Source organism: Alcanivorax limicola, from assembly GCF_019931215.1.
Lineage (GTDB): Bacteria > Pseudomonadota > Gammaproteobacteria > Pseudomonadales > Alcanivoracaceae > Isoalcanivorax > Isoalcanivorax limicola.
This window is the reverse complement of the sequence record NZ_JAIOUB010000001.1, coordinates 403701-634386: the sequence shown is the minus strand read 5'-3', so window position 1 is coordinate 634386 and position 230686 is coordinate 403701. Positions and strand designations below refer to the sequence as shown.

The window sequence follows — 230686 nt, the reverse complement described above, 5'->3', positions numbered from 1 at the left end:
ATGTCCAGCGGCATGACGCCGGTGGCGGCGGCAAAGGCCACCAGGCCGGAGCCGGCGGGGAAGGAGATGCCCAGCGGGAAGCGGGTGTGGGAATCACCACCGGTGCCGACGGTGTCAGGCAGCAGCATGCGGTTCAGCCAGCTGTGGATGATGCCGTCGCCCGGGCGCAGGGACACGCCGCCACGGTTCATGATGAAGTCGGGCAGGGTGTGGTGGGTTTCCACGTCGACCGGCTTCGGGTAAGCGGCGGTATGGCAGAAGGACTGCATGGTCAGGTCGGCCTGGAAGCCCAGGCAGGCCAGATCTTTCAGCTCGTCGCGGGTCATCGGGCCGGTGGTGTCCTGGGAGCCGACGGTGGACATCTTCGGTTCGCAGTACATGCCCGGGCGCACGCCCGGCAGGCCGCAGGCCTTTCCGACCATTTTCTGGGCCAGGGTGAAGCCTTTGCCGGTGTCGACGGGCTGTTGCGGTTTCTTGAACAGGTCGGTTTCCGGCAGGCCGAGGGATTCCCGTGCCTTGCTGGTCAGGCCGCGACCGATGATCAGGTTGATCCGGCCGCCGGCGCGGACTTCATCCAGAATTACCGGGGATTTCAGTTCAAAGGTGCTGAGTACGTCGTCGGTGCCGCTTTTGGTGATCTTGCCCTCGTAGGGGAAGATGTCGACCACGTCGCCCATGTTCAGGTTGTTGACGTCAGCCTCAAAGGGCAGGGCGCCGGAATCTTCCATGGTGTTGAAGAAGATCGGGGCAATCTTGGTGCCGATGCAGACGCCGCCAGCGCGCTTGTTGGGCACGAACGGCATGTCGTCGCCGAAGTGCCACAGCACGGAGTTGGTGGCGGATTTACGCGAGGAGCCGGTGCCGACAACATCGCCGACGTAGGCCACGGCGTGGCCCTGGGCCTTGAGCGCTTCCATCTGCTTGAGCGGGCCGATATCACCGGGCTTGTCCGGGGTGATGCCGTCACGTTCGTTCTTGAGCATGGCGTTGGCGTGAACCGGGATGTCCGGGCGGCTCCAGGCGTCCTGGGCGGGGGACAGGTCATCGGTATTGGTTTCGCCGGTCACCTTGAAGACGGCGACGGTGATTTTCTCGGCCACAGCCGGTTTGCTGGTGAACCATTCGCCGTCAGCCCAGGACTGCAGCACGCTTTTGGCGTGCGCATTGCCGTCTTTGGCTTTTTCTTCCACGTCGTGGAAGGCGTCGAATACGAGCAGGGTGTGCTTGAGTGCTTCGGCGGCGATTTCTGCGGTTTCCGCGTCATCCAGCTGGTCGATCAGCGGCTGGACGTTGTAGCCGCCCTGCATGGTGCCGAGCAGGCGGGTGGCGTGTTTGCGGTCGATCAGCGGGGAGCTGGCTTCGCCTTTGGCGACGGCAGCCAGAAAGGCGGCCTTCACATAAGCGGCCTGGTCAACACCGGGCGGAACACGGTTGGTGAGCAGGTCCAGAATGAATTCTTCCTCGCCCTTGGGCGGGTTTTTCAGCAGTTCCACCAGAGCAGCAACCTGCTGTTCGTTCAATGGTTTAGCTGGCACGCCTTCGGCAGCGCGCTCTTCCACATGTTTGCGATAGGCTTCAAGCACAGCGCATCCCTCGTCTCGTCTTGGTTTGGATTTCTTTTGGAAATCAAACGCTTGGGGTGTATTTGGGGTATATGTGAGGTGTGTTACGGCGCGCGGATTATAGCCTTTCTCTGCTCTGATCGAAAGGGGCGCTTTTATTTATAGGGATTGCGGTGCACGCCATCGCTGCGCCGGAAGCGCTTGTAGCTCCACAGGTACTGAGCGGGGGCTTCGCGGACCAGTGACTCCACCGAGCGGTTGAGCCCCTGTAGCGCCTGATCGATATCCTCGTCGTAGATGGCCGGGTCAGGGTCGCGGAAGCGGATCTCGAAGCCGCGCGTGCCGGGCAGGCGAAATGCGCAGGCCATGAACACGCGGGCGCCGGTCTGCTGGATCAATTTGCTGCTCAGGGTGCCGGTGTAGGCGGTGTGGCCAAAGAACGGGGCAAAACGGCCGCTGCCTTTGTCTGCCACCTGATCGGGCAGGATGGCAGTGAGGACGGGCTCCCGTTTCAGCACGCGGACCAGGCCCACCACGCCGCGGGCCGTGGCCGGGTACATGGTGGTGCCGAAATGCTCGCGCCCGCGTTTTACCAGCGCATCTACCTCGTCCAGCCCCGAGGGCTTGAACATGGCGTGCAGGGAAAAGTGGTTGCTGAGCCAGAAGTTGAGCACTTCCCAGCAGCCCAGATGGGGCACCAGGATAATGGCCGGGCGCTTGTCCTCCAGCGTCTCCCGCAACGCCTGATCGCCTTCGACGGCGCGCACCAGTGGCAGTGCCTTGTCTGGCTGTTGCCACAGGAAGGCAATCTCGGCGCTGGCCTTGCCGGACTCGATCATGGCAGCACGGGCCAGTTTTGCCTGGGCCGCCGGCGCCAGTTCGGGAAAACACAGGCCGATGTTGATGCGTGAGATCGTCAGCGCCTCGCTGGGCAGCCACGCGCCGAGCCAGCCGAGCAGGGTGCCCAGCGCCCGGTTGAGTGACAAGGGCAGGGAGCCCACCAGCCGCAGGGCGAGCAGGGCCAGCCTGCCTTTAAGTCGTTGCCTGCGAGGTGAGCGGGATTTTGCCATGCCGTATCTCTGCTGTGAGCGGTGCTGTCGGACGCGTGACTGCCGGGGAGCAGCTTATGGGGTCGGCATTATAGAAGTGACCGGGCGGTTGCGCATAGGGCGCCGGCCGCCCCGTGCGGTGCCCGGCAGGTTTTCAGACGCTACTCAGACGCTACTGAGACGGTATACTGCCCGGCCCCTGTCACGCTGGACCCTGCCTGTTATGCACGACATCTCTGCCGTTCGCGATTTTCTGCCTTGCCCGACACCGCCGGCCTGGCTGGACTGGGCGGACCAGCACCCCGATATCCTGCTGATCGATCACGCCCATTGCGAGAAGAAAGCGGCGGCGACCGCGGTGAACATGATGTTTCGCTATATGAACCGGCCGGAACTGCTGGATGCGCTGAGTCGGCTGGCCCGGGAAGAACTGCTGCATTTCGAGCAGGTGCTGGCGATGCTGCGGCGGCGCGGAGTGAATTATCGCGCGCTGTCCTCGTCCCGCTATGCCCAGGGACTGCGCCAGCATGCGCGCACCAGCGAGCCCGGGCGGTTGGTGGATCTGCTGATCATCGGCGCCCTGATCGAGGCCCGCTCCTGTGAGCGCTTCGCCGCGCTGGCGCCGCGGGTGGATGAGGAGTTGGGGCGCTACTACTACTTTCTGCTGAAGAGTGAATCCCGGCATTTCGAGGATTACCTGCATCTGGCTACGCTTTATGCAGAGGAGGATATCGCCCCCCGCGTTGCCGTCTTCCGCGATCTGGAGGCTGATCTGGTGACCCTGCCAGACCGGGAATTCCGCTTCCATTCCGGGCCGCCGGGTGAAGAGTTTGCCCGTCAATCCGCAGGCTGAGGCGTTGCCCGGCGTGGCGGGGCCTTCACAGTGGTGGCCTGTGCTGTGCCTGCCTCGGGGTGACTTCGCAGTCGAACATCTTTACTTGTTAGCAATGGAACGCTGGGCTATTCTCGGGTAAGTAGTGCGTCTACAACTTTATTACGACTGCTCGACTCGAAGAAAAACAGGACAACAACACGATACTCCCGGGAGAGTACCAATGAGAAAGATGACCAAGGCCATGCTGCCTGTGTTGCCACTAGCCCTTGTGCTGGCCGGCTGCGGTAGCGATTCCAAGGTGACGTTCGAGCCACCACAAGCCCCAGCGCCGGTGGCGTTGTTCAGTCCGGGGTCCGGTAACGCTGCCCGCGTCCCGTTCCCCATGGATCTGTTCTTCAGCGGCACCGTGGACGGGTCGATCAATATTCCTGGCAAGCCCAATAGCGGCGCGGCAACAACACCACCCGCTGCGGCGCTGGCCGATCCTCAGACCGCACTCAACACCATGGATGGCTTTGGCACGACCGCATCCATGGTGGTGCGTTTTTCCACACCGGTAACCCAGGCATCACTGGCCGCCGGTTTGCATGTTTATGAAGGCGGCACTGTTGATCCTGCCACCAAGACCGTGGTGGCTATCGATCGCAAGCTGCGCTTCGGTGTGGATTACTTTGCGTTCCCGCTGCAGACCAACGTGTTCGTCGTGCCTTTGCGGCCTCTTGCTCCCTCAAGCACCTATCTGATTACGCTGACGGATGATCTGGCCTCTGCTGCCGGGCCGGTCGGTGCGGATCAGGAATACCAACTCGCGAAATTGCCGCTGCCGTTGACCGCCGATGATCCCGATAATGGTCCCTGTGTCTCGTCTGACCCATCGACCTGCATCGTCAACCCGGCGCTTGCAGGGTTTGGCATCACGCTGACCTTGCCTCAGGCGCTGCAGCTCGAGCCGCTGCGTCAGCAGGTCAATGCGCATGAGTCTGCGATAGAAAACTTTGCTGTTGCGCCCGATCAGGTTGCTGTTGATCCGGAGAACATCATCCTGAGCTACGGCGTTTCGACACAGGATGTGGGTTCTGCATTGATGGCCGCAAAAGCACAGGTGACTGACGCTGCCCTGACCGTGCTGAATCCGCTCAGCCAGTGGCAGGCCAACCCGCAACTGGGCATTGTGTCTCCTGGCGTCAACGGGGTACCGGATAACAGCAACGATCATGCGGCTCATATCTATCTGGCAACGCTGGAAGATACCGTGCAGTTTATTGATCCGGCAAACCCGAACACCACGATCTGGGAAGCGGACACGGCAAGCTGGGTACCGATTCCTGCCTGTAATGCCCTGACCCCGTCGACCAACCTGCTGCCCTGTAACCAGTTCACAGCAGCACCGAAAGCGGCATCGCATTCCATTCCGGCGATTATTTCTGCGCCGCGTCCCGATGCGTTCGAGCCTGGCGGTGTGAATGTGCCCGGTTACGGTACGATTGATTGCTCTGCGCAGGCGTCTGCATTGCCGGTCGTGATCTACCAGCACGGTATCACTTCCAACCGTGCCTCACTGATGGCGCTGGCTGATTCACTGGCACGCGCCTGTGTTGTGGCGGTAGGTATTGATCTGCCCAAGCACGGCATTGTGCCGAACGATCCGACCTTCGGCGCGCTGTTTACCGCCAACGTCGGCTTCGGTGGTGCTCCCGAGCGTCTGGTCCCCGGTGAGGCGGCAGGCGGCTGTCAGGCTGGCGAAGCGGTGGCAACGCCGACTGGCGGGACGGTTTGTCCTTCCGGTGATGGCTTCATCAACCTGACGAACCTGGCAAACTCACGCGACGGCCTGCGTCAGGGCGTCGTGGATCTGCATGCACTCTACTCTGCGATCAGTGAGGGCTTTGCGGCGGGTACCATTCTGCCAGCAGGTGCTGACGTTGATCTGGATAACATCAGCTTCGCGGGTGTCTCGCTCGGCGGCATCGTCGGTGTACCCTTCGTGGCCCTGGAAGACGAAATCGAAACCGCAGTCATCAATGTGTCTGGTGGTGGTGTTGCGAAGATTCTGGATGGTTCGGCCACATTCGAGCCGCAGATTCGCGCAGGCCTGCAAGCGGCTGCCGGTATTGCCAAGCCGTCTGGCGATTATGAAGGCTTCATGATCATTGCCCAGACGCTGGTGGATAACACAGATCCGATCAACTACACCGCGCAAATGGATGGCCGCAATATCCTGATGCAGTCGGTGGTCGGTGCCGGTGATTTCCTGGCCTGCGATTTGACTCCGGGTGCGAGCCCGAACGGGTGTCCTGATCTGGTAGTGCCCAACAATGCCTACGGCAGTGCGCTGGGTGGTGCATGGGGTGCTGTTTCCCAGCTCGGACAGATCGGTTGGTTGCCGGGTCAGAACGTTCTGACGCAGCCGGTGGGGCTGGCAGGGACTGATCCTCTGGCACAGGGTACTGCCTTCCTGGCACTGTCTGGCGTGCCGCTGCTTGGCGATCCACTGAGTCAGGCCGGCGGTCAGTTGGGCCCGATGGGCGTCAATGCATTCTACGGTCTGAGCTTGCCGCAGGCGCCCTCCGAGGGCACCACGGGCAATGCGATTGTGCGCTTTGCTTCAGGGGATCATGGCTCCCTGCTACGTCCGACACCTGATGCACGGGTCACCGGTGTCATGCAGCAACAGCTGGCGACCTTCATCGCTTCTGGTGGTGCACTGGTAGCGGGTAGCGGCAACAGCGCGCCGGGCACGCCTGCCGCTGATCATGCGGACGATGTCGTGCGCTAAGGCAACATGCTCCACAAAAAACCGCCGTTCATACGGCGGTTTTTTTTATGTCTTGCTGTCAGAGATTAGCTGAAGGGAATCGATTGGGGGTGATCAACAGTGATCAGGAGCGATCAGGCCAGAGGAAAGGCTTCCAGTGCCATGCCTTGCTCGCTGTCGGCGACGATCCACCAGCCTGTGTCTCCCCAGTCGCCCAGCACCCAGCGCTTGCCTGTGCCGTCGGGCAACGACACGTCGTGTACAGCCGGGCGATGGGTGTGGCCATGAATCAGGTCCATCACGCCTGCGTCTTGCATTTCCCGCACCACTTCTTCCGGCGTGACATCCATGATGTTGCTGGCCTTGTTGGCATTCTCATGGGCGCTTTTCATGCGAATCATCTGCGCAATCATGCGCCGCTCAGCAAGAGGTTTGGACAGCATGTCTGCCTGCCAGGCCGGATCACGGGTCTGCTTGCGAAAGGCCATGTATTTCTCGTCGGCGGTACACAGGCTGTCGCCATGCATCAGCAGCACCGGGCGGCCATACAGATTGATGACGGTGCCGTCGTCGAGCAGGGTGCCGCCGCACTGATCTGCAAAGGTGGTGCCGAGCAGGAAGTCGCGATTGCCATGCATGAACCAGAGTGCGCTGCCGCTGTCGCTGAACTGGCGAAAGGCCGCAATGGCGCGAAGATGAAACGGGTTGTCGTCATCGTCGCCGATCCAGGTTTCGAACAGATCGCCGAGCACATAAAGCGCGTCGCATTTGCCCGCGTGCTCTGCCAGCAGTGCTTCCAGGGCGTCCAGGTGTTGTGGGCGCCCCTCATCCAGATGCAGGTCGGAAATGAATAACGTATAGCTCATGGGGCGTCCGTCAGGCGGCGGGCGCTCTTGATGATGACGCGTTCTTTCGGCACGTTGGGCGCAGGTCTGCCGCCCAGCATGGCGCCACCTGTGGGGACGGCACTGATCTCGTCCACGACCTCTTCCATGCCTTCAATCACTTCACCAAACACGGTGTAACCCCAGCCGGCCGGTGTCTTGTTCCGGTGATCCAGACTGGTGTTATTCACGGTGTTGATGAAGAACTGGCTGGTGGCTGAGTGCGGGTCGCCAGTGCGGGCGTAGGCGACGGTGCCACGACTGTTGCGCAGGCCGTTGTCGGCCTCATTGCGGATCGGTTCAGCGGTTTCCTTGCTGGCGTGCACCGAGGTAAAGCCACCGCCCTGAATCATGAACCCGGGGATGACCCGGTGAAACACCGTATCGTCATACCACTGGTGATCCACGTACTGGAGAAAGTTGGCCACAGACAGGGGCGCCTTGTCCGGGAACAGGGCAATGACGATCGTGCCTTTGCTGGTTTCCAGGACGACCCGGGGACGTTCAGGGTCGGCGGCAGTGTCGCTTTGTGTGGCCGGGCCGGCACCGGCTGCCAGAGGCAGCAGGGCAGCCAGGATGATCAGCAGTCGGTGCATGGCAGGTGTCCTCAGGGCTCGCAGGGTCAGTCTTCAATCTCAGTCTTCAACGATCTCTGCGCTTTCGATCAGCACGGTTTCGCTGGGGACATCCTGATGGCCGCCGCGTGAACCGGTGGCGACATTGCGGATGCGCTCGACCACTTCGTCGCCTTCGACGACTTCGCCGAACACGGCATAGCCCCAGCCATCCTGGCTGCGCGCCTTGTCGAGAAAGTGGTTGTCACCGACATTGATGAAAAACTGAGCGGTGGCAGAGTGCGGATCAGCGGTGCGGGCCATGGCCACGGTGCCGGTGTTGTTGGACAGACCGTTGTCGGCCTCGTTCTTGACCGGCGCCCGGGTCGGCTTCTGTTCCATCTTTTCGGTGAAACCGCCACCCTGGATCATGAAGTTGCTGATGACCCGGTGGAAGATGGTGCCATTGTAAAAGCCATCTTTGACGTACTGCACGAAGTTGGCCACGGTTTCCGGTGCCTTGTCGGCGTCGAGGCGGATGACAATTTTACCGTAAGTGGTGGTGAGCGCCGCTTTCATCTGGAGGTCCTCCAAGCTTTGACTGACAGGGGGCGCACTGTACACTAGCGCCCCCGGTGACCGGAACCTTTTCAGCTCCGGTTTCAGAATGATGCATCCTGCCACAGGAAGCTGCAGACAGCATGACTGAGCATACCGATACTCCGACTCATTTTATCCGTCAGATCATCGACAAGGACCTGGCTGAAGGCAAGCACGGCGGCAAAGGTGAGCATATTGTCACCCGGTTTCCGCCGGAGCCCAATGGCTATCTGCACATTGGCCACGCGAAATCCATTTTTCTGAACTTTGGCCTGGCGGAGCAGTATCGCGGCGCCTGCACGCTGCGATTCGACGATACCAACCCGGCCAAAGAGTCTGAGGAGTACGTCGCTTCCATCAAGGCCGATGTCAGCTGGCTGGGCTGCCAGTGGGCCGGTGAGGTGCGCTATGCCTCGGATTATTTCGATGTCATTCATGCCTGTGCAGTGAGCCTGATCCGTGCCGGGCAGGCCTATGTGGACAGCCAGACGCCAGAGCAGATTGCCGCCAACCGGGGCGATTTTACCCACCCCGGCACGGACAGCCCGTTCCGCGAGCGCAGTGCCGAGGAGAATCTGGCGCTGTTCGAGGCCATGCGCCAGGGCGAGTTGGACGAGGGCACGGCGGTATTGCGGGCGAAGATCGATATGCGCGCGCCGAACATGAACATGCGTGATCCGGTGCTGTACCGTATCCGTAAAGTGCGCCATCACCAGACCGGTGACACCTGGTGCATTTACCCCATGTACGACTTTACACATCCGATCTCTGACGCCATCGAGGGCATCACCCACAGCCTGTGCACGCTGGAATTCGAGGCGCATCGCCCGCTGTATGACTGGGTGCTGGACAAGCTCGAGGGCCTGCAGTCGTTCCCGTCACGCCCCCGGCAGTATGAGTTTGCCCGGCTGAACCTCAACTACACCGTGACCAGCAAGCGCAAGCTCAAGCTGCTGGTGGACGAGGGGCACGTACAGGGCTGGGATGATCCCCGCATGCCCACCATCAGCGGTCTGCGCCGTCGCGGCTATACGCCGGCGGCGATCCGCCGCTTCTGCGACATGGTCGGTGTGGCGCGGGCGGATTCGGTGGTGGATATGGGTATGCTGGAGTCGGCCATCCGTGATGACCTGAACCAGCATGCCCCGCGCGCCATGTGTGTGCTGCGGCCGCTGAAGCTGGTGATCGAGAACTGGCCTGCGGGGGAGGTTGCCGAACTGGAAGCCCCGATGCACCCGCAGAACGAGGCCATGGGGACGCGAGAGATCCCGATGTCCGGGGAGGTCTTTATTGATCGTGAGGATTTCCAGGAAGAGGCGAACAAGAAGTTCAAGCGCCTGGTGCTGGGCGACCGGGTGCGGTTGCGCTACGGCTATGTGGTGCGTGCGACGGACGTGATCAGGGACGACCAGGGTGAGATTGTCGAGGTGCGCTGTACCTATGATCCGGACACCTTGGGCAAGAACCCCGAGAACGACGAAGGGCAGGGCAAGCTGCGCGGTGTGATCCATTGGGTCTCGGCGGCGCAGGGTGTGCCTTGTGAGGTGCGCCTGTATGACCGTCTGTTTACGGCGGCCAACCCGGATCGGGAGGAGGCGGGCTTCCTGAGCTGCATGAACCCCTCATCCCTGCAAGTGCTCGAGGGTGCCGTTGCCGAACCGTCGCTGGCTGTTGCGCCGGCGGAGAGCCGCTTCCAGTTCGAGCGGGAGGGGTATTTCTGTGTTGACCGGGATAGTCAGCCGGAGCGGCCGGTATTCAATCTGACGGTGGGGTTGCGGGAGTCGTTCTAGACCTCGGTGCGCTTCGCTGCGCTCAGCACACCCTACTGGAGCGTCGTAGGGTGTGCTGAGCGCAGCGAAGCGCACCGGATGTTTGCACTGTGTGCCTGAAACACCCTAGGCAAACGCCTTCTCCCCAGCCTCCAACGTCTGAAAAATCAACGTATTGATGGTCATCGGCCCCACGCCGCCCGGCACCGGTGTCCAGGCGCTGACCCGTTCTGTCAGCGGGTCCAGCTCGATATCGCCTACGCCACCGGGGTGATAACCGGCATCCACCACTACCGCACCATCCTTGATCCACGCCGCCTTGATGAACTCCGGCTTGCCGACGGCGCCGATCAGCACATCGGCCTGACGGATATGGCTCGCCAGATCCTGCGTGCGTGAGTGGCAGATGGTCACTGTGGCATTGGCGCCCAGCAGCATCATGGCCATGGGTTTGCCGAGAATGGCGCTGCGCCCGACCACCACCGCGTGCTTGCCTTCCAGCTGGACGTCGTAGTGTTCCAGCAGGCGCATGATGCCCTTCGGTGTGGCGCAGCCGTAGGCCGCTTCGCCCATGCTCATGCGGCCAAAGCCGAGGCAGGTAACGCCGTCCACATCCTTCTCCAGTGCAATGGCATCAAAGCAGGCGCGTTCGTCGATCTGCGGCGGCACCGGGTGTTGCAGCAGGATGCCGTGTACATCGGGATCGGCATTCAATTCAGCGATGCGGGCCAGCAGCGTTTCGGTGCTGGTGTCCTCGGGCAGTTCGATCGCCAGGGATTTCATGCCCACGCGCTCGCAGGCGTTGCCTTTCATGCGCACATAGGTGGCCGAGGCCGGGTCGGCGCCGACCAGCAGGGTGGCCAGAATAGGGGTGCGGCCATCCGCGCTCTCGCGCAGCGCGGTGACGCGCTCGCGCATTTCGGCCTCAAACTTCTGGGCCAGGGCCTTGCCATCAAGAACCAGCGCACTCATCGGCGTCATATCTCCTGGAAGCGGTTGTATAAAGGGTGTCTCTGCTGAGCGGCGCATTCTCGCACGGATCACCGGCGGGTGCAGCCCGTATGCGGCGCGTCGTGTGGCGGTTTGATCGGGAGGTTTCGTCGCGTGTGCTGTACACTAACTGAGCACTCGAGCGCCAATGCATCAGAAACAGAGACTTGTGCGTTGACGCTCCACTGGGGCCCGCGTATTATGCCGCCTCGCTCGAGTTGCATGTTTCGGGGTGTAGCGCAGCCTGGTAGCGCGCCTGCTTTGGGAGCAGGATGTCGGGGGTTCAAATCCCTCCTCCCCGACCAATTCGTTTGGTCAACCCGCAGTGCGAATCAGCATTGCTGGCAAGTCCATCGAGCTGGTCATGACACAGAATCATGCGCCTGTAGCTCAATTGGATAGAGCAACGGCCTTCTAAGCCGTAGGTTGCAGGTTCGAGCCCTGCCAGGCGTACCATTTTCCAATGGGTGCCACGCAGCAGGGAGCGGATCCAGAGAAAGGTTCAACCCGTTTAAATGGTGGCTGTAGCTCAGTTGGTAGAGCCCCGGATTGTGACTCCGGTGGTCGTGGGTTCAAGTCCCATCAGCCACCCCATCTGCCAGAAATGCGGCGCCCCTTAGCGGGCGCCGTTTTTCGTTGTGGTCTGGCGTTGTGGTTTGGGGAGTTGTACCCGGCGGCGGTGCTGGTGGCGTGGGCGGGGCAGCATCAGCTATAATCCCGGCCCTTCTCGGATGCTGCCTGCTGAGACAGACGTTCAGGCAGGAATTCCAAATCAGATTACGTCTTTATAAAAGAGGAAGTTATGCAGGTTTCCGTAGAAACAACTTCAGGTCTTGAGCGGCGCGTAACCGTAGGTGTGCCGGCCGACAAGCTGGACAGCGCGGTACAGACTCGCCTGGCGGATGCTCAGAAGAACCTGCGTGTGGACGGCTTCCGACCCGGCAAGGTGCCCATGGGTGAAGTGAAGCGTCGCTTCGGCAAGGCCGTACGCGACGAGGTGCTCAGCGAAGTGATGCGTGAGTCCTTCATCGACGCCGTGAGCAAGGAAAAGATCGAGCCTGCCGGCATGCCGCAGTTCGAAGCCACCGTGAACGAGCCGGGCAAGGATCTGGAGTTCGTGGCGACCTTCGAAGTGTACCCGGAGGTGGCGCTGGCCGCGTTCGACACTATTGAAGTGGAGAAACCGGCTGCAGAAATCAGCGACGCTGATGTGGACAAGATGATCGAGCAACTGCGCAGCCAGCGTGCCACCCATGAAGTGGTAGAGCGCGCGGCAGAGCAGGGCGATCGGGTCAACATCAACTATGTCGGCACCCGCGATGGTGAAGCGTTCGAGGGCGGCACCGCCGACGGCCAGGCGCTGGTCCTGGGCTCCGGCCAGATGATCCCGGGCTTCGAAGACGGCATCGTCGGCATGAAAGCCGGTGACGAGAAATCCATTGATGTGACTTTCCCGGAAGATTATCAGGCCGAAGACCTGAAAGGTCAGGCGGTCAAGTTCGCCATCACCGTCAACAAGGTCGAAGCACAGAAGCTGCCCGAGGTGGATGACGAGTTCATGGCATTGTTCGGCGTCAAGGACGGCGGCATGGACGCCTTCCGCAAGGAAGTGCGCGGCAACATGGAGCGCGAACTGCGCAACGCCGTGAAGGGCAAGGTCAAGGAACAGATCATGGGCGGTCTGGTGGAAGCGCACAGCTTCGACGTACCCGCAGCCCTGGTCACCGGTGAAATCCAGCGGATGCGTCAGCAGATGATGCAGCAGTTCGGTGGCGGCCAGCAGTTTGATGCCAGCATGTTGCCGGAAGAGCTGTTCAAGGAGCAGGCGGAGCGCAGCGTACGCCTGGGCCTGATCGTGCGTCAGATCCTGGAGCAGCATGAAGTGAAGGCGGATGCCGACAAGGTACGCGCCCAGGTTGAGGAAATTGCATCCCAGTACGAGTCGCCGGAAGAGGTGGTGAACTGGGTCTACAGCAATCCGCAGCAGCTGCAGCAGATCGAGGGCGCCGTGCTGGAAGAGCAGGTCGTCGAACTGGTGCTCGGGCAGGCCAAAGTGACCGAAAAAGTACTGCCTTATGAGGAAGCGGTGGCGCGTCAGCAGGGCTGATCTGCGCTATACCCGCACAGAAAACGGGGCCTTCGGGCCCCGTTTTGCGTTTTTTATCGCCGCTTTGTGCAAGATTTGCGCAACCGCAGGGAGATTCACGCCCGCTTTATAGACGTTGTTCCGGGTGCGTCATAAGATGCTGTGAATACCCGGTAACAATACCCGCACTAAACAGGACCAGTGAATGATAGATATCAGCGGCAGCATGTCACAGCTTACCTCTCAAGCAGCATCCCATGGTGGTCAGGATCCCTCTGCGCTGGGTCTGGTGCCGATGGTGATCGAGCAGACCGCTCGGGGTGAACGCTCCTTCGACATCTATTCCCGGCTTCTCAAGGAGCGGGTGATCTTTCTGGTGGGCCAGGTCGAAGATCAGATGGCCAATCTGATCGTGGCGCAGATGCTCTTCCTGGAATCCGAGAACCCGGACAAGGATATACATCTGTATATCAATAGCCCGGGCGGTTCCGTGACGGCCGGCATGGCCATTTACGACACCATGCAGTTCATCAAGCCGGCAGTGTCCACCATGTGTATCGGCCAGGCTGCCAGCATGGGCTCTTTCCTGCTCACGGCCGGTGAGAAGGGCAAGCGTTTTGCGTTGCCGAACTCACGCATCATGATTCACCAGCCGTTGGGCGGCTTCCAGGGGCAGGCGTCGGACATCGAGATCCACGCCCGGGAGATCCTGAAGATCAAGGCCCGCCTGAATGATCTGCTGGCGCACCACACCGGCCAGTCGATAGAAATACTCGAGCGCGATACGGACCGGGATAACTTCATGGATCCGGCAGATGCCCTCAAGTATGGTCTTATAGATCAGGTACTTAGTAGCCGGTCAGTATAACGCCCCTGAAAGAGTGGCCCGCGCTGCAGGCCGCTCTCTGTGCGGCACAGGCAGCGGCAGGCTTGAAAAAGCCCTGCGTTGCCTGCATCTTGAGGACAAAGAGAGGTTGAAAGCGGCGGTTGCCGTGAGTCAACACAGCGAGAGGCGACCCTGATGACCGATCACACCGGCGGAAAGAGCGAAGACGGCAAGTTGCTGTACTGCTCGTTTTGCGGCAAAAGCCAGCACGAGGTGCGCAAACTGATTGCCGGCCCTTCGGTATTTATCTGTGACGAATGCGTGGACCTCTGCAACGATATCATTCGTGAAGAAGTCAGCGAGGATGCCGCGGAGGACGAGTCGCGGCGCCTGCCCAAGCCTCATGAAATAAAAGGGACACTGGACGATTTCGTTATCGGCCAGGAGCGTGCGAAGAAGGTGCTTTCGGTGGCGGTGTACAACCACTACAAGCGTCTGCGCGGTGGCCCCGACAACGCCGTGCCGAGCAAGACCGGCGGCAAGAAAGGCGAAGAGATCGAACTGGGCAAGAGCAATATCCTGCTCATCGGCCCGACCGGCAGCGGCAAGACGCTGCTGGCAGAAACACTTGCGCGACTGCTCAACGTGCCGTTCACCATCGCCGATGCGACCACCCTCACCGAGGCGGGGTACGTGGGCGAGGACGTGGAAAACATCATTCAGAAACTGCTGCAGAAGTGTGACTACGATGTGGAGCGCGCCCAGATGGGTATCGTCTACATCGACGAGATCGACAAGATCTCGCGCAAGTCTGACAACCCGTCCATTACCCGTGATGTGTCAGGGGAGGGCGTGCAGCAAGCGCTGTTGAAACTGATCGAAGGCACGGTGGCGTCTGTGCCACCTCAGGGTGGGCGAAAGCATCCCCAGCAGGAATTCCTGCAGGTGGATACGTCCAACATCCTGTTTGTCTGTGGCGGTGCCTTTGCAGGCCTCGAGAAGATCATTCGCGAGCGCTCCGAGAAGGGCGGCATCGGTTTCTCCGCTGAGGTGAAAAGCAAGGACAAGACCGTCAATGTCGGCCAGACCCTGCTGGACGTGGAGCCGGAAGACCTGATCAAGTTTGGTCTGATCCCGGAGTTCATCGGGCGTCTGCCGGTCATCGCGACACTGGAAGAGCTGTCCGAAGAAGCCCTGATCCAGATCCTCACCGAGCCGCGCAACGCGCTGACCAAGCAATACGGCCGCCTGTTCGATATGGAAGGGGTGGAGCTGGACTTCCGCGAGGACGCACTGCGCGCTGTGGCCCACAAGGCCATGGAACGCAAGACCGGCGCCCGGGGCCTTCGCTCGATTCTTGAGAACGTGCTGCTGGATACCATGTATCAGGTGCCGTCCCAGGAAGGTGTTGCGAAGGTGGTCATCGACGCGGCCACCATCAAGGGTGAATCTGAGCCGCTGCTGATCTACGAGCGCAGCGAGCAATCCTCCAAAGTGGCTCCGGAGTAATCCGGGGCCTGGCAAACGAGGCCTGACGTGCTGAAAGATATCCCCCTGCTGCCACTGCGTGATGTAGTGGTCTACCCGCATATGGTAATCCCGCTGTTTGTCGGGCGAGCCAAATCCATTCGCGCGCTGGAAGTGGCCATGGCCGGCGACAAGCAGGTGCTGCTCGTCGCCCAGCGCAACGCCACCGACGACGATCCGGGTGCTGATGCACTGTATCGCGTGGGTACGGTGTCCACGATTCTGCAAATGCTGCGTCTGCCCGATGGGACGGTCAAAGTGCTGGTGGAAGGCAGTGGGCGCGCTCATGTGGTCAAGGTCGATTTCAACGACGAGTGCGCTGTAGCGGATGCCCGTGAACTCGGTGAGCGCCTGCCGCCAGACAACGAAGCAGATGCCCTGAACAAGACATTGCTCGAACAGTTTGAACAGTACGTCAAGCTGTCGAAGAAAGTGGCGCCGGAAATCGTCAGTTCGGTGTCATCAATCGATGAGCTGGACCGGCTGACCGATACCATCGCAGCCCACTTGCAGCTCAAGCTTGAGGAAAAGCAGGAAGTGCTGGAGATGGCCGATACGCGTGAGCGGGTCGAGCATCTTATTGCGCTGATGGAATCGGAGATCGACATCTTCAATGTCGAAAAACGCATCCGTGGCCGCGTCAAGAAACAGATGGAAAAGAGCCAGCGCGAGTACTATCTGAATGAGCAGATGAAGGCCATTCAGAAAGAACTCGGCGATATGGACGACGTCGGCAACGAGATCGAGGAGCTGGAGAAGAAAATCGGCGCCTCGGGTATGCCGAAAGATGCCCGCGACAAGGCACAGGGTGAGCTGACGAAGCTGAAGATGATGTCGCCGATGTCAGCGGAAGCCACCGTGGTGCGCAGCTATCTTGAATGGATGGTGAGCATCCCCTGGAAGAAACGCAGTAAGGTGCGGCATGACCTGAAGGCCGCCCAGGAAATTCTGGATCAGGATCACTACGGTCTCGAGGAGGTCAAGGATCGCATTCTTGAGTTCCTGGCCGTGCAGACCCGGGTTGGCAAGGTGAAAGGCCCGGTGCTGTGCCTGGTAGGTCCGCCAGGGGTGGGCAAGACCTCTCTGGGGCAGTCCATCGCCAAGGCCACCAACCGCAAGTTCGTGCGCATGGCGCTGGGCGGCGTGCGTGATGAAGCCGAGATTCGCGGCCACCGGCGCACCTATATCGGTTCGCTGCCGGGCAAGGTCATACAAAAGCTGGCCAAAGTCGGCGTGCGTAACCCCTTGTTCCTGCTGGATGAAGTGGACAAGATGGGCATGGATATGCGCGGTGACCCGTCTTCCGCGCTGCTGGAAGTGCTGGATCCCGAACAGAACAACTCGTTCAATGATCACTATCTCGAGCTGGACTACGATCTCTCCGAGACGCTCTTTATTTGTACCTCGAATTCCATGAACATTCCGGCGCCGCTGCTGGATCGTATGGAAGTGATCCGTATTCCCGGCTATACCGAAGATGAAAAAGTCAATATCGCGCGTCAGTATCTCGTGCCGAAGCAGGCAGAAGCCAACGGCCTGAAAAAAGACGAATTGTCCTTTGATGACGACTCGTTGCAGCATATCATCCGGCACTACACCCGCGAAGCCGGCGTACGTGGTCTGGAACGCGAGATCAGCAAGGTCTGCCGCAAGGTGGTGAAAGAGCACCTGCTCAGCGACAGTAGTGAATCGGTCAAGATTGTCGGCGAAGATATCGAGAATTATCTCGGTGTGCGCAAGTACAGTTTCGGTCGTGCAGAAGAGCAGGATCAGATCGGTCAGGTGACGGGTTTGGCATGGACATCGGTCGGTGGTGAACTCTTGACGATTGAAGGCGTCTCAACACCCGGCAAGGGGCTGGTGACCATGACCGGTTCCCTGGGTGACGTCATGCAGGAATCGATCCGCGCTGCGTACACGGTGGTCAAGAGCCGGGCACGTACGCTGGGTATTCGCCGCAGGCAGCTGGAGCGGAATGATTTCCACATCCATGTGCCGGAGGGTGCCACGCCGAAGGACGGTCCCAGCGCGGGTGTTGCCATGTGCACCTCGGTGGTATCCGTGCTCACCGGTATTCCGGTACGCGCCGATGTGGCGATGACTGGCGAGATCACATTGCGTGGTCAGGTATTGCCAATTGGTGGCCTCAAGGAGAAACTGCTTGCGGCGCACCGGGGTGGCATCAAGACTGTGTTGATTCCGCAGGAAAATGAGCGGGATTTGAAGGAAATACCGGAAAATATCAAGACAGCACTTGATATCCGCCCGGTAAAATGGATTGATCAGGTTCTGGAAGTGGCGTTGCAGCACATGCCGACGCCACTGAGCGAAGCAGAGGTCGAGGAAGAAATCGCCACTGCCGAGGACGGGAAAAAAGGTGACGCTGATCGCGTCAGCACCCATTGACAGTTGCATCTGTGTATTTGTCGGTGGTTAATGTTTTGCTGGTTTGATCAGCAAATGTAAATGCTCGGGCTCTCTGGAGGTCGCTTCCTTGACGGGTTTCCGGCCCGTTGGTATAAAGTCGGCTTCCTCACCAGGGACGTGGCGAGCGCTCCAGTGAACAACGGGAAATCAAAAAAGGGGATTTTCGTGAACAAATCAGAACTGATTGATGCTATCGCAGCTGCAGCAGATATTTCCAAGGCCGATGCCGGTCGTGCACTGGACGCAACTGTTGAGGCGGTTACCAACGCACTCAAGGGCGGCGACAGCGTATCACTGGTAGGCTTCGGTACCTTCACCGTGAAGCAGCGTGCAGAGCGCGAAGGCCGTAACCCGCAGACCGGGCAGACCATCAAGATCGCAGCAGCAAACGTACCGGGCTTCAAAGCCGGTAAAGCACTGAAGGACGCGGTCAACTGAGTCGTGTACAGGAGCGGTAGTTCAGTTGGTTAGAATACCGGCCTGTCACGCCGGGGGTCGCGGGTTCGAGTCCCGTCCGCTCCGCCAACAGAGAAGCGTGTCCTGACAGGGATGCGCTTTTTTGTTTGAGGCATATTGAATAATACGGAGAAAACAATGCAGGGCTTCAGGCGATTCTTGCGCGGACCGGCAGGTAAAGTCCTGTTGGCGGTCATCATCTTGCCCTTCGTGGTATCCGCGTTTTATGGCTATTTCACGGGTGGGGGCGGCGACAGCGTTGTTGCCAAAGTGGAAGGCGTTTCAGTGACCCGGAATGCGGTCGATAGCCGTGTTCAACAGGTGCGTCGTAACGTCAGTCAGCAGTCGCCGGATATCGATCCGGATGTGCTGAACAATTTCATCAATGCGGGCATGATCCTCGAGGGCATGATCAGTGAGTTGCTGATGCTGCACACCGCTCGGGATTCGGGCATGCGCGTATCGGAAGAGCAGGCGGCGCGCGCGATTACGCGCACCCCGGACTTCCAGGACCCGGAGACCGGGCGTTTCTCCCAGCAGGTGTTCGAGCGCGTTGTGCGCAGTATGGGTCAGAGCCCCCGTGGCTACATTCAGGGCCTGGGCGACCAGATGCTGCTGAATCAGCTGCGCGCCGGGTATGAGGAAACCGAGTTCGCCCTGCCTTATGAACTTGCGGACCTGCGCCGCCTGGGTGAGCAGCGTCGTGATATCAGCTATATCCGGGTTGATACGAACACGCTGCGTAGCGAATTTGAAGTGAGTGCCGAGGAGGCTGAGGCCTTCTATGAGCGCAATACCGACGAGTTCATACGGCCGCAACAGTTCCAGCTCGAGTATGTGCTGCTTGACCGTGATGCTTATCTCGATCGGGTGAGTTTGAGCGAAGAAGAGATTCGGACGGAGTATCAGGCCCGGCGCCAGATGATTGAGTCCGCGGCAGCCAGCGCAGAGCGTCGGCGTGTGTCGCATATCCTGTTCACCGGCGATGACGCGGAAGCCCGCGCTGAGGCGGTGCGGGAGACCTTGGCAGGCGGTGGCGATTTCAGTGCTGCTGCGGCAGAACACTCCGACGATGCCGCCACAGCGGGCAACGGTGGTGATCTGGGCACTGTTGCACGGGGTGATTTGCCCGAGGCACTGGAAGAGGCGTTGTTTGCGCTGGAAGAAGGGGCGGTGTCAGCGCCGGTGGCCAATGACGGCGCGGTGCACCTGCTCAAGGCGGTCCGGGTTCAGCGCCGTGAACTGCCGGGCTTCGACGAAATGCGTGACAACATCGCCCGGGATATGAAGCAGGCCCAGGCGGATGTGCTCCTGGGTGAGGATGTGGCGATTCTGGAGCAGTTGGCCTTTGAGCATCCGGATCTTCAGGTCCCGGCAGAAACACTGTCGACGACAGTGCGAACCAGTGGTTATTTCCCCTTGTCCAGCCCGGAGGGCATTGCCACCCATCAGGGCGTCCGTGCGGAGCTGAATAATCCGGCCGTGCGTGAGCGCGGCCAGAACAGTCGTCTGGTCGAGCTCGATGAAGGGCGTTTTGTCGTCATTCGCGTTGCTGACAGCCAGCCTGCTGAACCGATTCCGTTTGCAGAAGTGCGTGATCGTATCGTGCGGCGCTTGCAGATGCGTCAGGCCTTTGATCGTATCGACGAGATGCTGATTCAGGGCGAGCAAGCCGTCTCGGAAGGGGCTGATATCACCGCGCTGGCATCGCTGTGGGACCGCCCTGTGTCGGTGGCGACTGACATCGAGCGTGGTGCTGCTGAACCCGCCGCGGAGCTGGTCGAGAAAGCCTTCCGTATGCCGCGCCCGACGGAAGGTGAGGTGGCGCCCCTGCAGATCGTGAGATTGGGCACCGGTGATCTGGTGGCGCTGTCATTGCGCGCCGTGCGCGATGGTGACCCGGAAGGCCTTGATGACGCGCAGCAAGCCCAGGCGTTGGCACAACTTGGCCAGTTCGAGGGTGAGCGCAGCTTCCGCCAGGCGATTGCCTGGTTGCGGGAGAGCGGCAAAGTGCGGCTTTATCCGGAGCGCCTTGGTAGCGGTGAGGAATAACGGCAAAGAGTAATACCTGCCGCAGCAATAAAAAAACCGGCCATCAGGCCGGTTTTTTTATGCGTTGCTTTGCTGGGCCTGCAGAGTCTGCAGAACATGCACGGGAACGTATTACTCGCCGTCACCGCTGGCCGCCGTATTGGCACCACCATCAACGTACATGATCTCGCCGGTGACACCGGAGGCCATGTCAGAACACAGGAACGCTGCTGCGTTGCCCACTTCCTCAATGGTGACATTGCGACGCAGGGGCGCCTTGGCCGCGTTCTGATCCAGCATGGTCCGGAAGCGCTTGATCCCGGACGCCGCCAGTGTGCGGATCGGGCCGGCGGAGATGGCGTTTACACGAATGCCTTCCTTGCCCAGGCTGGCAGCCAGGTAACGCACGCTGGCTTCAAGGCTGGCCTTGGCCATTCCCATGACATTGTAGTTGGGAACGGTTTGCCGTGACGCGTGATAGCTGAGCGTGAGCAGGCTACCGTTGCGGCCTTTCATCATCGCATGCCCGGCCTTGGCCAGTGCCACGAAGCTGTAGCTGGAAATCTCATGGGAAATACGGAAGCCGTCGCGGGTGGCAACGTCAATGAAGTTGCCATCCAGCTCCTCTGCCGGCGCAAAGCCGACGGCATGGACGATGCCATCCAGGCCATCCCAGTGCTTGCCGAGCCCGGCAAATACGGCATCTATCTGCGCGTCATCCGCGACATCGCAAGGAAAGCACAGGTCCGTCGAGCTGCCGAACATTTCCGCCGCTTTTTCGATCCGCGATTTGAGCCTGTCATTCTGGTAAGTGAAAGCCAGATCGGCGCCTTCGCGGTGCATGGCCTCGGCGATGCCCCAGGCTATTGATTTGGTGCTGGCAATGCCCACAATCAGATAGCGTTTGCCGTTCAGAATGCCCATGTGCAGTCCTCTTTATTTGCGGTGCAGGCAATGTAGCGGAAAGTCCGATTTCTTGCATTGTTCAAATGCAACAAAGCATTGGGGTATCAGTTGTTCGCTGAAATCGCCCGAATGTCAGTGGCAAAGGCCGCGTCAATCAACTGCCGTGTGTAGTCGTGAGCCGGGTCACGGAAAATCTGCTCCGTGGGGCCCTGTTCCAGCGCCTTGCCAGCGCGCATGACCACCATCTGGTGGCTGATGGCGCGCACCAGCTTCAGGTCATGACTGATGAAGACATAAGAGAGGCCGTGGCGCGCCTGAAGATCGCGCAGCAGTTCAAGTACCTGGTGCTGCACGCTGCGGTCCAGAGCCGAGGTCGGCTCGTCCAGAATCAGCACTTCCGGTCGCAGGATCAGCGCCCGGGCGATGGCAATGCGCTGCCGTTGGCCTCCGGAAAACTCATGCGGGTAGCGGTGTCGCACCTCTGGCGGCAAGCCCACCTCAGTGAGCATGGTCACCACCTGGGCTTCCCGGTCACTGCGGCTCAGGCCACGCTGGTGCACCGTCAGGCCTTCTTCGATGATCTGTCCGACGGTCATACGCGGGTTCAGGGTGCCCCAGGGGTCCTGGAAGACCACCTGCATGCGCGCACGCCAGGGCGTCATGGCTTTCGCGTCAAGCTGGTCCAGGCGTGTGTTGTCCAGGGTGATCTCGCCGCGGCTCTCCGTCAGCTTCAGCAGCGCCATCGCCAGTGTGGATTTGCCGCTGCCGCTCTCGCCCACGATGCCCAGGGTTTCGCCCTTGCGCAGTGCGATATCGACACCGTCCACGGCGCGGAACCAGGTCTTGGGGGCAAACAACCCGCCACCGCGCTGGCTGAACCAGACACGCAGATCCCGCGTACTCAGATGTGTCAGGCGGGCAGGATCGGTAACCGGCGGCACGCCGCCGGGCTCGGTCTTCAGCAAATGCCGGGTGTAGTCGGCCTGCGGGTCGGCCAGCACCCGGGCGGCAGGGCCTTTCTCGACGATCCTGCCCTGATGCATGACGGCGACGTCTTCGGCATAGCGCCCGACAATGCCGAGATCATGGGTGATCAGCAGCACCGAGAGGCCGAGCTCTCGCTGCAGGGATTTCAGCAGATCGAGGATGCCCGCCTGTACGGTGACGTCCAGCGCGGTGGTGGGCTCATCGGCAATCAGTACGCTCGGGTCATTGGCCAGTGCCATGGCGATCATGACGCGCTGGCGTTGCCCGCCGGAGAGCTGATGTGGATAACGGCCCAGCAGGGTTTCCGGATCTGGCAGATGGACCTTGGCCAGTAGCGCCAACACGCGCTCCTGTGCCGCCTTGCCGGACAGGCCCTGATGAATGGCCAGGCTTTCACCAATCTGCTTGGCGACCGTGTGCAGGGGATTCAGCGCGCTCAGCGGCTCCTGGAAGATCATGCTGATGCGCCCGCCGCGCAAACCGCGCAGACGGTTTTCAGGCAGGTGCCAGATATCCTGTTGTTCCAGGGTCATGGCGTCGGCGGTCACCGTGGCCTGGGGCGGCAGCAGGCGCAGTATCGAGAGTGCTGTCACGGACTTGCCGGAGCCAGATTCACCCACCAGGGCCAGCATGCGCCCGGGGGCAATGCTCAGGGAGACATTGTCGACCACGGCGGGCCCGTCGTTGCCGAAGCGTACGCTGAGGTTCTCGATGCTGAGGCGGCTCGTGTCAGCCTGGCTCATGACGTGGCCCCCAGATACTTTTTCGGATCGAACGCATCCCGCACCGCCTCACCAATGAAGATCAATAGCGTCAGCAGGAACGCCAGGGATACAAAGGCACTGATGCCCAGCCATGGCGCGTGCAGGTTGGCCTTGCCCTGGCCCAGCAGCTCGCCCAGGGACGGTGACCCTGGCGGCAGGCCAAAGCCGATGAAATCCAGTGTGGTGAGGGTAATGATGGCGCCATTGAGGATGAAGGGGACAAAGGTCAGCGTAGCCACCATGGCGTTGGGCAGCATGTGACGCGCCATGATCACGGGTGTGGAAATACCCAGGGCCTTTGCCGCTCTGACATAGTCCATGTTGCGACAGCGGAGAAACTCCGCACGCACCAGATCCACCAGCGCCATCCACGAGAACAACAGCATGATCAGCAACAGCCACCAGAAATTCGGCGCTACGAAGCTTGAAATGATGATGATCAGATACAGGGTGGGCATGCTCGACCAGATTTCGATAAAGCGTTGCCCGGCGAGATCCGTCCAGCCACCGTAGTAGCCTTGCACCGCACCGACGCCGATGCCGATGATGCTGCTGGCAAACGCCAGCATCAGCCCGAACAGCACAGAAATACGAAAACCGTAGATGATGCGTGCAAGCACATCCCGGCCCTGATCATCGGTGCCCAACCAGTTCTCTCCCGATGGCGGGGCAGGGGAGGGCACATCCAGATCATAGTTGATGGTGGCATAGCTGAAGCGAATCAGCGGCCAGACCATCCAGCCCTCTTCTTCGATCAGCTCGCGCACGAACGGATCGCGATAATTGGTTTCCGTCTCGAACATGCCACCAAAGGTGGTTTCCGGATATGCCTTGAAGACGGGGGCATACAACTCCCCCTGGTAGCTGACGACCAGGGGTTTGTCGTTGGCAATCAGTTCGGCGGCCATGCAGATCACGAAGACGGCGGCAAAAATCCACAGCGACCAGTAGCCGCGACGATTGGCCTTGAAGGTCTGCCACTGGCGCTCGAAAACGGGATTACTGAAGGCCATGCCGGCTCCTGTGGCAGGTCGTCATACGTTTCTCCGTTCGAAATCGATGCGCGGATCAACCAGCACATAGGTCAGATCGCTGATCAGTTTCATCAGCAGGCCGATAAGCGTGAAGATGAACAAGGTGCCGAAAACGACGGGGTAATCCCGGTTTATGACGGATTCGAAGCCAAGCAGGCCAAGCCCGTCGAGGGAGAAGATATACTCGATCAACAGCACACCGGTAAAGAACATGCTGACAAACGCCGCCGGAAAACCGGCGATGATGATCAACATGGCGTTGCGGAATACGTGGCGGTAGAGCACCTGGTTCTCTGACAGCCCCTTGGCGCGAGCCGTTTGCACATAGAGCTTGCTGACTTCATCCAGAAAAGAGTTTTTGGTCAGCATGGTCAGGGTGGCAAAGCTGCCGATGACAATGGCAATCGTCGGCAGCGTAATGTGCCAGAAGTAATCCAGGATCTTGCCGCCCAGGGTGAGGTCATCGAAATTGTCGGATGTCAGGCCGCGTAGCGGGAACAGATCCAGATAGCTGCCGCCGGCAAACAGCACCACCAGCAGAATGGCGAACAGGAAGCTGGGGATGGCATAACCGACAATGACGAAGCTGCTGCTCCAGACATCGAATGGCGTGCCGTGACGTACCGCCTTGCGTATGCCCAGCGGGATGGAAACCAGATAGGTGATCAATGTGCTCCACAGGCCGAGTGAAATTGACACCGGCAGGCGTTCACGAATCAGTTCCAGCACACTGCGGTCACGATAGTAGGATTCGCCGAAGTCGAGCGTGGCGTAATTGCGCAACATCAGCCAGAAGCGCTCATGGGCGGGCTTGTCGAAACCGTACATCTTCTCGATGCGTTCCAGCAGGTCCGGGGGCAGGCCCTGGGAGCCGCGATAACCGCCTTCGCTGCTGCCGACAAAATCTGCCCTGCTGCCGGCAAACTGACTGCCGGTGTCGCTCTCGATGCCCTGCAATTGCGCGACCATGCGTTCCACAGGGCCGCCGGGTGCTGCCTGAACAATAATGAAATTCAGCAACAGAATGCCGAACAGCGTCGGAATGATCAGTAGCAGGCGGCGGGCAATGTAACGACTCATTCGGCGCCCTTGTGCCACCAGGTTTCGAGCGGCAGACCATGCGGCGTCGGTTTGCCCGGGTGAACGATCTGCTTCCAGTGTGCAATGCGGTAGCTATCCGTGTACCAGTTCGGAATCACGTAATGCCCCCATTGCAGCGCCCGGTCCAGCGCCCGGGTGGCGGTGACCAGCGCATCGCGATCCCGGGCGCTGATGACGTGTCCTACCAGGGTGTCGATGGCGTCGTCCTGCAGTCCGAGGAGATTACGTGAGTCGGGCCGGTCTGCCGCGCTGGAATGCCAGAAATCCCGCTGCTCGTTGCCTGGCGAGTTGGACTGCGGGAAGACATTGACGACCATGTCGAAATCAAAGCGGCGCAGACGCTCGGTATATTGCGTCTGGTCTACGCGGCGCACTTCGGCACGGACACCCAGGCCGCGCAGGTTGTTGGAGAAGGGCAGTGCAATGCGCTCCCAGTGAGCACTGTCGAGCAGGATCTCGAAACGCACGGGCGTGCCGTCGGGCGTATAAAGCTGATTGTCGCGGAGCGTGTAACCGGCTTCCCGCAGCAGCGTCTGGGCCCGCAGCAGATTCTCCCGCGGCCGGCCACTGCCATCGCTGACAGGCGGGTTGTACACCGAGGTGAAAACCTCCTCAGGCAGTGCGTCGCGCAGGGGTTCCAGCAGTTTCAGCTCATCGCGCGCCGGCAAGCCGGTAGCGGCCAGTTCGGAGTTCTCGAAGAAGCTGCGGGTGCGTTGGTACTGGCCGTGGAACAGATTCTGGTTGGTCCATTCGAAATCAAAGGCGTAGGCCAGGGCCTTGCGCAAGGCCCGGTCCTGGAACAGTGGCCGGCGAAGATTGTAGGTAAAGGCCTGCATGCCAGCCGGCAGGTCGTGGTCAAAAGTGTCCATGACAATGTCGCCCCGGCTCAGGGCGGGTCCCTGATAGCCGTTGGCCCAGTTGGCGGCGACGTTTTCAACCCGCAGGTCATAGCGGCCGCCTTTGAAGGCTTCCAGTGCGACGGTGTCATCGAGAAAATACTCGAAGCTGATGCGGTCAAAATTGTACCGGCCACGATTGACAGGCAAATCCTTGCCCCAGTAATCATCGCGGCGCTCGTAGACCACGCGCTTGCCGGGGTCACGGCTGGCGATGCGGTAGGGGCCGCTGCCCAGTGGCGCCTCCAGTGTGCCGCGTTCAAAGTTGCGTTCTTCCCAATAATGCTTGGGGAGCACCAGCATCTGCCCCACGATCAACGCCAGCTCACGGTTGTCACCTGGCTTGAAGGAGAATTTGACGCGGTGCTTGTCCAGTGCCTCGACCTTTTCGACGTCAGCATAGTAAAAACTGTAGAACGGCTGGCCTTTCTCGGTGAGCAGACCAAAGGTGTACACCACATCTTCTGCGGTAACCGGCTCGCCGTCAGCGAAGCGCGCTTCTTCACGGAGGTGATAGATCACCCAGCTGCGGTCCTCCGGTGTCTCGATACGCCGGGCCAGCAGGCCATACTGGGTAAAGGGCTCATCGGCGCTGCTGACGGTCAGTGTGTCGTAGATCTGTCCCAGGCCTGCCGCCGCTTTGCCGCGGGGAATGAAGGGATTGAAACTGTCAAAGGTGCCGATGGTATGCCGCCGCAGGTTGCCGCCTTTGGGGGCGTCCGGATTGACATAGTCAAAGTGCTTGAAGTCCGCCGGGTACTTTGGCTCACCATGCATGGCAATAGCATGGCTGGCATGTGCTGTGCCGGTGCTCAGCAGTAGCAGAAGAAGCGGGGCGGTAAGCAGAGAGAACAGTCTCATTGTTGTTTTTTCCACCAGGTTTCTGTGCCAAGAATATAGGGCATGGGTTTGTCAGGTCGACCGAATTTATCCCACCAGGCGAGCCGGTGATTGTCGATATACCAGTGCGGCACGCTGTAGTGCTGCCAGAGTAGCACGCGGTCCAGCGCGCGCATGGCGGCGCGATAGTCGTCATCCGACGTTGCGCCGAGCGCCGCTTCCACCATGGCATCGACTATCGGGTCGTCAATCCCGGAATAATTGCGACTGCCGCCCAGATTGGCGCTGTCTGAGTGCAAGTAGTCGCGCAATTCCGGCCCGGGGTAGGCGCGCTGGGGCAGCACGAATATTGTCGCGTCATAGTCGAACCGATCAAGCCGCTCCTTGTAGCTCGCCGGATCCAGTGGGCGGTAGCTGGCCTGTATGCCGACCCGCTCCAGATTGCGCAGATAAGGCTCGACCACGCGCACCATGCCGGGTGTCTGATAGTTGAGAATTTCCAGCCGCAAAGGTTCCCCGGTTTTTTCATTCACCAGGCGACGCCCCTGGATCACGTAGCCGGCATCCGCCAGCAGGGCCAGTGCCCGTTGCATGCGGTCGCGAATGTTGCCGGAGCCGTCGCTGACCGGATGGGCAAAGGGTTCAGTGAAGAGTGCGGGTGGCAGATGATCCTTCCAGGGCGCCAGCAGCGCAAGTTCCTGGCCTTCAGGCACGCCGGTTGCGCTGTTGAGACTGTTCGGGAACCAGCTGTTGGAGCGCGCATAGGCGCCATTGAAGATGGTGCGATTGGTCCATTCAAAATCAAACAGGATGCTGAGTGCTTCGCGCACCCGGCGGTCATTGAACGGGGCGCGGCGCATGTTCAGAAAAAAGGCCTGGGTCCCTTTGGGAATCATGTGCGGGATCTCCGCACGCTGTACATCGCCTCGACGCACGGCAGGAAAGTTGTAGGCGGTTGCCCAGTGCTTGGCGACGTAGTCCAGGTGCACATCATAACCGCCGCTCTTGAAGGCCTCGAAGCCCACCTGGGCGTCGCGATAGAAGTCGATGACCACCTGATCGAAGTTGTAGCGGCCACGATTGACGGGAAGATCGCGCCCCCAATAGCCCTCCAGGCGCTCGAAGACTACCTGCCGACCAGGGCGGACAGCGGTGATCTGATAGGGGCTGCTGACCAACGGCGGGGACAGGGTGGAACTGAAGGAGCGCTCCGACCAGTAGTGCTCGGGTAGCACCGGCAGGTCGCCCAGCACCAGCGGCAAGTCCCGGCGGCTGTCGCCGGTGAGGTGAAAGCGCACGGTGTGATCATCAAGGGCTTCTGCGCCGGTGACGTCCGAGAGCGTCAGGGCGTAACGCGGATGACCTTCTTCGCGCAGCAATTCCAGGGAAAAAACTACATCCTGTGCGGTAATCGGATGGCCGTCGTTGAAGCGGGCTTCCTTGCGCAGGTGGAAGATCACCCAGTCCAGGCTCGCCGGGTATTCGATGCGCTCGGCGATCAGGCCGTAGGCGCTGCTGGGCTCGTCGCCAACACGGTTGTGGCTGCCACTGCCCATCAGCAGGGTGTCCGTGGTCTCGAGGAAACCGAATACGGCGGCGCCGGGTGTACCGGCGGGGCTGCGGCCGGTCATGATGTAGGGATTGAGGCTGTCAAAGGTGCCGAAGCCGAACAGGCGCAGGGTGCCGCCCTTGGGCGCGTCAGGGTTGACGTAGTCGAAGTGCGTGAAGTCTGGCGGGTAGCGCAGCTCGCCAAAGGGGCTGTAGCCATGGCTGATGGTGACCGGGTCGTCGTCATTGGCGACGGCGCTCAGTGCCATGGCGCCGAGCAGCAGGCCGGTCAGGCCTTGCGCCATCTGTTTTGCCAATAGGGTCTGTTGTGCTAACACTGTCCGCATCACCATTGTCCGCCTTTCCATGCTCGTCGGTGGTTGCTCTCTCTGGTGCTGGTCAGGTGCCAGCCAGGTGCTGGCCCAGCGCAGGCCGGGATCAGGGCGCGTCGCGAATGTCCACGTACAAGGTCAGATGCTGACCGGGTTGAAGATACCGGTTGCGGTCCAGGCTGTTCCAGCTGCTGATCTGATTGACCGACACGTTGAACCGGTTGGCAATGGCATGCAAGGAGTCACCCCGTCGCACTGAATAGTTAATGCGGCGCACCATATTATTGCGGGCGTCGCTCGCAGCAGCTGTTTGCGTGCCAGCCTGGCTTGCTGATGCTGTCGTCCAGATCGAGAGATCCTGTCCGATGCGCAGTGTGTCGCCCGGCGCCATCTGATTCCAGGCAGCCAGTTCACGCACTCCCACGCGATAGCGGCGTGAAAGCTCCCACAGGGTGTCGCCATTACGGACCGTGTGCGTGATCTGCTGCCGGCCACTGACGCTGCGGTTCTGCCTGGCGTCCAGGCGTGCATCGGCACTCAGGCTGTAACTGTCCGCGTCGCGCGCTGGCCGGGGAATCAACAGGGTGTTGCCCGCAACGATGGTGTTGCCGCGCAAGCGATTGATTTCGCGGAGTACGTCCGGCGTGGTCTGGTGGCGGTTGGCGATGCTGATCAGGCTATCACCCCGCGCGATGGTATAGCGCTCCCAGCGCATGCGCTGTTCTGGCGGCAGTGCTTCAACCCGCTCGGCAAACAGCTCGGCAGTGTCTACGGGCACCAACAGCCGGTGCGGGCCGTTGGGGGAGGTCGCCCAGCGATTGAAGGCGGGGTTGAGCATGTACAGTTCTTCCAGTGAGACCTCGGCCAGGTCCGCCGCCTGGGCAAGATCCATTTGTCCTTTGATGTCGACCTGGGCGAAATAGGCCGCATCCGGAATTGGCAGCAGGGTGATGCCGTAGGCCTCCGGGTCACGAATGATCTGGGCCAGCGCCAGCAGCTTGGGCACATAGGCCATGGTTTCCTGGGGCAGACGCAGGCTCCAGTAGTCAGTGGGGCGGCCTGCATTGCGGTTGCGGGTGATGGCCCGATTCACGTTGCCACCGCCGGCGTTATAGGAGGCCAGCGCCAGCAGCCAGTCGCCGTTGAAGCGGTCAGCCAGTTGCTGCAGGTAGGTGAGGGCGGCATCCGTGGAATCGATGATGTCGCGACGGCCATCGGCCCACCAGTCCTGCTCCATGCCGAAGTGGCGGCCGGTGGAGGGAATGAACTGCCACGGCCCGGAGGCGCGGCCATGGGAGTAGGCGAAGGGGTCGAAAGCGCTTTCCACGATGGGCAGCAGCACCATTTCCAGGGGCATATTGCGTTCTTCGGCCTGCTCTACAATGTAGTGCAGGTAGCGACCTGCACGGGTCGCCACGCGGTCCATATAATTCTGATGGCGGGCGTACCAGTTGCGCTGCGCGGTAATGCGGGCGTTATCCTGGTCAAGGTCCAGTGTGAAGCCCGCGCGGACACGGTCCCAGAGGTCAGCATCGCTGTCCGGGGATGCTTCCGGCGGGGGGTCCGGGTGGCCACTGAGATCCACCGGGTCGGGGGTCAGCACCGTGGCCGCCGGCATCGGGTCCAGGTCGTCCACAGCGGGACGCAGGCTGCAACCTGCCATCATGACGCTGAGGCCCACCAGGCCTGCCAGAACGTGGCTTTTCACTACGAGACTTTTCACTACGAGATTCTTTATCGCGAGACTTCTCATTGTACAAACTGACTCCGCAATGCCCTCTGGGGGCTGGCCTGCCGTGGGGTGTCGGGCTGGGCCAATTATGAGTTGTTGTGCTCGGGCGCACTGTGGCATATCACCGAGGCTGCAAGGGGCATGCCATGAAGGGGCATGCCGTGCAGCGGCTTCGCAAACGGCTTTCGTCCGGCGATTGGGCGAAAGCCTAGTGTAGCCATCCATGTCGATGCAAATCACTTTGACGCCCCGGCAGCGGCAGGGTCCGATCCCGGGCAGGTCTGCGCGCCGGACGCGCTGCTCAGAAGGTGTCTTTCCAGGCTCTCAGCGCAGCAAATACGGCGTTTCGGTCACCCCGGGCCTCAGGCACGCTGGCCTGCACGTCCGGGTCGTCGGCGCGCAGAAACGGGTTGCTGCGCCGCTCTTCCGCCAGCGTGCTCGGCAGCGTGACCTTGCCGGCATCGCGGAGATGGACCATCTCGGTGAGCCGTTGGTTCACTGCTTCGTCGTCGGGTGTCACCGCTGCCGCGAAACGCAGGTTGCTGACGGTATATTCATGGGCACAGCACACCAGTGTGTCAGCCGGCAGCGCCTGGAGGCGATCCAGTGATGCCAGCATCTGGGCTGGCGTGCCCTCGAACAGTCGGCCACAGCCGCCGGCGAACAAGGTGTCGCCACAAAACAGCAGTGGCGGTTCATCTACATCCCGTTGGTCCGCGAAGAAGGCGATATGCCCCAGTGTGTGGCCCGGTACGCCGATCACCTCGAAACGCATGGCCGGTGCTGGCAACGTGATGCTGTCGCCGTCATGCAGCGCATGGGTGCGCCCGGGAATCTGTTCATCCGCCGGGCCATACACCGCTATCGGGGTTTCCGGGCTGCGGGCCAGCAGTGCCTGGATGCCGCCGGTGTGATCGGGGTGATGGTGGGTGATCAGCAGGGTCGTCAGCGTCAGGTTGTGGGTGTCGAGGTAGTCGATGACCGGATCGGCGGTGCCAGGATCAACAATCAGCGCATTGCCGCGCTCATCGGAAAGGGCCCAGATGTAGTTGTCATGAAACGCAGGGATAGGATGAAGTGTCAGCATACGGGTATCCTATCGGGGCTTGGGGTCATCGCCAAGCATCTCTGTACGGCCTCGGCTTAATGCTTCACCGGGGACCTGCTAGACTGATTTTGATGGCACAAATCTGAGGGCTCACTGGCATGGGTATTCCCCGGCTGATCCGCAATCCGTTTCGCAAGCAACCTCCGGACACCGGTGAGGCGTTCGATCGCTGGCTGGAGACCCCGCCAGGTGAAGCGTTGCTGGCGGCCGAACGTGCGGTACTGGCGGATGTGCTGCCCCGGCTGCCTGGCCTGCGGGCGGTGCAGTATGCCGTAGGGCGGCCTCTGGGACTGCTGGAAAGCTCGGTCATGCCGTTGCGCTGGACGCTGGGACAGCATGCTGGCGTCGATATGCAAGCCTTGCCAGCGCAACTGCCGTTGCAGCGTCAGTCCCTGGATCTGGTGCTATTGCACCACAGCCTGGATTTCGAGAATGATCCTCACTTGTTGCTGGGCGAAGCCGCGCGCGTACTGCAACCCGGCGGAGCGCTGGTAGTCGTGGGCTTTCAGCCGCTGAGCCTGTGGGGCTTGTCGCGCCTGTTCCGGCTCGGCTCGGGCAGGGTGCCCTGGATCGGGCGCTTTATCCGTCCGCACCGGGTCAGCGACTGGCTGCATGTGCTGGCCTGTGAAGTCGAGGGCTTCGAGAGCAGCTTGTACTCCTGGCCCTGGCGCGGCAGCATGCGCTCCCGGCGCCGCTGGCTCGAACGGTTGGGTGGACGCTTCTGGTCACAACATGGCGCATTTTATGTCCTTGTGGCGCGCAAGCGGGCCGCGATGGTACGTCCGCTGCGCTCGCGTTTCAGCCTGCCGCAGGCGGCGCCCAACGTGATTCCGGTGTCGATGGCGCGGTGGCGGCGCAGCGAGCAGGACTGACGGGTGCTGATTGCCGGGGCTGAAGGGTCGAGGCGCATTACTGATTCTGGAGAGACGTTGAAGCAGGTCGAAATTTATACCGATGGCGCCTGCCGGGGTAATCCCGGCCCGGGTGGCTGGGGCGCCTGGATGGTACATGGCGCCCACGAGCGCGAAATATGCGGTGGCGAAGCGCACACCACCAACAATCGCATGGAGTTGATGGCGGCTATCATGGCCCTGGAAACATTGCGCGAGCCTTGCAAGATAGTGTTGCATACTGATTCGGAGTACCTGCGCAAGGGGATTACCGAGTGGCTGACGGCCTGGAAGGCCCGCAACTGGCTGACGGCGGCACGCAAGCCCGTCAAGAATGCGGATCTCTGGCAGCGCCTGGAGCAGGCGGTTCAGCGTCACAGCATTGATTGGCGCTGGGTCAAGGGGCACAGCGGCCATCCGGGTAATGAACGGGCCGACCAGCTGGCTAACAGGGGGATTGATCAGTGCGGCAAATAGTCCTGGATACGGAAACCACCGGCCTGGAGCCGTCGGAAGGCCATCGCATTATCGAGATCGGCTGCGTCGAGCTGATCGGGCGACGTCCGACCGGCAATAACTGCCATCTGTATATCAACCCCGAACGGGATATTGATGACGGGGCGCTTGAGGTACACGGCATCACCCGGGAGTTTCTGGCGGACAAGCCGGTCTTCAGCGAAGTAGTCCAGGATTTCCTGGCCTATATCGACGGGGCCGAACTGGTAATCCACAACGCGGCGTTTGATGTCGGCTTCCTGAATCATGAACTGGCGATGCTGGCGGCCGGTCGCGGGGCGAGTCATGGCCGTATCGAGGACCGCTGCAAGGTCCTGGATACGCTGGCGCTGGCACGGAACAAGCATCCTGGCCAGAAGAACAACCTGGATGCACTGTGCCGCCGCTACGGCATTGATAACTCCCACCGGGAGCTGCATGGCGCGTTGCTGGATGCCCAGATTCTGGCCGAAGTCTATCTGATCATGACGGGGGGGCAGACGCGCTTGTCTCTCGGGGCGTCGGATGCCGGTGCCAGCGGCGAGGCGCAGGCCGAGGCAGTGCGGCGTCTGGACGCCGGGCGTCCGGCGCTCAAGGTGGTGCAGGCCAGTGCCGCAGAGCGTGACGCGCATGAAGCCAAGTTGGCGATGCTGTCGAAAAGCTGTGAGGAAGGCGCGCTCTGGGGTCGATCCTGATGCGCCATGTGTCCCGGTTAACAAAATCTCGCTAATTCAGTTGTTTAGACGGGAAAGTTGACGCATCGTAGGAGCTCATGCCAGATTGCGATGCACATAACCACCGGTCACATAGCCACCGGTCATAACAATCGGTCATAACAAATAGCAAGGTGTGCTGGAGAGTCCATGGTCGCCATTACCAACACCACCTCTCTCACGTTTCTGAAAGATGAGCTGGATACCACACTGGGGCAGGCCGAGGCAGCACTGGAGGCTTTCTCGGAAGATCCGTCACGGGTCAAGGATCTGACGGTCTGTGGTGAGGCTTTTCATCAGGTGCGGGGTATCTGCCAGATGCTGGAGCTGTCGGCAGCGGCGCTGATGGCCGAAGAGATGGAACTGGTGGCTGAAGATATTCCACGCAGCACCCGCAAGGCCGCCCAGACCACGGCGCTGGGCGGTGCCATCGTGTTGCTCGGGCGCTATCTGGAATATGTGCAGCTCAAGAACCAGACCCTGCCGGAGCTGCTGATCGGCGGCATCAATGAGCTGCGCCAGGCGTCAGGCAAGCCATTGATCAATGAAAGTCATTTCTTCCGCGTTGATGTATCCCGTGAGCGCGTCCCACCTGCCATGCCGAACAAGAGTGCGCGTGCCGATGTGGCCCGGTTATGCCGGCGTTTACGCCATATGTATCAGGTAGGGCTGCTGGGAGTGTTGCGTGGCGACAGCAAGGTCAGCCTGAAGCTGGTTGGCCGGGCACTGGCGCGCATTGACCGACTCTGTGGCACAGCGCCGGTCAACCGCCTCTGGTGGGTCGCGCGCGGCGCGGTGGAGGCGATGATTACCGATGACATGGCCCTCAATGCAGCCCGCAAAGCGCTGTTGTCCCAGTACGATCGGCAGATCAAGCGTCTGGTGTATGAAGGTGAACGGGCCCTGGATGCTGATGTACCGCTGCTGCTGATCAAGGAAAGCGTATACGTGGTGTCTCTGTGCAGCCACAGCGACGGCTTGGTGGGCGATATCAAGCGGGCCTTCAATGTGGAGCAGACGCTGACCGATGCGGTGCTGCAGGAAGAAATGGCCCTGATGAGCGGCGCCAGCGGTTCAGTGATACGCAGTGTGGCGGTGGCCTTGAAAGAGGAGCTGCGAGACATTCAGTCCACGCTGGATCTGGCTACCCAGGGCATTGCCGATACCGACTATGACGAGCTCAGCGATACCCTGTTGCGGCTCTCCGGCTCGTTGGTGATGGTCGGGCAGAGCGCTGAGGCGGAACTGATGCGCGGCCGCGCGGCCGAGGTTCGCCGCTGGCGGCCGGAGTCCATCGACATGGAAGGCCATGAATTCCAGAGCCTGGTGGATGACCTGCTGACCGTCGAGAACGCGGTGGCGACCCTGGAGCGCCGATACGCGCCAGCAGACGATATCAATCGAGAGGTGCGCAACACGCGCATCTCCCTGTACCAGCTGGATGAAGCGAGAATGAGCGTGGTGGCTGAGTGCCGTGCCGGGGTGTCGCTGACCAAGCGTTCGTTGAGTGCTTATATCGACAACGGTGGCGATCGTATGCACCTGGCCAATGTGCCTGCTGTGCTCGGCGGTGTTGCCGGCGGGCTGACGTTCCTGGAATTGCTGCATAGCAAAGCCATTGTTGATGGCTGCCGTGAGTATATCGATGGTTCGCTGTTGGCAGAGGGCGCACCGGTGCCGGGCAGGGAACAGATGGAAACCCTCGCCGATGCCATTACCAGCATTGATTACTACCTGGAGAGCATCGAAGAGCAGAAGCCGATTGGCAATGCGGTGCTTGATGTTGCCGATGAGAGTCTGGCCGCACTGGGCGTCACGGTGCGCCGCCCCGTGGCGGAATCGGCCTGACCTGCGAGGTTTTTGTGTACCAGGATCTGGAATATTCGGCTAACGCGCCGGCCGACATTGACGGGCGGGTGCTCTGGTTCGCTTTCTGCGACGGGCAGCTGATGGTGTGCGAGGATCCCGCACTGCCGTTGCTGCCTGACAGTCCCTCACTGACGCCGTTCGGACTCGAAGACCTGCCGTCGCTGTATCTGGGCCGGCTGCGCGGCCAACATTGCTTCGCCGTGGCGCTGGATCATCCGCAGCGGGTACCGGCCGGGTATTATCTTGCGCAGTTGCGGCGCCTGCTCGGGCAGATGGACGAGTTGACCTTTGCCATGGCCGGGCGCGCCTCCCAGGTTCTCACCTGGCAGCGCAACCATCAGTTCTGTTCCCGCTGTGGGACCCGCACACACAGCCATGACCACGATCGTGCCATGACCTGTCCGGCCTGCGGCTATACCCAGTATCCCCGCATTTCGCCCTGTGTCATCGCCCTGGTCACCCGTGGCGATGAGGCACTGCTGGCGCGGGCGGCCCGTTTCCCGGCCGGTTTTTTCAGCTGTCTTGCCGGGTTTATCGAGGCGGGGGAGAGTGCCGAGCAGGCCGTGCATCGCGAGGTGCACGAAGAAACGCGTATCACGCTGGGCACGCTGCGGTACCATGCCAGCCAGTCCTGGCCTTTCCCGCATGCACTGATGCTGGGTTTTCACGCGGAGTACGCAGGCGGCGAGATTCAGGTCGACGGCGATGAAATTCTGGAAGCACACTGGTGGCATTACAGCGAGTTGCCGCCGATTCCGCCCACCGGCAGCATTGCCCGGGCATTGATAGAAGATTGGGCCCAGCAGCGTAAACGCGGCAGCTGAGCCAGGGAAGGAGACAACACGCATGAGTTTTGCCGGTGTGCCGATAGCGATGATTCTGGTCAGCCTGGTGCTGCTTGGTCTGGGGGCGTGGGTGCTGCTGCGACAGCGCTGGCTGTTGCAATGGCTCAAGGGTACGGCCGGGCTTGCGATGCTGGTTGCGGCAGTCTACCTGTCCCTGCTGGCGCTGAATTTGTACAGCTATGATGAGCTGAACCCGGATGCGCCACTGGCGACGGTCAGTTTCCGCGAGTTGGCGCCGCAGAGCTTCGTCGCCACGGTCGCGGTGCCGGGCGCCGAGAGCCATGATTACGCCTTGCGCGGTGATCTCTGGCAACTGGATACCCGAGTGCTTCGCTGGAAAGGCCTGCTGGCGCTGTTCGGCGCCCGCCCGGGCTATCAGCTGGAGCAGATCCAGGGGCGATATCTGGCACTGGAAGACGAACGTTCCCGTGAGCGCGTCCGGCATGTGATCTACAGCCCCCCGGTTTTCTTTGATATCTGGCAGGGTGCCAGCGAGGGCAGCATGCTGTTATCGGCCAGCACCCTGAGCGCCGCCTTCCTGCCGATGGCCGATGGTGCCATCTTCGAGATTGTTCTCCAGCGTGGCCGTCTTGAGGCCCGCCCTCTCAATCGCAGTGCCGAGGAGGCCATGCTGCAGTAGAGCGTGGCCAGTGTCGGCAGATTGTGGATAATGACGTCCTGTACGACGTGTTATGTTGTTACGGTCATCCCGGCAAGGGATGGCCGTCCATTCGTCTCTCCCCCTGCTGCAGGAGTGCTCAGTGATTGAGTTGTTGACCGAATATGGTTTGTTTCTGGCCAAGGTGGCTACCCTCGTCTTCGCTATTCTGTTTGTTATCGGCGGCATCGTGGATGCGGCTGCGCGGCAGCGCGGCGCCCAGAACAGTGATGCGGGCGATATCCGCGTCCGGCATTTGAATGAGGAGCTGGACGACCTGCGTGACAGCGTGCGGGACGCCGTACTGCCAGAGGCCGAGCGCAAGGCTGCACGCAAACGCGAACGCAAGGAAGAAAAGGCGCGACAGAAAGCCGCCAAAAAGGCCGGCGCCATGGCGGCGGACCACAAGCCGCGGGTGTTTGTGCTGGATTTCGACGGCGATGTCCAGGCCAGCGCTGTGGAATCCCTGCGCCGGGAAATCAGCGCAGTGCTCGAAACAGCGGACAAGAAAGATGAAATCGTGGTGCGCCTGGAAAGCCCGGGCGGGCTTGTGCATGCCTACGGGCTGGCATCCTCGCAGCTCAAGCGGGTACGTAATCAGGGCATTCGCCTGACGGTGTGCGTCGACAAGGTGGCGGCCAGCGGCGGCTACATGATGGCGTGCATTGCGGATCGCATCGTGGCGGCGCCATTCGCTATTGTTGGCTCCGTCGGCGTCGTGGCGCAGATTCCGAACTTTCACCGTCTGCTTGAAAAGAATGATATCGACGTCGAGCTGATGACCGCCGGCGAGTACAAACGCACGCTGACCATGTTCGGTGAGAATACGGACCAGGACCGGGAGAAATTCCAGGAAGAGCTGGAAGACACTCATGTGCTGTTCAAGGATTTCGTGCGTGAGCACCGTCGCAATCTGGATATCGACAAGATCGCCACCGGCGAGCACTGGTTTGGTATCCGCGCCAAGGACATTGGTCTGGTAGACGAGCTGCAGACCAGTGATGAATACCTGTTGGCGCGCTGCAAGGATGCCGAGGTCTATGAAGTCAGCTGGAATATCCGGCAGAAGCTGGCGGAGCGTCTCGGGCTGGCCTTCGAGACAGGGCTCGGGCGTGTGGTAGAGCACTGGTTCCATCGCGGCGCACGCCGCTGGTGGTGAACCGCTGTCCGACCTGCTTTTATCGGAGAACCGCATGACACAGACCTTCGCCGCGCTTCAGACCCGGTCAGACGGGGAACGCTACGTCACCAGCCTGGTGCAGCGCCAGCTTGATGATCTTCCTGAGGGTGAGGTGCTGGTGCGTGTGCAGTGGTCATCCCTGAACTACAAGGACGCACTGTCAGCCACCGGCAACAAGGGTGTCACGCGGCAATATCCGCATACGCCGGGCATCGACGCCGCCGGTGAAGTGGTCAGCGACAGCAGTGGCACCTTTGCCGAGGGCGCCGGTGTCATCGTGACCGGCTACGATCTGGGTATGAATACCGCTGGCGGCTATGGCGAATACATTCGGGTCCCGGCGGCCTGGGTGACGCGATTGCCGCAAGGGATGGATGCCCGCACGGCCATGCTGTTTGGCACCGCAGGTCTGACCGCCGGGCTGTGTGTCGAGGCGCTACTGGATAATGGCGTGACGCCGGAAGATGGTGAAGTGTTGGTCACCGGCGCGACCGGCGGTGTTGGCAGCCTCGCCGTGGCCTTGTTGGCGCACCTGGGTTTTCGGGTTGTCGCCGGTAGCGGCAAAGCCGAGGCCGCTGATTGGCTGACGGCGCTGGGCGCAATTTCCCGGGTGAGCCGGGAAGAGATGCTGGCCGGCGCCGAGCGGCCGATGCTCAAACCGCGCTGGGCCGGGGTGGTGGATACGGTCGGGGGCGAGCCGTTGGCGAACGCGATCAAGAGCACGGTCTATGGCGGCAGTGTCGCCTGCTGTGGCCTCGCTGCCAGTACGGCGCTGCCATTGACGGTGTTGCCCTTTATTTTGCGCAATGTCAGCCTGCTTGGCGTGGACAGCGTCGAGCCGCCGCTCGCTGTGAAAGCGGCTATCTGGCAGCGTCTGGCAACGGACTGGCGTCTGCCGGTGCTGGAGCAGATCCTGGCGGCAGAAGTCACTCTTGCCGACCTGCCGCCCTGGTTTGACACCATTCTTGCTGGCGGCATGCGAGGGCGCATACTGGTGAGACTGTCGTAAGGATGCCTGAACGCATCATGTCGGAGACCGTATGAAAGGACTCGTCCACGCACAGCTGCTGGATGGACAAGGTGGTGCGCAAACACTGACTGCCGACCAGGCGCTGGCCTGGCAGCCGGGGCAGGGCGTGCTCTGGCTGCATCTTGATTACACCCTGCCCGATGCGGAATCCTGGTTGACACATCACGGCGTCAGTCCGCTGATTGCCGAGGCCTTGCTCACGCAGGAAACGCGGCCCCGGGCTTCTCTCATGCGTGACGGCACTCTGGTGTATCTGCGTGGCGTCAATTTGACGCCCGGCGCCCAGCCGGAGGACATGATTGCGGTGCGTCTGTGGGTAACGCCAGAGCGTATCATCAGTACCCAACGCCGCCCCCTGCGAGCGGTGGCGGATATGCTGAGTGATCTTTCCGAGGGGGCAGGGCCAACGCATGCCCATGGCTTGCTGGTAAGCCTGATCGATCGTCTGACCTGGAATATGGAAGATGTGGTGGATCAGGTGGAAGATCAGATCGGTGGCTACGAGGAAGTTGGCTTGCTGCGCCAGAGCCGCGCCGTCCGCAACGATATCGGCCGGGTGCGGCGGCGGGTCAGCGTGTTGCGGCGCTATCTGGCGCCACAGCGTGATGCGTTGTCGCGCTTGCTGGACGCCAGTGGACCCTTGGGCGATACCGAGCGGGGATTGCTGCGCGAGGTGCTGGATCGCCTGTTGCGGTTGCTGGAGGATCTGGATACCGCTCGGGAGCACGCCACCATCGCCCAGGAAGATCTGAGCAATCGCCTGGCGGATGACCTCAACCGACGCATGTATATCCTCGCCGTAGTGTCGATCATCTTTTTGCCGCTGGGCGTCTTGACGGGCTTGCTTGGCGTTAACCTCGCCGGGATTCCCGCCAGCGAATCACCCTATGCGTTTGCCGGGTTCGTGGGGATATTGCTGACGGTAGTGGCCGGAATCAGTCTGGTGCTGAAACGCAACCGATGGCTGTGACGGTTGGTTCTGACGGCAGCGCCGCCGCGCTCTGTTGCCGCTGTTTTTCAACAGTGCAACAGAGCGCAGTCTGATTAACGGCGATAGATCGGGCGGGGGTCGTTGGCATCACCCTGGTAGGTGACAGAGAAATCCTTCAGGCCGTTCAGGGCATCATGGATGTCACGGTCAGCCCGCACAGCGAAGGCATTGAAGCCAACGCGATGCATGTAGAACAGCTGATCCCGCAGGACATCACCCACCGCACGAAGCTCCCCCTTGTAACCGAAACGGGTACGCAACTCGCGTGCGTAGGAATAGCCACGGCCATCCTTGAAGGCGGGGAAGTCCACCGCAACCAGCGGCAACTGATCGAGATCAGCGGCAATCGCTGCCGGTTCTTCACCCGGTGCCAGGCAGACGCCCACGGCGCCATCGCGTTTCAGCAGGGCGTCTTTCTGCGCCTGCCACACGGACAAGGGCACAATGATGTCGCCGCCTTCCGGGATGCCATCCTGATCAATCTGTTCGTTGCTCAGACGCACCCAGGTGTCGTCGACAACCACGCCATCCTTAATGATCTGTGGCATAGGCCCGCTCCTTGAAAGGCTCGATTCCCAGGCGCTCATACGTGTCGATGAACTGCTCACCGGGCTGGCGTTGTTCTACATAAAGATCAATCAGGCGCGCGATGATCGGCACGACCTGTTCGGTGTCGAAAGACGGGCCCAGCTTTTCACCGATGCGGGACACCTTGTCACCCCGGCCTCCGAGCGTGATCTGGTAATACTCGCGGCCTTTCTTGTCCACACCGAGAATGCCGATGTGACCGATGTGGTGGTGACCACAGGCGTTCATGCAGCCGGAGATGTTTACATCAATCGGGCCGAGGTCGTGCAGATAGTCCATGTCTTCGAAGTGACGCTGGATGTCTTCGGCAATCGGCAGGGATTTGGCGTTGGCCAGCGAGCAGAAATCACCACCGGGGCAAGCCACCAGATCCGTCAGCAACTTCAGGTTGGGCGTAGCAAAGCCCAGCGCGTCCAGACGCTGCCAGAGGGTAAACAACTGATCCTGGCGCACATCGCCCAGCACCATATTCTGCTGGTGGGTGGTGCGCGCTTCGCCGAAGCTGAACTGATCTGCCAGATCGGCCACGGCTTCCAGTTCTTCATCGGTGATATCACCCGGTGCACGCCCGGTTTTCTTCAGCGTCAGTGTCACAGCGGCGTAACCCGCCTGGCGGTGACGCGAGACATTGGTGTGGTACCAGCGATTGAAGGCCTTGTCTGATGCCAGCGCCTCCTGCAGCGCGGCAGGCTGGTCGTCAATGGCGTCGTAGGCCGGTGCGGAGAAGTGGCTGCGCATGGCATCGACTTCTTCGGCAGTCAGCGTCATCGGGCCGTCTTTGAGTTCGGCAAATTCGGCTTCGGTCAGGGCGCGGAATTTTTCGGCGCCCAATGCCTTGACCAGAATCTTGATGCGCGCCTTGTACTTGTTGTCCCGGTTGCCGTACTTGTTGTAGACCCGAAGAATTGCTTCCAGGTACGCCAGCAGGTGCGGCCAGGGCACGAATTCGCCAATCACTTCACCGGTCATCGGGGTGCGGCCGAGCCCACCACCCGCGAGCACGCGGAAGCCGGTTTCGCCGTCGCGTTGCAGCACCTGGACGCCGATGTCATGCACGCCGATCAGCGCCGGATCTTCGTCGGGCACGGCGTTGACCGCGATCTTGAATTTGCGCGGCAGGTAGGCGAACTCGGGGTTGAAGGTCGCCCACTGGCGGATGATTTCACACCAAGGCCGGGGGTCTTCGATTTCCTTGCCGTTGATGCCGGCGAATTCATCCGTGGTCACGTTGCGGATGCAGTTGCCACTGGTCTGGATGGCATGCATCTCCACGTTTGCCAGCGCGGCAAGAATGTCGGGCACATCTTCCAGTGCCGGCCAGTTGTACTGGATATTCTGCCGGGTGCTGACATGGCAATAGCCTTTGTCCCACTGCCGGGCGACCTTGGCCAGCGCGCGCAGCTGGGTGCTGCTGAGCATGCCGTAAGGCACGGAAACGCGCAGCATGGGTGCGTATCGCTGGATGTAGAGCCCGTTCTGCAAGCGCAGTGGCAGGAACTCGTCGTTGCTCAACTGACCGTCAAGGTAGCGCCGGGTCTGGTCCCGGAACTGGGCCACCCGTTCGTTCAGGAGCTGCTGGTCGTGGGGTCGATATACATACATGGCGTTGGATTATCACCCTGTGTCGTTGGTGCCGGAGTGCACACGTCTGGCAGACCGCGTCTGGCCAACAGACATGATAGCCTGCGGCCAAAGGGGCTGCACTTTAACAAAGCCGGCTTATGCAGAAAAGTAATATGTGCCTATAAGCATATAAGCAAGTATACAAGCACACAGACGAGGCGCTGTGACGGGCCGGGGGCGGGCGCTCAGCCGCCGGCGGAAGACAGAACGAGGTTTACGGTCACGATCATGCCGACCACCATGGCGACCACCAGAATCACGTATACCAGGATGTAGTCACCGGGGCTGCCTTTCTTGAAGTCGCGCTCCCGGTTGCGGCCACTTTGCACCCCGAACAGGGCCGCCAGGACGCTCATGACAACCTGCAACAGATTGGGTTTGCCGGATTCACGGTCTTCCGGAGCGCTATCGTGATCGTTGGTGGTGCTGTGCTTGAGGTCAGACATGGTGCCTCGGCTATGTTGAGAGCGTCAGAGCTTGATGTGTATCCAGTGACGCCGTATCCACAGGCGCCCCAGCAAGACCGAGGTCAGCAGGCGTTGCAGGGCTTGCAAGATCCAGACTGCCAGGAGCCCGCCACCGGCCACAGGGCCGATGATATAGGCAAGTGGCAGGAAGAGAAACCACTGTACGCATAGCGTCACCAACATGACCGAGCGCGCCGCGCCCGCACCCAGCAACGCCTGGGTAAAGACAATGGCGACGCCATCCAGACAGATGGCGAGGCCGGTGATCATCAGCGGAATGCGCCCCAGTGCGATGAGCTCTGGTTCCTTGAGGAAGATGCCCAGAATCAGATCCGGGACCAGCCACATCGGCAGCGCCATGACGAACAACAGCACCACTGCCAGACGCGTCACGTCCCAGCCCCAGCGGTAGGCATCGTCCGGGTCCTTGCGGCCCAGCGCCTGACCAACCAGGGAGGTGGCGGACAGTCCCAGACCAATCGCGGGCAGGATCAGGAACAGCACCAGGGTGATCAGCACATGGGCCACCGCGACTTCCCGGGTGCCGATCAGACCGATAATCCAGAACAGCACCAGCAGGCCGGTGGAGAACAGCAGCTGTTGCAGGGATTGTGGCAGGGAGACCCGCAGAATGGCGGTCAGCGTCTGCCGCGCCGGGCGGGCTGTCATGAAGCCATGAATGCGCCCCTCGCGCCACGTCTGCACGAAATACAGCAGGCTGCCGAAGTAGAGCGCCAGCGTCGTACCAATGCCGGCCCCGGTGCTGCCCAGTTCGGGCAGCCCGAAAGCACCGAAGATCAGCCCGTAACTGATGACCACATTGAGAATGTGGACGGCGACCAGCGTGCGCAGATAGACCCAGGAGCGGTTGATGCCGTTCCAGTAACCGCGGTAGCTGAAATTCATGGCCACGGCAAAAATACCGAACAGGCGCGCCAACAGGTAGGGTTCGGCCAGTTCACGCACGGCGTCGTCGGAGGTCAGCGCCGCGATCAGGTCGGCGGCCAGTTGCAGAAATACCAGCAGGATGGGCACAGAGAGGACAATGCCCAGCAACAGGCCGGCGTTGAGTGGCGCGGCATAGACGCTGGGGTCGCCTTCACCCTTGCGGCGGGCGACGGTGGCCTGCACCCCCGCGCCCAGGCCAAGCACGAGGGCTATGGCGACAAAATTCGCGTAACCGCCGAGCCCGACTGCGGCCAGCGCTTCGCCACCGAGGCTGCCGACCATGGCCGCGTCCACCAGATTGAGCAGGCTCTGGCTGGCCATGGCACCCATGATCGGCAAGGCGAGGGCAAGGATACGGCGGCTGCGAACGGCATCAAGCATGGAGGCTCCACTGGCGAGGCGGCAAGGATACCAGAGGCACCGGCGGCTTGCTTCTGAGCTATACTTGACTAAAATACTCGGGAATTGCGTGATGCCCGTTCCGGCGGCACACAGAAGCCGAGTTGACGCGCTCAGATGTGGAGAGCCCAGTGACAGATAACCTGATTACCGTGACAGCCAATGCCCAGGAATACCTGCGTGATCTGCTGGAAAAGCAGAGCACACCGGGCATGGGGGTCCGTATCTTCGTGGAACGCCCCGGTACACCCCATGCGGAATGCTGCATGGCCTATTGCCCGGAAGGCGAGCAGGAAGACAAGGACGTTCGTTACGACTACGAAGGGTTTCACGCCTGGATTGACGGCAACAGCGTGCGTTATCTCGAAGATGCAGTGATCGACTACAAGAAGGACAGCATGGGCGGGCAGCTGACCTTCCGCGCGCCGAAGTCCCGAGTACCGGAGCTCAGCGAGGATGCGTCACTGGAAGAGCGCATCAATTACATTCTTTATTCCGAAATCAATCCCGGGCTGGCTGCCCACGGCGGGAATGTCGCCCTGTTGCAACTGACGGACGACAATGTGGCGGTGCTGGAATTCGGTGGTGGTTGCCAGGGCTGCTCTGCGGTCGACATGACCTTGCGCGACGGTGTCGAGCGCACCCTGAAAGAGCGTATCCCGGAACTGACGGCCGTGCGCGACAAGACTGACCACACGGTAACGGACAACGCCTACTATAAATAATCTGAAGGCCCCCGCAGCAGGGTGATCTGCTGCAGGGGTGTCAGCCAGTTGCAGCGTTACTGCAGACGCTGGCGCGCGTACTCCGCGGATTGCCCGGTGGCGCCGGACTGAAGATAGCGCTGATAGGCCGCTTGCGCTTGCGGTGTCTGCCCCATCCCTTCATGACTCAAACCGATAAAGAACTGGGTATTCGGATTGCCCGGCAGCAGGCTGTCGTAGCGTTGAAAGCGGGTCAGTGCCGTCTGCGCCTGACCCTGCTCCAGTGCGACGATGCCGGCCAGATGCTGTGCCTGGGCTTCCTGCGGATAAGCCGCAATGGCGCGGTCCAGGAAGGGTTTGGCCTGATCATGCTTGTCCTGCACCATCAGCACCTTGGCCATCAGCACGAGGCCGGTGTAGTCCTCCGGCGCGCTGCGCAATGACTGGTTCAGCAGACGCTCTGCCTCGGCATAGTTTTTCTGCCCTGCGGCAGCTTCCGCCTGCTGCTGTTGCTGGATCGCCGGGCGCAGCTGGCGCAGGCGCGCGGTGTTGTCCATGTAGCGCTCGCGATGCATGGGCGCATTGCGAAAGCGGGCGTACTCGTTGTCTGCCGCACGTTTGGTGGTCTGATAGCGCTCTTCGCTCATGGGGTGGGAGGAAAACATCTGCTCCAGCATGGAGGGTTGCCGGCTGTTCTGGGCCCGCAGCATGTCCATGAGATCCACCATGCCTTGCGGGTTGTGCCCGGCTCGGGTCATGTACTCGAGACCGAGATTGTCCGCTTGTCGTTCATCTACACGACTGTAGCGCGCCAGCAGTGCGCCGGTGGCGATGCCGCCGAGGCCCATGGCCAGCGCCGCACGGCTGTCATCCATCTGCGTGGCGAGCGCCACACCCAGACCCGCCACTACCAGCCCGGTAACCGTGGATTTGGACATGCGCTGGGCGGTATGACGGGCGCTGACATGAGCCACTTCATGGCCAATCAGCGCCGCCAGCTCTGCCTCGCTTTCCATTTCCAGCAGGATGCCCCGGGTGATGCCGATAGTGCCGCCGGGAAACGCATAGGCGTTGATGTAATTGGCGTTCAGGGCATTGTAGCTATAGGGCATCTCGGGACGATGGGAGTTGTCGCCGACCACCTTGCCCACGCTGCTGACGTATTGCCGCAGGCCCTGGTCACGTACCGTGCCGTAGTCCGCTGACAGCTGGTGCGGTGAGTGCTCCCGGTCCAGCGCCAGCTCTTCGGCCGGGCTCATGACCATGAATTGCCGCTGACCGGTCACCGGGTTGACGGCACAGCCGGTAACCACACCGCCGCCGGCCATCGCCATTAACCACAGCATCTGACGGCGCGTGAAGTTGCCGCGGGTGACCTGCTGTTCCAGACCCAGGGGAGAGGCGTTTTTTTTCATAGTGCTGGTCTCATCAGTTTCTGATCAATTCAGTCCCACATGCGCAAATGGCGGCGGGCCACCAACAGCAGCCAACCTGCCCACACGCCGCTGCTCATGAGGATCAGCAGGCCCGGCAGGGAGATGTCCCATACTACCGGCATGACACGATGGCCGAGTAGCAGGCTGCCACATAATACGCCACTGGCGGTGAGCATGGTTTGGACCTGCCGATACTGGGAGCGTTCCAGGCGTGCGACCAGGCGTTCCAGCTGTCGCGGGTCGATGCCGGTGCCTTCCGGTTTCGGCGTGCCAACGGCAGGCGGTGGTGCGTACAGTTTGTCCACGGCTTCCAGCGCGCGCAGGCCCAGGCTTCTGGCCAGGCGGTTGGGGCTGTAGCGGGCACGGATCATACGCCGGATCAGGGGTTCCGCTTCGCTCATCACATCGAAACCCGGATGAATGAGGCGCCCGAAGCCTTCCAGTGTGATGATGGCCTTGATCAGCAGGGCGATGTCGGACGGCAGCACCAGATTATGGTTGCGCAGCAGGCTGGTGATGTCTCCCAGCAATGCCGTGACATCGAGTTCTGCCAGCGGCACCCCGTAGTACAGCGTGACAATATCCTCGACATCCGCGACAAGGGCCTCGAACTTGACGGGCTGTCCGTCAGACCAGGACGCCAGCACAGCCGCACAACCCTCGGCCTCCTGCGTTACCACGGCCTTCATGATCTGCACCATCTGCTCGCGGCGACCATGGGACAGTTTGCCGACCATGCCGTAATCGAGCATCCCGATGCGGTTGCCGGGCATGATCAGAAAGTTGCCCGGGTGCGGATCGGCGTGAAAGAAACCGTCTTCCAGCGCCATCTTCCAGGCGATGGTGGCGCCACGCCGGGCGATCAGTGGCCGATCAATCCCTGCAGCGTCGAGTTTGTCCAGATGCCGGGCGGGGATGCCCTCGATCAATTCCTGCACGCTCAGCGTGGCGGAGGTGTACTGCCAATAGACACGCGGCACGGTGACCCAGGTGATGCGCCGCAAATTCTTGCGGATGCGATCGGCGCTGCGTGCCTCGGTGGTGAAATCCAGTTCCCGGCCCAGGGAGCGCTCGAATTCCCGGATGAGCTCCAGCGGCCGATAGCGGCGTAGTTCGGCAGAATTGTCGACGGCAAGACGCGCCAGATGCCGCAACAGACGCAGGTCAGAATCGATCTTGGCGCGAATGCCGGGCTTCTGGATCTTGAGCACCACCGCCTCACCGCGCAGGGTGGTGGCCTTGTGTACCTGGCCGATGGAGGCAACGCCCAACGGCACCGGATCAATTTCCCGGAAAACCTTGTTCACGGGTTTGCCCAGTGCTTTTTCGATCAGGGGTAACAGGGTGTCGTAGGGAATCGGTGGCGCGTTGTCCTGCAGCTTGCCGAATTCATCAATCCAGTCCTGGGGAAACATATCGACCCGGGTGGCCAGAATCTGCCCGAGCTTCACGAACGTCGGCCCCATCTCTTCCAGTGCGCGCCGCAGTCGCTCGGCGGGCGGCATGGTCAACAGGTCGCGATCAATGCCTTGCCGGACCAGCTTGCCGGCCTGTTCAAGCGGTGCGGCCAGACCGAGACGGCGAATGACATCGCCAAAGCCGTAGCGGAACAGAATGCCGGCCAGGGTATTGGCACGGCGCAGATCCTTTCCTGCGTCAAGAAGGCTCACGCATCCACTCCTGCTGCATGATTATTATTGCTCCATAGTAGCATCCCGGACGAGGAGGCAAAGCGTTCACATGTGACGGCCTGTAAAGGGGTTAGCCTGCGGCGTGCCATGACCCTCTTCGCCAATCATGCGATAGTAGGTCACACATAGTGGCACATAGACAGCGATGTACCAGCAGGAGACAGAGCATGTTCGGATTCAGGCGTGACAAGCAGACGTTACCGTCAGCAGACACAGCGCTGCCCGGGCGCGAGACACCGATGCCGGTCACCGAGAACCATCGCATCACTGGCTTGCCGTTGCAGCCGCCCTGGCCAGCAGGCTGCGAGCAGGCAATGTTTGGTATGGGGTGTTTCTGGGGTGCCGAGCGGCGCTTCTGGCAGTTGCCCGGCGTGCGCATCACGGCCGTGGGTTATGCCGGTGGCTTCACACCGCACCCGGTGTATGACGAAGTGTGCAGTGGCGCCACGGGGCACAATGAAGTGGTGCTGGTCGTCTTCAACCCCGATGAGATCAGCTATCAACAGTTGCTCAAGTGCTTCTGGGAAAGCCACGATCCGACCCAGGGCATGCGCCAGGGCAATGATGTGGGTACGCAGTATCGTTCCGGCATCTACTGCTTTGACGCGGCCCAGCAGGCGCAGGCCGACGCGAGTCGTGAACAGTTTCAGGCAGCGCTGAGCCAGGCAGGGCGTGGTGAGATCACCACGGAGATTATCCCTGCGCCTCCGTTTTATTATGCTGAAACATTTCATCAGCAGTATCTGGACCGCAACCCCGGTGGGTATTGTGGTCTTGGCGGAACAGGTGTGTGTTTATGAGCAAGGCGTTTGTGCGTGACGACCTGGTTGAAGTGGGTCGCTCACCGGTGCATGGCAAGGGGTTGTTTGCCAGAAGGGATATTGCCGAGGGCACGTTGCTGGGTCTGTGCAGTGCGCGACCGGCACGCGAGGATGGTCCGCATGTGTTGTGGCTTGACGATGGCAAACAGCCCATGCGGGTCACCTGCGAATTGCGCTACATCAACCATGATCTCAAGCCGAATGTGGCGTACTACGAAGACCTCACAGTGGAAGCCCTGTGTAATATCCGCGCGGGGGAAGAGTTGTTGCATCACTACGGTGACGACTGGCAGTAAGGCAAGGAGGCTTGCTCAGAACGGCGCCGGTGAACTGAAGTGCAGCCACTCGCCGCTGGCCGGATGATGAAAGCCGAGCTTGCTGGCATGCAGATGCAGGCGCGGGCTGCGCGCCAGGACATCCGGCGGTGCATAGAGATCGCAGCCAAGGATGGCGTGACCGATTTCCTTCAGGTGAATGCGTAACTGGTGCGAGCGGCCGGTGACCGGCCGTAACAACAGGCGGCTGCGATGTTCCCCGGCATCGCGGCTGATTACCGTGTAGCGCGTCAGCGCCTGCTTGCCGCGCTCATGACAGATACGTTGCCGCGGCCGGTTGGCCCAGTCCGGCGCGATGGGGAGCGTAATCTCGCCCTGGTCTGCGTCCGGCAGGCCGTCAACATCCGCAATATATTCCTTTTCCACCTGTCGCTCCGCGAACGCTTTGTTGAGCACGCGCTGCGCTGCAATACCCACGGCAAACACCATCAGCCCGGAGGTATCCAGATCCAGACGATGTACCACCCGCGTCTCGGGTTCATCCTGTAACAGCCGATGGGCCGCCGAATCCCGATTTTCCGGGCCGCGACCGGGCACCGACAACAGAAAGGCCGGCTTTTCCACAACAATGCAGTGCGCATCCCGGTGCCGCACAATCAGGGGCTCGTGACACGCCGGTACGATGAAGTAGGGCGGTGCGTCCGGGGGCGGGGCCTCAGGCGTCATGTTTGCCAAACACCGCGTCATGCACATCGTTGTAGTGGCTGGCGAAGTGCACGGTAATCTTGTCGCGCAAATAATCCGGCAGTTCACTGTAATCACTGCGGTTGGCTTCCGGCAGGACCAGTTCCCGAATGCCGACGCGCCGTGCTGCAATGACTTTTTCCCGGATGCCGCCCACCGCGAGGACTTGCCCGGTGAGTGTCAGCTCGCCGGTCATTGCAATCTTGCGTTTGAGCGGCTTGTTACAGGCCAGCGACAGCAGGGCAGTGGCCATGGTGACACCGGCGCTGGGGCCATCCTTGGGCGTTGCCCCTTCCGGCACATGCAGATGCAGTGAGGCATCCTTGAACCAGTCAGGATCACCGCCGAAGTCGCTGATATGGCTGCTGACGAAGCTGTAGGCAATCTCACTGGATTCCCGCATCACATCCCCAAGCTGGCCGGTCTGGCGGAAGCCGCGGCTGTGATCATGAATCCGGCTGGCTTCCACCGACAGGGTGGCGCCGCCCATGGAGGTCCAGGCGAGGCCGGTGACCACGCCGACGCCACGTTGCGGCTTTTCGGCACGGAAGTGCGGCATGCCGAGAAAGGCCTCCAGGTTCTTGCCGCTAATGGCGATGCGGCGCTCGCCTTCCAGCAATTTCACCGTGGCCTTGCGCACGATCTTGTTGAGCTGCTTTTCCAGGTTGCGCACACCCGCCTCCCGGGCATAGCCCTCGATGACCTGACGCAGCGCTGCATCGGAAATGCTCAGCTGGTTCTTCTTGAGACCGGCGCGCTCCAGCGCACGGGGCCACAAATGCTGGCGCGCGATCAGCACCTTTTCATCGGTGATATACCCGGCCAGGCGGATGACTTCCATCCGGTCCAGCAACGGCGCCGGGATGGAATCCAGCGTGTTGGCGGTACAGATGAACAGCACCCGCGACAGGTCCATGCGCAGATCCAGATAGTGATCCAGAAACTGATGGTTCTGTTCCGGGTCCAGCACTTCCAGCAGAGCCGAAGCCGGATCGCCCTGGAAGGATTGCCCGAGCTTGTCGACTTCGTCCAGCATGATCACCGGATTGCTGCTGCCGCTGTCCTTCAAGGCCTGGGCCAGTTTGCCGGGCAGGGCGCCGATATAGGTGCGCCGGTGGCCCTTGATCTCTGCTTCATCACGCATGCCACCCAGGCTCAGGCGGTAGAACTGACGCCCCAGGGATTCCGCGATGGCGCGGCCGATGCTGGTCTTGCCCACGCCGGGAGGGCCGACCAGCAAAACGATAGCGCCACGCACTTCGCCGCGCATGGCACCGACGGCGAGAAATTCGATGATGCGGTCCTTGATGTCCGCCAGGCCGGCATGATGTGTTTCCAGCACCTCGCGGGCGTGCCCCAGATCCAGATTGTCCGGCGTGTAGTGCCCCCAGGGAATCTGGGTCAGCCAGTCGAGATAGTTCCGCGTGACGCCATACTCCGGCGAGCCGGTTTCGAGGATGGATAATTTGCGCAGTTCATCCTCGAACCGCGTCGCGACAGCATCGGGGAGTGTCAGAGGCTTCGTGCGTTCCCGAAAGGCTTCAATGTCGGCGGTGCGGTCGTCCTTGGCCAGACCCAGCTCTTTCTGAATGATCTTGAGCTGCTCGCGCAGGAAAAACTGGCGCTGCTGGTTGCTGATCTTCTCGTTGACCTGTTCGTTGATGCTGCCCTGCAGTCGTGCGACTTCGACTTCTTTCTTCAGCAGCACCAGCACTTTTTCCATGCGCTTGAGCAGCGGAATGGTATCCAGCACGGTTTGCAGTTCATCGCCGCTCGCAGTGGTCAGCGCCGCCGCGAAATCGGTCAGCGGCGAGGGCTCCCGGGGGCTGAAGTTCTGCAAGTAGGCTTTCAGGCCCTCGTTATACAGCGGATTCAGGGGCAGCAATTCCTTGATGGTGTTGATGATCGCCAGCGCATAGGCCTTGACGTCATCCCGCTTGGCCTCCGCCGGGTCGGCCTCGGGATATTCCACCTCCACCAGGTAGGGCGCCTTGCGGCTGAGCCAGCCGGTGATGCGGAAGCGCGAGATGCCTTGCACCATCAATTGCAGGGTGCCGTCTTCGGAGGCGGCATTATGGATGCGCACCAGGCAACCGTACTCTGGCAGATTGTCGGGCAGCTTCCCGGAAAGGTCATCCGGCTCGGCGGACACCTGCTCGCCGTCACCGGTATAGATCAGCCCCAACGCATGGTGGGGTGTCTGGCTGACACGCTCTACCGTGCCCTGCCAGGCCTCCTGCGGAAACAGCACAGGCTGTACCAGGCCGGGCATGAAAGGGCGCTGGTGGACCGGCAGCAGGTAAATGCGCTGCGGGCGTGCCTGGTCCGGCACGATCAGGGAATGCGATGGGGAGGCGTCGGTGTGATGGTTGCCATTACCGTTGTTGCTGTCCTGAGTCTCGTCGTCTTCGCGCATGCGTGTTATCCATACCGGGGATATGTACCGACAGAGATGGCGATTGCGTGACAGAATTCAAGAGCAGGGCAGCGCAGTCAACTGCTGCACGAGGACAGATTACCCGGCCTCGATGATCAGCAGATCGGCACTGGCGGGCTTGGGATTGGCCGTACGCCGCTCGATCACTCGGGCATTGAGCTTTTCCTGGCACAGCTCGGCCAGCGCATAGAAGGGCGCCCGGCCGGGATCGGCAATGATGATGCGCTGCACACCCGCCTTGAGCGCCCGGCGAATCAGCTTGAAGAGCACCGGGGTCAACTCATCCCAGAAGCAGATGTCGGCGCCCGTGATGGTCTCCACGCCCTGGAGTTTCCTGCTCGTCAGCTTTTCGAAGCGGCAGCGTAGCGGTGTGATGTCAACGCAGTTGAGTGCCGCGTGCAGGGTGAGGTAGGGCAGGACATCGGGATCGGCATCTACCCCGGTGACCTGCACATCGAGGCGTTTGGCAGCGTAGATGCCGAGAATGCCCCAGCCGCATCCGATATCCATCAGATGGCTGCCCTTTGCCGGCGGTTTGCGCTTGAGATAATCCATCACCACATAGCTGGAATTCCACACCTTGTGGCCGTGAATCGATGGCGTATGGCTGGCTTTCTTGAGGCGCCGTATTTCCTTGTGTCCGTTCTGCAGAATGGTAATGCCCCGGGTCTTGATCTCATGGGTCTTTCTGGCCGCCATGCGGGGCTCCCTGTCAGAAGTGGACTACGAGTGTGTTCATGAAAATGAGAACCTTACGAACTCGACAGGCATTGTTCAACCGGAATCTGGTGCAATGTGTTTTTCTGACCTGCATGCCATAATGCGCGGGCTTTACATCGCGGGGAGCACCACTTGGGCGGATTGAGAGACAACGTCATCCTTGGCAGGCAGGCAGTCAGCAGCCTGTTCGCCGGACGTGGCCGCTATGTGCGTGCGCTGACCACCTTGGCTGAAGTATTGGCGATCTATGGGCGCGGCAAGGCCTCAGGCTCTCACGATCTGATGGACCAGCATGCCCGCGCCGCTGAACGTGTGGCGCGCCTGTGTCGTCATAATGGTGCAACATGGGTCAAGGCGGCGCAGTTTTTCAGTTGCCGACCGGACATATTGCCGCAGCCTTACATTGATGCGCTGGCGCCGTTCCAGAACGAAGCCCCTGCACTGCATTTCGATCAACTCAAGCCGGTACTGATTGCCGCATTCGGCAAGGACTGGACGCAGCGCTTCACCGCATTTGATCTGGTGCCAGCGGCCACCGCCTCGATTGCCCAGGTCCATCGCGCCACGCTGGTCAGCGGCGAAGACGTGGCAGTGAAGATCCGCATGCCGGATGTCGCCAGACTGTTTGAACAGGACAGCCGGATATTTCGTTTGCTGGCGCGGCTGCTGGCGCCACTGGTGCGAGAGCTGGATGTGGTGCAGATTACCGAACAGCTGTTGACGATGACCGCAACGGAACTGGATTTTCGCAATGAGGCGGAAAACCTGCGCCGGTTTGCGCGACAGCCGCACCCGCCGGGCATTGCCGTGCCGCCTTTGTTTGACGCCCTCAGCGGTGAACAAGTCCTCGTCACTGGCTGGGTGCCCGGGCATCGTCTGCGCGAGTACCTTGACGCGCATCCGGAGCAGGCGGCACCGCTACTGAATCGCCTGTTCGCCAGCTACTTGCAACAAGTGACCCGCTTCGGCATCTATCAGGCGGACCCGCATCCCGGCAACTTTATCGTCGACGAAGCGGGCTGTATCACCATTCTGGATTACGGCGTAATCGGTCGGCTGACACCGGATGAAGTACGGCGCTATTCACGACTTCTCTACGGGCTGATGGGGTTCGAAGGAGACGTCGACGCGGCTGAACTGTTTCGCCAGGCCGGGTTCGTGGGCGGCAACGCGCAAACCCTGCAAGCGTTATCGCAGTATGTCCTGACCGACAAGCTCAAGAACGAGCATCCGGTTCAGGCGGTGCAGGCCCTGCTGGATGCATTACGTGCTGAAAAGATACAGATACCGGATTCGTATATCGGTATTTCCCGTGTCCTCATCACACTGGGCGGCTTCCTGATGGCCTACAAGGTGCCCTTCGACTGGACGCCGCCGGAGCGGCGCGCCGTCGGCTGATTTACTGACGCTCTGCCATGCTCTCTTCAGCAAGACCCTCTTGCTGCAACCAGAATGCACCCAGCGCCATGGCTGTATCACGCGGCGCCTCCACCATCGGCGCATGGCCGATACCCGGCAGCATGATTTTCCGGCTGTTTGGCAAGTACTCGATAAAGCGGTCGGCATTCTCATTGCTCAGCAACCGATCCTGATCTCCCCAGATCACCAGCGCCGGATTGTTGATGCTCGCCAGCACGGCGCCATCGTCTTCTCCGCGTGCCATGGCAGGGTCTTCACCCAGGTCCGCCCAGACCTTGTCCATCCGCGCCGCATTGGCCGCTTTCTTCTCACCCATGACCCGCACGAAGAAATCCGGCAGCCAGGGCGGCTCCGCCATGGCCCACTTCAGCGTCTCCCGGAAATCCGCCACATCCCGGGGAATCAACGGATTACCGCCGTCGGATATCAACGCCAGGAATTCAGGCGTTTGCAGGGTGAGCCCCGCCGCATTGACGAGACCCAGTGTGCGCACACGCGTCGGCGCCAGACGCGCCATTTCCAGACTGATGGCGCCGCCCATGGAGTTGCCGGCCACATGAAACGCCTCAACGTCCAATGCGGACATCAGGCTCAGCAGTCGCCGCGCTTGTGCCTCAAGGCGGTAATCGGTGTCCGTATCACCGCTGCTGGCGCCATGCCCGGGCAGATCCGGTACGACGAAAAGAAAGTCGTGCTTGAGCTCGATAATCATCCGCAGCCAGTTGCTGCTGTCGGCGCCGAAGCCGTGCACCAGCAACACCACCGGACGTTGATCGGTATCCCGATTGCTGTGAAAGCCCTTGGTCGCCAGATAGTGCCAGTCTACGGCAGCATCATCGGTACGGGCCGGCAGGGTCAGTGTATGCCCGGCCAACTGCGCCCGGCTGGTCTCGGCCCGCAGGCCGGTATCGTAGGCAATCTGTGCCAGGTTGCCACAGCCGCTCAGCAGGGTGGTGGTGGTGGCAACAAGTAGCAATAGTGATCGAATCATGATGTTCCCCCCTTGAGGACAGGTGCGAGCATACACCTGTTCTTGTGGTCTTAAAAAACTCATCGCGGATTGAGTGTGGGGCTCTTTTGCAGGTGGGTCACCCTCCAGCGAGTACGCGTTGAGCCGGGGTATGCCCTTCCGGGACCGCTCAAGCCGTCCCTGGTCGCTCGCGCTTTGGCCATCCCTGGCCAAAGAGGTCCCTCCAGGGCATACCCCGACTCAACGCTGGCAGGAAATTCTGAGTTCGGTGGTTTGCCTCAACTTTCTGTAGGAACAAAACCGGCAGTTGGCTTCGAGTTTATTAGTCAGGCTGAGCGTGGCGGCCCTCGGGGGGCGGGAAAGGTTTTCAGGACTGTTTGAGGCAGGATGCCGAAACCAAGCCCCCAGGGGTGAGACAAGCGTGTTGCGACGCATGCGTCGCGCGCAGTCGAACGCACGGCATCTGTGATGGCGGGCCGGACCCGGAGGGGGGGGGGCAACGGCGTGTTCTGAAAACCTTTCCCGCCCCCCGAGGGCCACAACCACCAAACCCACCCAGAATGGCAAACGCCCGAACGAATAACCAGGCACAAAAAAGACCGCACGAGGCGGCCTTTTGTGTCTGCCCCGGGAAGGCAGATGTATATCTGGTCGGAGTAGCAGGATTCGAACCTGCGACCCCTACGTCCCGAACGTAGTGCTCTACCAGGCTGAGCTATACTCCGAAGCGGTGGGCATTCTATCAATATTTACGTCGATTGCCAGCCTTTCTGTATAATCCGCCGCCATGACACAGCCCCCCGTTGATACCCGGTTCGAACACCCGCTGGCCCGCCTCACGCTGCGCCGCTACCCGCGCCTGCGCAATGAAACACTGCGCGCCTGGGACGGCGCCGACCTCTACCTGCTGGACGAGTACAGCAATCTCGGCGCGGCCGCGTCAGGCGCGCCGCTGGTACTCAATGACCAGTGCGGGGCGCTAGCGCTGTCTTTGCGCGCTGCCTCGAGACCGGAGCAGGATGGCGGCGACGTCTACAGCAGCGGAGACTCCTGGCTGGCGCGGGCCGCCTTGCAGGCCAACGCCAGGGACAATGAGATGGATCTCCCCGATGACCGCTGGCGCTGGCCGCTGGAGGCATGGCCGGAGACCCCATCGGTGGTCCTGATTCGCGTGCCCAAGCAGATGGCGTTATTGGAAGCACAGCTCAGTCGGCTGGGCAGTATGGCACCGGGGACGCCCGTATTACTGGCCTGGATGGACAAGCATCTGCCGGGTGGGCTGGTCGACCGGGTGCGGCATTATCTGGGCCCGCTGACCCTGCTGCGCGGTCGCCACAAGGCGCATGGATTACGTGCCGAAGTGCCGGCGCATCCGGTGCCAAAGGCGTCGTATCCGACTCGTGTGGCCGTGCGGGAGCAGGACTGGTCGTTGACGGTGCATGCCGGGGTGTTTGCCCAGCAGCAGCTGGATATCGGAGCCCGGTTGTTCATGGCCTCGGTGCCTCGCGGGGTTACCGGGCCGATTGCGGACCTGGGCTGTGGCAACGGGGTGATTGGTATGACCGCCGCGCAGCGCAATCCCGGGGTGCCCGTGACGTTCTGTGATGAGTCCTGGCTTGCCGTGGAAAGTGCCCGCGACAATATGCAGCGATATCTGCCTGAGGAAACGGCTCACTTTCATCTGGGTAACGGGCTGTCCGGTTTGGCTGAGGGGCCTGAGCGCTTTGCGCTGATCCTGCTGAATCCGCCGTTTCACCGCGGGCATGCGGTGGACGATCGCGTGGCCAGAATGCTGTTTCGGCAGGCTGCGCAGCGGTTGCTGCCGGGTGGGGTGTTGCAGGTGATCGGTAACCGGCACCTGCGTTACGACAGCATCCTGCAGCGGCATTTCGCGCAAGTGCGGCAGATCGGCGGCGATAGTCGTTTCGTGATACTCGCCGCCAGTGATCCGAAGCCTGTCTGAATCAGGGTTCAGAGGTCAGGGTTCAGACGTCAGAGTGCGATATCGCTGAAGCTGATAACGCGGGGGTGAGCGCTCTGGTCGCGCAAGGTATTGTCGCGATCCAGCAGTGTGGTGCGCATGCCGGCAGCGCGCGCTGCGTCCAACTCGGCGGGGATATCTGACAGGAACAGCGTCAGCTCGGCCGGGATGCCGATGGCTTCGGCAATCTTGCGGTAGCTGTCTGCGTCCTGTTTCGGACCGGTGGTGGTATCGAAGTAGCCCGTGAACAACGGGGTCAGATCGCCAGCCTCGCTGTAGCCAAAGAACAGCTTCTGCGCGGCAATCGAGCCGGACGAGTACACATGCAGGGCGATGCCTTGCTGGTGCCAGCGCCGCAACACGTCAGCCACGTCCGGGTAGACGTGGGCCTGATAGTCACCGTTTTCATAGCCTTGTCGCCAGACCATACCCTGAAGTGCCTTGAGCGGGGTGGCCTTGCGATCCTCGACAATCCACTGCTGCAGAATGCGGTTGGCCGCTTCCGGGCTTTCTATCGGCGTATTGGTCAGGGCGGCCAGCGCATCAATCTGCGTTTTCACCGCTGAGTGCTGCCAGTGCGTAGCGAGAAAGCCGGGCAGTTTGTCTGCGGCGTAGGGAAACAGCACATCCTTGACGAAGGAGATGCTGCTGGTGGTCCCTTCGATGTCTGTGACGATGGCTCGAATGGTCAATTTTCCAGCCTCGGAAACTGGCTGGCGATATCGCTGCCGGTAAAGTTGGCGACCCAGCCGTCCGGGTTATTGAACAAGCGGATGGCAATGAAAGAGGGGTTGGGGCCCATATCGAACCAGTGGGGCGTGTTGGCAGGTACGGAAATCAGATCGCCCTGTTCGCACAGCACCTCGTAAACCTTGTCGTCGATATGCAGGCTGAAGAGGCCGCTGCCGGCGACAAAGAAGCGCACTTCATCTTCGCTGTGCCGATGTTCGTCCAGAAACTTCTGCCGCAGGGTAGCCTTGTCCGGGTGGTCTGCATTGAGGCTGATGACATCGACGGTCTGATAACCCTGCTCTGAAATCAGGCGGTCGATATCAGCACGATATGCCTCAATAACCTCGTCCTGGCTGGCACCGGGCGCGAGCGGCTGATCGGTTTTCCAGCGCTCGAAGAGCACCCCGGCTGTGGCCAGAATGCCGGCAATATCCGCATGGTCATTGCTTTCCTGCTGCGGTGTGTCGGGGGACTGGTCAGCGTAGACGCGTATCCGGCTCATAAAGAATTCTCGCTTTGGTGTGTGTTACGTTCTGGTGCCCAGCATACGTCGCTGGACGGTCACCGAAAACAGAAACTCCAGCGCTTCAAGTTGACGATAACAGGCTGCCATGGAGTCCGCCCAGGTGTACACCCCGTGCCCGCGGATCAGGTAGGCGTGTGTGATGCGTCCCGCGTCCATGGCCGCATCGACCTCAGCGGCCAGTGCATCGATATCCTGGGTGTTATCGAACACCGGGATTTCAAGGCGGCTTTCGTGAGTCGTGATGCCGGTGAACGCCTTGAGCAGTTCATAGCCTTCCAGTACCAGCGTGGCCTCCTGCGGGTAGTGCATGGTCAGCACCGTACTGGCGGGGGAGTGCGTGTGCAGCACGGCGGCCGCGCCTGGCAAGCGCCGGTAAAGTTGCGTGTGCAGCCCGGTTTCCGCGGAGGGCTTACCCTCGCTGGCTGGTGTGCCATCCATGCCGACGACCATGATGTCCGCTTCGGTCAACAGGCCCTTGTCGCGCCCGGAAACGGTCACGGCGCAGAAGCGATCGTTGAGGCGCATGGAATAGTTGCTGCTGGTAGCCGGTGACCAGCCATGGTCGTAAATACGCACGCCGGTGGCCGCGATGCTGCGCGCGGCGGCGCGAAAATCACTGGAGGACCAGGGGCGGGCAGGGCTGCCGTGAGGATTGCCGGGGGCTGTCATGCAGAAACCTCATTGAGATGAGCCGCCATTTTATCAGCGTCAGGGCGGTGTATCACGCCGCGTTCGGTGACAATGGCGGTGATCAGCGCGGCCGGCGTGACATCAAATGCCGGGTTGGCAACGTGGACGTCCGCCGGCGCAATGATATTGCCCTGCAGGCCGCGCACTTCGTTGCCCGGGCGTTCCTCGATCTCGATGGCCGCGCCGGATGCCAGCTGGGGATCAATCGTTGACAGGGGTGCCGCGACGATAAAGGGCAGGCCATGATGGCGCGCCAGTACGGCCAGTGAATAGGTGCCGATCTTGTTGGCGGTATCACCGTTGGCCGTGATGCGGTCGGCACCGACAATCACCGCCTGAACGCGCCCCTGTTGCATCAGGTGGCCGGCCGCGCTGTCCACGACCAGGGTGACCGGAATCTGTTCCTGCATCAGTTCCCAGCTGGTCAGGCGGCTGCCTTGCATCCAGGGGCGTGTTTCCCCGGCGTAGACGCCACTGATCCGTCCTGCTGCCCAGGCCGAGCGAATCACTCCCAATGCGGTGCCGTGACCGCCGGTGGCGAGGGCGCCGGTATTGCAATGGGTGTAAATGCAGCCCCCTTCCGGTAACAGCGGCACGCCAAAGTCGGCCAGGCGCCGGTTCATCGCCTGATCTGCGGTATGAATGTCGCAGGCGCACTGCTCCAGCGCGGCGATCAGGGGCTGGCCCTGGAGGGTTGCGGCGTTCTCTTGCATGCGACGCAGGGCCCAGAACAGATTGACGGCCGTGGGGCGGCTGGCCGCAAGCACGGCAAAGGCGTCGGCCAGGGTCGCAGCGCTGGCAGCAGCATCGAGACGGCGCGCCTCAAGGACCACGCCGTAGGCGGCAGCAATCCCGATTGCCGGGGCGCCGCGCACCACCATGTCGCGAATGGCCTCGGCGACTTCAGCGGCGGTGTGCAGCGTAATCCAGTGGGTCTGGCCAGGCAGCAGGCGCTGATCGAGCAGCGAAAGAGCGTTGCCGTGCCAGCGGATGGCGGGGCTCGTGATGTCAGGCATGCGTTTTCTCCCGCTGCAGTGGGTCAGCGTTCGCGTTCATCGTCAGAAAGTTCGGGGGCAGGGTAGACAAGCGGGGTACGCTTATACCGACGGCGTATCCAGTTGATGCTGTCATAGACCGCGCGACGGCGGATGATAGCGCGTTCCAGACGGTATTTCCCGGGGAATGTACTGACGCCGAGCCCCAGCAGAATGGTCAACAGGCCTTGCCCCGGCAGGAACAGCAGTATCAACCCCAACAGCACGAGTGTCAGCCCCAGCAGGTTGCGCGCCACCCAGATCAGTGAATGCATCAGCGTGCTGCGCAGGCGCGGTTTGCGCGGCGCCACGAAATAATCCGCCGGCATGTGGATGATCAGCCAGGGGATCAGCACCATAGATGCCAGACCCAGCGCAATGCCGCTACCGACCAGCCAGGGCGTCCAGGCCGAGACTGTGTCCCACAGGCCCTGCGGCACTGCTTGCAACGCCGCCGGCGGTGATGTGTTCAAAAGGGTTGCTCCTGTCCAGTCAAATGCCGCGTATCTCGGGCAGAGGCAATCATGACAGCGCTGTACCTGTCTTAACAATACGTCTTCACAGCACCCAGCCATTGTTAACGGTATGGATGTCGAGCGATTATTCGATGACCGGCGCCATCACGGAACAACCCGACACCATCACGGAACAAGGAGACACGATGCACTGGATTCTGTTTGCCCTCGCTATCATCCTCGCACTGGCCGCTTACGCACTGTGGCTGTGGCGACGGGTCTGGCAGCGGGCCCGCGCCGATGAACAGCGGCGCCATGCCGGGCAGGACGCGTTGCTGGATCAGATGGAGATCATGTGCCGTGCGGTGCTCCAGCAGCAGATGAATCTCACCGAGGGCGCATTACGCCTGGCATCGTTGCTCGACAAACTGAGAGAGCGCCCGCCGCACCCGCTGGACCTGGGACCGATCCATCAACTGGCGGACAGCGCAGCTGCCTTTGCCATCGGTGCCGAGCGTGACGCACTGCCCCGGGAGGAGCGGCGGCGGCAGGACAGCGCACGGCAAGCATTGGAAGCAGAACAGGAAGAGGCGGTCGTTGCTTCCGTCACTCGCTTGTTGGCGGCGTTGCCCGAATGGCGTCTGCACAGGCAGTTGGGTGCCTGAGGCCGCGTTTGCTATGACCCTGCAGACTGGTGGGCCGCATCCTCCGGCCAACGGCGCGCGGGCTTGTCGCTGGGCCGCGCATCCGTGATGGCTTTACAATGCGCGCCCAGACAAGAGATCAGGACTGTTGCATGACCGACTATGCTATCCGGATGGCATTCCCTGCCTCCCCGCGCCTCGAAGAGAATCTGCGTCACTTCATCAGCCAAGCCGACGCCGAGCCGGAAACCGCACACCTTGCGTTGCTGGAAGCCGTGGGTGAGGACTTCGTCAGTGACCTGCTGGCCGCTTTTTTTGACGGGCCTATCGACGCGGTTGGCGCCGAGGGCAGCGTGGTCAGCATGATTCACAAGGGGGTGAAGGTCATCAACAAGGCCGCCAGAGCGTTGCTGCGCAGCTTGCTGGGCAAGACCGGCGTCGCGGAGCAGGGCGCATTGGCCGCGCATTTTCGCAGCCTGATGTGCGAGCAGGAGGGTCAGCTGTATATGGCATTCCCGCTTGACGGCACTGCCGGAGATCAACTGGTCACCACGTTCCGGGATTTTCTGGCAGGCCAGGCAGGTCAGACGCCGAAGCTGGTCGAGAGCCTGAAGGCGGTCTGTGACGGGGCGCTGGTATATTTTCTGGACGCACTGGTTGCCTGTGTACCGCTGAATGCCTTCAATCGCGGCATGGTGGCGACTGCGCGCGGTACGATTCGCAAGGCGGCGTATATGGCGATCGAGAAAGGATTGCCCGCGATGGGGCGTGAGCAGAAGGAACCGGTGGTGCTGCACTTTCAGAACATGCTGTCCGGGGCGGGCTGAACAGGCGCTCGATGCTCCGATAGTCAGGTCTGGCGGCCAGACCTGACTATCGGGCTGGCAGTCATGCCTTTTTCGCTACTGCTTTCTTGCGTGCGGCTGCCTTTTTCTTTGCAGGGGCTTTCTTTGCTGCTGCTTTCTTTGCGGGTGCTTTTTTGGCTGCAGCCTTCTTCGCCGCTTTGGCAGGTGCTTTACCTGCGGCTTTCACTGGCGGTTTGGCCTTCTTCTCGATCTCACGGGCCCGTTTCTCCAGGTCCTTTTCATACTGGCTGATGACCTTGGCCAGGCTGTGAGCTTGCTTGGCTGTGGCCTTCAGCACACGGACTTCGGCTTCGAGCAGCCGCTTGCGGGTCTCGGATTCGCTGACCCGGTGACGCGCATCCTCGACGCTCTTGCGCGCACGATCGAGCTGCTTCTTGAGGTTGGCGTTGGCCTTGTCGCGGTATTCTGACTGGATGTTCTCCAGGTTGCCGAGGTTCTCGCGCTGACGCTGGATTTCCTGGCTGACACGCTCGCGTGCCTTTTCCAGCTGTTGCTCAAGCGATGAGACCTTTTTTTCCCTTTCCTGATCGAAACGCTCTGCGAGCTTGCGGATCTGCGCCTGCAGTTCATCTACGCGATCTTTAACCTTCTTTGCAGCCATGGATGACTCCCTACCTTATCTACGTGGATGACGCGGCGCACGGAGAGGACGCGTCGTAATCACTTTATGCCACAAATCCAGGCTCGACAACACAGTCTATTGTTGTGTTGATGTTCCAGCCGGACCCGCTGAGGTAGACTGCTGTGACGTACATCCTGTCCAGGTGAGGAAGTCCATGCCGGTTAACTTTGATGGCAAGTTGGTTATCGCTACCAGCTCCCGCGCGCTGTTCGATCTGCAGGAGAGCCACCGCGTTTACGAAGAGCAGGGGCTTGAGGCCTATCAGGAGTATCAGGTTGCGCATGAGGATGAGGTGCTCGCGCCCGGCGATGCCTTTCCGCTGGTGCAGAAGCTGCTGGCCATCAACAGCCGTCTGGCGACACCCCGGGTCGAGGTCATCCTGTTATCCCGTAACAGCTCCGACACGGGCCTGAGGGTCTTCAACTCCATCGAACATTACGGGTTGCCGATCATCCGGGCGGCCTTTGCTGGCGGGGCCAGCCCGCACCGCTATGTGTCAGCCTTCGGCGCGCATCTGTTTCTTTCCACCCACGCTGAGGATGTGCGTGGCGCCCTGGATGCCGGGTTCGCCGCCGCCACGATCCTCTCGGGCAATGCCCAGGCTCGGGACGGCGATCAGTTACGCATTGCCTTCGATGGCGACGCCGTGCTGTTCTCGGACGAGTCCGAACGCATCTTCCAGACCGGTGGGCTGGAGGCGTTCACCGCCAATGAAAGACGCAGCGCCCGGGAGCCGCTCTCCGGCGGGCCCTTCAAGGGCTTTCTCCATGCCTTGCATAAATTGCAGCAGGAATTCAGCCAGGACGACTGCCCTATCCGCACGGCGCTGGTCACGGCGCGGTCGGCGCCGACGCATGAACGGGTAGTGCGCACATTACGGGCCTGGGATGTCCGCATCGACGAAAGCCTCTTCCTCGGCGGACTGGACAAGGGGGTGTTTCTGGATAACTTCGGCGCGGACGTGTTCTTTGACGACCAGCAGGGGCATTGTATCTCCGCCGCACGTCATGTTGCGGCGGGCCATGTGCCCCACGGTGTCAGCAATGAAGCACTGAGCAATGAAGGTAAAGGCTGAACTGGTATCTTTTATACCCCGGACGCATACTGGGCACCTGTCTTATAACCGATCGGCAGGAGCATCAGGATGAAACTGCAGCAACTGCGCTACGCCTGGGAAGTCGCCAGACACGAGCTGAATGTCTCCGCCACTGCCCAGTCTCTTTATACCTCCCAGCCCGGCATCAGCAAGCAGATCAAGATGCTGGAAGAAGAGCTGGGGGTCATCATATTTGCCCGCGCCGGCAAGCATCTCACCCATGTCACCCCGGTGGGGCAGCAGATACTGCACAAGGTCGGTGAGATTCTGCAGCATGTCGAGGCCATTCGCCGGGTGTCCCAGGAGTACCGGGACGAGGGCACGGGCGAGTTGCGCATTGCCACCACCCATACGCAGGCCCGGTATGCGCTGCCGCCGGTCATTCACCAGTTTACCGAGCGCTTTCCCGCCGTGTCCCTGCATATGCACCAGGGGACGCCAACCCAGATTGCCGAGCTGGCCGCCCACGGTGAGGTGGATTTCGCCATCGCGACTGAGTCACTGGGGTTGTTTTCGGACCTGGTGATGATGCCCTGTTACCACTGGAACCGGACGGTGATCGTGCTCAAGGATCATCCCCTGGCACAGACCGAGCGGCTGACCATCGAGCAGCTGGCCAAGTATCCGCTGGTCACTTATGTGTTTGGTTTTACCGGGCGCAGCAAGCTTGACGAAGCGTTCCGCCAGAAGAATCTGAACCCCAGGGTCGTCTTTACGGCGGCGGATGCCGATGTCATCAAGACTTATGTGCGGCTGGGCATGGGGGTGGGGATCGTGGCGCATATGGCGGTGGACCCGGTGCAGGATGCCGATCTGGTGAAGCTTGATGCCAGCCATCTGTTCGAGGCCAGCACCACGCACATCGGTTTTCACCGCAGCGCCATGCTGCGCGGCTACATGTACGAGTTCATGCGCGCCTTCGCCCCCCATCTGACTCGCGAGCGGGTCGATCAGGCTGTGGGGTGCCACAGCCGCGATGAGGTGGCAAAGCTGTTCGCCAGTATCGAGTTGCCGATCCTGTAGCCCGGGGCTCAGGAGATGTTGGTAACGTGCAACCCGCACTCTTTCTTCGTGGCCTCTTCCCACCACCAGCGCCCCTCACGTTCGTGCTGACCGGGCAGGACAGGGCGGGTGCAGGGCTCACAGCCGATAGACACGAAGCCCTGTTCGTGTAGCGGGTTGTAAGGCACCTCGTTGCCACGGATATAGTCCCAGACCCGCTGTGAAGACCAGTTGGCCAGCGGGTTGAACTTGATCAACTGCTGGCCTGGCGCGGCCAGCGCCGTATCCGCCTGTACCAGCGGGATTTCGGCGCGGGTCGGGGACTGGTCCTTGCGTTGACCGGTGATCCAGGCATCCAGTGTTGCCAGTTTGCGTTTCAGCGGCTCAACCTTGCGAATACCGCAGCACTCGCCATGGTCGTCCTGGTAGAAGCTGAACAGGCCTTTCTCACGCACCAGGCGTTCTACCCGGGTGGCGTCGGGAAACATGACCTCGATATCAATACCGTAATGGTTGCGCACTTTCTCTATAAAGGCGTAGGTCTGTGCGTGCAGCCGCCCGGTATCCAGCGTAAACACCTGCACCTGTTTGCCTGCCTGCTTGAGGCGCATGGCAAGATCAATCAACACCACGTCCTCCGCACCACTGAAGGAAATGGCGATGCGCTCGAAGCGCTCAAACGCCTCTTCCAGTAACTGGCGCGGGGACGCCTTTTGCAGGGCGTCATTCCACTCGGCGATGGCCTGGTCGGTCAGGGGGGGCTGTGCGGTCTGGGTCATGGCAACACGATATCGGCTTTGCTCAGGGACCGGCAGTCTAGCAGCGCGCGGCAGCGGTCTGAACCATTGTCTGGTTCTAAGGTTATAACCAGACCCGGCCTGACGGCCACGCGAAGCGGTTGTAATCAGGCGGTGCTGAGGCTAAATTGTCGCCGCCACCACAGCCGTGGTGCTACGCAAACTGTCAGGGGAAGCTCGTGGATATCGTCTGTCTCGACCTGGAAGGGGTCCTGGTACCGGAAATCTGGATCAACTTTGCCGAACGCACTGGTATCGACGCCCTGCGTGCAACGACCCGGGATATCCCGGATTACGATGTGCTGATGAAGCAGCGCCTGGCGATTCTGGACGAGCATGGCTACGGCTTGCCGGATATTCAGGCGGTGATTGGCGAGATGGGCCCGCTGGAAGGCGCCCGGGAATTCGTTGACTGGTTGCGCGAGCGATTCCAGGTAATCATCCTTTCCGATACCTTCTATGAGTTCGCCCAGCCGCTGATGCGGCAGTTGGGATGGCCGACGCTGTTGTGCCACAAACTCGAAGTGAATGCGGAAGGGCGCATCACCGACTACAAATTGCGCCAGAAAGACCCCAAGCGCATGTCGGTCAAGGCACTGCATGGCCTGAACTATCGGGTCATCGCAGCGGGTGATTCCTACAATGACACGACCATGCTGGCCGAAGCGGACGCCGGTATTCTGCTGCATGCACCGCAAAACGTGATTGATGAATTCCCGCAGTTCCCGGCGGTGCACAGCTACGAAGACCTCAAGCAGGAAATCCTCAAGGCCGTTGCCGCCTTCTGACGCGAGCCTTGCCGCGCGGCCCCGTGAACTCAGGCTCCGGGTGCCGGCGGCGAGGCGCTGAGCGCTGCCATCAGTTTTTCAACCTTGAACAGACTCTCCCGGTATTCCTGCTCGGGGTCCGAGTCGTGCACGATGCCGCCGCCGCCATGGCAGATGATCTCGCCGGCCTGGCTTTGCAGCGTGCGGATCAGAATGTTGGAGTCGAAGTCCCCGTTGGCTTTCTGCCAGAACAGGCTGCCGCAATAGAAGCCGCGCGGTGAACCTTCCAGCTCGGTAATGATCTGCATCGCGCGCCGTTTCGGTGCGCCGGTGATGGACCCGCCGGGGAAGCAGGCCAGCAACGCGGCCAGTGGCGTTACGTCCGGGCGCAGCTCGGCGGTCACGGTAGACACCAGGTGCTGCACATTGGAGAAGCGGCGCAGCTCGAACAGAGGCGCAGCCCTGACACTGCCCGGCACGGCCACCTGCCCCAGATCATTGCGCAGCAGGTCCACAATCATCAGGTTTTCCGCGCGATCCTTCTCGCTGGCCAGCAATGTGCGTCCGAATGCCGCGTCTTCATGCGGGCTGTCACCACGGGGCTGGCTGCCCTTTATGGGCTCGGTCACCATTTTGCCCTGACGAATGGACAGAAAACGCTCCGGGGATACCCCGAAAACCTGCCCCTCGCCATAGTCCATAAAGCAGGCGTGCGGGGCAGGGTGGGCGGCCAGCAAGCGGCGCCAGCCCGCCCAGGGCGAGCCGGTGAAACGGGCCCGGAAACGCTGGGCCAGATTCACCTGGTAACAGTCGCCGGCGGCGAGATAGGTCTGAATGCGAGCCATCGCGGACAGGTATTGATCCCGAGACCAGTCTGCCTGGAACGGCTGGGCCAACCGGAAATCATCACTGCCGGTTTCGCCAAGGGCGTCGTCAGTATGGGTGTAAATATGTACGACGGCGGTGGGGAGCGGGGTAGGGCGCGCGCAGTCAGGTGCGTGCAGGCCCCGGGCGGCTTCATAGCTGATCAGGCCTATGGCCATGCTTTCCGGATGCAGGGCCAGCAAGGCCTGCACTTGCTGCGGCAAGGTGCGAAGGCCAGCGACGTCATCTGCCGTAATACGCAGGGTGGCCACAGGGGTACGGCACACATGCCAGCGTTGACCGTCATGAAACGCGGCGCTGGGCAGTGTCGTGCGGGCCGGTGTTACGTGTGGCATCAGAAAGCGGGGCCTGGCGTCGGGAAGAGCGCATTCTACTCCCGGCAAGAGCTGGCTGCGAGTGCGCTCGTGCGTGGGGGTCTCCTGTTACGTAATGTAACCCGGGCAGGAGCATGACCCGACGAACGGTTGTCTTTTATATCTGGAATTTTGCCGGGCGAAAGTAATTATATTCATATATATCAAAGAGTTGTGGATTTATTCGGGGTATGCTGGAAAATTTGCCGGCGGACTGTCGATTTTGTATCTGAAGTGTTAACTTTATTCGGCCCGTCAGCGAGGCTGGGGGGATGAAGCCATAACAATAAGCGTTGTGCACACGCGATGGAGATAATAATGATGAAGAATTTCAGGAAACTTGCTCTCGTTTCAGCTATTGCCGCCATGCCGATGACCGGCTTTGCCATGCAGGCGATGGATGACGAAGCGTTGTCCGGGGTAACAGGTCAGGACGGTATTCGTATCGGCCTGCAGCTTGACGCTACACTGAACGTCGGTATCGAAGATACTGACGGCCATGCCTCCGCGCCGGATGCGGGTATGATCCTGCTGGTTGGCCACGCCCTCAACGGTACCGTGAATCTGGATATTGATGCCGGTACCAACGCTAACGGCAGCGTGCTGCGCATTGGCGTCGAGATCCCGACGCTGACGCTGGAAACCGGGGATATCTACGTTGTTGCCGGTACTGATGGCACCGACGTTGACGCGGGTCTGGCCAACGTCGCTGCACTGGCTGCTGCGGCTGATCCGGCTGACGCACTGATCGAGAACGTGTCGATTACCCTGAACGATCTGAGCCTGGGTATCGAGCTGGGCGAGGGGGCTGACAACTTCCTGTCAATCAATACGTCCTCTGCGTTTGATATCAATATTGGTGAACTGGGGAACGCGGCTGATAACTTCCAGCTCAACGACCAGGGCGCCAACGGTGGTGGTTCTGTCATCCTCGACCAGATTGCGATCCGTAACATCGACCTCGACGGCCTGACCGCCAATATCACCACCAACGGCCTGGAGATTTCGACCAACGCCGCACTGGGCAATATTGACTTGGCGATGATGGGCCTGACACTGGGCGACGCTGCTTCTGCGTCACTGGGCAACGTTTACGTTACCGGCCTGAACATGTCCAACCAGACCATTACCATTTCCGGTAAGTAAGTTCTGGAAGATAGTCTGTGCTTAGCAGAAGGCCCGGCATATGCCGGGCCTTCTGCGTACTGACCGCTACGGATGCCGTGGTGGCCTCCGGTGACAAAGCATCCGTGCATCACGGGGCTTGAGATTGGGCTACAAACAGGCAACAATTGGTGTCGTTTGACGGGGGCTGTGCAAACCTGTGTAAAGATGGGTTACGATACAGATCACATATTCTCCGAATATCAGGAACCTGTGACAGGCAGGCAGGTTGATCGCAGCGGTAACAGCGGCGACGACAGGCCAGACCGGCAGGCATAACAATAAAAGACAATAAAAAAGGGCATCCTGGATGCTTGTAGCGGTAATGGGCGTCGCCCTGATCTTTTTCGCGGTCAATCAGGCCACCGTGGTCGAGGACTACCCGACCGGGTATGTGCACTATGAGCACCCGACCCAGCAGGGGCCCGTCGTCGAGCGCGATATCCTTGTCAAACCTGTTTCCGAGTTCCGGTATCGGAACGTCGTGCGTCAGGCCTACGACTATTCCTGCGGTTCTGCTGCGCTCACCACCATTCTGAACCACTACCTGGGACGCCAGTTCGAGGAGCGGCAGATCATGGAGGGGCTGCTGCGCTTTGGCGAGCGGGAGCGCATTATCGAGCGTCGCGGCTTTTCGTTGCTGGACATGCGCCGTCTGGCGACCGCGCTGGGGCACCCCAGCGGTGGCTTCCGGGCTGAGATCAAGGATCTCCGGACACTGGATCACCCGGCCATCGTGCCGATCTCCTATGGCGGTTTCAAACACTTCGTGGTGTTGCGGGAATACCGTGACGGGCACATCCATGTCGCCGATCCGGCCCTGGGAAATATCAGTTTTACCGAATCCAAGTTCGAGGAAGTCTGGGAACAGAATGTGCTCTTTATCGTGTTCCCGAACGGGTTCGAGCCGCAGCAGGATCTGGAGCTGACCGACTATGATCTGCGCATGATTGATGAACAGACCATCAATCAACTGGCGTTCAGGGAGTTTCCGGTTTTCACCCGTCCCATGGAGCAGTGGGCCGATAAAGCGGGGACGTTGAACGCCGTATTGATTACCGATGATGACGATGTGGAGCGCGTGATCAATGTGCCCACGCGGACCTACTTCCGTCGAAAATAGAACGTCGTCGAAAAATAGATTCAGAATCTGAAAACGATAATAACAAATGGAAGCTGATATGAATTATTCCCGGGGTGTCGCATGGCTGGCTCTGGCAGGCATGATGGCGGGCTGGTCCGTGCAGGTGCTGGCTGAAGACAATGATGCAGACGAGGCGCGGGCCGCACTTCAGCAGCAGGAAGGGGATGCCACCGAAGAGAGTAATCTGGAGGAAGTCTTCCAGGCCTCTGAGCGGCAGTACTCATTGTTGCGTTCTGGCGGTATGGCGCTGAATTTTTCCGGTGACTACAGCTACTTTCGCAACGATCGTATCGACATTGCGATCGGTGATAATGGTGGAATCAGCCGTTTCCGCATCGAGAATGACGCGGAGCATTCATTCGGCGCCTCGTTGTCATTTGATTACGGCATCTGGAATAACCTGACATTCAACACGCGGCTGCCGGTGCAGTACAAATATGACACCGAGAAGGACGCACAGAAAGCCTCGCTCGGCGACATCACCTTCGGTTTGCGCTACCAGCCGTTCCCGGTCCGTCCCGGTGGTATCAATACGACCCTGTTCACGACGTTGTCTACCGCCACCGGCGACAGCCCCTACACCATTGATGCGCGGAACGATGTGTCCAGCGGCAAGGGTTATTACTCTCTGGGCGGTGGCGTCAGCATGAGCAAGGTGGTGGATCCGGTCGTCCTGTTCGGGTCTGTCGGTTACACCATGGCCTTTGATGCCACCGGGCTTGATCAGCAGCGTGGCAAGGAAACGCTGCGCCGCGTTGAGCCCGGTGATAGCCTCAGTTTCTCAATGGGCCTGGCTTACGCGCTCTCCTATGAAGTGTCTGTCAGTGCGAGCTACCAGCAATCCTATAACTTTGTCAGCCATTTCCGCTTCGAGGATGAAGACGGCATCGGCTATACAGCCAAGTCAGAGGATTCCACTTCCAGCATCCTCAATACCTCGCTGGGCTTGCGCACCTCCAGCAATCGGATCATCAACATCAGTTTCGGCTTTGGTCTGACGGAAGATTCTCCGGATGTGTTGCTGGGCATTTCCCTGCCCATCGATATCAGCGGCCTGAAGCCGGGCGCCTGATGCCGGTATCAACAGAAGTGGGATATCGGCGCGAGAACCTGCGTTCTCTGCGTCGGCGGCGAGGTCAAATGAAGAATAACAAGATGATGAGCCGGGTACTGAGTAACACAGCCGCAGCACTGTTGCTGGGGCTGACATCCATTGGTGCCCACGCCCAGCTGGCCACGAACCTGGCGATCGATGTGCGGGCCATGAGTATGGGCCATGCGGTAACGGCGGATCCGCCGGGCATCATGTCGATTCACTTTAATCCGGCAGGCCTGGCGCGCCTGGAAGGCCGGCAGATGAACCTGCAGTTTCTGGGCGCAGATTTCAGCATTGAATCCGAATTCAGCGCGCCGCCGGGATATAACGTGTTCGGTTTCTCCGACGACCCGATTGTCTGTGCAGATGCACCGAACAATGGTTCCGATGTGTGTAACGATTTCAAGACCAGCAAGAGCTCCATTGAGGGCGTTTCGCTGTATCTGCCGATCATCAATGATGTTGTGAATCTGCCGCCCGGGCCCTTGCTTGCCGGCCCGGTGCCGTCCTTTTCCATCAAGCCGCCGGGCTCCAAGTTTACCTTTGCGACTGCAGTCTATCTGCCGATGGCGGCGGGCTTTTATCGCGATGATAACGATGCAGGCAACTTCATGGGCCGGCGGGTGGCGCTGAACCGGATTACCTACCTGTCGCCCTCGGTCGGTTATCAGGTCAACGATACGCTGGCGATTGGCGCGTCCATCGGCTTCTCCTATCAGGGGGTGGCGCTGGAAACCGACATGCGTGCGCCCAATGAGTTGCTGGGTTTTGCGCGGATCATTGACGAGAGCCTGTGTGCGCCGTTCAAGGGCGAATCCAACTTCGCACTGGATTTCGTGCTTTTCGGTATCTGTAACCCCGATGAAGGGCTTGGTCCCTTCAAGAACCTGGCGTCTCTGGACGTGCAGATGGATCAGCGTTTCAGCCCCTCCTATAACCTCGGTGTGCTCTGGGAGCCCCGCGACTGGTTCGCCTGGGGCGCTGTATGGCATGCCCCGGTGGACGTGAGCATGCGCGGCAAGTACTCGATTCGCTACTCCAATGCGGCTCAGGAAACGGTGAACGGCATCGGCAGCAGCCCCACCGGTGCTATTGCGCTGGCCGTGCTGGGTATCCCTTCGCGCATTGGTGAAATGGATACCGGCATGATTTCCATGGATCTGACCATGCCCGCGCATTTCCAGACCGGGATCAAGGTCAATGCCACGGAGCGCTGGCAGTTCAATGTGGATGCCGTATGGGTAGACTACAAGCAGTGGGATGCCTTCAATTTCGAGTTTGATGGCCCTAACGCGGCACTGGCGCTGGCGCGACTGTTTTCACCCCAATCCACCCAGACCAGTCTGAGTTTCCCCCTGGGCTATGAATCCACCTGGAATCTGGCCTTCGGGGCGGAGTACACCATGACCGACCGTTTGCGCCTGCGCGCGGGCTACGAGCCTCGCGCATCCGCCATCCCTGAGGACCGTCGTTCGCCAATGGTGCCGATCAATGAGGCACGCTATTACAGCCTGGGTATGGGGTATCGGTGGGACAAGGACACGGAAATTGATGTGGCCATTGCGACGCTGCGCAGCCGTGACAGTATCCCGGCCAACACCAGCTGTGCGGCTAACTGCACCGGGATCAACAACGTGATCTACAACCCTTATGCCGGGCTCGATATTGAAACCAAGGCCACCATCAATATGGTCGGCCTGGCGTTCCGGACGCGCTTCTGATGACCTGCGCCGGGCGTCTGTGGCTTGTGCTGGCGGTATCCCTGCTCGCAGCGTGCACCGGCAATCGGGGCGATGGCGGCTTTTATGCCTATGTCGATGAGCAGGGCAATCTGGTCTCCGGCGAGATGGCTCGCAAGGGTCCGGAAGATATCCCTCAGGAAGCACGCTCGCGCCCCGACGCGCCCGCCGGACTCGAGGCGGACGACGCCCTGCTGGGCGATGTGCGTGAAGAGCCCGGCAAAGAGGGTCAGGCCTCTCCTGAAGGCATTGACGACAGTGATCGCTTTATCACCTGGTTTGATGCCGACGGCCGGTTGGTCCGCGAGCCAGTGGACTTCGTGGCAGCGCGCAAGGCGGCCACTGCACGGGGGCAGGGTTATGAGGACATGGCCGACGGCAGTGAAGCCGATGCTGCCGAGGTGGCAGAGGGATATCTGGAAACCGTTACGCCCATCAGTGCGGACTGCTGCCTCGCTATGCCCGAGCACGCCGTGCGGCTGGCTGCGGGGCGCGAGATACTGCTGCGCTTTGGCGAGGGGGATGAGGTGATGCTGCCGGTGGGCACTGCGCGCTATCCGGCCCGCATCGTCCGGTTGGCTGATGACGTGGCTGCCGTCGACATGACCAGCTTCAAGGGGCGGCAGGGCTATGTGCATCCACAGGTGCTGGTGCTGGATGATGCCGCTGTGCCGGTGCTGCAGATCAACAGCCTCTTCACGCGGCGCTATCCGGAGACCTGGTCGCGCTATGCCCATATCACGGGAACTCTGCCGCGGGAGCCGGGTCATCGTTATCTGGTAGTCTATATCGGGTACACCCCGGACGAGACGCCCGGCTTCATTCCCGAGACGGACAGCAGGTTGACGCAACGGGGCGAGGTGGTCCTGCGTGGCCGCCAACGACCAGAACGACGGGGCGGTACGGAATAACAGATCAACGGTGCTCAAAGTGGCCAGGGCAGGGTGGTATCGTTTAAAGTGCCGGGCCATGTGAGAAGCACAGACCGACGAATTTCAACCGGCGGCGCGGCTGTCCATCGCGGACGCCGCCGGCAGCACGCTTCAAATGAGAAGGGTTTTATGAGAATAACGACCGGTGAGGCTCAGATATTGTCAGTGCGACGGCTTGCCAGCGTGGCAGCGCTACTGGTTTCCGGGCTGTTGCTCAGTGCCTGCAATGGCGGCGAGGATTTTTCCGATGTCCGGTTGCCCGGCTGTGCCTTCGGCGCGCTCTGTCAGGAGAATATTGTCGGCGAGGTCTTCATTGAAGTCGTCGGCCCCAAACCGGAAAATCTGCGCTATCGATGCGGTAACTCCATCAGCCAGTTGCGTTCCGAGCCTTTCGAAGTGGTCTCCAGCGGCCGTATTATTCCGCCGTATACCGCAGTGTGTCCGAACAATTCACAGTTGGTTGATTTCTTCATCGGCAGCCGCTTTTTCGAGGGCACTGACCTGCCGTTCGGCCGGGTGCTGATCCCCTCTACACTGACACAGACCGGTGCGCGGACTGCCGCCGTACCGGTGCGTGAGCAGGGCCGCATGACCCTGCGTGTCACGCTGGCCGATATGGTGGATTCCCCGCGCAGGGTGCCCCAGGCCAATAATAACGCGGTACGCAATCGCTGGGCGCTGCTGCGTGCGCTGGGCAGCCCGTCGGATGATCTGGTTAATCCCGTGGCGGGCACGGAAGGGCCCATCAGCATTCCTGCTCTGGTGCATGAACTGGTGGATACCCGCTTCGAAGAACTGCTCGGCACTGCGGATCTGGATGCGTCGGATTACAACACGTTTACGGCAGGCTTCCAGCCGTTGCTGGATGCACTGAACGATGAGCTTGCGCCTGAGTATGAACCAGGCGAGGAAGTCCGCTACGCATTTCCGGCTAACCCGGGCGCGGATATTGCCGAGGTGCGGCGCGCCATGGACCAGACCCGGGCAGGCAATCTGAGCCTGGGCTACAACGATACCTCTGTGGGGGCGGCCGAGTACCTGTTCTCCGGCAAGGCGCCGAATCTTGAGCTTCTTGGCCTGTTTACGTCAGACCTTCTTGTCTTGCCTACCGGCAAACTGCTGGGGCTGGGGACGGTGTTGGTGGCTGACTCTACCGGCACATCGACGACGACACGGCGTGGTCTGGTGGCGGTAGACGGCGAACTGAATAATGAGCTGGTTTTCACGAATGTCGTTTTTGAAAACCTTCTGGGTGCCATGGATACCACGTCTATGGACCTCAATGGGCGTGTGCTTGCTGATTATGTTTTCAGTGGTGTGGCTGGACGCGCCAATGAAGACGATGACACGGACGCACGGCGGGACTTCGAGTTGTTCCTGCGCCCTGAGCTGAACGGTTATGAGCCGCTGGACCCCGACTTTGGCAGACTGGACGGCCAGATACTGGGTTACGATACGGTGGATATGCTCGAGGATGATACGGCGATCACGCCGGAAGGGCTGCCTGTGCGTGGCGGACGGACGTCGCGTGGCTCAGCATCGGTGAGTGCAGCGGTGCTGGACGAGATCGAAGGCATTTACACCCTGACGATCATGCGTGGCTGTACGGTGGACGATCCGGGTGACGGGGGCGAGTCGCCGGAGTGCTTCGAGGAAATCACAGAGGAAGAGCAGACGGATTATCCTGTGCGGTTCCAGATCGTCAACCCCGACGGTGGGCCGGATGAGCTGGAAGTAACCTTCAGCTTTGATTTTGCACGGGAGCGTCCGGGGTCATTCAGCGTGGGCGGCGGAGAAACCGGGCCACTGGAAACCTGTGTTGAGATTCAGCGCGACGCCAACGACAACGGCATCATATATGTCGGGGCGAACGGCGCCTGCCCGGACATAGACGGGCCCGGTGACAGCTTCCCGGTCGGTTTTGTGGGTAACGTGGTCAATGATGAAGATGGCGACTCACTGGGTGCTGTGGTCTTCATGCTGTTGACGGGGGATGAAGACAATATCGCCCAGTATGGCGTTCGCATCGAAGGCGCGATTGCGCTGCAGGAGTGTGGTCTGCCGCTGGTGCGGCCCAGCGAAGAAGGGCTCGAGAACGGCCTTCGCGCCCGCTGGATCGACAATTACCGGCCGGTGCTGATCCAGGCCGAGCTGGACGATGATCACGATTATGGCAATCTGGACGGCAATGATCCGGAAGCGGAGGTCAATCGCCAGTTGGTGTCCAATCTTCAGGGGCTGGTGAACTTCACGCGTGACGGCGTGGCCTGTCCCTGAGTCGTTGTTTTGACTAGCTGCCCCGGGATCGCCTGAGCGACCCGGGGCAGGGCCTGCTTTGTCGACAATCCTCTTGCAATTCCCCCTCTGAGACTCTACAGTCACGCCCCGGGTCGCTTATTGTCGACAATCTTGCCGGGGCACTCATGGAGTCCACTATTTCTGACGACAGCCGCACATTGGCAGACCGGGTGTTTACCCGCCTGCAGGACGATATCGTCCGTGGCGCTCTGTTGCCCGGCACCAAGCTGGGTGAAGCAGAGCTCGCCAGCCGCTACGGCGTCAGTCGTGGTCCCCTGCGAGAGGCAATCCGTCGCCTCGAATCCCGCAAGTTGCTTGAACGTATTCCCCATGTCGGTACCCGCGTTGCCTCTCTGTCCCTGGGCGATCTGATCGAGATTTATCACATCCGCGAGGCCCTGGAAGGCATGGCCGCCCGGCTGGCCGCCACGCACATGACCGACGCTGAAATCCACAGTCTGGTGGAGTTGCTGGGGCAGCACGAGCAGCAACAGGATCTGCGTGAAGATGTGGCCTATTTTCAGCGCGAGGGCGATCTGGATTTCCATTACCGCATTATTCAGGGCAGCCATAACGGTACGCTGATCGACATGCTGATCGGTGGCATCTATCACATGGTGCGCATGTACCGGTATCAGTTTTCAACCGTGGCCAATCGGCCGCAGCGCGCCTTGCAGGAACACCGTCGGATTGCCGAGGCGTTGGAATCCCGCGATGCGGAGATGGCCGAAATCCTCATGCGCCGGCACATCAGCCGCGCGCGCCAGAATATCGAGGCTCAGCATGGGCTGGGCGCTGCAGACAGTTTTTCATCGGAAACGAAGCAGGGCCCGGGGCCCGTGGAGCAAAGCAAATGAGCAAAGCACTGACCGCCGGCGGACGTTTCCGCAAGGCACTTGCGGAAGAGCAGCCACTACAGATCATGGGCACCATTAATGCCTACTGCGCCATGATGGCCGAGCGGGTAGGGTACCGCGCCATTTATCTGTCTGGCGGCGGCGTTGCCAACGCCTCTTACGGCCTGCCCGATCTGGGCATGACAAGCATGAACGACGTGCTGGAAGATGTGCGCCGCATCAGCGCTGCCACCACGGTGCCGCTGCTGGTGGATATCGATACCGGCTGGGGTGGGGCGTTCAACATCGGCCGCACCGTGAAGGAAATGATTCGCGCCGGCGCGGGCGCCGTGCATCTGGAAGACCAGGTGGCACAGAAGCGTTGCGGCCACCGGCCGAACAAGGAAATCGTCTCCCAGGAAGAAATGGTAGACCGGGTCAAGGCGGCTGCCGATGCGCGCTTTGACGAAGACTTCTTCATTATCGCGCGCACCGATTCGTTCCAGAAAGACGGCCTGGAAGCGGCGATCGAACGTGCCCGCGCCTGTCTGGACGCCGGTGCCGATGGCATCTTCGCAGAAGCGGTGCACACGCTGGACGACTACCGGGCTTTCTCCAAAGGCATCGACGGTGCGCCGCTGCTGGCGAACATCACCGAGTTCGGCGCCACACCGCTGTTCAGCCGTGATGAGCTGGCCGAAGCGGGCGCCAACATGATCCTGTACCCGCTGTCTGCGTTCCGTGCCATGAACAAAGCGGCGCTGAATGTTTACGAGGCGATTCGCAAGGATGGCCATCAGCAGGCGGTGGTGGATACCATGCAGACCCGGATGGAGCTGTATGACTTCCTCAGCTACCACGATTACGAGCAGAAGCTCGATGCGCTTTTCAGCCAAGGCAAAGCGTAAATTTTTCGCGGCGCTGCCCTGTGCGGGCATAGCGTCTGAATATGTCATCTGAATATGTAACAGAGGAATAATGACCATGGCAGAAGCAAAGAAACTCAGCGGCGCCGGCCTGCGCGGTCAGGTAGCGGGCAAGACAGCCCTTTCAACGGTGGGCAAGACCGGTTCCGGTCTGACCTATCGCGGCTACGACGTGCAGGACCTGGCAGAGAACTGCCAGTTCGAAGAAGTGGCCCACCTGATTCTCAAGGGCGAGCTGCCCAATCAGGCCGAGCTGGATGCCTACAAGGCCAAGCTCAAGAGCCTGCGTGGCCTGCCGACTGCCTTGAAAGAAGTGCTTGAGCGCATCCCGGCGGATGCCCATCCGATGGACGTCATGCGCACCGGCTGCTCCATGCTGGGCAACCTGGAAACCGAAGCGGACTTCTCTCAACAGGACGATGCTGCGGACCGCATGCTGGCCGCCTTTTCCTCCATCATCTGCTACTGGTATCGCTTCAGCCACGACGGCGTGAAGATTGATGTGGAAACCGATGATGAGTCTGTTGGTGCCCATTTCCTGCACCTGCTGCGCGGCGAGAAGCCGAATGCGCTGCACGAGCAAGTGATGAACGTGTCCCTGATTCTGTACGCAGAGCACGAGTTCAACGCTTCGACCTTCACCGCGCGCGTTTGTGCGTCCACGCTGTCGGATTTCCACAGCTGTGTCACCGGTGCTATCGGTTCCTTGCGGGGCCCGCTGCATGGTGGTGCCAACGAAGCCGCCATGGACATGATCGAGAAATTCCGCGACGCCGATCACGCCGAGCAGGAAATGATGGGCATGCTGGAGCGCAAGGAAAAGATCATGGGCTTCGGCCACGCGATCTACAGCACCTCGGATCCGCGTAACGGCATCATCAAGCAGTGGTCCGAGAAGTTGGCCGCTGATGTGGGTGATACCGTGTTGTATCCGGTGTCTGTGCGTTGCGAAGAAGTCATGTGGCGCGAGAAGAAACTGTTCTGCAACGCCGATTTCTTCCATGCGTCTGCCTACCACTTCATGGGCATTCCCACCAAGCTGTTCACACCGATCTTTGTGATCAGTCGCCTGACCGGCTGGGCTGCGCACATCTTCGAACAACGCGCTGACAACCGCATTATTCGCCCCAGCGCCGAATATGTCGGTGAAGAGCCGCGCAAGGTTGCGCCGATCGCCCAGCGTTGACGGAGCAGGGGGAGGCCGCCCGGCTTCCCCCGTTCAATCTGCCCGTTGCCGACCACAGCGTCGCGCGTGTGAACATCACCTGATCGAGTCCTGACACCATGAACACTGAATACCGCAAATCCTTGCCCGGCACCCAGTTGGCGTATTTCGACACCCGCGAGGCGGTCGATGCGATTGAGCCCGGTGCCTACGACAAACTGCCTTACACCTCGCGCGTACTGGCGGAAAACCTGGTCCGTCGCTGTGATCCGGCGATGCTGACCGATTCACTCAAGCAGCTTATCGAGCGCAAACGTGATCTGGACTTTCCCTGGTTCCCGGCGCGTGTTGTCTGCCATGACATTCTGGGTCAGACAGCACTGGTGGATCTGGCGGGTTTGCGGGATGCCATTGCGGAGCAGGGCGGCGACCCGGCGAAGGTCAATCCGGTGGTGCCCACACAGCTGATCGTGGATCACTCCCTGGCAGTCGAACATCCGGGTTTTGAAGAAGGCGCTTTCGAAAAGAACCGCGCCGTGGAAGACCGTCGTAACGAAGACCGTTTTCACTTTATCAACTGGACCAAGAAAGCGTTCAAGAACGTGGACGTGATTCCGCCGGGCAACGGCATCATGCACCAGATCAATCTGGAGAAGATGTCGCCGGTAGTTCAGGTGCGTGACGGTGTCGCGTTTGTTGACACTTGTGTTGGCACTGATAGTCACACACCGATGGTGGATGCGCTGGGCGTGATCTCTGTCGGCGTTGGCGGCCTGGAAGCGGAAAGCGTCATGCTGGGTCGCGCCTCCTGGATGCGCCTGCCGGATATCATCGGCGTTGAGCTGACCGGCAAGCTGCGCCCGGGCATTACCGGTACCGATCTGGTGCTGGCGCTGACCGAGTTCCTGCGCAAGCAGCGTGTGGTCGGGGCTTATCTGGAATTCTATGGTGAAGGTGCCGCCAATCTCAGCCTGGGCGACCGCGCCACGATTGCCAACATGACGCCGGAATACGGCGCCACGGCAGGCATGTTCTACATCGACGAACAGACCATCGAGTATCTGAAACTCACAGGTCGTGACGATGATCAGGTCGCGCTGGTAGAGCTGTTCGCCAAGCATACCGGTTTGTGGGCCGACACATTGAAAGACGCCGAGTACGAGCGCGTACTGACGTTTGATCTGACCAGCGTGGGCCGGAACCTGGCGGGGCCATCCAACCCCCATGCACTGCTGCCGGTATCCGAGCTGGCCTCGCGCGGTATCAGCGGCAAGGTGGAGAACGAGCCGGGCATGATGCCGGACGGCGCGGTGATTATTGCTGCGATCACCAGCTGCACCAATACCAGCAACCCGCGCAACATGATTGCTGCCGGTCTTATCGCCCGTAACGCCAATCGGCTGGGCCTGACCCGCAAGCCCTGGGTAAAGTCATCCCTGGCGCCGGGCTCCAAGACCGTGAAAATCTATCTGGAAGAAGCCGAGCTGCTGCCAGAGCTGCAACAACTGGGCTTTGATGTGGTGGCGTTTGCCTGCACAACCTGTAACGGTATGAGCGGCGCGCTGGACCCGGTGATCCAGAAAGAGGTCATCGAGCGTGACCTGTATGCCACGGCAGTGCTGTCCGGCAACCGCAACTTTGATGGCCGTATTCACCCTTACGCCAAGCAGGCGTTTCTGGCGTCACCACCGCTGGTGGTGGCTTACGCCATCGCCGGCACGATCCGCTTCGATATCGAGAAAGACATTCTCGGCACGGACAAGGATGGCAATCCAATTACGTTGAAGGACATCTGGCCCAGCGATGAAGAAATCGATGCGCTGGTGAAGAAAAGCGTCAAGCCGGAACAGTTCCGTCAGGTGTATATTCCCATGTTCGAGGCCAAAGCCGACACCGGGCCGCAGGTCAGCCCGCTGTATGACTGGCGCCCGATGAGCACCTATATCCGTCGCCCGCCGTACTGGGAAGGTGCCATGGCCGGGGAGCGCTCGCTGAAAGGCATGCGTCCGCTGGCTGTGCTGCCCGACAACATCACCACGGATCACCTGTCACCCTCCAACGCCATCATGCTGGACAGTGCTGCAGGTGAATACCTGGCGAAAATGGGTTTGCCGGAGGAAGATTTCAATTCCTACGCGACGCACCGGGGTGATCATCTCACCGCGCAGCGTGCCACCTTTGCCAATCCCAAGCTGATCAACGAAATGGCGGTGGTGGACGGCGAAGTGAAGCAGGGCTCCCTCGCTCGCATTGAGCCGGAAGGCAAAGTGACGCGTATGTGGGAAGCCATCGAGACCTACATGGCGCGCAAACAACCGCTGATCATCATTGCCGGTGCGGATTATGGCCAGGGGTCTTCCCGCGACTGGGCGGCCAAAGGCGTGAGCCTGGCTGGTGTCGAGGCGATTGCGGCCGAAGGCTTCGAACGCATTCACCGCACCAATTTGCTGGGTATGGGCGTCCTGCCTCTGGAGTTTGCGGCCGGCACCACCCGTAAAACCCTGGGCATTGATGGCACGGAAACCTTCGACGTGCTCGGCGAACGCAAACCGCGTGCGACGCTGACACTGGTCATCCATCGCAAGGATGGCGAGCGCCTGGAAGTGCCCGTGACCTGCCGTCTGGATACCGCTGAAGAAGTGTCCATCTACGAAGCGGGCGGCGTACTGCAGCGTTTCGCCAAGGATTTTCTTGAATCGGAAACAGCGGCCTGAGGGCCGCCATTTCCCCAGCCCAGGATACAGAGGCATGGCTCATGTAGCTTACGCACCTCAGATCAGGATACCCGCCACCTATATGCGTGGCGGCACCAGTAAAGGGGTGTTTTTCAGCCTGACCGACCTGCCGGAAGCCGCGCAGGTGCCGGGTGCGGCCCGTGACGCGTTGCTACTGCGCGTCATTGGCAGCCCGGACCCTTACGGCAAACAGATTGATGGGATGGGGGGCGCCACCTCCAGCACCAGCAAGACTGTCATTCTGTCCCGCAGCACGCGGCCCGAGCATGACGTGGATTACCTGTTCGGCCAGGTGTCCATCGACAAGGCGTTCGTGGACTGGAGCGGCAATTGCGGCAACCTGTCTGCCGCCGTTGGCGCGTTTGCCATCAGCGCCGGGCTCGTGGACGCAAGCCGCATTCCCGAGAACGGCTTCGCCACCATACGTATCTGGCAAGCCAATATCGGCAAGACCATCATTGCCCAGGTGCCGATCACAGACGGTGCCGTACAGGAAACCGGTGATTTCGAACTGGACGGCGTGACCTTTCCGGCAGCGGAAGTGGAAGTGGCGTTCATGGACCCGGCCGCCGAAGAAGAGGGCGGGGGGGGCAGCATGTTCCCCACAGGCAATCTGGTGGACGATCTTGAGGTGCCGGGTATCGGTGTACTCAAGGCCACGCTGATCAATGTCGGCATTCCGACAGTGTTCGTGAATGCGGACGCCATCGGTTATACCGGTACAGAACTGCAGGACGCGATCAACGGCGATGCCAAAGCCCTGGCGATGTTCGAAACGATCCGCGCCCACGGAGCCTTGCGCATGGGACTGATTCAGGACCTGGCGGAAGCCGAAAACCGGCAGCACACCCCGAAGGTCGCGTTTGTGGCGCCGCCGGCCAGCTACGTGTCATCCAGCGGCAAACAGGTCGTTGCCGATGAAGTGGACTTGCTGGTGCGGGCGCTGTCCATGGGCAAGTTGCACCACGCGATGATGGGTACTGCGGCAGTGGCCATCGGCGCTGCGGCAGCGATTCCCGGCACGCTGGTCAATCTTGCCGCAGGCGGTGGTGACCGCACAGCTGTGCGCTTTGGCCACCCCTCAGGTACCTTGCGTGTCGGTGCGGAAGCCATCGAAACCGATGGCGAATGGACCGTGAGCAAAGCCATCATGAGTCGCAGCGCGCGGGTCCTCATGGAAGGCTGGGTGCGGGTGCCGGGCGACGCCTTCGTCTGATACTGTGGGGCTGTTTCGATTCCCACCGGGAGGCGCAGCAGCATGCACAGTCAGACGGACACTCAGACGGGCACGCAGAACACTGATCAGAACGCTGACCAGAACGACCGCCCTGAGTACGATACCGTCATCCAGGATATTGCCGATTATGTCCTGGGTGACGTGTCTTCCCCCCTTGCGCTGGATACCGCGCGCCATTGCCTGATGGATACCCTGGGCTGTGGTCTGCTGGCCCTGCGTTTTCCCGAGTGCACGAAACTGCTGGGCCCGATTGTTGACGGCACCGTGGTGCCCCATGGCGCGCGCGTGCCCGGGACGTCGTTTCGGCTGGACCCGGTGAAAGCCGCCTGGGATATCGGCTGCACCATTCGCTGGCTGGATTACAACGACACCTGGCTGGCTGCCGAATGGGGCCACCCTTCGGATAATCTTGGCGCCATTCTGGCGGTGGCGGACTATCTGTCCCAGCGTAATCTGGCGCGCGGCGAGCCGCCTTTGCGCATGCGTCAGGTGCTGGATGCCATGATCATGGCGCATGAAATCCAGGGTGTACTGGCGCTGGAGAACAGCTTCAATCGCGTCGGGTTATGTCATGTGCTGCTGGTGCGGGTGGCGTCCACGGCCGTGGCGACCCGCCTGATGGGCGGCAATCGTGAGCAGATCATGGCCGCTGTGTCCCAGGCCTGGGTGGATGGTTCAGCTTTGCGCACCTATCGCCATGCACCCAACGCGGGATCACGAAAGTCCTGGGCGGCGGGGGACGCCACCAGCCGCGCCGTGCGTCTGGCAGATATGGCCATGCGCGGCGAGATGGGCATTCCCGGCGCGCTGACGGCACCGCAATGGGGCTTTTACGATGTCAGTTTCAGTCACACCTGCAAGGACCTTGCGCTGAAACCCGAGGCAGAACGGCGCTTTCGTTTTCCGCATGACGGTCCGCCCCGGTACGGCACCTATGTAATGGAAAATATTCTGTTCAAGATTGCATTTCCTGCCGAGTTCCATAGCCAGACCGCATGCGAGGCCGCCGTCATCCTGCATCCTCAGGTAAAGGATCGTCTGGCGGAGATCGACAGGATTGTACTGACAACCCATGAATCCGCCATTCGTATCATTTCCAAACAGGGGCCACTGGCGAATCCTGCGGACCGGGATCATTGTTTGCAGTATATGGTGGCAGTGCCGCTGATATTTGGTGAGCTTACCGCAGAGCACTATGAAGATACGTTTCATCAGGCGCATCCGCTTATTGATGCATTACGGGATATCATGGAGGTGGTAGAAGACAAGCAATATACGCTGGATTATCTTGATGCGGACAAAAGATCCATTGCCAATGCCATTCAGGTATTCTTCAAGGATGGCAGCAGTACCGACAAGGTTGTCATTGAGTACCCCCTTGGCCACCGGCGCCGCCGCGAAGAAGGTATCCCGTTGCTGGAGGAGAAATTTCGCCACAATCTGGCCACTCGTTTTCCAACGGCGCATTGCTCAGCGATATATGATCTGTGCAGTGATTCCAGCGCGCTGCACAGCATGCCGGTAAATGCCTTTATGGATATGTTTGTTATTTGATTTTTTGATGTTAATTATTGAAAGTCAGCCTTTATGTTTTTTTGTAGTATTTCACTGGCATCATTTGTCTGGAATAACTGACAAAAGAAAGTGATTTGGCTCACATCGCCGCAATCAGCACTGCGCCATGATGCGCACTCCCAGGCACGGATGCGAGAGAACTGATGGCAGAATCAGCACCGAACTATTACGTCTATATCGTCACCAATCGCTACCACTCAGTGTTGTACACCAGCGTCGCCCGAGATTTGCGTCGGCGCGTGGCCGACCACCGCAAGATTTCCGAAGAGACCTTTACCGGCCGCGAGGGCTGCAAGAAGCTGGTGTATTACCAGGGAACGGAATACGCCCATGAAGCGCTCCATCTCGAACAGCGTATCAAGACTGCTTCGCGCCTGAAGAAGATACAGATGATCAATGAGCTCAACCCGAGTTGGCGCGACCTGTCTCTCGACGTGCCAGCCAGGAATCCGAAGGGCCGCTAGAGCGGCGCAGCGTGAAACAGGCGTTACCTAACGTAACAAATCGGATGTATGAACTGGTCATTACGTGCCATCTTGGCCCCGAGCGGGTCGGCTGGGTGGGTGCTTTTTATATAAATAATTGATTTATATGGATAACTTCGTTGTGCCTTGAGTGTAACCGTTCAGCATACAAATGTTGCCGCGAGCGGTGCGCCCCTGTAGCCTGACCGTATAAGTGCGTTCGGGCTGTTTGTCATGCCGTATCACCCGAGCCAAAGCACAGCAATTATAAAAACATAAAAACAAGAGGCATAACGGTGCGTATTTTTGGTGTTCCGGGGGCACTCCGCCTGTTCTTTATCGCCTGTCTGTCGGCTGGAGCGTCCGCACCAGCCTATTCTGTCTCGTCCGTCTCGCCTTCCGGTGCCATGATCCCGCTTGAAGAAGCCGAAATGGCCGATGTATCCGGGGCGGGGCTTGCGTTTACCTTCGAGGACATCCGCTTCCAGATGGCACCCACCAGCTATATCGAACAGATAGGTGGCCCACCGGGTGCTGGCACGTCGTTCAATCGGGGGGATTTGCGCTGGTTCGGTCTTGCCATCTCCGGAATTACGGGTACAGGTATGACCTGGACGACGGAAGGCGGGCACAGTTGTGGCGCAGGGTACAACAATCTCGGCTGCCCCATGACCGACTCCGGGGTTGCTAACTATGCCACCCACAACAATCCCTTCGTACTTCGTGTATTCGATTATGATCGTGTAGGGCGCAACGAGGCGAATCAATGGGTTGCGGGCGTCAACGCCACGGTGCTTGAGCTGTTGGGGCCGTCCGACTCCGACGCTTTCCGCTGGAGCTTCTGGGGCGAGGTTGAGGCCAGTATTGATGACGGTGTCTCCCCGAGAGACATTCTGGGTATTCTGCAAAGCCAGAGCATCATCATCGGCAAGCCCGCAGCGCATGTGCGGCCGCCGTCCCAGTTTGGCACCAGTAATAACGCCTTGGCAGGGCCGCTGCTACAGCTCTTCCAGAGCCAGACGGATGGCTCGCTGGGGCTGCTCTATCACAGCCGGCTGTCCGGCGACTATCGCCTCAGTGTGAACCAGATAGGCGCCGGGCCTGACAGCCAGGGGTTGCCCCGGTTTACTGATCAGGAAGGCCTCTATTTTACTGACGTCAACGCATTCCTGCCCTTGGGGCAGTTGCATTACCAGTCGATCGTTCTTGATGGCACCGGGGACGGGAACTTCACTATCGAGCTGACGCGCTTGCCTAACGCCGCACCAGCCTATACGGATCTCTACCAGATTGCCGGGCAGAACGGCTATCAGCGAACAGGGCGTTCGGATCGCTACTACGAAACCCACGGTTATGTGAACTGGGGCTCGGGCTTTCCGACTTGCGGCGGTGCCAATTGTCTTCCCGGCACTGGCGTCAGTGGTCTTCGATATTCAGGGATCGACCCGGATGGTCCTAACCGGAACGTCACCAACGCGGAGTTCGGCGGTACTGCGGTCACTGCCACACCGCAAGTAGGCACAGTGGTGCAAGGCGCCTCGACACGTGAAGCTATCGTTGCTGAGGGGGGTATCTCATTTGTATCGCGGCAACCAGGCGTTAACTGGTCAGTGCCAAACAATCAGAATCGCGCGGTATATCTCGCTCCAGTACCGGGAGGGTCACCGTCTTTCCTGGTCGAGAGATATAGTACCAACTGCGGTATTTTCCAAGGCTGTAATAATAACGCCGGTCGACGCGCGAACCCTGATTACCTGAACAACTACAATCCCCGCTTGAATATGGATGCGATAAATATCGGCACTGCACGTATCGAGGGAATGATGTTCCAGCACCTGAAGATCACCTCTTTGGGAGCGACCAACCTATGATGCGCTTCAGTGTTATCAGTATGGCTGCCGGCGTGTTGCTTTTTCAGACGACAATAGCGCTCGCCAGCGGCTTCGTACCCCTGGATGACGCTCAGTTGGGGCAGATTGTCGGGCAGGAGGGCATAGCGCTGGATACAGAATTCCGGATGAATGCTGATGCGGAAGGTAATCCGCTCGCGAATCTGGGGGGCTGCTCTGGCATCGGGAATCCCTGCACTTTTTCACTTCAGTTCAATAATCGTGACGAATGGCTTGTGCTGAAGGATATCTACGGCATTCTCAAGATTAACGGCCTCTTTATCGATGCAGCAGAGACCCCTTCCGGCAGCGGCGCATACGCGGATCCCAGACGTTTTCTCAGTCAGGATGGTCAAACCTGCCTGACGGGGCAGGGTGTTGGCGGTGCCGCACCAACGTGTAATGCGAATGAGATACCCGCGCTCGGCATGCGGTTTCCGGGGAGCCCCGGGACTTTTGAGACAGACATCGAGTGGCATTTGTATATCGGGCGGGCCACCGTGCAAACCGGCGCAGAGGGGTATTTACCTGTTAATGATGTGAATGCATCTTTTCTGGGTTTGCAGATTACAGACAAGTTTCAGAACGCTGCTCGCATTGATATCGATGGGCGCGTAATGATGTTCGGGTTTTGAGAGGCAGAATAATGATAATAAAACGCTTCATCGCAATTGCTCTGCTGCCGTTTGCTGCACAATCGCATGCGATGGTCATGTTGGATGATGACGAACTGTCCGAGGTCACCGGTCAGGCGTTGTTCGTCTCCGACATGATTGGTCCCTCAGGTACAGCAGGAAGCACGACAGATTTTACTTTCTTCAGAATGGGTCTGGACGTTGAGATTGAGCTGAATGCCAATTTTGACAAAATGCAGCTTGGCTGTGGCGGCTTCAATGAATCTATTGTCAGTAATGCTTGCGATATAGATCTCGACTTTGTACGTCTGATGGGGCTCAACGCTAGCGGTGATGGCCCTGGCGATGCGGTGGATTCTTCCTTCAGCTTGCGCCGGCCTTACATCGAGCTGGCCATCCGGGAGTCTGGCGATGGCGCAAGGGAAATCGCGGGCGTGAAGATCGGATCGCAGGAGGCGAACGGCTTCTTCGGCGTTGGCAGAACCTATGCCCAGGGTCAGGTTAACCAGGAACGTGGTGGCACTTGTGGGAGTAATACCCCTGCCGCACGGCTGGCATGCCATTCCGGCATTAATAGCCTTAGCGGGTACATAGATGCCGAGCTCTCTGGTCAGTTTCCCGTCTCGATAACATTGCTCGGTACCCAGACGGCCTGTTTCGGTGATGTAGCATCAAATAGTTCTTGTAACACGCCATACTTTGTCGAGATCGAAGGCACGCGGTTGAATGAAATTATTGAGCCCGGCATTCCTCTGACTCTCAGTGCCGGCTTTCTTTCCGCAATCGGCATTAGCCAAGCCTATGCCACCATTCAGCAGAACCTGCGTTTTATTCATGGTTTTGCACTCGATGGTACTTCGGATTTCTTTATTTCGTTCCAGCGTGAGCAGGTGTCATATCCAACCTACGACAAGCAAAGCTATGCGCAAATCGCGAATGCTGGCTGGTGGATGAACGTGCCACAAGTGAATGTCAAGAACTTCACTGGAGATACCGTCAGTCTGGGTCTTGGTGAAGCACTTGGGGCTCTTGGCTCTCCGGGCCCGGTAGTCAGGGATTCCGAACTGAATACATTGCCGCCGGTGAATTGTTACGGTGGCAGCATGTTCTGCTGATGATGCGAATGACTATGATTCTTCCACGTCAAAGAAAAGTCCCTGTATGGCACACCGTTGTTATTCTGGCGATGTTGTCTCAAACGCCCTTTGCTGTCGCCATGCAAGCCATGAGCGAAAACGAAATGTCGTCAATCAGTGGACAGGACGGGCTTAGAATATCGGTCTCCGCAGAAGAGATCAGTGCGGACACCGTGCGCTGGGAGACTGATGCAGGGCGCTATCTCGACAGTGATCGCATCATGTACACAGCACCGGGTGTCGGCCGCTCCGACATGACTGCGGGTCTGATTCTCGAGTCCGTGAGCTTTACGCCTGTGAACATTGATGGGAGCCTGCGTCCGGGCGAGGCGACCTTGACCACTCAGTTTGACGTTGGCTCAGGCCCGGATGGTCCGCGGCTTGCGTTCGAGATGAATGTGGATCGGGTTCGTTTCATGGCTGACAGAATTTCTCATGATGCGCAGCCAGACAAGAGCTATGGCAGTCTGGCACTGGATTTCTCCGGCCAGCTTTCATTCAGCAACAGCAATGGTATTTTCAACGATGATGGCAATGTTTCGCTGAACGCATCAGTGGACAATGCTGCCATGTTCTATCGTCAGCTGTGGCATGAGCATCCGTATCTTGTCTACGCGAATATGAATGCCCTGTGGGAAGTTATTGAGGGCTCCATCGGCATCGGCGCTCGTCGCAATGCGCCGCCCGGGGCGATCATGGCTGATGTGGCAGGCATCAGGACAGCTGCCGATTTTATCAATGTCAGGCTGGATAATAATATTCTCTACAAATTCCCGGTTGGACTGGGGGAAGACAGTTTCACCATTACCGGCCAGGAGCGCGAGCTGATGCACTTTGGCTGGGAAGGGACGTTGCGGGATGCGGAGCTGGTATTCCGTCCGGGCGGTATCGAGTACGCAAACGGTCGCTCCGACGGGCTTAACTTCAGCAGTCGGTGGAACTATGCCGTGTCTTCCGATACGGATTTGCCCGCTGGCGCCTCGCCATTTCGCTGGCGCTTTGGTGAGGTCGGCGGGCCCGGCGGCTACCCCGTGCGATTCGAGTTGAGCGATTGGGTCAATCTGCCTGGCATCGAGTATGGCCATGACTTCCCGTATATCGGTATTGATGTCATCAATGCAGGGCAGGGCGCCGCGCCCTTGTGCTGGGGTGCGCCTCAAGGCGGCGCATGTGCTGCCGGTTCTCTGGTGGGTTTACAGGCAGGACAGGTCAATGACTTCATTACGCCGACCAGCAATATGGGCGGTGTCGCACTGAGTGTGCGCGATGGCAACTTGCTGACCTATGCAGAGCGCGTGCGCCTCTTCGATGGTTCCGATCCCTCTCTGCCCTTTAATGCAGGAAATGGATACAACCGGGAGTTTGACTGGGGGCTGATTTATACCCTCGCCAACGTGGACGGTGATATCTATTTCTACCCCGGCGGGAACCCGAGTGACATCGCTGGCGGCAGCCTTGATTACGGTATCATTGCCGACATTGCCCTGATGTCCCAGACGTTTAACGGCGCTCAACAGGGCTTTGACTGGAGCCGGGGCTCCCACCTGATGATTGCGGATACCGATGCCCAGATGGGGATTGGCCTGCTCGGCGTGAGTTTCCTGTTGCTTGCCGACGACACGCGCATCTGGATCAAACCGCAGTGGAATCCGGCGGACCACTATGAAGGTGGGCTGGATATCATGTCCCGCAATACACGTCTTGCGATAAATGCCCTGTTCGGTGGCACTGACCTGACCCAGCCGGAATCGCGTCTGCTTCAGGGGGCACTGATCGGGTTCAACTACGAAGGCCTCCTGAATATCAGGTTGTCGCCCGCACCGCTGGGTGAGCATTTCCTGGGTTATTCCATGGCAATGCGCGCGTACCGTGATGACTCATCTGAGCGCCTGGCTTCCGGGCTTGCCAGTGGCGAGGGTACCTATCTGTCGTTTGCTGAACCCAGTCGCCCGACAGTGGAGATGCGGCTTGCTGATATTACTGGCGATATGGCGATTGTTAACGGGCGCATTGATCTGCGCGGCGCGGATGAGGACGGTGACGGTTTCCCCAAGCTGGTAATCTCCCAGGATATCCTGATAGGGCAGACAGCTCATGCACGCATGCTTGATAGTGTCGTCGGCAGTTCCTTGCCCGGGGGGAGTGGCGCGCAGGTTCTGCAAATCGGTGCGGTGGAGTTTGCGGGCAACAGCCTGGGAACGATTGTGGTCCCCAGCGGGCAATGGCATACCTCCATCACCTTGAGGCCTCAAGACGCGCACCCTTCCTTCCCGTGACAGGCGCCGGTGCATGAAATGTTATCTACCCTGGTTGGGGTTGGCGTTTACCCTGACCATCGCGGGCTGCGGTGGCAACAGTACAAAACCCTCTGCCGAGGAACCGCAAGCGGTTGAACGGCTTTACTCGCTTGTTGCGCTGCATGGTCTCACCGGGGACCCTGCCGCTGGTGTCGTGATACCGCAGCCGGATGACCCGAAAGTGGTGCTGGGGCGGGCGCTCTTTTTCTCCCGCCAGTTGAGCGGGGAAAGGGATGTTGCCTGTGTCAGCTGTCATCACCCGTTTCTGGGCGGCGGTGATGGCCTGTCCTTGTCTATTGGTGTCGCCGCGCATGAACCGGAGATACTCGGCCCGGGGCGCACCATTGATCTTGCCCGGGATGGTGATCCCAAAGCGCTGACACTGGGCGGGCCTAACGTGCCGCGCAATGCACAAACGATTTTCAATTCAGCCCTTTATCGCACTACGCTGTTCCACGATGGCCGGTTGTTCGTGCTTGGCACGGATGCATCCTCTGGCGAACAGTTGATCCGCACCCCCGAGAGTCTGCTGCGGCGACTGCCTGACCCATCTGCAGCAGGTGATCTGCTTGCGGTGCAGGCCAGGTTCCCCGTTACCAGCTTTGCTGAAATGCGTGGTTTTGGCGAGTTTTACGCCTTGTCGTCTGATCAACTGCGTGAGCGTATTGCCGAGCGCCTCCGCGATGCATCCGGAAGTTGGGAGGGGCCCTTCGTGGCCGCGTTCGGTGATCCATTAGCGGATGGTGCCGGGCTGGAAGCATTGATCAGCTATAATAATATTGCCGCCGCGCTATCGGCGTACCAGGCCAGCAAGACCTTCGTTGACAGCCCCTGGGCGGCTTTTGTACGGGGTGATGCGTCGGCGATTTCAGCGCAACAGGTGCGCGGCGCAGCGCTGTTTTTTGCCAGCCTCGAAGACGGCGGTCTGGGTTGTGTTGGCTGCCACAGCGGCGACCGGTTGACGGATGAGAGATTGCATGTCGCGGCCATTCCCCAGTTCGGCCGCGGCAAACGTGCGGATGATACAGATCCGGGGTTTTTTCTGGTCACCCAGAATGATGAAGACCGCTACAAGTTCAGAACCCCCGGCCTGCTGAATATCAGCGTCACGGGGCCCTACGGTCACAGCGGGGCCTTTGACGATCTGGCGGAGTTTGTGCGCTACCATGCGGACCCCGTTGGTGAGGTCGAGCGCTATGATTTCTCGCTCGCTTCTCTGTCGCAGTTTTCCATGCTGGAGGAAAGCCCTTATCCCAGGGCCCGCGCCATGACCGAGGCTGCGCTCGCGCGCGTCTCCCCCAAGCTTCCGCTACGCCCCTTGAGGGAGGATGAGCTGGACGCAGTGGTCGATTTCCTGAATGCACTGACGGACCCCTGCGTGAATACAGAGGAATGTTTGATGCAGTGGGTGGCGGATGAACAGGACGACCACGACGGACAGATGCTGTACCCCGTGATCCCGAATACGCCTCAGCACCCGGAAGGGGAAGATGGCGGCAGCGGACCAGGTGATCCTGTTGATCCCGAAGAACCGGGTGATCCGAACGATCCTGGCGATCCCGGCGATCCAGTTGAACCCGAAGAGCCGGAGATCGACCCGTCGACAGCACCTTTCCGACACTTCACTGCGACAACCCTGTGCGGGCACAACTTGCGCAACCGCATGGTGGATACAGCGGGGCACACCGGGTTTGTCGAACGGGCGGCCGACAGTGGCCTGTCTCATCACCATGAGTTGGCAACCGAAGCCTGGCGCCGTGAGTTCGGTGCGCTTGAGGCGGCGATGCAAAGTGGCGCCGTGCTGTTGGCACCAATCAATGGCGACTGTTGGCTTGATGCACTTTTCACCACTGGTGGCTACGGTAGTGCCGGTCTGGCGCTTTATCGTAACGATATGGGGCGGGGTTTCCAGGCACAGTCGCATGCGCTCTGGCAGGGCATGGATATTCCCCTGGCGCTCGGAGCGGCAGACCTGAATGCCGACTATCGTATCGATCTGTTGGTGGGTAATTATCTTGCCGGTGACGTACAGGTATACCAGCAGGGAGGCGGGGAGGGGTTCGTGCAGCGCCAGTCCATTCCCATGTCCAAGTCTACATTCGGTTTCGCCTTCGCCGATATTGACGGGAACGGTTGGCTGGATGCCTTTATTGCACACTGGGATCTGGGTGCGCGGCCAGGGGCCGCGCCTGCAATGATGAAGAACATGGGCGCCAATGCGTTTCTCGGGCCTACGGGGGTGCTTTATCCTTATGATGTTGCGGCAGGAACCACCGGTGCCCAGTTGGCACAGAACTTCAATTTCTCCCCGGCGTTCACTGATCTGACCGGCAACGGTTTTCCTGATCTCCTGCTGGCGTCTGATTTTGAAACAAGTGAAGTAGCAATCAATAATGGCAACGGCAGCTTCAGCGTAATCACTGATCGCGCTGTTATTGTTGATGAGAACGGCATGGGATCTGCGATCGCGGATTTCGATAACAGCGGGCACTTCTCATGGTTCGTGACGTCGATACATGCCCCGGATGATGATCGTGAATGGCCATGGGGTCGCACGGGCAACAAGCTTTACACGCCAGCCAGGGACACGGATTTTCCTTTTGCGCAACAGGCAACGCACGGTGCGGAGAATGCCGGCTGGGCCTGGGGTGCCTGCGCAGCGGATTTCAATAACAATGGCTATATAGACCTGTTTGTCGAGAATGGCTATGGCCTCGTACCCGATGCGGTGCGCGCTCAACTTTCCGATGATCTGTTGCGCGACCTTGATGAGCTGCTCGCAGGTTATCATCAGCAGCTGCCCAGGCTGTTTATAAATCAGGGGGATGGCACCTTTGTTGATGAGGCATCAAGCTGGGGCATTACTGCGCCGACCAACGGCAGGGGAGTGGTCTGCGCCGATATAGACCGTGACGGTGATATTGATATCGTCGTTGCCCAGAACATCGGCCCCCCACTGCTGTTTGAAAACCAGCTGCCCGGGCAGGGCGCCGTCAATTTCCTGAGTGTGTCGCTGGTTGCCGACCGGCCCAATACCCAGGCCATTGGCGCGGTGGTGCGGGCGCGCACTGGCGAGATCACCCGCATGCGCCAGGTGGAAGCGAATTCCGGCTACCTCGGTCAAACACCGACGGCACTGCATTTTGGCCTGGGTGCTGACACGCAAGTGGATGAAATACGGATCACCTGGCACGACGGTCGGGAAGAGGTCCTGCAGGATGTACCGGCCAACCGGTTCCTGACATTCCGTCACCCGGATCTGAATCCGTTGAGCTCCTCTCTGCTGCACGACGGCATGGCGGATGTCGCACGTGATGCGCTGGCCTGGCTCGAGAGTAATGAGAATCAGGTGCCGGCCGACGTGCTGCTGGGGCTGACCTGGATGCAGCGGCAGTTCGGCATTGCTCCCGCGTTTTCACCGACAGCATTGCTGGAGGATCTGATAGCCCATGAAACGGATGCCGCGATGCTTGCCTCATTGCTGGCTTATCGCCGCTTTTATGACCCGGATCACACGCTCCCGGCGGAGGCGCTGTCCGGGCTGGTGGGCCTCGACGAGATCACGATTGCGCCGTTGTATTGCCATGAACACGCGCTTGGCACGGATTATCTCGGGCGGTTGCTTGCGTTGTCGGCCAGCGAAGATGCTTACGAGGTCAGCCACGCTCTATTTGCCTACCTGTTGCTGACGGACAATGCCTGTCCGCTGCGTCTGCCGGCTGCGGATGTAGAACAACTGGTGCTCAGGAATCTTGCGTTGGTCCAGCCTGGCGGAGAAGGAATCCGTGATATTGATATTGAAGCAATGGCGTTTATTGCAGCAGCCGGGCGCTCGGATCTGATCAGTCCCGCGTGGCTGCACGCATTCATGGATGCCCAGCGCCAGGACGGCGGGTTTGCCTTTGCCCAGGAGGATGGCGATAGCAACGCGCATGCAACCGGGTTGGCACTATGGCTGGCGTTGCAGTTGACCCACTCGAACCAGATACACCACGGTCTGATCGCACAGCATTGGTGATCCCCCTTTTGTACGACCAATGCTGATCGCAATGGCTGCTGATTGATCAGCGACAGCCCCGTCGCGGTGCGTGCTGCGGTGGGCGGCCTTGCCCACACGCTGATCAGATCAGGTGTTACAAATCTTCCCGGTTTGCGAAGCAGGTCTTATGACGCTGCGAAGCTGTGCGTCGATGAGCGTTTAATCCTTTTTTAAATCAATGACTTGGTTGAGCTTTATGCACGTTGCAGTCTCCCGTCACTCCGTTACACTGATGTGGCACAAGAAAACCAGTTTGCGTCACAAGCAGTCTGGCTGAGGACAGTCGGGCACCGGGGGGTGACCGGCGCGGCCAACAGGGAGCATGGCGACAACAACAATTACAGGCCGATCAATTGAGCCCTGGTCACTCTGTCTGTCTGGGATGGCGTTATTTCGCACCTCAGGGGGAGAAAGACCCATGCGTATCGGCATCGTGGTGGATTCCACATGTGATCTACCTGCTACATTCTATTCCGAGCACGACATCCGCATCATGCCCATCTCCATCCGGCTCGGCGACGAGCTGCTGGTGGACGAGCGTGACGCTGCAGCAACACAACATTTTTATACCAGCCAGCTCGACGCGAAAGGCATCGATTCCGAATCCATTCCCTACGACAGCAAGCAGATCCAGGCGGTGTTTCTTGAGCGTTTGGTGATCGATTTTGATCTGGTCTTCTGCATTACGGTCTCCAGCAAGCGCAGCCTGATCTTCGATAACGCCACCAGTGCGTCTTTCGGGATTCTCAAGAAGTACCGGGATGCCCGCGCTGCGGCCGCAGTGAGCGGCCCGTTTTCCATGCGGGTGATTGACAGCAAGACGATCTTTGCCGGTACAGCAGTGTTGGTGGCCGAGGCAGCGGGGATGATCAAGGCGGGGATTCAACCGAACGAGATTCGCCTGAAAATTGACCAGATGATCCCGGACATCTGCGGCTTCATGGTGCCCGCGGATCTGGCCTATGTGCGTAACCGGGGCTTCAAGAAGGGAACGCGCAAGAGTCTGGCCGACACCATGCGCGGCGTGGCACTCACGGTGGGCTCGGCGCTGTCACTGCATCCGATCATCAAGGTTTATCGGGGTCAGGAAGACCCGGCCACGGTGAACCGCAGTTACGAGAAGTCAGTCCGCAAGATGCTGGAGCATGTCGCTGCGCGCATTGAAGCGGGCGATGTGCGCTCTGGCAGCATCTGTCTGAGCTATGCAGGCGATATTTCCGCCGTGCCGGACATGGAGGGCTTCAAGACACTGGATAATGCGGCGCGCAAGGCAGGCCTGACGCTGCATCTCTCCACCATGAGCGCCACCGGGGCGGTCAATGTGGGGGCTGGGTGTCTGTTCGTGGCTTACGCAGGAGACCCGGGGGAGCTCTGAGCTGCCCCCCGATACAGACTACTGCAGGCGCCGCTGCAGACCCGCCTTGGCCAGGATGCGCGTGGAGATTTCCTCGATGGAGAGCTCCGTCGCGTTGATGCTGGGAATGTTGAACTTGTTGAACAACGCCTCCAGGGCCCGGACCTCCATGTCACACTGACGCGGTGAGGCGTACTTGCTGCCTGATTTGCGTTCGCTGCGAATGGCAGCCAGGCGGTCCGGGTCGATGGTCAGGCCGAACAGCTTGTCCTTGTGGGGCAGCAGTGCCTCGGGCAGGCGCAAGTCGTCGAAATCATCTTCAGTCAGCGGGTAGTTGCCGGCGTAAAGGCCGAACTGCAGTGCCAGATACAGGCAGGTGGGGGTCTTGCCGCTGCGCGATACCCCGACCAGGATGATGTCGGCCTTGTCGTAGTGCCGGGTTCGCGCACCATCATCGTTATCCAGCGCATAGTGCACCGCGTCGATGCGGATACGGTAGGCCTCATGGTCCCGGATCGCATGGCTCTCGCCGACGATCAGGCTCGAGCGAACGCCCAGCTCATCCTCCAGGGGGCCGACGAAGGCGGCAAACATGTCGAGCACCAGCCCGTTGCAGGTGCCGATGATCTCGCGATGCTCTTCATTGACCACGGTGGAGAAGACGATGGGCTTGTGCCCGTCAGCCTCGGCGGTCTGGTTGATGCGGGTCACGGCCTGCCGCGTGGTCTCCTCGGACTGGACGTAGGGGAGGGTAATCTGGGCGAACTCGACGCCCCGAAACTGGCTGAGCATGGAATGGCCCAGGGTTTCCGCAGTGATGCCGGTGCCATCGGAGACGAAAAAAGCGGTACGTTTCATGGGCAGGTCATACTCGCGGTAGAGGCTCGAAGGGCAAGGCTAACGGCGGCGTTGCGGGCATGCAAGCGCATCCGGGGGAGAGCCGGGGGGACCGGCCAGATTGTGCAATTGACCATTTCCCCGAAAGTCGAATCATTTCAGGCGAGAAACGGAACGGCTTTTTGAGTAGAATACCCCGCGACACACCCATCCATTCCGGAAAATGTAGGGAGCAGGACCTTGGCGGAGTACGTAGTCTGGTTTGAACGCCTTGGCAAGGGCGACGTGGAGACGGTCGGGGGCAAGAATGCTTCCCTGGGCGAAATGATCAGCAATCTGGCGGCAGCGGGCGTATCCGTTCCCGGCGGTTTTGCGACCACGGCGCAGGCCTATCGCGATTTCCTTGAACACAACGACCTGACCCGCAAGATCAATGATGCGCTGGCCAGTCTGGACGTGAACGACGTGGTGGCCCTGGCCAAGACCGGCAAGGAGATCCGCCGCTGGGTGGTGGAAGCCCCCTTCCAGCCCGAGCTGGAGCAGCAAATCCGTGACGCCTTTGTACAGATCAGCGACGGCAATGCCGACCTGTCTGTGGCGGTGCGTTCCTCGGCTACGGCCGAAGACCTGCCAGATGCCTCCTTTGCGGGCCAGCAGGAAACATTCCTCAACATCCGGGGCGTGGACAACGTCCTGGTGGCGGTCAAGGAGGTCTTTGCCTCCCTGTTCAATGACCGCGCCATCAGCTACCGGGTACACCAGGGCTTCGAGCACGCCGGCGTGGCGCTGTCTGCGGGCATCCAGCGCATGGTTCGCTCGGAAACCGGTGCCGCCGGGGTGATGTTCTCCCTGGATACCGAATCCGGCTTCCGTGACGTGGTGTTCATTACCTCGTCCTACGGCCTGGGCGAAATGGTCGTCCAGGGTGCGGTCAACCCGGACGAGTTCTATGTTCACAAGAAGACATTGCTGAACAAGCGTCCGGCCGTATTGCGCCGCAATCTGGGCTCCAAGCTGCAGAAGATGATCTATGGCAGCGATGCTTCAGCGGGCAAGTCCGTCCAGGTGGTGGATGTCAGCCGCGAAGACCGTATGCGTTTCTCTCTCACCGACGCCCAGGTGGCAGACCTGTCACGTCAGGCGATCGAGATCGAGAAACACTACGGTACGCCGATGGATATCGAGTGGGCGCTGGATGGCGACGACGGCAAGCTGTACATCGTGCAGGCGCGCCCGGAGACGGTGAAGAGCCGTTCGGACGTGTCCGTGATGGAGCGCTACCTGCTCAAGGAAAAGGGCGCCAGGGTACTGGTGGAAGGGCGTTCCATCGGCCAGCGCATCGGCGCAGGGCCGGTGCGTATCATCACCAACATCAAGGAGATGGAGCGGGTTCAGGACGGCGACGTGCTGGTCACCGACATGACCGACCCGGATTGGGAGCCGGTCATGAAGCGGGCTGCCGCCATCATTACCAACCGGGGCGGCCGCACCTGTCACGCGGCGATTATCGCCCGTGAGTTGGGCGTGCCTGCGATTGTCGGCTGTGGCGATGCCACCGATCTGCTGACCGACGGCCAGCTGGTCACCGCCTCCTGTGCCGAGGGCGACACCGGCAAGATCTACGAGGGACGCCTGGACTTCGACATCCAGCGCAACTCCATCGAATCCATGCCGAAGCTGCCCTTCAAGATCATGATGAATGTGGGCAACCCGGACCGGGCCTTTGATTTCGCCACGCTGCCAAACCAGGGCGTGGGTCTGGCGCGCCTGGAATTCATCATCAATCGCATGATCGGTGTGCACCCGAAGGCATTGCTGAACTACAGCAGCCTGCCGCGGGACATCCAGCAGACGGTGGACAAGCGCATCGCAGGCTACGACGGCCCGGTGGAGTTCTATATCGAGAAGCTGGTTGAGGGGATCAGTACCCTGGCGGCGGCATTCCACCCGGAAAAGGTCATCGTGCGTCTGTCGGACTTCAAGTCCAACGAATACGCCAACCTGATCGGCGGCAAGCTCTACGAGCCGGAAGAAGAGAACCCGATGCTGGGCTTCCGCGGTGCGTCACGCTACGTCAGCGAGAACTTCCGCGATTGCTTCGAGCTGGAGTGCAAGGCGCTCAAGAAAGTACGCGAAGAGATGGGCTTCACCAATGTCGAGGTGATGGTGCCCTTCGTGCGTACGGTCGGTGAGGCAGAGCACGTCATCGAACTGCTGGCGAAGAACGGTCTCAAGCGGGGCGAGGAAGGCCTGCGCGTCATCATGATGTGCGAGCTGCCCACCAACGCGCTGTTGGCGGATGACTTCATCAAGCACTTCGACGGTTTCTCCATCGGGTCCAATGACCTGACTCAGCTGACGCTGGGTCTGGATCGGGATTCCGGTATCGTCAGCCATCTGTTCGATGAGCGTGATCCGGCAGTGAAAAAGCTGCTGAGCATGGCCATCGAGGCATGTAACAAGGCAGGTAAATATATCGGCATCTGCGGCCAGGGCCCGTCTGATCATCCGGATCTGGCCAAATGGCTGATGGAGCAGGGCATCTCCAGCGTGTCTCTGAACCCGGATTCGGTACTGGATACCTGGTTCTACCTGGCGGAGAAGCACGGCAAGTAAGCGGCTTCGATACGGCCTGACGAGCCCTCGTCATCGGCACCTTGATCGGGTGCAGGTGGCGGGGGTTTTTCTTTGGGTATGGCGCAGTGCGGAATCAGCGAACAGCGAGGGCGGGATCGGGGCTGCCGAAGTGTTGCTGGTAGCGGGGCAGGAGCTCCTGTACTTTCTTGACGTAACCCTGGGTTTCCGCGAAGGGCGGAATGCCGCCGTGGCGGCGCACATTGCCCTCGCCGGCGTTATATGCCGCCAAGACATGATCCAGGCGATCAAAGCGCTCCATCAGATAGCTCAGGAAGCGCGCGCCACCGACGATATTCTCGCGGGGATCAAAGGCATTGTTCACTTCAAGAAAGGCGGCGGTGCGTGGCATCAGCTGCATCAGGCCCTGGGCGCCGACACGGGATACGGCGTGGCGGTCAAAATGGGACTCGGCGTGAATGACGGCCTTGATCAGGCCGGGATCGACATCATACAGGCGTGCTGCATGGCGGATTTCGGGGTCGTAGAGATCGCGCATGTCGCTGGTGAGCACGCGGGGACGGTAATCCCAGCCACGGCGCACATTGAGCAACTCATAGGTGGCGGGCAGGGCATCGCGGTCCGTGAACAGGGTGACACCGTCGGGCCCACGGTAGGTGTAGATGGTGTCTGCGGTGGTGGCGAGTGGCCCCAGGAGCCCTGCCAGCAACCCCAGTGCGCTGACGAGTGTCTTCATCCCCGTTCCTTCCTGCTTGTCTTATGCTTATGCTCGCGCCCGGTTAATGCTTTATTCTGATGGCCGGTCTGACAGTATGCCTGAGTCTGTGGGCCCGAATCCATACCCGGGATACGTCAGGAACGGGCCTGAATCACAAATCGCTTCCTTCAAGGGAATTACAGGCAAGGGAATGACAGGGGATTGCCAGCCGTCAGCGGGGCAGTCAGCATGGCGCCTGAGAAATCCGTTCCGCATCCGTTCCATCGCATCAGGAGACAATACCGCCGTGACCAAGGCTGAAGTGGCAGACACATTTGATCTGATCGTCATCGGGGCCGGCTCCGGTGGGGTACGGGCGGCGCGCATGGCCGCTGCGGAGGGTGCGCGGGTGGCCATCATTGAATCGCGCTTTTTCGGCGGTACCTGCGTGAATGTGGGCTGCGTGCCGAAAAAGCTGTTCGCCTACGCCAGTGAGTTTGCGGACCTGTTCCAGCTCGCGGAGGATTACGGTTTCGCGTCATCGGGATCGGCACCATCACGGCCGGACTGGCAGCGTCTGCGCGACAACAAGACCCGAGAGATCGAGCGCCTTAATGGCATCTACCGGCGCATGCTGGAACAGGCTGGTGTAACCATCTTTGAAGCCCACGGCCGGGTGCTCGGTGCGGGCCGTGTCAGTGCCGGCGAGCAGCAGCTGTCCGCGAAAAATATTCTGGTCGCCACAGGTGGCCAGCCTTTTGTGCCGGATATTCCGGGCAAAGCGCTGGCGCTGATTTCGGACGACCTGTTCTATCTGCCCGAGCTGCCGAAAACCGTCGCCGTGGTGGGCGGGGGCTACATCGCCACGGAGTTTGCCTCGATTCTCAACGGCCTGGGTGTTTCGGTGCAGCAGATCTATCGGGGTGGTCTGTTCATGCGCGGGTTTGATGAAGATATCCGTGCTTTTGTTGCGGCACAGATGGCCGAGAATGGCGTCAACCTGCGCTTCAACTGCGATGTCATGTCCATCGATGCTGTCGACGGGCAGAAGCAACTGACATTGGCCGACGGTGAAACGTTGCGGGTCGATGAGGTGTTCTACGCCACCGGCCGGGTGCCGAACGTGACCGATCTGTTTGCCGATGAACTGGGCCTGGCCCTGGCAGACAACGGCGCCATCCCGGTGGATGCGGGATACGCCACCTCCGTGCCGGGGCTCTATGCGCTCGGAGATGTGACGGATCGCGTACAGCTGACCCCGGTGGCGCTGGCAGAAGGTACCTGGCTGGCGAAAACCCTGTTCGCGACTGACAAGCCTGACGGGCCGTTGAATTACGAGAACATTGCTACAGCCGTGTTCTGCCACCCGAATATCGGCACAGTGGGGCTGACGGAGACGCAAGCGCTGGAGTGCTATGACAGGGTGCGCATCTACACCAGTGAATTCCGGCCGTTGCGTTATTCCATGAGCCCGGCGGCGGCAGGCAGCACACGTCATCGCACCTTGATGAAACTGGTGGTGGACGATGCCAGCGACCGGGTGGTGGGGCTGCATATGGCTGGAGACGAAGCGGGTGAGATCGTTCAGGGTTTCGCCGTGGCGATCAATATGGGGGCAACCAAGGCTGATTTCGACCGCACCCTGGGCATCCATCCCACCTCTGCGGAAGAGTTCGTCACCATGCGGACCCTGACCCGTACCTGCCCCTGATCCGTCAGGGGCCTTTACTGCCGGGTGCGCCGGCGAGCATCAGCGCCGGCGCAGACGTACCGGCAGATCGTCCTTGGGAACCGGCAGGCTGGTCATGTCCAGTGGCATACGGTATGCCGGGTCCACGTCCCATTCGAAACCCAGCACCAACTGGTGCAGCACGGCTTTGACCTGAAGCTCGGCGAAGTGCAGGCCAATGCACTTGTGCGCACCACCCCCGAATGGCACCCAGGCGTAAGGGTGCACCTTGTCCTCGCGCCGATCCTCGGCAAAGCGCTCCGGGTCGAAAGTCTCCGGATCAGGCCAGTACTCCGGCATGGCATGGGTAAAGAACGGGCTGATGGAGACCAGCGTTCCGGCGGGCACATAGTGCCCTGCGAACTCACAGTCGCGCACCGTGCGGCGGGGTACTGACGGTACCGGTGCACACAGACGCAGTGCTTCTTTCATGGCCAGGCCCGCGCTGTGAAGCTTGCCCAGGTCATCGTAATCGAGCTGTGTCTTGCCCAGTGCCAGGCTTTCGTCACGAATCCGGGCTTGCCAGTCCGGATGGCGCGCCAGCCAGTAGATCATGTTGCTCAGGGTGATGGTGGTGGTGTCATGGGCGGCCATCATCAGGAAGATCATGTGGTTGACCACATCATCATCGGTAAAGGATTCGCCCTCTTCGGTTTCGGCCCGGCACAGCACACTGAACAGATCCGCTTCGTTGCTGCGGCGCTTGGCCGGTACTTCGCGGCGGAAGAAGTCTTCCAGGACGCGGCGGCCGCGTAACCCCTTTGCCCACCGACCGCCGGGCATATTGAAGCGCAGCAGGGCGGTACCGGCGCGCACCGTATCGATAAAGGCCGTGTTGATGCTGTTGGCTTCGCTGCCCAGTTTCTGGCCCATGAAGACATCCGTGGCCAGATCCAGTGTCAGTTGTTTGATGGCGGGAAAAATCATGAATCGTTCAGCCGGCTGCCAGCCTGCCAGACCCGCCTCGATACCCGGGCCCATGCGGGTATTGTAGTCGCGCAGCACCTCTGTCTTGAACGCCTGCTGCATGATCTTGCGGTGCCAGCGATGCTCTTCGAAATCCAGCAGCATGATGCCCCGGTGGAAGAACTTGCCGATGAAGACATCCCAGCCCTGATGGTTGGAGAACACATCGCCCTTGTTGCGCAACACGAACTCGTTGGCGTCGGGGCCAATCATGCTCACCATTTTCATGCCAAACGCGTTGCCCCATGAAATGGCGCCGTAGCGTTCGTAGCGCTCCCGCCCGACACCCAGCGGGTCGCGGATCAGCCGCAGAGTATGGCCTATCAACGGGGGGCCTGGATCACCGGGTATCGGTTTGAGATCACTGCCGGACGGGACCGCTGAAAAGGGGACATTGCGCATGGCGGGGCTCCTGATACTCCACTACGGGCGGCATGGGTATATACGGTGTATGCCTTTTACTCAATCATAGGCCATGAAGATCAGACAGCAAGGCCTGTTGCGGTGGAGTAAACAGCTTTCTGCCGTTGATATAGGGGCGGCGCATGACAGGCACTCAGGTGCAGATGGGACCTATGTACAGAGAGTAACCAGCAGGGGGCGAACAGCCTCATGCCGGGCCGCTCCGCGATTTGCGCAGCGGTTATCCACAGCCTGTTCCACAGATTCTGTGCATAACGCAGTGGCACCTGTATCATTCCGCTGGGCCAGGCACCAGTTGAAGGAGAGAAACGGATGCGGCGAGTGGTGTTCAACCAGAAAGGTGGCGTAGGAAAATCCAGTATCGCGGTCAATCTTGCCGCCATCAGTGCCAGCCAGGGCCAGCGCACACTGGTGCTGGATCTCGACCCCCAGTGCAATGCCAGCCAGTACCTGCTCGGTATGGATGCTTACCAGAATGGCGAAGGTCCGACCCCCAATGTAGGTACTTTTTTCGGCCAGACGCTGTCGTTCCGGCTGAAAGAGAAGGACCCGCTGGAGTACATCCACGCTACAGGGTTCGAGAATCTGAGTGTGCTGCCGTCAAACCCGGAGCTGGGCGAGATTGAGCACATGCTGGAAAGCAAGCACAAGATCTACAAGCTGCGTGCACTGGTGAAGGCGCTGGAGAAGGAGTTCGATGTCATTTATATCGATACGCCCCCCGCCTACAATTTCTACACCCTCTCGGCCCTGATTGCCGGGGACAAGGTGCTGATTCCCTTCGATTGCGATGCCTTCTCCCGCAAGGCGTTGTACACACTGCTGGAGAATATCCGCGAGGCCCGTGACGATCACAACGACGCGCTGGAGGTCGAGGGCATCGTGGTGAATCAGTTCCAGCCCCGCGCGCGCTTGCCGCAGCAGCTGGTGGAAGGGCTGAGTGAAGAGGGGCTGCCGATACTGTCGAGCTACCTGTCTGCCAGCGTGATCATGCGGGAGTCCCACGATCAGGCCAAACCGCTGATCCATCTGGCGCCGCGGCACAAGCTGACCCAGGAGTTCGTGACACTGCACGCCGAGTTGAGCCGCTGAGCAACCTCTGCATGCCCCGGCGAGCGGTAGCCCGGCCGGGCGGCAGGGCAGGGCCCTGACCAGGCTGTTTATACTGCCCGTCGGCATTAATCTGCTATTATCCGAAGCGTACAGGTGAGAGCCTGTCTGCTGCTGGCTCGGGGGAGCACAGGACACAGCAGCAGATATGGGCAACGAACACGTGGGATATGGGCGGGTGACACACCAGCGTGTCGCGGTTTAACCTGCCCCTGAGAAGAGGCAGAACAATAATGATTCGGGAGACAACAATGTCTGGAATATCTGCATACCTGCGAGGCCTTTGCGCTGCGCTGCTGTTAATGCCGGTGCTGCTGATGCCCGTAGTGGCCAGCGCAGCCATCAATCAGGCGCAGGTCGAGCGCATGCAGCTCGAATTGTGGCGCGTGCGTGCTGATTTCCATATGTTCACGGTGATGGACGGTGATCGTCGCTATGAGCGCCAGTTGGCGCAAAGCCTTCGTTCCGCTGAATCGCAGTTTCGTGTCCTGCAGAGTGCCGCATCCAGTGATACGGATGTTGCGCTGGTGAATGCCATGCGAAATAACTGGGCGGAATTCACCAAGGCCGCAGAGAGCAATACCATTGCAAAGCTGGGCTATACCGAAAGTTACGCGGCGCAGGACGTGAACCGACTGGCGGCGGTCATGAATAACCAGCTGTCCACCTATTCTGCCGACAGCAGCGGTGACTATGCTGACATGTGGGCCCTGGCCGCTTATATGCAGCGGATGTCGTCCGAGTACCTGGCGCTGTCTGCGGATCCCTCCGGCGGTATGGCCGTCGATACCGGCGAAGGCCGCATTGAATTCCGCGACACGGTGCCGGCCTTCGATCGGCGCCTGGCTGAAATACGGGCCAAATACCGCGACGACGATACGGCGACCCGCGCGCTGGATCAGATCGCCAGCAAATGGGGCTTTATCCGCGAATCTCTGGTGAAGTTCTACGAGAACTCTGTGCCCTTTCTGGTGCATCGCTATACCCAGCAGATCGTTGCTTCTGTCGATCAGGTTGCGGGGAGTTGATGACACGACTTGATGTGTGCCGCCGGTTTGTGGCTTCGGTACGGCACTCCACGGAACTCGGCATTGAAGTGCTTGAAGCGCACGAGGATCGTGTGCGTACGCGCATGGCTGCCAGCCCGCAGCTGGTGGGCAACCCCGATTCCGGCATCATGCATGGCGGGGCGATTTTTGCCCTGATGGACCAGGCGGGTGGCCTGGCCAATGCCTGTCTGATCTTTCCCTCATTCGAAATCACGCCGACCATTGATATGCGTGTGGACCACCTTCGTGCCCCGGCACCAGGCAAGGCGGTGATCTGCGACGCTGAGTGTTACCGGCTCAGTCAGCATGTCGCCTTTGTGCGCATGAGTGTTTATGAGGAAGGCGATGAAGAGGGTGAGATGTTGGCAACGGGTCTGGCAACCTACATGCGTATGAAACTGCCCGGTGCAAGCAAGGTGGTGGCATGACTGACGGACTGCGTGATCTGGTCGCGGCCTGTCGCCAGGGCAGTGAGCCCTATCAGGCATTGATCGACCGCGTGCCCTATGCCGCATTCCTGGGCATTGAGATAACGGCCCGTGGCGAGGAGCTGACCTTCGTGCTCCCCAAACGGGACACCAACCTGGGTAATCCGACTCTGCCAGCGCTGCACGGTGGCGCAGTGGCGGGCTTTATGGAGCAGGCTGCCATTATCTTCCTGCTGCTGGAGATGGGTGAGCCCCGGGTACCCAAGACCATTGATTTCACCATGGACTACCTGCGCGCCGGGCATTTTCGCGATACCTTCGCAGAGTGCCGTGTGACGCGCCTCGGGCGCCGGGTGGCCAATGTACACATCAGTGCCTGGCAGGTACGTCGGCCCGAGCCTATTGCCATAGCCCGCGCGCATTTCCTGTTGTCAGAGGAATCTGCCACAGAACCCCCCGAGTAATCCTCTTTAGTCCCAGGTATCCCGCTGGCGGTATTCGGTAGCAATTTGTAATGGGTGCTGCCCGCGCCGCCGCTTTGCTGAAATAATCCTTTTTCTGAATAGTTGCACTATCGTGCTATATAACAGAAAAAGGAAATGCATGATGACACGCTGCATCATTACGACACTGCTTGGCGTTCTTCTGTTGAGCGCCTGTGGCGGCGACAGCTCATTAGGCGGTGGCCGTGGCACGCCACCGGCAGACGGTGATAATGGCGGCGCGATGCCTGACTCTCTGTTCGCAGAACCGCAGATGGCTCGCTGTGTGCTGAACAGCCCGATGCTGGAGGTGGGGCAGGGGCTGGATGCACCGGGCCTGCGGCTGGATGTGGACAGCCCTGCCCGTGGCAGGGCATCCGGGCACTGTGGCGACAATCAGACATTTCGCTTCGGGAGCGGCATTGCCGACGTCACCGGCCCGGTGGCCCTGAAAAGTGGCGCCGGGTGGGAAGATACCGCCCAGGTCATGCGTGGCATTCACACCCGCCAGTTTGCCCGTGCCTACGCCATCGAATCGCCCTGCAACGGCAAGCGCGTCATGTTTCTGTCGGCAGACATCGGGCTGATGTGGGGCTCGTTGCGCCTGGGTGTACTGGATGCCATCGCCGCAGACGATGATTTGTCCCGCTTTTATAACGGCGATAACGTCATGCTCTCCGCGACCCATACGCATTCCGGCCCCGCCGGCTATTCCCATCACGAGGCCGGTAACGCACTGCATCTCGGTTACGACGATCTGGTGTACCGCACACTGGTGGACGGCATGGTGGCGGCGATTCGGCTGGCACACGCTAATATCCAGGCCAATCCGGAGCCCGGCCGCGTATCGCTTGCCAGCGGCGAACTGCTGAACACCAACATCAACCGTTCGCGCCCGGCCTTTGCCATGAACCCGGCCGACGAGCGCGCTGCGTTTCGCGACACCCGTGGAGAGGAAGTGGATGTCAACAAACGGGTGGTGCAACTGAATCTGCGACGGGACAACGGCAGCCCGGTGGGCATCATCAACTGGTTCGGGGTACACCCCACGGTTATCGGGCCGGAGGCGGATCTGGTCAGCAGTGATTGCAAGGGGTTTGCGGCCCAGGGCTTTGAACGCATCATGCGCACCCGCTACAGCCCGCATCCCGGAGAAGACACCTTTGTCGCCGCGTTCGCGCAAGCGGATGAGGGCGATTCGTCCCCCAACATCTTCATCAATGAGTTCCCGCACCCCGACCCGCGCCGCGGCGGCGGCAGCACGGTGTTTGAATCCAACGCCATCTCTGGCAACAAACAACTGGCCAAAGCCTTGAGGTTATGGGGGCAGGGCGAGGCACTCAGCGGGCCGGTGGATTACCGCCTGATGCACGTACGTATGAACCAGGTGACGGTGACGGACCCCGTGATTCTGTCGCGGCTGCAGCATCCGCCAGCGCTGGATGCTGCGGTCAAGCGCACCTGTAACGCCGCATTGGGCGTGTCCTTCCCGGCGGGCGCCGAGGATGGCCCGGGGCCAATCAGTTATGAGGGCATCACCTGCGCAACGGACGGCGGCATCATGCGGGCTATTGCCCGGGACTTTGCGGAGCTGACCGGGCCGGGGCTGCCATTGGAAATCGTTTCCAGCCTGCTGCTGTGCAATACCCAGACACTGCCGTTGCTCGGACTCGGTTGCCATGCGGAGAAGCCCGTGCTGTTGCCGACCAATCTCGGCGAGTCCGCCGGCGGCGTACTGGACCTGGTATTGAACCCGTTGGGGCTGACCACCAACTTCGAGTCACCGGTGCAGCCATTGCAGATATTCCGTATCGGCAATCTGGCGGTGGTCGGTTTGCCCTGGGAAGTAACCACCATGTCGGCGCGACGCCTGCGCGCTCTGGTGCTTGAAGAGCTGGCGCCGGTGGGCGTCGACACAGTGATCATTGCCGGACTGACCAACGATTTCATCCATTACCTGACGACCCGGGAAGAATACGCCAGTCAGCAGTATGAGGGGGCATCCACCGTATACGGCCCCTGGAGCCTGGCGGCCGTGAAACAGGAAACCCGGCGCCTGGCCCTGAGCATGCGCGATGGCGAGGCGATAGCGGCAGGGCCCGCCTATCCGCGAGTGACGCCAGTGTTGCGCCGCCCGCCATATATCCCCTCGGATACGCCAGGCAGCGCGCCTTTCGGCTCTTTGCTGGAGGATGTGCCGCCCTCCGCCGAGCCGGGCGATACGGTGCGCGCCATCTTCCAGGCGGGGCATCCGCGCAATGATCTGATGCTGGGCGACAGCTATGTGTTCGTCGAACGCCAGCGCCTCGATGGCAGCTGGCAGGTCGTCGCCCGGGATCAGGACCCTGCGCTCTGGTTTCTCTGGCAGCCCACCGTGCTGCCGCCGCTGCCGCTGGACCCGATACCGACGGGCCCGTCCACTGCCGAGGCACGGTGGCACCTGCCTGCCAATACCCCTGCGGGCATATACCGTCTACGCCACCAGGGTGTCGCGGCGCCGGGCGGCGCATACAGCGGGGTATCGAGCCCCTTTACCGTGGCGGGCCCCCTGGCGGCGTGTGAAGACGGCAGCGATTTGCCGCCGATCTCAGCGGCGCGGTGAAGTTGTGATTTCGCGTCAGCCGGTGCGTGCATTGTCATTTCGCGACATTGCTGCGCCAGGTGCTGCGGGATAGCGTTGAGTACGACCCGATCTGGGATTTATCGACGAATCCGACAAAGACAAAAAAGGTGCGCTACCATGCAGATCAAGCGACTCGACCAGGCTCCGAAAGATATCATTTACTATGAAAGCTGGGATGGGCCCGGCGGTGATGACCTTGAGCATCGCATGACCACCCAGCACGTCGAAGACGTGGTGCAGATTTTCCAGACACCACTGACGGGCCATTACAACTGGGATTACAGCTCTGCTGATGGCCGTATTCGCAAGCTCTACCGTCTGGGTAAAGAGCTGAACTGGAACGCCGATTTCGACGTGGACTGGACCCAGAATTTCCCCAAATCCGAACAGCCCATGGATCAGAATTTCAATCCGTTCCAGGGGTGGGAGCCCTTCGAGAAGCTTTCCGAAGAAGAGAAGCTGCGTTTTGGCTGGCACAACCTGGCCTGGATGCTGGCGCAGTTCATGCACGGTGAGCAGGGCGCATTGCTGGTCGCGTCGCAGCTGGCATCTTGCGCCCCTACCTACGATGCCAAACTCTATGCCGCGTCGCAGACCTTTGATGAAGCCCGACACGTGGAGGTGTTCACCCGCTACCTCCAGGAAAAGGTCGGCATGATGTATCCGGTCAACCCGAACCTGAAAGTGCTGCTGGACAAGATCCTGTCCGATCCGCGCTGGGATCTGAAATTCATCGGCATGCAGATCATCATCGAAGGGCTTGCCCTGGCCGCATTCAATACCCTCAAGCTTACAGCCAAGGACCCACTGTTGAAGGACATCATCACGCTGGTAATTCGTGATGAAGCCCGCCACGTGACCTTCGGTGTGAACTACCTGGAGGATTTCGTCAGCACCCTGACCCAGGAAGAGAAAGAAGAGCGCGCCCATTTCGCCTTTGAAGCCTGCGTGGTGATGCGCGAGCGCCTGATTGCCACAGAGGTGTTCACAGAATTCGGCTGGGAGCCGGAGCAAGCACGCGAGCAGGTGCTGGCGTCGCAGATCATGGCGCAGTTCCGTAATTTGCTGTTTACCCGCATCGTGCCCAACCTCAAGCGCATCGGTCTGCTCACCGATTCGGTGCGGCCACGTTTCGAGGAGCTGGGTATCCTGCAATTCGAGAATCTGGTGGACGACGGCGAGATCGACTGGGCCGAGCTGTCACGGCCGCTGTATAACGAAGCATCCTGACCCTCCTGTGGCCGTTCCTGCCATTGTTGGCAGGGGCGGCAGTGACCATAATTGGAGCGGGCCGGTAAACCGGCCCGCTTTTTTTCGCCCACTCATCACTGCCTGGCTGCCCTGTGTCCCGACTTGCTGACCGCCGTACCCAGATCATGCTGCTCGCCGCTGTGGCGGCCACCGGCATGGGCCAGACCCTGGTGTTTGCCATCCTGCCGTCGCTCGGCCGTGCCGCAGGCATTGCCGATGTCAAAGTGGGCCTGATCATCAGCTGCTCCTCGCTGATGTTCGCCCTGGCCAGCCCGGTCTGGGGCCGCAGCAGCGAATACCTGGGCCGCAAGCCGGTGCTGGTGATTGGTCTGACCGGTTACGCCATCGGCACCGCCTTGTTTGCTACTGCATTCTGGTTCGGTATTCGTGGCATGCTCACCGGTGCTTTGCTGGTTACCGCCCTGATCGCCAGCCGCGTGCTGCAAGCCTCGGTCATGGCGGCCACGCCGCCGGCCGCTGCGGCCTATATGGCAGATACCTCGGAAGCCGCCACGCGCACCAAAGCCATGGGGCGTATCGGCGCAGCACACAACCTCGGCACCGTGATCGGCCCGGCGGTGGGTGGATTGATTGCGGGCATCAGCCTGGTGGCGCCGCTGTATCTGGTGGCCATAGTCACTGCGCTGATGGCGCTCTGGGTCATGCGCGCCTTGCCAGAATCGCCCTATATCCTGGCCCGCGGCCCCAACAGTACGCCATTCTCTTTGCGCGATACGTTGCGCACCAGTTTCATGGCCTACACAGATCGCCGTCTGACCGACATCCTGCTGGTCGGTCTGATGATGTTCCTGGCGTTTGCCATCGTGCAGCAGACCCTCGGCTTTCTGTTTCAGGACCGGCTGGGCATGAGTCCCCAGCAGGCAGCGGGCGGCGTCGGCATTGCGATGATGTGCGCGGCACTGGCCTCACTGCTGGCCCAGGCGGTTATCGTGCAGCGACTGGGCTGGGCGCCAGAGGCGATCCTGCGGTTGGCTGTCCCCTTGATGGGCGCTGGCGTGCTGGTGCTGATCTGGGCGCCGGGCCAGATGATGGTGACGGTGTCCGTGATACTGCTGGGTCTGGGCCTGGGCCTGGGCATGCCGGGGGTCAGCAGCGCAGCCAGTCTGCGTGTGGGTCAGGATGAGCAGGGCGCTGTAGCGGGCCTGATGAGCGCCTGTCCGGCACTGGGATTCATTTTCGGTCCGGTCATCGGCACCGGGCTTTACCAGATCCAGCCATTGTGGCCCTACTGGCTGGTGGTCCTGCTGTTTATCCCCTTGAGTTTCGCCGTCTGGCGCCTGGGGCGTGTGCGCGAGGAAGCATAAAAGCTGAACCATAAAAAAAGCCGCGAGAGGAATGCTCTCGCGGCTTCTTGCTCACGGTTTAGTTCGTGTAGGGCAGCAACGTCAGTTCAACACGACGGTTCTGCGCACGACCTGCGGCGGTGTCGTTGGTCGCTGCGGGCTGATGCGGGCCGAAACCGACGATATCCATGCGCACCTGCTCAACACCGAAACCGGCGAGGGCATTGCTCACAGACTGAGCGCGCTGCTGAGAGAGCAGCATGTTGTACTGCACGCTGCCGGTGCTGTCCGTATGACCGCCCACCTGAATCATGGTCGAACGGTACTCTTTCAGGACCTCGGATACAGAATCCAGAACCGGCATGAACTGGGACTTGACCTGGTATGCGTCCGTATCGAAAGTGACGTTGCCCGGCATGTTGAGGATGATGTTGTCACCATCGCGGGTCACTGAAACGCCTGTGCCCTGGAGCTTCTCACGCAGTTCGCGCTCCTGGACGTCCATGTAGTAGCCCACGCCACCACCTGCCACTGCGCCAATACCGGCACCCGCCAGGGCGCGACGCTTGCGTTCCTTGGCACTGTCAGAGGTGGCAATCCCTACCAAAGCGCCCACGGCCGCACCGATGCCGGCGCCTGTGGCGGCTCGGGATGTTCTCTGTTCCCCGGTGTACGGGTCAGTGGTTTGACAGCCTGTAAGGGCCAGCGCGCCAGCCAGCAAGGCACTTGCGGCAATAATCTTCATGTTTGCTCCTGAGAGTTTTGTTGTGACCATCAATCTGTTTTTGGCCGGAGAACCAGTGCCTAACATTACGGCAAACGCCGAAAAGACGGAAGATCAATCCACGCCATCCAGCGGATCAACACAAACAAGCGCTGGGCATTTGCGAGGCCGACAGGGATACTGTGGCCGATTTGAACAATGGCTGGAACGCAATGCTATGCCTGATTTCCCCTTGGAAGACTTCGTGCCGCCACCAGAGCGCTTGTTGCGACGATTGATGGCGCCGTCTCGCTGGTACTTTTCACCGCAGATCAGTGGTACCGAGCACGTGAATCCTGCGCGCCCGGCGCTCTTCGTCGGCAACCACGCATTGTTCGGCATTATCGATTCGCCCTTGTTCGTGAGTGCCCTGTATCGACAGACCGGTGTCTACCCGCGCAGTCTGGGAGACCACTTTCACTTCCGCACACCGGGTTGGGGGCGTTTGCTGACGCACTTCGGTGCGGTGCCGGGCACGCGAGAGAACTGCCATGCCCTGATGGCGGCCCGGCAGCATGTGCTGGTGTTTCCTGGCGGCGCCCGGGAGGTCGCCAAGCGGCGTGACGAGATCAACCGACTGGTCTGGAAGAAGCGCACGGGATTTGCCTATATGGCCATCAGCCACGGCTATGACATCATTCCTTTTGCGTCCGTCGGGTGTGATGAAGCGTTTGATATTCTTTATGACGGCAATGATTTTACCGCCTCACGGCTTGGTCGGAGCCTGCTCAGGCTGCCTCGGGCAAGGCAGGCTTTGCGCAACGGGGATCTTTTCATGCCCTGGGTGAAGGGACTCGGGCCGCTGCCGTTGCCGCGTCCGGAGCCCTTCCATTTTCGTATCGGTGCCCCGATCGCCACTGACGCTGCGCCCTGGGCTGGCCGTCAGGATGAGACGCAGGTGCTCTGGGATCTGCGTGAGCAGGTTGCGGGGACGATAGAAGGCATGATCAGCGATCTGGCGCGCGATCGTGACGTGGCGCGGCCGCAGATGTCTCGCTGGCGCCGCTGGTTGACGTAGCGCGCCACATGCACCAGACCGTCGGGCCGTCATCGGGCAGCGACAGTTCGTGCAATACGTCAAAGCCGAAGTGCTGGTACAGAGGCACGTTGTCCGGATTACAGGTTTCCAGATAGGCGGGCAATGCGCTGCGGTCACATTGTGTGAGTACGTTATCCAGCAACAGACGGCAAAGTCCGCGGCCCTGGGCGCGGGGGTCGACACCAATGATCTGCAGATAGAAATGCGGCGTCACCGGGTGCAGTGCCTGCACCCGGCGAATACCGTGCAGCCGGGCGGGCAGCCGCAGGACGCCGCACAGCCGGACCAGTTCGGGCAGGAAACGAAAGTGTGACAGGAGGCTGCTGCCCCAGGTACCCGGCGGCGACCAGAGTGCAGCGGCCTGGCGGGACTCTACCGTGTGTATCAGCCCGGAGGGCAGGGCAAGGTGGCGCAACTGGGCCAGGAAGGCGGCCTCCAGACGCCGCGTGTAGTGCTGATCGGGCACCGCCATCCAGCGCCAGAAGGGGTCATCCCGAAAAGCCCGGGCGAGGGTAGAGGCCAGCAGCGGCAGATCGGTGGCCCCGGCGCGGCGTATATCGGGCATGCGGGGTGGTCCTTGATGCCGCCGGTCCGGCGCAGGCCAGCCAGACGGGCATATTGTGGAAAAAGTGATAAAGCATTGTGCGCCGTGAGGCGTTGCCGGGACAGTAAAGATTGTGACAAGGAGTAATACATGCTCGGGAGCAGGCCGGATCTGGTGAAGCTGGCAGACACGCGCTGGGATCTGATCGTCATTGGTGGCGGGATCACGGGTGCAGGCATTCTGCATCAAGCGGCACAGCTTGGAATTAAAGCTCTTCTTGTTGAAAAACATGATTTTAGCTATGGAACCTCAAGTAGATCATCAAAAATGGTGCATGGCGGCTTGCGCTATCTCAAGCAGGGCGATATCCGCCTGACGCGGGAGTCCCTGCAGGAGCGGGAGCATCTGTTGCGGCATTTGCCCGGTCTGGTGGTGCGCCAGAGCTATCTGTTCCCGTTGCGGCGTGGGCAGTTCCCCGGCCGCTGGGCGATGACGGTGGCGCTGTGGTTCTACGACCTGCTGGCAGGGGTGCGCGACCACCGCTGGGTCAGCGCCGATGACCTGGCGCAACGTGTCCCGGCCCTTGATACCCGGGCGCTTACCGGCGCCATGCGCTATACCGACGCCCTGACCGATGACAGTCGCCTGGTGATGCGTATCTTGCATGACGCTGTGGAGGAGGGGGGCCGGGCGATCAACTATTGCGGGGTAAACGATGTATCGCGACGGTCGAACGGCGATCTGACGCTGAGCGTGACGGATCATGCGGCGAAGGCAGATCCAGTCCGAGGCGGCACGCCGGTTACGGCCACATTAGTGGCCCGGCGTGTCATCAATGCCACCGGCGCCTGGGCGGATCAGCTGTCTGGCACGCCTGCGCGCGTGCGGCCCCAGCGCGGCAGCCATCTGTTTGTGCCGGCGCAACGTCTGCCGTTGTCCGAATGCCTGACACTGGTCAACCCTCGCGATGGTCGGCCGGTGTTTGTCTTCCCCTGGGAGGGAGAAACCTGCATTGGCACCACAGATCTGGACCACCGCGACGACCCGGACCGTGAGCCCCGGGCAACCCGGAAAGAAATCGACTACCTGCTGGAACTGGTCAACGGGTTTTTCCCCGATGTGCAGCTGACGGATGCCGATATTCTGTCCACCATGGCCGGGGTGCGGCCGATCATCGCCTCCGGCAAGGGCGGCGACCCGTCCAGCGAGCGCCGCGACCATGCCGTCTGGTCACACGATGGCGTCATCACCGTCAGTGGCGGCAAATTGACCACCTTTCGCGTGATTGCACTGGATGCGCTGGCTGTGGCCGGTTTTATTGATCGTCACAGGCACCGTGCGCTGCGGCGGGCTGGCCCCCGGTTTGCGCAGAACAGCGCTATTCCGACCGGGCTGGGGCACCCGCTGCGACGCTGGCCGGAGGGCGATGCCCTGTTGGCCGAGATCGACTGGGTTCTGCAGCACGAAATGGTGCAACACCTGGATGACCTGATGTTGCGTCGTACCCGGTTGGGCAACATGCTGCCTCGCGGTGGCGAAGAGCGATTGCCGGTTCTGGCGAAGCTGGTCTGTGAACGGCTGGGCTGGGATCAATCCCGCTGGGAGGTGGAAGTGCAACGGTATCTGGACATCATTCAAGACAGTTACAGCGTGCAGGAGGCCTGATCATGCTCAGCTATCAACATGGCTACCACGCCGGTAACTTCGCAGACGTGCACAAGCATGTCGTGCTTTCTCTCATTCTGGCGTATCTGCGCCGCAAACCCGGCCCGCTGTCGGTGCTGGATTTTTACGCCGGCCGCGGGCGATATGACTTGCACGGTGCCCAGGCAGCAAAAACAGGTGAGGCGGCGGCGGGCATCATGCGGTTGCTGGATCAGCAGCCCTGGCCGACGTTGCTGGATGACTATCGCGAGGCGCTCATGAGCGTCAACAAGGGCGTCGCCAAAGGCACCCTGGTGCGCTATCCGGGATCACCACTTATTGCCCGCCATGTGGGGGGCGACGAGGTACGGCTGACCTGCTGTGAGCTGCATCCGATGGAATTCGGCGCGTTGGCCGAGCTGTTCCGGCCGATTACCAGCAAGCCGCGCCCTCGGGTCCAGTTGCACAAGCGCGATGCGCTTGAGGCGATGACCGGGATGCTGCCACCGACCCCGAGACGGGGGCTGGCCATCCTGGATCCCAGCTATGAGCTGCGCGATGACTACAGCGCCATGGCCAAAGCGCTCACGCAGGCACTGAAACGCTGGAGCACTGGCGTGTACCTGCTCTGGTACCCGCTGCTCCCGGACGCGCGTCATGAACGTATGCTGCGCTCGCTGCGCGCCGTCGTGCCCGGTGATGTCGTGCAAAGTGAGCTGATCGTGCGCAAGTCCGGTGCGGGCATGCACGGATCAGGCGTGCTGGTGATCAATCCGCCGTATGTGCTCGCCGAGCAGCTGGCGTCGCTGCAAGACTGGTTCGCCACGCTGAGTGACTTGCCGACAGGGCAGGGCGGGGCCGGCGGCTTGTTCGTCAGATAGCGGATGACGATCGTCGGAATTTGGTAACCGTTTTTTTCTGACAGCGCGTTAAAGCCATCTCAATTGCTTATTTATCAGCATGATGTGATGCAAAGCTAATTATAGTTCTAGAATGATCAGACCTTTGTTCGTTTGACCTTGACTGCGAACCGGCGTATTCAGTGAACACTGCGGCAGGATGTCCGCCGCAACGACAATAATGTTATGACAATAATAAGTAGTCGCAAGGATGCTTGGCGCCAATTGGCTCCGGCCTTGCCGGCCACTCGGGAGGACAAGCCCCATGGGCGTCAGAGCAGAACAGAAACAACGGACCCGCGCCGCGCTGGTCAGTGCAGCACTGGAGATGGTGGCCAACGGCCGCGCTTTCAGCAGTCTCAGCTTGCGTGAAGTGACGCGCACAGCCGGTGTGGTGCCTACCGCCTTCTACCGGCATTTTCAGACAATGGACAATCTTGGCCTGGCGATCGTTGAGGAGGCGCTGCCGGAGCTGCGCTCCCAGATGCGCGCCTTGCGACACGACACTGTCACTATGGAGGGGTTGCTGATCTCCTCTGTTGATGTGTTTTTCGATTTCGTCCTCGAGCACGCCCAGGAATTTCTCTTCTTCGGCCGCGAGATTACCGGCGGCAGCGCCACCTTACGCAAGGCCCTGCGCATGCACACAGTGCGCTTTGGCTACGATCTGGCCGATGATCTTGCCCGCATCGGCTTCGCCAACCATCTCTCCGACGCCGAACGCTTCATGGTGGCCGATCTGTTGGTACGCGCGGTGCTCACCACATCCCAGGATATGCTGGGTCTGCGGCATAACGCCGAGGCCATGAAAGCGTTGCGAGCGCGTACCGCTCAACAGATGCGTGTCGTTGTGCTCGGTATGCTGAACTGGTCTTCCAGCGAGTTTGCCGCCGCATCCTGACCCCGTCATAGCTGCGCCCATGCCCCGTTTTGCTCGTGTACGCAGCGATACGGGGCTGTGTGGGCGTCGAGAAACCGTGACAGCGCTCACTGGCCAAATGGACTTATGTGTACTATAGTGCAAACTTCACAGGGATGATCAGGAACCGTTGTGACACTTTCCCGCTATGACTACATCATTGTCGGTTCCGGCGCTGGCGGCGGCGTGCTGGCTTTCCATCTGTCGCGTGCCGGCAAGCGCGTGCTGGTGCTGGAGGCCGGGCAGCGCTGGCAGGCGAAGGACTACCCGGACAACGAGCTGGATGCCAGCGCTCGCCTGATGTGGAGCGGCGGTGTTGAGCCAAGCCATGACGCGTCATTGATGTTGATGCGCGGTCGGGTGCTTGGCGGCGGCACGGTCATCAACCAGTGTCTGCTGGACCGCTTTGACAGTGTGGCGCTGGATGACTGGGCCGAGCGCAGCAGCATCGATAGCTTCAATGTGACAGCACTCGGGCGCCACTATGATGCCGTCGAGGCCGATCTGTCGCTGCAATCGATCCCCGAGAGCGACTGGAACGGCAATGCGCGCATCTATGCCGACGGCTTTGATCAGCTGGGCTATCGGCGCGCGCCATTGCGTCGCGGGCAGTCCCGCTGTGATGTGTCAGCAGGGAATGACTGCATGCGCTGTCTGGGCGGCTGCCCGCGGAGCTCCAAGCAGAGCATGGCCGCAACCTTTCTGCCCAGAGCAGAGCAGCACGGCCTGGAAATTGTCACCGGCTGTCATGTGCACGGTGTGGTGCACGGCAGCGCCGGCGTGACGGTATACGGCCGGGTGGGCCAGGAGCAGGTGCAGTTCTTCGGTGCGCAATGCGTTCTCGCTGCCGGGACACTGGGCAGCAGCCGTATTCTGATGAACTCCGGGCTCACTCATGCCTTGCCAGCCTTGGGGAAAGGCTTCTTCTGTCACCCCCAGTTTGTCACCTTTGCCCGTTATGCCGAACCGGTGGACGCACACCGGGGCAGCTTCCAGGCACTCAAATCCGATGATCCGCGTTTTCGCGCGGCGGGCTTCAAACTCGAAAACGTGTTCATGGGGCCGGTCGCCGCCGCCTATCTGTTGCCCGGCGGCGCGCAGATGCACCAGCGCCTGATGCGGGGCTACCGGCATCTGGCCTGTATAGAAGTCGCGGTGCGCGATGTCACCCCGGGACGCCTGTCACTGGGGCGCAACGGCCAGCTGAATATTCGCAAATCCCTGGGCGCACCCGAGCGTCGACGTGCGCGGGAGGGCTTGCAGGTCATACGCGATATCTACCGGGTGACCGGCGCGAAGGAGGTCATGCAGGCGCCCACGGGCATCGGGTTACACCTGATGGGCGGCTGCGCACAGGGTGTGCAACGCGATACGTCTGTGGTCAACCCGGAATTTGCGGTACATGGCATGCCGCGTCTGCATGTGGTGGATGGCAGCCTGTTTCCCAGCGCGCCGGGCATCAATCCGTCACTGACCATTATGGCCCTGGCGCACCGCGCGGCAGAGGCCCTGCTCGGTTGCACGCTGCCATCGGCGGGCATCGCCCGGGGCCAATCCATTGCCATCGCGGAGGCCTCCGCATGAGCAGACCCTCTTCGCCGCCTATCGCGGCATTCTCCCGGCGGCACGAACAGGCGCTTGCCCGGATCGGCGATGTGCTGATTCCCGGCGACGATACATTGCCGTCCTATAGCGAGAGCGGGGCGGCGGCGTTGGCCCCCAGGGCGCTGGCCGGGGCGCGCCCCGTGGACCAGGTGATGATGATGCGCCTGATTACTGTCGTTGGTGCGCTGCCACGGCCGCTGATTGCACTGATGCTGCTGCTCATTCGTGCCGGGTTGCGCCTGCCCGGCCTGGTCGGTGCGCCTGCCCGGCTGCTGGACCTGGCTCTCAAAGGGGTAATCATGAATACCTACTACTGCGGGCTGGACCGCACCGCCCCGGACGGCAGCTCCGCTGTATTCCAGGCGCTGGACTTCCGTTTACAGATGCACGTGGATGACGAGGACGCACGATGATGGCGACACAGTATATGGCGCAGGCCCGTGCCGCCGCCGAGCAGCTGGCACGCAGTAGCCTGGCCGAGCGCCTGGCCGAACTCGCGCAGTTGCGCCACCGCATCGATCAGCGCCGCGAAGCGATTGTCGATCAGGTGATGGCGGAAACCGGCAAGTGCCGTACCGATGCCCTGGTCTCGGAGATCATGGGCTCGCTGGATTACCTGCACTGGCTGTGCAAGGCCGCGCCCGCCATTCTGGCCGATGAGAAGGTGTCCACGCCCATCGCGCTGATGGGCAAGGCATCGCGTATCTGGCATGAGGCGCTGGGTACCGTGCTGATCATTACCCCGTGGAATTACCCCTTTCATATTGCGCTGACCGCTATCGCTCCGGCGTTTGCGGCGGGCAATGCCGTTATTCTCAAACCTTCCGAGCACACGCCGTTGCAGGGGCTGTTCGAGTCCCTGGTGGCGGATTTGCCCGGGTTGTCAGCGGCATTGCAGGTGGTTTATGGCGACGGAGATACGGCGCGCGCCCTGATCGACGCCGGGCCGGACAAGATCTGCTTTACAGGCAGTGCTGCCACCGGCAAGGCGATTCTCGCCCAGGCGGCACCGCGGCTGATACCGGTGGACCTGGAGCTGGGCGGCAAGGACGCCATGGTGGTCTTTGATGATGTGGATATGCATCGCACCAGTGCCGGCGCGCTGTGGGGCGCCTTTACCAATGCCGGCCAGTCCTGCACCTCGGTGGAAGCGCTTTACGTGCAGCGCCCGCGGTATCAGGAGATGGTGAATACGCTGGTGCAGCAACTGGATGGCCTGATCGTGAATGAGGGTGATGCCGGTGATGCGGATATCGGCGCCATGACGACAGAGTTCCAGTGCGACATTGTCGAGGCGCAGCTTGAAGACGCCCGCAGCAAGGGCGCGCATATTCATGGCGGTGGCCGGATTGAAGGCACCCGGTTGCTGCGCCCGGCGCTGGTCACCGGCGTCACGCCGGACATGCTGCTCATGCAACAGGAAACCTTCGGCCCGGTATTGCCGGTGCTGGCTTTCGACAATGAGGCGGATGTCATCCGGCAGGTCAACGACAGTGGCTTCGGGCTCAGTGCCAGTGTCTGGAGCAAGGACCTTGAGCGGGCTTCCCGCGTTGCCCGGGCACTACGGGTGGGCGCGGTATCCATCAATAACGTAATGCTGACCGAGGGCAATCCGGCGCTGCCGTTTGGTGGAGTCGGGGCGTCCGGCGCGGGCCGCGTCAAGGGCGCCGAGGGTCTGCGCGGCATGACGCGCTCCAAGGCGATATTGATCGACAAGCAGCATGGCAAGCTCGAGGCCAACTGGTATCCCTACACGCGGGAAAAGTATCGTCTGTTCGGCGGGCTGATCAGCGGCCTGTCCGGTCGGGGTATTGCGGCGCTGCTGCGTTTTGCCCGGGCCGGGTTGCAGCTTGAAGGGCATGCCCAGAAGCCACGAGGGAACGCCTGATCATGTCTGCCAACGACACTCGCGACCGTGTGCTCGATCATTCTGCGCTCAACTATGACGGCTATCGCAACGCGCTGACGGACCAGCCGCTGCCAGCGGCGCTGGTAGACATGACATTGTTCGAGCAGAACCTGCGCGAACTCCTGACGCGGGCGGGTGATCTGCCGCTGCGTATCGCATCAAAGTCCGTGCGCTGTCCGGCGCTGTTGCGCCATGCGCTGGCCTTCGATGATCGTTGTCGCGGGCTGATGTGCTTTCATATGCGCGAGGCCTGTGCGTTGGCGGCCATGGGTTTCGATGATCTGCTGGTGGCCTATCCGTCGTGCCAGCCCGCCGATGTGGCGGCCGTGTGTGCTGCGGTAGCAAACGGCGCCTCGATCACGCTGATGGTGGATTGCCCGGCACAGGTGGAGCGCATTGCGGCCATCGCAGCCGAGCAGGGTGTGGTGCTGCCGCTGTGTCTGGATGTGGATATGTCCTGGCATCTGCCAGGGCTCAATTTCGGTGTGTATCGCTCGCCGGTGCGTCATGTGGCGGCTGCCCTGGCAGTGTATCGCGTGATCGCGCAATCCGACGCCGTGCGCCTTGAAGGCGTGATGGGCTATGAAGCCCAGATTGCCGGTCTCGGTGATCAGGTGCCGGGCCAGGCACTGAAGAACCGCTTGATACGCTTGCTCAAGCGCGGTTCCGTGCCGCGCTTGCAGGCACTGCGTGGTGAGGTTGTGGCGGCATTGCGCGAGGCGGGCGCCCCGCTGCGTTTCGTCAACGGCGGCGGCACGGGCAGCCTGGACAGCACGCGGCAAGATCCCGCGGTGACCGAAGTCACCGCCGGCAGCGGCCTCTATGCACCGACCCAGTTCGATCATTACCGCGACCTGCACTATGCTCCGGCGGCCTTGTTTGCACTGGAAGTGGTGCGGCAACCGGACGCCGGGCGCGTGACCTGCCTCGGCGGCGGCTATATCGCCTCCGGCGGCATATCACCGGGCAAGGCCCCTGTGCCCGTGTGGCCCCGGGGCTTGATGCTGGAGCCGAACGAAGGGGCAGGGGAAGTGCAGACCCCGCTGCGCCGTAAAGACCCGGCGGCAACGTTGCCGGGCATTGGGGACCCGGTTTTCTTCCGCCATGCCAAGGCAGGGGAGTTGTGCGAGCGCTTCAACCATCTGCTGCTGATACGCGATGGGCGCGTCGTCGACACGGTGGACACCTACCGTGGGCTGGGCTGGCAGTTCGTCTGAGCTGAGTTGAGCTGGGCCCGAAACCGTTGCCGGCTTTTACACTGTTGCGCCTCCGTTGCCGCTATCATGTCCGGGCCCAGAATTTCCGGAGTACGGTGTTTCATGTCTTTTCCGTTGCTGCCGCAACCGGCGCTGTCTGCACCTTCTGCCACCTCCACCACGCGCCTGGCGCTGGTGCTGGGCATGCTGGTGGCCATCGGGCCGCTGGCCATCGATATGTACCTGCCAGCGCTGCCGGCCATGGCGGAGAGCCTGTCTGTCAGTGTCGAGCGCATCGAAGCCTCTGTCAGCATCTACCTGTTCGGCACGGCACTGGGCCAACTGCTTGGTGGCCCCCTGTCAGATCGCTACGGCCGTAAAGCGGTCGCCTCGGCCGGGCTGCTGTTGTTTGCCGTGGCGTGTGTCGGTGTGGCCCTGAGCAATTCGCTGACCGGTCTGCTGGGCTGGCGTCTGCTGCAAGCATTGGGCGGTGGCGCGACGGTTGTCATTGCCGCTGCATCGGTGCGCGATTTTCATACCGGGCGGGAGGCGGCGCGGCTGCTAACCACCATCGGTCTGGTGATGCTGGTTGCACCACTGGCGGCGCCAGCCCTCGGCGCAACGATTCTGCATCTGCTGCACTGGCAGGGCATCTTTATTGCACTGGCAGCCTATGCCGTGCTGATGGTGGCGGTGCTCAATACCGCCTTGCCCACGGCCGCGAACCCGATGGGGCGGCCGGCGGGCGGCATCATTGCCGCATACGGCCGAGTGCTGCGTAATCGTCAGGCGATGGGCTTCATTCTGGCGAATGCGCTGTCCTTTGCCGCGATGTTTGTGTTCATCACGGACTCCGCGTTCTTTTACATGACGCACTTTGCCGTATCCAGCGCCGTATTCCCGATACTGTTCGGCGCCAATGTGGTCGTGATGATCACCCTCAACAGACTGAATATCCTGCTACTGAGGCGCTATGACAGCCCGGCCATGATGCGTGCCGGGTTGATCATGCAATGGCTCGCGGCCAGCGCCTTGCTGGTGCTGGTCTTGCTGGGGGCGCTGACCCTGGAACGGGCGGTGCCGCTGGTGATGATAGCGGTCGGCTCGGTGGCGTTGATCATTCCCAATGCGTTGGCGAGTTTCCTGTCGCTGTTCGAGCAGGATGCCGGCGCCGCCACCGGGCTCAACGGCGCACTGCAGTTTCTGCTTGCGGGGCTGGCCGGTGGCCTGGTGACGCTGCTGCACACCAGCTCCGCCTTGCCAATGGCGTTGACGATGGTGGTCTGCAGCAGCCTTGCGGGCCTGGCGTTTGTGACACTCAGAAAGTAAAGCCGATGCCGAGATGCACGGCAAAGGCTTCCATGTCAGCGACGAACTCGGCATCGCCGACTTCCACGAATTCATACTGGGGCAAGCCGGGCGCGCGAATAAACGTGCGCCGCATGGTGCCTTTGACCTTCGGGACGCTGACATACTTCACATCCAGGTTGGCCCACCAGTAACCGGAGAGGCGATAGTCGATACCGGCTTGCGCCACCCAGCCGAAGCGGTTCTCGATATCCACGTCGGGATGGCCGACTTCGGTCAACAGTGCATTGGTCACCCGGGTGTCGTAACTGTAGAGGTAGGTCATGCCAAGCCCCGCATAGGGACGAATATCCCGCTCGGGGCGGAAGCGTTTGACCAGCGTCACGATGGGCGGGATGACTTTGGTTTCTACGGCGTCTGAGCCCAGCGGTGATACACCGGTGGGAATCCCCTGTGCTTCTTCCACCAGCGGTTCATCGGCAATCGGGCCCTTGAGCTTGACCTCCAGGGTGGGCGGCAACCCGATGATCGTTTCCACCGACCAGCCGCGCCCCCAGGGCAGGTTGTAACCGACGATGGCGCCGGGCAACAGAATGCCTTCTGCATAGGCTTCGCCTTCCTGGGGGCCTGGCTCTACCGCCACCTCCGCGATATTGGACAGATTTTTCAGTTCAATGGAGCGGGTTTTCAGGTTGGGCTCGAGAAAGCTGGCGCCGAGGCGAAAGTACAGTTTGTCTTCGCCGAAGATACGCCGTACCAGATTGGCGCCCGGCATTTGCGGCCGCTGCTGGTGCTGTTCGAAACTGTTGCCACGATAAGTGTCAGCATTGGCAGCCGATGCCAGCAGCAAACAGGGCAGGGCAGTGAACAAGGCTGTGAGCAAGGTAGTGACGCTGAGTAAACGTGCACGCATCATACGCATGTTGAATTTTCCCGTTTTGTTATTGTGCTGATTCCCGTTGATCAGGGTGCGATGAGCCGCAAGCCACGTGTCGGATGATTTGCCACCGTGATATTGAAATCACCGGGTTCGATTCTCAGATCCGCATGCCCTGTAGTGATTCCGCAGAGAATCGGGCCAAGAACCGGGATGCTGCATATCTGCCCGATAAAATTGGCATTACTGAGATCCAGGTCCAGTCGCGCATCAATGGCAGTGAGGTTCTCTGCCTGTAGCGCCAGGCGTCCGTCCTCCATGAAGATCACCGGGCCCATGACATAGGCCGCAATGGGCAAGCTGTAAAGATTGGACGGGTTACCAAGGCCGAGCAGATTCAGATCCGGCGCATCGAGATATGCTTCGAGGCGAATCAGAAACTGAGCCTGGGATTCCCCCGCAACGTTGATAACGTAGCCGCGTTTTGGTCCTTCATCGCGCGGCCGGACGCGCAGGATCAGCGCGCCGGTCTGTATTTGCAGCGGAATCAGGCCGGCGACGATGGCATCCAGTGACAATGCGGTGCCGAGCACCAGCGGCGTGCCCACTTCCACCGGGGCCATGAAGCCGCCCTCGGTATCAATGCATACAGGGTTTCCTGCGCCGTCGTCATAGCCTTCCGGCGAGCACCAGCGGTTCGGCCCCTGGGGTTCCATGCCAAGATTGGATACCGACAGGTCCAGCGGCACGACCGGGAAAAAACTTGCGGGAAGCCCCCCGGAGGTAAAAGCAAAATCATCACCGGGGCTGGACGGGCTTGCGCCGGTAATCAGGCCGCCGGTGCCGACAACCTGCAAGCGACCACTGTTAAGCAGTTGCTCGACTTCGCCGGTATCGAGCACGCCGTTGCCGTTGGTGTCGCTGTAGGGCATGGTCCGCACATTGGCGAAAATGGTACTCACCTGATCTATGGCGTCGAAATCGACCAGGATATTGGCGCCGCCCTGATTGCCGCTGGCCCGGATACCCGCCATGGGGGTGGTGTTCAAGCGCAAGTTGCCGAAGCGTGCATGGTTACGAAAGGCCGGCGCACTGTTGCCATTCACCACAAGACGATAGGCCTGCCCGGGTTGCAGGGCATCGTGGCCGGGATACAGCTGCATCGAGCGGTCTTCGATATGCGTGCTTACCGGAATGTTCTGCCAGCTTCCTTCGGATTCCTTGCCCAGACAGACGGGGCCGTCTGTGCAACGGCTGCCATCCGCACTGATGGTGCCAGCGCGCAGTGTGGTCACATCCATGGGTTGGCTGAAGGTGATTTCCATCATGGTGCCGATTTCATAATGGAAGCGCTCATAATGCACATCGCTGGAAAGCCCGCCGGCGCAACGCCCGGCCTTGCCCTCCTGGGTGCCAGCATCCGCGAGGGCGCAGCCCACACCGGGGTGCAGAATCAGGATCATGGGCGGCGTCGCCGTGCCGGCGTAATTGGCCGTCGAGAAAACAAGTTCGCCATCACCGCCCAGGGCGTCGCCGGCGCGCGGCACGACGGGCATTGGATTGAACAGATGGGAATCGCTGAGACCGGCAGGCAGCATCAGCCGGTGCTCTGCCGCACTGGCAAGCTCCGCCAATGGCGTTACCGTCAGCGTCGTGCCATCGCGGTTGACGCGAATCGGCACCGGTGTGCCGCCGGCACTCATATCCAGAAGCTGGATTTCATCAAGCGCGTTATTGCTCAGCGGGCGGCTGAAGGTAAGCATGATATTTTCCCGGGTGGGAAAGTTGACCTCGCCATCTGCCGGGTAGGTGCCAGTGATTTCTGTAATGTGCGGGTTGCTTTCATCGACAACAAAACCCTGTGAGGAGCGAATCCCCAGAGAAAAATCTGCATTGATGCGGGCCGCTCCGCCGAGGGCTTCCAGCTGCAACGTGGTGAACACTTCAAAATTCAGGGAGCCGTCATAGACAGAGACAATGCCCGGCGCCTGCACATGCATGAGGTTCTGGTTGAATGTGGCATTACCGGCCTCATCCTCGCCGACCATGGCGACATCGAAATGCATGACGGCGGTCAGTGGCGCCAGCGCATCATCCGGGTTGGTATTGTGGGGCCGGTGCGGGTTACGCAGCAGGTATGCCGTGACATTGGTGAAGAACAGGCCACCGATATCACCGGTCATCAGATTGGTGTCGATCTGCCCGCCGATTTTCGCCGGGTTGATGCCGGTCAAGCGCAGGGATTGCCCGTGCCGACTCAGAATCGGCGTATAGTTCGGATAAAGGACAGGATCGGCGAGAAACGCCTCCAGGCTGTCCGGATAGGTGCTGGTCTCCACAGCGCCGAGCACTTCGGTCACCAACTCGAAGCTGTTCAGGTAAGTATCACTGAGTTGCGACTGACGCGGGAAGCCAGGATCACCCGGCGCCGGAAATGTTCGCAATACTTGCCTAATGGGCGGATTGTCGTCACCGATCTCCGCTTTCGAGGGGAGGGGGATGAGCACAAAGGTTTCTTCGGCCAACGCGTCGCCGCCCAGGTCCCTGATATCGCTGCTCAGGCGCAGCTCGTAACGTTCGCCGGGGATCAGATCCTGCTCCGGCTGCAGCGAAATATAATGTCTTTCCGCATACACATTGGCAGGCACCAGACTTGCCTGACCTGTGTCATCCCTGTGCAGAAGTTCAAAGGTCTCGCCATAGCGCACCGTTTGTTGCGCCAGGGGCTCGGAGAAGGTGATGCGCACCGGTGAAAAGTCCATAAACGGAAAGCGCGGGTCCGAGGCGGCCGGCTCTGCGTAGGCGTCCGGCGCGTTGTGATTAATGGCAAGCACTGTCGGCGGCGCATCGGGTACAGGATTGCTCTGGCGCATCCGGAAGTGCATTAGCGGCGTGTTGCCGGGCAGATTGACGGCGCCGGGGGCGGCCGGTTCCCGCAGCCAGACCGCATAGCGACCTCCCGAGATCAACCCGTCCAGGGTGACCTGCAGTGAGCGCCCCGCGTTGACCACCGAGATCCGATCACTGATATCCACCGGCCCGTCAGGGCCAATAATGCAGAAGCTGCCTTCAGGGACAGCTGCAGCATCAACAGCGCCGCAGCCCGCTGCCACTTCATCCGCATCGACCTGGTGGGAAAAGACAAACAACGCCTTGCTGCCATGCGGAATATCGACAGCGTTGTCGAGGGGATAGGTATATATCAGGCCATCGCCAATTTCCGGCGGCTTGAACGGGGTCGGGCTGTTATCGCAGCCACTGCTTGCTGCAATAACGGCCCACAGGGCGAGCAGGGAAAGAAGACGGTCCGTGTTGTTTTTCATTTTTACCTCAGAGCGCTCTTATTATTTTCTGTTTGTTATCTGAGGGCGATACTATTTGTCGTGACTGATCAGTTCTACGTTATGAGTGCGTGAAGATGTAAAATATCGTCATCACAAGCAATTAATTGGTAAGTTATTGATTATAAATATGAATGCAGGGATACATTATTGGGGATAATGTGCTCGCCGGGAGATAATCTGCACCGTGATGTATAAAATAATAATAACAAAACGGGCCATGAAGGCCCGTTCTGATAATAGCGATATGTTAATGAAAAATCAGAACATAAAACCAAGCCCGACATGCACAGCAAGGTTATTGAGATCAGCAACAAACTCTGCATCCCCGACCTCGACAAACTGAAACTGAGGCAGGCCCGGGGCACTGATGAAGGTGTTCTCCATGGTCGCCCGCACCTTCGGCACGCTCACATACTTCACATCCAGGTTTGCCCACCAGTAGCGGTAGATCTTGTAGTCAAAACCGATTTGCGCCACCCAGCCGAACTTGTTCTCGATATCCAGATCCGGGCGTCCGAATTCAGTCAGCACCGGATTGGTCACCTTGCTGTCATAGGTGTAGAGGTAAGTCAGACCCAGGCCGGCATAAGGGCGGAAATCACTGTGCATGCGAAAGCGCTTCACGAGCGTGACAATGGGCGGCAGTGCCTTGGTTTCAGCGACCCGCGATCCCAGCGGCGGCACCCCAGTGGGAATGCCCTGCGCCTCTTCAGCCAACGGCACGTCGGCAATTTCGCCCTTTATTTTCAGGGTCAGGGTAGGGGGGAGGGCTGCCAGGGTTTCCACCGACCAGCCACCGTCCCCCCACGGCAGTACGTAGCCGATAATGGCCGAGGGAAACAGCAATAACGGATCACTGAACGCCTCACCATTCTGCGGGCCCGGCTCAACGGCAACTTCAGCGATGTTCGACAGGTTTTTCAGTTCAATGGAGCGGGTGTTCAGGTCCGGGTAGAGATAGGTCGCACCCGCTCTGAAATAAAGCCGGTTCTCGCCGAAGATACGGCGTATCAGGTTGGTGCCCGGATACTCCGGACGATCGTTACGGTAATCGCGAACTTCGCGGGCCATGACTGAGGGTGTTGCCAGGCTCAGCATTAGCGTCGCAGCCACAAGCCGTACCAATGAGGTAACGCAAAAGGTCTTGTCTGACATTGTATTGTCCCTTCGCTATTATTCTGATTCCGGCGCGGCAAGACGCAGCGCGCGGGACGGGTGGTTGACCACCTTGATATTGAAATTACCCGGATTGATGAGCAGATCGATATTGCCCAGCTCGAACGTCAGGACGGGCTCGACGATGCCGCACAAAATCGGACCAAGGATCGGCAATCCACATACCGGATCCAGCGGGCCCGCTGTGCCGGGTTCGGCAAGAGACAATTCGATGCTCTGGGAGATCGCGGTGATGTTGGTGGAATCCAGCGTGATACGGCCGTCATTCAGGAACGAGATGGGACCTTTGATGTAAGCGCCGATTTCGGTACTGCGCAGATTGCTGGCTGCCAGGCCGCCGAGAATCTCGAGATCGGGTGCATCAAGGTAGGCATCCAGTTTGAGCAGGAATTGTGGTGTTTCTTCACCGGCTTCATTGATGACATAGCCCACCACCGGACCTTCTTCCCGTGGTTTGATACGCAGTATCACACCACCGGTGGCGAGACCATTGATCGGCACCACCAATGCGGTAGCGTCCAGCGATACGCTGGTACCGAGCACGATCTGCGTCCCGACATCCACCGGCGTCATGAAATCGCCTTCGGTATCGATACAGACAGAGTCCCCATTGGCATCGACTTCCGGTGGTGTACACCAGCGCCCCGGCCCGTCAGGGATCATACCGAGATTCGGATTACCGAGATCCATGGGTTCAATCGGCTTGAAGCCCACCGGCAGCGCACCGGAAATGAATATCTTGTCCTTGTCCGGATCGCTGAAGTCCGCATCGGTAATCACACCACCCGTATCATCGATGATTAGCGTGGCGCCGTTGCCCAGTGCTTCGAATTCCCCGGCGTCAAAGAAGCCATTGCCATTGGTATCGGTGAAAGGGCGGGTACGAATCGTGGCAAATATGGTGCTGGTGGCCTGCACCGCCTCGAAATCCGCAATGATATTCGGACCGCCGGGCGCATTAATGCTGCCAAGTGGATCGGTATTGACGGCCAGGTTGCCGAAATCAGGATGGTTGCGGAATGTATCGCCGCTACCGTTAACGACAAGACGGTACATACCGCCCTCGATGATGCGACCTTCTTCAGGGAACAGCTGCGCCGCCATGTTTTCCGCATGCAGCGTCAGCGGAATATTCTGCCAGGTACCGTCAACGTCTTCGCCGATGCAGATAGCGCCGTTGCTGCACGCATTGCCGGCAGCGTTGATGGTGCCAGGGCGCATGCTGGCGGTATCCATGGGCTGACTGAAATTGACGTCCATGATGGTGTCGATTTCGTACAGGAAGTTTTCGTACTGCACATCCGTGGGCAAGCCGTTGATACAACGTCCTGCCTTGCCGGGCTGAGTGTTCACGTCGGTCAGTGCGCAGCCGACACCCGGATAGACATTGACCAGCATGGGCGGCACCAGAACGCCGTTGTCGCGGCTGTAATCGGCCGTCGTGAAGCGCAGCACACCATCGCCACCCAGGGCGTCATCCGCACGAAATTCCAGGGGCAGGGGATTGAGCAGGTCCGCGTCCGTGATCGAGGGTGGCAGAATCAGTTCATACCGACTGGCGGGAGCCAGCTCACCCAGCGGTGTCACTACCAGCGTAGTGCCGTCGCGATTCACCTTGATGGGGACTGCCGTGCCGCCCTGATCCATATTCAGCAACACCACCTCATCCAGGCCTTTATGGCTCAGCGTGTCGGAGACGGTGAGCAGAATATTCTCCTGGGTTTCGACGCCGATATCGCCATCTTCCGGGAAACTGCCCGTCACGATCGGGCCTTCAGGGTTTTGCGGATCGACAACAAACGCCAGGTCACTGCGCACGCCAAGTGCGAAGTCCGCATTGATGGTGGATGCGCCACCGAGCACCTCGAACTGCAACGTGGTGAACAACTCGATATTCAAGGTCCCGTCGGTGATGGTCACGACACCGGGGGCCTGCACGTGCATCAGGTTCTGATTGAAGGTGGCGTTGCCCGCCGGGTCTTCACCTTGCATGGACAGATCGAAATTCATGATCGCAATCAACGGCGCGACGTCATCATCCGGGTTTGTTCCCAACGGTCTGTAAGGGTTGGGCAGCAGATAAGCCGTGACATTGTTGAAGAACACCCCGGTGATATTGCCGGTATTCAGGTTCAGGTCCACCTCACCACTGAGCTTCGCGGGATTAATCCCGGTCAAACGCAGCTTCTGGCCTGCCCGGGCAAGAATCGGCGTTTCCACGGGAAATCTCACCGGGTCCACCAGCCATGCTTCCAGCGCATCGGGGAAGGCATCAACCTGATTCACACCGAGCACGTCGTTGACCAGATTGAACTGGTTCAGTGTCAGATCGCTCAGCCGCGAGGGCAGGGGAAAGCCCGGGTCGTTGACGGTAGGAAATGTTTGCAGCACCTGGCGGATAGGCGGGTTCTCGTCGCCCGGGTTTTCTTTCGAGTTTTCCGGCAGGAAACGATATGTCACCGGGGCCAGGGGCTCGCTGCCGAGATCGGTGATGGCATCCGTCAGGCGCAGCTCATAGCGCGCACCAGGCTCCATGTCTTCCAGAGGCTGCAGGGATATATAGTGCCGCTCGGTATGCAGGCTCACCTCGACCGGCTCCTCACCGACTACGCCACCGCTCTCGTCCTGGAGAATCTTGACGAAACTGAAGGTCTCTCCGAGCCGCACGGATTTCTGCGCCAGCGGTTCAGAAAAAGTCACCCTGATGGGCGCGAAATCCATGAAAGGAAAGCGTGGCTCGCGCCCTGAACCTTCCAGAAATGCATCCGGGCTGTCCTGGTTGATCGCCAGAACGCTCGGCGCTTGGCCGGGCACCGGCGCCGATTGACGGGTGCGGAAGGAGAGCAGGGGAGCCGCCTCAGGCAAATTGACCGCCCCAGGCGCAGCGGACTCTCTCAACCAGACCTCATAGCGCGTCCCTTGCGCCAGCTGGTCAGTCGAAAACTGGATCGTGCGGCCGTTATTGACGATCTCCGTCATCGCTGCCGTGTCTACCGGGCCGTTCGGACCGATCAGGCAGAAGCTGCCAACAGGCACGTTGTCAGCGCCCTCTGAGCATCCCGCGAGCGCTGCGTCGGCATCGACGGGATTCGAGAACACGAACAGGGTCTTGGTGCCCAGTGGCACATCAACGGTGCCGTCCAATGGGTAGGTGTATATCAGCCCGTCACCGATCTCAGGGGGCTGGAACGCCCGGCTGCTGTCTTCACAGGCTGCGAACAGAGCAAGGCTGGCGACAAGCGCCGCGCCCTGCAGTGAGCTTTTTATTCTCATGTCACTGACTCTCCAGCATTATTTTTTTGTAGCGCCCCGCAATCTTTAGCCACTGTGACTACCGGGTTCCATATCTGAAATGCGTGCAGTGGTAAGGCTCGGTGTTCAGGCGTAACGGCACGTTACCCGGAGGCGCTGGATGTAGTGATAGCGCAACCGGACAGACTTCGCGGTGCAGAGCGCCTTGATTCGAGGGTGCGCGTTAGGGACGCGGATTGAATGCGGGGGGTATCTTCGGCGAGGTCTCTGGATGGCTGAGACCCCATTCAAGGTCTCTTTTGAGACATCCTTTGATTCGTATAATATATATTATGTTAAATCATGAATTCACACTACGAAGTCCAAGACCGGCAGACAGCTGCAACCTGTCTGCCCACCCTCCGGATACGAACCTACCAGGTTGGATCTTCCGCCTGCCGCCTGAACCGCGCGTCCTGCACCGCCAGATCGGCGGCACTGGGGCCTTCGCCACGTCTGTTACTGCTGTCAGAGCGTGTGGAAAGCCAGTCGGCAGATGGCGCCCACACGGACTTCAGGGCCTTGCTGCCGAGAATGACCCCCATGTGTCCGCCGGGCACAACGTGGAATTCGCGGTCCTGACTGGAGACCAGTTCGACGCTGCGACGGGCGATCTCCGGCGGGACCAGTATGTCGGTGTCGCCGGCGAAAACGAGGAAGTTGGCTTCGATCAGGCTCATGTCGGCCACGGTGCCACGAAACTCCACCCGCCCCGCCGCCATCTGATTATCGATGGCGAACTTGATGACCATGTCCTGAATGACGCCGCCGGGGTATTCCAGCATGTTGTTGAGGTAGTCAGCAGTGGTCGAGTAGTTCTCCACGAACTCCCGATCCCAGAGCCGGGTCAGCAGATCCCAGTAGGTCGTAATGCTGCCGATGGGGTCTGTAAGCTTGAACCCGAGGGTGGTCAGCCAGCCGGGCGCGTGCAGTTTGCTCGGGTCCAGGCTGTGCAGGCGCCAGTCACTGAATTTGCGGATCAGACGCGCGGGCGTATTCAGCGCTGTGGCAGCACGAGCCACCAGGCCACCGCCGCGCAGATCAATGGGGCTGGCGACGGTAATCAGGTTCTGAATATGGTGATCACGCTCGAGGCCGGTATGCAGCAGGGACAGCAGGCCGCCCATGCACCAGCCCATGACCGAGACATCCTCGATATCAGCGTGGCGACGCACTTCTTCCAGGGCTGTATCAAACATGGTCACGGCATAATCTTTCATGCTCAGCGTGGCATGACGCCGTTCGGGTTTGCCCCAGTCGATCAGGTAAACATGGAAGCCCCGGGCGGCCATGTAACGCACCAGGCTGCGATGCGGCATCAGGTCGAAGACCTCGGTGGTCACACCCAGTGGCGGCACCAGCACCAGCGGGACGGGGAAACGTTGCGGTGCCACGGGCACCCTCTCCCCGCCTGCCATTTCGATCCAACTGTCTGACGGTGGCGGGTAATAGCGCACTGACATGGGGTCGCCCTGATACACGGTGTCGTAGGGCGTCATCCCGGATTTCACCAGCGATTCGCGCATCAGCATCCAGTCCACTGCGTTGTCGGCGGTGGCCAGCAGGCGCTCGTTGATGAACAGTCCCCGGTCGAGGACGCGTTTGAACAGGCGATTCATGGCGTTGTTCCCGTCGTAACTTGTGTTGCCTGGTATTGGCTTGTATTGACATGCCAGTGTGCGGCGCAGTCTACAATCATCCGTTATAGTAGTTGGCTGGCCGCCGCGCCCGCCGCAATGGCATCCACGGCCAGCCGACACGCGTCGGTCAATCGATAAACCATAAACAGGTATACGGGTAAAGTTTATGTCATCACTGATCAAGTATCTGTCAGGGCTTGTTGTTGCTCTGTTGCTGGTAGTCGCAGTCCTGCTCGGCGTCTACTGGGCACCGGACAAGTCGGCGGAGGAACTGGCCGAACGCTGGGCGCAACCGCCCTCCTCTTTCATCATCATCGATGGCATGCCCGTGCACTACCGCGATCAGGGGCCGCGCGATGCAGCACAGACGTTGCTGTTGCTGCACGGCACCTCGGCCAGTTTGCATACCTGGGAAGGCTGGGTCGATGTGCTGGCAGACGACTATCGGGTGGTCTCTCTGGATCTGCCGGGTTTCGGGCTGACCGGGCCGTTCGTCAACCATGACGATTACCGCATCGACGCCTATACCACTTTCATGGCGCAAGCCATGGATGCCCTGGCGATCGAGCAGGCGGTGGTGGCGGGCAACTCGTTTGGCGGTGAAGTCGCCTGGGAAACGGCTTTGACGGTGCCGGAGCGCGTTGCTGCGTTGATTCTGGTGGACGCAGCCGGTTATCCGATTGAATCCGCCTCCATGCCGCTGGGCTTCCGCATCGCGCAGATTCCGGCACTCAGCGGCATCATGAATCGCGTCCTGCCGCGCAGCGTGATCGAATCCAGCGTGCGCAATGTCTACGGCGACCCGAGCCTGGTCGACGAGGCATTGGTAGACCGGTATTACGATCTGACACTGCGGGAAGGCAACCGCGCGGCCCTGTCTGCGCGCTTCAAGCATGTAGCCTGGCGTGATGAGTCCGGTGAGCGGCTGGCGACCCTGACGCAACCGACGCTGATCATCTGGGGCGGGCAGGACCGTCTGATTCCACCTGAGAATGGCCACCGCTTTGCTGACGATATCCCGAACGCCGAGTTGGTGATGTTTGATGCGCTGGGACATGTTCCGCAGGAAGAGGACCCGCAGGCCACCGCGCAGGCTGCGCAGCAATTCCTGCAACAGCTTACGGAATGATCAGCATATCGCCACTGACCTGATGCAGCACCTTCTCCAGGGTGGTGGTCCGCCACAACCCTGAGAGGCCGCTGTACGGCATGCTTCGCCCCATCACCAGGATGCCCGGCTTTGCGGCATCCTGCATTTGCACCGCCAAAGCCCGGGGCGGCGCGCCCTCCAGAATTGTAAATGCCGGCGTTGCGGACAGGGTGGCCGACAGGGCTTCCAGTCGTGTCCGGTGCTCTGCCGTCACCTCCGCCGCAGGATCGCCGCCACCAGGCAGCAAGTCGCCGAACTCCTCCTTCAGCCACTGCAGTGGCGGTATCACCGTCACCAGCGACAAGGGCCAGCCGGTCGCGCCGGCCAGTGCCTCGCCGTGATGGGCAATCGCCGCCCCTTGCAGATTCTCGTTGCCGGCGCCGGTGTCGATGGCGACAAATACCGCCTCCGGGCAAGGCCGCTCCGGGTCCACCAGCCAGGTGCACAGCGTGTCGTTGAAGCGCAGAAAGCGGCGCAGATCGGTGGGAATCGGTGTGCCGGCCGGCCCGCGTTGCAGCAGTACCAGGTCCATATCCTGCTGCGTGGCGGTATCGCGGATCAGTTCAGCGGCATCGTCATCCAGCCAGGCCAGCTCGTAGCGTGCCTCGCGGCCGCTGCTGCGCAGCTCGGCCACCAGCGTATCCATGGCACCCCGCGCCTGGGTCATGGCTCTGTGGCGCACCTGATGGCGCAGTTCCGGGGTCAGAAACCGATAATCCATCCCGGACAGCGGGCTGCGCACCGGGCGCAGCAACAGCAGGCTGCTGGCTGCATCGGCACAACAGGCCAGTCGCGCCACAAGCTGGCGATCTGCGGCGGCGTCACCGGTCATCACGGCCATGATGCGCTGATACACGTTTGACTCCTTATCTTGATCCTGATCAATAAAGCGGATGTTATCCCCATTGACCCCGGCATGGCAGCACTGTGCCCGCTGCGCAACTTGATACAGGTCAAGGTTGCGCCCTGCAACGCAGTGAGAATGGGCGCGTCTTGCCTGTCACGCCAGTCTGGGGATACTGCCATGCACGCTGCCACACCCTCGCCCTACCATTACCGGGTAGTTCGACAATTTGCCATCATGACCATCGTCTGGGGGCTTGTCGGGATGTTTGTCGGCGTCTGGATCGCCGCACAGATGGCCTGGCCGGTCCTCAATTTCGATTTGCCCTGGACCAGCTTCGGCCGGTTGCGGCCCTTGCATACCAATGCCGTGATCTTCGCCTTTGGTGGATCGGCACTGATCGGTTCGTCCTATTATGTCGTGCAGCGCACCTGCGAGACGCCACTGGCGTTCCCGCGGCTGGCCGCCTTTACCTTCTGGGGCTGGACGGCGGTCATCGTGCTGGCTGCCATCACCCTGCCCCTGGGCCTCACCACCAGCAAGGAATATGCCGAGCTGGAATGGCCGATCAACATCCTGATTGCCGTGGTCTGGATCAGCTATGCCGTGGTGTTCTTTGCCACCATCGCGAAGCGCAAGACCTCGCATATTTATGTGGCCAACTGGTTCTACGGGGCCTTCATTCTCACCATCGCCCTGCTGCATGTGATCAATAACCTGGCCATTCCGGTGTCCATGTGGAATTCCTATTCCGTGTTCTCAGGCACCGTGGATGCGATGGTGCAGTGGTGGTACGGCCACAATGCGGTGGGCTTTTTCCTGACCGCCGGTTTCCTGGCGATGATGTATTACTTCGTGCCGGTGCAGGCGCAGCGCCCGATCTATTCCTATCGCCTGTCGATCGTGCATTTCTGGTCGCTGATTGCCATCTACATGTGGGCGGGCCCGCACCACCTGCATTACAGCTCATTGCCGGACTGGACCCAGTCACTGGGCATGGTGTTTTCCATTGTGCTGCTCGCACCCAGCTGGGGCGGCATGATCAACGGGGTCATGACCCTGTCCGGCGCCTGGGACAAGCTGCGCACCGATCCGATTATCCGCTTCATGATTGTCGCGCTGGCGTTCTATGGCATGGCCACCTTTGAAGGGCCGATGATGTCCATCAAGACCGTCAATGCCCTGTCGCACAACACCGACTGGACCGTCGCGCACGTGCATGCCGGCGCCCTGGGTTGGGTTGCCATGATCACCATGGGCGTTATGTATGTGCTGATCCCGCGGGTCTTCAATCGTCGCGCCATGTACAGCATCAACTGGATCTTCACGCACTTCTGGCTCTCCACCGTGGGCACGGTGTTGTACATCGCATCCATGTGGATCTCCGGCCTGATGCAGGGCCTCATGTGGCGGGCCGTGAATGCAGACGGCACCCTCGCCTACTCCTTCATTCAGGAAATGGAATATCGCTTCCCCTACTACGTGGTGCGTCTGATCGGCGGTGTGATCTTCTTCGCCGGTATGGTGCTGATGGCCTGGAATGTCTGGAAAACGATTCGCGAGACGGACAACGATGAGGGGGCGGACAACCGCCTGGATAGCGACGCAGCCGCACTGCCGGGAGGAGCGTAATCATGGCCGGTTCTGCACACGAAAAAGTTGAAAAGAATGTCGGTCTGCTGATTGCACTGGTGCTGGTTGCGGTCAGCTTCGGTGGCCTCGCAGAAATCGTACCGCTGCTCTGGGACGACGATACCACCCAGCCGGTAAAAGGACTCAAGCCTTATACCGCACTGGAGCTGGAAGGCCGGGACGTTTATATCCGCGAAGGCTGCCATGTGTGTCACACCCAGATGGTCCGGCCACTGCGTGCCGAGACCGAGCGTTATGGCCCTTACTCGGTGGCTGGCGAGGATGTCTGGGAGTTTCCGTTCCTGTGGGGCTCCAAGCGCACCGGACCGGATCTGGCCCGTGTCGGCGGACGCTACTCGGATGAATGGCACCGCGATCACCTGTACGCACCGCGCGATCTGGTGCCGGAGTCCAACATGCCCGCCTATCCCTGGTTGCGCTATCGCACGGTCAACTGGCGGCACACGGAACGCAAGCTCAATGCCATGCGCATGCTGGGTGTGCCCTACAGCGAAGAAGATATTCAGGCGCAGCTGCAGCGTGTTGCTGAGGACTGGGCCGAGAAGACGGAAGAAGATGCACTGGTGGCTTACCTGCAACAACTGGGCACCGTCATGACCGGGAGGAGCGCGCCATGACACTGATCAATTATCACGTCGTGTTGACCGTGCTGCTGGTGGTGGCCTTTGCGGCAATGACAGCCTGGGTGTTCTGGCCCTCCCGTCGTCCGCATTACCAGGATATCGCCCGGCGCATCTTGCAGGACCGGCATGCCGAGGAGAAAAAAGACGATGAGTAATTTCTGGAGCGGTTACATCATTGTACTGGTGCTGCTCAATCTGCTTGGCTGCGCAGTGTTGCTGTTCTGGAACAGCCGCATGAGCGCCGAGGAAGCCAAGCGCCGCACCACAGGGCATGTGTTTGACGGCATCGAAGAACTGAACGAGCCGTTGCCGCGCTGGTGGCTCTGGCTGTTTGTCGGCACGCTGATATTTTCCGCCGCCTATCTGGCGCTGTATCCCGGTATGGGCAAGTACGCCGGGCTGCTGGGCTGGACATCCCAGGGCCAGTGGGAAGAGGAAGTGGCGTTTGTCGAACGGCAGACGGCGCCCCTGTTTGCGGAATACGCGAAAGTCCCGGTGGAAGAGCTGTACCAGTACCCGGAAGTCAGAGAAGTCGGCGCGCGTCTTTATATGCAGAACTGTGCCATGTGCCACGGCTCCGACGCACGTGGTGCGCGCGGGTACCCGAGCCTCATGGACGGTTCCTGGCAATGGGGCGGCACACCGGAAGCCATCAAGCACACGATAACCAAAGGCCGTGACGCCAATATGCCGGCGTTGGCTGCGGCGCTGGGCGAAGAAGGCACCACTGATATGGCCTGGTATGTGGCCAGCCTCAGCAAGCCGGAATTGGCCGAGCGCGAGGATGTGGCGGAACGAATCGAGCGCGCCGCGCCCCTCTTTGCCATGTGTACGGCCTGCCACGGCGCGGACGGCACCGGCAACACCACCTTCGGTGGCCCGGACCTGACTGACGGCAAATGGGTGTACGGCGGCCGGATCGCAGATATCGAACAGACGTTGCGTCAGGGGCGTATGGGAAAGATGCCTGCCCACGAGAGCATTCTCTCGGCTGAGCGTATCCATGTGCTGACCGCCTATATCTACGGGCTCCGTTCTGATGATGAGTGACCGGCTATGAACGAACCCCGCATCCCGATGCAGGAAGATCCCGAGTGGATCAGCCTGTACAGCAAACGCGACGCGATACATCCGCGGGCGGTGCACGGTCGCTTCCAGCGGCTGCGGGATGTGACCGTGTGGGCCACGCTCGGTGGCTATCTGTTGTTGCCCTGGTTGCGCTGGCCCGACGGCGATGGCGGCTGGCGTCAGGCGGTGCTGTTTGATCTGCCTGAACGCCAGTTTCATATCTTCGGCGTGACCTTCTGGCCCCAGGATTTCATTCTGTTGTCCTGGTTGCTGATATCACTGGCGTTCGCCCTGTTTGTCGTCACCGTCCTGGCAGGCCGGGTTTACTGCGGTTATGTCTGCCCGCAGACGACCTGGACCCGCTTCTTCACCTGGATCGAGAAGATGACCGAGGGGGATCGCCATGCGCGCATCCGGCTGGACAAGTCCCCCTGGGATCGCAACAAGGTGATGCGGCGCGGCAGCAAACACATTCTCTGGTGGATGCTGGCCTCACTGACCGGCATTACCTTCGTGGGCTACTTTACGCCGATAGGCGATTTGCTGTTACGCGCCTTTACCTGGGAACTCGGGCACTGGGAAATGATCTGGATTGCCTTTTTTACCGGCGCCACCTATGTCAATGCGGGCTGGCTGCGCGAGCAGGTGTGCATCTATATGTGCCCCTACGCGCGCTTCCAGAGTGTGATGTTTGATCGCAACACGCTGATCGTGTCCTACGACACAGAACGGGGTGAGCCGCGCAAACGCGGGCGGCGCAAACCCACAGAGACGGATGTCGGCGATTGCATTGATTGCGAGCTGTGCGTGCAGGTGTGCCCCACCGGTATCGATATTCGTGACGGTCTGCAATACGAATGCATCGGTTGTGCGGCCTGTGTGGATGCCTGCGATGCGGTGATGAAACAGGTCAACCTGCCCATCGGCCTGATTCGCTATACCACTGAAAATGCGCAGCAGGGTCGCGCGACGGACTGGTTCCGGCCGAGGCTGCTCTCCTACGCCGCGATGCTGCTGATCATGGTTAGCGTGCTGGGCTATGCCCTGGCGACCCGCGTGCCGCTGGGCATTGATGTGATGCGGGACCGGGGCCAGCTCTATCGCACCGCCAGTGGCGGCATGATCGAAAACAGCTACCAGCTGGTAGTAATGAATCGCAGCCAGCAGACCCGTGATATCCGGCTTTCCCTGAAAGCGGCCGACGGTTTGCGCTGGCAGCACGGTGAGCAACGCATACAACTGCCCGCGGGCACGACACGCACGCTACCTGTAACACTCGCTTACGACCCTTACACCGACGAGGTCCGCACCGGCCCGGTGTGGTTTATTCTGGAGGACCAGGACAATGTCAGATATCAGCTCCGTCGAGAATCCCGGTTTATCGCCCCGGCGCACTGACACACAACCCTGGTACCGCTACCGGTTCGTGTGGTTGATCATCGGCATTCTGGCCTGGTCTGTGGTGACAGGACTGACGTTGCTGGTGGTTGCAGTGCTCAATGCAGATGACGTCGTCAGTGATACCTGGTATCGCGATGGACGCGGCATCAATCGCGATATCGCCGCAGACAATATGGCTGTGGCACTGGGTATTCGTGTCGTGGTGCAAGGCAGCGCACTGCAACTCAGCAGCGACGCCGCTCTGCCCATGCCGCCACAGCTGGAACTGGCGCTGCGCCACCCCACCATTGCGGCCCGCGATCAGGTACTGGCCTTTACCCATCAGGGGGGTGGCGAATATGCCACCGAGACGCCACTGCCTCAGGGAAGATGGTCGTTGACGCTGACGCCCTCAGAGGGTAACTGGCGCTTGCACCAATATCGTGTCTCCAGCACTGCGCAACCCTTGCTGTTAGGCCCGGATGCATGAATGCACCGGACGCACTGTTCACGACGGACGCGCCCTGCTGGCATTGCGGCACACCCGTGGGCGCGCAGCCCGTGCCGGCGAAGACACCGGAAGGGCCTCAACCGGCCTGCTGCCACGGCTGCGCTGCCGCGATTGAAGGCATTCATCAGTTGGGTCTCGGTGATTACTACCGTTTCCGCACCGATGCCGGGCGTCCGCCGGACACGGAGGCACGCGATGATCAGGCGCTGGCACCGTTTACCGTGCCGGAGTTGCTGGCCGGTTTCATCGAGACACAGGAGAACGGCCAGACCCGATTGACGTTGCGCATCGAGGGGCTGCATTGCGCGGCTTGCGTCTGGCTGATCGAGCATGGGCTTACCGCGTTGCCCGGGGTCGAGGCGGTCCGTCTGAATCTGGCCAGTGCCCGCCTGACCGTGACCTATGATGCGCAGCAGGTGACGCCGCTGACGCTTGCCCGCCGCTTGCGGCAGTTGGGTTATCGCGCCTGCCTGCCGACCCGGGAAGGCCGCGTGCTGCAAGCCCGCGCGGCCTATCGCCAGATGCTGCGCCGGTTGCTGGTGGCCGGGCTTTGCAGCATGCAGGCAATGATGTATTCCACCGCGCTGTACGTGGGTACTTTTGACGATGTGGAAGCGGTTTACGCGCAGCTGTTTCGTCTGACCAGTTTCATTGTTGCCACGCCGGCGATTTTCTACAGTGGCTGGCCCTTTTTCAGTGGCGCCTGGTATGCCCTGCGGGCGCGCACCCTGACCATGGATGTGCCCGTTGCGCTGGCGCTGGCACTGGCCTGGACCGGCTCTGTGGTGGCACTGGTGCGCGGCGTCGGGCATATCTATTTCGAATCCCTCGCCATGTTCGTGTTCTTCCTGTTGATCAGCCGCTGGCTGGAGCAACGCCAGAAACTGCGTTCGGCAGAAGCGCACAGCCAGCTCTCGGACAGCCTGCCAGCCGTCGCCCGCCGAAAAATCGCAGACACCGACACCTGGCAAACCATTGCCAGCCACCTGATCAACCCGGGTGATTGTCTGAGCGTGCAGCAAGGCGAACTGATTCCTGTCGATGCCACGGTGACCGATGGCGAGGCGTTGGTGGAAGAAGCCTTGCTCACCGGTGAGGCCGTGCCGGTGAAACGCGTCGCCGGCGAAGCGGTGCTTGCCGGCGCGAGAGTGCTGGAAGGCCATCTTGTCATGCAGGCGCAAGGCAGTGTGCGCGACAGCATGGTCGCACGCCTTGGTCAGCTACTGGATATCAGCGAGGCCGAAGAGTCCCGTCTGCATCTGTATGCGCGCCATATCGTGCCGTGGTTTATTGGCGGGGTGCTGGGCCTGGCGGTATTCACCCTCTGGTGGCACCGGGATGCAGGTCTGGACCTGGGGCTGCAGTACGCCCTGGCGGTGCTGGTGGTCACCTGCCCTTGCGCGCTGGCACTGGCCGCGCCGCTGGCCGTCAGTGCGGCGCGCAGCCGGGCGCTGGCAGAAGGCGTGCTGATTGCCCGCCCCATGCAGCTGCTGGCACTGGCAGAGGTTGATCGTGCGGTATTCGACAAGACCGGGACCCTGACCGAAGGGCGTTTCAGTGTGCAGGCGGTTCGCCACCTGGATGAGCGTTGGCCCGAGCACACACTACTGGGTGTCGCCGCCGGCCTGGAGCGACATGCCAGTCATCCCCTGGCAAAAGCTATTGCCGCACTGGCACCCCCCGTGCCCGTGGACGCCTTCACCCAGGTGCGTCAGGGGGTCAGCGGCATCGCCGCCGGTGAGACCTGGGCCCTGCGTGCCGCGTCGGCAGCACTGCTGAGCGAGCAGGACCCCGCAGGCACCGCCGTCGCGCTGTACCGACAGAATGCCGATGCATCCGAGACGCCGGTGATGCTGTTTTTTCTGGCAGACTGCCTGCGCCCCGACGCCGCAGAGGCGCTGCAGAAGCTCCATCAGCAAGGCATTACCACGATGCTCGCATCCGGCGACCGGGACGCTGCGGTACAGCATGTGGCCGCTCAGTTGCCCATCAGCGATGCCCGCGGCGCACAGACCCCGGAGCAAAAACTGGCCTGGATCACCGAACTGCAACGGCTCGGGCACCGCGTGCTGATGACCGGCGATGGCATCAACGATGCCCGCAGCCTCGCCGCCGCAGATTGCGCCATTGCCATGGCGGACAGTAGCGCGCTGGCCCGGGATGCGGCGGGCATCTACCTGCTGCGACAAAACCTGCTTGCCCTGCCCTGGCTTCAGCGTCTGTCCTGCGCCACCCACCGCACGCTGCGCGTCAATATTGCCTGGGCGCTGGGCTACAATTTGCTGGCGATTCCCTTCGCCGTAGCGGGCCTGATCCCGCCCTGGCTGGCCGCCATCGGCATGTCTGCCAGTTCTCTGCTGGTGTCCTGGAATGCGGGGAGATTGCGTTCGTGGAAATAGTCATATGGAAATAGTCATTCTTCTGATCCCCCTGGCCCTGGTCGTCCTGGGACTTGCGATAGCGGCGTTCTTCTGGGCCGTCAGCCGGGATCAGTTTGACGATCTGGATTCACCGGCGTGGCGCGTGCTGTTTGATGACAAAACGCCCCCCAAACCGGAAAAGCGTGACCCGCACGGCGCGCCTGCGGATGCCGACCCTCTGACAAAAGAGCCCCCTGCTGATGAGTGATGGATTGCTGTTTGCCAGCATGCTGTTGATGGCGTTTGCCGGCAGTGTGCATTGCATTGCCATGTGCGGCGGCATGGCGATGGCGGCCACTTTTGCCGTGCCCGAGGGCCAGCGTCAGGGGCCGGCCCTGTGGCGCTGGCAGATCCTGTTCGGCTGCGGCCGCGTCCTCACTTATATGCTGCTGGGCGCGGTGATGGGCGCACTGGGTGCGGTGATGTCGTTGCCACCGGCGTTGCAAGGCGCACCGCTGCTGCTCTCTGCGGTGATTATGGTATTGCTGGCCCTGTATCTTGTTGGCCGCACCGCCGGTATTCGCCTGGTCGAGCAACTGGGTGGGCACCTCTGGCGGCGCGTCAGCCCCGCCCTGCGCAGACTGATGCCAGTGACCAGCCCGGGGCGCGCGCTGGCCCTGGGCATGGGCTGGGGCCTGCTGCCGTGCGGACTGGTTTACGCCGCGCTGGCGCTGGCCGTCGGTGCCGCGTCGCCGCTGACGGGGGCGGCGCTGATGCTGGTCTTCGGTGCGGTGACTGTGCCGCCGGTGGCGGCGGCCGGGGTGGTGGGCGGCTCCATGGCGGCCTTGCGTGGCCCTCGTGGTCGGCGAGTGGCGGCGGCGCTGGCACTGATCATGGCCGGATTGCTGGTCTGGCAGGTTGTGGCAGGCGGTCACGATCATGCGCACGGCAAGGACGTGCCGCATGAGCATCATCATCACCATTAACAGCGGCGGGTTTCAGTGTTCATTTCAGCGTCAGCGCTTCATTCCAGCACTTCATTCCAGCACGTAATGTCAGTGCTTCATTGACGCATATCAACGCAGCATTTTCCGGCCCCGCCATGATAGCGACGTGACAGATAGCAACGTGACAAATAGCAACGTGACAGGCAACGGCCCGCAGTAGCAGGAGACGGAGGCGCCATGAGCGAATGGAATACAGATCTGATCCGTCGATACGACGGCAAGGGGCCGCGCTATACCTCCTACCCCCCTGCCCTCGCTTTCCATGAGGAAATTGCCGAGACGGATTATCTTGCAGCGATAGAGGAAGGCAATGCGGCGCGGCGCCCGCTGTCGCTGTACAGCCATATCCCGTTCTGTCAGTCGGTGTGCTACTACTGCGCCTGTAATCGCATTGTCACCGCCAACCGGCAGCGTGGCGCCGTGTACCTCGATGACCTGCTCAGCGAAATGCGCTTCAGGGCCGCATCGCTAGATAGCCAGCGCCCGGTCACCCAGCTGCACTGGGGCGGCGGCACCCCGACCTTTCTCGATGACGGCCAGCTGACGCGTCTGATGCATCACACCGGGCGTCTGTTCCGGCTGCTGGAAGATGATCGTGGCGACTACGGCATTGAGCTGGACCCGCGCACTGTGGACCGGGCACGCATCGGCCTGCTCCGGGGGCTCGGTTTCAATCGGGCCAGTCTCGGCGTGCAGGACCTGGACCCGCGGGTCCAGCAGGCGGTGAACCGCGTGCAGCCATTGCAGTTGATCACCGACTCGATGGATGCCCTGCGTGAGTTCGGTTTCCACTCGGTGAGTGTGGATCTGATTTACGGCCTGCCCTGGCAGTCCGAATCGAGCCTGGCACGGACGGTCGAGCAGCTGGTGGCACTGAACCCGGACCGCGTCTCCCTGTATAACTACGCGCATCTGCCCGCCCGTTTCAAGGTGCAGAAGCAGATCGAGGAAGCCGCACTGCCGGCCCCTTCGGAAAAGCTGCGCATGCTGGCCCGGGCCGGCAGCATGTTCGAACAGGCGGGGTATCAACTGATCGGCATGGATCACTTCGCCCGCCCCCATGATGCGCTGGCCAAGGCCCAGCAGGCCGGCCGTTTGCACCGCAACTTCCAGGGTTATTCCCTGCATGGCGATGCGGACTTGCTGGGCATGGGGGTCTCGGCCATCAGCCAGATCGGCGGTCTCTACGCCCAGAATTTCAAACAGCATGATCGTTGGCAGGCAAGCGTACAGGCAGGCGAATTGCCCATCGAGCGCGGCTTTGTGCTCAATCGGGATGATCTGATCCGCCGTGATGTCATCATGACATTATTGTGTGATATGGCGCTGGATTACGCCGCGCTTGGCGAAAAATGGTCGGTACCGATACCGGAATACTTTACCCGGGAACTGGCAGCGCTGGCGCCGATGGAACAGGACGGGCTGGTGCAGCGGCATAGCGAAAGGCTTCTCATTACGCCGCGCGGCCGTCTGTTTGCCCGGGCAGTGGCCATGCATTTCGACCTGTATTCCGGCCAGACACCGGAGCAGCATCGTTACAGCCGCATTCTTTGAATCTTGCCCCTTTTCCCGGATGCATTGCACATGAAGGAGGGTTACAGTATCGATATCGTTCCAGTTGCTGAAAGGCGTTGTACGCCAGAGAGAGTTGACTCAATGACCAGTCGTGTGTCCTGCAATGATTGCTCCCTGAGCCCCATCTGCTTGCCCCTGGCGGTACGGGCCGATGAGCTGGAACAGCTCGATAGTATCATTCGCCGCGGGCGCGCCATGAAGCGCGGTGAGCACCTTTACCGCGCAGCAGATCCGTTTGATTCCGTCTACGCGGTGCGCAGCGGCGCCCTGAAAACCTATTCCGTGTCAGAGGATGGTGAGGAACAGGTCACCGGCTTTTACCTGCCCGGCGAAATTGTCGGCATGGACGGCATCAGTACGGCGCATCATGTGTCGTCCGCGAAGGCGCTTGAAACCGCCACCGTCTGCGAGATTCCCTTTGACCGCCTTGAGTTTCTTTCCACGCGCATTCCCAGCTTGCAGCATCACTTTTTCAGCTTGATGAGCCGCGAAATTCAGGCGGACCGTGAATTGCATCTGCTGGTCAGCAAGAAATCTGCCGACGACCGGATTGCGGCGTTGCTGCTCTCCATCTCTGCACGGCACAAGCTGCGCGGTTTGTCCGCATCCACCTTTCGCCTGCCGATGTCCCGCTACGACATTGCCAACTATCTCGGGCTGGCTGTGGAAACCGTCAGCCGCACTTTCACCCGTTTCCAGCAGCAGCACATTTTGCGGGTTGAAGGGCGCGAGGTTGAAATTCTGAATCGCGGTGCACTCTGCGGTGCCGCGCCCCAGGAAATTCTTGACCAGCCCTGCTGACAGCCCGTCGTCTTGCCCTCCGGAGATTCCATGCAACCTGTTTTTATTATTCTTGATGCGCAACTCAAAGCCAGCCAGCCCGCGCTGGAAAAAGGCCTGCGCATCGCTCAGGGTCTTGGCGCCCCTGTCACCGTGTTTGTCAACGGCTATTCCGCCGCGCTGGTGCGCAGCATTGGCAGTGATGAAAGCCGCCTGGCGGGTGCCCGGTATGCAGTGCGGCACGCCTGGCAGGCGCGCATTGATGCGTTGCTGAGGGATGTTCCGGGGCTGCCTGTTGACGACATCACGCTGCACAGCGATATCGTCTGGGAGCAGGATGCCGAAGCCGCCATGCGCACATCGATTCTTGCCGCTGACCCGCAGCTGGTGGTGATCCATTCCGACGGGCGCGATCGTGGTATCAAGGGTCTGGTACTCACCCCGCGCCACTGGCAGTTGCTGCGCAAGGCGCCCTGTGATGTGTTGTGCGTCGATGAAGTGGCCTGGCCGAACGAGCTGCCGGTACTCGCTGCGGTGGACCCGGACCATGACGGTGGCGAGCTGCTTGGCTTGAACGCCATGATTGTGCGCAAGGCGCGGCAGTACAGCGATGCGCTCGATAGCGATCTGCGTCTGAGTTATGTGGTGGAACACCCGGACGAAAGTCTGGTGCTGATTGCCGGTGAAGCGATTCCCAGCTACATCAGCAATCCGGATTCATTGCGTGATTACTACTCAGGGAAGTTGGGCGAGCTGTGTCGCAATGCAGGGCTGGACGAACAGGCCCGCGTGCTGCTGGAGGGTCGCCCGGCGGACGCGCTGGCCGAATACCAGCAGCGTCAGGGGCCCTTGTTGCTCGTTCTGGGGACCGTGCATCGTGGCCCCGTACGGCGCATGTTGCTGGGCAGCACAGCGGAAAAAATTGCCGGCAGCGCCCGCGGTGATCTGCTGGTCGTCAAGGACAGCGATTTCGACAGCCCCTGGGAATAAGGCTCTTTCCACCACGGCCTCAGTCCCACCACGGTTTCAGTCCCACCATGGATAGCCCGGCGGCATATCGCGCACCGGCGACAGCGAGAATCTCGCCGGGCGCTTCTCGATAAACGACAACACGCCCTCCTTCGCATCGTCCGAGCGCCCGGTCCAGTAAATGGCCCGGCTCTCGATCTCGTGGGCGCGTTGCGGGTGTGGCTCACCGGCCATACGCCAGAGCATCTGCCGTGACAAGGCGACCGACACCGCCGACGTGTTATCCGCAATCTCTCTGGCCAAACGCCGGGCCTCAGCCATCAGCGCATCACCTTCATGCAGTGAGCGTAACAAGCCGCCGCGTTGCCCCTCTTCCGCATCAAAAACGCGACCGCTGAGTACCCATTCCAGGCTTTGCGGCAAGCCGACCACTTTCGGCAGCAGCCAGCTGGCAGCGCCGTCAGGCACAATACCGCGCCGACAGAATACGAAACCCATGCGCGCGTCCCGGCTGGCGATACGAATATCCATCGGCAGCGTCATGGTGGCGCCGACGCCGACCGCCGGGCCGTTGATGGCGGCAATCATCGGCTTGATGCTTTCGAACATGCGCAGGGTGACCCGGCCGCCAGTGTCGCGCACCAGCTCCCAATCCGGTTCGTCTTTCTCGTTCCGGGGCGCGTCGCCGGTAGCGTCATAATTGAACGTATCCGCGCCCTTGCCCAGATCGGCCCCCGCGCAGAAAGCCCGCCCCGCGCCCGTCACAATGATGACACGCACTGCGTCATCGGCATCGGCGGCGTCCATCGCACTGATCAGCTCTTCGGCCATGACATCGGTGAAGGCATTCAGGCGATCAGGGCGGTTCAGCGTCAACGTCAGGATGCCATCGGCAACCTCGTACAACAGGGTCTCGAATTGTGGCCGGGGGGCTGACATAAGCGCATCTCCAACAAGGGGCAACTTCATGCAGCCTAGCACCGCCAGTCTGCAACGCCCTTGTCCTGATCCGACAGCGCCGCTTGTCTTTATGTCAGGTGCCGCAGAGAACGGGATGCTGACATGCGTCAATAGCATGTCTGCGTTTCGGGGGTAGCCTTGGGAAAGTAGCCTGAGATGGCAGCCTGAGACGGTAGCCTGAAAAATACCAGACCGTAAGTGAGGAGAGCTTCCATGAAACGCCCCAGCGAATATTTGCAGTCCCTTGGCCAACGTATTGAAGAATGGGAATACCAGCTTGACCGCTTTCAGCACCGTGTTGCTGATCTCGGCGACCAGGCCCGGGCTCGCGCCGACCAACAGGTGGCGGAGCTGCAGGCCCTGCGCAATGAACTGAAAGACAAACTGGCGCATCTGGAAGGTCAGGGTGAGCAGGCCCTGGAAGACATTCGTGATGGGCTGGAGCTTGCCTGGGACGGGCTGCACCTTGGCCTGCTCACCGCCCGCGCAGAGTTTGAAGCCAAGGAGGATTGATGCCGACCAGCCCTCACTGATCCTTTTCACGGCGGCGGAATACCAGCCTGTCGGCATCAGAATCCGCCGCGTGGAAACGATATCCCGCCACATCGAAGCCAGTCAGCCGCTCCGGCTCGCGGACATCATGCTGCAGTATCCAGGCAGCCATGAGGCCGCGGGCTTTTTTTGCATAAAAACTGATCACCTTGTACTGGCCGTTCTTCTCGTCCTCGAACACCGGCGTGATAATCCGTGCCTTGAGACGTTTCGGGCGCACGGCACGAAAATACTCGTTGGATGCGAGATTGATCAGCACATCCGTGTCGGCCGCTTTCATGTCCGCTGCCAGCATGTCGGTAATGCGATCATCCCAGAACTGATACAGGTCCTTGCCGCGTTCGTTGGCAAGACGCGTGCCCATCTCCAGGCGATAGGGGCGCATCATATCCAGCGGCCGCAGCAACCCGTATAGTCCAGAGAGAATGCGCAGGCGGGATTGCGCCCGCGCCAGACTGTCAGCATCGAATCCGGTCACATCCAGCCCGGTATAGACATCGCCCTTGAAGGCAAATACGGCGGGTCTGGCGCTGTCTTTCGTCGCAGCAGGCTGCCAGCTGGCGAAACGCGTGGCGTTCAGCGCCGCAATCTTGTCGCTGACGCCCATCAGCGTGCCAATGTCCCCCGGGGTGAGATCGCGCAGTTGCGCCACCAGCTCGGCGCTGTCCGCCAACATCCTGGGCCGCGTGGTCTTCACGTTCGGCAGTGGTGACGTGTAGTCCAGTGTCTTGGCAGGGGAAACGACAATCAGCATTATTGACCTCACGCAGCGTGACAATGACAGCGCGGCAGTATAGCAGGGGCGGTGACAGGTTTTGTCGATGGCAGTGATCGTTGTCGCCGCCCGCATCACGCAGCAGTCCAGACAGCAGTCCAGACAGCAGACCAGACAACCAACCAGGGAACCCTTATGTTACGCGTGCTTCTCGTTCTTGCCGGCCTCCTCGCCATCGCCGTCGTACTGTGGGCGAGCTGGCGTATCGATCGCCGCCTGTTTGCCGGAACACTGGTGGCGGTGTTGATTGGTGCCCTGATGTTTGCGCTGGGGTTCTGGCACAGCCGTGGCCAGGCGCAGGTCGTATTACCTGCCGACGCCGTCAGCCTCTCGCTGTCGCAATCCCGGGGTATGGAGATCGGCATTCGCATCCGGGGCCGTGTTACCAATCACAGCGAGCATGCGCTGGCCCGGGTCAAGGCGCGGGTCACCCTGCTGCAGTGCGCTGATCTGGATGGCACTGACGCTGATAGCACTGACGCCGATAGCACCGATGCAACCCATTGCGAAGCAGTGGGAAAAGACACCATCGATCTTCGCCAACACGTCCCTGCAGGCGCCGACTACCCGTACTCCACGATGGTCAATCTCTCCGCTGACCTGCTCGACGGCACGACGCAATGGCAGGTTGAACCACTTTCCGTGATCGGATATGCCATAACGGAACGCACGCGTCATTGACAGTAGCTGTGCAGCGATTATCGTGTGAGCGGACATATGACCCGTGAGTCATGGGTTCGATTTACGGCCCCCTGACACGCGCACTCAGCTTCCGGAGCCCCCATGGATTTTCAACTCACCGAATCGCAGCAGATGCTGCAGGACAGCGCCCAGCGCTTCATGCGTCAGCAACACGGCTTTGAGCAGCGCCGCGCCCTCCTCAAGGAAGGCGCCGGCCTGCACGCCGCGTTGTGGCAGACGTTTGCCGAGATGGGCTGGCTGGCCCTGCCCTACCCGGAAGATCAGGGCGGGCTGGATGGCAGCCACCGCGATCTGGTGCAGCTGATGAGCTGTTTTGGTGAGGGGCTGACGGTCGAACCCTACAGTGCCAATGTCCTGCTCGCCGGGCAGCTGATTTCGGCACTCGGCAGCCCTGAACAGCAGGCCGCACTGCTGTCGCCCATGCTGACCGGCGACATGCAGCTTGCCTTTGCCCACGATGAGCCGGGACGCCGTTTTGCCCTGGATGCCCGTCTGCTGACCGCTGCCCGCGACGGCGATCAGTACCGCCTCAGCGGCGACAAGGCCGTGGTGTTGAACGGGGATAAGGCGCAGCAGCTGGTGGTGTCTGCACGGTTGGGTGAGGCGACCCTGTTATTCGTGGTGCCGGCGGATGCCAAAGGCCTGAGTCGGCGTGATTATCCGACCGTGGACGGTGGCAGTGCTGCCGATCTGCATTTCGACGGCGTCACCCTGCCCGCTTCTGCACTGCTGGGTGATGAACAGGACCAGAGCGCCGCCATCGAAGTGGCGCTGGACAAGGCGCTTCTCGGCTTGTGTGCCGAAGCCGTCGGCATCATGGCGGCGCTGGTCAGCGATACCGTGGAGTACTGCAAGACCCGCAAGCAGTTTGGCACGCCGATTTCCACCTTTCAGGTATTGCAGCACCGCATGGTGGACATGTTCATGCGCACGGAGCAGTCCCGGGCCCTGCTGGAGATGGCCGCAATTCAGGCGGATAACGCCGCGCCGGCGGAAGCCCGCGAAGCGCTATCCTCGCTCAAGGCCTGGCTGGGCTCTGCCGCACGCTACGTGGGGCAACAGGCCGTGCAGCTGCATGGCGGCATGGGGGTGACCGAGGAATTGCGGGTCGGTCATTACTTCAAGCGTCTCACGCTGATCCAGGAGCTGCTGGGCAACGAGGACTGGCACCTGCGCCGCCTGGACCGCCTGATGACTGAAGCGGCAGCCTGAGCGGCGACAGTGATGGCACTTTGCCGCCAGTCACCGAAAGGTTCACAATGCCGGTCCCGAAATACAGCCCGAGGTATGCATGAGCGGTCTTGTTCCCGGCCAGGTGACCCCCCTTGTGCCCGGTATCTGGCGCCTGCTGGCGCTTAATCCCGGCATGATGACGGGCCCCGGCACCAACACCTATCTGCTCCAGGCAGGTGACGGTTTGATGGTGCTCGACCCGGGCCCGGCAGACAGTCAGCACGTCGACAACATCCGCGCCGCAGCGTCGGAGATCGGCTTGCCGTTGCAGGCCGTGCTGGTGACCCACACCCACCGGGACCACTCCCCCGCCGCCGAGGCACTGGTGGCTGAACTGGCACTGCGCCGGCTTGGCCCCGAAGCGCCAGACGACGGCCTTCAGGACGATGCCTGGGTGCCGGACCAGATTCTGCGAGATGGCGATGTCGTCGACCTCGGCAATGAGAAGCGGCTTCGGGTCATCGCCACTCCGGGGCACGTCAGCAATCATCTGTGCTACCTGCACGAGGAGAGCGGCGTTCTGTTCAGTGGGGATCATCTGATTCAGGGCTCTACCGTGGTGATCGTGCCCCCCGCCGGTTCCATGCGGGATTATCTGGCGTCACTGGAAAAACTGCAGGGCGAACCCATCACCCGTCTGGCCCCGGGCCACGGTGATCTGATCGAAGATCCCCAGGCCTATATCGCGCACACCATCGGCCACCGCCTGCGCCGGGAAGAGAAAGTGGTTCGCGCCTTGCGCCTGCATCCGGACAGCACGGCCAGTGATCTGGTCGGCACCGTTTATGATGATGTGCCGGTATTTCTCCATGGCGTCGCGACCATGTCGCTGATGGCGCACCTGCTGAAACTGGAAGAGGAAGGGCTGGCAGCGCAGGACAACGAGCGCTGGGCCATGCTCGCGTCCTGACCTGTGACAGAGCCTCTCCTCAGGCCCCTGCCGCACACCCCCGGACTGCAATGCTGGCCCACACTGCTGGGCGCGGCGCCAGCCCAGGCGCTGATGCAGCAGCTGCTGGACGAAATTCCCTGGGAACAACCGGCTATTACCCTGTTTGGTCGCACCGCGCCGGTGCCGCGCCTGCAAAGCTGGCATGGGGAGCCTGAGGCGCGCTACGCCTACTCCGGCCTGCCCCTGCCCCCCACCCCCTGGACGCCGGGGCTGCGCCATATTCTGGACGTCGTACAGAGCGCGACCGGGCACCGCTTCAACAGTGTGCTGGCCAATCTCTATCGCGACGGCCACGACACCATGGGCTGGCATACCGACGATGAAAGAGAACTGGGTCCTGCACCCTGGATTGCCTCCTATTCACTGGGGGCGACCCGGGATTTCACGCTGCGGCGCCGCGGCACCACCCGCATCGGAGACAGGATCGCGCTGGCGCACGATCAGCTACTGCTGATGCCGCCGGCCATGCAACAGCACTGGGAGCACGCATTGCCGCGCCGGGCACGGGTGCTGGCGCCGCGAATAAACCTCACGTTTCGCTTTATATATGGATAGCAACCTGATGATTTAAAAGGTTTTATAATCATCCAAAAAACAGATAGGTCACGAATATCGCGGTAATCAGCCCCGCCATGTCGGCGACAATGCCGCACAGCAGTGCATAGCGCAGTTTGACCACACCAACACTGCCGAAGTAGACGGCCAGCACATAGAAGGTGGTTTCGGTACTGCCCTGCATGATCGCGGCCATGCGCCCGGCCAGGGAATCGACACCGTGGGTCTGCATCACCTCCAGCATCATGGCGCGAGCGCCGCTGCCGGACAGGGGTTTGAGCATCGCCACCGGCAGCGCATCCACAAAGCGCGTGTCGAAGCCTGCAACCACGGCGATATAGCGAATGCCGCCCAGAATCAGATCCAGCACTCCGCCCTCGCGCAGCACGGCGATCGCCACCAGCATGGCGACCAGAAAGGGAATCAGCCTGACCGCCAGGTGGAAGCCCTCCTTGGCACCCTCGATAAACGTGCTGTAGGCATCTAGCCGGGCGCGATGCGCCATGATCAGGAACAGGGCGATGACACCCAGCAGAATACCGTTGCCGATGCTGCTGGAGAGCGTTGCTGCAGCCTCGGCTGGCAGGGCCCAGGCCAGCGCGCCCAGGGCCATCAGCAAGGCCAGCCAGATGCCGGCCGCCGCCATGATCACCGGGTCCAGCAGGCGAATGCCCTGCAGGCGTGCGGTGAACCAGACGCCAATAAAGGTCGAGGCTGTGGTGGCCATCAGCATGGGCAGATAGATATCGGCGGGATCAGCAGCGCCCTGCTGGGCGCGGTACATCAACACGGTGACCGGAACCAGCGTCACGGATGACGTATTCAGCACCAGAAACATGATCTGGCTGTTGGTGGCGGTATCCGGCTCGGGGTTTTGCGCCTGCAGGGCTTCCATGGCCTTGAGGCCCAGGGGCGTGGCCGCATTATCCAGCCCGAGCATGTTGGCGGACAGGTTCATGGTAACCGGCGCCATCGGCCCGCCATCCTTGTCGGCACCGGTGCTCTGCCGGGCTTCCGGCATCAGCCGTCCCAGCAGGGGCGTCACCCGTTGCGCGACCCACTCGGCCAGCCCGCTTTTCTCGGCGAGGCGGAACAGCCCGGTCCACAGGGTCAGTACACCGATCAGCCCGATGCTGACCTGCACTGCCAGATCGGCTGCGCTGAACATCGCCTCCATGGTCCCGGAGAGTGCTTCAGGCGTGCCGAATATGGCCCGAATCACCGCTGCGGCGATGCCCAGCAGCAAAAAACCGATAAATAAGTAGTGCATTCACGGCCTCGTGTACACGATGTGTCATTACCTTATACTGTTGGCACAGTGTGGAGCTCTCGTTTTGCACCGCGCAACCAATGCTCAGGACGGTTGTCCACCTGTGTGAGCATTCTGCCAGCGAAAGGCAGACATTGCGCGCCGGTTATTGCCGCCGGGTGCCAGGACGGCGCTGATGCAAATACGACCCTGCGCAAACGCAGCACGATGAGGCCCGAAATGATTCGACCCAGTACTATCCTGCGCAGCCTGTTGATCATGCTGCTGCTCGCCACCGCGGCATTCCAGGTGAATGGTGCGCTGACATCCGCGAACCAGCCCATGCCCCTGGTGAACGCAGGCCTGGCACCGGAAGATGTGCATGCCCGCACGGCGAGACATATCGTCGAGCGGCTGCAGGGGCATTATCGCCAGATGCGCTTTGATGATGCGCTTTCAGAAAAGGTCTTCGAACGCTATCTGCGCGATCTGGACCCCAATCGCATCTATTTCTTCGCCGGCGACATCGAGAACTTCGAGCGCTACCGCAAGGTGCTGGACGACCAGCTGCGGCGCGGTGACCTCAGCGCCGGTTTCGATATGTTCAATCTGTATCAGCTGCGGGTGAACGAGCGCCTGGAATATATGCTTGGGCAACTCGCCCAGGGTCTGGACGAGCTGGATTTTTCGGATGATACCAGTGTCAAACTGGATCGCTCCGAAGCTGCCTGGGCGGCAGACGTTGACGCCATGGATGACCTCTGGCAACGGCGCCTGAAGCATGCCGTGTTGTCCATGCGCCTGGACGACGTGGAAGACGATGAAATCGTCGAACGGCTTGAACGCCGCTATCGCAGCCAGCAGACACGTATCAGCCAGAACGGGCCGGAAGATGTATTCCAGGTCTACATCAATGCGCTGACGCAGACATTTGATCCGCATACGTCCTACTTCACGCCGCACACCTCCGAGAACTTCAATATCAGCATGAGCCGGTCCCTTGAAGGTATTGGCGCGGTGTTGCAAGCCGAAGACGAGTACACCCGCGTGGTACGCCTGATTCCCGGCGGCCCTGCCGCCAAGGCTGGTCAGTTGCAGCCTGCGGACCGCATCGTCGCGGTCGGCCAGGAAGACGGCAGCATGATCAACGTGATTGGCTGGCGCCTCGACGAGGTGGTCAATCTGGTGCGCGGGCCCAAGGGCTCGAGAGTGCGTCTTGAAGTCATTCCGGCTGGCAGCGCCAGTGAGCACACCACCCGGGAAATCGCCATCGAGCGCAACAAGGTGGTTCTTGAAGAACAGGCCGCCAAGAAGAAAATCATCGAGGTCCCCGGCGAGGAAGCCGGCCAGACGCAACGCCTGGGTGTGATCACCCTGCCCGCGTTCTATCTTGATTTTGACGCCTACAATCGCGGCGACGAGGATTACACCAGCACCACCCGCGACGTCGCACGCTTGCTGCAGGCGCTTGAAGAAGATGAAGAAGGTATTGATGGCCTGATCATCGATCTGCGCAACAACGGCGGCGGCTCACTGCACGAGGCGACCCAACTGGTATCGCTCTTCATTACCCGTGGCCCCACCGTGCAGGTCCGTGATGCCCGTGGTCGCGTTCAGGTTGAACAGGACCAGTACCCCGGCATTCTTTACGCAGGCCCGATGGCGGTGCTGGTCAACCGTTTCTCGGCCTCCGCCTCGGAAATTTTTGCCGGCGCCATGCAGGACTACGGCCGTGCCCTGATTATCGGCGACCACACCTTCGGCAAGGGCACTGTACAGACCTTGTTGCCGCTGAATCACGGCCAGCTGAAGATCACCCAGGCGAAGTTCTATCGTGTGTCCGGCTCCAGCAACCAGAATCTGGGCATCGTTCCGGACATCGAACTGCCCTGGCTGGTGGACAAGGAAGAGATCGGTGAGAGCGCCCTGCCCAATGCCCTGCCCTGGGATCAGATCCAGCCGACCCGTTATCAGCAGGTGTTTGACCTGTCGCCATTCTTCGATACCTTGCGCGCCCGCCATGCCGAGCGGATCAAGGTGAATCCCGAGTTTGTCTATGTGCTTGACCAGCGCGATCTCGTGAACGAGCAACGCAAACGTCAGACGGTAAGCCTGAACGAAGGCCAGCGTCGTACTCAGCAGAGCGATGTGGAACGCCGCAGCCTGGTGATCGAGAATGCCCGGCGCAAGGCGCAGGGCGAAGAGGTGATCAAGGACTTTGCCGAACTCAGAGCGCTGGAGGAGCAGCGCGCGCTGGACCCGGACAATGATGACTCGGATCGCCCGGATGCCTACCTCGACGAAGCGGGCTACATCCTCGGCGACCTGATTCATCTGCTGCAGGAAAAGCAGGTCGCCATCAGCGCCAGCAAGTGACGTCTACGGCCCCTTGCCGCCCGACGGCAAGGGGAGCCAGTCATTCAGCGTATCAATCAGCCAGCGTGGCGCATCTATTGGCAGGTCGTGGCCGGCATGCGGGTGCACGCGCAAAGCACAATGCCATGCCGCCGCCAGGGTCACTGAGCATATCGGGTTCACCATGCGGTCCCCCGCCCCGCTGATCAGCAGCAATGGCACGCTCCCGGGCAACTCCCGGGGTGCGTTGAAGGTCAGGCCGGCCCGCAGCTGGCGCAGTGCATTGTTGATGCTGACAGGTTGCTGCGCGGCATAATCCGCCCAACGTCGAGCCAGCCTCGCCCGCTCCGCGCTGTCGGTCATATTGCTGGTGAGCTTCAGAACCAGCGTTTCCCGCGCCAGGGCGTCGCGACGTAACAGGATAAAGCGCAGAATCGACAGATAGGCCGTTGGCCGCACACGCTGCCAGAAATTGTTGAATCCGGCAGCGCTGCTATTGATGACGGTGACGGAAGCGAGCTCATCGGGATAGCGCTTCATCCATTCCACCGCCATCATGCCGCCCAGGGAGAGCGCCATGATATGCCACGGGGGTTTCACGCCCTGTTCCGACAAATCTGCGCGCAGGCTTTCCACCATATCGGCAATGGTATCCGGGCTGCGGGTCTGCCAGTATCGACCATTCCCCGGCAGATCCGGGGTCACCACTCGGGCGCCGGGCCGATGCTGGCTCAGCAACGCCGGCAAGCCCTCCCAATGCCGTGCTTCGCGGACCAGGCCGCGCAGTAACACCCAGGTTTCATCCATTGAACAGTCTCGCTCCCTGATTTGCGCTAGAATGCCCGGCGCGAATTCACCAGGCAATTGGAGTTTACCCAGCAGATGGCCCGCAAAACCGTAAAGCGTGTAAAAACAGGTGCTTTTGAGCGCCGCTTCTCCATGGCCAAGGCCGGCTTTCTGGCTGGCGCCCGCTATGCGACGCTCACTGCCGGCACCTATCTTGCTCCCAGGAGCCAGCGCGAGGGGCGGCGCAAGGCGATTCTCTCCAGTCAGGCACAGGAACTGGTACGAGAACTGGGCCAGCTCAAGGGCTCCGTGGTCAAGATCGGCCAGATGATGGCGCTGTTCGGCGAGCATTTTCTGCCCGAAGAAGTCACCGAAGCCTTGCACACGCTGGAAAACAGCACTACTGCACTGGAATGGTCGGCCATCGAGCGCCAGTTGCGCAAGGAGCTGGGCGAGCTGAAGATGGCCGAGCTGGATATCGACCAGGAGCCGCTGGGCGCTGCGTCGCTGGGCCAGGTCCACCGTGCTGTACGCAAATCCGATGGCCGCGAGCTGGTGCTCAAGATCCAGTACCCGGGTGTCGCTGACGCCATCGACTCGGATATGCGCGCCGTGGTGCAGTTGCTACGCCTGAGCCGCATGGTCTCGATCACGGAACAGTTCAATCAGTGGCTGGACGAAGTCCGGGCGATGCTGGGCCGCGAGGTGGATTATGATCTCGAAGCCTATACCACCATGCATTTCCGCAAACTGCTGGCAGATGACCCGCGCTTTGTGGTGCCGGAGGTCTTCAGCGCCTACTCCACCCACAATATCCTCTGCCTGTCCTACGAGCACGGCATCAGCGTAAATGATCCTGCGGTGCTGGAGCTGTCCCAAACGCGCCGTAACTTCATCGGTCGGGCCATCATGGAGCTGTGCTGCCACGAGGTGTTTGAGTGGAACAAGATGCAGACAGACCCGAACTTCGGGAATTATCTGCTGCGTGTCGGTGACAAGCCCGAAGAAGACCAGATCGTCCTGCTGGATTTTGGCGCCATCCGGGATTTTGAAGATGCGACACTGGGCCCGGGCCGGGAAATGATCCGCGGCGCCTGGCATCATGACGCACAGCGACTGATCCGGGCACTGCATGCCCTGGATTTCCTGGCCAATACGGCGCCAAAGCGGGTGCTGGATGACTTTGCCGCCTTGTGTTTCGAGGCCATCGAGGTGCTCCAGGACCCCGAGCGTTATCCGCCGCCGGCCAGCGTTATCAATGAACGCGGTGAGTACCTGTGGGGCAACAGCGATCTGCCCTCGCGTATCATGGCACGCGCCGGCCGCAATGCCTTTTCCGTGCATTTTGACGTGCCGCCCAAGGAATTCATCTTCCTGGCGCGCAAACTGCTCGGCGCCTACACCTTCCTCCATGTTATTGAGGCGGAAGTGCGCGGCGACACCATCCTGAGACCCTTCATCAGCATGCATGAGGAGGCCGACAAGGCGCTGGTAGACCGAATATATACTGAGAAGAGGTCCGTCAATGACTGATTTTGCTCACAATTTGATCGGTTGGGCGCTATCATCGCGTTTCGTGTTTGCCTTCAAACGGATGTCGCAATAAGGTTAGCACCCTGCCGACCGGCCGGTTCCCTGGAACCGGCCGGTTCTGGTAGTGGCTGGCGTTAACGGCCAGTGTTCGTGGCCGGATTTTGTGGCTACAAGTATCAGACATCAGTGCCCGCCTCCCCTCGAGACGGGCATTTCCATCCAGCGAACCATCACATGGGGGTAACGCAGGTGATTATCGGTGTACCCAGGGAAATCTGCCCCGGAGAAAAGCGCGTCGCGCTGGCCCCGGCAAATATCGCAAGTCTGCTGAAAAAGCACAGCATCGAGGTGCTGATTGAGCCAGAAGCCGGTCTCGCAGCGGGCTTTACGGACGCAGAATACGAAGCCGCCGGTGCCTCATTCGCCGACCGCGCCAGTATCTTCAGCAAGGCCCAGGTCATCCTTCAGGTCCAGACACCTGGCAGCAACCAGAGCAACGGCGATGAAGACCTCGCAGCCCTGAAAGCCGGCCAGATCGTGATCGGGATGATGGACCCGCTGGCAAATCCCGCATTTGCCCGCACACTGGCGGATAACAAGGTGACCGGGATCGCCCTGGAACTGGTGCCGCGCATCACTCGCGCCCAGGCTATGGATGTCCTGTCTTCCATGGGCATGCTGGCAGGCTATAAAGCCGTGTTGCTGGCTGCCACGGAGGCCAATCGCATGTTCCCGATGAACATGACGGCCGCAGGCACCCTGAACGCCTCCCGTGTTTTCGTCATGGGCGCTGGCGTTGCAGGCCTGCAGGCCTGTGCTACCGCCAAGCGCCTCGGCGCCGTGGTTGAAGCCTATGACGTGCGCCCGGCCGCCCGTGAGCAGATCCTGTCCGTCGGCGCCAAGCCGGTGGAGCTGGACCTCGACACCGGCGCAGCAGAAGGCTCCGGTGGTTACGCCAAGGCCCAGGGCGAAGACTTCCTCAAGCGTCAGCGCGAGCTGATGACCGACGTGATCGCGCAGATGGATGTGGTCATTACCACTGCGGCCGTACCGGGGGCAAAATCACCGATTCTGGTCACCGAGGACATGGTCAAGGCGATGAAGCAAGGCAGCGTTATCGTTGACCTGGCCGCCGAGCGCGGTGGCAACTGTGATCTGACCGAGATGGGCAAGACCGTGGAGAAGCATGGCGTCACCATCATCGGGCCAGTCAATGTGCCTTCCACTGTCGCGCACCACGCCAGCCAGATGTTTGGCAAGAACATCGAGAACCTCCTCAACCTGCTGATTGGCAAGGATGGCGAGATTACGCTCGATTTCGAGGATCAGATTGTCCAGGACACGGTCATTGCCCACGACGGCGATGTCCCGCAGACACGCATGCGTGAATTGCTGGAGCTGCCGGCCCTGGAAAAGCCTGAGCCAGAGCAGCCCGATACACAGGATGCGCCTGCAGAGGAGAAGAAATAATGGATTTCGTTGCCCAGTTGACCCTGTTCGTACTGGCCATTTTTCTTGGCTTCGAACTGATCACCAAGGTACCGCCCACCCTGCACACACCGCTGATGTCAGGCTCCAATGCCATCTCCGGTATCACACTCGTTGGTGCATTGCTTGCCGCCGGTCACGGTGGTAGCACGCTGATCAGTGTGCTCGGTTTTGTCGCGGTCGTGCTGGCGACCATCAACGTGATTGGCGGCTTCATGGTCACCAATCGCATGCTGGCGATGTTCAAGAGGAAGTAACCCATGCAGATAGCGCAACACTGGATCGACATCGCCTACCTGATCGCCGCCGCACTCTTTATTCTCGGCATCAAGGGCCTTTCCAAGCCGAAAACCGCAGTACGCGGTAACCTGCTTGCGGCTACCGGTATGGGCATTGCAGCCGTAGTCACGCTGCTGCACCACGATATCGTCTCTTATGAAGTCATTATTGCCGGTCTGATTGTTGGCGCCGTCATTGGCGCCGTGCTGGCCATCCGCGTGCAGATGACCTCCATGCCGCAGCTGATCGCGCTGCTCAACGGCTTCGGTGGCGGCGCCTCGTTTGCGCTGGCAGCGGCCGAGTACTTCAAAGGCGTGGACACCACAGTGGCCATGGCAGCATCTGGCGCCGCAGTTCTCATTGGTGCGGTCACACTCACCGGCTCCTTCGTGGCGTTTGCCAAGCTGCAGGAACTGATTGACGGCCAGCCGAAAGGCTTCCCGGGCATGAAACTGGTCAACCTGGTATTGCTGGTGTTCTCGCTCGGCGCTATCGGTTACATGACCTGGACGGGCCAACCCAATGACACCCTGTTCTGGGCTGTCGTGGCCGCTGCCGCCCTGCTGGGCATCATGCTGGTCATGCCCATCGGTGGCGCGGATATGCCGGTGGTGATCGCCCTGCTGAACTCCTATTCCGGTATTGCTGCATCGGCTGCCGGTTTCGTCATGGGCAACAGCGCGCTGATCATCACCGGTTCACTGGTCGGTGCCTCTGGTCTGATCCTGACACAGATCATGTGCAAGGCCATGAATCGCTCGCTGACCAATGTGCTGTTCGGTGTCATGGCGGAAGCCGGTGAAGCCATGGACGCTGATGAGGTGTACCAGGGCAAGATCAAGTCTTCCTCTGCCGAAGAAGTGGCCATGATCCTTGAGACAGCCCAACGTGTGGTCATCGTGCCCGGCTTCGGTCTCGCCATGGCGCAAGCACAGCACGCAGTGCGTGACCTGGCGGACACTCTCGAAGCGCGCGGCACGGTGGTGGAATATGCCATCCATCCTGTAGCCGGCCGTATGCCCGGCCACATGAACGTGCTGTTGGCGGAAGCGGAAGTCTCTTACGACAAGCTCAAGGACATGGACACCATCAATCCGACCTTCGAGCAGACTGACGTGGCGATTGTCATCGGCGCCAACGACGTGACCAACCCGCTGGCCCGTGAAGACAAAGGCAGCCCCATCTATGGCATGCCGATTCTGAACGTGGACAAGGCACGCACCGTGGTCGTGGTCAAACGCTCGCTGAGCCCTGGCTTTGCCGGGTTGCCTAACCCGCTGTTTGCCAAGGACAACACCCTGATGTTGTTCGGCGACGGCAAGCAGGCGATCATCGACACCACCAATGCGTTGAAGGAAGGCTGATTCAGCCTTCCCCATCGCGGGGAAAGTCGACGAAAAAAAAAGGAGAGCATCGCTCTCCTTTTTTTGTGTCCCGGGAATCAGAAACCGTAAACGAGGCCAACGGTAATTTCCTGGTCCGTCTTGCGCGCCCCGGGTGCAGGGTCGCTGTTGTGCCGCAGCACGTGGCTGACACGCAGGGAAAGCCGGCTGTTGATCTTGCTGGTAACACTGGTAGTCGCACGGGTCAGCGTGGAGTCATCTTCGAACTCTGTGCTCAGGTCTTCACGGAACTGGGCGTTCTCGGACAGGTTCAACAGATAACGCAGCCCCACACGGCCGACCACATCTTCTTCCGTACGGCTGCCCGTCGGCGGCTCCTGATCCAGACGGCGTGTCCGATAACCCGGACCCGCTTCCAGATCAAGGCGGTGCAGATCATTGTCAAAGAGCCGTCGACCCAGACCGATTGCGTAGGTCGCCTCATACTCGTAACCGGTAAAGCGGTCTTTTTCCGCTGTTAGCAGGTTGAACAGATAGTTGGCTTCATCCAGCTTGCGGTCCAGCTTGTAAGAACCGAAGTAGCGTTCTGCAGAACGCTCGTCCTCACCGGTTGTATTGTTGCGCTGTTCTGCATTTGCAGCTTCCAGTCTGGCGAGGTGACGCCAGTCCAGAGATTCCCGTTGCGCTTCGCTGCGCGCGTTAATGGTGTCTGAACGGGTATTCCCCCGCTTCAGGAGATACGCCAGCTCGACATCGCCGGTCCACTCATTCTGGATATCCTCGGCCTGGCTGAAGGCCAGCCCCGGCGTCAGCGCTGCGGCACAGGCGGCCGCGATCAGTTTTTTCTTGCCCATCATCACATCTACTCCTGCTACTCATTCTGGTGCCTGGCACGTGTTAACTGGTACTGACCTGTACGCGACAGGCCACAAAAAAACATTGGCAGCCTACAGGCTGCCAAGCGATGACGTATCAATTTTCCGTGAAATCAGGTCATATCGACCTTGTCGAGATGCACATCCATTTGCGGGAACGGAATGGCAATACCCTCGTCATCAAAGCGACGTTTCACGGCTTCAATGGTGCCCCAGTACACAGCCCAGTAATCCGGTGTGTTGACCCAGGGACGTACAATCAGGTTGACCGAACTGTCCGCCAGCTCCGCCACCGCAATGTTGGGAGCGGGATCCTTGAGAATCCGCTCATCCGCTTCCAGCACAGCCAGAATGGCCGCTTTGACCTTGGACAGGTCTGCGCTGTAGCTGACACCGAATTTCAGATCCACCCGGCGCGTGGCCATGGTGGAATAGTTGACGATGTTGCCGGACATGATGCTGCCGTTGGGCACCATGATCACTTTGTTGTCCGGTGATGTCATCAGCGTAGCAAAAATGCGGATTTCCTTGATGGTGCCTGCGGTGCCAGCAGCTTCCACATAGTCACCAATCTTGAAAGGCCGGAACATCAGGATCATGACGCCGGAGGCAAAGTTGCCGAGGGAGTCCTTCAGGGCAAGACCTACGGCGAGGCCGGCGGCACCGAAGATGGCGATCAGGGATGTGGTCTGCACACCGAGGCGGTCGATAGCCGCGATGATGACGAAGCCGAGCATGGCGATATGCGCCAGGCGGGCCAGAAAGCTGGATACGGTAGGATCGAGCTTGCGCTTGAAGACCCCTTCCATGAAGCTGGCAAGGCGCCCCACCACCCACTTGCCGATAATGAAGATCAATACTGCGGTAAGCAGATTGAACGCGTAGGGCATCAGATTCTGTTCGACAAACTCCGTTGACAACGCCGCCACCTCATCCATGCTCATTTCCCTCTCGATTATGATGCTGGCCAGTATGCCAGAGCATTCCTGGCCTTGGGAGTCCATCGGCCCCGCGCTGTGATGGCATTTACAAAACCGCGACGCACGTCAGTGCATAATCCGGTACTTTTACCGCTCACGGCTTTGGGTATTCCGCCCCGGGGCCGGTATAATGCCGCCCCTACCCAGTTCATCCCGGAGTTCAGCATGTCAGACAGCCTGCGCCAACAGCTCGAAGAGCAACTGGCACGACGTATCATGATCCTCGATGGCGGCATGGGGACCATGATCCAGGGGCTGGGCTTTGATGAGCAGGCTTATCGGGGTGAGCGCTTTGCCGACTGGCCCAGCGACCTCAAGGGCAATAACGATCTGCTGAGCATCACACAGCCCGAGGCTATTCTGCAGCTGCATCGGGACTATCTCGAGGCTGGCGCGGATATCCTGGAGACCAACTCCTTCAACTCCACCCGTATCGCCATGGCGGATTACGACATGGAGGATCTCTCCCGGGAGATCAATGTCGCCGCTGCCCGACTGGCGCGCCAGGCTGCGGATGAATATACCGCCCTCACACCGGACAAACCGCGTTATGTGGCTGGCGTGCTGGGCCCGACCAACCGTACGGCCAGCATCAGCCCAGACGTCAACGATCCCGGTTACCGTAATGTCAGCTTTGACCAGCTGGTCGAGGCCTACATCGAATCCATTGAGGGTCTGATTGAAGGTGGCGCGCACCTGCTGCTGATCGAGACGGTATTCGATACGCTCAACGCCAAAGCCGCCGTGTTTGCGGTGGAGACCTGGAAAGCCACTCATCAGCGCGACGTGCCGGTCATGATCTCCGGCACCATCACCGACGCCTCCGGGCGTACCCTGACTGGCCAGACGACGGAAGCCTTCTATAACTCCCTGCGTCATGCGCAGCCGCTGACCATCGGCCTGAACTGCGCACTCGGTGCCCAGGAGCTGCGGCCTTACATGGCCGAATTGTCACGCATTGCGGAGGGCCCCGTTTCTGCCCACCCGAATGCCGGGCTGCCCAACGAAATGGGCGAGTATGATCAGTCCCCCGAGGTCATGGCCGCCGAAATCGCGGACTGGGCCAAGAAGGGCTTTCTCAACCTGATTGGCGGTTGCTGCGGCACCACGCCGGAGCATATCCGGGCAATTGCCGAGGCGGTGGCGCCCTACCCGCCCCGCGTGCTGCCTGAGCGGGAGCCGGGCTGTCGTCTGTCCGGCCTGGAACCCCTCAACATTACCGCCGAGTCCCTGTTCATCAATGTTGGCGAACGCACCAATGTGACCGGCTCCAAACGGTTTCTGCGCCTGATCAAGGAAGGCGATTACGATACCGCGCTGGAAGTCGCACGCCAGCAGGTGGAAGCGGGTGCCCAGATCATCGATATCAATATGGATGAGGGCATGCTCGAATCCCGGGATGCCATGGTGCGCTTCCTGAATCTGGTGGCCGCCGAGCCGGAGATTTCAAAAGTCCCGATCATGATCGATTCCTCCAAGTGGGAGGTGATCGAGGCCGGGCTGAAGTGCATCCAGGGCAAGGGCATCGTCAACTCGATCTCCATGAAAGAAGGCGAAGCGGCGTTCATCGAGCAGGCACGCCTGCTGCGCCGCTACGGCGCCGCCGTGATTGTCATGGCGTTTGATGAGGACGGTCAGGCGGATACACGCGAGCGCAAGACCGAGATCTGCACCCGCGCCTACCGCCTGCTGGTGGACGAGGTCGGTTTCCCGGCAGAAGACATCATTTTCGACCCGAATATCTTCGCTATTGCCACCGGCATCGAAGAACACAACAACTACGCGGTGGATTTCATCGAGTCGGTGCGGGATATCAAGCGCACCCTCCCCCATGCACTGATTTCCGGTGGCGTCTCTAACGTCTCTTTCTCGTTCCGGGGCAACGAGCCCGTGCGGGAAGCGATCCATGCCGTGTTTCTCTATCACGCTATCGCGGCCGGCATGGACATGGGCATCGTCAATGCGGGCCAGTTGGGCATTTACGCGGATATCCCGGCAGACCTGAAGCTGGCCGTTGAGGACGTGGTGCTCAACCGCACCGAGAACGGCACAGATCGTCTGCTGGAGCTGGCTGAGAAATATCGCGGCACCGGCGCCGGCAGCGTGCGGCAGGAAGACCTGACGTGGCGGGAATGGGAGGTCGAGAAACGCCTGGAGCATGCCCTCGTCAAAGGCGTGGCCGACTATATCGAGGAAGATACGGAAGAGGCGCGTCTCAAGGCCGCTCGCCCATTGCATGTGATTGAAGGCCCGCTGATGTCGGGCATGAATGTGGTCGGCGATCTGTTCGGGGACGGCAAGATGTTCCTGCCCCAGGTGGTCAAATCCGCGCGCGTCATGAAGAAAGCCGTCGCCTATCTCCTGCCCTACATGGAAAAGGAACGGGAAGAGCTCGGCACCGTGGACGAGAGCAACGGGCGCATCCTGATGGCCACGGTCAAAGGCGATGTGCACGACATCGGCAAGAATATTGTGGGCGTGGTGCTGCAGTGCAACGGCTACGACGTCATCGATATGGGCGTCATGGTGCCCTGCGAAAAGATTCTGGATGTAGCGCGCAAGGAAAACGTCGACATCATTGGCCTGTCCGGGCTGATTACGCCGTCACTGGATGAGATGGTCAATGTGGCCAGCGAGATGGAACGCCTTGGCTTCAATATCCCGTTGATGATCGGTGGGGCCACCACCAGCCGCATCCACACCGCCGTCAAGATCGAGCCGCAGTACCACGGCCCGGTGATTCATGTGAACGATGCCTCCCGGGCAGTCGGCGTGGCCAGTAACCTGCTCAGCGAAACGCAGCACGACGAGTATGTCAGTAGTATTCGCTCGGAATATCAGGTCCTGCGCGAACGCCGCGCCAGCCAGCAGCAGGAGCGCAAGCTCGCCAGCCTGGGGCAGGCACGCGGCAATCCGTTCACCTGGGACTGGCAGCAGTACACGCCGCCAGTGCCAACCTTCTCCGGCACCCGAGTGCTGGACGACTACCCGCTGGACGAGCTGGTGCGCCGTATCGACTGGACCCCTTTCTTCCGCTCCTGGGAGCTCGCGGGCAAGTTTCCGGACATTCTCGAGGACGAGGTGGTGGGTGTTGAGGCCACCCGGCTCTACCGGGACGCCAAAGCCATGTTTGAGAAAATAGTTAAAGAAAAGTGGCTAACTGCCCGTGGCGTAATAGGTTTCTTCCCTGCCCAGAGCATCGGCGATGACATCGAGCTGCTCAAGACACCCGGTGGCGAGCCATTGATGACCCTGCATCACCTGCGCCAGCAGACCGATGTGGCACGTAAGAAAGACAAGCCGAATCTGTGCTTGAGCGACTATGTGGCCCCTGCCGACAGTGGCGTTCAGGACTGGCTCGGCGCCTTTGCGGTTACGACCGGGGTGGGCATCGAGGAGCATCTGGCCCGCTTTGAGGCGGATCACGACGATTACAGCAGCATCATGCTCAAGGCGTTGGCCGATCGTCTGGCGGAGGCCTTTGCCGAGCGTCTGCATGAGCGGGTGCGGCGTGAATTCTGGGGTTACGCGAACGATGAGAATTTCAGCAACGACGATCTGATTCGTGAGCGTTATCGGGGCATCCGCCCTGCCCCCGGCTACCCGGCCTGCCCTGACCACACCGAGAAGACCCTGCTATGGGAGCTGTTGCAGCCGGATGACACCATCGGCATTTCCCTGACGGAAAGCTATGCGATGTACCCGGCGTCCTCTGTGTCCGGCTGGTATTTCTCCCATCCGGAGGCCCGCTACTTCGGCACCGGCAAGATCGGCCGCGACCAGATGGAAGACTACGCGCGCCGGACCGGGCATACGGTCAAAGAGATCGAGCGCACCATCCCGCACCTGCTTGGCTATAACGCCTGACGGGGCGCCTGTCCGTCATCGGCGAGCACACTGCCCTCCGGGGTATTGATGCGCACCGGGGCGCCATCCACAAGACAGTGCATGGCGTCATCGACGCCCGCAACGCAGGGAATGCCCAGCGCTCTGGCAAACAACGCTGCCGGGTGCAGCGGATCGTGACTTGCCAGCACCAGGCCCTCGGCCAGCGCCAACCAGGGCAGCCAACCAGGCTCACACTGGTCGAGCACCACGATATCGCCGGGTTCAAGCCCGGACAGGGCCCAGCCTGAATGAATCATGCGCGCTGGGCCACTGGCCGTTTCGGGCACCAACGCACGCCCCTTGAGCACGGGCTTTTCCTGCTGGTCCAGCTTCACGCCATAGGCAACCTGATCCAGCATCCAGTCCGGCGCGCCCTGATAGGCCGAGGTCAGGTAGCGCACTTTCCGCTCGCCGATCTTTTCCGGCGTCAGACGGCGCTGGTCCTGCACCTGGCCCTGGCGCTGCCAGAGCGACCACAGCTCATCGAAATAGACAAAATGAATGTCCTCGGCGCGACGCAACAACTGCCGTGCCACCAACACCTGCCCCATCGTCGCCAGAATACTGCGCAACTGGCTGCCGAGCTGCTCACGTAGCGCGGCGGCCTGTCTGCGCCAGCGCACATGACGCTCGATGTTGCCTGCTTCGGCATCGGCGAGCCGCGCGAGCGCATGACGACGTTCAGGGCTCACGCTGGCCAGTGCCGCCAGTTCGGGCAGCGCAGCACTGAAGCGTGGCAACACCGGGTCCACGCCAAACCCGGTATGCGGTGCCAGGGTTGCCTCCCGGCCGAGGCCAAGACGCTGCAGATTGGCGAGATGCGCGGGCGGCAACGCCTGCGCCAGTTGCACTGCTGCCACCGCATCACCAGTGGGAGCCGCCGCCTCGGCGGGCGCCTCAGGGGCGCAGTAGGCCAACCAGCCATCGATAGCCGCCAGGCGCTCGCCTGCCCGGTCGTAGCGCATCAGCTGGCGCCACTGCCCTTCCAGATCCCCCAGCGCGGGGGTCACTGCATTGGCTTGCTGCAGCTCGCGAGCCAGACTGGCCAGTGCCAGCCCGGTGGTAAGTCGGCGCAGGCCGTCGCGGCGCCACTGCCAGGGCTTTGCCGTTGGCGTTTCCCGCGGCTGCCAGGCCGGCGGCAGGCCGCCGGTCAGTCGCGCAGGGCCGCCCTGCTCGTACAGGCGCAGAAAGAAGCGGCTGTTGGTATAGATATGGCTGTGCTGGCGACGATATGGCTCGATATTGGCCAGATCATGCCAGCCCAGACGCTCGCCGAGCGGGCGCCAGAAGCCGGTCTTGAGCCAGCGCCCGGCAAGGGTGTACCACAGGGGTGACACAGCCTGCTGCCAGATGCCCGAGCCCGCACGACGGGACCAGGCTTCCTCCGGCCGCGGTAATGACCCGACCGGGAGCGTCTGGATCAGCCACAGCTGCTCGCCATCGTGCACCCACTCACAGGCCTGGGGGCGCTCGAAATGCCGGCGCAGCTGATCGGCCAGTGCCTTGAACGGCCGCGCGCCAATCGCCGCAATCAAAGCGCTCTCAGGCTGGCTGCTGTAGGCTACCAGCCCGTCGCGATGCAGGATGAGTCTTTCCTGCACACTCTCTGGCGTGCCGGGTTGCGCTACCACGCCCTGCTCCACCACGCCTTCCACAATCACGTGTTCCAGATCCTGGCGTACCGGGTGACGGGTGAACAACACCCCTGCAGCATGACGCCGGGGCAGCGCCTGAATGATCACCTGGTCGGGAGCATCCGCCTTGGAGAACAGCTGCACCAGCGCCGCAGACAAGGCCGTATCCGAATCCAGGTTTACCAGTGACTGGCGTTGCGATCCGGGCGTTGCCGGGCCCTGATGCAGGATCCAGTAGTGATCGCCGGCGCCGGGTTTCCCCGCCAGTGCTTCCAGTATCGCGGCAACGTCGAAGGCTACCGGCACATCAGGCCCCCGACTGACGCACCAGGTTGGCGGCACCGGCAAGTCCAGCGCAGCCCATTGCTGCAGCCGCTCGGCGGCGTGCGCACGGCTCTTCGACAGAGCGTCTATGATCATTGTGTTTCCTTGTCTTGTTCTGCCAGATAACGGCCAAGCCTGTCAGTAATACGATAACCTGCGCTATAAAAAGCGGGGGTCAGGATCAGCGCGCCGATGGCAAGCACCAGCGCTATGGCGCCGAAAAGGTACGGCGCCTTCATCAAGGTGCTCATCAGGGATTCTTCCCAGTAAAAAAACCAGGGATTCTCAGGTGGGAAAAGCCAGATATGCAATTGATAGAAGACCGCCTTGGGCCCGGCAATCAACAACCAGAACAGCATCGGCACGGCCAGCACGAGCGCACTCAGGCTGCGAGCCCGCCAACCAGGCAGGCCGCTGCGGCGGGAACCCCAGGCCAGCGGTAACCAGAGCAGGCACAGTACCCCGCTGGCCAGTGTGGCGCGTGCCAACAGATCGGCAACGTCCTGCAAATGCACCACCTCTGCGCGGATCAGCAGTGGCAACTCCCTGCCATCCGGGCCGGTATACTGAATGGCTGCGAGGCCTCTGCCCCCATCATGGACGGCACGCCGTATGGCGCTGAAGGCCTCCGCATGTTGCGTCGCCGACAAGGCCTCAAAGCCAGGCTTCGCCGCATTCTCCGGAGCATAGGTAGCGATATGCTGCTCGATATTCAGCACGCTGTACCAGAGCGGATAGCCGTAATCCAGCCGAGACAGCAACCACCAGCTCAGTGCCAGCGCGAGCCAGACACAGGTCAGGGCGTAGCCGAGCCACAGAAGTCCACGTTTGCTCTGGTGAAGCGAGGCGTTAATGCGCATAATCAGGCTCGCCTGAAAAAAATAACAAATAATAAAGCGAGGTTTTCCCGCCATGCGTAGTGCATTTGCCCTGCTTTGGGTCATTCTTGTGTTGACGGGCTGTACCACAACAACCCGATTGCCCCCTGCAGACAGCGGTCCGGTGACAGTACACCGTGAAGCGCAGCGCTATCAGGTCAAGATCCCCACCCATGACGGCGTCATCTTGACCGCCACAGTCTACCAGCCTGAATTGGCTGTCGGCGACACCGCACCGCTCATTATCGCGACACACGGTTACGGTGGTTTTCGCGCCAAGCGACCCCTCTCCATCTATGGCAAAACCATGATTACCGGTCAGGCGGCAATACGCGCCTGGCGTGCAGGCTACTGGGTTGTGTTTTACGACCAGCGTGGCTTTGGTGGCAGCGGTGACAAGGTGAACATGATGGACCTGCAAAAAGAAGTCCGCGATGTATCTACCGTGATCGACTGGTCGCTGGCGCACCTGCCCGGCATCGAGACACTGGCCGATGGCCAGCCCGCGATCGGCATGATCGGTGAAAGTTACGGCGCTGGCGCACAAATTCTCGCGTCGTTTCATGAACCGCGTCTGCAAGCACTGGTGCCGGTGGCAGGCTGGCATAACTTTGCGGAAGCGCTGGCACCCAACGGCCATATGCGGACCAGTTGGGGCGGCGCGTTGCTGACAGTGCCGCCGGTCACGAGCGGCTTTTCAACCCAGGGGCTCAGCCGACCCTGGCGCAGCATGATGACCGGCAGCATGAACGGGGAAGTGCGTAATATATTGACGGCGCGCAGCCCGGCGTCCCTGTGCGCCAATGGCCAGCACCCGCAGGCTGACGCGTTGCTGGTGCAGGGCTTCCGCGACAGCCTGATGACCATGGATCAGGCCCTCGACAACCGGGCCTGTTTCCTTGAGGGGGGGCGCGATGTGCGTCTGCTCGGCATTCAGGGTGGCCATATTCTGCCCTGGCCGGTGCAGAGCTGGTCCGGCAAGCCCCTGTTCAATACCGATCGACAGATCAACTGCAATGGCCATACTCAACCCCTGGAAGACATGATTCTGGCATGGTGGGATGAGAAGCTGCGTGGCGCAGCACCGCAGGTTCCCGAGCTGTGTCTGGCGCTGGATTATGATGACGCGATAACACCCGAGAACTTCCCCACTGATACCACGCCCTTCAGAATTTCCCGGGAGCAGGTCCACATCCCGATTGCCGGCCTGTTCGAAGGCTTCATGATTCCGGTCGATACCGGTTATGACATGGTCCGTGGCCTCTGGCGCAACGCAGACCGTCGCGAATTGTCGCCCAATGGCGGCCTGGGACGGCCGCGCTTTATCCCGCTGCATGTGGTGGAGCGCGATGATGAATTGCTGCTGGGCATCCCGGAGATTGATCTGCAACTCGCCGGTACGGCAAGTCTGCGCAGCACGCGGGTGTTCATCGGTATTGGTGTACAGCATGCCAACCAACGGCGTGTGCGCGTCGCCAGCGAGCAACTGACGCCCTTGCCGGGCAAGGGCTTGTATCGTCAGCCGCTGACGCCCGTGTCAGTACCGCTGAAAGCCGGCGATCGCGTTGGCCTGGTGGTGTACGGCTACAGCTGGCAGTACGCCTTCAACCCGTCTTTCTGGTGGAGCCGCGCGCACTTCAATGGTGAGGTTGCGTTACCGATTGTGACGAATAGCTGGGAGACCAGGGCGTCACACTGAGAGACGGCCGCGCCATGCGCGCGGCCACATAATCCTCCGGCGAGTAGTCATCTGCGATGGCATTGCCGAACAGCAACCGTACCGCGAAACGCAGTTCCCGCTCCGGCGGCCAGCCCCGCAGGGCATAACCGATATTCGGCAGCTGTCCGGGGAACTGCTCCGGTGTAATCTCCAGCTGGTTGTCATCCTGGTACACCAGCGTCAACGGAATATCCTGAAGCGACGCCGGCACATCCAGATCAGCCAGCAAAATGAAATTGCGCCGGGAATCAAACAGTATCCAGCTGTCGGTGGTGGTCAGGCCACGCTCGATCAGCTGCTGTTCCTCATCATCCATGCGTCCATCCACCAGCCCGCGCAATTCTTTCCCGCGGGCTGTCTGCACGGTGGCACCGTACTGGGCATTGCCGTCGATGGACACCGCCACTTCCGGGTCGCGCAGCGTGTTGCGATACAGCGCCGGTATGCGCGCATAGCTGTGGGCTTCGTAGTGATCCGGATAACGGTAGGCCTGAACCTGAAGTCGCATCACCGGAATGCCACCTAGTACCACACGGGTTTCCAGATGCATCACTGAACGCAATGGTCCGACTTTACTGCCTGCCAGTTGCGGGCGCAGATTGGTGTTGTCCAGCGTCATTCGTGCGCGCCGACTCAGGAAGCCACCGCTCATCCGCATCTTGAGTGTATCGATGATCGAGCCGTCGCCCTCGTAACCGGCATAACCGAGATGGCGCCAGTTCAGTTCGTTTTCCGGGTCCACATGCAGTTGATAACGGTGTGTGCGCGTTATGCCGCTCTCGATGTCGTGGTCAATGTAGCGCGCCGGGTTGCGCCGGTTGTCGCCTTCCACCAGATAGACATAACCGGGCCCGCCGGTAACGTCCTCGATGGCCAGTTCTGCCAGCGGCGTTACCCCGTCCGGCAACGCCACATCCTTTGGCGCCCGCGGCCCGATATCCGCCGCACGGATCAGCAATCGATCATCGGCAAGAAACCGTTCGGGGTCCCCCTCACGCGTCAGACCGGATTCGGGAAACCAGACCAGGTCGGCCTCGCCGATGCTATCAATCTGGAAGCTGATGGGCTGCAGAGCACCATCTTGCCAGCTGAGAACAGACAGCGAGGCAACCGGACGGCCTGCCGCCGCACCCAGTTCACTGGCCCGGTAGTCCAGAATGCGGAAATCACCGGGCACCTCTGCCACGGCAACGGCGCAAAACAGCGCAGCGGTCAGGGCGATGACGCCCCGAACCGGGAAACAAGACTGTGACATCATGCCCCCCGGCGGAGAGTGGCTCTGACGTTCACCGTCCCGGGCGTCTGGCTGTCTGAAATCTCCACCGCCGACGCGCGAATGCCCATATTCTGTTCCAGCGCCTGCAGCCAGACGATCACCTTGGCAAACTCCTGCTGCTCCAGCTGGACCCGTGCGGCATCATTGCCCTCGGGCGTGAAGCCGCGCAGGCTCAGGCCTGCTTCGGATGCGCTGGCATTGATCACCGAAATCCAGTCGCCGCGATGTGTTTGCGGGCGGTCCTGGCTGCTTGCCCGGGCGTCGCGCACTGCGTCCGCATTATCCTGTATCCAGCTGAGCACGCGCTCCCGTGCCAGGTAATTGTTGATCGCCGCTTCGCGCCCATTCAGCACTGGCGCCCACATCAGCAGATAGATCAGCATTAACCCCAGCACCACTGCCAGCACGCTGACGGCAATCTGCTCGCGTTCCGCCAATGAGCGATACCAGACCCGCGCCGGTTCGCTGGCTGTCATGAATTGCTGTCGCCATTGCTGTAGCTGTTGTTGTAATTGTTGCATCAGCCCTGCCCCACTCGCATACGTGCGGTTACGCCGCTGGCCTGGCTGCGCGCAGTGCCGATCTCGGCACTCAGGCCGGCCGACTGCAACTGCTCACGCAACGATTCCAGCACCGAAAAATCCTGTGCATTGAGATCCAGCAATAACACGCTGTCACGCTCGTCGTACTGTAATCGTCGCGGCACCACCCCCTGGTCAGCTGCCGCGCCAATGATTTCGCCGGTGGGCCCCATCAGTGCCAGAAAGCCGCTGCCGCCCGCGCCGCCGGCAAGACGATTGATCTGGGTCTCGAACTCCGTGATGATCATTTGCGGACGACTCGCGCTCGGGAACAGCTCCTGATACAGCGCTACGGACGCCTGTGCGGCTTCCTGCGCCGCCGCTTCATACTGCCACTTCTGCACCAGCAGCAAGCCCCAGATGCACACGAGCACGACCACGGAGAGCCTTGCCACCGGCAGCCAGGGCGCCAGCATTGTCTGCGGCATGCCTGCTGAGCCCTTGTTCGGACGCAGCGCACCGTGCAGTAACACGATCCGGTCACCTGCGGAAATCGCCCGGGCGAAATGGCTGAAGAGCTGCGCGGGATCATCAAGGTGCTGAAAATCGGCCTCACCCAGCCCCATCATGGTAGGCAAGGCCGCCGCCTCAGCAACCGGCAGCACCAGCGCCTGGCCCGGCGCGGGAACACAGAGTATGTCGAGCATATCCCCGTGCAGCACTTGCTGAGGCACCATGCACGGCGCCTGATCGCGCAACAGGTCAGCATCGATCCAGGCACCGGCAATGCGCACATGAGCAGCCTCACTGCACCAGTCGAGCAACTGCGTCAGACCATCCTGCTCGCAGGCGACAACCGGATACTGATCATCCAGCGGCTTCCCGTGGGCGTACCACAGCTCCTCATTACGGCCCAGTACGGACTCTTCCAGCAGGTACGGCAGCACCTTCTGGATATGTCGGCCCTGCCGCTTGCTCAGCGCCACGCGGGTCAGCAGCGCGTCGCCAGCCGAAAGCACCAGGTGCACATCGCCGCGCGCCTGCGCCAACGCATCTTCCAGTGTGCCCCGAGCCGTATCGCCTTCCGCGCTGCGCCAGCAGGCGGCAACGTCAGCGGCCTGCTCTGCGCGTAATGCACCGGCGGCAAGGTAGATCAGTCTGCGTTCATCCATCGCTGTTTATTCCGTCTGCCAGGGGCTCACTGTAAAAAGGATTGCATGGCGGCTCAAGCGGCCCGAGTATCGGGACCAGCTGGCGGCTGAATACCTCGGTAGGGCCTTGTTCAAGGCGCCTGATGCGCGTTACCAGCCGGCTGCGCTGGTCGTTGCGCCGCACATCCACCATGACCTGAAAATAACTGGAGCGCACATCGAGTTTTTCTTGCAGTGCCTGGCGGGCATCGGCCTCCATGGCGCTGAATGGTGCCTGTGCCATCAACTCATCAATGCTGCTGATGGGGCCCTCCTCGCGCATGGCGACAATCTGCTGCCTGCCGGCAGAGCCCACATTATCAGCAAAAACGGCGTCAAGCACCGGTTGCGGGGCGGTATTGACGTTGAGCCGGGCATCCAGCGGTAACGCGCTGAACAGCCCCCAGAACAAGGGGTCCGGAATATCCCCTGCCGTCATACTGCGCAATGCACGCAATTCGCTTTCATGCATGGCCGGGGCGTTAGGGGTGCGGCGCCAGCGGTAGTCCGGATCTTCCGCGCCCTCGATACCATCAACGATGTTATTGGAATCAATCCAGTCAACCATTTCGTGGGACAGCCGCTCGGCCTTGCCCGGTTCGGTCAGGGTAGCCTGCAACAGCGATGCCAGACGCTCACGCCAGATTTCGTCCCGGATAAACTCTGTGCCCTGCTGTGTCACCAGCCAGTTCAGATTGAAGCGGCCCTGCAGGTCCTGCACCGTGGCACTGAGCACCGCGTCTTCATAGGGGGTTGGCGGCAGATTGACCGGCCACTGCTCCTCAACACAATCGTCCACCAGAGCATTATTGTTTCGGTCATCTTCCAGGTCATCGATCAGGCCCTGAATGGCCACGGTTTCAGCAGCAATGGCGTACTGATAGCGCTGGTCCCAGTCTGTCAGGTTCTCGGTACGGGCACGGAAACGGTCTTGCCGGAACATGACTTCGGTCGCAATGACAGTCATCAGGGAGACAATCATGAGCACCACGATCAGCGCCATGCCCCGTTGCCGGGGAACCGGTTTTGTCATCGATCTCATGGCTGACTCCAGGGATTGATGACGGTGCGATAGAAGCGCTGGATACTGGTCTCGTCCTGAAAGGTCAGCTCCATATCAATGCTGCGCGGCAGGCGCTGGAACAGAGGGGGCGTCTGAGCCAGATCCACGTCTGGCCACTCGTCGCGCCAGACCCACTCGCCTTGCGGTCCCTGATCCAGAAAGCGGAAGCGCACTTCCTCCACACCGCCCAGGATGACCGTGTCCACCGCCTCGGTGCCCTGGTTCTGGTCCACCGCAGCCCAGTGGCGGCGGATCAGCTGCTGCTCGTCGTCAACAAAGTAAGCCACCCGCTGCATCTGGCTGCGCTGACGCAGGTCGAACGGATTGGCCCAGCCAAGACGGGTAAATTCGAATTGCTCAAGCGTGCCCCGTATCGCCGGCTGAGTATCACCAAAGGCGTCGCGGGCCGGGCGGGCCACCAGTTGCTCGATATCCTGCGCCAGAAAGATCAGCGCGCGCTGGCGCTCTTCCTGACTGGCTGCGTGCCGGGCCAGAATATCGCGGTTGTCCAGTGCAGTACTGAACGCGAGCTGCGCCGCCATGTACATGAACGCAAACAGCGCGATGGCGATGACGACTTCCAGCAATGTGAAACCCGACTGATACCCTGTTGCGGTTGCTGCAGTGCGTGTCATGTCCCTTCTCCAGCATCACCCGGATCAGCCTCAAGCACTTCGGCAGCGGGTTTGCCAAGCAGGCTGGTCAGCACATAAAGCACTGAGCGCTCACGCCCCCCCGTTACTTCGGGGCCGACTTCAATATCCACGCGCCGGGTATCAGGATAGGGGCCATTGCTGACGCGGGTACGCACTTGCCAGGTTCGTTCGTCACGCTCGAGTTTCTCATCCTGGGTGCCGGTCTCTGGCCACTCCTGGTAAACCTGCAATTCAACCAGTTTGTTGGTGGCAACCATATAAGCCTGGGTGCGGTCATCCAGCATGCTGGTATTCACGGCCGCGGTGCCCATGCTTTGCATCAGTGCCATAATGGCGAATACGAGAATCCCCAGCGCAACAAGCACTTCGAGCAGCGTGAAGCCACGCGCGCGCTTCATAGCGTGTCATCCTCGATGGTAACGCGGGAAAAGGCACTCAGGTTCAGCACTACCGGCATGCGCCGGGAGCCGATCAGTTCGAGGCTCAGCCTGGCAGGCGTTGCTTCGCCACTGGGAAAGAAAAACAGCTGCGGCCGCTTGTCCCGGTCGTCCTCGTCCTCCCCTGCGATCAATCGCGCTTCCGCTGCCTGGGCAATGGTAACGCCACCGTGGCTGTCGGCGGCATCCTCCTCGGGGTTGCCCAGATCCCATGCCAGCCGCAGGTCTTCATCGAGGCGCCAGGTGTCCAGTCCGACCCGGGACTGCCCCCCGAACACCACGAACTTCTGCTCGACCGGATCGAAGCGCATCGGCACGACGCGGTCTTCCTCCAGGCGCACGCCCAGCAGCTCACCACTGAAGACACTGTGCTCGCCAACGGAGGCGAGCACGTCCTGCAAGCGCAGTGCTCCCTGATCAAGATCACGCTCGTTGCCGACGATCATGTTGGGCACCAGCAGCGCGGCAAACAGTCCTATCAATACAACAACGATGAGGACCTCAATCAGCGTGAAGCCGCGCTCAGTCCCGACGCTGGAGCTCACGGTAGTTGAGATCGGCATTGACGCCCTCGCCGCCTTCGACGCCGTCAGCGCCCAGGGAAATCAGATCATAGGGCCCGGACGAACCGGGGCTGATATAGACGTATTGATTGCCCCAGGGATCCTCGGGGATGCGCGAGAGGTAGCCGCCCTCGGGCCAGCTGCGGGCATTGGAAGGCCGCTCCACCAGTCCACGCAGCCCTTCTTCTGTTGTCGGATAGCGGCTGTTGTGAAGCCGGAACATGTCCAGTGCCGAGGCAATACTGGCCATATTGGACTTGGCCAGGTCCACCCGGGCCTGCTCCCCCTGACCGATCACATTGGGCACGATCATTGCAGCCAGAAGCCCCAGAATGGCCACCACCACCATGATTTCAATCAGCGTGAGGCCTTTCTGGGCCTTGCGCCGCGCCTGAATATTCATCACTTTCTCCGCCATGTTGTCCGTTCTATGTTACCGGTCCACACCCGAAAGCCGGGATGTCGCTGACCGTATGCCAACCCCGTAATTCAATCCTGCAAGTATTGCATCAAATCCCGAAGAGCGCGTTCATCTGCATGATCGGCTGCATCATGGCAATCACGATCAGCGCCACCAGTGAGGCCATCACCAGCAGCATGGCCGGGCCCAGCAGCCCCACCACCGTATTGACCACGCCCGTGAGTTCCCGTTCCTGATACTCGGCGGCCCGATTGAGCATGCGATCCAGCTCGCCACTGGCCTCGCCACTGGCAATCATCTGCACCAGCATGGGCGGGAAGTAACCGCTGACCTCGAGCGCCCGGCTCAGACTGCCGCCTTCGCGCACCTTGCCGGCCGCCTTCTTTACCGCTTCACGGACAGCCAGGTTCCCTACCACCTGACTGGAAATCGCCAGGGCTTCCACCAGGGGCACGCCACTGCGCGAAAGGATACCCAGGGTGCTTGCCAGCCGCGAGCTGTCGGCGGTACAGATCAGCTTGCCGAACACCGGCATGCGCGCCAGACGCTGATGCACCCGCATACGGAACGCCGGTGAGCGCATGGCCCGGGCAAAGGCAAAGCCGCCTGTCACGATCAACACCACCGCCAACCAGAGCCAATCGCGGAAAAAGTCGCTGACGCTGATCATCACCCGGGTGAGCGTAGGCAGCCCTTCTTCATTACGGGCAAAAACCTCCACCATGCGCGGTACGACATAGGTCATCATCAGCGTAATGATAAGAATCGAGAACACCATGATGAACGCCGGATAGATCAGGGACTGCATGACCGAGCGGCCGGTATCGTGGCGATTCTCCAGATACTCCGAAAGCTGCTCCAGCACCTGTTCCAGATGGCCACTCTGCTCGCCCGCGGCTACCGTGGCGCGGTACATCTCCGGGAAGGCCCGGGGAAACTCCGCCATGCTGCGAGCCAGGCCGTAGCCCTCGGTAACCTTGGCCCGCACTGCCAGCATGATACGTTCGATATGTGGCCGCCCAGCCTGGCGGGCTACAGCAGACAGGGCCTGCTCCACGGGCATCCCGGAGCGGATCAGGGTGGACAACTGACGGGTAATCAAAGCCTGCTCAGCCGTGTTCAGGCGCCCTGAACGAGAGAAGCTGGCAAACAATTTGCCGCCGCTCTTGTTATCCCGGGTCTCGCGCACTTCGAGTGGCACCCAGCCCTTTTCACGCAGCTGCTGGCGCACCTGGCGAGCGCTGTCGGCCTCCACCATGCCCTTGCGGACTTTGCCCCGGGCATCCAGGGACCGGTATTCAAACGCCGACATGCTGCGGCTCCCCTTTCGGCTCAGCTCTCACGGGTAACACGCAGCACTTCCTCCACGGTCGTATCGCCGGCCAGCACCTTGCGCCAGCCGTCGGTACGGATGCCGGGCGTGCGCTTGCGGGCATGACGCTCGAGATGCTGCTCACTGGCCTTGTCGTGGATCAGCTCACGCATCTCGTCGTCCACCACCACCAGTTCATAGATCCCGGTGCGGCCGCGATAGCCCAGGTTGTTGCACTCTTCACAGCCCTTGTGGCGATGTAGCGTGACGGCTTCGCCCTCCGCGTACCCCATCAGGGCGAGCTCGCCCGGTGAGGCCTGGTAAGGTTCCTTGCAGTTGTCACAGAGCACGCGCACCAGCCGCTGTGCCATGACGCCCAGCAGGCTCGACGACAACAGGAACGGCTCGATGCCCATATCCTGAAGCCGGGTCACGGCACCAACCGCGGTGTTGGTATGCAAGGTGGACAGCACGAGGTGACCGGTCAAACTCGCCTGCACCGCGATCTCGGCGGTTTCCAGATCCCGGATCTCACCGATCATGACGACATCCGGATCCTGACGCAGGATGGCGCGCAAGCCCCGGGCAAAGGTCATGTCCACCTTGTTGGAGACCTGGGTCTGGCCAATACCCTCAAGCTGGTATTCCACCGGGTCTTCGACAGTCAGGATGTTGCGGGATGAATCATTGAGTTCGGTCAGGCTGGCGTAGAGCGTTGTCGTTTTCCCCGACCCGGTCGGGCCAGTGACGAGAATGATGCCGTGGGGTTTGTGAATCTGCGCCATCATCTCCTGATAGCACACATCCCCCATGCCCAGATGGCCCAGCTGCAGGCGCCCCGCTTGCTTGTCCAGCAAACGCAGCACTACCCGCTCGCCGTTGCTGGCTGGCATGGTCGAGACCCGCACGTCCACATCACGTCCGCCGATGCGCAGGGAAATACGACCATCCTGCGGCACCCGTTTTTCAGCGATATCCATGCGCGCCATGACCTTGATCCGTGACACCAGCAACGGCGCCAGCTCGCGTCGGGGTGACAACACCTCACGCAGCACACCGTCTACGCGCATGCGCACCAGCAGGCGCCGCTCGAAGGTTTCAATATGGATGTCGGACGCGTTTTCGCGAATGGCTTCCTGTAACAGGGCGTTGATCAGGCGGATGATCGGTGCATCATCCTCCTGCTCCAGCAAATCCGAGGTTTCCGGCAGGGCTTCGGCAAGACTGGCCAGGTCGATACCTTCCAAGTTATCCGCCGCTTCGGCTGCGGCGCCTCGCTGCTGTTCATAAGCGATGGCCATTGCCCCGGCAAACCCGCCTTCGTCCAGCGCGACGACTTTTGGCAGATCGCCGAGCCAGCGGCGCACTTCCGCAAATACCTGGATATCCACCGGCGGCACACAGCACAACTCCCGTGCGGCGCCACTGCCGCGCAGCAGCACCTTGTGACGACGGGCATAGCTGTAGGGCAGCATCTCGCGGGATGCCACCGCCGGGATGATGTCGTCTTCGATTTCTGAACCGATCTCAGCTTCCGACATGCGCCTGCTGTGTCTCCTGTCCCTGTCCTTGTCTCATTATCAGTCTCATATCTGCCCGCTCCAGCGGACAGTCCCGCAATCAGTACCGTTCCATCAGTGCCTCGACAATACCGCGCCCCGTCTCCGTCATATCCAGAAACTGAAAGCCGGCCAGACAACCATCTCCGGCCTCTTCATCGCGGCACCAGACCACCCGGGCATCGAAGCTCATGGTGTTGAGCCCGTTGATCTGCTCCGGCAGCACGACGCTCAGCGCCATACGCTGGCCTTCATCGATGGCCTTGCGGGTAGACAGCTTGAAGCCGTCGATGCTGACGTTGAGCAGCCGCCCTACATTGCCACCAGTCGTACGATCGAACAATACCATCTCCCGGAATACCTTCTTGCGGGGGTAGCGTCGGGCATCGCGCACCTGACGCTCGGCGCTGGACAGCTCGTCTGCGGAGAACTCCCGGAACAGCACCACGCAACCGCTGAAGGCATCACCGCGCTGATTGATCGGGCTGGCACTGATATCAATGCCCCGCCCCGCGCTGTCCATCGGGCGGGCAAACAAGGGTTGCTCGTTACGCCAGGAGGCGCCGTCGCTACAGCGCTCGAGCAGCGCCGAACCTTCCCACTGCCAGGCCGTCTTGCCCTCCGCATCCTCGAACAGGATGCCGCTGAGATGGGCCCCGACCAGATCATCCCGCTTGCAGCCAAGCAGTGTGCACGCAGCATCATTACAGAACGAAATACGCCCTTCCGCGTCGGTGCCCAGCACGCCCTCACCCAGCGCCTGGAGCAAGCGCTCGTTTTCGTCCTTGAGGCGCTTCATCTGGACCACGGCCTGCTGCAGCTTGCGTTTCTGCATATCGAGATCCAGAAACACATTGACCTTGGCTTCCAGCACCTGTTTGTCAATCGGCTTGAACAGGTAATCCACAGCGCCCGCTTCGTAACCCTTGAAGACGTAACTCTGTTCCTTGCTGATCGCCGTGACAAATATGATCGGGATGCTGCGTGTCCGACGGCTCTGGCGCATCAGTTCTGCCACTTCGAAGCCGTCCATCTCTGGCATCTGCACATCCAGCAGCACCAGCGAAAAGTCCTGCTTCAATGCCAGTTGCAATGCCTCATTGCCCGACGTCGCCATGACCAGATTGCGATTCGGCGCCTCCAGAATCGCTTCCAGTGCAATGAGGTTTTCCTTGTGGTCATCAACGATGAGAATATTCTGCCTGATCATGCACCCAACCCGAAGACAAGTTCGGAAATCACAGTACCGATGTCATCCAGATCATGAATCTGGTCTATACACCCGGTGGCGATGGCTGCCTCTGGCATGGTCCGCGCTTCCGCGGTAACCGGAGATTGAGCCATGGTGATTCCTCCTCGTTGTTTTATATACGTTATACCGGCAGCCCCGTCATCATTGGCGCCGGTGAGGATAACCCCCAGCAAACCCGGACCATAAACATGCCCGGCGGAGAAAAAAAGTTCGTCAATAGAAGGCCGGGAATAATTTACCGGCGCCGCAAGTGAATAACATACTGTATGGTCAACATCTACCAACATGTGATAACCAGGCGGCGCGACATAGACACAACCCGCCTCGATCGGCTCCTTTTCCATCGGTGCCACCACATGCATCGCCGTGCGCGTATCCAGTATCCAGGGCAATTTGTCCCCGCCAGAAGGATGCTGGTGTTGCACCACCAGCACCGGCACCGGCAAGTTGGCAGGCAACTTGCCAAGTACCCGGCTGTAGGCGTCGAGCCCTCCCCAAGAGGCTCCGATTACCACCGCGCTGATCCGTTGCCGCATTACACCCTGCCATCATTGCCTGCATTACGTCCGGCTACTTGTCGCCGCGGTGTTTCTCCGCTTCATAGGCAGCACGATACGCTTGCGCTTCCTTGAGTTTGGCCTGAAGCTCCCGGCGCTGTTGGTCCAGCTGCAGAAAGAAGTTTACCTTGCTTTGCAGGATCAGGGGATCCAGTGGCTTGAAGAGATAATCCACCGCACCGGACTGGTAGCCCTTGAACACATACTTCTGTTCCTTGCTGATCGCCGTGACAAAAATAATCGGGATATTCTGCGTATCCTTGCGCTGACGCATCAGCTCCGCCACCTCGAAACCGTCCATGCCCGGCATCTGCACATCCAGCAACACCAGTGACACATCCTCCTTGAGCAGCACTTTCAATGCCTCTGGCCCGGAATGCGCCTTGATCAGCTCCCGGTTTGGCGCCTCGAGAATCGCATCCAGGGAGACCAGATTGGCGGGCTGGTCATCGACCATCAGTATCTTCTGCTGGATCATCGTGTTTCTCTTTTCATCAACTGTCGTTTGCGGAAGATCCGCATATCAGCCACCACCGGCTCGAAATGTTCCTCGCAGGCGGAGAAGCGCAGGCTCTCCTTCGTGCCCAGACACAGGTATCCCCCCATGTCGAGGCTATCCCGGAACAGGCGAAAAACTCGCTGCTGCAGATCACGATCAAAGTAGATAAGCACATTTCGGCACACGATCACGTTCATTTCGCCAAACACCTGGTCAGTGGCCAGGTCGTGGTCTGCGAACACGATATTGCGCTTGAGGCGCTGATCCATGATGACACCGTCGTACTTCGCGGTGTAATAGTCTGCCAGCGACGTCTTGCCGCCGGCGCGGCGGTAGTTCTCACTGTACTGTTTCACGGCGGCGTAGGAGTAAATGCCCTTCTTCGCGGCCGCGAGCACGTTCTTGTCGATATCCGTCGCGTAGAGCATGGCCCGGTCATACAGGCCCTCTTCCTCCAGCATGATCGCCATGCTGTATATCTCTTCGCCCGTAGCGCAACCGGCGTGCCAGATCTTGATGAACGGGAACGTCTTGAGCACCGGGATCACCTCCTCCCGGAACGCGCGATAAAACTCGGGATCGCGGAACATCTCGGTCACGTTCACCGTCAGGTCGTTGAGCAAGGTGACGAAAAACTGTTGGTCCCGCAGCACCCGTTCGGTCATGGCCATGATTGACGGCATTCCCGACATACCCAGACGATGCAGCACGCGCCGCCGCAGGGATGCCTTGCTGTAACAGCGAAAATCATAGCCATAGAGCTGATATATCGCCTCCAGCAACAGGCGTATCTCGATATCCTCGATACTGACCTGCTCATCGGTGACGCTTTCCGGCATCTTCATGGTGACCTGCCCTACTTGTGCAGCCAGACGCGCATCAGCGACGTCAGCCTGGCCATATCAATGGGTTTGGAGCAGTAGTCATTGGCGCCGGCGTCGATGCACTTGGCGCGGTCATCCTTCATCGCCTTGGCGGTCAACGCCAGAATCGGCAGCTTGCGGAAGCGCTCCTGGCTGCGGATATGCCCCATGGCCTCATAACCGTCCATTTCCGGCATCATGATATCCATCAGCACGATATCCGTGTCCGGCATCGCCTCCAGCTGCTCCAGCGCCTCGCGTCCGTTATTGGCAATGGTGATATCGAAACCGAGCTCTTCCAGCTGCGCGGACAAGGCGTAGATATTGCGCATGTCGTCGTCTACCAGCAGCAGCTTCTTGTCCTCGAACACATCATCGCGATGCTCTACCGCATGCCCTGCGTTGCGCGCATGGGAGGGCAAGGTGGATTCGAGCCAATGCAGGAACAGCGAGGCTTCATTCAGCAGCCGCTCGGAGGAACGTTCCGTCTTGAGAATGATCCGGTCTGCGTACTTGCGCAGCTGCGCCTCTTCATCCCGGGTCAGATCCTTGCCGGTGTAGATGATCACCGGCACTGTGTCGTACTCATCGCTGTTGTGCAGCGTTTCCAGCAATTCGAACCCGGTCATGTCCGGCAGTGTCAGATCCAGAATCATGCAATCAAAAACCTGACTGCGCAGCGCGGCCAGCGCCTCTGCCCCATTGACCACCGCCGTGATCTCGACCCCTTTCTGATCGAACAGCTCGCGGATGCCCTCGTGCTGGATTTCACTGTCTTCCACCACCAGCAGGCGCCGTACGTTCTTCGAGATAGCCGTCTCGATCTTGGCAAAGGCGCCCAGAATCTGCTCCTTGTTGACCGGCTTGGTCAGGAAATCGATGGCGCCCAGATCCAGCGCCTTTTTGCGCTCATCCTTGCCGGACAGAAAATGTACCGGAATGTCCTGGGTCCGGGCGTCGCCCTTGAGTCGCTCCATCACTTCCCAGCCGTCCATACCGGGCAGGCCGATATCCAGGATGATCGCGCTGGGCCGGTAATGCCGGGCGTACTCCAGGCCACTCTCGCCATCATTGCAGACATGCGCCTCCAGCCCGTAGTCCGCCGCAAGATCCACCAGCACACGGGCAAAATCGCCATCGTCTTCAATGATCAGTACGCTTTTTTCGCGCACCGTAAAACCGTCTTCATCAGACTGTTGCTCGGCCATCTGCCGGAAAGCATCGTGGGCCTGGGGCAAACCCTGCATGGATTCAGCGATACCTTCTTCTTCGCTGCGCTCCACCGTGTCCACGTCACCCAGAGGCAGATACAGCATGAAGGTGCAGCCCATGCCCTCGCCTTCGCTGTAGATGTCGATCTCGCCACCCAGCAAACGTGCCAGCTCACGGGAAATGGTCAGCCCCAGTCCGGTGCCGCCATACTTGCGGCTGGTAGTGCCGTCTGCCTGCTGGAAGGCCTCGAAGATCAGACGCTGCTTGTCCTGGGCAATACCGATACCGGTATCAATCACCGAGAAACGCACCGTTTGTTCCGGCACCAGCTTGCGACCGGGCAGCTTCTCATCCGCGTCAGGCATATCCATGCGCAGGGTCACGCTGCCGTGCTCGGTGAACTTCATCGCATTGGAAAGCATGTTCTTGAGCACCTGCTCGACGCGCTGGCGGTCCGTATACATCCGCTCCGGCAAGGTCTCGCCCAGCTCCACCTTGAATTCCAACCCCCGATCTTCAGCTACATGGCTGAAGTTGCGGCGGAAATGCTCGGAGAACTCCGCCATATGGATATCATCGATGATGAGCTCCATCTTGCCTTCTTCGATCTTCGAGATGTCCAGAATGTCGTTGATCAACGACAGCAGATCCGTACCGGCAGAATGAATCACCGACGCATGCTCAACCTGCTTCTCGTCCAGATTGCCACGCTTGTTCTCGGCCAGGGCATTGGACAAGATCAGGATACTGTTGAGCGGCGTGCGCAGCTCGTGGGACATGGTGGAGAGGAACTCGGACTTGTAGCGGGACGACATTTCCAGCTCGCGCAGCTTTTCTTCCAGTTCAAGCCGCAACTGTTCCAGCTCCCGGTTCTTCTTCGTCACTTCCGCCTTCTGCTCGGACATCAGACGCGCCTGCGCCTCGAGCTCTTCGTTGGTGACCCGCAGCTCTTCCTGCTGCGCCTGCAAGCTTTCTTCCGAGGCACGCAACGCCTGAGTCTGAGCCTCCAGCTCTTCGTTGATCGCCTTCAACTCTTCCTGTTGCTGCTGCAGGCGTGACTCGGACGCGGACAGGTCCATCGCCTGCTGTTCAAGGTCCTCATTGACCTTGCTCAGTTCGAACTTCTGGCTCTCGAGTTCCTCCGCCTGGAGACGGGTCTGTTCCAGCATCTGCGCCAGCCGTACCCGGCTCTGCGCGGTGTGGACGGCGATGGCGATATTGCGCACCCCCATTTCCAGGAAAGTCAGATCGTCTTCAGAGAACTCGCGGAAAGCCGCGATTTCCAGCACCCCCTTGATTTCATCTTCGTGCACAATCGGCGTCACGACGACATTGCGCGGTGTCGCTTCACCGGTGGCTGAGGAGATACTCAGATAATCATCCGGCACCCGTTGCAGCAGAATCTGTTTCTGTTCCAGCGCACACTGGCCTACCAGTGCTTCACCCAGCGCAAATTCGTTGGCCAGGTTCTTGCGCCGTTGCATAGCATGAGAGCTGCTCAGTTGCAGCTTCTCCGCATCGGTATCGAACACATAGAAGGCACCGACCTGCGCATCAAGAGTCGGCACCAGATAGTTGAGCATGTTATTGCCGAGTTGCTGCAGGGTCATGTCCCCGCGCATACGGTCGTTAAGCTCCGCAAGCTGCGTCTTCAGGCGCTCATCGCGGCGATCATGATCCCGATTCGTCTTGAGCGTGTCGCGCATCGAGCGGATGGCATACAGCAGACGACCGGTTTCGTCACGGCTGTCGGCGACGATCTCCGCATCCCAGTCGCCCTCGGCGATGGTATTGGCGGCACCCACCGCATACAGCAGGCGCCGGGTGATGCCGCGGGTAATGACCCAGGCCAGCAGACTGAGCAGCAACAAGGCGGCAATACTCACCGCAAGACCAAAACGCTGCGTCCCGCGGCTGTCTTCACGCGCGACATTCAGCTTGTCGTGGAATTGCTGGTAAAGGTTGCGCTCGAACTCACGCTGCAACGCCTCGTATTCCCGTTGCAGCATGACCACGCCCTGGCGGCGCGGCCCGATCTGGCTCATATCAACGTCAGGGTTGAGCGCATACTGCGTCAGCGCCTCACCGGCTGCCAGATACCGGTCCAGCGTTTCAGACAGCAGCGCGATCTCCTCGGCCAGCGAGGGATCAGCAGCCGCGATGGCCTGAAGCCCTTCCGAATAAGCGAGAGCGAGATCCTGCGCCTCCAGATACAGCGCGGGGTCATTCATGAACATCGCCCGCAGGGCCGTTTCACGCATGTTCGCGTAAACCAGGTTGTTGCGGTTGACGGCCTCAAGCACGGGGAAATGCTGTTGCTCGATGGTGCTGAGCTGGTGAATGTTGTCTTCGGAGGCGTAGTAGCTGTAAACGAAGTACGCCAGGAAGGCGAGGATGCCCATCGCGGCCACGGATACGATCTTGAACCGTATAGACACTTTCTTGAACCAGCTCATCAAGGTCCCCTTACACTGCAAGCCTGCACCGCAATGCGGTCAAATCATTGTTGTAGTTGTGCCGCCCGGCTATACCGCCGGGTCAGACGAAGTTCGTAGGCTAGCAGAATATCCTGATCCGGGACAATAAAATACCTCAGAACAGAGGCTTAGCTGGCTGATTTGTATGGATTTTATTAACGGGAAGTAATGGCAGAATGCCAGCAGGGAGCGAAAATGGTGCCCGGGGCCGGACTTGAACCGGCACGTCCCGAAGGACAAGGGATTTTAAGCGCAACCCATAGCAGCTCGTAACGTCTCACAACTTCTTCAAGATATGGAAATATTCTTTTATATCAATTACTTATTTTCACATTTCAACTCCTGGCGTATATTCTCAGCTCACGCCAACCAGGCACCATCGCCGTGGCGCAGGGAGCCCGCCAAACCCGTGATCTTGTTATGTAGAAGGAAGAGCTAGGCGACCTCTGGCGCAGGATTGTTGGCCAGGCAGGCGCGGGGCCTGCGATCCTGCGGCTCTATCTGCTGACTGGCGGGCAACGGTTCGAGCAGCTTGCCCGGGCCAAGCTTGATGATGTGCATGATCATTGTCCGACGCCCTGGGACCGCAAAGGCCGTTGGGAGACCAGCTTGAACGGCGGCAGGAGCCCGTGTGACAACTCCGCCGTTACTACGCCACACCTGAAAAAGGTCTCGCGGGACATGCTTGAGGCCGGCGATGTGCGGCATGACTTATCATTCGGGGTGCTCCGCCGAACGGTGGAGACCAGGCTGGATACTCCCGGGCAACGATCATGCATCATGAGCGCTATACCACTCGAATCCATTCTCCCCCTGCACCGAACCATGCCGAGAGGCTAATCTGCCCTGGTACACAACTGAAACGCCAAACATGGCAAGGAGCTCAAAATGAAAAACGCACAAAGGCTTGAAAACGCACCCAGCAAGACCGGCAACCCGTCAGGCCCGGGCAGGGGCAACAACCCTCCTCGGCGCTAATGGACATAGCGGCACTGGCTAGCCACCAGTGCCGCAGATTGTAATATCAGGGCTATGGCTCTCTGTATCGCCGATACTCAGCGAGGACGCTAGCCTTCGCTGAAGGCAGATCCAAGCCTTGTGCAAACTCGACATGCCTGGTGAAGGCCCTCTCCAGAAACATAGCAGCCCAGGCCACGATGATAAGCAGCCGATATTCATCGTCGTCCGCTGACAAATTGTCAATAAAGCCAACCATTACTTCCATCGATGGCATATACCCTCTTTTCTTTCCGAGCGACCTCCATTTCTTCAGGATATCTTTTCTTCTTGCCTTCACAGCAGAAGGATCTAAGTGTTGTTCACCTTCTACGGGTATGAAATTAGAGAGGGCCGACCATGTTTTATATTCACTGGAGAAGCCGCATCGAACAAGATCAAGGAACCGCTCGAAAGGGCTATAAAAGTCATTATCTTCATATCCAGGAAAAAAATGAGAGAAAGCCACATAATCGGCCATCTTTGGATATCTTCTCTTGAAATTGTCATCTATACGCATTCGATAGGAAATAATTCCCCTTTCCAAGGATTTCAATGCACCGAATATAAAATCAAGCTCGAAAAATAGTATAACCTTCAGCTGATCCTCATGACTAACTCTACCTTCAGATAACGCAAGGCAGAATGCTTCTTCCCCGGCGGCAAGCATGTCCAGTATGGATGGTGGATACGCAATCTGTCGCCCGATAGAGGTGAAGATATCGCCTCGCGGCCACCTGAGATAGGTCGGGCCATAAAGCTCCCTATGCAACGCCTCTTCCTTGGCAATGCGATCCTTAACGAAATCCTCAAGTAAAGCAAGCTCAGGGGGTACTGCCCAATGATAAACGCCACGCAAGACGGCCTTCCATGAATGACGTGAGAAAGGCGTTCTCTCGAACTGCTGAGCATCCTTGATCTCCTTATCATCCGGCAAAAAGAAAGCTGGGAGGTAGTTCATGAGTTGCAATTCAGATTGCTTGCTGGCTTTCCCTTTTTCAATGGCATGAATGGTGGTGTCAGACGGACGCTCTCCGGCCAAGCGATGGAAGCTCTCCAAGAGCTTTACCGCCGACTGCAGTGAAACAGGGAGTCCCAGAAGATCGAATATAGGCTCGGGCGGCGGAAGCACTGCACTGAGTGGCCAGCCATCCATATCGCTAAAAACAAACATTAAGCAGTACTTCCCTCATGAAGTCGACATAATAGGCTTGGGCCTCGCTGGCCTTGAAGAGTTATGCGAGATCCGAAGTACAGCCAATAAATACGCCTCGAGGCCATAGGCGAAATATGGCCTGATCAGGCTGCATTCCGAGGGTGACAATTGCAACCAGGTCACGCTCTTGTCACTGTGCCACCGGAACATATCGTCTTTTCGAGACAGCAATCCCGTGTTGACCCGGCGCCATCTGGCAGTAGGATGGCATGCGTGAGCCAATACCATGGCCTTGGTACTTCCTTCCATCAAGAGGCGCTCCCACTCCGATGTAGAGAACCTCGTCGCGATCTGAAAGCGGCACCTTGCAGGGTCTGGCCGGCAGCCAGCAGAAAGCTCTCAGAAGCTCGGCCTCAGCTTCATTCGAGTCTTCAGCTTCTCTGGGGCCGATGCCGTCGGTTCCGCGTTGATACTAATGACGTTGGATGCTATCCGACTGCAGGTTTGGCGGCAGCTTACTGCCGCAGCGGCACAAGGGGTCGTTACTACGCCGGCCACACAGGGAACAGGGGCGGTAGTAGAGGTCCTCCCGGATTTGCTGCTCGGTCGGGTTGCTGTCCCGAGCCAGAGCCCGGGGGCGTACAACCCGCAAGTAGTCGCCGGGGATCAGGGTCATGTCCTGATGCAAGGCTAGATTGGCGCGCAGCATCACCTGCCCGTTGGCAGTCGGTTGCTTGCCTGAACCCTGCGCTGAGTGCTTTTCCGATTCGCCCTCCTGTTTCCGCCTGGCCTGATCACTGCCGACCTGGAGGCCGAATTCGAGGGTGTGGATTTCCTGCCGGTCCTTATCCTCCAGCAAGGCCGAGCGGGCCTCCACGGTCAAGATCAGGTTTTCATCGATGGTCAGGCCCATATCGACACGCTCGAACAGTTCCTTTGCCTGGCCGTCCACCGCAACCGACAACAGCGCAAGACTGTCGCGGGGATCGGTTTTCTGTACATGGCGGCCGTGGCGGATGGGGGTTTCCAGCTGGATCTTGGCCACCCCGTCACGCGGATCGGTGCAATACAGCTGCAGACGGACGCTGTCGGTGGCCATCCCCTGACGCGGCATGTCCAGGCCGGCGCGGATTACCGGATGCCGGGCGCCACGGGCCAGAGCGACCTCAATGTTCTTGGCCAAGCAGAGGTTGGCGCGATCGTGGGCGATCCAGGCTGCGCCTTCGGCAATGATGGTTTGCCCGCGATCGGATACCCGTACACGCTGGGAGCCGAAGATTTCGTACAGGCGGGTTTTGATCAGGGGCATGTTGACCATGCCGCCGGTGGCCAGGCATAGGGCAATGTCCGCCGGCACTAGCCCGGCAGCGCTGAGCAAGGCGTTGACGCGGGTGATACCGGACTGGATCTTGTCACCGACCATGGCATCCAGCTCGGCGCGCATCAGGGTGTGCTCAATATCCGGGTCATCCAGACCGTAGAAATAGTTGGGCACGTAAACCCGATAGCTTTCCCTGCTAGACAGCTCGATTTTGGCGCGTTCGGCCCGCGCCAGCAGACGCGCTGCGGCACCGGATACGGGCTCCACTTCCTGCTGGATGCCGCGCCCGGTGATCACCCGTCGCACCACTTCATTGCGGATGGTTTCATCAATCACGTCTCCACCGATTTGACTGCAGCCATCGTTGCGGGTCTGCACCAGCATGCCATCAACCAGCTGGCACAGGGTCAGATCCAGGGTGCCACCACCCCAATCGAACACCACCATATACTGGCGATCTAGCCGACGCAGCTCGCTGCGATAATCCGGTTGGCTGCGCAGGTAACCGTACAAGGCTGCAAGCGGCTCGTGGACGAACTGGTCAATGGCGACGCCGGCCAGCCGGAATGCTTCGCGCAAGTCGCGACGCCGCTCGCCATTCATGTCTACGGGAATGGTAACCACCGCGCGCTGATAGTCGCCGGGATGCAACTGGCTAGCGTGTTCTGCCACATAGCGTACAATTCTCCCAACCATTTCCCGTGGATTGCGTGCCACGCCTTCGACATGCACAGAGTGGCGACCCAGCAAGGTTTTCGGCGAGCGGACAATATTGCCGCTAACTCCAATGCGGGACTCCACCATGCGCTCGCGCGCCTCGCGGCCGACCAGGACCTGATCACCTTCGTAACACAGCACCGAGGGATGGGGTAACCCGCGCTCATCCAAGGCAAGCACGCAACGCTCACCCTCAACCCGTGCAATCAGGCTGTTGGTGGTGCCGAAGTCAAAACCGAAAACGCTCATCTCATCGCTCCTTGAGGCGGGTTGCTTCCTTGTCGATGTTGGTGATTGCTTCATCCAGATAATCCAGCGCCACCGGCACTTTGGGCGGATCACGCTGCAACGCAACAAGGGCATCGCGCAGCAACTGCAACTCCGCCTGCAGCAGACGATTTATCCGACTCTGCAGCTGATGCACATCATCGGTATGATGGATGGATTTTATCCGGGCCTGCTCCTTATACTGCTGTAGCGCCGCTTCGCTGGTGTGCAGATTATTCTCCAATACAGCATTGTGCTGCTGCGTTTCGGAAAGCTCTGCCTGAAGCTGTGCGATTTGCAGCTTCTGGCTATCAACAAGACGTTCCAGACGCTGGATGTTGGCTGCCATGGATGCTGAGTGGCGCTCGTGCTGCTCCAGCAGGCTGCGTACACCAGCAAGCTTGCCAAAGGGCATTTTCTGAATCAGCGGCACCAGAGCGGCAAAGCCGTTTATATCTGAAGCAGCAGACAGTAGCGGCTTCCATTCCTGCAGCAATATCGAGTCTGCCACACCACGCTGCGACCAGATCAGGCTGGCAAGCAAAATACCGTTATCCAGGCGTGTCAGGAGTACCTTGCGTTGGTCGGCAGGCGCCTTAGTGGCGACATCTCGCTGCTGCTTATAATCGGCCAGCATGGTGCGAATGCTGACGGTGTCTGCATCGCCCTCAAGCCAACGCCCCACAGGAGACGCATTGCGAACCAGCCGTTCGGCGAAGCGCAACTGCTGATCGCGAACGGCCGGGTAACTCTGAATCGGTAGAGCCCCCAACCAGAGGCTCAGGGTTCGATCCAAAGCCGGGTCCGATTCCGCTGCCATGCTCAGCAGCTTTGAGATCTGCTCTTCCGGCAATGAGGATTGGCGGGCAATACGCTGCGCCAGCTTGTTATTGAGAGATCTGATTTTGCCATCGTAGAAACACTGCAGAAAATCCATCAGGGTTTCGATCTGTGAAGAAACTGTCTTTACTTGGGGCTTTTCGCTGCTGCTGTCTGGCGGCAGCGTACCGTCATCAGTCATGCAAGTTCTCCAGCACCCCGGCGGCTAGGGGGGCAAACAAGGAATGGTGCTGCAGGTTTCTGGCTACCCAACGCAGCTCGTCGCTGGCACCCTGATGCTGCAGCAATGCTAACAGCAAGGCCTCGGCCTTGCTGCAATCTTCCGGGGTCCATGCCAAGCTGGCGGAGGCGTGGCGAATATCATCAAGCTCCTCCAACGCTGCCTCAGCAGATAGCGCGAGCCAGCCAGTGAGCTGCTCAGTAGCGCTGTCTAGCGGGAAGGCCTTTGTGGTCTGGTTATGTACTTCACTGGCCGCTGCTATCGGCTTACCCGCCCAGCCTGCAAGGCGCGTTGCTGCCTGATTAAGTACAGGCGAAGGGCTTTGCACAGCCCCAGAAAAATGATTGAAACTGAAGTTGATCACCGAGGTAATCAGTCTCGCCAGTGGTCGGTCATTATGACGCAATACCTCAATAGCCTGGTTGAAACGCTCCTTGTGATGAGCGTGACTTAAACCCGTGTCACCACGCTGGTCTTTAGCCAGCACTCCGAACAGGTATTGGCTAACGCCTTCAAGATAAGGGCTGGCGGTTGACCATGGCTGGCATGTATCAATAAATTGGGTAACGCGGGAGACGTCAGATAGATGCCCCTCAATCAGCATGCAGAAGGCACTCTCAACACTCTCCAGATGCTCTTGTGTTGCAATTGCGAATACGAGACGAATCTCTACACGCGAGGCTTGACTGACCAACTCCAGAAAGTGAACGCCGCTGTGCTCAGCTGCCAGATGCTCGGCGAGCTGGACTGCGGAAATTTCGTCGCCATTGAGACGTAGTACCTCAGCGTGCATTACCTGCCAGTCATCTGGCCTGCTGGGTAGAATGATAGGGCCGGGAGACACCCCTATCTCTACGCCGCGAAGCAATAGCACCGGGCGATGATACGGGTGCGCCACCAGAACATGCTGAGCCAGATCGGCACTGTTCTCGAAAAGCTTTCCACAGCGCTCGCAGGGATAGCGAACCGGCTGCGGTACGAAGGGTGGCATCTCTGGGATCCGGATGCTTCCGCCGGTATGAGCAACATCAAGTGTGTAATAAAGCATTGCTGTTCTACCCCGTTTCCACGAACAGTTATAATAGTGCTAAAGCTTCTGGTCTTGCATAGCGACTCCGCGGCGCATCCTCGGACAAGGCTAAGGTCAAGATTCTATATTTCATAAATTGGAGAAATGACCTTCATGGCAACAAGAGATTTAAGATGATTTGATAGCGCCTTGGGAATAATTCCTCCTGAAATAAGAACGCCCGCTTCCATATTTTTTTCCATTGCATGCCCTGTAAGGTTGGCACTGGTTATAAGGCATCTATGATCGTCGCTCACTGCAATTTTAGCGTGGACGCTACCGCCGCTGAAAGGCTCTGAGCTAATCCCCCAAGTGAAGATCTTGGCTTCTGGTACAAGAACTTTCATCTTGGCTATCGCATCGAATGAAATGCTGCCGCCGTCGCTTTGAGACCTTTCAAGAAGGATAGAAATTGCAACCCCACGGCCAGCCGCCGCGTTCAACGCTTTAATAACGCTCGCCACGTCATAGGCTACGAAGCTAGTAATGAAAAGAGTATGTTCAGCGCTATTTATCACTTGCAGTAGTGACTGCTCGGTTCGTCGCGCAGAGACGAAGGGGGTCGTGGGCCCAGTCCACACGAGTTCGACGGATTGTTGATTGGCTGCCTTGGTCATGACATGTCCTGCCGCGAGCAGCATCAATGCGAGTTCCTCGGCGCTAACAGAGGTGCTTTGCCATGCATTGATGAGCTGATCCACAATCTCAGCAGCAACGGGGGTGCTGACTGCACTAGACAGCGCATCGGGAACTTTGACGGGATCAGTCCTGCGAATTCGCCCGGCTATGGCCTGGACCTTCTCTGGAGAGACCAGAAACACTAGTGCTGCAACGGCATCCAAGAGCTTCTCCATGTCACAAGTCCTTGAAGAAAGCCGCGTCGATGCGTTCGAGGGTCGGAACCAGCAATGACCGATCCAGGTAGCGATTACCACGCTCGCAGGAGGTCTCCGCCACCAAGCTGCAAGCGTGGCACGCCGCCGCATGAAGTGAGCGATCCTTCTCGGGATCGTGCTCGGAGCAAAGCGGGTCAGAGGAGCAGATCTTTGAGCGATTCAAGGCTTGCTCAAATAGGCGTCCCAAATTCTCCGGCTTGCCGAGATCGACGAGGCCGCCCAGGGTTCCATCGGAATCCGCTGCTGCCGTGTAGATGAGGATGCCGGCCTGCGGGCTCTCGCCCGAGGTGTCGGCATAAATTCGTTCGCGGATACTCGCGGCGTTGTAGCCGCACTCCAACGCCAGCTCACGAATCAGCAGGTGCGAGAGCGTGTGGAGCATGGCGTAGCGAATGCCAGGGTAGCCCTCGTCAGGATCGAGATGACGTGAATTGCGCCATCCCCTGTGGCCGCCCCGGAGCATCTTGTCGACCTCCACGACGGCGGGTAGCGCTTCCCAAGCGACGAGCGCCGGTTCATCGAACTGGATGAAGATACCCTCACCATGCACCTGATTCGCGGGAACCCAATCCGGTTTGCTTCGTGAGAGGCTGGCCATCTGGGGCCGTTCATTCGGGTCGCCAGTTTCCTCGGGCGCCTCCACGCGAGTAAAACCGAGCAAGGCATTGACCTCTCGCAGTCGCTCCAGAAGCAGCACTCTGCCGATATGTTTCGCAAAAGCCGGCGGCGTGCCGACCTTCTTGCTCATGAAGTGCGGATAGTCCGTAGGTGGATTCGCCTCTGTCAGCACGTCCCATTCGGGGCCCTTGATGTCGGCCTCACCCACGACCTCCTGTCCGCCGCCACTACGGTGCGCCTCAATAGCCGACCAGATTGACGCCGCCGGATATTTGTCGACCCCTGGCAACGCCCCGGTCTTCTTCAAGATCTTCACTGTCACCGACACTTCGGCTTCAGCTTTCAGTTCCTCGAAAAACTCCCAACCATCCTGGATCAGCTGACTGAGTGGGCCCTTGGTCTGGGGAATAGCTAGCGCCGAGAGGGTGATCGGGAACCAACTGTTCGTGGCGCCCAACAGAACCGCCCGCGCCTCCTCGTCACATTCGTTGTCGAAGTGATCAAGGTGGGGATGTCGTCCGCGACATCCCGGCAGATTCTCTTTTCCAGCCTTGCCGAAGGCGTGTGCCATGCTCCTTGAGGCACCACAAGCATCGCATTTCACCCACAGGTTCTCGGTCTGCAACGAGGCGCCGCTCTCAAAGAAGCGCAGCGTGCCCTTGCACGAGCTGTTGCCGCCATGGACGAAGTAATGCCAAGGGAAATCGTCGAGGTGGCCGTCGCGGCAAGCCAACAGGAAACGTGCCGGTACGGCGTCGGCGTCCTTGGCGGGTTGATCGCCCTTCGAACCCCGACATCCTTTGTGGACGAATCGGGTTCGCTCGGACCTGAAACGGTTCTCCTTGATCTCGAACAATCCGGCATCGAAAGGAGACAGCAGGCCGCATTTGACGCAGCGCATCCAGCGAGGGAATGGCCGGACGGGAACGCCAATGTTGGCCTCGGCCGACCACGGATCAAAGAGCTCACTTTTCTGGAACGGTGGCATCCTCAGGCTCTCGACCTGTGCCCCAAGCACCTTGCGAATTGCGGCCAACAGCCTGGCTTCCTGGATCGGCTGGCAACGGTCCTTTTCCCATCGGTCGATGCCGAGCGTCACGACGGATAGGCTCGGCAGGTCGATCAAAGCCCCTGGGCCGTAGGTCCAGAGTAACTGGCTGGGTCTTACTTCTCCGACCGGAGTCTTATTGCTCGTTGTCATATTCAATCCTCATCCTTTGTCGCTGGACGAGGTCTCCAGTCGTGATCGTCCGTGATATGGCTCGTGTTCATGATAAGGCGCACGCCAGGCTCCACCTCGCGCATTGACATGGGTACGGTCCAGTTATCCCACGCGTGGATGCCAGGCGACTTGATCAATGCAACCGTCTTGTCCTTCTCGGGACCCCGCTTCTCATAGCCCAAGATCCGGCCGCCCTTGCTCACTTCCTTCGCCCACTCGTCCGCGCGCTCCTTGAGCTCCTGTTCGGCCAGGCTCTTAGTGCTGGACAGCTCGCTGACGTTCCATGCCCGTTTGACGAGCACATTGATGGCCTCAGTGATCTCGCTCTGATCTGACTTGTCCAACTTGCCTGCCCCCTCGTTGGGGCTGAACGTATCGTTCTCCAGGCGCATCAGGCTCAGCAGCGAGCCGGTCAGGCCACGGTCCATCGCGCGCGGCGAGAAGGGTGTCACCGACTGCGCTTCGACGTGCTTGTAGAAGGTGGCATGGTAGTGCTCGAAGGTCTCGTAGTGCGAGAGGTCGCGTGGTCGTGCCCAGGTGAGCACGGTGCAGACCAATCCGGGGAAGGAACGCCCCACTCGGCTGGTGGCCTGGATGTACTCCGCCGTGCCCTTGGGCTGGCCATTGACCGCCATCAGTCCCAGCCGATTGACGTCCACCCCCACCGACAGCATGTTGGTGGCCAGCACCACGTCGATCGCCCGGGTGTCGCCCTCTTGCCACTTGGTCACGTATTTGCCGGCTACGGCATCGAACTCGGACTTGAACTTCACCTCGAGGTTGTCGAGGTACTTCGGGATGTCCTGGCTGGAAACCCGCGAGGTCAGCTCGCAAATATTGCTGACGCTGCGTTGCGCGAGCGCGGGCCGCTCGACCATGCTCATCTGTACCCGGTAGGAACGCGTCTGCACATCGTCCTCGGCCAAGCGCTTCATGCCCCCCAGTTCTCGCAGCGAGTTGAAGTAGCCGACCATGGTCATGTAGGGGTCTGCGGGCTCGCCGAAGCGGTCGAACAACGCCTGAGCAGCAGTCAGGAATGCCGTGTAGACGCGAATCAACATCGCAGGTCGTGAACTTCCGGGAGAGCAGATCCCAAGGTAGCGCCGTCCCGGCTTGTCCTCAATGGGGCGTTGGACAGAGAAGTAGTTGTCCTCCACGTCCAGCCCATGCGGCGGGAACACCGACACTTGGCGCATGAAGACGTTGTTCACTTGCTCGCGGGCCTTACGCACCGTGGCGGTCGACGCGATGATCTTCGACTTCACCATACGTTCGCCAAACTTCCAGCCGCACAGTTCGTCCACGGCCGTCTCGTACAGGCCAACCATGGTGCCGAGCGGCCCACTGATCAGGTGGAACTCGTCCTGGATGATCAGATCCGGCGGTCGGATCGGGCTGATATTCTTGACCTTGGCGGCACCGAGTCCCCTGCCAGCTTGGTGATTGCCATTACAGTCCGCGCCTGGCCATAACAGGCCGTGCCGCTCGCATTCCTGGCCGACCCGACCGAACAGAGTACGCACTTGGCCCCGCCACGCCATCATGGCGAACTTGTCCACGGTGGCGATCATCATCGTCGGGGGACGGTGGTAGATCTCCTCGTCCACGACTAACACCGGGATGCCCGGGTGAGGGAGCTTGCTGGACTTGCCCTTCGAGAAGTCACAACGGCCTTTCTTGTCACCACAGTAGACGAGAGTGCGCCCTTGCCCCTTGTCGACCTCCACGTCTCGCCCCGGAGCGACTTCCGAGCCACACCAAGGGCAACTGGTCAGTTGCGCGGGAGACGCCGCCCCAGCGTTATACCTACCAGGGTTGCGGATGTCCTCAATCGCCCGATGACTGTCCTCAGTCGTACCGGGCGTCACCTTGTTGCCCACCCACAGTCCGATGGTGAAGGGTTCGGTACCGAGCGACTCGTCCCCCTTGGCCAGCGCCTCACGTCGCAGCACCTCCATCGCACAGATCAGTGCCGTGGCACGCTGGAACTGCTGCAGCGTCAGCAGGCGCAGGGTGTAACGCATGATCACGGCCAGACCGCGTGATCCGTCGTAACCGCCAAGATTGCCCTGCATGCGCCGAACGGCCATGGTGAAGGCGGCGACACCCAGGTACGCCTCCGTCTTGCCACCACCGGTGGGGAACCAGAGCAAGTCGGCATAGGCTTCAACCGGTTGCACGCGATCAGGGTGTGCGGGGTCGGCCAGCGATGGGATCGACAGCAGCAGGAAGGCCAACTGGAACGGGCGCCAGCTGCGGTTCTTCAGCACGTCGAACTGGTCGACGGTGACGTCCTTGCCGCGCCGGATTTCGAGCGCGTACTGACTACGCACGCGCTGTGTGGCCATCGCCCGGTTTGCGAAACGGAAAGCTGCCAGCGCTCTCTCGTCGCTCTTGAGAGTATCAATGCCCTGCTGCAGACGCGTGTGGATCTCCTGGCATCGATCCATCGCCTGTCGGGCCTGGGCGTCATAGCCGAGCACGTCGGCACCAACTCGAGCGCGCTGCTCGTCGATCCACGCGGCGTAATCCTTGGTCAGCAGGTTCAGGGCGTCGACCAGAGGATCAATGTCCAAGGTGGCGAGGCGCTGCATGTCGAGCAGACCACTGCTCACCATTTCCTTCATCACCGGTCGGTCGGCGGGATCGAGACCCGGTGTCTCGGTGACCTGCACCTCGTACTGCGGCATGACGGTGGTGCGCACCTCGGTGGCCAGCGTCACGTCATCCGCCGTTTCGGCATGGACGGCGACGCCATGACCCACCGCGAACTCCACCCGGTTGCGGTAGATCATCTCCAGCGATTCACGCTCCGGGTCCATGCCGTCCGCATCCAGTACGGGGCGGCGACGGAAGACGGCGCGCTTGGGGGCTTCAGCTTCCGATCGAACGATCAGCTCCGGCTGGAACACCCAGGCGGACTCGCGGTTGGTCTCGGGTTCCTCCTGGGCATTGACCAGGAACAGCGTCACTAAGCGGTCACCATTCGCGTTCTTGGCACGCACGGAGCCTTGCACCCGCACTTCGGGATAGCTCTTGTCCGGCGCCTGATGGGGAATCACGCCTTCGCTGAGCGGCAGCACCAGCTTGCCGCCGCAGGGGATGCGCTGCCATACCTTCGCCCTGGTCTGCTCCTCGGCACCGGTCTCCTTGTTCTTGCGGGTGCGGAAGATTTCGTGCTCATCGCTGCGCTCATAGCGACCCCAGTGCACCTCAATCTCAATCCGCTCGGCGTCGCCATCCACGCAAAAGGTCATGCCGAGGCTACTCGGCACCAGCGACTGATTGCTAGCCGCGTCGATCTCGTCTGCCGCATCGGATTCGGGCTCGACACGCCCCGTCGCCGTGCCGAACTCCGCACCGGGTTCATGCTGGCCGGGCGCCTTCGGGTCGGTGGGCTCTTCGACCTCGAAGTTTGCCAGTGGCCCTTCGAGCCCTTCGATGCCACCCTGTGCCGCCTCACGCGGAGCGAGCTTGCCCACCAGATAGCGATCCCGCACACCCATGTCGACGATCCGCTCATGAGGACCGCCAGCCGGGCCAAGCAGATCGTCCATCACGGCCAGTTGCAGTAATTCGCGGATGTAGGCGAGTTCCTGCTGATACTGGGGTGAATGAGCGTCAGCACCGACCGTCGGCACCTCGGTGATCGTCTTGTGTAGCGTCCTGGGCAGGGCTTCGACGAAATCGGTCCATTGGATGCGCCCCACACTGCCCGAGGACGGTGGTGTGAGTGCGCTGAGGCCGATTAAGACGGGCTCGGTGACCGACAGCAGTCGGTCGAAATAGAGCGTAGTAGTCTTGAGATCGGAACGGACCCTCAGTACACGCCCGACACGGGTGATGTTTCCGGCCGGGCTCAGGACCAAGACCCAGTCGCCCTCCGCGATGGCCTGGTAGAAGGAGCGCTCACCCTTCAGAACCAAGATGTAGGGTGCGAGCCTGTGGTCGACGCCAAGGCCGTGATCTATGGCGATCCATGCGTTGGGTCTTGTGTTGTGTGCCATGCCAGGTTCCCTCAGGCGCTTCGAATAGGAATTAGCGTCCCGAGGTACGCCTTGTTGTCTGCTCTGGCCTTCTTCTCATACCCCAGCGCGTCACAAACTGCTTCGATCTTCTGGCAGAAAACATCCGCGTTCAGTGGAATCATCCAAAGCTCGCCTCTGGTTGGTTCCTCGCGGTTGGTGCTTTGCCACTGCACCTCATCATTCAGAGGATGCTCGGGTCTGAACGGATGAACATTGAAGATCTTATGGTCGACCTGAGTAATCCAGGACGCGCCCACTTCCGTGATTGCGCCCCACGAAACCTTGGTGTTCTCGCTCGTCACGAAAAGGACGAATATTTTCTGGGCCGAATAGCTCTCTACGAAAAACTCTCTTAAATAGTCGTAAACACCTCTGCCTTCCGGTACGCGGCAGATTTCATTGTCACAATTCGTATACAGGATATCCTCGGCTGGCACGTTGTTGTGCAGGAGCATCTGATAAATGATGTCGGCGAACGGTTTATCAGGATACGTCTGACTGATGAGTATCTTTTTCTTCTGGGAATCAATGAGCGACTTCAGCCCAAGGTCTGGGCTATTGTCGTTTATAGATTTTGTGATGGCACCTTCGATCGCTTCGCGAGACAAACCAGAGCCAAGGCCCAGGAGGTTGTTGGCGGCTTCTTCGCTTGCCTTCCTGCGGAAGGCATCGACATTGCGACGGAGCCGCTCCTCATTGCCTTTTTGTTCGTCTTGCTTTTTCTGCTTCTTCTTCGTTTTTCCTATGTCCGTGAAAATTTCTCGCTTTCTCAGAATCTCTGCCAGCAGTTCCTTCCTCACATAGTCCAGGACTGCGATATATCGCGGATCGTCAGATTTGTATCCCTGACGGTTGCTCAATGCCATATCTGGCAGTTCGGTCATCTCGAATAAGTCGACGTGTAGTTGCCCAACGACATAAACCTCATTCAACTTGTTCTGGCCAACGACAGGTAGGATATTGAACTCTCCCATCTTTTTGTTCGCGAACAGCGAGATGAAGTTGTCAGGAAAATCCGACATCTCGGCCTTGCGGCCTCGTGTCGTTTTGTATGTCCCGATCCAACCGGCGATCTGAAGGGTGTATTCGTGCTCGCCCCCTTCGTTGTCCTTCATGACCAGGGGAATGGCTTTCTCGTCCCTGCTGGCGACCAGGTCCATTCGCCTTTGTGGATAGATATCTGGTACAAGGTCGATCAATGGCGAATACTCATCGCCAAGCGCGATCAGCGTGCCGAGCTCCGCCATCACGTTTCTGTCGAAATCATCGATGATCTCGGATTCCTGCCCCCTGATGACGTGGATGCGAAAATCAGTATTGATCAAGGGGAAAATCTTCAGCAGATTGCGCTTTACGGCTGCAAGCGTCTTGTGGAGTCTGTATTGCGGGTTGCGCATCACGATGGCGGAGCCATGCTCTTGGACATGATCAAACTTGATGTCGGCGTCGGCAATGGCCCGGAGCTTGCTGCCTTCATCTGGATGGCGAGAAAGGACGAATCCCGACTTCTCGCCGTCTGCCACGGTCAGGATGTCGACATTCTCGGAGACCGACAGCGCCGCCAGCTTTCCTACGCCCTTGCGACCCATTTTTCGGCGAGCTCCGGACTTGGAGAACGAGTCGGCTTCTTTGATGCGTGAAACGCCAGCAACATTTAGATAATTGGTGATATCACCCTTCTCGTAGGACATGCCGTGGCCATCGTCTTCAACCCTGATATCGTCCTTATTGGCAATGATGTAGACGTTCTTTGCGTCTGCGTCATACGCATTGGCAATCAACTCCGCCAGCACGTAGTAAATGTTCGTGTAGAGATTCGGGCCGAGCAGTTCCAAGATGCGCGGATCGACATTCAGTTGATACTCTTTCATTCTTTCGCCCCTTCGGTCACTACTCGATAACGCGCTCCGCGCTTTTCACCCTGGCGCTCAATCCTGTTATCCGCGATAAGCTCGGCGATCGCGGCGCTCCATTGCCCGTCTGTGATGTCGATGGCGGAGACGATGTCAGACTTGGCGTGCCATCCGGAATGGGTCTTAAGGTATTCGACGACGGCGGGTACTGGGTCTGCCTGATACTGGGGGCGCGGTTCGGCAGCCTTGAGGTAGTTGCCCTCGTTGACCGGGCTGGCATTAAAGTCGAATGAGGGCTGTGATGAGGCTCCGCCCCCGGTGCGCATATTGCGTGGGGCGCGGGTCGCCGATCCTGTAGTTTTGGCTCCGTGCAAGCCTCTGGCGACCTCTTCCTCATAACGCTGTCGGTTCAACTCCGACAGCCGTCGCAGCACTTCGACACGCGCAGACTCTGAAATGGTGAATCGAACTCGGTGGTTCTCTGGCAGATATGGCACTTCATGGAAACCGTGACCAAGGTCTAGGTCGTCCCAACCATAAGCGTGCGCGACGGCGACGTCCATTTGGCGTTGTAATGCACGCAACGCCTCAATGCGTTGATCGATCTCGGTTTCAGTATGGAAGCGGTTGTAGAGTTTGGTCAGGCCGACATGGTCTGCCCGCATGACATCAATGCGCTCTTGATGGAACTGTTTGCCAATGGCGTCTAGGTCGTCACCTGACGTACTCTGAAAATCTGAGGGAAAAGGGAATGGCTCTAACGCATCAGACGGTCCATATCTCAGGTCGCTTTTCATTCGCGAACTGTGTTGCCAGGCAAATACTGCGTGTATGTTTGATTGCAACAACGCAAAATCAGATCCCTGATCAAGGGGAAATATGACGGTTTGTTCAGAAAAAATTGAATCGGAGCTGATAAAGGAGAAAGCCAATGTCTTGCTCACGCGTGTCAGCGCCAGTACTCGTTGCCTGGCAGGCGAGCTGGCATCCCAACCTTCTGGATGTTTCTCAAAAAAGTGGCCACGGCCTATGGTGTGGTAAAGCTCCTTTGCAGATGCTTCATATAGCCACCACTTTTCCCGTACCCTCTTCTTGGCGGCGCTTACTTGATCCCGATGCGGCTTGACTCTGCCAAATACAATCTCCATGGCTTTTTCGTACTGCCGTGCGCGATCCTCAGGCCAATCCCAAAAATTGATCACCCAGCGGCTAGGCTTTTGTTCGGGATCAGTGTTGAGATCTTGGCCATTGAGGTAAGGAAGAACTACCTCGGCATATTTTGAATCTTCATTGATGAGTCTTTTGGCTTCTGGCTCATCCAATACAAAGCCGATACCATTGAGAAGCGAGCCGATATAAGCTTTTCCCTCGTTAGACTTCAGCCGCTTTGGGCTCCAGTCCTCTTGGCTGGAAAGGTATGCTGAGATATGGGTTACAGGGTGGCCAAGTAATGACCGAGTAGCACGCCAATCACCCTTGTATATGTGGATGCGGCTGGTAACCACTGCAGCAGAGCCGGGCCAAGGCTCATTGGGCCAGGCGGCATATATCGTTGCGCCATGTTTGAGTAGCCACTCCAGACCACCCTGCCGGGTGTCACCTTCGGCAATCGTGTTGGTAGCAAGGAGGCCTAAGCATCCCTCATCCCGTAGGGTATCGAAAGTACGGCGAAAAAAATGAGCCACCAGATCAGTATTCTTGCTCGCGCCTAAATGTGTATTTGCGAGATAAGCATTAAACGTAGTCCCCATAACTGTGCTGATGCGTTTTCCGCCAAGAAACGGAGGGTTGCCGACGAAGGCGGAAAATCCCCTTTGCTCTATGGTGAACACTTCCGGGAACTCCAGCGGCCAATGGAAAGGTCGCCGCGCGGGCTTGTCGGCGGGCAGATCGGTCGAGAGCGTGGCGACCGATCTCCGGCTAATCAACGCGAGCGCCTCTCGGTCACCGTGTATTGCCTGTCCGGCCTGAACGGCCAGCGACGCCAGCGCGCTTTCCAATGCCGTGTTATTACCCCCTGACGCGAAAACTTCTCCAATGAACGCATCGGCGATGCGCTCCTGTACTTCGAGCTTTTGGCGCGCATCGGTATCTAGGCTTGCCATGGCTTCGACATCACGGATGTCCCGGATCGGCATCGCGCGCAGTCGCTGCCGCAGCTTGATCGCTTCGCGAACCGCCTGCTGGATGTTCTGCCCGAACAAGCGTTGCTGGCCTTTCCCGGTCAGCACCATTGAGAGCTCGGTGAGCTGATCGAGACGATGGATGCCGAGCAGGCTGTCGCCACAGCGTAGGTTGTGGTCGAGGAAGCCAAAGGGGCGTCCCTTAGCCAGCGTCACTAGCCAGATGGAGAGCTTGGCGAGTTCGACCGCCAGGGGATTCAGGTCTACGCCATACAGACAGCGCTCGGCGATGAGACGGCGGGCGATCACGGTGCGGGCCTCGGTGTCGCGAGGCAGAGACTCCTTGGTGTCGGGAGCATCCAGCACCTCGCCATCCACGCTCACCGCCTTTCCACTGCCTTCGGCCAGTGACCAAGCCTCAATCAAGCGATCAGCCAGCCAGCGGCAAGCCTGCACCAGGAACGCGCCTGAGCCCATGGCCGGGTCGCAGATCTTCAGGTCCAGCAGTTCGGCGGGCGACTTCAACATCCACTGTTTACGCGGGGCTCCTTCTACCGGTCCCACGTAGGCGATCGGCGTCAGGGTCTCGGTAACGATGGCCTCGGTGAGCGATTTCGGAGTGTAGTGGGTGCCGGTCTCGCGCCGGTCGGAGCCGGTGGTGACGATGAACGCCCCGGCGGGATAGACCAACGGATAACCCCATGGATCGGTGCGCACCAGATGGACAAAGGGCTTGATGCGGTTACGAAGGCTGGTATCCCCATGGCAGGCGGCCAGCAGACGGTCGGCAAGGGTGTCGTCGACTGGCTTCGCCAGATCGTTGCACACTCGGCTGGCTGAGCTACCGGAGCGTTCCTGAAGCAATTCAGCTAGACGTTCGGCGCCGTCAAGGCGGGCGGATTCCAGTTCAGCCAACTTGACCCAGGGCTCCTTGGCATTCTTGGTGCCATCCAGCTCCAGCGTGACCTCGGCGGTTCGCTTGACGGTACGCTCCAGCAAGCCCTCATACACGTAGCCGATCTGTTCGACATCCAGTGCGCGGTAGGACAGTGTTCGGCCCTGGAACTGCTGAATGGCCTCAAGCAACAGCAGCACGGTGCGGTTGTCGATCGGCAGCGGCTTGGCCGTGTCAGTGCGCCAGTCGGAGCCCTTGGCGCGCCCCTCGAGGAAAGGAAAGCGATCCGGGTCGAACAGCGAGCCACCCAGCGCGGGCAGGCGCAGGTTCTCGTGTTCTATGCCTCCGAAAACGGCGCGGAAGATCGCCAGCAGGCGCGACCAGGCATCCCAGCGGCGCTCAAGGATCTCCTCGGATTCCTTGCGCAATTGCATGCGCAGGGTCGAGAGCGCGTAGTTGGCCTCGTAGCGTTCATCGCCGAGCAACAGCAAGCCACGCTCCTCAGCGGAGAGCAGAAACACCAGCCGCATCATCACCGTCAGTGCGGCCTCGTAGAGCACGGCCTCCTTCACGTCGCGCAGCAACTCGCGATCTCGGTCCTGGTCGGCCTTGTCGAGCGCCTGGATCAGCACTTCGACCGCGCGCCGCACCTGCTCACCTAGGGCGTCGGTGACTTCGTCCTGATACTTCAGCGAGCGGTCGAACAGTGCCGGCAGTTGCTCGGCTTCATCGACGAAGAAGCGACGAATGCCCAGCAGATGCACAAAGGCTTGCAGGGTGATGAGCTCCTGGCTCCAGATGCGAGCGTACCAGCTGGCGAAGGTGGTGACGGCGCCTACTGGGGCGTCGACCAGCATCCAGCGCTCGCCATTGGTCACCAGCCCGAGGCGGCAACCAATGGCGCGGCACAACTGAACCATGCGATCGGCCGGGGTGGCGGCCCATCCATCCTGCTTCAGGGTGGCATCGAGGTCGACGCGCTGGCCGTAGGTGTGGATGAGCATCAGCGGTTTGTTGGCCCGTTGCTCGTCAATGACGGCGAGATCTGGAGCAAGCATGACGCCATGCGCTGGCAGGGCGGCACTCAGGTTGGCCGCACACCAGTCGGCGCGCTTCAGCACGTCGCCTTTGCCATCCTCATCAAGTTCCAGCCCGCGCGCCAGCACCTCATCGATCCAGGCGGCGTGCAATTCGTCGAACTGCGGGTCGTCCGTCTCCTGCGCCTCACGCCATTCCTCGTAGGCCTGACGTAACCGCTTGCGCTTGGTTCCGTCGAGCTCTTCCAGGCCTTGGGGAAAGGCCTCCCTGAGAACGGGGACGGCGAGGAACGGGCCGGAAATCTCGATCAGCGCCAGCCAGTCGTGGTGCAGATCGTGATTGCTCATACCGCCCCCCCTTTCATGGCTGATTCGGGAACCAGGAAGACGACGGCGACCGGAAAGGTGCGATCATCAAGCTTGGCATAGCGGGCCTCAATGGCCTTGACCTCCTGGTTGCGCTCGGTCGGAATTCGCGCGAGGCGCGCCTCCAGCGCGGCGGTATCGCGCCTGAGCTGGGTTCTCTCGTCTTCTGTGAAGAGAGCCATCTGCTCTGGCTGCTGGTCCTTTCTCAATTCACTCTGGATAGCCTGCCCCAACTCATCAAGCACGGCGCCGATATCGTCCATCTCTCGTTGCTTGCGAGTCTGCAGCGTGTTAGCCAGAAACTTGAGTCGATCTTTAGAACGGGCATCAACCGCTTGGAGGATGGCGGGTCGAGTGCGATCGAAGCGCACCCGAAGGGCATCGAACAGCGAATCGTTCGCAGTGATGGGCTGCGCCTCGTCAAGCCACTGCTGGACACGCGTGACGCCCTCTTCGCGCCGGAACGACTGATCGCGCAGATAGCCGCCCGAGACGGTCAGTTCCTCGTGAAGGCGATGGTGGTTGCCACCGGTGATGACCAGCCGCGAGATGACGACCACAGCCGGACCCTCAATGCTGCCATCCGGCAATGTGCGCACGGTGACGCGATGGAGTTTCTTCACGTCATCCTGCGCCCAGACCTCGGCGCGCAACAGCCGCAGGCACATCTGCACCAGTCGATGATTCAGGTGGACCAACACGACATCGTCTCGCCCCTTGGCCACAGCGTGGTCGAAGGTGATCGGGCGTATCTGCTGGGTATGCGGGTGACGCAGGCCCTCCAGACAGCGCGCCCATGATCCCGAGAGGGGTGGCATCCTGAATGCGCTGCCTTGGGGTGCATCTGCGAGGGCGACGGGTTCCAACGGGGGGCGGCCCGCCAGCGCGAGACCAGTCTTCACCGCCATCTGGATGTGATCGGGCGTGAGGTGAAAATCCTGCTGGGTGGCGAGAAGTCGTTCATGGAGCTTGGCGACGCGCTCTTTCAGCTCGCGTTCGGCGCGCACGAAGCGCCTGGCCTTGGCAATCTTGGCCTCCGCGAGGCGGGTGTCCAGATCCTTCAGCGAGCCTTCGATGAGCCCGGACATCTGGGGCGCGATGACCGGATTGACGCTGCCCATGTCGGCGCGCATCGACTCTAGTTTGCGCAGCGCACGCAGAATGTCGTCACCATGGCCACCGACCGATGCATGGCTTTTGCCACCACCGTCGACGGGGTGCCAGATCAGCACCTCTTTCTCGCGTTGTCCGTGACGGTCGATACGCCCGTTGCGCTGCTCCATCACGTTGGGGTTGTAGGGGATCTCCAGGTGGATGAGGCAGTTACAGTGGTTCTGCAGGTCGATACCTTCGGAGGCTGCATCGGTGGCGAGCAGGATGCGGACGGGGGAATCCTTGGGAGATGCCTGGAAGGCTGCTTTGACGGGCTCACGCTCGTCCTGAGTGAGTCCTCCGTGGAGCAGGCCGAGTCGTTCGCCGCCGAAGCAATGGCTGGCGAGGATCTCGTGCATCCACTGGTGGGTGGTGCGGTATTCAGTAAACAGGATCACCCGGCGATCGTTCCAGTGGCCTTCCGGTTTCAGATTGGCTGAGAGCCAATCGAGGATGGCTCTGGCCTTGGAATCGGTCTGGTTCTTGGCGCGCTGAGCCCATTGCCTCAAGTCGGCCAGCATCTGTTGTTGCTCTCGCGTCAGCGGATGGGATCGGCGTGACGCCTCCTCGACGGCCTCCGATTGAGCATTCTCGACTTCCTGGTCGTTGGCGTAATCCTCGTCTGCTTTCAGGATGGCTCTGCGCAGGATGCGCTCGGCCATGGCGTCTTGTGCCTTGGGCTTGGGGCCATTCGACAGTGAAGCGATGTGTTTCTCGAGCGTGGATGCGAACGCGGCGGGTGACGAGAACAGGCGCTTCTTGAGCAGCTGGTTGACGAATGAAGTACCGAAGGTGCTGCCGGTCTTCTCCGCGTCCTTTTCGCGGCTGGCACAGTAATCGTTCAGCTTCTGGTGGATATCCCGTTCCTCATCCGTGTAAGGGACCGCCAACGCCTGCAGCTTGCGCTGGGCATACAGCGGTTTGCCGTCGGCATCCACGAGATCGCTCTTCAAGCGACGGATCATCACCTGGCTCAACTGCTTCTCGTCGGGGAGGATATTCCGGGCGAAGCGCTGGTCGTCCAGCAACTCCAGCAGTGAGGTGAACGACTCGGTGTAGCCATTGTGTGGCGTCGCGGTCAGGAAAAGGCGATGCTGGAAATGCGGACTGATCGCGCGGATGAAGCGCGTCCGCTGACTCTCAAGGGCGTAGTGAGCACCGGCGGCGGGGGCGATATTGTGCGCTTCGTCGACGACCAGTAGATCAAATTTTCGCGGATGGTCGGCATGGGGCGGCAGGACGTCGCGCATAGCGCGTAGCCCCTCGCCACTCTTTACCCAGTCCATTGAGGCGATGAGGCGCGGATGAGATGTCCACGGGTTGGCGTGGATGCCGCGTTCGCGCCGCAATTGCTTGATGTAGGCAGTGTCGACCACACGGAATTCAAGGCCGAACTTCTCCAGCATCTCGACACGCCACTTCTCCTGGAGCGAAGCGGGGCAGATGATCAAGACAGTGCGGGCGCGGTGCCGGAGTAGCATCTCCTGGATGACCAGCCCCGCTTCGATGGTCTTGCCCAAGCCGACGTCGTCGGCGATGAGCAGGTTGACGCGGGCCATGTCGATGGCGCGCACCAGAGGATCAAGCTGGAAGTCTTCGATGCTGACGCCACTGCGGAAAGGTGCCTGCAAGAATCCTCGATCTGCATTGGTGGCGGCGCCCCATCGCACTGCATCTAAGAAAGATTCGAGTGTAATCGAGTCATCCTGCCCAGAAATGGCGGGTAACCCCGCCCTCTCAATTACATGAGCACCTGGCTCTATATCCCAGACTACCTCAAGTGACTCTCCAAGGCCGTCCTCGTCAATTGAGTCGAGTGATACAAGATACTTGCCGTGGCTTGACGGGCTTTGCTTGGTATTCTTTACGGCGTACGCGCCTGCGGCATCTCGAACCTCATGATGCCCGGAAAATGAGGATACGGAAATATCAGATACAATCCACTGGCGCGTTCTAACTTCGACCAATTGCCCAGGCTCAGGCACTCCAAAAATGTGATGGCCTTTTCCATCTTCCTTAGTCTGCATGTCGATCCCTTGAAGTATCTTTTTTTATTTGGTCTCTAAGCCAGCCCACATTCAACCAAATGCCCCCTGATACTTCGAGCGATAGCCCGCCCCAAGCCAACGGGAACCGCGTTCCCGATGAGCCGACCAAGAACTCTGAAGTTGATATCATCGCGATTTCTCACGAATTTATAATCCTTGGGAAAACTCTGAATAATAGCTGCTTCTCGCAGTGAAATAGCCCGATGCTGACCCTCATCTGGGTGGCCGAATCGACCATTTCCGAAACCGTAGCACTGGGTCGTCATAGTTGGGGCGGGCTTATCCCATTCCATCCTTCCGTAAACACTGGGAAAGCTTTTCCCTTGTTCCGTTTTGTGACAATCCGCGACCAAGCTCTTGGGCCAATCACGCCAAGTCCCACCTGGACGAGACGCTTTTATTCGTTTGAGATTCAGCGGGGTTAAGGTAGCCGCAACATGCATCGGATCTCTTGGCGACGCCTCACCAGCCTGCAATGGCATGAGTCGCCCAATAGCCTGACGAAGAGTTTTAGGAATGGGATGCGTAGGCTCTTCCAGACAAATCTCGCCATGCCGCGAAGCAAGCATAACTAAGCGCTTTCTCGTCTGAGGAACACCATAATAAGTACTATCGACTACTTTGAACCAAGTTTTATAACCAAGCCCTTCCAAAGTCGCCACAAAATCTAGAAACACCTCATGACGAATCAATTTAGGTACGTTTTCCATAGTGATGACATCGGGCTTTGCGCCTTTTGCCAACCGAGCGAACTCATAAAGCAAGCTCCACTTGCCGTCGCGCTTCTCATCGTAGCGCTGCGCGTATGAAGAAAACGGCTGACACGGCGCGCAGCCGGCCAGAATCCTCACACTAGCCTCCTGATACAGAGCGAGGAGCTCTTTTGGCTTCACGGACGCGATATCTGCCTCAATAAACCTAGCATTGTTGTTGGCCTCGTATGGATACCTACAGGCCGGGTCCATATCAATACCGGCAACGACCGGCAGACCTTCTTTCACAAAGCCATGCGTTAACCCACCTGCACCACAAAAAAGATCGACACAGGCCAACTTTTCCATCCGTTTCCCACTTCGCATGTTTTCGTATCTTAAGGTTATGATGCTCTAACGCGCCCCCCGAGCATGACTCGCGCTTTATTGCGCTTGTATCTTACTGAATACAAACAAAAAATAACAAGCCGCCGAGGGGCATGGCCACCCGACAGCGACCATCTAATTAGCATAAGTTGTGGTTTTGCAAGCTTCGCAGCAGCCTCGTGTCCCTAGGATACAGACTATTCCAAAGCCAGAACAGCGGGCACCCAACTACTCTCCCCGATAGCCTAGGGCCGCCCTCACCTCACAAATCCGGAGGTCGCAAATGTGCAAAGTCGACCCGGCTGCGTAATTGAGCTATGGGACTCGCCCTACTTGAGGCGGGTACGCCCCTTGAATGCGCTACCAACAAAGGGATATATAGATATACACGATCAACTTTATCTATGCTATCGCTAGGCTGTCCAGTTGCCTGGCGCCGGGCCTATTTCAATCTTATCCGCATGCGTGATGACAAAGACAACAGGGCACTGATTCTCGAATGGCATCACGACCTCGCGGTAGGCCCGCACGGTGGCAGAATTAGGCGCGCTCGTCTGCTTTGATCGTCCAAAGGACGAAGTCCAGCTCAGGTATCAGGCGCCTATACATCTTGATGTACTCAATGTCTCTGGTCTCGCTCTCACCTACTCTGGGAACATCGACCAGAGTGATGCCACCCCGCTCAGGATCACCGATCACCTGCGTGTACATGCCAAACGTGCTGTTGGTATGCCTTCTGGAGAGCACCCAGGCCTGCTGAGCGCAGTCAGGTGGAGCGCAAGACGGAGCAGATCATGAAAACAGAAGTCGAGGCAGGCGATGGCCCCAAGCGATAACTAGGCACCATACTAGGCAGGAATCAGGTAATCCGAGGTGTCTGCACATGCTCCCAGCTTGGGGTGACACCATAACCCTTTGATTTAATTGGTGCCCGGGGCCGGACTTGAACCGGCACGTCCCGAAGGACAAGGGATTTTAAGTCCCATGCGTCTACCAATTTCGCCACCCGGGCCGGGTGAGGCAGGTGCCGACGGTGTCGGCGTGGTACACGGCTTCAAAACACAGCGAAGCCGGGAAAAGAAGATGGAGGCGCGGGTCGGAATCGAACCGGCGTTTACGGAGTTGCAGTCCGCTGCATAACCACTCTGCCACCGCGCCTGAAACAAAAAACCCCGGTGATCCCGAGGCTGGCAATCTGGAGCGGGAAACGAGATTCGAACTCGCGACCCCAACCTTGGCAAGGTTGTGCTCTACCACTGAGCTATTCCCGCTTGATCTGTCTGCTGCCCGACATGAACCCGCTGCAGCGGCGAGGATTCTACCGCAGGCTACCCTGCTGTCAAGCCAACATTACACCTGTGGTGGCTGACCGCACAAACTTTGGCCACTTCCTCGGACCACTTCAGCCCTTGTGGCGCTTTGGCCACAACTGCGGCCATGCGGCACGCAGATAACTCATCATCGACCACAGCGTCAGCGCCATGGCAATGTACAGCAGGCTGTAGGAGAACCACAGGAACGGCGTCATCAGCAACTCGCCTGCCTTGGTCTTGCCCGGGGTCTGTACCAGCAAGGCAGTAATGGCGGCAATCTGCACCACCGTCTTCACCTTGCCCAGCCAGCTCACTGACACCTTGGCACGCGCGCCGATCTCCGCCATCCATTCTCGTAGTGCCGACACCGCAATCTCGCGGGAGATGATCACCACCGCCGGTATCGCAATCCAGGCCGTGGCGTGATTCTGCACCAGCAGCACCAGGGCGGCAGCCACCATCAGTTTGTCTGCCACCGGGTCCAGAAAGGCACCAAAGCGGCTGGTCAGCTGCATGCGCCGGGCCAGATAGCCATCCAGGATGTCCGTAATCCCCGCAGCAACAAAGATGGCCGCGGCAATCCACGCGCTCCAGTCTCCCGGCATATAAAAGGCCAGCATGAATACCGGGATGGAAGCCAACCGCGCCAGGGTCATGATATTGGGCAGGTTCAGGCTGGGTGGCGCCGGGTTTGGATTATCAGGCATGCAATTAACAGCTCCTCGCAACAAGCCACAGAGTATACCCGCATCCGGGTCACTCATGCAGCCACGCATATATGGCTTCTGCCATCGCACGGCTGATACCCGGTGCGCCCGCGAGAGATTCCACCGAGGCATTGCGCAGCTGTTGCAAGCCGCCGAAATGGTTCAGCAACTGCTGTCGACGCTTCGGGCCAACACCCGGAATTTCTTCCAGCGTGGAGGCGCTGCGTTGTTTGCCACGCCGGGCGCGGTGCCCGGTGATGGCAAAACGGTGCGCCTCATCGCGCACCTGCTGCAGCAGATGCAGGGCCGGATCATCGGCTGCGGGCGTCAGCACCACGCCACCGGGGCGATGCAGCTCCTCCAGCCCGGCACGCCGGGACGGTCCTTTGCTGATGCCCATCATCGGCATATCGCCCAGGCCGATGGCGCTCAGCGCTTCATGCACGTAGCGCAACTGCCCCTTGCCGCCGTCGATCAGCAACAGGTCCGGCAACGGCTTGCCCTCCTTGCTGACCCGGGCGTAGCGCCGCGTGACCGCCTCCACCAACGCAGCATAGTCATCGCCGCCCTGCGCCGGCGAAACATTGAAGCGGCGATAATCGCCCTTTATGGCGCCCTCAGGGCCGAATACCACACAGGAGGCCACCGCTTTTTCGCCACCGGTATGGCTGATATCGAAGCACTCGATGCGTGCGGGGGGCTGCGGCTGCCCCAGCAGTTGCGCCAGTGCGCTGTAACGCTTGCTGATATTGTCCCGGCTGGCGAGCTTGGCGGTCAGTGTCTGTAATGCGTTTTCGCGGGCCAGCTTCACCCAGGCCTGGCGCTCGCCGCGGACCGAGGTGGCAAAGCGCACCTTGCGGCCGCGAGCGGTCCTCAGCGCCTCGCCGAGCACGTCCAGACCCTCGACCTTGCGATCCAGAATAATTTCCGCTGGCAGCGCCTGGTCGCCGTTATCGCCCAGATAGTACTGGCCGAGAAAAGCCTCGAGAATATCGGCTTCTTCGTCTTCTGCACGAATGCGAGGCGTGTAGCTGTGGTGGCCCAGCACACGACCCTGGCGCACTACCAACACCTCCACCACCGCCAGGCCATGGCGGCATTCCACCACCAGCACATCCACGTCGCCGCGCTGGGTATCCACGTATTGTTTTTGCTGCACCAACCGAATGGCTGCAATCTGATCCCGCAACTCTGCCGCGCGCTCGAAATCCAGCGCTTCGGCCGCGGCGGTCATGCGCGCTTCCAGCGCGGCAGAAACCTGATCATCCTTGCCTTCCAGAAAATCCATCGCCAGTTGCACCTGACGGGCGTAATCGGCTTCGCTCACCAGTCCGACACAGGGCGCCGTGCAGCGCTTGATCTGATGCTGCAGGCAGGGACGTGTGCGGTTGCGGAAGTAACTGTCGCGGCAATTACGTAACTGGAAGACTTTTTCCACGGTGCTCAATGCTTCGCGCACGCTCGAGCCGCTCGGGTAAGGGCCGAAGTAGCGGCTTGCCTCACGTCGTTTGCCACGATGAAAGCCGACCCGCGGAAAAGTCTGCTCTACGGTAATGCGGATGTAGGGATAGGATTTGTCGTCGCGAAGCAGGATGTTGTAGGGCGGGCGGTATTCCTTGATCTGCGCCTGCTCCAGCAACAGCGCCTCGGTCTCGTCATTGGTCACGGTTGTCTGGACCGCCGCCACCCGCGCCACCATGGCCCGGGTCTTGATGGCCTCGACATTTTTCTGGAAGTAGCTGTTCAGGCGGGCCCGCAGATCCCGCGCCTTGCCCACATACAGCACGCGGCCGTCGGCATCCATCATGCGATAGACGCCCGGGCGACGGCTGCAATCACGCAGGAACGCAACAGCATCGAAGCGGCTCACTGACGTCGTGTCAGCACCGGATTCACTTTTCATGTTTGGTCACTTCGGGCTAGCTGGCCGCGAGTTCGGTTTCCAGCATGCTGTGTCGTACTGCCACCAGCGTCATTTCGACATCGCTGGTGATACCCAGTTTGTCGAAGATCCGGTAGCGGTAGGTATTGACCGTTTTCGGCGATAAACAGAGTTTATCGGAAATATCCTGCACCTTGTGGCAGTTGACGATCATCATCATGATTTGCAGCTCACGCTCGGAAAGCAATTCGAACGGGGTCGCTTCCGGCTTGTAGGGCTTCAGCGCCATGGCCTGGGCAATGTGCGGGCTGATATAGCGCTGGCCCACATGCACCACCCGGATAGCCCGAAGCATCTCCTCGCAATCCGCGCCCTTGGTGATATACCCCACTGCACCAGCCTTCAGCAGCCGGGAGGGGAATGGCTCCTCCTCGCACACGGTTACCGCGATGACCCGGATGGCATCGTTGGCCCGTACCATCTTGCGCGTTGCTTCCATGCCTCCCATGCCGGGCATCTTGACGTCCATGAGCACCACATCCGGTTCCAGCTCCTTTGCCAGACGCACCGCTTCTTCGCCGCTGTCCGCCTGGGCAACAACCCGGATGCCCTCGACATCATCCAGCATCCGCGAGATGCCTGTACGTACCAGATCGTGGTCATCGACCACCATTACCTTGATCATGGAGTTCTCCCTCAATACGGTGTTGTCATTCCCTGACGTGTCATACCTTGGCGTGCCGTGCTTCCGGCTGGGTATTCATGGCTGAGTGTTCATGGCTGAGTATTGCGCCGCCCCGACTCAGATGCTGCCTTCTGGCCCCAAGCATACCCCAGGGCCACAGCCAGCAGCCATAGTGGCACCGAGACACCAATACAGAGCAATGCCATGCCCGGCATACCCGCCTGCCACAGGGTCATGCTTTCCAGGCTGAATAGCGAGAAGCTGGTAAAGCCGCCCAGCAGGCCTGTCATCACGAACTGATCGCGCAGCGCATGACGACCGCTCCAGGCGGCGGCATACAAACCAATCAGCAGTGAACCGATCACATTGATGATCAGCAGCATCACCCAGGGCCAGATAGCCGTCTCGTTGTGATGCATGTTTGCCAGGCTCAGGCCACAGCGGGCACCTGCTCCCAGTGCCCCGCCGGCAAAGACCACAGCGTAGCGTTGCCATGTGGGGGTATCACGGCGGGTCACGCGCCACCTCCCAGGCCCGTCAGCAGTGCCCCTGTGCCCAGGAAGCCAACCACTGTCGCCACCAGGCACCCGCCGACAGACACCGCAAGATTGATGGCAGCCGCTCCGGGGCCATGCTCTCGAAACAGTAGCAAGGTGTGCAGGCTGAAGGAGGACACGGTGGTCAGGCTGCCCAGCAGCCCCACCAGTAACAGCCACCACAGCGCACTGCCCCAGGCTGCCGGCATGCTGTTGATCACCGCCAGTACCGCTCCAGCGAGCAATGCCCCGCCGATGTTCGCCGTCCAGATGCCCCAGGGCCAGAGCGTGCCCCACTGGCGACCCGCGTATGTGACCAGCGCAAGACGCGCCATTGCGCCGATCCCGCCGCCCAGCAGTACCAGCAGCAGATACGACGCAGCGGACCATCCCCCGGAACTGATCACAGGTATTGCTCACTGCATTGCAGCGGCTCGCCGCTGCGGTACCGGTCACGCAACCACATCACCCACGTTCTCACCGCCAGAATATGCGGATCATCCGCGCGTTGCCGGGGATACACAAGATAGAAGGCGTCGGCGGCCATCTCGGGGCCGAACGGCTGAACGAGACGGCCACTGGCGAGTTCGTCGGCGACCAGCGCCTGACTCATCAGCGCCACACCCTGCCCCGCCAGCACGGCAGCAATGGCATGGGTTTCATCAGAAAACGCCAGCCCGGCGTTGCTATCCATCTGCGCCAGCGCCGCGGGAAAGGCCTCCCCGCTCTCGGCCCGCAGCAGCTTCAGCCATTCGCTCCACCCCGCCGGCACGCTCTGGGCGTTGCGTGGCGCGAAATGAATCAGGGGTACACGAGCCAGGCCGGCAGGGTCCCGGAGACCCAGCGCCGGGCTGCAGACTGGCACGAAGACGTTATCAAACAACTTCTCTGCCACCAGCGCCGGCCACTCGCCACTGCCATAGCGAATCGCCATGTCGGTGGTGACGCCATCCAGCGACACCGGCTCATGGGTGGCATGGATGCTCAGGTCGAGCGTGGGATGCTGGTCTCGCAGCACACAGACCCAGGGCAGCAGCCAGCGCATCGCCACCGCCGGGGTGGTCGACAGTGTCACCGCCTGCCGTGTGGTCGGTGCACGCAGACGCGTCACCACCGCCGCCATGTTATCCAGCGCCTCGGTCAGCACCGGCAGCAGCAGACTGCCTTCACGGGTCAGCAGCAGCTGACGCGGCTTGCGGACAAACAAGGCCACGCCGAGGGATTCTTCAAGCTGGCGTACCTGATGGCTGATGGCGGTCGCCGAGACCGACAGCTCCTGCGCAGCCCGCTTGGCGCTGAGGTGTCGCGCTGCCGCTTCAAACGCACGCAGGGCCGCCAGTGACGGCAGGCGACGTGGCACCACGGGCGCACCGTGCATGGATGAGTTATTTTTTGTCATAGCGTGCAATATTCATCGTTTGTCGGCCCTCTCCAGATTCATGGATGATCTGTGCACATGCATGGCAGTGTCAAATCCCCCACCATCTGCTCAACACGGAGAAGCCCCATGACCCGCATTCTGCATCTGGACGCCAGCGCCCGCCCCGGCCGCGCCGGCATCGACGTTCACGGCTCCCACACCCGCCGCCTGACCGACCACTTTGTCTCGCGCTGGCATGCCGCCCGCCCCGACGACGAGGTCATTTATCGTGACGTTGGCATTACCCCGCCAACGCCGGTCAGCCATGCCTGGATTGAAGCGGCGTTTGCCCCGGAAGAGGCCTGGCAGCCCTGGATGGTGGACACACTGGCGGAGAGTGACGCCTTGATCGATGAACTGGTGGCCGCGGATATTCTGGTGCTCGGCGTGCCCTTGTACAACTTCAGCGCACCGTCCGGTTTCAAGGCCTGGATTGATAATGTGATTCGTCAGGGCCGCACGGTGGTCATCGACCCGGGTAATCCAGACGCGCCTTTCTCGCCATTGCTGAGCGACCGCCCGCGTGTTGCGGTACTCATCTCGTCACGCGGCGGGCATGGCATGGAGCCCGGCGGCCCCTATGCCCATATGAACCACCTCGAACCCAGCGTGCGCACCGCGCTGGAATTCATCGGTATCAGTGACCTGCGTACCGTGGCGGTGGAGCATCAGGAGGATGGGGGTGAGCTACTGGCCGCCTCGGTAAATGCCGCCCTGCAACGCACGGAGGCGATCGCGGATACGCTGCTCCAGACGTTTCCGGCCGCGGCACTCAGCGCGATACCACAATATCGTTGAGCCACTGGTCCAGGCGCCACTGATGACGGCGGGCATCGGCATCGTTGATGATCGCCGCCACGGCCCAGGTGGTGCCACGCTGGTCACGCAGGTAACCGGCCACCGCCCGCACATCGCGCAGGCTGCCGGTCTTGATATGACCGTGACCGGCAATGTCGCGGCCGCGCGTGCGCATGCTGCCATCAATGCCGGTCAACGGCAGGCTGCTGGCAAATTCCGCCGCCCAGGGACTGCGCCACGCCTGCGCCAGCAAGACGGTCAACTGCTGTGGGCTCACACGCTCGCTGCGCGACAGCCCTGATCCGTTGTCCACGATGATGCTGTCGACATCCAGGCCTTTATGGGCCAGCCATTCCCGCATCACGCGCCGGGCGGCCATCAGGTCATCGCTGTCACCTGCCTGGCGATACTGGGCCCCCAGGGTCAGGAACAGCTGCTGGGTCATGACGTTATTGCTGTGCTTGTTGATGTCGCGAATCACCGTCACCAGATCGGCGGAGGTCGTTGCCGCTACCAGGCGGCTGCCGGCAGGTAGCTGCCCGGTGCGGTAAACGCCGCTGATCTCACCGCCCAGCCCCCGCCAGATATGACGCACGGTCGCGGCTGTGTGTTCATCTGCGGCCCCCAACACGTGATGGCGCCGCACGCCGCACCCCTCAGGCAGCACACCGTCCAGTGGAATCTGCCACTCTCCGGCATCATTCTGGCGTGGCAGACCAATCAGGGCACCGGAGCGCGGGCAGCGCGCCATCGGTGCGTCATCCGTCTCCGGGCGGGCCAGGGGCGGCCCGACACGCAGGTTATCCACCAGCGTGACGCCGGGCAGCGCGGGGGTCATGGCGGTGCGGATGACGCCTGCGTCCGCCTCCGCCCGCACCTGTACCAGATTCAGCTGGGACAGCAGCGGATGCGGCAATGCCAGATACGGGGCGTGGGGGTTGTCACCATCGTCGTCAAAGCCGGGCCAGACATCGGGCAGGCGCAGGTAGCTGCCATCCAGCACCAGATCACCCTGTATCTGGCGAATGCCCTGCCCGCGCAGCGCGTCCAGCATGCTCCAGAGCCTCTCCCTGCTCAGCGACGGGTCGCCGCCGGAGACCAGATACAGATTGCCGTGCAGCACGTCGCCCGCCTGATGGCCGTCGGTATAGAGCCAGGTGTTCCAGCGGAACGCCGGCCCGAGCAGGTCCAGCGCCGCGTAGGTGGTAATGAGCTTCATCACGGAAGCGGGATTGAGTGCCTCATCGGCGCGCTGGAGCCGGGGCTTGCCCGGGCCGTTCAGCGGGATCGCGGCGAACGCCACGACCGGGTCTGTCGGCGGTGCGGCCGGGGCAGTCGCGCAGCCGCCGAGGACCGCAAAGGCGCAGAGCAGGCCTGCGATCAATGCCCCACAAAAAAACCCCGCCATACGGCGGGGTCTTGTATTGGCGGAGAGGGTGGGATTCGAACCCACGGAGGACGCAAATCCTCGACGGTTTTCAAGACCGTTGCATTCGACCACTCTGCCACCTCTCCCTCCGTCTGTTTTCCGACGGAAGACGGCATGATAGCGTTGCCGGCGAGAGAGTCAACTATCACTTGATTTTCCCGCCCCTGTTTCTATCATCCGGGCTAAGATAGTGACGTGTATAGTGGCATGTATAGACACATGTTTTGCCACAGGTTTTACCAAGGGGACACTGCACAATGGATAACGAATACCGCTACACGAACCGTGCCGGCACACCCGCCGTCGCCGGGGAACAGGCCGCCCAGGTACTGCGCAACACCTACGGCCTGCTGGCCATGTCACTGGCGGTCTCCGCCGCCGCTGGCTGGTTTGCCATGGCCAACAACGTCGGTTTCATCAATCCGTTCGTGGTGATCGGCGTCTATTTTGCTCTGCTGTTCGTAAACGCCAAGCTGGAAAACAGTGCCTGGGGCATCCTCAGCGTGTTCGGCATTACCGGATGGCTCGGGTTTACCACCGGCCCGATCATTGCGTTCTACGCCAACCTGCCCGGTGGCATGGCGGTGGTGAATACCGCGCTCAGCATGACCGCCGTGGTGTTCATGTCCATGTCCGCCATCGCGCTGGTCACCCGCAAGGATTTCAGTTTCATGGGCAGCTTCCTGATGGTCGGCCTGATCATCGCGTTTGTCTGTGCCATCGTTACGCTGTTTGTGGACATGCCGGTCCTGCGTCTGGCGGTATCCGCCATGTTCGCCCTGCTCTCTTCGCTGCTGATTCTGTGGCAGACCAGCGCCATCATTCACGGCGGCGAAACCAACTATATCCGTGCCACCGTGGTGCTGTTCGTCTCGATCTACAATCTGTTCCTGTCCCTGCTGCACCTGCTCACCGCGCTCAGCGGCGATGACTGATGCGCTACAGCCTGCTGGTAACCGCCGGGCCTGAGAGCCCGGCGGCGGCCTCGGCCCTGCATATGGCCAAAGCATTGCTGGCCCGGGACCACGCGCTTTTTCGCATTTTCTTCTATCGTCAGGGCGTGCACCTTGCCAGCGCCGACAATCGCGTCGCCGCAGACAACACCGACATCTGCGCCCAATGGCGCGCATTCTTGCGTGAACAGGAGGTTGAGGCCGTGGTCTGTGTTGGCGCTGCCCAGCGTCGTGGTCTCGACAGCGATAAACTGGCGGCCGGTTTCAGTCTCGCCGGGCTCGGCCTGTGGGCCGAGGCCGTGGCAGTCAGTGACCGTGTGCTGAGTTTCGGAGCCTGAGCGATGAATCTTCTGATTGCCCGCAGCGCCCCGGCCAGGGATACGGCTGTCCGGGATCTGGCAGATATGGCGCTGACCCTGGCGGCTTTTGCCCAGCCGGTGACCGTGCTGTTCAGCGGTGCCGGGGTGCTGAGCCTGCTTCAGGACCAGCATGGCGATTCGGAACTGGTGGAGCAGCTGCGCAATCTGCCCGACTTCGATATTCGCTGTGTGGCCGAGGCGCAGGCCATGACCGACCAACTCGGCAGTGACGCCCCCCTGATTCCTGTAACACCACTCTCCGTCTCCGAGGTGCAGGCACTGATGCATCAGGCAACACAGGTCTGGGGCTGGTGATGCTGCACCTTGTTGCTTTCCCACCCGCGCGCAGCGATCTGCTGCGCAGTTTGCAGCACAGTGTGCAGCCCGGTGATCAGGTGGTCTTTATTGAGGAAGGGGTGCTGTTCTGTGCTGACACGCCGGACAGCCAGGCCGCGCTGGCGTTACTGGCTGGAGCGGATCTTCACTGTCTGGCGGATGACGCCACAGACTCAGTCACTAACCCTGTCACACACACTGCGGCACTGGTCAGCTGGGACGACATCGCGGCACTGACCGAAACCCATGCGCCCTGTCTGAGCTGGTATTGACCTGAGTGAGAGCGTCCTCACTCAGGTCAATTATGCCGTCCCGGCGCCAAACCAGCTGTAGCGGGGATAAAGGCCGACCACATCACCAATGATGATCAGGGTCGGCGCGACGGGCTGCGCGGCAGCCGCCTGCGCGGGCAGATTTTCCAGGGTGCCAATCACCACCTGCTGATCAGCCTGGGTGCCCTGGGAAATCATGGCCGCCGGCGTTGCCGGGTCACGCCCGGCCAGAATCAGGCCCGCGCTGATATCCGGCAGGCTCACCAGCCCCATGTAGAAAACCAGTGTCTCGCCCGGTGTCAGAAAATCCTTCCAGGGCAGGTTCAGCTCGCCGTTTTCCTTGCGGTGGCCGGTGACAAAACGCACTGACTGGGCATGATCGCGATGTGTCAGGGGAATGCCCGCGTAAGCCGCACAACCCGCCGCCGCCGTCACGCCCGGCACCACCTGAAAATTGATGCCCGCTGCAACAACGCTTTCCAGCTCTTCGCCGCCACGCCCGAAAATAAACGGGTCGCCGCCTTTCAGGCGGCAGACTTTCTTGCCTTCGCTGGCATAACGCACCAGCAACTGATTGATCTGGTCCTGCGGCAGCACATGCTCGGAGCGTTTCTTGCCGACATACACCAGTTCTGCATCGCGCCGGGCCAGTTCCAGCACCCCCGGCGATACCAGCCGGTCGTACAGGACGATATCGGCTTTCTGCAACAGACGCAGGGCACGAAACGTCAGCAGGTCTGGATCACCGGGACCAGCGCCTACCAGATACACCTCACCCTGGGTCAGACGCTCCGCATCAGCGTCCTCGATGGCCTGATCCAGCATGTCACCGGCTTGTGTGGTTTGCCCGGCAAGCGTCTTTTCGGCCACCGGGCCATCGATAATTTTTTCCCAGAACAGACGACGCGCAGAAATATTCGGCAGCTTCTCTGCCAAACGCTGACGACGGCTGCCCATCAAGGCGGCCAGCTGCCCCCATCGTGCGGGCAGCATGGATTCGATACGGCTGCGCACCCAGCGCGCCGCCACCGGCGCTGCGCCACCGGAGGTGATGCTGATCAGTAGCGGATAACGGTCAACGATGGCAGGAAAAATAAAGGTACACAGCGGCGGATTGTCCACCACATTGACCGGGATGCCGCGCGCCTGGGCGGCCTCGGAAACGTGGCGATTGACGGCTTCATCATCGGTTGCTGCGAGCGCCAGCAGCACGCCATCAAGCTGCGTTTCCGCAAAGCGCTGATGCAATGTCTCGCCGCCGCTCTCTTCCACCAGCGCGACCAGCTCGGGCACGACCTCCGGTGATACCAGGCGCAGGCGCGCACCGGCACGCACCAGCAGCCGTGCCTTGCGCAGGGCGATCTCACCGCCGCCCACCAGCAGCACGGTCTGATCCTTGATGCGCCAGGAGACCGGCAGGTAATCCATATCAGCCTCCGAGGCGTTCCCGCCCACCCATGAATGGTCTGAGCACATTCGGGATGGTAACGCTGCCATCCTCGTTCTGGTTGTTTTCCAGAATCGCGACCAGCGTCCGGCCCACAGCCAGGCCTGAGCCGTTGATGGTATGCAGCAGTTCTGGCTTGCCGGTTTCCGGATTGCGCCAGCGTGCCTGCATGCGCCGCGCCTGATAATCGCGGAAGTTGGAGCAGGAGGAAATCTCGCGGTAGGAGTCCTGGCTCGGCAGCCACACTTCCAGGTCATAGGTCTTGCTGGCTGAAAAACCGAGATCGCCGCCGCACAGGATGACTTTGCGATAGGGTAATTCCAGTGCCTGCAACACCGCCTCGGCATGGCCGGTCAGCGCCTCCAGTGCCGCATCGGATTCCGTCGGTTGCACCAGCTGCACCAGCTCCACTTTCTCGAACTGGTGCTGGCGAATCATGCCGCGGGTGTCGCGCCCGGCACTGCCTGCTTCACTGCGAAAACACGGTGTGTGACACACATGCTTGAGCGGCAACGCCGCGGCGTCGACGATCTCATCCGCATACAGATTCGTGACCGGTACTTCTGCCGTGGGGATCAGATACAGCTCGCGGTCGCCGGCAATGCGGAACAGGTCCTCGGCAAATTTCGGCAGCTGTCCGGTACCGCGCAAGGCGTCCGGGCCCACCAGATACGGCACATAGGTTTCCACATAGCCATGCTCACCCGCATGCAGGGTCAGCATGAAATCGATCAGCGCCCGGTGCAGCCGTGCAAGGCCGCCGGTCATCACCGCAAAACGGCTCCCGGACAGTTTCGCTGCGCGCTCGAAGTCCAGACGGCCGTTGCTCAGCTGTTCGGCGACATCAACATGATCCCGCGGTGTAAAACTGAAACGGCGCGGTGTGCCCCACCGTGCAATTTCCACGTTGTCCGCCTCGTCATTGCCGGGCGGCACCTCGTCATGTGGCACGTTGGGCACGCTCATCAGCAGATCGCGCAAGGTATCGCCGACAGACGCAGCGCGCTCGGTCTCTCTGGCCAGCTGCGCATCGATATCGGCCAGCGTGTCTGCCACCCGCGCTTTCGCGTCGTCCACGCTCATGCCGGATTTGATCAGTACACCCACTTCTTTTGCGGCACGATTGCGGTCCGCCTGCAACGCCTGGGAACGCATATCAGCGTCCTTGCGCTCAGCGTCCAGCGCCTGAAAGGCGGCCAAGTCGAGGTCGTGGCCGCGTTTGGCCAGTTTGGTCCTGATCTCTTCGCCTGCCTTGCGCAGGTCACGGATATCCAGCATTGCTCAGTCAGCCCAGCGGTTGCGTATCAAGTTGCGTGTATAAGGAAGGCGGTCATTATCGGGGACAAGCGCGCTTGATGCCAGTTCAGCGATGTCGGTTCAGCGATGCCAGTCGCTGTCGTCGTCACGCTGCCGCAAGCTGGCCAGCTTTTCGGCGATGCGAATCTCCAGGCCACGGGGGGCCGGCGTGTAGAAGGTGGTATCCGGGACGGATGTAGGGAAATAGTTCTCGCCCGCCACATAGGCGTCGGGGAAATCATGCGCGTAACGATAGTCAGCCCCGTGGCCTTCCTGCTTCATCAGCTTGGTCGGCGCATTGCGCAGGTGCATCGGCACTTCATCGGTGGGATGGGTTTCCACAAAGCGCCGGGCGCTGTTGTAGGCCTTGTAGACCGCATTGCTCTTCGCGGCGACGGCCAGGTAAACCAGCGCCTGGGCAATGGCCAGTTCGCCCTCCGGCGAACCCAGACGCTCCTGCACTTCCCAGGCATCCAGCGCCAGCCGCAAGGCGCGTGGATCGGCGTTGCCGATGTCCTCGCTGGCCATCCGTACCACACGGCGGGCGATGTACAAGGGGTCAGCGCCGCCGTCGAGCATGCGGGCAAACCAGTAAAGCGTGGCGTCCGGATCAGAGCCCCGGACTGATTTATGCAAGGCGCTGATCTGGTCGTAGAAGATATCGCCGCCCTTGTCGAAGCGGCGCAGGCTGTCGCGGAACAGCTCACGCAGCAGATCAGGCGAGATGTCTGCGGTGTCGCCCTCCCCGGCTTCACCCCGAGCCAGATCCGCCGCAACCTCGAGCAAATTGAGCAGCCGCCGCGCGTCGCCATCCACCTGGTCCAGCAGCGCCTCGCGGGCCTCCTCGCCCAGGGTGACATCGGCCATCACCGCATGCCGCAATGCGCTGTCCAGCAGGCGAGCCAGATCCTCGCGCTGCAAGGACTGCAAGCGATAGACCCGAGCACGGGACAGCAAGGCGTTGTTCAGTTCGAAGGAGGGATTTTCCGTGGTGGCACCGATAAAGATCACGGTGCCATCTTCCACATGGGGCAAGAACGCATCCTGCTGGGACTTGTTGAAGCGATGCACCTCATCAACAAACAGCACGGTGCGCTGCCCGGCACCCAGACGCTCGCGAGCCCGTTCCACCTCGGCACGGATATCCTTTACGCCAGCGAGCACCGCCGACATGGTGACAAAGGTTGCGCTGACATGGCGGGCCAGAAGCAGTGCCAGGGTGGTCTTGCCGGTGCCCGGCGGGCCCCAGAGAATCATGGAATGCAGCTGGCCCTGCTCAAGGGCGCGGCGCAGCGGCTTGCCCTGCCCGACCAGGTGTTGCTGGCCGACATACTCATCCAGGCTGGCGGGTCGCAGGCGTGCGGCCAGGGGCTGATGCCCCTGGTCGGCGGGTGCGGCAAACAGATCGCTCACAGCTCGCTGATCACATCCGCGCCGTCAGGGATTTCAAAACGAAAACGGGCGGGATCGATGGACTGGTTCATGCGTACATTGCTGAACTCGATGGTGGTCTGCTGGCCCAGCGCATCTTCCAGCCGCATGCCCTGGGGCTGGTTACCGGCGAAGGTGACTTCCAGGACCTCGAACAACTGGCCCTCACCGCGCGGGCGCAGCCGATAGGTGACCGTGCCACGATGGCGGTCGGATTCCTCGATATGGAATTCAGCGGCCACTTCATCCGGGTTGCCGCTGAACAACAAGGCGGGCGTATTGCCAACCTCTTCACCCAGCGCCCGTTCGATAACCTGCTCCAGATCCACGTCATAGATCCAGACCACATCCCCATCGGACACCACGACCTGCTCATAGGGCTGGTCCGCATGCCAATAGAACTGCCGCGGACGCGCCACCAGCATCTCGCCGCTCGCCTGCTGCAAGCGGGAACCACCACGATCCAGCACCAGCTGCTCGAAATCACAGCTCATGCTTTGCACGCCGGTAAGACGCTTGACCAGTTCGGCGGTGGCATCAGCCTGGGCAAAGGGGGCCAGCAGCGTCAGCGCAGCTGCCGCCAGCATGCCTTTCAGATATCGACTGGCACGGGCACTGCTATGCATACGAGTGTTGCTCATCTGATTCCTCAATCGCCGCCGGGCACGATGACTTCACGCTGGCCGTTATGGCCGGCTGACGTCACTACGCCGGCCATTTCCATGGCTTCCACCAGGCGTGCAGCCCGGTTGTAGCCGATTTTCAGTTTCCGCTGTACGGCAGAGATCGAAGCACGCCGGCTTTCAATCACGTGCGCCACGGCCTCGTCGTAGAGCGGGTCCTGCTCGGCGTCGTCATCACCGCTTTCCATCCCCGGCATGGGGCCATTGATATCGCCCCCTTCCAGGATTTCCGGCAGGTAATCCGGTTCGCCGCGCTTGCGCCAGTCATCACAGACCCGGTGCACTTCCTCATCTGAGACAAAGGCGCCGTGCACACGTTCCGGTACGCTGACCCCGACAGGTAAATAAAGCATGTCACCGTGGCCGAGCAGCTGCTCCGCTCCGCCCTGATCCAGTACCGTGCGGGAATCGATCTTGGAGGACACCTGAAACGCCATACGCGAGGGCACATTGGCCTTGATCAGGCCGGTGATCACATCCACGGACGGCCGCTGGGTTGCCAGAATCAGGTGGATACCGGCCGCCCGGGCCTTCTGGGCGATCCGGGCAATCAGTTCTTCTACCTTTTTACCGACAATCATCATCATGTCGGCAAATTCGTCCACGACGATCACGATATACGGCAGCGTCTGCAACAAGGGCGCCGGCTCGTCGACGTTCATCGGGTCTTTCGGCTTCCACAGCGGGTCTTTTAATGGCTGCCCCTGCTTCTCCGCATCACTGACCTTGCGGTTATAACCGGCGATATTGCGCACGCCCAGGGACGCCATCAGCTTGTAGCGGCGCTCCATTTCGGCCACGCCCCAGCGCAGCGCACTGGCGGCTTCCTTCATGTCGGTGACCACCGGTGTCAGCAGATGCGGGATGCCGTCGTACACGGCAAGTTCCAGCATCTTCGGGTCGATCATGATCAGGCGCACTTCTTCCGGCGTCGCCTTGAACAGAATCGACAGCAGCATGGCGTTAAGCCCCACTGATTTACCGGAGCCCGTGGTACCCGCCACCAGCAGATGCGGCATCTTGGCAAGGTCCGCCACCACCGGGTCGCCACTGATGTCCTTGCCGAGCGCCAGCGTCAGTGGCGAGGGCGAATCGTCGAACGCCTTGCTGGCCACCGCTTCGGTAAAGCGAATCATCTCCCGCTGTTCGTTGGGAATCTCGATACCAACGGTGGTCTTGCCGGGAATCACTTCCACTACACGCACGGAAATCACCGCCAGCGAGCGCGCCAGGTCCTTGGCCAGGTTGGTGATGCGGCTGACCTTGATGCCGGCGGCAGGCTGAATCTCGAAACGGGTAATCACCGGGCCGGGCTGTACGGCCACGACCTCGGCTTCAATATTGAAGTCACGCAGCTTGATCTCCAGCAAGCGCGACATGCCATCCAGTGCTTCACTGGAAAAACCGCCCCGGTTGCCCTCTTCCACCGCATCCAGCAGCCCCAGCGGCGGCAGTGATCCGGTGACCTGTGAGGTAAACAGCGGTTGCTGGCGCTCTTTCTCGGCGCGGGCACTTTTTTCCACTTTCTTTGGCGGCGGCGCGATGGTCGGTGGCTTGCGGGTTTCCGCCTTTTTCATCGCCACTTCCCGCGCTTCGCGGCGCTGTGCCAGATTGGCCTGGGCCTTGCGCTGCTCGGCCCGCCGTTCACGCACAGCCACGATCCAGCGCGGGATGCGCTGCAGCAGCCCCATGACCAGCGCGCCCAGCCGCTCGGCCAGCCGTATCCAGGACAGGTCCGTAAAGATTGTCACGCCAATCAGGAACAGGGACACCAGCACCAGGGTGCCGCCGAGCGGATTGAACGCATCCAGCGAGGCGCGACCTATGACCTGGCCAATAATACCGCCGGCATCCTCTGGCAAAATGCTACCGTTGCCGGAGAAGTGCATCCAGGCCAGCGCCGTACCCGCCATCATGGTCAGGATGAAGCCCACCAGGCGCAGACTGAACATGGGCCAGTTGCCCGCGAGGCCGGCATGACGCTCGCGCAGTACGCGCGCCGCCCAGAACGCCACCAGCAGCGGGAACAGATAGGCCAGATAACCAAACAGGATGAACAGCAAATCGGCGGCGAAGGCACCAAAGCGCCCGCCAGCGTTGTGTACCTGGCTCGCATCACCCATGAA

At 60.5% G+C, this 230686-nt stretch carries 185 protein-coding genes and 9 tRNA genes (2 of these 194 only partly in view); 99 read left to right on the top strand and 95 right to left on the bottom strand.

Annotation, left to right across the window (positions count from 1 at the left end; translation table 11 throughout):
* Both acnB and K8B33_RS02775 read right to left on the bottom strand, forming a co-directional pair.
* On the bottom strand, positions 1 to 1583 hold the 5' portion of the coding sequence (gene acnB, locus K8B33_RS02780; protein WP_223423035.1) for a bifunctional aconitate hydratase 2/2-methylisocitrate dehydratase. 1024 nt of this gene lie to the left of the window's left edge; the window shows 1583 of its 2607 coding nt (coding positions 1–1583); it begins with the start codon at positions 1581 to 1583; its stop codon lies off the left edge, out of view.
* Between the two features lie 134 nt (positions 1584 to 1717).
* On the bottom strand, positions 1718 to 2632 hold the full coding sequence (locus K8B33_RS02775; protein WP_223423033.1) for a lysophospholipid acyltransferase family protein: 915 nt from the start codon (positions 2630 to 2632) through the stop codon (positions 1718 to 1720).
* A gap of 202 nt (positions 2633 to 2834) precedes the next feature.
* Between K8B33_RS02775 and miaE the strand changes: the two genes are divergently transcribed.
* Both miaE and K8B33_RS02765 read left to right on the top strand, forming a co-directional pair.
* Positions 2835 to 3464 carry a tRNA-(ms[2]io[6]A)-hydroxylase gene (gene miaE / locus K8B33_RS02770; protein WP_223423030.1) on the top strand — a complete coding sequence of 210 codons (630 nt, stop codon included), beginning with the start codon at positions 2835 to 2837 and terminating at the stop codon, positions 3462 to 3464.
* 202 nt (positions 3465 to 3666) lie between these two features.
* The gene (locus K8B33_RS02765) at positions 3667 to 6222 is read left to right on the top strand and encodes a hypothetical protein (RefSeq protein WP_223423028.1); all 2556 of its coding nucleotides are present in this window, start codon (positions 3667 to 3669) and stop codon (positions 6220 to 6222) included.
* Positions 6223 to 6335: 113 nt separating this feature from the next.
* On the opposite strand, the gene K8B33_RS02760 is transcribed toward K8B33_RS02765, so the two are convergent.
* The 3 genes from K8B33_RS02760 to K8B33_RS02750 are packed head-to-tail and all read right to left on the bottom strand — an operon-like array spanning position 6336 to position 8218.
* Positions 6336 to 7067: a UDP-2,3-diacylglucosamine diphosphatase gene (locus tag K8B33_RS02760; RefSeq protein WP_223423026.1), complete on the bottom strand. Its 732-nt coding sequence runs from the start codon at positions 7065 to 7067 to the stop codon at positions 6336 to 6338.
* Positions 7064 to 7681: a peptidylprolyl isomerase gene (locus tag K8B33_RS02755; protein ID WP_223423024.1), complete on the bottom strand. Its 618-nt coding sequence runs from the start codon at positions 7679 to 7681 to the stop codon at positions 7064 to 7066. The genes K8B33_RS02760 and K8B33_RS02755 overlap by 4 nt, the downstream gene beginning before the upstream one ends.
* Before the next feature lie 39 nt (positions 7682 to 7720).
* Positions 7721 to 8218, bottom strand: a complete 498-nt coding sequence (locus tag K8B33_RS02750; protein WP_223423023.1) for a peptidylprolyl isomerase — start codon at positions 8216 to 8218, stop codon at positions 7721 to 7723.
* Between the two features lie 122 nt (positions 8219 to 8340).
* On the opposite strand from K8B33_RS02750, the gene K8B33_RS02745 reads away from it, so the two are divergent.
* Positions 8341 to 10029 (top strand): glutamine--tRNA ligase/YqeY domain fusion protein, encoded by a 1689-nt coding sequence (locus tag K8B33_RS02745; protein WP_223423020.1) that lies wholly within the window; start codon positions 8341 to 8343, stop codon positions 10027 to 10029.
* A gap of 105 nt (positions 10030 to 10134) precedes the next feature.
* Here the strand turns inward: K8B33_RS02745 and folD are convergent, their stop codons facing one another.
* Entirely contained in the window at positions 10135 to 10980 is an 846-nt protein-coding gene (gene folD, locus K8B33_RS02740; RefSeq protein ID WP_223423018.1) for a bifunctional methylenetetrahydrofolate dehydrogenase/methenyltetrahydrofolate cyclohydrolase FolD, read from the bottom strand.
* A gap of 246 nt (positions 10981 to 11226) precedes the next feature.
* Here folD and K8B33_RS02735 point away from each other — a divergent pair.
* The 10 genes from K8B33_RS02735 to K8B33_RS02690 all read left to right on the top strand — a co-directional run bounded on the left by K8B33_RS02735 (position 11227) and on the right by K8B33_RS02690 (position 20372).
* Positions 11227 to 11303 (top strand) — tRNA-Pro (locus K8B33_RS02735).
* Between the two features lie 74 nt (positions 11304 to 11377).
* Positions 11378 to 11454, top strand: a tRNA-Arg gene (locus K8B33_RS02730).
* Positions 11455 to 11516: 62 nt separating this feature from the next.
* Positions 11517 to 11592, top strand: a tRNA-His gene (locus tag K8B33_RS02725).
* A gap of 208 nt (positions 11593 to 11800) precedes the next feature.
* Positions 11801 to 13105 (top strand): trigger factor, encoded by a 1305-nt coding sequence (gene tig, locus K8B33_RS02720; RefSeq protein WP_223423015.1) that lies wholly within the window; start codon positions 11801 to 11803, stop codon positions 13103 to 13105.
* Between the two features lie 205 nt (positions 13106 to 13310).
* Positions 13311 to 13952 carry an ATP-dependent Clp endopeptidase proteolytic subunit ClpP gene (clpP, locus tag K8B33_RS02715; protein ID WP_396020963.1) on the top strand — a complete coding sequence of 214 codons (642 nt, stop codon included), beginning with the start codon at positions 13311 to 13313 and terminating at the stop codon, positions 13950 to 13952.
* A 153-nt stretch (positions 13953 to 14105) separates the two neighbouring features.
* Positions 14106 to 15419 carry an ATP-dependent Clp protease ATP-binding subunit ClpX gene (gene clpX / locus K8B33_RS02710; protein ID WP_223423013.1) on the top strand — a complete coding sequence of 438 codons (1314 nt, stop codon included), beginning with the start codon at positions 14106 to 14108 and terminating at the stop codon, positions 15417 to 15419.
* A gap of 81 nt (positions 15420 to 15500) precedes the next feature.
* The gene (gene lon, locus K8B33_RS02705; RefSeq protein WP_396020962.1) at positions 15501 to 17843 is read left to right on the top strand and encodes an endopeptidase La; all 2343 of its coding nucleotides are present in this window, start codon (positions 15501 to 15503) and stop codon (positions 17841 to 17843) included.
* Positions 17844 to 18029: 186 nt separating this feature from the next.
* On the top strand, positions 18030 to 18302 hold the full coding sequence (locus K8B33_RS02700) for an HU family DNA-binding protein (RefSeq protein WP_223424484.1): 273 nt from the start codon (positions 18030 to 18032) through the stop codon (positions 18300 to 18302).
* Between the two features lie 10 nt (positions 18303 to 18312).
* Positions 18313 to 18389, top strand: a tRNA-Asp gene (locus tag K8B33_RS02695).
* A gap of 69 nt (positions 18390 to 18458) precedes the next feature.
* A complete protein-coding gene (locus K8B33_RS02690) occupies positions 18459 to 20372 on the top strand; it encodes a SurA N-terminal domain-containing protein (RefSeq protein WP_223423009.1) in 1914 nt (637 codons plus the stop codon).
* 111 nt (positions 20373 to 20483) lie between these two features.
* Here the strand turns inward: K8B33_RS02690 and K8B33_RS02685 are convergent, their stop codons facing one another.
* The 8 genes from K8B33_RS02685 to gloB form a co-directional block, all read right to left on the bottom strand.
* A complete protein-coding gene (locus tag K8B33_RS02685) occupies positions 20484 to 21275 on the bottom strand; it encodes an enoyl-ACP reductase FabI (RefSeq protein WP_223423007.1) in 792 nt (263 codons plus the stop codon).
* An 86-nt stretch (positions 21276 to 21361) separates the two neighbouring features.
* The gene (locus tag K8B33_RS02680; RefSeq protein WP_223423005.1) at positions 21362 to 22987 is read right to left on the bottom strand and encodes an ABC transporter ATP-binding protein; all 1626 of its coding nucleotides are present in this window, start codon (positions 22985 to 22987) and stop codon (positions 21362 to 21364) included.
* The gene (locus K8B33_RS02675; RefSeq protein WP_223423003.1) at positions 22984 to 24021 is read right to left on the bottom strand and encodes an ABC transporter permease; all 1038 of its coding nucleotides are present in this window, start codon (positions 24019 to 24021) and stop codon (positions 22984 to 22986) included. The genes K8B33_RS02680 and K8B33_RS02675 overlap by 4 nt, the downstream gene beginning before the upstream one ends.
* Before the next feature lie 21 nt (positions 24022 to 24042).
* Positions 24043 to 25122 (bottom strand): microcin C ABC transporter permease YejB, encoded by a 1080-nt coding sequence (locus K8B33_RS02670; protein ID WP_223423000.1) that lies wholly within the window; start codon positions 25120 to 25122, stop codon positions 24043 to 24045.
* Entirely contained in the window at positions 25119 to 26900 is a 1782-nt protein-coding gene (locus K8B33_RS02665) for an extracellular solute-binding protein (RefSeq protein ID WP_223422998.1), read from the bottom strand. The genes K8B33_RS02670 and K8B33_RS02665 overlap by 4 nt, the downstream gene beginning before the upstream one ends.
* On the bottom strand, positions 26897 to 28732 hold the full coding sequence (locus tag K8B33_RS02660; RefSeq protein WP_223422996.1) for an extracellular solute-binding protein: 1836 nt from the start codon (positions 28730 to 28732) through the stop codon (positions 26897 to 26899). The genes K8B33_RS02665 and K8B33_RS02660 overlap by 4 nt, the downstream gene beginning before the upstream one ends.
* Before the next feature lie 133 nt (positions 28733 to 28865).
* The gene (locus K8B33_RS02655; RefSeq protein WP_223422993.1) at positions 28866 to 30482 is read right to left on the bottom strand and encodes a LysM peptidoglycan-binding domain-containing protein; all 1617 of its coding nucleotides are present in this window, start codon (positions 30480 to 30482) and stop codon (positions 28866 to 28868) included.
* Between the two features lie 310 nt (positions 30483 to 30792).
* The gene (gene gloB, locus K8B33_RS02650; RefSeq protein ID WP_223422991.1) at positions 30793 to 31578 is read right to left on the bottom strand and encodes a hydroxyacylglutathione hydrolase; all 786 of its coding nucleotides are present in this window, start codon (positions 31576 to 31578) and stop codon (positions 30793 to 30795) included.
* A 119-nt stretch (positions 31579 to 31697) separates the two neighbouring features.
* Here gloB and K8B33_RS02645 point away from each other — a divergent pair, with 119 nt between their 5' ends.
* The 9 genes from K8B33_RS02645 to K8B33_RS02605 all read left to right on the top strand — a co-directional run bounded on the left by K8B33_RS02645 (position 31698) and on the right by K8B33_RS02605 (position 40249).
* Positions 31698 to 32471: a class I SAM-dependent methyltransferase gene (locus tag K8B33_RS02645; RefSeq protein ID WP_223422989.1), complete on the top strand. Its 774-nt coding sequence runs from the start codon at positions 31698 to 31700 to the stop codon at positions 32469 to 32471.
* Positions 32472 to 32528: 57 nt separating this feature from the next.
* Complete coding sequence (gene rnhA, locus K8B33_RS02640; protein ID WP_223422987.1) at positions 32529 to 32966, top strand: ribonuclease HI; 438 nt, start codon at positions 32529 to 32531, stop codon at positions 32964 to 32966.
* On the top strand, positions 32954 to 33679 hold the full coding sequence (gene dnaQ, locus K8B33_RS02635) for a DNA polymerase III subunit epsilon (protein WP_223422984.1): 726 nt from the start codon (positions 32954 to 32956) through the stop codon (positions 33677 to 33679). The genes rnhA and dnaQ overlap by 13 nt, the downstream gene beginning before the upstream one ends.
* 168 nt (positions 33680 to 33847) lie before the next feature.
* Positions 33848 to 35545: an Hpt domain-containing protein gene (locus K8B33_RS02630; RefSeq protein ID WP_223422982.1), complete on the top strand. Its 1698-nt coding sequence runs from the start codon at positions 33848 to 33850 to the stop codon at positions 35543 to 35545.
* A 14-nt stretch (positions 35546 to 35559) separates the two neighbouring features.
* Entirely contained in the window at positions 35560 to 36390 is an 831-nt protein-coding gene (gene nudC, locus K8B33_RS02625; protein ID WP_223422980.1) for an NAD(+) diphosphatase, read from the top strand.
* Between the two features lie 22 nt (positions 36391 to 36412).
* A complete protein-coding gene (locus tag K8B33_RS02620; RefSeq protein WP_223422978.1) occupies positions 36413 to 37051 on the top strand; it encodes a hypothetical protein in 639 nt (212 codons plus the stop codon).
* 121 nt (positions 37052 to 37172) lie between these two features.
* Entirely contained in the window at positions 37173 to 38228 is a 1056-nt protein-coding gene (gene sohB, locus K8B33_RS02615) for a protease SohB (RefSeq protein ID WP_223422976.1), read from the top strand.
* A 34-nt stretch (positions 38229 to 38262) separates the two neighbouring features.
* Positions 38263 to 39258 (top strand): YhdH/YhfP family quinone oxidoreductase, encoded by a 996-nt coding sequence (locus K8B33_RS02610; protein ID WP_223422974.1) that lies wholly within the window; start codon positions 38263 to 38265, stop codon positions 39256 to 39258.
* 31 nt (positions 39259 to 39289) lie between these two features.
* Positions 39290 to 40249, top strand: coding sequence for a CorA family divalent cation transporter (locus tag K8B33_RS02605; RefSeq protein WP_223422972.1), 960 nt, complete (start codon positions 39290 to 39292; stop codon positions 40247 to 40249).
* A gap of 74 nt (positions 40250 to 40323) precedes the next feature.
* Here the strand turns inward: K8B33_RS02605 and K8B33_RS02600 are convergent, their stop codons facing one another.
* The 4 genes from K8B33_RS02600 to K8B33_RS02585 all read right to left on the bottom strand — a co-directional run bounded on the left by K8B33_RS02600 (position 40324) and on the right by K8B33_RS02585 (position 44277).
* Positions 40324 to 40818: a DUF934 domain-containing protein gene (locus K8B33_RS02600; protein WP_223422969.1), complete on the bottom strand. Its 495-nt coding sequence runs from the start codon at positions 40816 to 40818 to the stop codon at positions 40324 to 40326.
* Positions 40802 to 42460 carry a nitrite/sulfite reductase gene (locus tag K8B33_RS02595; protein ID WP_223422967.1) on the bottom strand — a complete coding sequence of 553 codons (1659 nt, stop codon included), beginning with the start codon at positions 42458 to 42460 and terminating at the stop codon, positions 40802 to 40804. Before K8B33_RS02595 ends, K8B33_RS02600 begins: the two co-directional genes overlap by 17 nt.
* 206 nt (positions 42461 to 42666) lie before the next feature.
* Positions 42667 to 42927: a DUF2970 domain-containing protein gene (locus K8B33_RS02590; RefSeq protein WP_223422965.1), complete on the bottom strand. Its 261-nt coding sequence runs from the start codon at positions 42925 to 42927 to the stop codon at positions 42667 to 42669.
* A 24-nt stretch (positions 42928 to 42951) separates the two neighbouring features.
* Entirely contained in the window at positions 42952 to 44277 is a 1326-nt protein-coding gene (locus K8B33_RS02585; protein WP_223422962.1) for an MATE family efflux transporter, read from the bottom strand.
* A gap of 149 nt (positions 44278 to 44426) precedes the next feature.
* On the opposite strand from K8B33_RS02585, the gene nfuA reads away from it, so the two are divergent.
* Entirely contained in the window at positions 44427 to 45020 is a 594-nt protein-coding gene (gene nfuA / locus K8B33_RS02580) for a Fe-S biogenesis protein NfuA (protein ID WP_223422960.1), read from the top strand.
* A gap of 56 nt (positions 45021 to 45076) precedes the next feature.
* Here nfuA and K8B33_RS02575 read toward each other — a convergent pair whose 3' ends face one another.
* Together K8B33_RS02575 and K8B33_RS02570 are read right to left on the bottom strand one after the other, a co-directional pair.
* Entirely contained in the window at positions 45077 to 46414 is a 1338-nt protein-coding gene (locus K8B33_RS02575) for a M48 family metalloprotease (protein ID WP_223422958.1), read from the bottom strand.
* A gap of 29 nt (positions 46415 to 46443) precedes the next feature.
* A complete protein-coding gene (locus K8B33_RS02570; protein ID WP_223422956.1) occupies positions 46444 to 48105 on the bottom strand; it encodes an ABC1 kinase family protein in 1662 nt (553 codons plus the stop codon).
* A 188-nt stretch (positions 48106 to 48293) separates the two neighbouring features.
* Between K8B33_RS02570 and msrA the strand changes: the two genes are divergently transcribed.
* Together msrA and K8B33_RS02560 are read left to right on the top strand one after the other, a co-directional pair.
* Positions 48294 to 48926 (top strand): peptide-methionine (S)-S-oxide reductase MsrA, encoded by a 633-nt coding sequence (msrA, locus tag K8B33_RS02565; RefSeq protein WP_223422955.1) that lies wholly within the window; start codon positions 48294 to 48296, stop codon positions 48924 to 48926.
* Positions 48923 to 49243 carry an SET domain-containing protein gene (locus K8B33_RS02560; RefSeq protein ID WP_223422953.1) on the top strand — a complete coding sequence of 107 codons (321 nt, stop codon included), beginning with the start codon at positions 48923 to 48925 and terminating at the stop codon, positions 49241 to 49243. The genes msrA and K8B33_RS02560 overlap by 4 nt, the downstream gene beginning before the upstream one ends.
* Before the next feature lie 15 nt (positions 49244 to 49258).
* Here the strand turns inward: K8B33_RS02560 and K8B33_RS02555 are convergent, their stop codons facing one another.
* The 3 genes from K8B33_RS02555 to K8B33_RS02545 all read right to left on the bottom strand — a co-directional run bounded on the left by K8B33_RS02555 (position 49259) and on the right by K8B33_RS02545 (position 53102).
* The gene (locus tag K8B33_RS02555; RefSeq protein WP_223422951.1) at positions 49259 to 49948 is read right to left on the bottom strand and encodes an RluA family pseudouridine synthase; all 690 of its coding nucleotides are present in this window, start codon (positions 49946 to 49948) and stop codon (positions 49259 to 49261) included.
* Positions 49938 to 52382 (bottom strand): endopeptidase La, encoded by a 2445-nt coding sequence (gene lon, locus K8B33_RS02550; protein ID WP_223422949.1) that lies wholly within the window; start codon positions 52380 to 52382, stop codon positions 49938 to 49940. Before lon (K8B33_RS02550) ends, K8B33_RS02555 begins: the two co-directional genes overlap by 11 nt.
* Positions 52383 to 52481: 99 nt before the next feature.
* Positions 52482 to 53102 carry a class I SAM-dependent methyltransferase gene (locus K8B33_RS02545; RefSeq protein WP_223422947.1) on the bottom strand — a complete coding sequence of 207 codons (621 nt, stop codon included), beginning with the start codon at positions 53100 to 53102 and terminating at the stop codon, positions 52482 to 52484.
* A 153-nt stretch (positions 53103 to 53255) separates the two neighbouring features.
* On the opposite strand from K8B33_RS02545, the gene K8B33_RS02540 reads away from it, so the two are divergent.
* Positions 53256 to 54521 carry an ABC1 kinase family protein gene (locus K8B33_RS02540; protein ID WP_223422945.1) on the top strand — a complete coding sequence of 422 codons (1266 nt, stop codon included), beginning with the start codon at positions 53256 to 53258 and terminating at the stop codon, positions 54519 to 54521.
* A 1-nt stretch (position 54522) separates the two neighbouring features.
* Here K8B33_RS02540 and K8B33_RS02535 read toward each other — a convergent pair whose 3' ends face one another.
* Both K8B33_RS02535 and K8B33_RS02530 read right to left on the bottom strand, forming a co-directional pair.
* Positions 54523 to 55533: an alpha/beta fold hydrolase gene (locus tag K8B33_RS02535; protein ID WP_223422943.1), complete on the bottom strand. Its 1011-nt coding sequence runs from the start codon at positions 55531 to 55533 to the stop codon at positions 54523 to 54525.
* A gap of 627 nt (positions 55534 to 56160) precedes the next feature.
* A tRNA-Pro gene (locus K8B33_RS02530) sits at positions 56161 to 56237 on the bottom strand.
* A gap of 62 nt (positions 56238 to 56299) precedes the next feature.
* Between K8B33_RS02530 and K8B33_RS02525 the strand changes: the two genes are divergently transcribed.
* Positions 56300 to 57475 carry a methyltransferase gene (locus K8B33_RS02525; RefSeq protein WP_223422941.1) on the top strand — a complete coding sequence of 392 codons (1176 nt, stop codon included), beginning with the start codon at positions 56300 to 56302 and terminating at the stop codon, positions 57473 to 57475.
* A gap of 29 nt (positions 57476 to 57504) precedes the next feature.
* Here K8B33_RS02525 and mtnC read toward each other — a convergent pair whose 3' ends face one another.
* Genes mtnC through K8B33_RS02500 form a run of 5 tightly spaced genes read right to left on the bottom strand, consistent with a single transcriptional unit; the run spans position 57505 to position 60948 of the window.
* Complete coding sequence (gene mtnC / locus K8B33_RS02520) at positions 57505 to 58185, bottom strand: acireductone synthase (protein ID WP_223422939.1); 681 nt, start codon at positions 58183 to 58185, stop codon at positions 57505 to 57507.
* On the bottom strand, positions 58182 to 58727 hold the full coding sequence (locus tag K8B33_RS02515; RefSeq protein WP_223422937.1) for a 1,2-dihydroxy-3-keto-5-methylthiopentene dioxygenase: 546 nt from the start codon (positions 58725 to 58727) through the stop codon (positions 58182 to 58184). Before K8B33_RS02515 ends, mtnC begins: the two co-directional genes overlap by 4 nt.
* A gap of 24 nt (positions 58728 to 58751) precedes the next feature.
* Positions 58752 to 59420: a methylthioribulose 1-phosphate dehydratase gene (locus K8B33_RS02510; RefSeq protein WP_223422934.1), complete on the bottom strand. Its 669-nt coding sequence runs from the start codon at positions 59418 to 59420 to the stop codon at positions 58752 to 58754.
* Positions 59417 to 60457, bottom strand: a complete 1041-nt coding sequence (mtnA, locus tag K8B33_RS02505) for an S-methyl-5-thioribose-1-phosphate isomerase (protein WP_223422932.1) — start codon at positions 60455 to 60457, stop codon at positions 59417 to 59419. The genes K8B33_RS02510 and mtnA overlap by 4 nt, the downstream gene beginning before the upstream one ends.
* A 23-nt stretch (positions 60458 to 60480) precedes the next feature.
* The gene (locus K8B33_RS02500; RefSeq protein ID WP_223422930.1) at positions 60481 to 60948 is read right to left on the bottom strand and encodes a PGPGW domain-containing protein; all 468 of its coding nucleotides are present in this window, start codon (positions 60946 to 60948) and stop codon (positions 60481 to 60483) included.
* 188 nt (positions 60949 to 61136) lie between these two features.
* Here K8B33_RS02500 and K8B33_RS02495 point away from each other — a divergent pair, with 188 nt between their 5' ends.
* Both K8B33_RS02495 and K8B33_RS02490 read left to right on the top strand, forming a co-directional pair.
* Positions 61137 to 61595 (top strand): DUF2489 domain-containing protein, encoded by a 459-nt coding sequence (locus tag K8B33_RS02495; protein WP_223422928.1) that lies wholly within the window; start codon positions 61137 to 61139, stop codon positions 61593 to 61595.
* A gap of 131 nt (positions 61596 to 61726) precedes the next feature.
* Entirely contained in the window at positions 61727 to 62401 is a 675-nt protein-coding gene (locus tag K8B33_RS02490) for a hypothetical protein (protein WP_223422925.1), read from the top strand.
* Between the two features lie 61 nt (positions 62402 to 62462).
* On the opposite strand, the gene K8B33_RS02485 is transcribed toward K8B33_RS02490, so the two are convergent.
* Complete coding sequence (locus tag K8B33_RS02485) at positions 62463 to 63041, bottom strand: hypothetical protein (protein WP_223422923.1); 579 nt, start codon at positions 63039 to 63041, stop codon at positions 62463 to 62465.
* Positions 63042 to 63216: 175 nt separating this feature from the next.
* Here K8B33_RS02485 and K8B33_RS02480 point away from each other — a divergent pair, with 175 nt between their 5' ends.
* Both K8B33_RS02480 and cysB read left to right on the top strand, forming a co-directional pair.
* A complete protein-coding gene (locus K8B33_RS02480) occupies positions 63217 to 64137 on the top strand; it encodes a 5'-nucleotidase (RefSeq protein ID WP_223422921.1) in 921 nt (306 codons plus the stop codon).
* 69 nt (positions 64138 to 64206) lie between these two features.
* Complete coding sequence (gene cysB, locus K8B33_RS02475) at positions 64207 to 65181, top strand: HTH-type transcriptional regulator CysB (RefSeq protein WP_223422919.1); 975 nt, start codon at positions 64207 to 64209, stop codon at positions 65179 to 65181.
* An 8-nt stretch (positions 65182 to 65189) separates the two neighbouring features.
* Here cysB and K8B33_RS02470 read toward each other — a convergent pair whose 3' ends face one another.
* Positions 65190 to 65939, bottom strand: coding sequence for a phosphoadenylyl-sulfate reductase (locus tag K8B33_RS02470; RefSeq protein ID WP_223422917.1), 750 nt, complete (start codon positions 65937 to 65939; stop codon positions 65190 to 65192).
* A 197-nt stretch (positions 65940 to 66136) separates the two neighbouring features.
* On the opposite strand from K8B33_RS02470, the gene thrH reads away from it, so the two are divergent.
* Positions 66137 to 66745 carry a bifunctional phosphoserine phosphatase/homoserine phosphotransferase ThrH gene (thrH, locus tag K8B33_RS02465; protein ID WP_223422914.1) on the top strand — a complete coding sequence of 203 codons (609 nt, stop codon included), beginning with the start codon at positions 66137 to 66139 and terminating at the stop codon, positions 66743 to 66745.
* A gap of 29 nt (positions 66746 to 66774) precedes the next feature.
* Here the strand turns inward: thrH and pabB are convergent, their stop codons facing one another.
* Positions 66775 to 67944, bottom strand: coding sequence for an aminodeoxychorismate synthase component I (gene pabB / locus K8B33_RS02460; RefSeq protein ID WP_223422911.1), 1170 nt, complete (start codon positions 67942 to 67944; stop codon positions 66775 to 66777).
* Positions 67945 to 68280: 336 nt separating this feature from the next.
* Between pabB and K8B33_RS02455 the strand changes: the two genes are divergently transcribed.
* From K8B33_RS02455 to K8B33_RS02360, 19 genes are all read left to right on the top strand, one after another.
* Complete coding sequence (locus K8B33_RS02455; protein ID WP_223422909.1) at positions 68281 to 69108, top strand: DUF6160 family protein; 828 nt, start codon at positions 68281 to 68283, stop codon at positions 69106 to 69108.
* A gap of 328 nt (positions 69109 to 69436) precedes the next feature.
* The gene (locus K8B33_RS02450; protein WP_223422907.1) at positions 69437 to 70249 is read left to right on the top strand and encodes a C39 family peptidase; all 813 of its coding nucleotides are present in this window, start codon (positions 69437 to 69439) and stop codon (positions 70247 to 70249) included.
* 58 nt (positions 70250 to 70307) lie between these two features.
* A complete protein-coding gene (locus K8B33_RS02445) occupies positions 70308 to 71342 on the top strand; it encodes a transporter (RefSeq protein WP_223422904.1) in 1035 nt (344 codons plus the stop codon).
* A gap of 68 nt (positions 71343 to 71410) precedes the next feature.
* Positions 71411 to 73087, top strand: coding sequence for an OmpP1/FadL family transporter (locus K8B33_RS02440; protein WP_223422902.1), 1677 nt, complete (start codon positions 71411 to 71413; stop codon positions 73085 to 73087).
* A complete protein-coding gene (locus tag K8B33_RS02435) occupies positions 73087 to 74016 on the top strand; it encodes a hypothetical protein (protein WP_223422900.1) in 930 nt (309 codons plus the stop codon). The genes K8B33_RS02440 and K8B33_RS02435 overlap by 1 nt, the downstream gene beginning before the upstream one ends.
* Positions 74017 to 74166: 150 nt before the next feature.
* Positions 74167 to 76314: a hypothetical protein gene (locus K8B33_RS02430; protein ID WP_223422898.1), complete on the top strand. Its 2148-nt coding sequence runs from the start codon at positions 74167 to 74169 to the stop codon at positions 76312 to 76314.
* A gap of 146 nt (positions 76315 to 76460) precedes the next feature.
* A complete protein-coding gene (locus K8B33_RS02425) occupies positions 76461 to 77192 on the top strand; it encodes a GntR family transcriptional regulator (protein WP_223422896.1) in 732 nt (243 codons plus the stop codon).
* A complete protein-coding gene (gene prpB, locus K8B33_RS02420) occupies positions 77189 to 78079 on the top strand; it encodes a methylisocitrate lyase (protein ID WP_223422894.1) in 891 nt (296 codons plus the stop codon). The genes K8B33_RS02425 and prpB overlap by 4 nt, the downstream gene beginning before the upstream one ends.
* A gap of 76 nt (positions 78080 to 78155) precedes the next feature.
* Complete coding sequence (gene prpC / locus K8B33_RS02415; protein WP_223422892.1) at positions 78156 to 79283, top strand: bifunctional 2-methylcitrate synthase/citrate synthase; 1128 nt, start codon at positions 78156 to 78158, stop codon at positions 79281 to 79283.
* Positions 79284 to 79381: 98 nt separating this feature from the next.
* Positions 79382 to 81976, top strand: a complete 2595-nt coding sequence (acnD, locus tag K8B33_RS02410) for a Fe/S-dependent 2-methylisocitrate dehydratase AcnD (protein ID WP_223422890.1) — start codon at positions 79382 to 79384, stop codon at positions 81974 to 81976.
* Between the two features lie 34 nt (positions 81977 to 82010).
* Entirely contained in the window at positions 82011 to 83213 is a 1203-nt protein-coding gene (prpF, locus tag K8B33_RS02405) for a 2-methylaconitate cis-trans isomerase PrpF (RefSeq protein WP_223422887.1), read from the top strand.
* 42 nt (positions 83214 to 83255) lie between these two features.
* Complete coding sequence (locus K8B33_RS02400; RefSeq protein WP_223422885.1) at positions 83256 to 84788, top strand: bifunctional 2-methylcitrate dehydratase/aconitate hydratase; 1533 nt, start codon at positions 83256 to 83258, stop codon at positions 84786 to 84788.
* 164 nt (positions 84789 to 84952) lie between these two features.
* Positions 84953 to 85273, top strand: a complete 321-nt coding sequence (locus tag K8B33_RS02395; RefSeq protein WP_223422882.1) for a GIY-YIG nuclease family protein — start codon at positions 84953 to 84955, stop codon at positions 85271 to 85273.
* Between the two features lie 407 nt (positions 85274 to 85680).
* Complete coding sequence (locus tag K8B33_RS02390; RefSeq protein ID WP_223422880.1) at positions 85681 to 87144, top strand: hypothetical protein; 1464 nt, start codon at positions 85681 to 85683, stop codon at positions 87142 to 87144.
* Positions 87141 to 87797, top strand: a complete 657-nt coding sequence (locus K8B33_RS02385; RefSeq protein ID WP_223422878.1) for a hypothetical protein — start codon at positions 87141 to 87143, stop codon at positions 87795 to 87797. The genes K8B33_RS02390 and K8B33_RS02385 overlap by 4 nt, the downstream gene beginning before the upstream one ends.
* A gap of 11 nt (positions 87798 to 87808) precedes the next feature.
* A complete protein-coding gene (locus K8B33_RS02380) occupies positions 87809 to 88912 on the top strand; it encodes a hypothetical protein (protein WP_223422875.1) in 1104 nt (367 codons plus the stop codon).
* A complete protein-coding gene (locus K8B33_RS02375; RefSeq protein ID WP_396020956.1) occupies positions 88912 to 91209 on the top strand; it encodes a DUF6160 family protein in 2298 nt (765 codons plus the stop codon). Before K8B33_RS02380 ends, K8B33_RS02375 begins: the two co-directional genes overlap by 1 nt.
* Positions 91210 to 91222: 13 nt before the next feature.
* Positions 91223 to 95248 carry an FG-GAP-like repeat-containing protein gene (locus K8B33_RS16075; protein ID WP_263284485.1) on the top strand — a complete coding sequence of 1342 codons (4026 nt, stop codon included), beginning with the start codon at positions 91223 to 91225 and terminating at the stop codon, positions 95246 to 95248.
* Positions 95249 to 95687: 439 nt separating this feature from the next.
* Entirely contained in the window at positions 95688 to 96644 is a 957-nt protein-coding gene (locus K8B33_RS02360; RefSeq protein ID WP_223422870.1) for a DegV family protein, read from the top strand.
* A gap of 18 nt (positions 96645 to 96662) precedes the next feature.
* On the opposite strand, the gene ppsR is transcribed toward K8B33_RS02360, so the two are convergent.
* Positions 96663 to 97481, bottom strand: coding sequence for a posphoenolpyruvate synthetase regulatory kinase/phosphorylase PpsR (ppsR, locus tag K8B33_RS02355; RefSeq protein WP_223422868.1), 819 nt, complete (start codon positions 97479 to 97481; stop codon positions 96663 to 96665).
* 219 nt (positions 97482 to 97700) lie between these two features.
* On the opposite strand from ppsR, the gene ppsA reads away from it, so the two are divergent.
* The gene (gene ppsA / locus K8B33_RS02350; protein ID WP_223422865.1) at positions 97701 to 100076 is read left to right on the top strand and encodes a phosphoenolpyruvate synthase; all 2376 of its coding nucleotides are present in this window, start codon (positions 97701 to 97703) and stop codon (positions 100074 to 100076) included.
* A 94-nt stretch (positions 100077 to 100170) separates the two neighbouring features.
* Here ppsA and K8B33_RS02345 read toward each other — a convergent pair whose 3' ends face one another.
* Positions 100171 to 100791 carry a lytic transglycosylase domain-containing protein gene (locus K8B33_RS02345; protein ID WP_223422862.1) on the bottom strand — a complete coding sequence of 207 codons (621 nt, stop codon included), beginning with the start codon at positions 100789 to 100791 and terminating at the stop codon, positions 100171 to 100173.
* A gap of 268 nt (positions 100792 to 101059) precedes the next feature.
* Between K8B33_RS02345 and gorA the strand changes: the two genes are divergently transcribed.
* Complete coding sequence (gene gorA, locus K8B33_RS02340; RefSeq protein WP_396020955.1) at positions 101060 to 102463, top strand: glutathione-disulfide reductase; 1404 nt, start codon at positions 101060 to 101062, stop codon at positions 102461 to 102463.
* Positions 102464 to 102502: 39 nt separating this feature from the next.
* Here the strand turns inward: gorA and K8B33_RS02335 are convergent, their stop codons facing one another.
* Entirely contained in the window at positions 102503 to 103849 is a 1347-nt protein-coding gene (locus tag K8B33_RS02335) for a cytochrome P450 (RefSeq protein ID WP_223422859.1), read from the bottom strand.
* 333 nt (positions 103850 to 104182) lie between these two features.
* Between K8B33_RS02335 and K8B33_RS02330 the strand changes: the two genes are divergently transcribed.
* From K8B33_RS02330 to K8B33_RS02300, 7 genes are all read left to right on the top strand, one after another.
* Positions 104183 to 104962 (top strand): ParA family protein, encoded by a 780-nt coding sequence (locus K8B33_RS02330; RefSeq protein WP_223422857.1) that lies wholly within the window; start codon positions 104183 to 104185, stop codon positions 104960 to 104962.
* A gap of 269 nt (positions 104963 to 105231) precedes the next feature.
* On the top strand, positions 105232 to 106008 hold the full coding sequence (locus K8B33_RS02325) for a hypothetical protein (RefSeq protein WP_223422854.1): 777 nt from the start codon (positions 105232 to 105234) through the stop codon (positions 106006 to 106008).
* A complete protein-coding gene (locus K8B33_RS02320) occupies positions 106008 to 106457 on the top strand; it encodes a PaaI family thioesterase (RefSeq protein ID WP_223422852.1) in 450 nt (149 codons plus the stop codon). Before K8B33_RS02325 ends, K8B33_RS02320 begins: the two co-directional genes overlap by 1 nt.
* Positions 106454 to 106921 carry a PaaI family thioesterase gene (locus K8B33_RS02315; RefSeq protein WP_223422851.1) on the top strand — a complete coding sequence of 156 codons (468 nt, stop codon included), beginning with the start codon at positions 106454 to 106456 and terminating at the stop codon, positions 106919 to 106921. Before K8B33_RS02320 ends, K8B33_RS02315 begins: the two co-directional genes overlap by 4 nt.
* Positions 106922 to 107063: 142 nt before the next feature.
* Complete coding sequence (locus K8B33_RS02310; RefSeq protein ID WP_223422848.1) at positions 107064 to 109541, top strand: neutral/alkaline non-lysosomal ceramidase N-terminal domain-containing protein; 2478 nt, start codon at positions 107064 to 107066, stop codon at positions 109539 to 109541.
* A gap of 138 nt (positions 109542 to 109679) precedes the next feature.
* Positions 109680 to 110792, top strand: coding sequence for a ferritin-like domain-containing protein (locus K8B33_RS02305; protein ID WP_223422845.1), 1113 nt, complete (start codon positions 109680 to 109682; stop codon positions 110790 to 110792).
* A gap of 113 nt (positions 110793 to 110905) precedes the next feature.
* Positions 110906 to 112138, top strand: a complete 1233-nt coding sequence (locus K8B33_RS02300) for an MFS transporter (RefSeq protein ID WP_223422843.1) — start codon at positions 110906 to 110908, stop codon at positions 112136 to 112138.
* Positions 112139 to 112196: 58 nt separating this feature from the next.
* On the opposite strand, the gene K8B33_RS02295 is transcribed toward K8B33_RS02300, so the two are convergent.
* The gene (locus K8B33_RS02295) at positions 112197 to 112862 is read right to left on the bottom strand and encodes an OmpA family protein (protein WP_223422841.1); all 666 of its coding nucleotides are present in this window, start codon (positions 112860 to 112862) and stop codon (positions 112197 to 112199) included.
* A gap of 196 nt (positions 112863 to 113058) precedes the next feature.
* Here K8B33_RS02295 and K8B33_RS02290 point away from each other — a divergent pair, with 196 nt between their 5' ends.
* Positions 113059 to 113898, top strand: coding sequence for a lysophospholipid acyltransferase family protein (locus tag K8B33_RS02290; protein ID WP_223422839.1), 840 nt, complete (start codon positions 113059 to 113061; stop codon positions 113896 to 113898).
* Here the strand turns inward: K8B33_RS02290 and K8B33_RS02285 are convergent.
* Positions 113828 to 114484 (bottom strand): GNAT family N-acetyltransferase, encoded by a 657-nt coding sequence (locus K8B33_RS02285; RefSeq protein ID WP_223422836.1) that lies wholly within the window; start codon positions 114482 to 114484, stop codon positions 113828 to 113830. The two genes, K8B33_RS02290 and K8B33_RS02285, sit on opposite strands and share 71 nt — an antisense overlap.
* Positions 114485 to 114613: 129 nt before the next feature.
* On the opposite strand from K8B33_RS02285, the gene K8B33_RS02280 reads away from it, so the two are divergent.
* The 8 genes from K8B33_RS02280 to K8B33_RS02245 all read left to right on the top strand — a co-directional run bounded on the left by K8B33_RS02280 (position 114614) and on the right by K8B33_RS02245 (position 123964).
* A complete protein-coding gene (locus K8B33_RS02280) occupies positions 114614 to 116128 on the top strand; it encodes a glycerol-3-phosphate dehydrogenase/oxidase (RefSeq protein ID WP_223422834.1) in 1515 nt (504 codons plus the stop codon).
* Positions 116129 to 116130: 2 nt separating this feature from the next.
* A complete protein-coding gene (locus K8B33_RS02275) occupies positions 116131 to 116988 on the top strand; it encodes a 23S rRNA (adenine(2030)-N(6))-methyltransferase RlmJ (RefSeq protein ID WP_223422831.1) in 858 nt (285 codons plus the stop codon).
* Between the two features lie 283 nt (positions 116989 to 117271).
* On the top strand, positions 117272 to 117907 hold the full coding sequence (locus K8B33_RS02270; RefSeq protein WP_223422828.1) for a TetR family transcriptional regulator: 636 nt from the start codon (positions 117272 to 117274) through the stop codon (positions 117905 to 117907).
* A 150-nt stretch (positions 117908 to 118057) separates the two neighbouring features.
* Complete coding sequence (locus K8B33_RS16185) at positions 118058 to 119509, top strand: GMC family oxidoreductase N-terminal domain-containing protein (RefSeq protein ID WP_223422826.1); 1452 nt, start codon at positions 118058 to 118060, stop codon at positions 119507 to 119509.
* Positions 119506 to 119943, top strand: coding sequence for a hypothetical protein (locus tag K8B33_RS02260; protein WP_223422824.1), 438 nt, complete (start codon positions 119506 to 119508; stop codon positions 119941 to 119943). The genes K8B33_RS16185 and K8B33_RS02260 overlap by 4 nt, the downstream gene beginning before the upstream one ends.
* Positions 119943 to 121418, top strand: coding sequence for an aldehyde dehydrogenase family protein (locus K8B33_RS02255; protein WP_223422821.1), 1476 nt, complete (start codon positions 119943 to 119945; stop codon positions 121416 to 121418). The genes K8B33_RS02260 and K8B33_RS02255 overlap by 1 nt, the downstream gene beginning before the upstream one ends.
* Before the next feature lie 2 nt (positions 121419 to 121420).
* Positions 121421 to 122656, top strand: a complete 1236-nt coding sequence (locus K8B33_RS02250) for an amino acid deaminase/aldolase (protein WP_223422819.1) — start codon at positions 121421 to 121423, stop codon at positions 122654 to 122656.
* A gap of 102 nt (positions 122657 to 122758) precedes the next feature.
* A complete protein-coding gene (locus K8B33_RS02245) occupies positions 122759 to 123964 on the top strand; it encodes a multidrug effflux MFS transporter (RefSeq protein ID WP_223422817.1) in 1206 nt (401 codons plus the stop codon).
* Here the strand turns inward: K8B33_RS02245 and K8B33_RS02240 are convergent.
* From K8B33_RS02240 to K8B33_RS02220, 5 genes are all read right to left on the bottom strand, one after another.
* On the bottom strand, positions 123954 to 124865 hold the full coding sequence (locus K8B33_RS02240; protein ID WP_223422814.1) for an OmpW/AlkL family protein: 912 nt from the start codon (positions 124863 to 124865) through the stop codon (positions 123954 to 123956). The genes K8B33_RS02245 and K8B33_RS02240 overlap by 11 nt on opposite strands.
* A gap of 41 nt (positions 124866 to 124906) precedes the next feature.
* Positions 124907 to 128143, bottom strand: a complete 3237-nt coding sequence (locus K8B33_RS02235) for an Ig-like domain-containing protein (protein ID WP_223422812.1) — start codon at positions 128141 to 128143, stop codon at positions 124907 to 124909.
* Between the two features lie 279 nt (positions 128144 to 128422).
* Complete coding sequence (locus K8B33_RS02230; protein ID WP_223422809.1) at positions 128423 to 129319, bottom strand: OmpW/AlkL family protein; 897 nt, start codon at positions 129317 to 129319, stop codon at positions 128423 to 128425.
* 18 nt (positions 129320 to 129337) lie between these two features.
* Entirely contained in the window at positions 129338 to 132613 is a 3276-nt protein-coding gene (locus tag K8B33_RS02225) for an Ig-like domain-containing protein (RefSeq protein ID WP_223422807.1), read from the bottom strand.
* A 392-nt stretch (positions 132614 to 133005) separates the two neighbouring features.
* Positions 133006 to 134250: an alpha/beta fold hydrolase gene (locus K8B33_RS02220; protein WP_223422804.1), complete on the bottom strand. Its 1245-nt coding sequence runs from the start codon at positions 134248 to 134250 to the stop codon at positions 133006 to 133008.
* Between the two features lie 187 nt (positions 134251 to 134437).
* Here K8B33_RS02220 and K8B33_RS02215 point away from each other — a divergent pair, with 187 nt between their 5' ends.
* Complete coding sequence (locus K8B33_RS02215; protein ID WP_223422801.1) at positions 134438 to 135400, top strand: alpha/beta fold hydrolase; 963 nt, start codon at positions 134438 to 134440, stop codon at positions 135398 to 135400.
* On the opposite strand, the gene K8B33_RS16180 is transcribed toward K8B33_RS02215, so the two are convergent.
* Positions 135390 to 136277 carry a universal stress protein gene (locus tag K8B33_RS16180; RefSeq protein WP_223422799.1) on the bottom strand — a complete coding sequence of 296 codons (888 nt, stop codon included), beginning with the start codon at positions 136275 to 136277 and terminating at the stop codon, positions 135390 to 135392. The two genes, K8B33_RS02215 and K8B33_RS16180, sit on opposite strands and share 11 nt — an antisense overlap.
* 168 nt (positions 136278 to 136445) lie before the next feature.
* Between K8B33_RS16180 and ccoN the strand changes: the two genes are divergently transcribed.
* From ccoN to K8B33_RS02150, 12 genes are all read left to right on the top strand, one after another.
* On the top strand, positions 136446 to 137897 hold the full coding sequence (gene ccoN / locus K8B33_RS02205; protein WP_223422796.1) for a cytochrome-c oxidase, cbb3-type subunit I: 1452 nt from the start codon (positions 136446 to 136448) through the stop codon (positions 137895 to 137897).
* Between the two features lie 2 nt (positions 137898 to 137899).
* Positions 137900 to 138535: a cytochrome-c oxidase, cbb3-type subunit II gene (ccoO, locus tag K8B33_RS02200; protein ID WP_223422793.1), complete on the top strand. Its 636-nt coding sequence runs from the start codon at positions 137900 to 137902 to the stop codon at positions 138533 to 138535.
* Positions 138532 to 138696, top strand: a complete 165-nt coding sequence (locus K8B33_RS02195; protein ID WP_223422791.1) for a cbb3-type cytochrome c oxidase subunit 3 — start codon at positions 138532 to 138534, stop codon at positions 138694 to 138696. Before ccoO ends, K8B33_RS02195 begins: the two co-directional genes overlap by 4 nt.
* Positions 138689 to 139591, top strand: a complete 903-nt coding sequence (gene ccoP, locus K8B33_RS02190; protein WP_223422788.1) for a cytochrome-c oxidase, cbb3-type subunit III — start codon at positions 138689 to 138691, stop codon at positions 139589 to 139591. The genes K8B33_RS02195 and ccoP overlap by 8 nt, the downstream gene beginning before the upstream one ends.
* A 6-nt stretch (positions 139592 to 139597) precedes the next feature.
* A complete protein-coding gene (gene ccoG / locus K8B33_RS02185; protein ID WP_223422786.1) occupies positions 139598 to 141007 on the top strand; it encodes a cytochrome c oxidase accessory protein CcoG in 1410 nt (469 codons plus the stop codon).
* Positions 140955 to 141479 (top strand): FixH family protein, encoded by a 525-nt coding sequence (locus K8B33_RS02180; RefSeq protein ID WP_223422783.1) that lies wholly within the window; start codon positions 140955 to 140957, stop codon positions 141477 to 141479. Before ccoG ends, K8B33_RS02180 begins: the two co-directional genes overlap by 53 nt.
* Positions 141476 to 143899, top strand: coding sequence for a heavy metal translocating P-type ATPase (locus tag K8B33_RS02175; RefSeq protein WP_223422781.1), 2424 nt, complete (start codon positions 141476 to 141478; stop codon positions 143897 to 143899). The genes K8B33_RS02180 and K8B33_RS02175 overlap by 4 nt, the downstream gene beginning before the upstream one ends.
* A 4-nt stretch (positions 143900 to 143903) precedes the next feature.
* Positions 143904 to 144128, top strand: coding sequence for a cbb3-type cytochrome oxidase assembly protein CcoS (gene ccoS, locus K8B33_RS02170; protein ID WP_223422779.1), 225 nt, complete (start codon positions 143904 to 143906; stop codon positions 144126 to 144128).
* The gene (locus K8B33_RS02165) at positions 144121 to 144846 is read left to right on the top strand and encodes a sulfite exporter TauE/SafE family protein (protein WP_223422777.1); all 726 of its coding nucleotides are present in this window, start codon (positions 144121 to 144123) and stop codon (positions 144844 to 144846) included. The genes ccoS and K8B33_RS02165 overlap by 8 nt, the downstream gene beginning before the upstream one ends.
* A gap of 198 nt (positions 144847 to 145044) precedes the next feature.
* On the top strand, positions 145045 to 146421 hold the full coding sequence (hemN, locus tag K8B33_RS02160; RefSeq protein WP_223422775.1) for an oxygen-independent coproporphyrinogen III oxidase: 1377 nt from the start codon (positions 145045 to 145047) through the stop codon (positions 146419 to 146421).
* Positions 146422 to 146475: 54 nt separating this feature from the next.
* Positions 146476 to 147243, top strand: a complete 768-nt coding sequence (gene fnr / locus K8B33_RS02155; RefSeq protein WP_317846205.1) for a fumarate/nitrate reduction transcriptional regulator Fnr — start codon at positions 146476 to 146478, stop codon at positions 147241 to 147243.
* Between the two features lie 30 nt (positions 147244 to 147273).
* Positions 147274 to 148212, top strand: a complete 939-nt coding sequence (locus K8B33_RS02150; RefSeq protein ID WP_223422770.1) for a universal stress protein — start codon at positions 147274 to 147276, stop codon at positions 148210 to 148212.
* Positions 148213 to 148248: 36 nt separating this feature from the next.
* Here K8B33_RS02150 and K8B33_RS02145 read toward each other — a convergent pair whose 3' ends face one another.
* On the bottom strand, positions 148249 to 149130 hold the full coding sequence (locus tag K8B33_RS02145) for a crotonase/enoyl-CoA hydratase family protein (RefSeq protein WP_223422768.1): 882 nt from the start codon (positions 149128 to 149130) through the stop codon (positions 148249 to 148251).
* A gap of 234 nt (positions 149131 to 149364) precedes the next feature.
* Here K8B33_RS02145 and K8B33_RS02140 point away from each other — a divergent pair, with 234 nt between their 5' ends.
* Positions 149365 to 149664 carry a sll1863 family stress response protein gene (locus K8B33_RS02140; RefSeq protein WP_223422766.1) on the top strand — a complete coding sequence of 100 codons (300 nt, stop codon included), beginning with the start codon at positions 149365 to 149367 and terminating at the stop codon, positions 149662 to 149664.
* A gap of 13 nt (positions 149665 to 149677) precedes the next feature.
* Here K8B33_RS02140 and yaaA read toward each other — a convergent pair whose 3' ends face one another.
* Positions 149678 to 150457 (bottom strand): peroxide stress protein YaaA, encoded by a 780-nt coding sequence (yaaA, locus tag K8B33_RS02135; RefSeq protein WP_223422764.1) that lies wholly within the window; start codon positions 150455 to 150457, stop codon positions 149678 to 149680.
* A gap of 156 nt (positions 150458 to 150613) precedes the next feature.
* On the opposite strand from yaaA, the gene K8B33_RS02130 reads away from it, so the two are divergent.
* The 4 genes from K8B33_RS02130 to K8B33_RS02115 all read left to right on the top strand — a co-directional run bounded on the left by K8B33_RS02130 (position 150614) and on the right by K8B33_RS02115 (position 153920).
* Complete coding sequence (locus K8B33_RS02130) at positions 150614 to 151159, top strand: hypothetical protein (protein ID WP_223422762.1); 546 nt, start codon at positions 150614 to 150616, stop codon at positions 151157 to 151159.
* Positions 151160 to 151261: 102 nt separating this feature from the next.
* On the top strand, positions 151262 to 152392 hold the full coding sequence (locus K8B33_RS02125) for an acyl-CoA dehydrogenase family protein (RefSeq protein ID WP_223422760.1): 1131 nt from the start codon (positions 151262 to 151264) through the stop codon (positions 152390 to 152392).
* A gap of 79 nt (positions 152393 to 152471) precedes the next feature.
* Entirely contained in the window at positions 152472 to 153323 is an 852-nt protein-coding gene (locus K8B33_RS02120; protein WP_223422757.1) for an MBL fold metallo-hydrolase, read from the top strand.
* 3 nt (positions 153324 to 153326) lie between these two features.
* The gene (locus K8B33_RS02115) at positions 153327 to 153920 is read left to right on the top strand and encodes an alpha-ketoglutarate-dependent dioxygenase AlkB family protein (RefSeq protein WP_223422755.1); all 594 of its coding nucleotides are present in this window, start codon (positions 153327 to 153329) and stop codon (positions 153918 to 153920) included.
* 28 nt (positions 153921 to 153948) lie between these two features.
* Here the strand turns inward: K8B33_RS02115 and K8B33_RS02110 are convergent, their stop codons facing one another.
* Positions 153949 to 155190: a nucleoside recognition domain-containing protein gene (locus tag K8B33_RS02110; RefSeq protein WP_223422753.1), complete on the bottom strand. Its 1242-nt coding sequence runs from the start codon at positions 155188 to 155190 to the stop codon at positions 153949 to 153951.
* A gap of 219 nt (positions 155191 to 155409) precedes the next feature.
* Here K8B33_RS02110 and K8B33_RS02105 point away from each other — a divergent pair, with 219 nt between their 5' ends.
* On the top strand, positions 155410 to 157545 hold the full coding sequence (locus tag K8B33_RS02105) for a carboxy terminal-processing peptidase (protein ID WP_223422751.1): 2136 nt from the start codon (positions 155410 to 155412) through the stop codon (positions 157543 to 157545).
* A gap of 3 nt (positions 157546 to 157548) precedes the next feature.
* Here the strand turns inward: K8B33_RS02105 and K8B33_RS02100 are convergent, their stop codons facing one another.
* On the bottom strand, positions 157549 to 158331 hold the full coding sequence (locus K8B33_RS02100; RefSeq protein ID WP_223422748.1) for an alpha/beta fold hydrolase: 783 nt from the start codon (positions 158329 to 158331) through the stop codon (positions 157549 to 157551).
* Positions 158332 to 158406: 75 nt separating this feature from the next.
* Between K8B33_RS02100 and K8B33_RS02095 the strand changes: the two genes are divergently transcribed.
* From K8B33_RS02095 to K8B33_RS02080, 4 genes are all read left to right on the top strand, one after another.
* Positions 158407 to 159843 carry an ABC1 kinase family protein gene (locus K8B33_RS02095; RefSeq protein WP_223422746.1) on the top strand — a complete coding sequence of 479 codons (1437 nt, stop codon included), beginning with the start codon at positions 158407 to 158409 and terminating at the stop codon, positions 159841 to 159843.
* 234 nt (positions 159844 to 160077) lie between these two features.
* Positions 160078 to 161313: a Re/Si-specific NAD(P)(+) transhydrogenase subunit alpha gene (locus tag K8B33_RS02090; RefSeq protein ID WP_223422744.1), complete on the top strand. Its 1236-nt coding sequence runs from the start codon at positions 160078 to 160080 to the stop codon at positions 161311 to 161313.
* Positions 161313 to 161588: an NAD(P) transhydrogenase subunit alpha gene (locus K8B33_RS02085; protein ID WP_223422743.1), complete on the top strand. Its 276-nt coding sequence runs from the start codon at positions 161313 to 161315 to the stop codon at positions 161586 to 161588. The genes K8B33_RS02090 and K8B33_RS02085 overlap by 1 nt, the downstream gene beginning before the upstream one ends.
* 3 nt (positions 161589 to 161591) lie before the next feature.
* A complete protein-coding gene (locus K8B33_RS02080; RefSeq protein ID WP_223422740.1) occupies positions 161592 to 162974 on the top strand; it encodes an NAD(P)(+) transhydrogenase (Re/Si-specific) subunit beta in 1383 nt (460 codons plus the stop codon).
* Between the two features lie 77 nt (positions 162975 to 163051).
* On the opposite strand, the gene K8B33_RS02075 is transcribed toward K8B33_RS02080, so the two are convergent.
* Positions 163052 to 163810: a DUF481 domain-containing protein gene (locus K8B33_RS02075; RefSeq protein WP_223422738.1), complete on the bottom strand. Its 759-nt coding sequence runs from the start codon at positions 163808 to 163810 to the stop codon at positions 163052 to 163054.
* Positions 163811 to 163941: 131 nt separating this feature from the next.
* A complete protein-coding gene (locus tag K8B33_RS02070; protein ID WP_223422736.1) occupies positions 163942 to 164766 on the bottom strand; it encodes a mechanosensitive ion channel family protein in 825 nt (274 codons plus the stop codon).
* Between the two features lie 207 nt (positions 164767 to 164973).
* On the opposite strand from K8B33_RS02070, the gene metH reads away from it, so the two are divergent.
* Positions 164974 to 168675 carry a methionine synthase gene (gene metH / locus K8B33_RS02065; RefSeq protein WP_223422734.1) on the top strand — a complete coding sequence of 1234 codons (3702 nt, stop codon included), beginning with the start codon at positions 164974 to 164976 and terminating at the stop codon, positions 168673 to 168675.
* Here the strand turns inward: metH and K8B33_RS02060 are convergent.
* Both K8B33_RS02060 and K8B33_RS02055 read right to left on the bottom strand, forming a co-directional pair.
* Positions 168663 to 170750: a PEP-utilizing enzyme gene (locus K8B33_RS02060; protein WP_223422732.1), complete on the bottom strand. Its 2088-nt coding sequence runs from the start codon at positions 170748 to 170750 to the stop codon at positions 168663 to 168665. The two genes, metH and K8B33_RS02060, sit on opposite strands and share 13 nt — an antisense overlap.
* Complete coding sequence (locus K8B33_RS02055; protein WP_223422730.1) at positions 170747 to 171514, bottom strand: DUF1461 domain-containing protein; 768 nt, start codon at positions 171512 to 171514, stop codon at positions 170747 to 170749. Before K8B33_RS02055 ends, K8B33_RS02060 begins: the two co-directional genes overlap by 4 nt.
* 142 nt (positions 171515 to 171656) lie before the next feature.
* On the opposite strand from K8B33_RS02055, the gene K8B33_RS02050 reads away from it, so the two are divergent.
* Entirely contained in the window at positions 171657 to 173231 is a 1575-nt protein-coding gene (locus tag K8B33_RS02050; protein WP_223422728.1) for a CocE/NonD family hydrolase, read from the top strand.
* On the opposite strand, the gene K8B33_RS02045 is transcribed toward K8B33_RS02050, so the two are convergent.
* The 36 genes from K8B33_RS02045 to K8B33_RS01875 all read right to left on the bottom strand — a co-directional run bounded on the left by K8B33_RS02045 (position 173170) and on the right by K8B33_RS01875 (position 219535).
* Positions 173170 to 174507 carry a hypothetical protein gene (locus tag K8B33_RS02045; protein WP_223422726.1) on the bottom strand — a complete coding sequence of 446 codons (1338 nt, stop codon included), beginning with the start codon at positions 174505 to 174507 and terminating at the stop codon, positions 173170 to 173172. The genes K8B33_RS02050 and K8B33_RS02045 overlap by 62 nt on opposite strands.
* Complete coding sequence (gene gspM / locus K8B33_RS02040; protein WP_223422724.1) at positions 174507 to 175049, bottom strand: type II secretion system protein GspM; 543 nt, start codon at positions 175047 to 175049, stop codon at positions 174507 to 174509. Before gspM ends, K8B33_RS02045 begins: the two co-directional genes overlap by 1 nt.
* Positions 175049 to 176221: a type II secretion system protein GspL gene (gspL, locus tag K8B33_RS02035; RefSeq protein WP_223422721.1), complete on the bottom strand. Its 1173-nt coding sequence runs from the start codon at positions 176219 to 176221 to the stop codon at positions 175049 to 175051. The genes gspM and gspL overlap by 1 nt, the downstream gene beginning before the upstream one ends.
* The gene (gene gspK / locus K8B33_RS02030; protein ID WP_223422719.1) at positions 176214 to 177281 is read right to left on the bottom strand and encodes a type II secretion system minor pseudopilin GspK; all 1068 of its coding nucleotides are present in this window, start codon (positions 177279 to 177281) and stop codon (positions 176214 to 176216) included. Before gspK ends, gspL begins: the two co-directional genes overlap by 8 nt.
* Positions 177278 to 177937: a type II secretion system minor pseudopilin GspJ gene (gene gspJ, locus K8B33_RS02025; protein WP_223422717.1), complete on the bottom strand. Its 660-nt coding sequence runs from the start codon at positions 177935 to 177937 to the stop codon at positions 177278 to 177280. Before gspJ ends, gspK begins: the two co-directional genes overlap by 4 nt.
* Positions 177934 to 178356 carry a type II secretion system minor pseudopilin GspI gene (gene gspI / locus K8B33_RS02020; RefSeq protein WP_223422715.1) on the bottom strand — a complete coding sequence of 141 codons (423 nt, stop codon included), beginning with the start codon at positions 178354 to 178356 and terminating at the stop codon, positions 177934 to 177936. The genes gspJ and gspI overlap by 4 nt, the downstream gene beginning before the upstream one ends.
* Positions 178353 to 178958 carry a prepilin-type N-terminal cleavage/methylation domain-containing protein gene (locus tag K8B33_RS02015; RefSeq protein WP_223422713.1) on the bottom strand — a complete coding sequence of 202 codons (606 nt, stop codon included), beginning with the start codon at positions 178956 to 178958 and terminating at the stop codon, positions 178353 to 178355. The genes gspI and K8B33_RS02015 overlap by 4 nt, the downstream gene beginning before the upstream one ends.
* Entirely contained in the window at positions 178918 to 179361 is a 444-nt protein-coding gene (gspG, locus tag K8B33_RS02010; RefSeq protein WP_223422711.1) for a type II secretion system major pseudopilin GspG, read from the bottom strand. Before gspG ends, K8B33_RS02015 begins: the two co-directional genes overlap by 41 nt.
* A 106-nt stretch (positions 179362 to 179467) precedes the next feature.
* Positions 179468 to 180691 (bottom strand): type II secretion system inner membrane protein GspF, encoded by a 1224-nt coding sequence (gene gspF / locus K8B33_RS02005; RefSeq protein WP_223422709.1) that lies wholly within the window; start codon positions 180689 to 180691, stop codon positions 179468 to 179470.
* A gap of 20 nt (positions 180692 to 180711) precedes the next feature.
* A complete protein-coding gene (gspE, locus tag K8B33_RS02000) occupies positions 180712 to 182232 on the bottom strand; it encodes a type II secretion system ATPase GspE (RefSeq protein ID WP_223422706.1) in 1521 nt (506 codons plus the stop codon).
* A gap of 79 nt (positions 182233 to 182311) precedes the next feature.
* The gene (locus K8B33_RS01995) at positions 182312 to 183460 is read right to left on the bottom strand and encodes a response regulator (protein ID WP_223422704.1); all 1149 of its coding nucleotides are present in this window, start codon (positions 183458 to 183460) and stop codon (positions 182312 to 182314) included.
* Positions 183457 to 184038, bottom strand: a complete 582-nt coding sequence (locus tag K8B33_RS01990; protein WP_223422701.1) for a chemotaxis protein CheB — start codon at positions 184036 to 184038, stop codon at positions 183457 to 183459. The genes K8B33_RS01995 and K8B33_RS01990 overlap by 4 nt, the downstream gene beginning before the upstream one ends.
* A 34-nt stretch (positions 184039 to 184072) precedes the next feature.
* Positions 184073 to 184537: a response regulator gene (locus K8B33_RS01985; RefSeq protein WP_223422697.1), complete on the bottom strand. Its 465-nt coding sequence runs from the start codon at positions 184535 to 184537 to the stop codon at positions 184073 to 184075.
* Positions 184534 to 185403 carry a CheR family methyltransferase gene (locus K8B33_RS01980; RefSeq protein ID WP_223422695.1) on the bottom strand — a complete coding sequence of 290 codons (870 nt, stop codon included), beginning with the start codon at positions 185401 to 185403 and terminating at the stop codon, positions 184534 to 184536. Before K8B33_RS01980 ends, K8B33_RS01985 begins: the two co-directional genes overlap by 4 nt.
* Positions 185404 to 185414: 11 nt before the next feature.
* Positions 185415 to 189089, bottom strand: a complete 3675-nt coding sequence (locus K8B33_RS01975) for a response regulator (protein ID WP_223422693.1) — start codon at positions 189087 to 189089, stop codon at positions 185415 to 185417.
* A 456-nt stretch (positions 189090 to 189545) separates the two neighbouring features.
* Positions 189546 to 189671, bottom strand: a complete 126-nt coding sequence (locus K8B33_RS16055; protein ID WP_263284482.1) for a hypothetical protein — start codon at positions 189669 to 189671, stop codon at positions 189546 to 189548.
* A 469-nt stretch (positions 189672 to 190140) separates the two neighbouring features.
* Positions 190141 to 191280, bottom strand: coding sequence for a hypothetical protein (locus K8B33_RS01970; protein ID WP_223422691.1), 1140 nt, complete (start codon positions 191278 to 191280; stop codon positions 190141 to 190143).
* A 454-nt stretch (positions 191281 to 191734) separates the two neighbouring features.
* A complete protein-coding gene (locus tag K8B33_RS01965; protein ID WP_223422688.1) occupies positions 191735 to 193549 on the bottom strand; it encodes an Hsp70 family protein in 1815 nt (604 codons plus the stop codon).
* 1 nt (position 193550) lies between these two features.
* Positions 193551 to 194588: a hypothetical protein gene (locus tag K8B33_RS01960; RefSeq protein WP_223422686.1), complete on the bottom strand. Its 1038-nt coding sequence runs from the start codon at positions 194586 to 194588 to the stop codon at positions 193551 to 193553.
* Positions 194581 to 195618: a hypothetical protein gene (locus K8B33_RS01955; RefSeq protein WP_223422684.1), complete on the bottom strand. Its 1038-nt coding sequence runs from the start codon at positions 195616 to 195618 to the stop codon at positions 194581 to 194583. Before K8B33_RS01955 ends, K8B33_RS01960 begins: the two co-directional genes overlap by 8 nt.
* A gap of 161 nt (positions 195619 to 195779) precedes the next feature.
* Positions 195780 to 196550 carry a DISARM system phospholipase D-like protein DrmC gene (gene drmC / locus K8B33_RS01950; protein ID WP_223422681.1) on the bottom strand — a complete coding sequence of 257 codons (771 nt, stop codon included), beginning with the start codon at positions 196548 to 196550 and terminating at the stop codon, positions 195780 to 195782.
* A 1-nt stretch (position 196551) separates the two neighbouring features.
* The gene (gene drmB / locus K8B33_RS01945; protein WP_223422679.1) at positions 196552 to 198411 is read right to left on the bottom strand and encodes a DUF1998 domain-containing protein; all 1860 of its coding nucleotides are present in this window, start codon (positions 198409 to 198411) and stop codon (positions 196552 to 196554) included.
* Positions 198412 to 198413: 2 nt separating this feature from the next.
* Entirely contained in the window at positions 198414 to 202439 is a 4026-nt protein-coding gene (gene drmA / locus K8B33_RS01940; protein WP_223422677.1) for a DISARM system helicase DrmA, read from the bottom strand.
* Positions 202440 to 202450: 11 nt separating this feature from the next.
* A complete protein-coding gene (locus tag K8B33_RS01935) occupies positions 202451 to 204331 on the bottom strand; it encodes an ATP-binding protein (RefSeq protein WP_223422675.1) in 1881 nt (626 codons plus the stop codon).
* On the bottom strand, positions 204328 to 208716 hold the full coding sequence (locus K8B33_RS01930; protein ID WP_223422673.1) for an Eco57I restriction-modification methylase domain-containing protein: 4389 nt from the start codon (positions 208714 to 208716) through the stop codon (positions 204328 to 204330). The genes K8B33_RS01935 and K8B33_RS01930 overlap by 4 nt, the downstream gene beginning before the upstream one ends.
* A complete protein-coding gene (gene drmD / locus K8B33_RS01925; RefSeq protein ID WP_223422671.1) occupies positions 208713 to 211913 on the bottom strand; it encodes a DISARM system SNF2-like helicase DrmD in 3201 nt (1066 codons plus the stop codon). Before drmD ends, K8B33_RS01930 begins: the two co-directional genes overlap by 4 nt.
* Before the next feature lie 35 nt (positions 211914 to 211948).
* Entirely contained in the window at positions 211949 to 212995 is a 1047-nt protein-coding gene (locus K8B33_RS01920) for a DNA cytosine methyltransferase (protein WP_223422669.1), read from the bottom strand.
* Between the two features lie 943 nt (positions 212996 to 213938).
* Positions 213939 to 214025: transfer RNA gene (locus K8B33_RS01915), tRNA-Leu, on the bottom strand.
* A 72-nt stretch (positions 214026 to 214097) separates the two neighbouring features.
* Positions 214098 to 214171, bottom strand: a tRNA-Cys gene (locus K8B33_RS01910).
* Between the two features lie 38 nt (positions 214172 to 214209).
* Positions 214210 to 214284: transfer RNA gene (locus tag K8B33_RS01905), tRNA-Gly, on the bottom strand.
* Positions 214285 to 214415: 131 nt separating this feature from the next.
* Positions 214416 to 215033: a CDP-diacylglycerol--glycerol-3-phosphate 3-phosphatidyltransferase gene (pgsA, locus tag K8B33_RS01900; RefSeq protein ID WP_223422667.1), complete on the bottom strand. Its 618-nt coding sequence runs from the start codon at positions 215031 to 215033 to the stop codon at positions 214416 to 214418.
* Between the two features lie 49 nt (positions 215034 to 215082).
* Entirely contained in the window at positions 215083 to 216936 is a 1854-nt protein-coding gene (gene uvrC / locus K8B33_RS01895) for an excinuclease ABC subunit UvrC (protein ID WP_223422664.1), read from the bottom strand.
* Positions 216937 to 216952: 16 nt separating this feature from the next.
* Positions 216953 to 217600, bottom strand: coding sequence for a UvrY/SirA/GacA family response regulator transcription factor (gene uvrY / locus K8B33_RS01890; protein WP_223422662.1), 648 nt, complete (start codon positions 217598 to 217600; stop codon positions 216953 to 216955).
* 89 nt (positions 217601 to 217689) lie between these two features.
* Positions 217690 to 218118 (bottom strand): fluoride efflux transporter FluC, encoded by a 429-nt coding sequence (locus K8B33_RS01885; RefSeq protein ID WP_223422660.1) that lies wholly within the window; start codon positions 218116 to 218118, stop codon positions 217690 to 217692.
* Entirely contained in the window at positions 218115 to 218543 is a 429-nt protein-coding gene (locus tag K8B33_RS01880; protein ID WP_223422658.1) for a fluoride efflux transporter FluC, read from the bottom strand. Before K8B33_RS01880 ends, K8B33_RS01885 begins: the two co-directional genes overlap by 4 nt.
* Positions 218540 to 219535, bottom strand: a complete 996-nt coding sequence (locus K8B33_RS01875) for a LysR substrate-binding domain-containing protein (RefSeq protein WP_263284481.1) — start codon at positions 219533 to 219535, stop codon at positions 218540 to 218542. The genes K8B33_RS01880 and K8B33_RS01875 overlap by 4 nt, the downstream gene beginning before the upstream one ends.
* Positions 219536 to 219643: 108 nt before the next feature.
* Between K8B33_RS01875 and K8B33_RS01870 the strand changes: the two genes are divergently transcribed.
* Positions 219644 to 220354, top strand: coding sequence for an FMN-dependent NADH-azoreductase (locus K8B33_RS01870; RefSeq protein WP_223422656.1), 711 nt, complete (start codon positions 219644 to 219646; stop codon positions 220352 to 220354).
* Here K8B33_RS01870 and dacB read toward each other — a convergent pair.
* Positions 220329 to 221762 (bottom strand): D-alanyl-D-alanine carboxypeptidase/D-alanyl-D-alanine endopeptidase, encoded by a 1434-nt coding sequence (gene dacB / locus K8B33_RS01865; RefSeq protein ID WP_223422654.1) that lies wholly within the window; start codon positions 221760 to 221762, stop codon positions 220329 to 220331. The genes K8B33_RS01870 and dacB overlap by 26 nt on opposite strands.
* Positions 221763 to 221779: 17 nt before the next feature.
* Positions 221780 to 221869 (bottom strand) — tRNA-Ser (locus tag K8B33_RS01860).
* 171 nt (positions 221870 to 222040) lie between these two features.
* Here K8B33_RS01860 and K8B33_RS01855 point away from each other — a divergent pair.
* From K8B33_RS01855 to K8B33_RS01840, 4 genes are read left to right on the top strand one after another with little or no spacing between them, the layout of a single operon-like run.
* Entirely contained in the window at positions 222041 to 222718 is a 678-nt protein-coding gene (locus K8B33_RS01855) for a Bax inhibitor-1/YccA family protein (protein WP_223422652.1), read from the top strand.
* Entirely contained in the window at positions 222718 to 223074 is a 357-nt protein-coding gene (gene tusD, locus K8B33_RS01850) for a sulfurtransferase complex subunit TusD (RefSeq protein WP_223422650.1), read from the top strand. The genes K8B33_RS01855 and tusD overlap by 1 nt, the downstream gene beginning before the upstream one ends.
* Positions 223075 to 223077: 3 nt before the next feature.
* Entirely contained in the window at positions 223078 to 223410 is a 333-nt protein-coding gene (locus K8B33_RS01845) for a DsrE family protein (protein ID WP_223422648.1), read from the top strand.
* A complete protein-coding gene (locus K8B33_RS01840) occupies positions 223410 to 223703 on the top strand; it encodes a DsrH/TusB family sulfur metabolism protein (protein ID WP_223422646.1) in 294 nt (97 codons plus the stop codon). Before K8B33_RS01845 ends, K8B33_RS01840 begins: the two co-directional genes overlap by 1 nt.
* Positions 223704 to 223733: 30 nt before the next feature.
* On the opposite strand, the gene cysG is transcribed toward K8B33_RS01840, so the two are convergent.
* The 5 genes from cysG to K8B33_RS01815 form a co-directional block, all read right to left on the bottom strand.
* On the bottom strand, positions 223734 to 225131 hold the full coding sequence (gene cysG / locus K8B33_RS01835; protein WP_223422644.1) for a siroheme synthase CysG: 1398 nt from the start codon (positions 225129 to 225131) through the stop codon (positions 223734 to 223736).
* 1 nt (position 225132) lies between these two features.
* Entirely contained in the window at positions 225133 to 226428 is a 1296-nt protein-coding gene (serS, locus tag K8B33_RS01830) for a serine--tRNA ligase (RefSeq protein WP_223422642.1), read from the bottom strand.
* Positions 226429 to 226527: 99 nt separating this feature from the next.
* Positions 226528 to 227859, bottom strand: coding sequence for a replication-associated recombination protein A (locus tag K8B33_RS01825; RefSeq protein ID WP_223422640.1), 1332 nt, complete (start codon positions 227857 to 227859; stop codon positions 226528 to 226530).
* Positions 227856 to 228518, bottom strand: coding sequence for an outer membrane lipoprotein chaperone LolA (gene lolA, locus K8B33_RS01820; RefSeq protein ID WP_223422637.1), 663 nt, complete (start codon positions 228516 to 228518; stop codon positions 227856 to 227858). The genes K8B33_RS01825 and lolA overlap by 4 nt, the downstream gene beginning before the upstream one ends.
* A gap of 8 nt (positions 228519 to 228526) precedes the next feature.
* Positions 228527 to 230686, bottom strand: partial view of a DNA translocase FtsK gene (locus tag K8B33_RS01815; protein WP_396020954.1) — the 3' portion only. It continues 153 nt past the right edge of the window; 2160 of the gene's 2313 nt are visible here — the last part of the coding sequence; its start codon lies beyond the right edge, outside the window; it ends in the stop codon at positions 228527 to 228529.

Excerpts from the sequence above, each read along its gene's own strand:
- K8B33_RS02775 (WP_223423033.1), bottom strand. The coding sequence starts at position 2,632 with ATGGCAAAATCCCGCTCACCTCGCAGGCAACGACTTAAAGGCAGGCTG.
- miaE (WP_223423030.1), top strand. The coding sequence starts at position 2,835 with ATGCACGACATCTCTGCCGTTCGCGATTTTCTGCCTTGCCCGACACCG.
- K8B33_RS02765 (WP_223423028.1), top strand. The coding sequence starts at position 3,667 with ATGAGAAAGATGACCAAGGCCATGCTGCCTGTGTTGCCACTAGCCCTT.
- K8B33_RS02760 (WP_223423026.1), bottom strand. The coding sequence starts at position 7,067 with ATGAGCTATACGTTATTCATTTCCGACCTGCATCTGGATGAGGGGCGC.
- K8B33_RS02755 (WP_223423024.1), bottom strand. The coding sequence starts at position 7,681 with ATGCACCGACTGCTGATCATCCTGGCTGCCCTGCTGCCTCTGGCAGCC.
- K8B33_RS02750 (WP_223423023.1), bottom strand. The coding sequence starts at position 8,218 with ATGAAAGCGGCGCTCACCACCACTTACGGTAAAATTGTCATCCGCCTC.
- K8B33_RS02745 (WP_223423020.1), top strand. The coding sequence starts at position 8,341 with ATGACTGAGCATACCGATACTCCGACTCATTTTATCCGTCAGATCATC.
- folD (WP_223423018.1), bottom strand. The coding sequence starts at position 10,980 with ATGAGTGCGCTGGTTCTTGATGGCAAGGCCCTGGCCCAGAAGTTTGAG.
- tig (WP_223423015.1), top strand. The coding sequence starts at position 11,801 with ATGCAGGTTTCCGTAGAAACAACTTCAGGTCTTGAGCGGCGCGTAACC.
- clpP (WP_396020963.1), top strand. The coding sequence starts at position 13,311 with ATGTCACAGCTTACCTCTCAAGCAGCATCCCATGGTGGTCAGGATCCC.
- clpX (WP_223423013.1), top strand. The coding sequence starts at position 14,106 with ATGACCGATCACACCGGCGGAAAGAGCGAAGACGGCAAGTTGCTGTAC.
- lon (WP_396020962.1), top strand. The coding sequence starts at position 15,501 with ATGGTAATCCCGCTGTTTGTCGGGCGAGCCAAATCCATTCGCGCGCTG.
- K8B33_RS02690 (WP_223423009.1), top strand. The coding sequence starts at position 18,459 with ATGCAGGGCTTCAGGCGATTCTTGCGCGGACCGGCAGGTAAAGTCCTG.
- K8B33_RS02685 (WP_223423007.1), bottom strand. The coding sequence starts at position 21,275 with ATGGGCATTCTGAACGGCAAACGCTATCTGATTGTGGGCATTGCCAGC.
- K8B33_RS02680 (WP_223423005.1), bottom strand. The coding sequence starts at position 22,987 with ATGAGCCAGGCTGACACGAGCCGCCTCAGCATCGAGAACCTCAGCGTA.
- K8B33_RS02675 (WP_223423003.1), bottom strand. The coding sequence starts at position 24,021 with ATGGCCTTCAGTAATCCCGTTTTCGAGCGCCAGTGGCAGACCTTCAAG.
- K8B33_RS02670 (WP_223423000.1), bottom strand. The coding sequence starts at position 25,122 with ATGAGTCGTTACATTGCCCGCCGCCTGCTACTGATCATTCCGACGCTG.
- K8B33_RS02665 (WP_223422998.1), bottom strand. The coding sequence starts at position 26,900 with ATGAGACTGTTCTCTCTGCTTACCGCCCCGCTTCTTCTGCTACTGCTG.
- K8B33_RS02660 (WP_223422996.1), bottom strand. The coding sequence starts at position 28,732 with ATGGCGCAAGGCCTGACCGGCCTGCTGCTCGGCGCCATGGCACTGAGC.
- gloB (WP_223422991.1), bottom strand. The coding sequence starts at position 31,578 with ATGCTGACACTTCATCCTATCCCTGCGTTTCATGACAACTACATCTGG.
- K8B33_RS02645 (WP_223422989.1), top strand. The coding sequence starts at position 31,698 with ATGGGTATTCCCCGGCTGATCCGCAATCCGTTTCGCAAGCAACCTCCG.
- K8B33_RS02630 (WP_223422982.1), top strand. The coding sequence starts at position 33,848 with ATGGTCGCCATTACCAACACCACCTCTCTCACGTTTCTGAAAGATGAG.
- K8B33_RS02620 (WP_223422978.1), top strand. The coding sequence starts at position 36,413 with ATGAGTTTTGCCGGTGTGCCGATAGCGATGATTCTGGTCAGCCTGGTG.
- K8B33_RS02610 (WP_223422974.1), top strand. The coding sequence starts at position 38,263 with ATGACACAGACCTTCGCCGCGCTTCAGACCCGGTCAGACGGGGAACGC.
- K8B33_RS02605 (WP_223422972.1), top strand. The coding sequence starts at position 39,290 with ATGAAAGGACTCGTCCACGCACAGCTGCTGGATGGACAAGGTGGTGCG.
- K8B33_RS02600 (WP_223422969.1), bottom strand. The coding sequence starts at position 40,818 with ATGCCACAGATCATTAAGGATGGCGTGGTTGTCGACGACACCTGGGTG.
- K8B33_RS02595 (WP_223422967.1), bottom strand. The coding sequence starts at position 42,460 with ATGTATGTATATCGACCCCACGACCAGCAGCTCCTGAACGAACGGGTG.
- K8B33_RS02590 (WP_223422965.1), bottom strand. The coding sequence starts at position 42,927 with ATGTCTGACCTCAAGCACAGCACCACCAACGATCACGATAGCGCTCCG.
- K8B33_RS02585 (WP_223422962.1), bottom strand. The coding sequence starts at position 44,277 with ATGCTTGATGCCGTTCGCAGCCGCCGTATCCTTGCCCTCGCCTTGCCG.
- K8B33_RS02575 (WP_223422958.1), bottom strand. The coding sequence starts at position 46,414 with ATGAAAAAAAACGCCTCTCCCCTGGGTCTGGAACAGCAGGTCACCCGC.
- msrA (WP_223422955.1), top strand. The coding sequence starts at position 48,294 with ATGTTCGGATTCAGGCGTGACAAGCAGACGTTACCGTCAGCAGACACA.
- K8B33_RS02560 (WP_223422953.1), top strand. The coding sequence starts at position 48,923 with ATGAGCAAGGCGTTTGTGCGTGACGACCTGGTTGAAGTGGGTCGCTCA.
- K8B33_RS02555 (WP_223422951.1), bottom strand. The coding sequence starts at position 49,948 with ATGACGCCTGAGGCCCCGCCCCCGGACGCACCGCCCTACTTCATCGTA.
- lon (WP_223422949.1), bottom strand. The coding sequence starts at position 52,382 with ATGCGCGAAGACGACGAGACTCAGGACAGCAACAACGGTAATGGCAAC.
- K8B33_RS02545 (WP_223422947.1), bottom strand. The coding sequence starts at position 53,102 with ATGGCGGCCAGAAAGACCCATGAGATCAAGACCCGGGGCATTACCATT.
- K8B33_RS02535 (WP_223422943.1), bottom strand. The coding sequence starts at position 55,533 with ATGATTCGATCACTATTGCTACTTGTTGCCACCACCACCACCCTGCTG.
- K8B33_RS02525 (WP_223422941.1), top strand. The coding sequence starts at position 56,300 with ATGACACAGCCCCCCGTTGATACCCGGTTCGAACACCCGCTGGCCCGC.
- K8B33_RS02515 (WP_223422937.1), bottom strand. The coding sequence starts at position 58,727 with ATGAGCCGGATACGCGTCTACGCTGACCAGTCCCCCGACACACCGCAG.
- K8B33_RS02510 (WP_223422934.1), bottom strand. The coding sequence starts at position 59,420 with ATGACAGCCCCCGGCAATCCTCACGGCAGCCCTGCCCGCCCCTGGTCC.
- mtnA (WP_223422932.1), bottom strand. The coding sequence starts at position 60,457 with ATGCCTGACATCACGAGCCCCGCCATCCGCTGGCACGGCAACGCTCTT.
- K8B33_RS02495 (WP_223422928.1), top strand. The coding sequence starts at position 61,137 with ATGCACTGGATTCTGTTTGCCCTCGCTATCATCCTCGCACTGGCCGCT.
- K8B33_RS02490 (WP_223422925.1), top strand. The coding sequence starts at position 61,727 with ATGACCGACTATGCTATCCGGATGGCATTCCCTGCCTCCCCGCGCCTC.
- K8B33_RS02485 (WP_223422923.1), bottom strand. The coding sequence starts at position 63,041 with ATGGCTGCAAAGAAGGTTAAAGATCGCGTAGATGAACTGCAGGCGCAG.
- K8B33_RS02480 (WP_223422921.1), top strand. The coding sequence starts at position 63,217 with ATGCCGGTTAACTTTGATGGCAAGTTGGTTATCGCTACCAGCTCCCGC.
- cysB (WP_223422919.1), top strand. The coding sequence starts at position 64,207 with ATGAAACTGCAGCAACTGCGCTACGCCTGGGAAGTCGCCAGACACGAG.
- K8B33_RS02470 (WP_223422917.1), bottom strand. The coding sequence starts at position 65,939 with ATGACCCAGACCGCACAGCCCCCCCTGACCGACCAGGCCATCGCCGAG.
- pabB (WP_223422911.1), bottom strand. The coding sequence starts at position 67,944 with ATGCCACACGTAACACCGGCCCGCACGACACTGCCCAGCGCCGCGTTT.
- K8B33_RS02455 (WP_223422909.1), top strand. The coding sequence starts at position 68,281 with ATGATGAAGAATTTCAGGAAACTTGCTCTCGTTTCAGCTATTGCCGCC.
- K8B33_RS02450 (WP_223422907.1), top strand. The coding sequence starts at position 69,437 with ATGCTTGTAGCGGTAATGGGCGTCGCCCTGATCTTTTTCGCGGTCAAT.
- K8B33_RS02445 (WP_223422904.1), top strand. The coding sequence starts at position 70,308 with ATGAATTATTCCCGGGGTGTCGCATGGCTGGCTCTGGCAGGCATGATG.
- K8B33_RS02440 (WP_223422902.1), top strand. The coding sequence starts at position 71,411 with ATGAAGAATAACAAGATGATGAGCCGGGTACTGAGTAACACAGCCGCA.
- K8B33_RS02435 (WP_223422900.1), top strand. The coding sequence starts at position 73,087 with ATGACCTGCGCCGGGCGTCTGTGGCTTGTGCTGGCGGTATCCCTGCTC.
- K8B33_RS02430 (WP_223422898.1), top strand. The coding sequence starts at position 74,167 with ATGAGAATAACGACCGGTGAGGCTCAGATATTGTCAGTGCGACGGCTT.
- K8B33_RS02425 (WP_223422896.1), top strand. The coding sequence starts at position 76,461 with ATGGAGTCCACTATTTCTGACGACAGCCGCACATTGGCAGACCGGGTG.
- prpB (WP_223422894.1), top strand. The coding sequence starts at position 77,189 with ATGAGCAAAGCACTGACCGCCGGCGGACGTTTCCGCAAGGCACTTGCG.
- prpC (WP_223422892.1), top strand. The coding sequence starts at position 78,156 with ATGGCAGAAGCAAAGAAACTCAGCGGCGCCGGCCTGCGCGGTCAGGTA.
- acnD (WP_223422890.1), top strand. The coding sequence starts at position 79,382 with ATGAACACTGAATACCGCAAATCCTTGCCCGGCACCCAGTTGGCGTAT.
- prpF (WP_223422887.1), top strand. The coding sequence starts at position 82,011 with ATGGCTCATGTAGCTTACGCACCTCAGATCAGGATACCCGCCACCTAT.
- K8B33_RS02400 (WP_223422885.1), top strand. The coding sequence starts at position 83,256 with ATGCACAGTCAGACGGACACTCAGACGGGCACGCAGAACACTGATCAG.
- K8B33_RS02395 (WP_223422882.1), top strand. The coding sequence starts at position 84,953 with ATGGCAGAATCAGCACCGAACTATTACGTCTATATCGTCACCAATCGC.
- K8B33_RS02390 (WP_223422880.1), top strand. The coding sequence starts at position 85,681 with ATGATCCCGCTTGAAGAAGCCGAAATGGCCGATGTATCCGGGGCGGGG.
- K8B33_RS02385 (WP_223422878.1), top strand. The coding sequence starts at position 87,141 with ATGATGCGCTTCAGTGTTATCAGTATGGCTGCCGGCGTGTTGCTTTTT.
- K8B33_RS02380 (WP_223422875.1), top strand. The coding sequence starts at position 87,809 with ATGATAATAAAACGCTTCATCGCAATTGCTCTGCTGCCGTTTGCTGCA.
- K8B33_RS02375 (WP_396020956.1), top strand. The coding sequence starts at position 88,912 with ATGATGCGAATGACTATGATTCTTCCACGTCAAAGAAAAGTCCCTGTA.
- K8B33_RS16075 (WP_263284485.1), top strand. The coding sequence starts at position 91,223 with ATGAAATGTTATCTACCCTGGTTGGGGTTGGCGTTTACCCTGACCATC.
- K8B33_RS02360 (WP_223422870.1), top strand. The coding sequence starts at position 95,688 with ATGCGTATCGGCATCGTGGTGGATTCCACATGTGATCTACCTGCTACA.
- ppsR (WP_223422868.1), bottom strand. The coding sequence starts at position 97,481 with ATGAAACGTACCGCTTTTTTCGTCTCCGATGGCACCGGCATCACTGCG.
- K8B33_RS02345 (WP_223422862.1), bottom strand. The coding sequence starts at position 100,791 with ATGAAGACACTCGTCAGCGCACTGGGGTTGCTGGCAGGGCTCCTGGGG.
- K8B33_RS02335 (WP_223422859.1), bottom strand. The coding sequence starts at position 103,849 with ATGCGCAATGTCCCCTTTTCAGCGGTCCCGTCCGGCAGTGATCTCAAA.
- K8B33_RS02330 (WP_223422857.1), top strand. The coding sequence starts at position 104,183 with ATGCGGCGAGTGGTGTTCAACCAGAAAGGTGGCGTAGGAAAATCCAGT.
- K8B33_RS02325 (WP_223422854.1), top strand. The coding sequence starts at position 105,232 with ATGTCTGGAATATCTGCATACCTGCGAGGCCTTTGCGCTGCGCTGCTG.
- K8B33_RS02320 (WP_223422852.1), top strand. The coding sequence starts at position 106,008 with ATGACACGACTTGATGTGTGCCGCCGGTTTGTGGCTTCGGTACGGCAC.
- K8B33_RS02315 (WP_223422851.1), top strand. The coding sequence starts at position 106,454 with ATGACTGACGGACTGCGTGATCTGGTCGCGGCCTGTCGCCAGGGCAGT.
- K8B33_RS02310 (WP_223422848.1), top strand. The coding sequence starts at position 107,064 with ATGACACGCTGCATCATTACGACACTGCTTGGCGTTCTTCTGTTGAGC.
- K8B33_RS02305 (WP_223422845.1), top strand. The coding sequence starts at position 109,680 with ATGCAGATCAAGCGACTCGACCAGGCTCCGAAAGATATCATTTACTAT.
- K8B33_RS02295 (WP_223422841.1), bottom strand. The coding sequence starts at position 112,862 with ATGAAGATTATTGCCGCAAGTGCCTTGCTGGCTGGCGCGCTGGCCCTT.
- K8B33_RS02290 (WP_223422839.1), top strand. The coding sequence starts at position 113,059 with ATGCCTGATTTCCCCTTGGAAGACTTCGTGCCGCCACCAGAGCGCTTG.
- K8B33_RS02285 (WP_223422836.1), bottom strand. The coding sequence starts at position 114,484 with ATGCCCGATATACGCCGCGCCGGGGCCACCGATCTGCCGCTGCTGGCC.
- K8B33_RS02280 (WP_223422834.1), top strand. The coding sequence starts at position 114,614 with ATGCTCGGGAGCAGGCCGGATCTGGTGAAGCTGGCAGACACGCGCTGG.
- K8B33_RS02275 (WP_223422831.1), top strand. The coding sequence starts at position 116,131 with ATGCTCAGCTATCAACATGGCTACCACGCCGGTAACTTCGCAGACGTG.
- K8B33_RS02270 (WP_223422828.1), top strand. The coding sequence starts at position 117,272 with ATGGGCGTCAGAGCAGAACAGAAACAACGGACCCGCGCCGCGCTGGTC.
- K8B33_RS02260 (WP_223422824.1), top strand. The coding sequence starts at position 119,506 with ATGAGCAGACCCTCTTCGCCGCCTATCGCGGCATTCTCCCGGCGGCAC.
- K8B33_RS02255 (WP_223422821.1), top strand. The coding sequence starts at position 119,943 with ATGGCGACACAGTATATGGCGCAGGCCCGTGCCGCCGCCGAGCAGCTG.
- K8B33_RS02250 (WP_223422819.1), top strand. The coding sequence starts at position 121,421 with ATGTCTGCCAACGACACTCGCGACCGTGTGCTCGATCATTCTGCGCTC.
- K8B33_RS02245 (WP_223422817.1), top strand. The coding sequence starts at position 122,759 with ATGTCTTTTCCGTTGCTGCCGCAACCGGCGCTGTCTGCACCTTCTGCC.
- K8B33_RS02240 (WP_223422814.1), bottom strand. The coding sequence starts at position 124,865 with ATGCGTATGATGCGTGCACGTTTACTCAGCGTCACTACCTTGCTCACA.
- K8B33_RS02235 (WP_223422812.1), bottom strand. The coding sequence starts at position 128,143 with ATGAAAAACAACACGGACCGTCTTCTTTCCCTGCTCGCCCTGTGGGCC.
- K8B33_RS02230 (WP_223422809.1), bottom strand. The coding sequence starts at position 129,319 with ATGTCAGACAAGACCTTTTGCGTTACCTCATTGGTACGGCTTGTGGCT.
- K8B33_RS02225 (WP_223422807.1), bottom strand. The coding sequence starts at position 132,613 with ATGAGAATAAAAAGCTCACTGCAGGGCGCGGCGCTTGTCGCCAGCCTT.
- K8B33_RS02220 (WP_223422804.1), bottom strand. The coding sequence starts at position 134,250 with ATGAATCGCCTGTTCAAACGCGTCCTCGACCGGGGACTGTTCATCAAC.
- K8B33_RS02215 (WP_223422801.1), top strand. The coding sequence starts at position 134,438 with ATGTCATCACTGATCAAGTATCTGTCAGGGCTTGTTGTTGCTCTGTTG.
- ccoN (WP_223422796.1), top strand. The coding sequence starts at position 136,446 with ATGCACGCTGCCACACCCTCGCCCTACCATTACCGGGTAGTTCGACAA.
- ccoO (WP_223422793.1), top strand. The coding sequence starts at position 137,900 with ATGGCCGGTTCTGCACACGAAAAAGTTGAAAAGAATGTCGGTCTGCTG.
- K8B33_RS02195 (WP_223422791.1), top strand. The coding sequence starts at position 138,532 with ATGACACTGATCAATTATCACGTCGTGTTGACCGTGCTGCTGGTGGTG.
- ccoP (WP_223422788.1), top strand. The coding sequence starts at position 138,689 with ATGAGTAATTTCTGGAGCGGTTACATCATTGTACTGGTGCTGCTCAAT.
- ccoG (WP_223422786.1), top strand. The coding sequence starts at position 139,598 with ATGAACGAACCCCGCATCCCGATGCAGGAAGATCCCGAGTGGATCAGC.
- K8B33_RS02180 (WP_223422783.1), top strand. The coding sequence starts at position 140,955 with ATGTCAGATATCAGCTCCGTCGAGAATCCCGGTTTATCGCCCCGGCGC.
- K8B33_RS02175 (WP_223422781.1), top strand. The coding sequence starts at position 141,476 with ATGAATGCACCGGACGCACTGTTCACGACGGACGCGCCCTGCTGGCAT.
- ccoS (WP_223422779.1), top strand. The coding sequence starts at position 143,904 with ATGGAAATAGTCATTCTTCTGATCCCCCTGGCCCTGGTCGTCCTGGGA.
- K8B33_RS02165 (WP_223422777.1), top strand. The coding sequence starts at position 144,121 with ATGAGTGATGGATTGCTGTTTGCCAGCATGCTGTTGATGGCGTTTGCC.
- hemN (WP_223422775.1), top strand. The coding sequence starts at position 145,045 with ATGAGCGAATGGAATACAGATCTGATCCGTCGATACGACGGCAAGGGG.
- K8B33_RS02150 (WP_223422770.1), top strand. The coding sequence starts at position 147,274 with ATGCAACCTGTTTTTATTATTCTTGATGCGCAACTCAAAGCCAGCCAG.
- K8B33_RS02145 (WP_223422768.1), bottom strand. The coding sequence starts at position 149,130 with ATGTCAGCCCCCCGGCCACAATTCGAGACCCTGTTGTACGAGGTTGCC.
- K8B33_RS02140 (WP_223422766.1), top strand. The coding sequence starts at position 149,365 with ATGAAACGCCCCAGCGAATATTTGCAGTCCCTTGGCCAACGTATTGAA.
- yaaA (WP_223422764.1), bottom strand. The coding sequence starts at position 150,457 with ATGCTGATTGTCGTTTCCCCTGCCAAGACACTGGACTACACGTCACCA.
- K8B33_RS02130 (WP_223422762.1), top strand. The coding sequence starts at position 150,614 with ATGTTACGCGTGCTTCTCGTTCTTGCCGGCCTCCTCGCCATCGCCGTC.
- K8B33_RS02125 (WP_223422760.1), top strand. The coding sequence starts at position 151,262 with ATGGATTTTCAACTCACCGAATCGCAGCAGATGCTGCAGGACAGCGCC.
- K8B33_RS02120 (WP_223422757.1), top strand. The coding sequence starts at position 152,472 with ATGAGCGGTCTTGTTCCCGGCCAGGTGACCCCCCTTGTGCCCGGTATC.
- K8B33_RS02110 (WP_223422753.1), bottom strand. The coding sequence starts at position 155,190 with ATGCACTACTTATTTATCGGTTTTTTGCTGCTGGGCATCGCCGCAGCG.
- K8B33_RS02105 (WP_223422751.1), top strand. The coding sequence starts at position 155,410 with ATGATTCGACCCAGTACTATCCTGCGCAGCCTGTTGATCATGCTGCTG.
- K8B33_RS02100 (WP_223422748.1), bottom strand. The coding sequence starts at position 158,331 with ATGGATGAAACCTGGGTGTTACTGCGCGGCCTGGTCCGCGAAGCACGG.
- K8B33_RS02095 (WP_223422746.1), top strand. The coding sequence starts at position 158,407 with ATGGCCCGCAAAACCGTAAAGCGTGTAAAAACAGGTGCTTTTGAGCGC.
- K8B33_RS02090 (WP_223422744.1), top strand. The coding sequence starts at position 160,078 with ATGGGGGTAACGCAGGTGATTATCGGTGTACCCAGGGAAATCTGCCCC.
- K8B33_RS02085 (WP_223422743.1), top strand. The coding sequence starts at position 161,313 with ATGGATTTCGTTGCCCAGTTGACCCTGTTCGTACTGGCCATTTTTCTT.
- K8B33_RS02080 (WP_223422740.1), top strand. The coding sequence starts at position 161,592 with ATGCAGATAGCGCAACACTGGATCGACATCGCCTACCTGATCGCCGCC.
- K8B33_RS02075 (WP_223422738.1), bottom strand. The coding sequence starts at position 163,810 with ATGATGGGCAAGAAAAAACTGATCGCGGCCGCCTGTGCCGCAGCGCTG.
- K8B33_RS02070 (WP_223422736.1), bottom strand. The coding sequence starts at position 164,766 with ATGGATGAGGTGGCGGCGTTGTCAACGGAGTTTGTCGAACAGAATCTG.
- metH (WP_223422734.1), top strand. The coding sequence starts at position 164,974 with ATGTCAGACAGCCTGCGCCAACAGCTCGAAGAGCAACTGGCACGACGT.
- K8B33_RS02060 (WP_223422732.1), bottom strand. The coding sequence starts at position 170,750 with ATGATCATAGACGCTCTGTCGAAGAGCCGTGCGCACGCCGCCGAGCGG.
- K8B33_RS02055 (WP_223422730.1), bottom strand. The coding sequence starts at position 171,514 with ATGCGCATTAACGCCTCGCTTCACCAGAGCAAACGTGGACTTCTGTGG.
- K8B33_RS02045 (WP_223422726.1), bottom strand. The coding sequence starts at position 174,507 with ATGTCACAGTCTTGTTTCCCGGTTCGGGGCGTCATCGCCCTGACCGCT.
- gspM (WP_223422724.1), bottom strand. The coding sequence starts at position 175,049 with ATGCAACAATTACAACAACAGCTACAGCAATGGCGACAGCAATTCATG.
- gspL (WP_223422721.1), bottom strand. The coding sequence starts at position 176,221 with ATGGATGAACGCAGACTGATCTACCTTGCCGCCGGTGCATTACGCGCA.
- gspK (WP_223422719.1), bottom strand. The coding sequence starts at position 177,281 with ATGAGATCGATGACAAAACCGGTTCCCCGGCAACGGGGCATGGCGCTG.
- gspJ (WP_223422717.1), bottom strand. The coding sequence starts at position 177,937 with ATGACACGCACTGCAGCAACCGCAACAGGGTATCAGTCGGGTTTCACA.
- gspI (WP_223422715.1), bottom strand. The coding sequence starts at position 178,356 with ATGAAGCGCGCGCGTGGCTTCACGCTGCTCGAAGTGCTTGTTGCGCTG.
- K8B33_RS02015 (WP_223422713.1), bottom strand. The coding sequence starts at position 178,958 with ATGCCGATCTCAACTACCGTGAGCTCCAGCGTCGGGACTGAGCGCGGC.
- gspG (WP_223422711.1), bottom strand. The coding sequence starts at position 179,361 with ATGAATATTCAGGCGCGGCGCAAGGCCCAGAAAGGCCTCACGCTGATT.
- gspF (WP_223422709.1), bottom strand. The coding sequence starts at position 180,691 with ATGTCGGCGTTTGAATACCGGTCCCTGGATGCCCGGGGCAAAGTCCGC.
- gspE (WP_223422706.1), bottom strand. The coding sequence starts at position 182,232 with ATGTCGGAAGCTGAGATCGGTTCAGAAATCGAAGACGACATCATCCCG.
- K8B33_RS01995 (WP_223422704.1), bottom strand. The coding sequence starts at position 183,460 with ATGATCAGGCAGAATATTCTCATCGTTGATGACCACAAGGAAAACCTC.
- K8B33_RS01990 (WP_223422701.1), bottom strand. The coding sequence starts at position 184,038 with ATGCGGCAACGGATCAGCGCGGTGGTAATCGGAGCCTCTTGGGGAGGG.
- K8B33_RS01985 (WP_223422697.1), bottom strand. The coding sequence starts at position 184,537 with ATGATCCAGCAGAAGATACTGATGGTCGATGACCAGCCCGCCAATCTG.
- K8B33_RS01980 (WP_223422695.1), bottom strand. The coding sequence starts at position 185,403 with ATGAAGATGCCGGAAAGCGTCACCGATGAGCAGGTCAGTATCGAGGAT.
- K8B33_RS01975 (WP_223422693.1), bottom strand. The coding sequence starts at position 189,089 with ATGAGCTGGTTCAAGAAAGTGTCTATACGGTTCAAGATCGTATCCGTG.
- K8B33_RS16055 (WP_263284482.1), bottom strand. The coding sequence starts at position 189,671 with ATGCACATCATCAAGCTTGGCCCGGGCAAGCTGCTCGAACCGTTGCCC.
- K8B33_RS01970 (WP_223422691.1), bottom strand. The coding sequence starts at position 191,280 with ATGTTTGTTTTTAGCGATATGGATGGCTGGCCACTCAGTGCAGTGCTT.
- K8B33_RS01965 (WP_223422688.1), bottom strand. The coding sequence starts at position 193,549 with ATGAGCGTTTTCGGTTTTGACTTCGGCACCACCAACAGCCTGATTGCA.
- K8B33_RS01960 (WP_223422686.1), bottom strand. The coding sequence starts at position 194,588 with ATGACTGATGACGGTACGCTGCCGCCAGACAGCAGCAGCGAAAAGCCC.
- K8B33_RS01955 (WP_223422684.1), bottom strand. The coding sequence starts at position 195,618 with ATGCCACCCTTCGTACCGCAGCCGGTTCGCTATCCCTGCGAGCGCTGT.
- drmC (WP_223422681.1), bottom strand. The coding sequence starts at position 196,550 with ATGGAGAAGCTCTTGGATGCCGTTGCAGCACTAGTGTTTCTGGTCTCT.
- drmB (WP_223422679.1), bottom strand. The coding sequence starts at position 198,411 with ATGACAACGAGCAATAAGACTCCGGTCGGAGAAGTAAGACCCAGCCAG.
- drmA (WP_223422677.1), bottom strand. The coding sequence starts at position 202,439 with ATGGCACACAACACAAGACCCAACGCATGGATCGCCATAGATCACGGC.
- K8B33_RS01935 (WP_223422675.1), bottom strand. The coding sequence starts at position 204,331 with ATGAAAGAGTATCAACTGAATGTCGATCCGCGCATCTTGGAACTGCTC.
- K8B33_RS01930 (WP_223422673.1), bottom strand. The coding sequence starts at position 208,716 with ATGAGCAATCACGATCTGCACCACGACTGGCTGGCGCTGATCGAGATT.
- drmD (WP_223422671.1), bottom strand. The coding sequence starts at position 211,913 with ATGCAGACTAAGGAAGATGGAAAAGGCCATCACATTTTTGGAGTGCCT.
- K8B33_RS01920 (WP_223422669.1), bottom strand. The coding sequence starts at position 212,995 with ATGGAAAAGTTGGCCTGTGTCGATCTTTTTTGTGGTGCAGGTGGGTTA.
- pgsA (WP_223422667.1), bottom strand. The coding sequence starts at position 215,033 with ATGCCTGATAATCCAAACCCGGCGCCACCCAGCCTGAACCTGCCCAAT.
- uvrC (WP_223422664.1), bottom strand. The coding sequence starts at position 216,936 with ATGAAAAGTGAATCCGGTGCTGACACGACGTCAGTGAGCCGCTTCGAT.
- uvrY (WP_223422662.1), bottom strand. The coding sequence starts at position 217,600 with ATGATCAAGGTAATGGTGGTCGATGACCACGATCTGGTACGTACAGGC.
- K8B33_RS01875 (WP_263284481.1), bottom strand. The coding sequence starts at position 219,535 with ATGACAAAAAATAACTCATCCATGCACGGTGCGCCCGTGGTGCCACGT.
- K8B33_RS01870 (WP_223422656.1), top strand. The coding sequence starts at position 219,644 with ATGACCCGCATTCTGCATCTGGACGCCAGCGCCCGCCCCGGCCGCGCC.
- dacB (WP_223422654.1), bottom strand. The coding sequence starts at position 221,762 with ATGGCGGGGTTTTTTTGTGGGGCATTGATCGCAGGCCTGCTCTGCGCC.
- K8B33_RS01855 (WP_223422652.1), top strand. The coding sequence starts at position 222,041 with ATGGATAACGAATACCGCTACACGAACCGTGCCGGCACACCCGCCGTC.
- tusD (WP_223422650.1), top strand. The coding sequence starts at position 222,718 with ATGCGCTACAGCCTGCTGGTAACCGCCGGGCCTGAGAGCCCGGCGGCG.
- K8B33_RS01845 (WP_223422648.1), top strand. The coding sequence starts at position 223,078 with ATGAATCTTCTGATTGCCCGCAGCGCCCCGGCCAGGGATACGGCTGTC.
- K8B33_RS01840 (WP_223422646.1), top strand. The coding sequence starts at position 223,410 with ATGCTGCACCTTGTTGCTTTCCCACCCGCGCGCAGCGATCTGCTGCGC.
- cysG (WP_223422644.1), bottom strand. The coding sequence starts at position 225,131 with ATGGATTACCTGCCGGTCTCCTGGCGCATCAAGGATCAGACCGTGCTG.
- serS (WP_223422642.1), bottom strand. The coding sequence starts at position 226,428 with ATGCTGGATATCCGTGACCTGCGCAAGGCAGGCGAAGAGATCAGGACC.
- lolA (WP_223422637.1), bottom strand. The coding sequence starts at position 228,518 with ATGAGCAACACTCGTATGCATAGCAGTGCCCGTGCCAGTCGATATCTG.